The sequence below is a fragment of the Pseudomonas brassicacearum genome (assembly GCF_003732175.1).
Taxonomy (GTDB): Bacteria; Pseudomonadota; Gammaproteobacteria; order Pseudomonadales; family Pseudomonadaceae; genus Aquipseudomonas; species Aquipseudomonas brassicacearum_G.
In genome coordinates this window covers 1-230686 of record NZ_MOBI01000007.1, presented here as the reverse complement: position 1 = coordinate 230686, position 230686 = coordinate 1, and the positions used below count along the sequence as shown (strand labels likewise).

At 59.4% G+C, this 230686-nt stretch carries 209 protein-coding genes, 1 tRNA gene, 5 pseudogenes and 2 riboswitches (1 of these 217 cut by a window edge); of the genes and pseudogenes, 90 read left to right on the top strand and 125 right to left on the bottom strand.

Annotation, left to right across the window (positions count from 1 at the left end):
- The 13 genes from BK658_RS07290 to BK658_RS07220 all read right to left on the bottom strand — a co-directional run.
- Positions 1-918 carry the 5' portion of a carbohydrate kinase family protein gene (locus BK658_RS07290; RefSeq protein WP_123581725.1) on the bottom strand. It extends 27 nt beyond the left edge of the window, so the window shows 918 of its 945 coding nt (coding positions 1-918); it begins with the start codon at positions 916-918; the stop codon falls past the left edge of the window.
- Positions 919-931: 13 nt separating this feature from the next.
- Complete coding sequence (gene xylB / locus BK658_RS07285; protein ID WP_123581724.1) at positions 932-2425, bottom strand: xylulokinase; 1494 nt, start codon at positions 2423-2425, stop codon at positions 932-934.
- A gap of 123 nt (positions 2426-2548) precedes the next feature.
- On the bottom strand, positions 2549-4024 hold the full coding sequence (locus tag BK658_RS07275) for a mannitol dehydrogenase family protein (RefSeq protein ID WP_123581722.1): 1476 nt from the start codon (positions 4022-4024) through the stop codon (positions 2549-2551).
- A 15-nt stretch (positions 4025-4039) separates the two neighbouring features.
- On the bottom strand, positions 4040-5143 hold the full coding sequence (locus tag BK658_RS07270; RefSeq protein ID WP_123581721.1) for an ABC transporter ATP-binding protein: 1104 nt from the start codon (positions 5141-5143) through the stop codon (positions 4040-4042).
- 35 nt (positions 5144-5178) lie between these two features.
- The gene (locus BK658_RS07265; protein ID WP_123581720.1) at positions 5179-6009 is read right to left on the bottom strand and encodes a carbohydrate ABC transporter permease; all 831 of its coding nucleotides are present in this window, start codon (positions 6007-6009) and stop codon (positions 5179-5181) included.
- An 8-nt stretch (positions 6010-6017) separates the two neighbouring features.
- Positions 6018-6944, bottom strand: coding sequence for a carbohydrate ABC transporter permease (locus BK658_RS07260; RefSeq protein WP_123581719.1), 927 nt, complete (start codon positions 6942-6944; stop codon positions 6018-6020).
- 143 nt (positions 6945-7087) lie between these two features.
- Positions 7088-8398, bottom strand: coding sequence for an ABC transporter substrate-binding protein (locus BK658_RS07250; RefSeq protein WP_123581717.1), 1311 nt, complete (start codon positions 8396-8398; stop codon positions 7088-7090).
- 219 nt (positions 8399-8617) lie between these two features.
- Positions 8618-9892 carry an OprD family porin gene (locus tag BK658_RS07245; RefSeq protein ID WP_123581716.1) on the bottom strand — a complete coding sequence of 425 codons (1275 nt, stop codon included), beginning with the start codon at positions 9890-9892 and terminating at the stop codon, positions 8618-8620.
- Positions 9893-9995: 103 nt separating this feature from the next.
- Complete coding sequence (locus BK658_RS07240) at positions 9996-11645, bottom strand: ABC transporter ATP-binding protein (protein ID WP_123581715.1); 1650 nt, start codon at positions 11643-11645, stop codon at positions 9996-9998.
- 2 nt (positions 11646-11647) lie between these two features.
- A complete protein-coding gene (locus BK658_RS07235; RefSeq protein ID WP_123581714.1) occupies positions 11648-12508 on the bottom strand; it encodes an ABC transporter permease in 861 nt (286 codons plus the stop codon).
- The gene (locus BK658_RS07230) at positions 12505-13446 is read right to left on the bottom strand and encodes an ABC transporter permease (protein WP_123581713.1); all 942 of its coding nucleotides are present in this window, start codon (positions 13444-13446) and stop codon (positions 12505-12507) included. Before BK658_RS07230 ends, BK658_RS07235 begins: the two co-directional genes overlap by 4 nt.
- Positions 13447-13456: 10 nt before the next feature.
- Positions 13457-15019 (bottom strand): ABC transporter substrate-binding protein, encoded by a 1563-nt coding sequence (locus BK658_RS07225; RefSeq protein ID WP_404943167.1) that lies wholly within the window; start codon positions 15017-15019, stop codon positions 13457-13459.
- A gap of 118 nt (positions 15020-15137) precedes the next feature.
- Complete coding sequence (locus tag BK658_RS07220) at positions 15138-16262, bottom strand: C45 family autoproteolytic acyltransferase/hydrolase (protein ID WP_123581712.1); 1125 nt, start codon at positions 16260-16262, stop codon at positions 15138-15140.
- A 418-nt stretch (positions 16263-16680) separates the two neighbouring features.
- Here BK658_RS07220 and BK658_RS07215 point away from each other — a divergent pair, with 418 nt between their 5' ends.
- Complete coding sequence (locus tag BK658_RS07215) at positions 16681-17172, top strand: GNAT family N-acetyltransferase (protein ID WP_123581711.1); 492 nt, start codon at positions 16681-16683, stop codon at positions 17170-17172.
- A 261-nt stretch (positions 17173-17433) separates the two neighbouring features.
- Here the strand turns inward: BK658_RS07215 and BK658_RS07210 are convergent, their stop codons facing one another.
- The 3 genes from BK658_RS07210 to BK658_RS29935 all read right to left on the bottom strand — a co-directional run bounded on the left by BK658_RS07210 (position 17434) and on the right by BK658_RS29935 (position 21937).
- Positions 17434-19680 carry a TonB-dependent siderophore receptor gene (locus BK658_RS07210; RefSeq protein WP_123581710.1) on the bottom strand — a complete coding sequence of 749 codons (2247 nt, stop codon included), beginning with the start codon at positions 19678-19680 and terminating at the stop codon, positions 17434-17436.
- 170 nt (positions 19681-19850) lie between these two features.
- Positions 19851-21596 carry a phosphoethanolamine transferase CptA gene (locus BK658_RS07205; RefSeq protein ID WP_123581709.1) on the bottom strand — a complete coding sequence of 582 codons (1746 nt, stop codon included), beginning with the start codon at positions 21594-21596 and terminating at the stop codon, positions 19851-19853.
- A 173-nt stretch (positions 21597-21769) separates the two neighbouring features.
- Positions 21770-21937: a DUF6026 family protein gene (locus tag BK658_RS29935; protein WP_185019790.1), complete on the bottom strand. Its 168-nt coding sequence runs from the start codon at positions 21935-21937 to the stop codon at positions 21770-21772.
- A 250-nt stretch (positions 21938-22187) separates the two neighbouring features.
- On the opposite strand from BK658_RS29935, the gene gnd reads away from it, so the two are divergent.
- Both gnd and zwf read left to right on the top strand, forming a co-directional pair.
- Positions 22188-23192, top strand: a complete 1005-nt coding sequence (gene gnd / locus BK658_RS07200; RefSeq protein ID WP_259740066.1) for a phosphogluconate dehydrogenase (NAD(+)-dependent, decarboxylating) — start codon at positions 22188-22190, stop codon at positions 23190-23192.
- Positions 23189-24703: a glucose-6-phosphate dehydrogenase gene (zwf, locus tag BK658_RS07195; RefSeq protein ID WP_123581707.1), complete on the top strand. Its 1515-nt coding sequence runs from the start codon at positions 23189-23191 to the stop codon at positions 24701-24703. The genes gnd and zwf overlap by 4 nt, the downstream gene beginning before the upstream one ends.
- 126 nt (positions 24704-24829) lie before the next feature.
- Here zwf and nhaB read toward each other — a convergent pair whose 3' ends face one another.
- The 3 genes from nhaB to BK658_RS07180 all read right to left on the bottom strand — a co-directional run bounded on the left by nhaB (position 24830) and on the right by BK658_RS07180 (position 28288).
- Entirely contained in the window at positions 24830-26332 is a 1503-nt protein-coding gene (nhaB, locus tag BK658_RS07190; RefSeq protein ID WP_123581706.1) for a sodium/proton antiporter NhaB, read from the bottom strand.
- A gap of 117 nt (positions 26333-26449) precedes the next feature.
- Positions 26450-27739, bottom strand: a complete 1290-nt coding sequence (locus BK658_RS07185) for a hypothetical protein (protein ID WP_123581705.1) — start codon at positions 27737-27739, stop codon at positions 26450-26452.
- 282 nt (positions 27740-28021) lie between these two features.
- On the bottom strand, positions 28022-28288 hold the full coding sequence (locus BK658_RS07180; RefSeq protein ID WP_123581704.1) for a hypothetical protein: 267 nt from the start codon (positions 28286-28288) through the stop codon (positions 28022-28024).
- Between the two features lie 344 nt (positions 28289-28632).
- Between BK658_RS07180 and BK658_RS07175 the strand changes: the two genes are divergently transcribed.
- Entirely contained in the window at positions 28633-29958 is a 1326-nt protein-coding gene (locus BK658_RS07175) for a sigma-54 dependent transcriptional regulator (protein ID WP_123581703.1), read from the top strand.
- A 65-nt stretch (positions 29959-30023) separates the two neighbouring features.
- Here the strand turns inward: BK658_RS07175 and BK658_RS07170 are convergent, their stop codons facing one another.
- The 9 genes from BK658_RS07170 to BK658_RS07125 form a co-directional block, all read right to left on the bottom strand.
- Positions 30024-31298, bottom strand: a complete 1275-nt coding sequence (locus BK658_RS07170; RefSeq protein ID WP_123581702.1) for a hypothetical protein — start codon at positions 31296-31298, stop codon at positions 30024-30026.
- A gap of 46 nt (positions 31299-31344) precedes the next feature.
- On the bottom strand, positions 31345-32085 hold the full coding sequence (locus BK658_RS07165; protein WP_123581701.1) for a hypothetical protein: 741 nt from the start codon (positions 32083-32085) through the stop codon (positions 31345-31347).
- A 33-nt stretch (positions 32086-32118) separates the two neighbouring features.
- Positions 32119-32799 carry a C39 family peptidase gene (locus BK658_RS07160; RefSeq protein WP_123581700.1) on the bottom strand — a complete coding sequence of 227 codons (681 nt, stop codon included), beginning with the start codon at positions 32797-32799 and terminating at the stop codon, positions 32119-32121.
- Between the two features lie 70 nt (positions 32800-32869).
- The gene (locus BK658_RS07155; RefSeq protein WP_123581699.1) at positions 32870-34147 is read right to left on the bottom strand and encodes an autotransporter outer membrane beta-barrel domain-containing protein; all 1278 of its coding nucleotides are present in this window, start codon (positions 34145-34147) and stop codon (positions 32870-32872) included.
- A 54-nt stretch (positions 34148-34201) separates the two neighbouring features.
- Positions 34202-34774 carry an adhesin gene (locus tag BK658_RS07150; protein ID WP_123581698.1) on the bottom strand — a complete coding sequence of 191 codons (573 nt, stop codon included), beginning with the start codon at positions 34772-34774 and terminating at the stop codon, positions 34202-34204.
- Position 34775: 1 nt separating this feature from the next.
- Positions 34776-35213 carry a hypothetical protein gene (locus BK658_RS07145; RefSeq protein WP_123581697.1) on the bottom strand — a complete coding sequence of 146 codons (438 nt, stop codon included), beginning with the start codon at positions 35211-35213 and terminating at the stop codon, positions 34776-34778.
- 357 nt (positions 35214-35570) lie between these two features.
- Entirely contained in the window at positions 35571-36095 is a 525-nt protein-coding gene (locus BK658_RS07140) for an AAA family ATPase (protein WP_123581696.1), read from the bottom strand.
- The gene (gene pnuC / locus BK658_RS07135) at positions 36092-36655 is read right to left on the bottom strand and encodes a nicotinamide riboside transporter PnuC (RefSeq protein ID WP_123581695.1); all 564 of its coding nucleotides are present in this window, start codon (positions 36653-36655) and stop codon (positions 36092-36094) included. The genes BK658_RS07140 and pnuC overlap by 4 nt, the downstream gene beginning before the upstream one ends.
- A 217-nt stretch (positions 36656-36872) precedes the next feature.
- On the bottom strand, positions 36873-38507 hold the full coding sequence (locus tag BK658_RS07125) for a methyl-accepting chemotaxis protein (protein ID WP_123581693.1): 1635 nt from the start codon (positions 38505-38507) through the stop codon (positions 36873-36875).
- A 298-nt stretch (positions 38508-38805) separates the two neighbouring features.
- On the opposite strand from BK658_RS07125, the gene BK658_RS07120 reads away from it, so the two are divergent.
- Positions 38806-39636 (top strand): undecaprenyl-diphosphate phosphatase, encoded by an 831-nt coding sequence (locus BK658_RS07120; protein ID WP_123581692.1) that lies wholly within the window; start codon positions 38806-38808, stop codon positions 39634-39636.
- On the top strand, positions 39606-40037 hold the full coding sequence (locus BK658_RS07115) for a DUF1294 domain-containing protein (RefSeq protein ID WP_123581691.1): 432 nt from the start codon (positions 39606-39608) through the stop codon (positions 40035-40037). Before BK658_RS07120 ends, BK658_RS07115 begins: the two co-directional genes overlap by 31 nt.
- Here BK658_RS07115 and BK658_RS07110 read toward each other — a convergent pair.
- Both BK658_RS07110 and BK658_RS07105 read right to left on the bottom strand, forming a co-directional pair.
- A complete protein-coding gene (locus BK658_RS07110) occupies positions 40034-40378 on the bottom strand; it encodes an MmcQ/YjbR family DNA-binding protein (protein ID WP_404943166.1) in 345 nt (114 codons plus the stop codon). The genes BK658_RS07115 and BK658_RS07110 overlap by 4 nt on opposite strands.
- A gap of 11 nt (positions 40379-40389) precedes the next feature.
- Complete coding sequence (locus BK658_RS07105) at positions 40390-41298, bottom strand: LysR substrate-binding domain-containing protein (protein WP_123581689.1); 909 nt, start codon at positions 41296-41298, stop codon at positions 40390-40392.
- A gap of 128 nt (positions 41299-41426) precedes the next feature.
- On the opposite strand from BK658_RS07105, the gene BK658_RS07100 reads away from it, so the two are divergent.
- Positions 41427-42038 (top strand): FMN-dependent NADH-azoreductase, encoded by a 612-nt coding sequence (locus tag BK658_RS07100; RefSeq protein ID WP_123581688.1) that lies wholly within the window; start codon positions 41427-41429, stop codon positions 42036-42038.
- 262 nt (positions 42039-42300) lie between these two features.
- Positions 42301-43347: an alpha/beta hydrolase family protein gene (locus tag BK658_RS07095; protein ID WP_123581687.1), complete on the top strand. Its 1047-nt coding sequence runs from the start codon at positions 42301-42303 to the stop codon at positions 43345-43347.
- An 11-nt stretch (positions 43348-43358) separates the two neighbouring features.
- Here BK658_RS07095 and BK658_RS07090 read toward each other — a convergent pair whose 3' ends face one another.
- From BK658_RS07090 to efeU, 5 genes are all read right to left on the bottom strand, one after another.
- Positions 43359-44555 carry an MFS transporter gene (locus tag BK658_RS07090; RefSeq protein ID WP_123581686.1) on the bottom strand — a complete coding sequence of 399 codons (1197 nt, stop codon included), beginning with the start codon at positions 44553-44555 and terminating at the stop codon, positions 43359-43361.
- A 242-nt stretch (positions 44556-44797) separates the two neighbouring features.
- Positions 44798-45622 carry an iron uptake system protein EfeO gene (gene efeO, locus BK658_RS07085; protein WP_123581685.1) on the bottom strand — a complete coding sequence of 275 codons (825 nt, stop codon included), beginning with the start codon at positions 45620-45622 and terminating at the stop codon, positions 44798-44800.
- A 34-nt stretch (positions 45623-45656) separates the two neighbouring features.
- A complete protein-coding gene (gene efeB / locus BK658_RS07080) occupies positions 45657-46955 on the bottom strand; it encodes an iron uptake transporter deferrochelatase/peroxidase subunit (RefSeq protein WP_123581684.1) in 1299 nt (432 codons plus the stop codon).
- 17 nt (positions 46956-46972) lie between these two features.
- Positions 46973-48172 carry an iron uptake system protein EfeO gene (gene efeO, locus BK658_RS07075; protein ID WP_123581683.1) on the bottom strand — a complete coding sequence of 400 codons (1200 nt, stop codon included), beginning with the start codon at positions 48170-48172 and terminating at the stop codon, positions 46973-46975.
- 8 nt (positions 48173-48180) lie between these two features.
- Positions 48181-49032 (bottom strand): iron uptake transporter permease EfeU, encoded by an 852-nt coding sequence (efeU, locus tag BK658_RS07070; RefSeq protein WP_123581682.1) that lies wholly within the window; start codon positions 49030-49032, stop codon positions 48181-48183.
- A gap of 225 nt (positions 49033-49257) precedes the next feature.
- Between efeU and BK658_RS07065 the strand changes: the two genes are divergently transcribed.
- The 6 genes from BK658_RS07065 (at position 49258) to BK658_RS07035 (ending at position 56242) form a co-directional block, all read left to right on the top strand.
- Positions 49258-50274, top strand: a complete 1017-nt coding sequence (locus BK658_RS07065; RefSeq protein ID WP_123581681.1) for an AraC family transcriptional regulator — start codon at positions 49258-49260, stop codon at positions 50272-50274.
- 249 nt (positions 50275-50523) lie between these two features.
- Positions 50524-52188 (top strand): AMP-binding protein, encoded by a 1665-nt coding sequence (locus BK658_RS07060; RefSeq protein ID WP_123581680.1) that lies wholly within the window; start codon positions 50524-50526, stop codon positions 52186-52188.
- 16 nt (positions 52189-52204) lie between these two features.
- Positions 52205-52966, top strand: coding sequence for an SDR family NAD(P)-dependent oxidoreductase (locus BK658_RS07055; RefSeq protein WP_123581679.1), 762 nt, complete (start codon positions 52205-52207; stop codon positions 52964-52966).
- A 12-nt stretch (positions 52967-52978) separates the two neighbouring features.
- On the top strand, positions 52979-54172 hold the full coding sequence (locus BK658_RS07050) for an acetyl-CoA C-acyltransferase (RefSeq protein WP_123581678.1): 1194 nt from the start codon (positions 52979-52981) through the stop codon (positions 54170-54172).
- 155 nt (positions 54173-54327) lie between these two features.
- Entirely contained in the window at positions 54328-55455 is a 1128-nt protein-coding gene (locus tag BK658_RS07040; RefSeq protein ID WP_123581677.1) for an acyl-CoA dehydrogenase, read from the top strand.
- Positions 55456-55468: 13 nt separating this feature from the next.
- Positions 55469-56242 (top strand): enoyl-CoA hydratase, encoded by a 774-nt coding sequence (locus BK658_RS07035; protein ID WP_103316480.1) that lies wholly within the window; start codon positions 55469-55471, stop codon positions 56240-56242.
- Between the two features lie 137 nt (positions 56243-56379).
- Here BK658_RS07035 and BK658_RS07030 read toward each other — a convergent pair whose 3' ends face one another.
- Entirely contained in the window at positions 56380-57531 is a 1152-nt protein-coding gene (locus BK658_RS07030; RefSeq protein WP_123581676.1) for an acyl-CoA dehydrogenase family protein, read from the bottom strand.
- 3 nt (positions 57532-57534) lie between these two features.
- Positions 57535-58641 carry an enoyl-CoA hydratase/isomerase family protein gene (locus BK658_RS07025; RefSeq protein WP_123581675.1) on the bottom strand — a complete coding sequence of 369 codons (1107 nt, stop codon included), beginning with the start codon at positions 58639-58641 and terminating at the stop codon, positions 57535-57537.
- 458 nt (positions 58642-59099) lie between these two features.
- Here BK658_RS07025 and BK658_RS07020 point away from each other — a divergent pair, with 458 nt between their 5' ends.
- From BK658_RS07020 to astA, 7 genes are all read left to right on the top strand, one after another.
- Positions 59100-59879, top strand: coding sequence for a transporter substrate-binding domain-containing protein (locus BK658_RS07020; RefSeq protein WP_123581674.1), 780 nt, complete (start codon positions 59100-59102; stop codon positions 59877-59879).
- A 39-nt stretch (positions 59880-59918) separates the two neighbouring features.
- Positions 59919-60680, top strand: coding sequence for an ABC transporter permease (locus tag BK658_RS07015; RefSeq protein WP_054597485.1), 762 nt, complete (start codon positions 59919-59921; stop codon positions 60678-60680).
- A complete protein-coding gene (locus BK658_RS07010) occupies positions 60677-61387 on the top strand; it encodes an ABC transporter permease (protein WP_123581673.1) in 711 nt (236 codons plus the stop codon). The genes BK658_RS07015 and BK658_RS07010 overlap by 4 nt, the downstream gene beginning before the upstream one ends.
- Positions 61388-61463: 76 nt before the next feature.
- A complete protein-coding gene (locus tag BK658_RS07005; RefSeq protein WP_123581672.1) occupies positions 61464-62225 on the top strand; it encodes an ABC transporter ATP-binding protein in 762 nt (253 codons plus the stop codon).
- 12 nt (positions 62226-62237) lie between these two features.
- Positions 62238-62714 (top strand): Lrp/AsnC family transcriptional regulator, encoded by a 477-nt coding sequence (locus BK658_RS07000; RefSeq protein WP_054597482.1) that lies wholly within the window; start codon positions 62238-62240, stop codon positions 62712-62714.
- 303 nt (positions 62715-63017) lie between these two features.
- Positions 63018-63953 (top strand): citrulline utilization hydrolase CtlX, encoded by a 936-nt coding sequence (gene ctlX, locus BK658_RS06990; protein ID WP_123581670.1) that lies wholly within the window; start codon positions 63018-63020, stop codon positions 63951-63953.
- Positions 63953-64987 (top strand): arginine N-succinyltransferase, encoded by a 1035-nt coding sequence (gene astA, locus BK658_RS06985; protein ID WP_123581669.1) that lies wholly within the window; start codon positions 63953-63955, stop codon positions 64985-64987. Before ctlX ends, astA begins: the two co-directional genes overlap by 1 nt.
- Positions 64988-64998: 11 nt before the next feature.
- Here the strand turns inward: astA and BK658_RS06980 are convergent, their stop codons facing one another.
- The 9 genes from BK658_RS06980 to argH all read right to left on the bottom strand — a co-directional run bounded on the left by BK658_RS06980 (position 64999) and on the right by argH (position 74507).
- Positions 64999-65706, bottom strand: coding sequence for an HPP family protein (locus BK658_RS06980; RefSeq protein WP_123581668.1), 708 nt, complete (start codon positions 65704-65706; stop codon positions 64999-65001).
- Positions 65707-65839: 133 nt separating this feature from the next.
- Positions 65840-67039, bottom strand: a complete 1200-nt coding sequence (locus tag BK658_RS06975) for an MFS transporter (RefSeq protein WP_123581667.1) — start codon at positions 67037-67039, stop codon at positions 65840-65842.
- 16 nt (positions 67040-67055) lie between these two features.
- A complete protein-coding gene (locus BK658_RS06970) occupies positions 67056-68513 on the bottom strand; it encodes an MmgE/PrpD family protein (protein WP_123581666.1) in 1458 nt (485 codons plus the stop codon).
- Positions 68510-69397: a polysaccharide deacetylase family protein gene (locus BK658_RS06965; protein ID WP_123581665.1), complete on the bottom strand. Its 888-nt coding sequence runs from the start codon at positions 69395-69397 to the stop codon at positions 68510-68512. Before BK658_RS06965 ends, BK658_RS06970 begins: the two co-directional genes overlap by 4 nt.
- Complete coding sequence (locus BK658_RS06960; RefSeq protein ID WP_123581664.1) at positions 69390-70235, bottom strand: polysaccharide deacetylase family protein; 846 nt, start codon at positions 70233-70235, stop codon at positions 69390-69392. Before BK658_RS06960 ends, BK658_RS06965 begins: the two co-directional genes overlap by 8 nt.
- 144 nt (positions 70236-70379) lie before the next feature.
- Positions 70380-71204: an ABC transporter substrate-binding protein gene (locus BK658_RS06955; RefSeq protein ID WP_123581663.1), complete on the bottom strand. Its 825-nt coding sequence runs from the start codon at positions 71202-71204 to the stop codon at positions 70380-70382.
- Positions 71205-71228: 24 nt separating this feature from the next.
- Positions 71229-71993: an amino acid ABC transporter ATP-binding protein gene (locus BK658_RS06950; protein WP_123581662.1), complete on the bottom strand. Its 765-nt coding sequence runs from the start codon at positions 71991-71993 to the stop codon at positions 71229-71231.
- Between the two features lie 20 nt (positions 71994-72013).
- On the bottom strand, positions 72014-72889 hold the full coding sequence (locus BK658_RS06945; protein ID WP_123581661.1) for an amino acid ABC transporter permease: 876 nt from the start codon (positions 72887-72889) through the stop codon (positions 72014-72016).
- Between the two features lie 190 nt (positions 72890-73079).
- A complete protein-coding gene (argH, locus tag BK658_RS06940; RefSeq protein WP_123581660.1) occupies positions 73080-74507 on the bottom strand; it encodes an argininosuccinate lyase in 1428 nt (475 codons plus the stop codon).
- A 293-nt stretch (positions 74508-74800) separates the two neighbouring features.
- On the opposite strand from argH, the gene BK658_RS06935 reads away from it, so the two are divergent.
- Positions 74801-75766: a LysR family transcriptional regulator gene (locus BK658_RS06935; RefSeq protein ID WP_123581659.1), complete on the top strand. Its 966-nt coding sequence runs from the start codon at positions 74801-74803 to the stop codon at positions 75764-75766.
- Between the two features lie 263 nt (positions 75767-76029).
- Here BK658_RS06935 and BK658_RS06930 read toward each other — a convergent pair whose 3' ends face one another.
- The 18 genes from BK658_RS06930 to BK658_RS06845 form a co-directional block, all read right to left on the bottom strand.
- On the bottom strand, positions 76030-76551 hold the full coding sequence (locus tag BK658_RS06930) for a GNAT family N-acetyltransferase (protein WP_123581658.1): 522 nt from the start codon (positions 76549-76551) through the stop codon (positions 76030-76032).
- Between the two features lie 42 nt (positions 76552-76593).
- A complete protein-coding gene (locus tag BK658_RS06925) occupies positions 76594-78201 on the bottom strand; it encodes an ArnT family glycosyltransferase (protein ID WP_123581657.1) in 1608 nt (535 codons plus the stop codon).
- 10 nt (positions 78202-78211) lie between these two features.
- A complete protein-coding gene (locus BK658_RS06920; protein WP_123581656.1) occupies positions 78212-79591 on the bottom strand; it encodes a UDP-glucose dehydrogenase family protein in 1380 nt (459 codons plus the stop codon).
- On the bottom strand, positions 79588-80001 hold the full coding sequence (arnF, locus tag BK658_RS06915) for a 4-amino-4-deoxy-L-arabinose-phosphoundecaprenol flippase subunit ArnF (RefSeq protein ID WP_123581655.1): 414 nt from the start codon (positions 79999-80001) through the stop codon (positions 79588-79590). Before arnF ends, BK658_RS06920 begins: the two co-directional genes overlap by 4 nt.
- The gene (gene arnE / locus BK658_RS06910; protein ID WP_019690505.1) at positions 79998-80342 is read right to left on the bottom strand and encodes a 4-amino-4-deoxy-L-arabinose-phosphoundecaprenol flippase subunit ArnE; all 345 of its coding nucleotides are present in this window, start codon (positions 80340-80342) and stop codon (positions 79998-80000) included. Before arnE ends, arnF begins: the two co-directional genes overlap by 4 nt.
- Positions 80339-81988, bottom strand: coding sequence for a lipid IV(A) 4-amino-4-deoxy-L-arabinosyltransferase (arnT, locus tag BK658_RS06905; RefSeq protein ID WP_123581654.1), 1650 nt, complete (start codon positions 81986-81988; stop codon positions 80339-80341). The genes arnE and arnT (BK658_RS06905) overlap by 4 nt, the downstream gene beginning before the upstream one ends.
- Positions 81985-82869 (bottom strand): 4-deoxy-4-formamido-L-arabinose-phosphoundecaprenol deformylase, encoded by an 885-nt coding sequence (gene arnD / locus BK658_RS06900; RefSeq protein WP_123581653.1) that lies wholly within the window; start codon positions 82867-82869, stop codon positions 81985-81987. The genes arnT (BK658_RS06905) and arnD overlap by 4 nt, the downstream gene beginning before the upstream one ends.
- Positions 82869-84860, bottom strand: coding sequence for a bifunctional UDP-4-amino-4-deoxy-L-arabinose formyltransferase/UDP-glucuronic acid oxidase ArnA (gene arnA, locus BK658_RS06895; RefSeq protein WP_123581652.1), 1992 nt, complete (start codon positions 84858-84860; stop codon positions 82869-82871). The genes arnD and arnA overlap by 1 nt, the downstream gene beginning before the upstream one ends.
- Positions 84857-85876, bottom strand: coding sequence for an undecaprenyl-phosphate 4-deoxy-4-formamido-L-arabinose transferase (gene arnC / locus BK658_RS06890; protein ID WP_054597464.1), 1020 nt, complete (start codon positions 85874-85876; stop codon positions 84857-84859). Before arnC ends, arnA begins: the two co-directional genes overlap by 4 nt.
- A gap of 5 nt (positions 85877-85881) precedes the next feature.
- Positions 85882-87021, bottom strand: a complete 1140-nt coding sequence (gene arnB / locus BK658_RS06885) for a UDP-4-amino-4-deoxy-L-arabinose aminotransferase (RefSeq protein ID WP_019690500.1) — start codon at positions 87019-87021, stop codon at positions 85882-85884.
- Positions 87022-87480: 459 nt separating this feature from the next.
- Positions 87481-88587, bottom strand: coding sequence for an ABC transporter ATP-binding protein (locus BK658_RS06880; RefSeq protein ID WP_123581651.1), 1107 nt, complete (start codon positions 88585-88587; stop codon positions 87481-87483).
- Positions 88584-90197 (bottom strand): ABC transporter permease, encoded by a 1614-nt coding sequence (locus tag BK658_RS06875; RefSeq protein WP_259740063.1) that lies wholly within the window; start codon positions 90195-90197, stop codon positions 88584-88586. Before BK658_RS06875 ends, BK658_RS06880 begins: the two co-directional genes overlap by 4 nt.
- Before the next feature lie 4 nt (positions 90198-90201).
- Positions 90202-91218, bottom strand: a complete 1017-nt coding sequence (locus BK658_RS06870) for an iron ABC transporter substrate-binding protein (RefSeq protein ID WP_123581650.1) — start codon at positions 91216-91218, stop codon at positions 90202-90204.
- A 319-nt stretch (positions 91219-91537) separates the two neighbouring features.
- Positions 91538-93073 carry an ArnT family glycosyltransferase gene (locus BK658_RS06865; protein WP_123581649.1) on the bottom strand — a complete coding sequence of 512 codons (1536 nt, stop codon included), beginning with the start codon at positions 93071-93073 and terminating at the stop codon, positions 91538-91540.
- A 156-nt stretch (positions 93074-93229) separates the two neighbouring features.
- Positions 93230-94879, bottom strand: a complete 1650-nt coding sequence (gene arnT, locus BK658_RS06860; RefSeq protein ID WP_123581648.1) for a lipid IV(A) 4-amino-4-deoxy-L-arabinosyltransferase — start codon at positions 94877-94879, stop codon at positions 93230-93232.
- A gap of 529 nt (positions 94880-95408) precedes the next feature.
- Complete coding sequence (gene pmrG / locus BK658_RS06855) at positions 95409-96089, bottom strand: lipopolysaccharide core heptose(II)-phosphate phosphatase PmrG (RefSeq protein ID WP_404943165.1); 681 nt, start codon at positions 96087-96089, stop codon at positions 95409-95411.
- A gap of 297 nt (positions 96090-96386) precedes the next feature.
- Positions 96387-97760, bottom strand: coding sequence for a sensor histidine kinase (locus BK658_RS06850; protein ID WP_123581647.1), 1374 nt, complete (start codon positions 97758-97760; stop codon positions 96387-96389).
- Positions 97738-98430 (bottom strand): response regulator transcription factor, encoded by a 693-nt coding sequence (locus BK658_RS06845; RefSeq protein WP_054597456.1) that lies wholly within the window; start codon positions 98428-98430, stop codon positions 97738-97740. The genes BK658_RS06850 and BK658_RS06845 overlap by 23 nt, the downstream gene beginning before the upstream one ends.
- 120 nt (positions 98431-98550) lie before the next feature.
- Here BK658_RS06845 and BK658_RS06840 point away from each other — a divergent pair, with 120 nt between their 5' ends.
- The 6 genes from BK658_RS06840 to BK658_RS06815 all read left to right on the top strand — a co-directional run bounded on the left by BK658_RS06840 (position 98551) and on the right by BK658_RS06815 (position 106792).
- Positions 98551-99240: a response regulator transcription factor gene (locus BK658_RS06840; RefSeq protein WP_123581646.1), complete on the top strand. Its 690-nt coding sequence runs from the start codon at positions 98551-98553 to the stop codon at positions 99238-99240.
- A gap of 104 nt (positions 99241-99344) precedes the next feature.
- Positions 99345-100745 (top strand): efflux transporter outer membrane subunit, encoded by a 1401-nt coding sequence (locus BK658_RS06835; protein WP_259740062.1) that lies wholly within the window; start codon positions 99345-99347, stop codon positions 100743-100745.
- Complete coding sequence (locus BK658_RS06830; RefSeq protein WP_123581645.1) at positions 100742-101935, top strand: efflux RND transporter periplasmic adaptor subunit; 1194 nt, start codon at positions 100742-100744, stop codon at positions 101933-101935. Before BK658_RS06835 ends, BK658_RS06830 begins: the two co-directional genes overlap by 4 nt.
- Positions 101932-105009, top strand: a complete 3078-nt coding sequence (locus BK658_RS06825) for an efflux RND transporter permease subunit (RefSeq protein WP_123581644.1) — start codon at positions 101932-101934, stop codon at positions 105007-105009. The genes BK658_RS06830 and BK658_RS06825 overlap by 4 nt, the downstream gene beginning before the upstream one ends.
- Positions 105010-105035: 26 nt before the next feature.
- Positions 105036-106328 carry a sensor histidine kinase gene (locus BK658_RS06820; protein ID WP_123581752.1) on the top strand — a complete coding sequence of 431 codons (1293 nt, stop codon included), beginning with the start codon at positions 105036-105038 and terminating at the stop codon, positions 106326-106328.
- A gap of 110 nt (positions 106329-106438) precedes the next feature.
- Entirely contained in the window at positions 106439-106792 is a 354-nt protein-coding gene (locus BK658_RS06815) for a DUF1428 domain-containing protein (RefSeq protein WP_054597451.1), read from the top strand.
- Between the two features lie 72 nt (positions 106793-106864).
- Here BK658_RS06815 and BK658_RS06810 read toward each other — a convergent pair whose 3' ends face one another.
- The 3 genes from BK658_RS06810 to BK658_RS06800 all read right to left on the bottom strand — a co-directional run bounded on the left by BK658_RS06810 (position 106865) and on the right by BK658_RS06800 (position 108333).
- Complete coding sequence (locus tag BK658_RS06810) at positions 106865-107056, bottom strand: hypothetical protein (protein WP_123581643.1); 192 nt, start codon at positions 107054-107056, stop codon at positions 106865-106867.
- Between the two features lie 109 nt (positions 107057-107165).
- The gene (gene cynS, locus BK658_RS06805) at positions 107166-107636 is read right to left on the bottom strand and encodes a cyanase (RefSeq protein WP_123581642.1); all 471 of its coding nucleotides are present in this window, start codon (positions 107634-107636) and stop codon (positions 107166-107168) included.
- Positions 107637-107670: 34 nt separating this feature from the next.
- The gene (locus BK658_RS06800) at positions 107671-108333 is read right to left on the bottom strand and encodes a carbonic anhydrase (RefSeq protein WP_054597448.1); all 663 of its coding nucleotides are present in this window, start codon (positions 108331-108333) and stop codon (positions 107671-107673) included.
- Positions 108334-108585: 252 nt separating this feature from the next.
- Between BK658_RS06800 and mdcA the strand changes: the two genes are divergently transcribed.
- The 9 genes from mdcA (at position 108586) to madM (ending at position 115852) form a co-directional block, all read left to right on the top strand.
- The gene (gene mdcA, locus BK658_RS06795; RefSeq protein WP_123581641.1) at positions 108586-110256 is read left to right on the top strand and encodes a malonate decarboxylase subunit alpha; all 1671 of its coding nucleotides are present in this window, start codon (positions 108586-108588) and stop codon (positions 110254-110256) included.
- Positions 110256-111131 (top strand): triphosphoribosyl-dephospho-CoA synthase, encoded by an 876-nt coding sequence (locus BK658_RS06790; RefSeq protein ID WP_123581640.1) that lies wholly within the window; start codon positions 110256-110258, stop codon positions 111129-111131. The genes mdcA and BK658_RS06790 overlap by 1 nt, the downstream gene beginning before the upstream one ends.
- Positions 111131-111430 (top strand): malonate decarboxylase subunit delta, encoded by a 300-nt coding sequence (locus tag BK658_RS06785; protein ID WP_123581639.1) that lies wholly within the window; start codon positions 111131-111133, stop codon positions 111428-111430. The genes BK658_RS06790 and BK658_RS06785 overlap by 1 nt, the downstream gene beginning before the upstream one ends.
- Positions 111423-112274 carry a biotin-independent malonate decarboxylase subunit beta gene (locus BK658_RS06780; protein ID WP_123581638.1) on the top strand — a complete coding sequence of 284 codons (852 nt, stop codon included), beginning with the start codon at positions 111423-111425 and terminating at the stop codon, positions 112272-112274. Before BK658_RS06785 ends, BK658_RS06780 begins: the two co-directional genes overlap by 8 nt.
- A complete protein-coding gene (gene mdcE / locus BK658_RS06775; protein WP_123581637.1) occupies positions 112271-113074 on the top strand; it encodes a biotin-independent malonate decarboxylase subunit gamma in 804 nt (267 codons plus the stop codon). The genes BK658_RS06780 and mdcE overlap by 4 nt, the downstream gene beginning before the upstream one ends.
- Entirely contained in the window at positions 113068-113688 is a 621-nt protein-coding gene (locus BK658_RS06770) for a malonate decarboxylase holo-ACP synthase (protein ID WP_123581636.1), read from the top strand. Before mdcE ends, BK658_RS06770 begins: the two co-directional genes overlap by 7 nt.
- Positions 113685-114605: a malonate decarboxylase subunit epsilon gene (mdcH, locus tag BK658_RS06765; protein WP_123581635.1), complete on the top strand. Its 921-nt coding sequence runs from the start codon at positions 113685-113687 to the stop codon at positions 114603-114605. Before BK658_RS06770 ends, mdcH begins: the two co-directional genes overlap by 4 nt.
- Before the next feature lie 64 nt (positions 114606-114669).
- Positions 114670-115086, top strand: a complete 417-nt coding sequence (madL, locus tag BK658_RS06760) for a malonate transporter subunit MadL (RefSeq protein ID WP_123581634.1) — start codon at positions 114670-114672, stop codon at positions 115084-115086.
- 1 nt (position 115087) lies between these two features.
- Positions 115088-115852, top strand: a complete 765-nt coding sequence (gene madM / locus BK658_RS06755; protein ID WP_123581633.1) for a malonate transporter subunit MadM — start codon at positions 115088-115090, stop codon at positions 115850-115852.
- A 111-nt stretch (positions 115853-115963) separates the two neighbouring features.
- Here madM and BK658_RS06750 read toward each other — a convergent pair whose 3' ends face one another.
- From BK658_RS06750 to ribBA, 8 genes are all read right to left on the bottom strand, one after another.
- Entirely contained in the window at positions 115964-116878 is a 915-nt protein-coding gene (locus BK658_RS06750) for a LysR family transcriptional regulator (RefSeq protein WP_123581632.1), read from the bottom strand.
- Between the two features lie 177 nt (positions 116879-117055).
- On the bottom strand, positions 117056-118099 hold the full coding sequence (locus BK658_RS06745; protein ID WP_123581631.1) for an LLM class flavin-dependent oxidoreductase: 1044 nt from the start codon (positions 118097-118099) through the stop codon (positions 117056-117058).
- A gap of 36 nt (positions 118100-118135) precedes the next feature.
- Positions 118136-118621 (bottom strand): flavin reductase family protein, encoded by a 486-nt coding sequence (locus tag BK658_RS06740; protein WP_123581630.1) that lies wholly within the window; start codon positions 118619-118621, stop codon positions 118136-118138.
- 98 nt (positions 118622-118719) lie between these two features.
- Positions 118720-119874 (bottom strand): ABC transporter ATP-binding protein, encoded by a 1155-nt coding sequence (locus BK658_RS06735; protein ID WP_123581629.1) that lies wholly within the window; start codon positions 119872-119874, stop codon positions 118720-118722.
- A gap of 17 nt (positions 119875-119891) precedes the next feature.
- Entirely contained in the window at positions 119892-120701 is an 810-nt protein-coding gene (locus BK658_RS06730; RefSeq protein WP_123581628.1) for an ABC transporter permease, read from the bottom strand.
- Between the two features lie 6 nt (positions 120702-120707).
- Positions 120708-121652, bottom strand: coding sequence for an ABC transporter permease (locus BK658_RS06725; RefSeq protein WP_185019794.1), 945 nt, complete (start codon positions 121650-121652; stop codon positions 120708-120710).
- On the bottom strand, positions 121649-122674 hold the full coding sequence (locus BK658_RS06720; RefSeq protein WP_123581626.1) for an ABC transporter substrate-binding protein: 1026 nt from the start codon (positions 122672-122674) through the stop codon (positions 121649-121651). The genes BK658_RS06725 and BK658_RS06720 overlap by 4 nt, the downstream gene beginning before the upstream one ends.
- Positions 122675-122901: 227 nt before the next feature.
- Positions 122902-124011: a bifunctional 3,4-dihydroxy-2-butanone-4-phosphate synthase/GTP cyclohydrolase II gene (ribBA, locus tag BK658_RS06715; protein ID WP_123581625.1), complete on the bottom strand. Its 1110-nt coding sequence runs from the start codon at positions 124009-124011 to the stop codon at positions 122902-122904.
- Positions 124012-124082: 71 nt separating this feature from the next.
- Here ribBA and BK658_RS06710 point away from each other — a divergent pair, with 71 nt between their 5' ends.
- Complete coding sequence (locus BK658_RS06710) at positions 124083-124376, top strand: DUF1330 domain-containing protein (protein WP_123581624.1); 294 nt, start codon at positions 124083-124085, stop codon at positions 124374-124376.
- Positions 124377-124382: 6 nt separating this feature from the next.
- Here BK658_RS06710 and BK658_RS06705 read toward each other — a convergent pair whose 3' ends face one another.
- The 8 genes from BK658_RS06705 to BK658_RS06665 form a co-directional block, all read right to left on the bottom strand.
- A complete protein-coding gene (locus tag BK658_RS06705; RefSeq protein ID WP_019690464.1) occupies positions 124383-124946 on the bottom strand; it encodes an NUDIX hydrolase in 564 nt (187 codons plus the stop codon).
- 2 nt (positions 124947-124948) lie between these two features.
- The gene (locus BK658_RS06700; protein ID WP_123581623.1) at positions 124949-125701 is read right to left on the bottom strand and encodes a GntR family transcriptional regulator; all 753 of its coding nucleotides are present in this window, start codon (positions 125699-125701) and stop codon (positions 124949-124951) included.
- 85 nt (positions 125702-125786) lie between these two features.
- Positions 125787-126176, bottom strand: a complete 390-nt coding sequence (pcaC, locus tag BK658_RS06695; protein ID WP_123581622.1) for a 4-carboxymuconolactone decarboxylase — start codon at positions 126174-126176, stop codon at positions 125787-125789.
- Complete coding sequence (locus tag BK658_RS06690) at positions 126173-127648, bottom strand: NAD-dependent succinate-semialdehyde dehydrogenase (protein ID WP_123581621.1); 1476 nt, start codon at positions 127646-127648, stop codon at positions 126173-126175. Before BK658_RS06690 ends, pcaC begins: the two co-directional genes overlap by 4 nt.
- Before the next feature lie 146 nt (positions 127649-127794).
- Complete coding sequence (locus BK658_RS06680) at positions 127795-128280, bottom strand: flavin reductase family protein (protein ID WP_123581620.1); 486 nt, start codon at positions 128278-128280, stop codon at positions 127795-127797.
- A 12-nt stretch (positions 128281-128292) separates the two neighbouring features.
- The gene (locus tag BK658_RS06675) at positions 128293-129774 is read right to left on the bottom strand and encodes an aldehyde dehydrogenase (RefSeq protein ID WP_123581619.1); all 1482 of its coding nucleotides are present in this window, start codon (positions 129772-129774) and stop codon (positions 128293-128295) included.
- A complete protein-coding gene (locus BK658_RS06670) occupies positions 129771-130604 on the bottom strand; it encodes an alpha/beta fold hydrolase (RefSeq protein WP_123581618.1) in 834 nt (277 codons plus the stop codon). Before BK658_RS06670 ends, BK658_RS06675 begins: the two co-directional genes overlap by 4 nt.
- Before the next feature lie 45 nt (positions 130605-130649).
- Positions 130650-131240 carry an amino acid synthesis family protein gene (locus tag BK658_RS06665; protein WP_123581617.1) on the bottom strand — a complete coding sequence of 197 codons (591 nt, stop codon included), beginning with the start codon at positions 131238-131240 and terminating at the stop codon, positions 130650-130652.
- A gap of 906 nt (positions 131241-132146) precedes the next feature.
- On the opposite strand from BK658_RS06665, the gene BK658_RS06660 reads away from it, so the two are divergent.
- Genes BK658_RS06660 through BK658_RS06650 form a run of 3 tightly spaced genes read left to right on the top strand, consistent with a single transcriptional unit; the run spans position 132147 to position 135304 of the window.
- Entirely contained in the window at positions 132147-133556 is a 1410-nt protein-coding gene (locus BK658_RS06660; protein ID WP_123581616.1) for a circularly permuted type 2 ATP-grasp protein, read from the top strand.
- 3 nt (positions 133557-133559) lie between these two features.
- A complete protein-coding gene (locus BK658_RS06655; RefSeq protein WP_123581615.1) occupies positions 133560-134510 on the top strand; it encodes an alpha-E domain-containing protein in 951 nt (316 codons plus the stop codon).
- Positions 134507-135304 carry a transglutaminase family protein gene (locus tag BK658_RS06650; protein WP_123581614.1) on the top strand — a complete coding sequence of 266 codons (798 nt, stop codon included), beginning with the start codon at positions 134507-134509 and terminating at the stop codon, positions 135302-135304. The genes BK658_RS06655 and BK658_RS06650 overlap by 4 nt, the downstream gene beginning before the upstream one ends.
- A gap of 228 nt (positions 135305-135532) precedes the next feature.
- Here BK658_RS06650 and BK658_RS06645 read toward each other — a convergent pair whose 3' ends face one another.
- A complete protein-coding gene (locus BK658_RS06645) occupies positions 135533-136192 on the bottom strand; it encodes an MliC family protein (RefSeq protein WP_123581613.1) in 660 nt (219 codons plus the stop codon).
- A gap of 581 nt (positions 136193-136773) precedes the next feature.
- Between BK658_RS06645 and BK658_RS06640 the strand changes: the two genes are divergently transcribed.
- A complete protein-coding gene (locus tag BK658_RS06640; RefSeq protein WP_123581612.1) occupies positions 136774-137214 on the top strand; it encodes a CBS domain-containing protein in 441 nt (146 codons plus the stop codon).
- Between the two features lie 95 nt (positions 137215-137309).
- Positions 137310-138929: a methyl-accepting chemotaxis protein gene (locus BK658_RS06635; RefSeq protein ID WP_123581611.1), complete on the top strand. Its 1620-nt coding sequence runs from the start codon at positions 137310-137312 to the stop codon at positions 138927-138929.
- Positions 138930-139160: 231 nt separating this feature from the next.
- Here the strand turns inward: BK658_RS06635 and BK658_RS06630 are convergent, their stop codons facing one another.
- Both BK658_RS06630 and BK658_RS06625 read right to left on the bottom strand, forming a co-directional pair.
- The gene (locus BK658_RS06630) at positions 139161-139358 is read right to left on the bottom strand and encodes a YbdD/YjiX family protein (protein ID WP_123581610.1); all 198 of its coding nucleotides are present in this window, start codon (positions 139356-139358) and stop codon (positions 139161-139163) included.
- Positions 139359-139373: 15 nt separating this feature from the next.
- On the bottom strand, positions 139374-141431 hold the full coding sequence (locus BK658_RS06625) for a carbon starvation CstA family protein (protein WP_123581609.1): 2058 nt from the start codon (positions 141429-141431) through the stop codon (positions 139374-139376).
- A 368-nt stretch (positions 141432-141799) separates the two neighbouring features.
- Here BK658_RS06625 and BK658_RS06620 point away from each other — a divergent pair, with 368 nt between their 5' ends.
- Both BK658_RS06620 and BK658_RS06615 read left to right on the top strand, forming a co-directional pair.
- Positions 141800-143161 (top strand): cache domain-containing protein, encoded by a 1362-nt coding sequence (locus BK658_RS06620; protein WP_123581608.1) that lies wholly within the window; start codon positions 141800-141802, stop codon positions 143159-143161.
- 33 nt (positions 143162-143194) lie between these two features.
- Positions 143195-143827, top strand: a complete 633-nt coding sequence (locus tag BK658_RS06615; protein ID WP_054597410.1) for a response regulator — start codon at positions 143195-143197, stop codon at positions 143825-143827.
- A gap of 2 nt (positions 143828-143829) precedes the next feature.
- Here BK658_RS06615 and sorB read toward each other — a convergent pair.
- A pseudogene (gene sorB / locus BK658_RS06610) lies at positions 143830-144219 on the bottom strand (SorB family sulfite dehydrogenase c-type cytochrome subunit); the annotation flags it as partial.
- Positions 144220-144230: 11 nt separating this feature from the next.
- Positions 144231-145472, bottom strand: coding sequence for a SorA family sulfite dehydrogenase catalytic subunit (sorA, locus tag BK658_RS06605; protein ID WP_123581607.1), 1242 nt, complete (start codon positions 145470-145472; stop codon positions 144231-144233).
- Between the two features lie 365 nt (positions 145473-145837).
- Here sorA and BK658_RS06600 point away from each other — a divergent pair, with 365 nt between their 5' ends.
- The 6 genes from BK658_RS06600 (at position 145838) to BK658_RS06575 (ending at position 153550) form a co-directional block, all read left to right on the top strand.
- The gene (locus BK658_RS06600; protein ID WP_123581606.1) at positions 145838-146506 is read left to right on the top strand and encodes an ATPase; all 669 of its coding nucleotides are present in this window, start codon (positions 145838-145840) and stop codon (positions 146504-146506) included.
- A gap of 406 nt (positions 146507-146912) precedes the next feature.
- Positions 146913-149213, top strand: a complete 2301-nt coding sequence (locus BK658_RS06595) for a hypothetical protein (RefSeq protein ID WP_123581605.1) — start codon at positions 146913-146915, stop codon at positions 149211-149213.
- 105 nt (positions 149214-149318) lie between these two features.
- Positions 149319-151001 (top strand): hypothetical protein, encoded by a 1683-nt coding sequence (locus BK658_RS06590; RefSeq protein WP_123581604.1) that lies wholly within the window; start codon positions 149319-149321, stop codon positions 150999-151001.
- A gap of 4 nt (positions 151002-151005) precedes the next feature.
- Complete coding sequence (locus BK658_RS06585) at positions 151006-151974, top strand: hypothetical protein (protein WP_123581603.1); 969 nt, start codon at positions 151006-151008, stop codon at positions 151972-151974.
- Positions 151971-152873 carry a hypothetical protein gene (locus tag BK658_RS06580; protein ID WP_123581602.1) on the top strand — a complete coding sequence of 301 codons (903 nt, stop codon included), beginning with the start codon at positions 151971-151973 and terminating at the stop codon, positions 152871-152873. Before BK658_RS06585 ends, BK658_RS06580 begins: the two co-directional genes overlap by 4 nt.
- A gap of 407 nt (positions 152874-153280) precedes the next feature.
- The gene (locus BK658_RS06575) at positions 153281-153550 is read left to right on the top strand and encodes a hypothetical protein (RefSeq protein WP_123581601.1); all 270 of its coding nucleotides are present in this window, start codon (positions 153281-153283) and stop codon (positions 153548-153550) included.
- A 100-nt stretch (positions 153551-153650) separates the two neighbouring features.
- Here the strand turns inward: BK658_RS06575 and BK658_RS06570 are convergent.
- Together BK658_RS06570 and BK658_RS06565 are read right to left on the bottom strand one after the other, a co-directional pair.
- Positions 153651-153914: pseudogene (locus BK658_RS06570) on the bottom strand (hotdog family protein); the annotation flags it as partial.
- Positions 153915-154445 carry a LysE family translocator gene (locus tag BK658_RS06565; protein ID WP_259740060.1) on the bottom strand — a complete coding sequence of 177 codons (531 nt, stop codon included), beginning with the start codon at positions 154443-154445 and terminating at the stop codon, positions 153915-153917.
- A gap of 147 nt (positions 154446-154592) precedes the next feature.
- Here BK658_RS06565 and BK658_RS06560 point away from each other — a divergent pair, with 147 nt between their 5' ends.
- From BK658_RS06560 to BK658_RS06525, 8 genes are all read left to right on the top strand, one after another.
- Positions 154593-155045: an Lrp/AsnC family transcriptional regulator gene (locus BK658_RS06560; protein WP_123581600.1), complete on the top strand. Its 453-nt coding sequence runs from the start codon at positions 154593-154595 to the stop codon at positions 155043-155045.
- A 356-nt stretch (positions 155046-155401) separates the two neighbouring features.
- A complete protein-coding gene (locus BK658_RS06555) occupies positions 155402-156421 on the top strand; it encodes a LacI family DNA-binding transcriptional regulator (RefSeq protein ID WP_123581599.1) in 1020 nt (339 codons plus the stop codon).
- The gene (locus BK658_RS06550; RefSeq protein ID WP_123581598.1) at positions 156405-157409 is read left to right on the top strand and encodes an ABC transporter substrate-binding protein; all 1005 of its coding nucleotides are present in this window, start codon (positions 156405-156407) and stop codon (positions 157407-157409) included. The genes BK658_RS06555 and BK658_RS06550 overlap by 17 nt, the downstream gene beginning before the upstream one ends.
- Positions 157410-157424: 15 nt before the next feature.
- A complete protein-coding gene (locus BK658_RS06545; protein WP_123581751.1) occupies positions 157425-158279 on the top strand; it encodes an ABC transporter permease in 855 nt (284 codons plus the stop codon).
- Positions 158276-159070 carry an ABC transporter permease gene (locus BK658_RS06540; protein WP_123581597.1) on the top strand — a complete coding sequence of 265 codons (795 nt, stop codon included), beginning with the start codon at positions 158276-158278 and terminating at the stop codon, positions 159068-159070. The genes BK658_RS06545 and BK658_RS06540 overlap by 4 nt, the downstream gene beginning before the upstream one ends.
- On the top strand, positions 159067-160098 hold the full coding sequence (locus BK658_RS06535; protein ID WP_123581596.1) for an ABC transporter ATP-binding protein: 1032 nt from the start codon (positions 159067-159069) through the stop codon (positions 160096-160098). The genes BK658_RS06540 and BK658_RS06535 overlap by 4 nt, the downstream gene beginning before the upstream one ends.
- A 23-nt stretch (positions 160099-160121) precedes the next feature.
- On the top strand, positions 160122-160952 hold the full coding sequence (locus BK658_RS06530) for a phosphodiesterase (protein WP_123581595.1): 831 nt from the start codon (positions 160122-160124) through the stop codon (positions 160950-160952).
- 190 nt (positions 160953-161142) lie between these two features.
- Complete coding sequence (locus BK658_RS06525; protein ID WP_123581594.1) at positions 161143-162462, top strand: OprD family porin; 1320 nt, start codon at positions 161143-161145, stop codon at positions 162460-162462.
- Positions 162463-162627: 165 nt separating this feature from the next.
- On the opposite strand, the pseudogene BK658_RS06520 reads toward BK658_RS06525, so the two are convergent.
- Positions 162628-163592: pseudogene (locus tag BK658_RS06520) on the bottom strand (cupin domain-containing protein).
- A 292-nt stretch (positions 163593-163884) separates the two neighbouring features.
- On the opposite strand from BK658_RS06520, the gene BK658_RS06515 reads away from it, so the two are divergent.
- Together BK658_RS06515 and BK658_RS30285 are read left to right on the top strand one after the other, a co-directional pair.
- Complete coding sequence (locus BK658_RS06515; protein ID WP_123581593.1) at positions 163885-165192, top strand: ABC transporter substrate-binding protein; 1308 nt, start codon at positions 163885-163887, stop codon at positions 165190-165192.
- Between the two features lie 61 nt (positions 165193-165253).
- Positions 165254-165363: pseudogene (locus BK658_RS30285) on the top strand (sugar ABC transporter permease); the annotation flags it as partial.
- Here the strand turns inward: BK658_RS30285 and BK658_RS29930 are convergent.
- Positions 165338-165547, bottom strand: a complete 210-nt coding sequence (locus BK658_RS29930; RefSeq protein WP_185019797.1) for a hypothetical protein — start codon at positions 165545-165547, stop codon at positions 165338-165340. The pseudogene BK658_RS30285 and the gene BK658_RS29930 overlap by 26 nt on opposite strands.
- 52 nt (positions 165548-165599) lie before the next feature.
- Here BK658_RS29930 and BK658_RS06510 point away from each other — a divergent pair, with 52 nt between their 5' ends.
- Positions 165600-166373 carry an L-iditol 2-dehydrogenase gene (locus BK658_RS06510; RefSeq protein ID WP_123581592.1) on the top strand — a complete coding sequence of 258 codons (774 nt, stop codon included), beginning with the start codon at positions 165600-165602 and terminating at the stop codon, positions 166371-166373.
- Positions 166374-166550: 177 nt separating this feature from the next.
- Here the strand turns inward: BK658_RS06510 and BK658_RS06505 are convergent, their stop codons facing one another.
- From BK658_RS06505 to BK658_RS06495, 3 genes are all read right to left on the bottom strand, one after another.
- A complete protein-coding gene (locus BK658_RS06505) occupies positions 166551-167966 on the bottom strand; it encodes an amino acid permease (protein WP_123581591.1) in 1416 nt (471 codons plus the stop codon).
- Between the two features lie 160 nt (positions 167967-168126).
- Positions 168127-169179 (bottom strand): ornithine cyclodeaminase, encoded by a 1053-nt coding sequence (locus BK658_RS06500; RefSeq protein WP_123581590.1) that lies wholly within the window; start codon positions 169177-169179, stop codon positions 168127-168129.
- Between the two features lie 50 nt (positions 169180-169229).
- A complete protein-coding gene (locus BK658_RS06495) occupies positions 169230-170264 on the bottom strand; it encodes a histone deacetylase family protein (protein WP_123581589.1) in 1035 nt (344 codons plus the stop codon).
- Positions 170265-170383: 119 nt separating this feature from the next.
- Between BK658_RS06495 and BK658_RS06490 the strand changes: the two genes are divergently transcribed.
- Both BK658_RS06490 and BK658_RS06485 read left to right on the top strand, forming a co-directional pair.
- Positions 170384-170884: an Lrp/AsnC family transcriptional regulator gene (locus BK658_RS06490; RefSeq protein WP_123581588.1), complete on the top strand. Its 501-nt coding sequence runs from the start codon at positions 170384-170386 to the stop codon at positions 170882-170884.
- Positions 170885-170907: 23 nt separating this feature from the next.
- Positions 170908-171048: pseudogene (locus tag BK658_RS06485) on the top strand (zinc-binding dehydrogenase); the annotation flags it as partial.
- Positions 171049-171301: 253 nt separating this feature from the next.
- Here the strand turns inward: BK658_RS06485 and BK658_RS06480 are convergent.
- Positions 171302-171514 carry a hypervirulence associated TUDOR domain-containing protein gene (locus BK658_RS06480; RefSeq protein WP_123581587.1) on the bottom strand — a complete coding sequence of 71 codons (213 nt, stop codon included), beginning with the start codon at positions 171512-171514 and terminating at the stop codon, positions 171302-171304.
- Positions 171515-171538: 24 nt separating this feature from the next.
- On the bottom strand, positions 171539-173863 hold the full coding sequence (locus BK658_RS06475) for a nitric-oxide reductase large subunit (protein ID WP_123581586.1): 2325 nt from the start codon (positions 173861-173863) through the stop codon (positions 171539-171541).
- A gap of 317 nt (positions 173864-174180) precedes the next feature.
- Here BK658_RS06475 and BK658_RS06470 point away from each other — a divergent pair, with 317 nt between their 5' ends.
- The 5 genes from BK658_RS06470 to BK658_RS06450 all read left to right on the top strand — a co-directional run bounded on the left by BK658_RS06470 (position 174181) and on the right by BK658_RS06450 (position 179077).
- Positions 174181-174888, top strand: coding sequence for a succinate dehydrogenase iron-sulfur subunit (locus BK658_RS06470; RefSeq protein WP_123581585.1), 708 nt, complete (start codon positions 174181-174183; stop codon positions 174886-174888).
- A gap of 81 nt (positions 174889-174969) precedes the next feature.
- A complete protein-coding gene (locus BK658_RS06465) occupies positions 174970-175515 on the top strand; it encodes a DUF488 domain-containing protein (RefSeq protein WP_123581584.1) in 546 nt (181 codons plus the stop codon).
- 207 nt (positions 175516-175722) lie between these two features.
- Entirely contained in the window at positions 175723-177393 is a 1671-nt protein-coding gene (gene pgi / locus BK658_RS06460; protein ID WP_221178596.1) for a glucose-6-phosphate isomerase, read from the top strand.
- A 56-nt stretch (positions 177394-177449) separates the two neighbouring features.
- The gene (locus BK658_RS06455) at positions 177450-178478 is read left to right on the top strand and encodes a class I fructose-bisphosphate aldolase (protein ID WP_123581750.1); all 1029 of its coding nucleotides are present in this window, start codon (positions 177450-177452) and stop codon (positions 178476-178478) included.
- Entirely contained in the window at positions 178475-179077 is a 603-nt protein-coding gene (locus tag BK658_RS06450; RefSeq protein WP_123581582.1) for a histidine phosphatase family protein, read from the top strand. Before BK658_RS06455 ends, BK658_RS06450 begins: the two co-directional genes overlap by 4 nt.
- Before the next feature lie 18 nt (positions 179078-179095).
- On the opposite strand, the gene BK658_RS06445 is transcribed toward BK658_RS06450, so the two are convergent.
- A complete protein-coding gene (locus BK658_RS06445; RefSeq protein ID WP_123581581.1) occupies positions 179096-179362 on the bottom strand; it encodes a hypothetical protein in 267 nt (88 codons plus the stop codon).
- A 210-nt stretch (positions 179363-179572) separates the two neighbouring features.
- Between BK658_RS06445 and BK658_RS06440 the strand changes: the two genes are divergently transcribed.
- On the top strand, positions 179573-180184 hold the full coding sequence (locus BK658_RS06440; RefSeq protein ID WP_123581580.1) for a dTMP kinase: 612 nt from the start codon (positions 179573-179575) through the stop codon (positions 180182-180184).
- A 575-nt stretch (positions 180185-180759) separates the two neighbouring features.
- On the opposite strand, the gene BK658_RS06430 is transcribed toward BK658_RS06440, so the two are convergent.
- A complete protein-coding gene (locus tag BK658_RS06430) occupies positions 180760-181752 on the bottom strand; it encodes a DNA-binding protein (protein WP_123581579.1) in 993 nt (330 codons plus the stop codon).
- 181 nt (positions 181753-181933) lie between these two features.
- Here BK658_RS06430 and BK658_RS06425 point away from each other — a divergent pair, with 181 nt between their 5' ends.
- Positions 181934-182914, top strand: a complete 981-nt coding sequence (locus BK658_RS06425; RefSeq protein ID WP_123581578.1) for a site-specific integrase — start codon at positions 181934-181936, stop codon at positions 182912-182914.
- A gap of 47 nt (positions 182915-182961) precedes the next feature.
- Here BK658_RS06425 and BK658_RS06420 read toward each other — a convergent pair whose 3' ends face one another.
- Positions 182962-183306, bottom strand: coding sequence for a cupin domain-containing protein (locus tag BK658_RS06420; protein WP_123581577.1), 345 nt, complete (start codon positions 183304-183306; stop codon positions 182962-182964).
- A gap of 179 nt (positions 183307-183485) precedes the next feature.
- Here BK658_RS06420 and BK658_RS06415 point away from each other — a divergent pair, with 179 nt between their 5' ends.
- Entirely contained in the window at positions 183486-184082 is a 597-nt protein-coding gene (locus tag BK658_RS06415; RefSeq protein WP_259740059.1) for a LysR substrate-binding domain-containing protein, read from the top strand.
- Positions 184083-184085: 3 nt separating this feature from the next.
- On the opposite strand, the gene BK658_RS06410 is transcribed toward BK658_RS06415, so the two are convergent.
- Positions 184086-185138, bottom strand: a complete 1053-nt coding sequence (locus tag BK658_RS06410) for a sodium:calcium antiporter (protein ID WP_259740058.1) — start codon at positions 185136-185138, stop codon at positions 184086-184088.
- Positions 185104-185272: riboswitch (yybP-ykoY riboswitch) on the bottom strand. (Overlaps the previous gene by 35 nt.)
- A gap of 406 nt (positions 185273-185678) precedes the next feature.
- A riboswitch (M-box (ykoK) riboswitch) is annotated at positions 185679-185854 on the top strand.
- 145 nt (positions 185855-185999) lie between these two features.
- Here BK658_RS06410 and BK658_RS06405 point away from each other — a divergent pair.
- Entirely contained in the window at positions 186000-186950 is a 951-nt protein-coding gene (locus BK658_RS06405; protein WP_221178595.1) for a magnesium transporter, read from the top strand.
- A 57-nt stretch (positions 186951-187007) separates the two neighbouring features.
- On the opposite strand, the gene BK658_RS06400 is transcribed toward BK658_RS06405, so the two are convergent.
- From BK658_RS06400 to BK658_RS06360, 8 genes are all read right to left on the bottom strand, one after another.
- Positions 187008-187103 (bottom strand) — tRNA-Sec (locus BK658_RS06400).
- A gap of 6 nt (positions 187104-187109) precedes the next feature.
- Positions 187110-189029: a selenocysteine-specific translation elongation factor gene (gene selB / locus BK658_RS06395; protein ID WP_123581575.1), complete on the bottom strand. Its 1920-nt coding sequence runs from the start codon at positions 189027-189029 to the stop codon at positions 187110-187112.
- Complete coding sequence (gene selA, locus BK658_RS06390; protein WP_123581574.1) at positions 189026-190456, bottom strand: L-seryl-tRNA(Sec) selenium transferase; 1431 nt, start codon at positions 190454-190456, stop codon at positions 189026-189028. The genes selB and selA overlap by 4 nt, the downstream gene beginning before the upstream one ends.
- Before the next feature lie 87 nt (positions 190457-190543).
- Positions 190544-191470: a formate dehydrogenase accessory protein FdhE gene (fdhE, locus tag BK658_RS06385; RefSeq protein ID WP_123581573.1), complete on the bottom strand. Its 927-nt coding sequence runs from the start codon at positions 191468-191470 to the stop codon at positions 190544-190546.
- A gap of 4 nt (positions 191471-191474) precedes the next feature.
- On the bottom strand, positions 191475-192128 hold the full coding sequence (locus BK658_RS06380; RefSeq protein WP_123581572.1) for a formate dehydrogenase subunit gamma: 654 nt from the start codon (positions 192126-192128) through the stop codon (positions 191475-191477).
- Positions 192125-193075 (bottom strand): formate dehydrogenase subunit beta, encoded by a 951-nt coding sequence (gene fdxH / locus BK658_RS06375; protein WP_123581571.1) that lies wholly within the window; start codon positions 193073-193075, stop codon positions 192125-192127. The genes BK658_RS06380 and fdxH overlap by 4 nt, the downstream gene beginning before the upstream one ends.
- Complete coding sequence (fdnG, locus tag BK658_RS06370; RefSeq protein WP_148049704.1) at positions 193075-196140, bottom strand: formate dehydrogenase-N subunit alpha; 3066 nt, start codon at positions 196138-196140, stop codon at positions 193075-193077. The genes fdxH and fdnG overlap by 1 nt, the downstream gene beginning before the upstream one ends.
- 205 nt (positions 196141-196345) lie before the next feature.
- Complete coding sequence (locus BK658_RS06360; protein WP_123581568.1) at positions 196346-197311, bottom strand: isopenicillin N synthase family dioxygenase; 966 nt, start codon at positions 197309-197311, stop codon at positions 196346-196348.
- 417 nt (positions 197312-197728) lie between these two features.
- On the opposite strand from BK658_RS06360, the gene hutH reads away from it, so the two are divergent.
- The 9 genes from hutH to hutC all read left to right on the top strand — a co-directional run bounded on the left by hutH (position 197729) and on the right by hutC (position 207073).
- Complete coding sequence (hutH, locus tag BK658_RS06355; protein WP_123581567.1) at positions 197729-199258, top strand: histidine ammonia-lyase; 1530 nt, start codon at positions 197729-197731, stop codon at positions 199256-199258.
- 61 nt (positions 199259-199319) lie between these two features.
- Positions 199320-200516 (top strand): alpha-hydroxy acid oxidase, encoded by a 1197-nt coding sequence (locus BK658_RS06350; protein ID WP_123581566.1) that lies wholly within the window; start codon positions 199320-199322, stop codon positions 200514-200516.
- Between the two features lie 4 nt (positions 200517-200520).
- Positions 200521-201897, top strand: a complete 1377-nt coding sequence (locus BK658_RS06345; protein WP_123581565.1) for an FAD-binding oxidoreductase — start codon at positions 200521-200523, stop codon at positions 201895-201897.
- A gap of 125 nt (positions 201898-202022) precedes the next feature.
- Positions 202023-202859, top strand: coding sequence for a transporter substrate-binding domain-containing protein (locus BK658_RS06340; protein WP_123581564.1), 837 nt, complete (start codon positions 202023-202025; stop codon positions 202857-202859).
- Between the two features lie 75 nt (positions 202860-202934).
- Entirely contained in the window at positions 202935-203594 is a 660-nt protein-coding gene (locus BK658_RS06335) for an amino acid ABC transporter permease (protein WP_123581563.1), read from the top strand.
- Complete coding sequence (locus BK658_RS06330) at positions 203591-204262, top strand: amino acid ABC transporter permease (protein ID WP_123581562.1); 672 nt, start codon at positions 203591-203593, stop codon at positions 204260-204262. The genes BK658_RS06335 and BK658_RS06330 overlap by 4 nt, the downstream gene beginning before the upstream one ends.
- A gap of 140 nt (positions 204263-204402) precedes the next feature.
- Positions 204403-205203: an amino acid ABC transporter ATP-binding protein gene (locus BK658_RS06325; protein ID WP_185019792.1), complete on the top strand. Its 801-nt coding sequence runs from the start codon at positions 204403-204405 to the stop codon at positions 205201-205203.
- On the top strand, positions 205200-206336 hold the full coding sequence (gene hisC / locus BK658_RS06320; RefSeq protein WP_123581560.1) for a histidinol-phosphate transaminase: 1137 nt from the start codon (positions 205200-205202) through the stop codon (positions 206334-206336). Before BK658_RS06325 ends, hisC begins: the two co-directional genes overlap by 4 nt.
- Positions 206336-207073 (top strand): histidine utilization repressor, encoded by a 738-nt coding sequence (gene hutC, locus BK658_RS06315; RefSeq protein ID WP_123581559.1) that lies wholly within the window; start codon positions 206336-206338, stop codon positions 207071-207073. The genes hisC and hutC overlap by 1 nt, the downstream gene beginning before the upstream one ends.
- Positions 207074-207107: 34 nt before the next feature.
- On the opposite strand, the gene BK658_RS06310 is transcribed toward hutC, so the two are convergent.
- The 9 genes from BK658_RS06310 to BK658_RS06270 all read right to left on the bottom strand — a co-directional run bounded on the left by BK658_RS06310 (position 207108) and on the right by BK658_RS06270 (position 216029).
- On the bottom strand, positions 207108-207464 hold the full coding sequence (locus BK658_RS06310; RefSeq protein WP_123581558.1) for a carboxymuconolactone decarboxylase family protein: 357 nt from the start codon (positions 207462-207464) through the stop codon (positions 207108-207110).
- Between the two features lie 42 nt (positions 207465-207506).
- Positions 207507-209495 (bottom strand): thioredoxin domain-containing protein, encoded by a 1989-nt coding sequence (locus BK658_RS06305; protein WP_123581557.1) that lies wholly within the window; start codon positions 209493-209495, stop codon positions 207507-207509.
- A gap of 24 nt (positions 209496-209519) precedes the next feature.
- Positions 209520-210353 carry a putative Fe-S cluster assembly protein SufT gene (gene sufT / locus BK658_RS29920; protein WP_185019788.1) on the bottom strand — a complete coding sequence of 278 codons (834 nt, stop codon included), beginning with the start codon at positions 210351-210353 and terminating at the stop codon, positions 209520-209522.
- Between the two features lie 6 nt (positions 210354-210359).
- Complete coding sequence (sufU, locus tag BK658_RS06295) at positions 210360-210818, bottom strand: Fe-S cluster assembly sulfur transfer protein SufU (protein WP_123581556.1); 459 nt, start codon at positions 210816-210818, stop codon at positions 210360-210362.
- Positions 210815-212089, bottom strand: a complete 1275-nt coding sequence (locus tag BK658_RS06290) for a cysteine desulfurase (RefSeq protein ID WP_123581555.1) — start codon at positions 212087-212089, stop codon at positions 210815-210817. Before BK658_RS06290 ends, sufU begins: the two co-directional genes overlap by 4 nt.
- Positions 212086-213396 (bottom strand): Fe-S cluster assembly protein SufD, encoded by a 1311-nt coding sequence (sufD, locus tag BK658_RS06285; RefSeq protein WP_123581554.1) that lies wholly within the window; start codon positions 213394-213396, stop codon positions 212086-212088. Before sufD ends, BK658_RS06290 begins: the two co-directional genes overlap by 4 nt.
- On the bottom strand, positions 213393-214157 hold the full coding sequence (sufC, locus tag BK658_RS06280) for a Fe-S cluster assembly ATPase SufC (RefSeq protein ID WP_123581553.1): 765 nt from the start codon (positions 214155-214157) through the stop codon (positions 213393-213395). Before sufC ends, sufD begins: the two co-directional genes overlap by 4 nt.
- A gap of 16 nt (positions 214158-214173) precedes the next feature.
- A complete protein-coding gene (gene sufB / locus BK658_RS06275; RefSeq protein WP_123581552.1) occupies positions 214174-215622 on the bottom strand; it encodes a Fe-S cluster assembly protein SufB in 1449 nt (482 codons plus the stop codon).
- 89 nt (positions 215623-215711) lie between these two features.
- Positions 215712-216029, bottom strand: coding sequence for a Rieske (2Fe-2S) protein (locus BK658_RS06270; RefSeq protein WP_123581551.1), 318 nt, complete (start codon positions 216027-216029; stop codon positions 215712-215714).
- A gap of 213 nt (positions 216030-216242) precedes the next feature.
- Between BK658_RS06270 and BK658_RS06265 the strand changes: the two genes are divergently transcribed.
- Genes BK658_RS06265 through BK658_RS06255 form a run of 3 tightly spaced genes read left to right on the top strand, consistent with a single transcriptional unit; the run spans position 216243 to position 220179 of the window.
- Positions 216243-217616, top strand: a complete 1374-nt coding sequence (locus tag BK658_RS06265) for a glutamine synthetase family protein (RefSeq protein ID WP_123581550.1) — start codon at positions 216243-216245, stop codon at positions 217614-217616.
- Between the two features lie 7 nt (positions 217617-217623).
- Positions 217624-219015 (top strand): aldehyde dehydrogenase family protein, encoded by a 1392-nt coding sequence (locus tag BK658_RS06260; protein ID WP_123581549.1) that lies wholly within the window; start codon positions 217624-217626, stop codon positions 219013-219015.
- A 3-nt stretch (positions 219016-219018) separates the two neighbouring features.
- Complete coding sequence (locus BK658_RS06255) at positions 219019-220179, top strand: iron-containing alcohol dehydrogenase (protein ID WP_123581548.1); 1161 nt, start codon at positions 219019-219021, stop codon at positions 220177-220179.
- A gap of 11 nt (positions 220180-220190) precedes the next feature.
- Here BK658_RS06255 and BK658_RS06250 read toward each other — a convergent pair whose 3' ends face one another.
- Both BK658_RS06250 and cls read right to left on the bottom strand, forming a co-directional pair.
- Positions 220191-221066 (bottom strand): hypothetical protein, encoded by an 876-nt coding sequence (locus BK658_RS06250; RefSeq protein ID WP_123581547.1) that lies wholly within the window; start codon positions 221064-221066, stop codon positions 220191-220193.
- Between the two features lie 65 nt (positions 221067-221131).
- Positions 221132-222526, bottom strand: a complete 1395-nt coding sequence (gene cls / locus BK658_RS06245) for a cardiolipin synthase (RefSeq protein ID WP_185019787.1) — start codon at positions 222524-222526, stop codon at positions 221132-221134.
- 239 nt (positions 222527-222765) lie between these two features.
- On the opposite strand from cls, the gene BK658_RS06240 reads away from it, so the two are divergent.
- A complete protein-coding gene (locus BK658_RS06240; RefSeq protein ID WP_123581546.1) occupies positions 222766-223494 on the top strand; it encodes a Crp/Fnr family transcriptional regulator in 729 nt (242 codons plus the stop codon).
- A gap of 123 nt (positions 223495-223617) precedes the next feature.
- Complete coding sequence (locus BK658_RS06235; RefSeq protein WP_185019786.1) at positions 223618-224313, top strand: Crp/Fnr family transcriptional regulator; 696 nt, start codon at positions 223618-223620, stop codon at positions 224311-224313.
- A gap of 5 nt (positions 224314-224318) precedes the next feature.
- On the opposite strand, the gene BK658_RS06230 is transcribed toward BK658_RS06235, so the two are convergent.
- From BK658_RS06230 to BK658_RS06220, 3 genes are all read right to left on the bottom strand, one after another.
- Positions 224319-225170, bottom strand: coding sequence for a sensor histidine kinase (locus BK658_RS06230; protein ID WP_259740057.1), 852 nt, complete (start codon positions 225168-225170; stop codon positions 224319-224321).
- 1 nt (position 225171) lies between these two features.
- Complete coding sequence (locus BK658_RS06225; protein WP_123581744.1) at positions 225172-225621, bottom strand: carboxypeptidase regulatory-like domain-containing protein; 450 nt, start codon at positions 225619-225621, stop codon at positions 225172-225174.
- A 234-nt stretch (positions 225622-225855) separates the two neighbouring features.
- Positions 225856-226008, bottom strand: a complete 153-nt coding sequence (locus BK658_RS06220; RefSeq protein WP_259740065.1) for a DUF3309 domain-containing protein — start codon at positions 226006-226008, stop codon at positions 225856-225858.
- A 294-nt stretch (positions 226009-226302) separates the two neighbouring features.
- On the opposite strand from BK658_RS06220, the gene BK658_RS06215 reads away from it, so the two are divergent.
- On the top strand, positions 226303-226512 hold the full coding sequence (locus BK658_RS06215; protein ID WP_259740055.1) for a hypothetical protein: 210 nt from the start codon (positions 226303-226305) through the stop codon (positions 226510-226512).
- A gap of 34 nt (positions 226513-226546) precedes the next feature.
- Here BK658_RS06215 and BK658_RS06210 read toward each other — a convergent pair whose 3' ends face one another.
- Positions 226547-227107 (bottom strand): lipid-binding SYLF domain-containing protein, encoded by a 561-nt coding sequence (locus BK658_RS06210; protein ID WP_123581543.1) that lies wholly within the window; start codon positions 227105-227107, stop codon positions 226547-226549.
- A gap of 556 nt (positions 227108-227663) precedes the next feature.
- On the opposite strand from BK658_RS06210, the gene BK658_RS06205 reads away from it, so the two are divergent.
- On the top strand, positions 227664-227945 hold the full coding sequence (locus BK658_RS06205; protein ID WP_123581542.1) for a DUF3077 domain-containing protein: 282 nt from the start codon (positions 227664-227666) through the stop codon (positions 227943-227945).
- 102 nt (positions 227946-228047) lie between these two features.
- On the opposite strand, the gene BK658_RS06200 is transcribed toward BK658_RS06205, so the two are convergent.
- The gene (locus tag BK658_RS06200; RefSeq protein WP_123581541.1) at positions 228048-228980 is read right to left on the bottom strand and encodes a helix-turn-helix domain-containing protein; all 933 of its coding nucleotides are present in this window, start codon (positions 228978-228980) and stop codon (positions 228048-228050) included.
- 173 nt (positions 228981-229153) lie between these two features.
- Between BK658_RS06200 and BK658_RS06195 the strand changes: the two genes are divergently transcribed.
- Positions 229154-230512 carry a glutamine synthetase family protein gene (locus BK658_RS06195; protein WP_123581540.1) on the top strand — a complete coding sequence of 453 codons (1359 nt, stop codon included), beginning with the start codon at positions 229154-229156 and terminating at the stop codon, positions 230510-230512.
- Positions 230513-230686: the final 174 nt, after the last annotated feature.

Below are 230686 nucleotides of genomic sequence, written 5' to 3'. Positions count from 1 at the left end.
CGGCAAATCCGGCCCGGTCTTGCGGCAGGTCAGGGCCGCTGCGCTGATGGCGAACCTGAGCATCGTGTCGATCTGTTCGCGGCTCAAGCGCTGCAAGCCGTCGACTGAGTCGAGCTGTTGCTCGGTCAGCCAGGTGATCAACGCGGCCTGGAAGGTGTCGCCGGCACCGACGGTGTCGGCAATGATCACCTTGCTTGCCGGCGCGGACCAACTGCCATGACGACGGCTGAACACCGTCGCACCCTGGCCGCCACGGGTCAGGAACACCAATTGGCAGCGATGTTCGAGCCAGCCGTCGATCACGCTCTGCGGCTCGCGACCCGGATACAGCAGGCTCAAGTCTTCGTCGCTGACCTTGATCAGGTCGGCGTATTTCATCAACTCGGCAATCCGCGAGCGCCACAATTCGATGTTCGGCTCGGGATTGAGCCGTACATTCGGATCGAGGCTGATCAGGCGTTTGCCGCTTTCCCGGCGTACCAGCGCCAGCAGCGTGTCGGCAATCGGTTGCACCACCAGCGAGTACGAGCCGATGTGCAGACCGCGCACCTCATCGCTCAACTCTGGCAGATGGGCGAGCGTGAGCTGGCGATCAGCGCAACCTTCACCGCGAAAGCTGTAATGTGGCGAGCCGTTGGCACCGACCGCGACCATCGCCAGGGTGGTTGGTGCGTCGAAGTCCAGCAAATAATCCGCTCGCACCCCTTCCTCCGCCAGCACTTGCTGCAAGCGACGGCCGAGATAGTCGGTGGACAGCCCGGCGAACAGCGCCGAGTCCACACCCAATCGACGCAAGCCGACCGCCACGTTGAACGGTGAGCCGCCAGCAATTGCCTTGTAATTCACTGTTGAGGCCTGACCGCTGGCCGAGTTTTCGCTGAAGAAATCGAACAGTGCTTCTCCACACACCAGATACATAGTTGTTCACTCTTTAAAGGGTTTCGACCTGTTGGCGATAGCGCTCATAGGCCTGTTGGTAGGCCGCTACATTCGCCGCGACGGGTTGGGTTTCACTGGTGGGGTCTAGGCTGACACAGCGCTCGCACAACGCCAACAGACTTTGCTGGGTACCGGCGGCCGACTCGCACCACGCCGCCTGAATCGCCGCACCAAGTGCTGCGGCCTCACTGTGTTCGGTGCACACCACCGGGGTATTCATGATGTCGGCGACCATCTGCCGCCATGCCGGGCTTTTTGAACCGCCACCGGTGAGGCGAATGCTGCGGCTCTGCAATCCGTTGTGGCGCAGCAGGTCCAGACCATAACGCAAACCGAAGGTGGTGCCTTCAACCACCGCGCGGCAGAGGTTGGCCTGGGTCAGGTTGGTCATGTTCAGCCCCAGCAGGCTGCCGGTGGCATGGGGCAGGGCGGGGACGCGCTCACCGTTGAGGAACGGCAGCATGCTCATGCCTTCGGCGCCAATCGGCGACTGCTCGACCCGGGCATTGAATTGTGAGAGGTCGAGATCGAACAGCTCACGCACCGCGCTGGTCGCGTTGGTCAGGTTCATTGTGCAAATCAACGGCAGCCAGCCGCCACTGGAGGAGCAGAAGGTTGCGACTGACGCGTCCGGGCTGACGTTGGGCTGTTCGGCGTAGGCATACACGGTGCCGGAAGAGCCCAGGCTCATGGTGATTGCACCAGGCTGGATATTGCCGGTGCCGAGGGCGCCCATCATGTTGTCGCCGCCACCACTGGCGACCAGCGCCTTTGGGTTGATGCCCAACCGTTCGGCGATGTTCGGCAAAATCGTGCCGACCGCTTGATGCGCCTCCAGCAGTTCGGGCAGCGCTGCTTGCAAGCGTCCGCTGGGGTCGATCTCGCCCAATAGCTCTACGTCCCATTGGCGGCTTCGCACATTGAAGTAGCCGGTACCCGAAGCATCGCCGAACTCGCTGCAGCAGCGCCCGGTCAGCCAATAGTTGAGGTAGTCGTGGGGCAACAGAATGTGAGCGATGCGGGCGAAAATCTGCGGATGCTGCTCTTGGGTCCACAACAGTTTGGACACGGTATAGCCCGGTGCGATGACCACGCCGAGACGTTCCAGCGAGCCGCTTTCACCGCCCAGACGCGCCAGCAACCGTTGGTTTTCTGCGGTGGTTTCGGTGTCGCACCAGAGCTTGGCCGGGCGCAGGACCTGGCCTTGTTCATCGAGCAGGACCAGGCCATGTTGCTGGCCTGAGACGCCGATGCCGAGAATCTCCCGGCCGCTGATGTTGGCGGCGAGCAAGGCCTGGCGAGTGGCGAGAGTTAACGCCTCAAGCCATTGGGTCGGGTCTTGTTCACGACGGCCATTGGCGCCGCTGATCAAGCTGTGAGCGGCAGCGCCTTGGCCGAGGACTTTACCGCTACGCGAATCGAGGATCAGCGCTTTGGTGCCCTGGGTGCCACAGTCGATACCGAGGAATAGGTTCCTGATACTCATGAAAACTCCGATGCAGATCGTTCCCACGCTCTGCGTGGGAATGCCTCACTGGACGCTCTGCGTCCGCTCTGGATGTGACGCGGAGCGTCACGGGCTGCATTCCCACGCGGAGCGTGGGAACGATCATAGTGCGAGTATTTTTTCCAGCGTTAGCGTCACACCATGTTCACGCAAGCTGTTACAGCACCACTCGAACGCTGCAACAAACTCCGCAGAATGGGGGATCGCCGTGCCAAAGATTTCCTCAACCTCCAGCAATCGCTGAGTGATCAACGCATCATCGGCCACCAGCGCCTGACAGAACTCCGCCCGTGGGTCGGGAATCGAGTAGGTATCTCCATTCTCATCCACGCCCTTCAAGTAAATCGCCCACGCTGCCACCACCAATGCTGCACGCCGGGTCTCGCGGCCATCGGCAATCAAGCGGTTGATGGTCGGTACGGTGAACTTCGGAAACTTCGACGAGCCGTCAGAGCAAACCCGCGCCAGTTGATCGGCAATCGCCTGATTGGAGAAGCGTTCGACCAGGGTGTTCTTGTACTGCGTCAGGTCGATGCCCGGCACAGGCGCCAATTGCGGCGTTACGTCCAGGTCCATATAGGCGCGCATGTAACGCACGAACAGCGGGTCGTTCATGGTTTCGTGGACGAAGCGATAACCCTTGAGGAAACCCAGATAGGTCAGGGCCAGGTGGCTGCCGTTGAGCAGTTTGATTTTCATCTCTTCGTAAGGCATGACGTCGTCGGTGAACTGCACGCCGACTTTTTCCCAGGCCGGACGACCGTTGACGAAGTTGTCTTCCAGTACCCATTGCACGAAGGGTTCGCAGACCACTGGCCATAGATCGTCGATGCCGTGTTCGTCGTGGAGGTGCAAGCGGTGAGCCGAGCTGGTCATCGGGGTGATGCGGTCGACCATGGCGTTGGGGAAACTGACGTTCGCGGCGATCCAGTCCCGCAGATCGGCATCGCGCAGGGCGGCGAAGGCCAGCAGCGCCTTACGGGTGACCGCGCCGTTGTGCGGCAGGTTATCGCAGGACATCAAGGTGAACGCTGGAATGCCGGCGGCGCGGCGTTTGGCCAGGGCCGCACAGAGGAAACCGAACACGGTTTTCGGTGAGTTCGGATGCGCCAGGTCATGCTGGATCTGTGGCAGCTGGGTCATGAACTCACCCGTGCTGTCGTCAATGCAATACCCCCCCTCGGTGATGGTCAGCGAGACGATGCGAATGTCCGGGCTGGCGAGTTTGTCGATCAGCGTCTGGGAACCATCTTCGGCCAGCAGCATGTCGCTGATGGCGCCGATGACCCGAACTTCGGTGTCGCCGCTGTCACCCAGCTCAAACAGCGTGAACAGGTAATCCTGGCTGGCCAGGTCATCTCGGGCGCGGCGATCTTCGGCACGCAGGCCGATACCGCAGATACTCCAGTCCAGGCCTTCTCCAGTGTTCATCAAGGCATCGGTGTAATAGGCCTGATGGGCGCGATGGAAACCGCCGACACCGATGTGTGCGATGCCTTGGCGAGTTGCATTCTTGGCGTAGGCGGGTAGAGCCACTTCAGGTGCCAGACGGGTAAGGTTGGGCTTGTTCAGTTTCATGTCGGATCTCGGCAATCAGGCAGCGGCGCGCAGCGGTCTGGCCACCGCCACCCCGTTGGCATCGAATAAGTGGCAGTGTTCGGCATCGAGATGCAGGCTCAGTTGTTCGCCATAACGGCTCGCCAGATCCCCGCGAATCCGCATGGTCAGCGCTTCACCCGAAGCGGTCAGAACGTGGCAGAAGGTGTCGCTGCCCAGGCGTTCGCTGACGTCGGCAGTGACTTGCAAAGTGCAGTCGCCGGGTTGCGCCAGTTCCAGATGTTCCGGGCGTATACCCAGCGTTATCGAATCGCCAATGCTGAGATTGGCATTGCTCAGCGGCAGGCTGATGCGCGTCCCGGCATCGAGCCGGACCTCACAGCCCTGACGATCGAGGCGGCTGATCCGGCCCTTGAGAAAGCCCATTTTCGGGGTGCCGAGAAAGCCTGCGACAAACAGGTTGGCCGGTTGGTGATAGAGCTCCAGCGGCGAGCCGACCTGCTCGATTCGGCCACCATTGAGCACCACGACTTTGTCAGCCAGGGTCATGGCTTCGACCTGGTCGTGGGTCACGTAAATCATCGTCGCCTGCAGTTCTTTATGCAGCCGCGCCAGCTCCAGGCGCATTTGAACCCGCAGAGCGGCATCGAGGTTGGAGAGCGGTTCATCAAACAGGAAGATTTTCGGGTTACGCACAATCGCCCGGCCAATCGCCACGCGCTGACGTTGACCACCGGAGAGCTGTTTCGGCTTGCGTTCGAGCATCGGGCCAAGCTCGAGAATCCGTGCCGCTTCGTTGACCTTTTTCTCCACCTCGGCCTTGTTCACTCCGGCTAGGTCGAGGGCGAAGGACATGTTCTTGCGCACGCTCATGTGCGGGTAGAGGGCGTAGGTCTGGAACACCATCGCCAGGTCACGCTTGGCCGGGCTGACTTCGGTGATGTCGCGTCCGTCCAGTTCGATGGTGCCGGCGCTGACTTCTTCGAGCCCGGCGATCAGCCGCAGCAGGGTCGATTTACCGCAACCGGACGGACCGACGAAGACCACGAACTCGCGGTCGTTCACTTCAAGGTCGATGCCTTTGATGATGGAAAAGCCTTCGAAACCTTTTTGCAGATTCTTGATTTTCAGGTGGGCCATGATGGGCCTCCGCTTTTAATGATTCGAAAGGGGCGTTATTTCACGGCGCCAAAGGACAGGCCGCGCACCAGTTGTTTCTGGCTGATCCAGCCGAAGATCAGGATCGGCGCGCAGGCCAGCGTCGAGACCGCCGATAACTTGGCCCAGAACAACCCTTCGGGACTGGAGTACGAGGCAATCAACGCGGTCAGCGGCGCGGCTTTCGACGAGGTCAGGTTGAGTGACCAGAACGCCTCGTTCCAGCACAGGATCAGCGACAGCAACACGGTCGATGCCAGTCCGCACTTGGCGATCGGCAGCAGCACCCGGACCATTTCCTGCCACAGGGTGGCACCATCCAGGCGGGCGGCTTCGAGTATGTCCTTGGGAATGTCCTTGAAATAGGTGTAAATCATCCAGACCACAATCGGCAGGTTGATCAGCGTGTAGATGATGATCAGCGCGATCCGGGTATCGAGCAGGCCGAAACTCTTGGCCAGCAGGTAGATCGGCATCAGCACGCCCACGGGTGGCAGCATCTTGGTCGAGAGCATCCACAGCAGCGTGCCTTTGGTGCGCTGGGTTTCGTAGAACGCCATCGAGTACGCCGCTGGCACCGCGATCAGCAGGCACAGCGCCGTCGCGCTGAACGAAATCACTACCGAGTTCCAGGCGAAGTTGAAGTAGCCGCTGCGCTCCTCGATGTGCAAGTAGTTTTCCAGCGTCGGTGTGAAGATGAACTGCGGCGGCGTGGCGAACGCGTCGATTTCGGTTTTGAAACTGGTCAGCACCATCCAGAAGATCGGGAAGAAGATCAGGATCGCGATGGCCCAGGCCAGTGTGCCCAGCAGCAGGCTTTGCAGGCGACGGGATTGTTGAAGAGTCATGGCAGGCCTCAGGCTTTGTCAGTCAGGTTTTTGCCGAGCATCCGCACCAGGATGATCGCCGCGATATTGGCAATCACCACCGCGATCAAGCCACCGGCCGAGGCCATGCCGACGTCGAACTGTACCAGCGCCTGGTTGTAGATCAGGTAGGCGAGGTTGGTCGAGGCGTAGCCGGGGCCGCCGTTGGTGGTGGTGAAGATTTCGGCGAATACCGAGAGCAGGAAGATGGTTTCGATCATCACCACCACCGCAATCGGTCGCGCCAGGTGTGGCAGGGTCAGGTGCCAGAAGATCGCGACGGGGCCGGCACCGTCCAGGCGCGCGGCTTCTTTCTGCTCCTGGTCGAGCGACTGCATGGCGGTCATCAGGATCAGGATCGCGAAAGGCAGCCATTGCCACGAGACAATGATGATGATCGACAGCAGCGGGTAGTGCGCGAGCCAGTCCACCGGTTGTGCACCGAAGAGCTTCCACACGGCCGCGAGAATCCCCGAGACCGGATGGAAAATCAGGTTCTTCCAGATCAGCGCGCCGACTGTAGGCATGATGAAGAACGGCGAGATCAACATCACCCGCACGATGCCGCGGCCAAGAAACTCACTGGCCTCCAGCAAGGCGCTGATCAACACGCCGAACACCACACTGATCAACAGCACACTGCCGACCAGCAACAAGGTGTTGGTGGCGCCGGGCAGGAAGCCCGAGTCGGTCAGGAAGTAGCTGAAGTTCTCCAGCCCCACGAACGCGTTGTCGCCGGGGTACAGCAGGTTGTAGCGAATCAGCGAAAAGTACAGGGTCATGCCCAGCGGCACGATCATCCACAGCAGCAACAGGGCCACCGAAGGGCTGACCAGAAACCGGCCCGGGTTGGCCAGCCGGCTTTTACGCGGCGGTGCCGGAATGTCCAAATGTGCTTTAAGAGTCGAGGTATTCATGGCGATTGGAACCGATTGAGAACAGGCAAATGAAGATCCAGTGTGGGAGCGAGCCTGCTCGCGATAGCGATCGATCAGCCGACATAGATGTTGAATGTCATGGCCTCATCGCGAGCAGGCTCGCTCCCACAGGGGGGGACGGGTTACTTGGGATAACCCGCGCGCTTCATTTCACGTTCGGTGGTTTGCTGGGCGGCCGCCAGGGCCTGGTCGACGGTGGTCTGGCCGATTAGCGCGGCGGAGAACAGCTTGCCGACCTGGGTACCAACGGCTTGGAACTCAGGAATGGTCACCAACTGGATGCCGATGTAGGGCACCGGTTTGAGGGTCGGTTTGCCCGGATCGGCAACCTTGAGTGATTCCAGCGTGACCTTGGCGAACGGCGCGGCATTCATGTAGGCCTCGCTGTAGGTCGAGGCGCGAGTGCCAGGCGGCACGTTGGCGATGCCGTCCTTCTCGGCCACCAGTGCGCCGTACTCTTTGGAGGTGGCCCAGGCGCTGAAGGTTTTCGCTGCGTCCTTGGCTTTGGAGCTGGTGGGGATCGCCAGCGCCCAGGAGTACAACCAGGCCGAGCCTTTGTCGGTCACTTGATGGGGCGCATAGGTGAAACCGACGTGGTCGCTGACTTTGCTTTGAGTCTTGTCGGTGACGAACGAACCGGCAACGCTGGCGTCGACCCAGATCGCGCACTTGCCGCTGTTGAACAGCGCGAGGTTCTCGTTGAAGCCGTTACTGGAAGCACCCGGCGGGCCGGACTTTTTCATGGTGTCGGCGTAGAAGCTCAGCGCGTTCTTCCACTCGGGCCCGCTGAATTCCGGCTGCCACTTCTCATCGAACCAGCGTGCACCGTAGGCGTTGGCGATAGTGGTGATCAGTGCCATATTCTCGCCCCAGCCGGCCTTGCCACGCAGGCAGATACCGTACTGTTCCTGGTCGGGTTTGTTGAGTGTGCTGGCGAATTCGCCGATCTGCTCCCAGGTCGGATGCTCGGGCATGGCCAGGCCTGCAGCCTTGAACAGGTCGGTGCGGTAATAGGTCATGGAGCTTTCGGCATAGAACGGCAGGGCGTAGAGCGTGCCCTTGACCGACAGGCCTTCACGCACGGAAGGGAATACGTCGTCGAGCGCGTAACTGGCGGGGAGATCCTTTATCGGTTCCAGCCAGCCCTTGGCGCCCCACAGTGCAGCTTCGTACATGCCGATCGTCAACACATCGAACTGGCCGCCCTGGGTGGCGATGTCGGTGGTCAGGCGCTGACGCAGGACGTTTTCTTCCAGTACCACCCAATTGAGCTTGATCTCCGGGTGCTCGGCCTCGAAGGTTTTCGAGAGCTTTTGCATGCGGATCATGTCGCTGTTGTTGACGGTGGCAATGGTCAGGGTTTGTGCGCCAAGGCTGACGCTGCTGAGGGTCATGCAGGTGCAGGCAAGCAGAGCTTTTACAGTGGGTTTCATCGCGCACTCCTCTTCTGGGCCCTGGGGGCAGCAGAAGGACAGTTATTGTTTTTGTGTCTTCCGGAGGTAGGAAGAATCTGAGGCTGATTACAGCCCTCAACACACGCGATGACAAATCATTGGTAGCACTTGCACTGATACTTTTTTGCACTTGAAAAGGCCGCAGGCTACGCCAGCCCTTTGTTGGCGATGGCGCAGCCTGCGATCTTTACTATCGTCTTACCACAGTTTGACGCTGTAACTGAGGACCAAGCGGTTTTCGTTGGTGTCGCGTTGGTAGTTGCTTTTGCTCATACCGTTGCGCCAGCGGGCGCTGACGTTCTTCAGCGGGCCGCTCTGGATGGTGTAGCCCAGGTCGATGTCACGTTCCCACTCCCGGCCTTCGCCGACAAATTTTTTGATCTGCGCCTGGTCGCCCTTGGCGTAGCGTGTGGAGAACAGCAGCCCCGGAATGCCCACCGTAGCAAAGTCAAAATCGTAGCGGGCGTGCCAGGCGCGTTCCCTGGTTTGCGAGAAGTTGCTCAATTGGTATTCGGTGAACAGGTAGGTGTTGCTGCCGTCGACATACGCAAACGGTGTTTCACCGTACTGCTGCTGGAAGCCACCACCGATGGAGTGTCCGGCAAGCGCATACATGAAACGTGTGCTCAAGGCGCGGTTGTCGACGGTGCCGGCCAGGCCTGCACCGGCAGCGTCGGCGCTGAAATAGCGGATATCGCTTTTCAGCGTACCGCCGCCCAGCGCCAGGCTGTGCTTGAGACCGACATAGTGCTGCTGATAAATGTCCTCAAGCTGCGCGTAGTAATAACTGCCTGTCAGCGTTGGGTTGAACCGGTAATCAGCACCGCCGAAACGGAATTCATCGCTTTTTGCCGAGCTCTTGTAAGCGCCGTTCTGGCTGGTCAGCCCCATCTTTTCGTAGTCGGTCGATTCCCGCTGTTTGACCTGATCGATCTGCCCGCCGCGTAAGGTCAGGCCCTTGATGTCGTTCGAGCTGAGCAGGGCGCCTTCGAAGGTCTGCGGCAGCACCCGGCTGGTGTTCGGTTGCAGCAGCGGCAGGTCAGGCAGCAAATGGCCGACACGCAGTTCGCTCTTTGCAATGCGGGCCTTGGCGGTCAGGCCCACCTTGGAATAGCTGTCATGGGCACGTCTGGCGTAACTCGGTTTGCCCGGCTCGGCTGTGCTTTCTCGGGACAACAAACCGCTGCCGGAGCGATCAGGGCTGGAGTCGAGCTTCAGCCCGAGCATGCCGAGTGCATCCAGGCCAAAACCGACCGTGCCTTCGGTGTAACCCGATTGCAGGTTCAGCAGAAATCCCTGGGCCCATTCATCACGCTTGGACTGGCCATAGCCTTCGCGGTAGTCGCGGTTGAAGTAGTAGTTTTTCGAGTCCAGCGTGGCCTTGCTGTCCTTGAGGAATTGCGCTTCGGCGGCCATCGGCAGCAGGCTGGTGCCGCCGATCAAGGTCAAGTGCTGCATGAGTCTGGCGTTCATGGTGTTGGCTCCTGTGAGGGCTCGTTGTTGTTTTTCGGGCATGGCTTCGCCTTGGGCGCCTTCAGTGGTGTCTGAAGACGCCTGAGGTGACGTCAGTGATTAACTAAGGCGTGGGCTGCAGGTTTTCGGGTTTTGGTCGCACCCGGTAACCACCGCCCGCCAGTTGTTCCAGTGGGCTTGCGGCTGCCAGCAATTGGCGGGTGTAGGGGTGCAAGGGATTATCGAAGACCGCTTCGCGGCTGCCGATTTCCACGATATGGCCCTGGTGCATGACCGCCACCCGATGGGCGATGCGTTCGACGGCCGCCAGGTCATGGGAAATGAACAGGCAGGCAAAGCCGTACTGTGCTTGCAAGCGCTCGAACAGTTCGAGGATCTGCTTCTGGATGGTCATGTCCAGCGCCGAGATCGGTTCGTCGGCGATCACCAGCTGTGGGTGCCGTACCAGCGCTCGGCCGATGGCCACCCGCTGGCGTTGACCGCCCGACAGTTGATGGGGAAAGCGCTCCATGAACGCTTCCGACAAACCAATATCCACCAGTGTGGTGGCGACACGCTGACGTTTTTGCTCCTCGCTCAGTTCCGGCAGATGGCGCAACGGTTCGGCGAGGGTTTCGCCAATGCGCATTCGCGGATCAAGGGACGAGTAAGGGTCTTGAAAGATCATCTGGCATTGCAGCCGATGATCACGCTGACCGGCCTTGAGGATATCGATGCCCTTGAAGCGAATCTCGCCGGCACAGGGTTTGACCAGTCCCACCAGCGCGCGGCCCAGTGTGGTTTTACCCGAGCCACTGCCGCCGACCAATGCCAGGGTTTCACCGGGGGCGATGCTCAGGTTGGCACTGTGCACGGCGCGCTTGGGGGGTGATTGACCCCAGAACCGCGCATGACCCGGATGCTCGATGCTGACGCCGGTAATTTCCACTAGGGGTCTGTCGGTCGCTGTCAATGCGGCCAGTTCGCCGCGCTTGGGCAGCGCTTCGAGCAATTGGCGGGTGTAGGCGTGTTGCGGGGCCAGCAGGATGTGATTGATCGAGCCTTGTTCCACGGCCTGGCCGTGGCGCATGACCACCACCTTGTGGGCATAACGCGCCACCAGCGACAGATCGTGGCTGATGAACAGGATCGCCGTGCCTTGCTCGCGGGTCAGCTCCAGCATCAGCTCGATTACGTCCAGCTGCGCCAGGCAGTCGAGGGCGGTGGTGGGTTCGTCGGCAATCAGCAGCGCCGGGCGCAGCAGCATCACCGAGGCGAGCATGATCCGCTGGCGCATGCCGCCGGAAAACTCATGGGGATAGGCGTTCAGGCAGCGTTCGGGATCGCTGATGCCGATGCGGGTGAGCATGTCGATGCAGCGTTGGCGAATCTGTGCCTTGCTCAAGTCGGTGTGCAGACGCAGACCTTCGGCCATTTGCTCGCCAATGCGGATGGCCGGGTTGAGCGAAACCATCGGTTCCTGGAACACCATGCCGATTCGCGCACCGCGGATGCCACGCAGTTGCGCACAGCTCAACCGATTGATGTCCTGGCCTTCGAAGCGGATCGCACCGCCACAAACCTCCATCGGCAGTGGCAGCAGGCCAATCGCTGCGCGTGCGGCCATGGTCTTGCCGCTCCCGGATTCGCCCACCAGCGCGACAATCTCGCCGGGTACGACGGTGAAACTCAGATCGTTGACCGCCAACGGCCCTTCGGCGCCGGCGCGAATCAGCAGACGGTCGACTTCAAGCAACGGTTTTTGACTGGGCATGATCAACGGCTCATTCGAGGGTCGAGGCGGTCGCGCAGGGCGTCGCCGAACAGGTTGATGGCGACCAGCGCCAGGGCGATGAACAACCCCGGGAACAGGCCGAGCCAGGAGGCGTTGGCAATGTACGGGCGGCTGGCGGCGAGCATGTTGCCCCAGGTCGCTGCGGGTGGCGGAACACCCAGGCCGAGGAAGCTCAAGGCACTTTCCGACAGCAGCGTCCAGCCGAACATGCTGGTGGCGAGCACGCACAGCGGCGCAACACAGTTGGGTGCAACGTGGCGGTACAGTGTGTAGAACTCCGAATTGCCGATGACCCGTGAGGCTTCGATAAACTCGCGCTCACGCAGCGACAGCACACTGCCGCGCACCACCCGAACCACCGACGGCGTGTAGGCGATGCTCAAGGCCAAAACGATGCCGTACTGGCTGGCCCCGATGATCGCCATCAAGCCCAGCGCCATCAGGATGCCGGGGAATGCCAGCAATGCATCGTTGATCATCATCAGAACTCGATCGGTCCAGCCCCGCAGGTAGCCGGCAAGCATGCCGATCACACTGCCGAAAAACAGCGCCAGGCACACCGTCAGCAAGCTGATCCACAAACTGGTGCGCGCACCGATGATCAAGCGGCTGAGCACGTCACGGCCAAACTCGTCGGTGCCTAGCCAATGCAGCGCCGAGGGTGCCTTGAGGCGAGACAGCAGATCGATTTTCAGCGGGTCGTAAGGTGTCCAGAACACACCGAGCAGCGCCATGCTGATCAGCAGAGCCAGCAAGGTGCCGCCAATCAAGGCATTCGCCGGTGGCCAGCGCAGTGGGCGACGCGCTGGTGTAGCGCTCACGGAAAGCAGGGAGACGGTCATAATTTCACCCTTGGGTCGAAGAGTGGATAGAGCAGGTCGACCAGCAGGTTGACCGCCACGTAGATGAAAGTGATCAGCAGCAGGCAGCCTTGCAGCACGGGGTAGTCGCGAGCAAAGATGGCGTCGACCATCAAGCGACCGATGCCGGGCAGGGTGAACACCGTTTCCAGCACTGCGATGCCACCCAGCAAATTGCCGAGGATCAAGCCGATCAAGGTCCAGGTCGGCGCGAAGGCATTCGGTAGTGCGTGGCGCCACAGCACCGCACGCTCCGATAAGCCCTTGGCTCTGGCGTGGGCGATGTATTCCAGCCGCAGCACCTCGATGGTGCTGGCCCGGGCCATCCGGGTAATGGCTCCCAACTCCACCAGCGTCAGGGTGACAATTGGCAGCACCAGATAGGTCACGGCTTCACCGGGGTTCTGGGCGAACGGCACATAACCCACCACGGGCAGCCAGTTGAGCTTGATCCCGAACGCGTAGAGCAACAGCAAGCCGAGCCAGAAACTGGGAATCGACAGCAACAGGGTTGCGCCGGTGACCAGCCCCAGGTCCAGCGCGCTGTCCTGTTTCCAGGCCGCGAACAGGCCTGCTGGAACGGCAATCAACGCCGCCAGCAGAACCGCCACCAGCACGATGCTGGCGCTGACCGAGAAGCGGTCGAGGATCAGTTCGAGCACCGGTTGTTTGCTGGTGATCGACACGCCGAGGTCGCCACTGAGCACCGACTGCAACCAATACACGAACTGCACGCCAATCGAGTGATCCAGCCCCAATGCTGCGCGGGTGCTGGCCAGGCTTTGCGGATCGGCCATATCGCCGAGCATCAGCAGCGCCGGGTCGCCGGGGATGAAGCGGATCAGCGCGAACACCACCACGGAGATCAGCAACAAGGTCGGCACGGACAATGCCAGGCGTTGAGCGATAAATCGCAACATGATCGATCTCCTAGTCGGCCAGTTTCACGCCCCACAGGCGCGGTTTGGCGATGGGCCAGGAGCGGTAACCTTCGACCCGATCCTGAAAGGCACCGACGGTGCTTCCGTTGTACATCACCACCATCGGCACATCGGCGAGCATTTGTTGGTGCAACTGATCGAACAGTGCCTGACGTTTGACCGGTACGATTTCGCGCATGGACTCAAGCATCCAGCCCTGCGCCTGGGGGTTGTCCCAGACCTTGCGGGGTTGCTGGTTTTTGTCGCCCATTACCGACTCGAAGTTCAGCGCCGCGTCGAAGCGTGCCGAATAGGAGAACGCCATGATTTGGTACGCACCGCTCTGGTAGCGCTCCAGTTGCGTGCCCCATTCGAGGGTTTCGATATCGATGTTCAACCCGGCTGCCTGGGCCATGGCCTGGCTCAGCACCGCCATGTCGAATACGCTCTGGTAGCGTTTGTTGGTGATGATTTTCAGCGGCTGGCCGTTGTAACCGGCTTCCTTGAGCAGGCGCTTGGCTTCTTCGATGTTGGCTTTGTAGCCCTGTTGTTGAATGGCTTTGTAGTAGGGACTGGTGTCTGGCACCACCGAGTTGTTGGCGTGGGAAGTGCCTTCGGTGAGTGCCTGGACCATTTGTTCGCTGTCCAGCGACAGCGCGATGGCACGCCGAATACGCACGTCCTTGAGCAGTGGGTCGCGGGTTTGGAACAGCAGGGCATTGAGCGACATGTTGGAACTGCTGGAGGTCTTGATGCCTGGCAAGGCGCCGAGTTCGTGGGCATCCATCACCGTGACATCGGGCAGCACGTCGACGCCTTTCGATTGCAACGCGGCTTTGGCGGCAGCGGCATCGGGGATGACCATGAAGCGCAGGTTATCGATAAACGCCTGCTTGTTGCCGGTGTAGCCGTCGGTGCCTGTCTCCGGTCGGGCGCTGTAGTCGGTAAAGCGTTGCAGGTCGACGTATTGTCCCGGCTTCCATTCGGCGAGCTTGAACGGCCCGGTGCCGATCGGTGCTTGCCACTTGCCGTTCGTATCGACAGAGGAAGGGTGCAGGATGCCGGTGCCACCGCAATCGGATCGGGCCATTTGCGCAAGAAACAAACCATTGGGTTTATCCAGGGCGAAGACCACGGTCAATGGATCTGGCGCGCTGATGTCGGCGACTTTCGCCACGCCGCGTCCATCGAAGTCAGCGAGACAGCGCCACTGGGTTTGCGGGTCGAGATAACGTTTCCAGGTCCACAGTACGTCGGCGGATGTGAGGGGCGCGTCGTTATGAAACTTCACCCCATCACGCAGGGTGAAACGGTACTCGAGGCCATCGGCCGAGACCTCGACCTTGCTGGCCAGCAACGGTCCGACCGAGGCGTCTTCGCGGTAGGCCACCAGGCCTTCGACGATATGCAGCACCACCGCGTCGGTGTTTTCGTCGCGATTGACGCCGGGATCGGTGCTGCGAATGTCCGCGTTGAGGGCTACACGCAGGGTGCTGGCTGCTTCGGCGCTGAGACTGCCAAGGGCGAGGCTGCTGAACCCTAGCGTCAGGGCGATACGAGTGAATGTATGCACGGGAGTGATTCTCCATTGGCGGTTTGCGACGGTGGGAGCCGGCAGGCGTCGCAAACCGTTAGTTGTTTATTGTCATTGTTCTTGTCGTGCCGCCCGGAGGGCGTGGGTGTCGCATGAGTTACTTGAGGTAGCGGTTGATGTCGCCCTCCATGGCCAGCGAATAGGCAGTGAATTCGCGGTTCACGGCCGGCAGCGGGGCGACTTCCATCAACCCCTTGGCCGGACGCATCACCACCATGGCCACGGTGGCCGACAGGTTGCCGGCCATGTTGGAAAGCGGTGGACGACACACTGCCCATGGTGTGCCGAAGTCATCGAAGAAGGCTTTTTTCAGGTGTTCGGCCGTCAACTGTCCAGGCGTTTCGCTGAGGATTTGCCGCACGCGCACGTCGCGATAGAGGCTTTCCGGTACGCTGTTCAATCCGGCCTCACGCAACTTGCCCAATGCCACCGGGCTCTGCCAATGGTTGGCGTGTACGAGCAACCCCTGTTCGGCCTGAATCGGGAAGACTTCATCCGGGGCGCATTCAAAGTTGATCGCATACCCGCCAGCGTGACTGAGCATCATGTTGTTGGAGGTGGATTTGGCCGTGGTGGCGACCACCTTGATCGACAGCGCGAAGTGCGCGGCCTCCAGCGCCTTGCGTCGAATGAATGGCAGTGGCACGCCGACCTGGGTGTAGTCGCGTTCGGACTCCAGATAGTTGGCGGTGATTGCGGTACCGATCGAGTTCAAGCCGTTGCGGGCCAGGCCGCCGGCTTCGGTGAAGGTCAGTACATCCGGGCCGTCTTCGCGCAGGACTTTCAGCACAATGGCGCTCTCGGCACATTCCGCGCGCCAGTCCCAGTTTTGTCCGTGAATCACTTCGTTGGCGGCCGAGGCCGTCGGCAGAATCACCGCGCCAGTGCAGCCATCCGGATCTGGCAGGCGAGCCTTGCGTCGGCCCAGCTGGATGATCTCGGTGCGAGCGTTGATCAGCACGATAGCTTCGAAATCGCAGCCTGCACCCTCGGCGATACCGCGCATTTCCTGAGCGTATTCCGGTTCGAAGGCTTCGATGCTGGGCACGAACTCATTGGCAAAGCCACGGATGTCGGCCCAGGTGTAACCCATCTTCAGCAGTTGGACAGAATAGATCTCGATGCTTTTGTGAATGCGCTGACTGACCGCTTGACCGTATTGGAAGCCGCGCTCGAAGGGGGTGCCGCTGATCTCGACGAGAGGGAAAGGGGAGTGGCTCATAGTTGGCAATCTCATGTTTTTTGTTTGTGTTGGGTACAAGGGTTGCCGGATATAAACGGACTGTCAATGCTTTTGGGTGGCCGATAAAACCTTGTTGTAGGAATCCTACAGCGGGCTATTGAGTGCGTTATGTGCTCAAAGGCCCTGTTTATCGGTGGTGTAGCGATGTTTAAAACGAGTCGCCTGCTTTGTTGTTTATATTCTGTGTATTTAGCTTTCGTAAAAATCGGAAAGGTCCTGCTTTTTGTGCGTGCGAGTGACGAGGGACGTTGTCCTGTAGCGCATTGCGGTAAAAACACCGGGCTGTGATGATTTGGCGGTTGTCCGCAGTGTTCCAGTCACGCTAATGTCGGCTGACCCAGGCGCCGACAGACGATGCGCGCAGGGATGCACACTCATTGTTTGATCGAGGATGGAAATGGAATCCGCAGAAATCCTGGTGCTCCAGGCCAGCTACACGAACCCGATACACGCCGAAGCAATCAGCCTTGTTCTGAATCACTACGCTGAAGACCCGATGGGCGGTGGCACGCCGTTATCGGCCGATGTCTTGCAGCAGTTGCCCGGCGAGCTGGCCAAGCGACCCCATGCGTTCAGTGTCCTGGCGTTCGTTCACGGGGAGCCTGCCGGGCTGGTGAATTGCTTCGAAGGTTTCTCGACCTTTGCTTGCCGTCCACTGGTGAATGTTCACGACGTAATGGTGATCGGAAAATTTCGCGGGTTGGGCCTGAGCCAGAAAATGCTGCAAAAGGTCGAGGACATTGCCCGTCAGCGCGGCTGCTGCAAAATCACTCTGGAAGTGCTGGAAGGCAACGCGGTTGCACAGGGTTCCTATAGCAAGTTCGGGTTTTCGGCGGGGATGTTCGATCCGGCTCATGGTCGCATGCTGTTCTGGATCAAGGCGCTTTAAACAAGAAAGGGCACCTTTGGGGTAATGCCAGTCAGTTAAGAAAACTCAGTGTCCGGATGCTCTGTTCTGATCCGAGATCCACCCCTCACCCCAACCCTCTCCCCAGTGGGGAGAGGGGGAAAGGGAGCAGATCTCCATGCTTTTCAAACCTGAGTTCGGCTCGATATTTCAGGTCGCAACATTTCGAGTAATCACCTCGGTCAGTCCCCTCTCCCCCCCGGGGAGAGGGTTAGGGTGAGGGGTGGTTCTTGAGCCTGGCCGCTAGAGCCTCCAGTCCAGGCTCAAGGTCACGGTGCGCGGGTCGCCCCAGAAGACGCCGTTATAGAAACCGACGTTGTCGTAGTATTTCTCGTCGAGCAGGTTGTCGACGTTCAACGATGCCGACAGATGCTTGTCGATCTCGTAGCGAGACATCAGCTTTACCACGGTGTAGGTGTGCTGATTGATTCGGGTGTTTTGCGTCACCACTTCAGCGTTGGCGTCACGGCCGACCGGGCGGCGGGAATTGCCGTAGATATCGCTTTGCCAATTCACCGCGCCACCAATGGTCAGCGCCTGCCAATCGCCCGGCAGGCGATAGGCTGTCGACACCCGCAACATGTTCAGGGGTTGAGCGGTGTTGGTGCGCTTGTGTTCACCGTTCACCGAGTGGGTGTAGGTGTAACCGGCCGTGAGGTTCCAGCCTTGTAGCACTTCGCCGGACACTTCGGCCTCGAAGCCCTGAACCTTGTTGCCCTTGCCGCCGGATTTGAAAAACTCTTCGCCAGTGACCGGGTCAGGCGGCACCGAGTCGTCACGCTCGGCGACGTTGTCCTGGGTGCTCCAGAACAACGCGGTAGCGAGGTTCAGCCGCTCTTCGAGCAAGCTGCCCTTGAGCCCCACTTCATAGTTGCTGCCCACGACGGGCTCGAGGTACTTGCGACTGACATCCCGCTCGCTCTGAGGGTTGAAGATGTCGGTGTAGCTGGCGTAGACGGTGTACTCGGGAGTGAGGTCGTAGAGCAGGCCCGCGTAAGGGGTGAAGACGTCGTTGTGTTGCTGGCTGCTGTGGTCGGTGGCGATGCGCTGATAGTGGGCGTCGTATCCGTACGTGCTGCTGTCGGTACTCCAACTGCCATAGCGACTGCCGAGCACCGCGTGCAGTCTTTCGGTCAGGCTCAAGCGTGTTGCCAGGTAACCGGCCTTCTGCCGGGTGCTGTCGTGCGAGCCTTGCAGGCCGGTGACGGTGTCCGGGAATTTGCCGATGCTGCCCATGTACTTCCAGTCGCGGATGTTGTCGTAACCTGGCGGTGTTGCGCCGTCCACAATGTAGGGGGCGGATTCGCGCCGGTCAGCCTCGCCATAGCCGACCATCACTTCATGCTCGCGCCCCAGCAACGGATACGTCCCGGCCAGGTTGACGTCGTACACGTCCATCTTCTGGACACCCTTCATGTGACCCTTGTAGGCGGTCATTCCACTGCGGTCATCATTGGGGAAACCTCCGCCGCCGTAGTACACCTTGCCGTCGATGTCGCTTTGTCGATGGGTGTAGGCGGCTTTCAAATGCCAGCCTTCACCCAGCCGTTGATCCAGCGTGGCGAACGCGGTCTTGTCTTTCAGTGGCCAGGAACTCCAGTGCGCGGCCATGTTGGTCGATCTCGGCAAATTGGCCCTGGTACCGGATGAGGTCCAGTACGGCACCGTTCCCCAAGACGTGCCCTGGACCTGTTTGTCCTGATAGTCGTAACCCACCGCCAGCACGGTGTCGTCTGTCAGATCGGCTTCGAGAATCCCGTAGCCGACTTCTCGTTGCAGTTGGTAATGATCACGAAAGGATTTGCTGTCGCGATAGGCCAACACGCTGCGGCCACGCAGGCGACCGTCGAACCCCAGCGGGCCGCCGACATCGACATAGCTGTAGTAATCGTCATAGCTGCCACCGCTGACGCCGCTTCGGGCTTCCCATTGCCGGGTCGGGCGTTTGCGCACCATGTTGATGGTGGCGGAAGGGTCGCCGGCACCGCTGGTCAGCCCGGTCGCGCCGCGAACCACTTCGATGCGGTCGTAGATGATGGTGTCCGAATCGGACTTCATGCGATTGAAGGTGTTGAGCATGCCATCGATCTGGAAGTTGTCGATTCCATAGCCGCGTGAGGAATAGCTCACCCGGTCGGAGTCATTGTGCTGAACCACCACGCCGGTGGTCTGGCTCATCGCTTTGGATAGGGTATCGAGCTTGAAATCATCCATCTGTTGGCGAGTCACCACCGACAGGGACTGTGGCGTTTCCTTGATCGAGAGGTTCAGCCGCGTGGCGGTACTCATGGAGCCGGTGGTGTACGCGTGAGTGTTTTCGGTGGTGCTGCCCAAGCCATCGGCCGTGACGCTGGTGGTCTCCAGCTCAAGGGTTTTTACAGGCGCGACTGATGTTTGCTCCGGGTTGGTTTCGGCCAGCAAATCCGGGCAAAGGGCGGCACTGCAAAGCCCCAGGGTCAAGCTCATGGAACGGGTAATAGGCGCGAACATCGCTGCCGGCTCCTTGTCTTCGATGGAAAATTTCCGTTTGCTCAAAGACGAAAAGGAGCGGGGTGATTTAGCTTAAACAAGAATAATTATTATCTTCAGGGGTGTTTCAGCTACCGAGAGGGCATTAATGCTGCGCAGAAAGCGGGGGCTGGAACCAGCCCCCGAAGAGATTACGGCTTGATGGTTGAGGCGCTGACAGCGGCAGTCTTGGGTTTCATCAGGCTGAAGTCGATCAGCGCTTTCTGTTCGCGCTCATAAGGGTTGCCGATCAACAGCGGGCGCGGTTTGAAGCTGTTGCTGACCAGGCTCTTGCTGCGGTCCAGTTCATCGAAACTCAAGCCTGCAAGGTCTGCCCAGGTGTGGATCAGCTGCGAACTGCTGTAAGGCCGTTGCAGGTCCGCGGCAAAGCTCCAGTCGTGGGTTTCTCGCCATTTTGGCGAAGCCCAGGCGATGAACGGAATCGTGTACATCGGCGCAGTCGGTTTGGCTTCGTTACGACCCAGCGTGGTGTGACCTGCGGAGTCGAAAACGTCTTCGCCGTGGTCGGAGAGGTACAGCAGGAAGCCGTTTGGATCGGTCTTGGCGTAGTCCTTGATCAGGCTCGACACCACGAAGTCGTTGTACAAAACCGCATTGTCGTAGCTGTTGTAGGTCGGCAACTGATCATCGCTGATGCCTGCCGGTACACCCTGACGATTGTTGAATTTGTCGAACGTCGGCGGATAACGGTACTGGTAACTCATGTGCGTGCCGAGCAAATGCACGACGATGAGCTTGCGCGGAGCGCTGTCGGCCAGGGCCTTGGAGAACGGTTCCAATACATCGCCATCGTACTGGCGGGCGTTCTGGTTGCGGTTGTTGTTCAGGTAGACCTGTTCATCAGCCTGCTCGGAGAACGTCGTGAGCATGGTGTTGCGCTTGGTCATGGTCTGCTGGTTGGTGATCCAGAAGGTCTTGTAACCCGCCTGTTTCATCACGCTGACCAGTGATGGCGTCTTCAGGTACAGGTCCGGATTCTCTTCGTCGGCGAAGGTCAGAACCTGTTGCAGCGCCTCGATGGTGTAAGGGCGCGGGGTAACGACGTTGTCGAAAACCGCCAGTTGATCCTTGAGCTTGTCGAGTTCCGGCGTGGTTTCACGCGGGTAGCCATACAGGCTCATGCGCTGACGGTTGGTCGATTCGCCAATCACCAGCACCAGGGTCGCGGGCTGGTTTGCCATCGCATCCTTGAAGTTGTGCAGCGGCGGGATCTGACTCGCGTTGTCGAGCATGCCTTGCATGCTGCCGAGCGTTTCACGGTAGCGACGATAGGCAACCATCATCTGCCACGGCACCGCTGGCTCGACCCGGGTTTCGAATTTTTCGAGGCCGCTGGCGAAGCTGCCGGTACGGGCCGTCTGCTTGATCAGCGGATAACCGATAATGGCGACCAGAATGGCAGTCGCAGCCAGCAGGGCTTTACCACGAGACAGGTAAACCGGGCGCAGACGCGTCCACAGCAATACTGCAACCGCTGTATGCGCCAGGAAGGCCAGGACCATCCACCAGGCAAAATACTGAGTCATGTATTCGCCAGCTTCCGACACGTTCGATTCGAACATGATGAAGATGACGCTTTGCGAGAACTCCTGCTGATAGATGAAGAAGTAACCCAGGCTCGCCATCGAGCAGGCCCAGAGCAAGACACCGATCAATGCCGCCAGCAAACGCGTACGCGCCGGGAACAGTAGCATCGGTGCCAGCCAGATGGCGCTCATGATGAAGGCCTGGCGGAAACCGGCGAAACCCGCGGTGTCGGACAACAGGATGAGGAGTTGGGTGATGCCGGAGAAATACCAGAAGAACAGGAAAAGCCAGCCAAGTCCTGCCCAATCGAAACCTTTCGCAGACGTATTGCTGCGTTTAAACATCGCCATTCAGCGCTCCATCCGATTAATTACTGCGGATACTGGAGCATTTCCAGACACCAACAATTGCACCGCTCACAAAGTGGGCGGCTATAACCGACGAATTATCATCAGGCAGATGTGAAAAAAATGTGAGTTTCGTTCAGCTAACTGACAGCTTGTGTAGTGGCTATTGCTCGGTTTCAGCGCGTTACCGGCTGTCCGGGCGATTGTGCCTGGGCAAGCAACAGGCGCAATTGCGCGACCTGGTCGAGCAGTTGTTCGCGTTCGGCTTTGAGCTGGCGCAATTCGTCACGACGAATCGTCACGTAGAGGGTCTGTGGAGGTCGTGCGTTTACTACGGTGCCCATTGCTCACCTCGCAAATGGCGTGTCACATCTGTGGGTGGGCTGCTCTGGAGTCATGCCCGAACCACTATCGGCGCCGATTCTGGTTTCTTTTTGTTATTTATGGAACTTTTTTATTTTTCGCGGTCCCTGTGTCTTCGCCAACGTTTTGGACGTTATCCCTATAGCTCGGGCAAATCGTCCGGAAACTATGTTGCAGCGCTCTGGACTAACCTTAATCAGGTTCATTGCGCTATAACCTTGGCATACCTTTATTTGTAGTAAGGAGCATCAGCACATGCAACTGGGGATTATCGGACTGGGCCGCATGGGCGGCAACATTGCGCGGCGCCTGATGCTCAATGGGCACACCACTGTGGTCTATGACCGTAACACCGCGTTTGTTGAGACCCTGAGTGAAGAGGGCGCCACTGGCGTTGCTGACTTGCCGGCACTGGTCGCGGCACTGGATAAACCCCGAGCGGTCTGGGTCATGCTGCCAGCGGGCGCGCCGACCGAAGAAACCATCGACGCCCTGAGCCAATTGCTGGACGCCGGCGATGTGATCATCGATGGCGGCAACACCTTCTATAAGGATGACATACGCCGCGCGAAAACCCTGTCGGAAAAAGGCCTGAAGTACATCGATGTCGGCACCTCCGGCGGAGTTTGGGGGCTGGAGCGCGGTTACTGCATGATGATCGGCGGTGACGCTGACGTGGTTGATCGCCTCGACCCGCTGTTCGACGCACTGGCGCCAGGCCTGGGCGATATCCCGCGGACCAAGGACCGGGTGGCCGAAGATGATCGTGCCGAGCGTGGCTACATTCATGCCGGCCCTGCAGGTTCCGGGCACTTCGTGAAGATGATTCACAACGGCATCGAATACGGGATGATGCAGGCATTTGCCGAAGGCTTCGACATCCTCAAGACCAAAGCTTCGGAGAACCTGCCGGAAGATCAGCGCTTTGATCTGAACGTGGCCGATATTGCCGAAGTCTGGCGTCGTGGCAGCGTTGTCTCGTCCTGGTTGTTGGACCTGACGGCCGATGCCTTGGCCAGCGATCCGAAACTCGATGGCTACTCCGGTGCAGTGGCTGACAGCGGTGAAGGTCGCTGGACCATCGAAGCGGCCATGGAGCAATCGGTTCCGGTGCCGGTATTGTCCAACTCGCTGTTTGCCCGCTTCCGTTCGCGCCAGCAAAGCACTTATGGCGACAAGCTGCTGTCGGCCATGCGCTTCGGCTTTGGTGGCCATGTCGAGACGCCGAAAAAATGACTTCGATCCGCAAGAAATCCAAGGCACACCCCGCACCACCCACCACGTTGTTCCTGTTTGGTGCTCACGGCGACCTGGTCAAGCGCTTGCTGATGCCGGCGCTGTACAACCTCAGTCGTGACGGTTTGCTCGGCGATGGATTGCGGATCGTCGGTGTCGACCACAATGCGATCAGCGACGCGGACTTTGCTAAAAAGCTTGAAGACTTCATTCGCGCCGAGGCGGCCAACAAAGTCGGTCATGACCCTCTGGACCCGGTGCTCTGGGCCAAACTGGCCAAGGGCATCAGCTATGTCCAGGGCGATTTTCTCGACGACAGCACCTATCAGGCGCTCGGCGCAAAAATCGCCGAGAGTGGTACTGGCAACGCGGTGTTCTATCTGGCCACCGCGCCGCGCTTTTTCAGTGAAGTGGTGCGTCGTCTGGGTTCGTCCAGGCTGCTGGAAGAGGGCGACGACGCTTTCCGCCGGGTCGTGGTCGAAAAGCCCTTCGGTTCCGACCTGCACACCGCCGAAGCCTTGAACGCGTGCTTGCTCAAGGTCATGTCGGAGAAACAGATTTACCGGATCGACCATTACCTGGGCAAGGAGACCGTGCAGAACATTCTGGTCAGCCGGTTCTCCAACAGCCTGTTCGAAGCGTTCTGGAACAACCATTACATCGACCACGTACAAATCACTGCCGCAGAAACCGTTGGCGTCGAAACCCGTGGCAGTTTTTATGAACACACGGGTGCGCTGCGCGATATGGTGCCCAATCACCTGTTCCAGCTGCTGGCGATGGTTGCGATGGAGCCTCCGGCGGCCTTCGGTGCCGACGCGGTGCGCGGTGAAAAAGCCAAGGTGGTGGGGGCGATTCGTCCCTGGTCTACTGAAGAGGCGCGAGCCAACTCGGTGCGCGGTCAGTATGTCGCCGGTGAAATCGCCGGCAAGCCGTTGGCCGGTTACCGTGAAGAGCCCAATGTCGCACCAGACAGCACGACGGAAACCTTCGTCGCGCTCAAGGTGATGATCGATAACTGGCGTTGGGTCGGCGTGCCGTTCTACTTACGCACCGGCAAGCGCATGAGTGTACGCGATACCGAAATCGCCATCTGCTTCAAGCCTGCGCCTTACGCGCAGTTTCGCGACACCGAAGTCGATGTGTTGCAACCGACTTACCTGAGGATCCAGATTCAGCCCAATGAAGGCATGTGGTTCGACCTGCTGGCCAAGCGACCCGGGCCTGCGCTGAACATGGCTAACATCGAGTTGGGCTTTGCCTATAAGGATTACTTCGAGATGCAGCCGTCCACCGGTTATGAAACCTTGATCTACGACTGCCTGACCGGTGATCAAACGCTCTTTCAGCGCGCTGACAACATTGAAAATGGCTGGCGTGCTGTTCAGCCGTTCCTCGATGCCTGGAAAGAGGACGCCAGTGTGCAAACCTACGCGGCCGGTGAAAATGGCCCGGATGCGGCTGATGAGTTACTGACTCGAGACGGTCGCATCTGGCACAGCCTCGGCTGAGTCAGGCAATACTTCATACACCCCCCCTGTGGGAGCGAGCCTGCTCGCGAAGAGGCCATATCATTCAACATCGTTGTTGAATCTCAGACCGCTATCGCGAGCAGGCTCGCTCCCACAGGGTAAGTGTTACAACCAGTAGCTCACCGCATACCAGCCCAGCACACCCATCACCACGGTGTACGGCAATGCCATCCAGACCATGCGCCCGTAAGACAGCCGGATCAGCGGGGCAATTGCCGAGGTCAGCAGAAACAGAAACGCCGCCTGACCATTGGGTGTTGCCACGCTGGGCAGGTTGGTGCCGGTATTGATGGCAATCGCCAGCGTTTCGAAATGCTCGCGGTTCATATGGCCGGAGATGAATGCCTGTTTCACCTCGGTGATGTAGATCGTCGCCACGAACACGTTATCGCTGATGGCCGACAACACGCCATTGGCGATAAACAACATGCCCGGTTGCTGATCTGCCGGCAGGGACAGCACCCACTGGATCAACGGTGTGAACAGTTGCTGATCGTGAATCACTGCCACAACGGCGAAGAACACCACCAGCAAGGCGGTAAACGGCATTGCATCCTTGAAGGCATTGCCGATCCGGTGCTCTTCGGTAATGCCGGTGAACGCCGTGATCAAGACGATCACCATCAAGCCGATCAACCCGACCTCGGCAATGTGAAACGCCAACCCGGCAATCAGAATCAGCGCGGCCGCGCCTTGTACCAACAGTGCAGCGCGTTGGCGGGCAGTGCGCTCGGCGTTGTCCTGTGCCGCATAGTTGGCCAGCACCGCGCGAACGTTGTCTGGCAGCAAGGTGCCATAACCAAACCAGCGCAGTTTCTCCAGCACCACACAGGTCACCAGGCCCGCGACCAGTACTGGCAGCGAGACCGGGGCGACCATCAGGAAGAAGTCTGCAAAGTGCCAACCCATTTCATGGCCGATCAGCAGGTTCTGCGGCTCACCCACCAAGGTGCAGACACCACCGAGCGCGGTGCCCACTGCGCCGTGCATCAACAGACTGCGCAGGAATGAACGGAACTGTTCAAGGTCTTGGTGATGCAGGACCGGCAGGTTCTGATCGTCGCTGAATTCGCTGTCCTGCCGTGGATCGTTGCCCGACGCCACGCGGTGATAGACCGAGTAAAACCCTACGGCCGCACTGATGATCACGGCGGTCACCGTCAACGCGTCGAGAAACGCCGACAAAAACGCCGACAGAAAACAGAACATCAGCCCCAGCAGTGCCTTGGAACGAACCCCAAGCAACAGCCGCGAAAACAGGAACAGCAGCAGGTCTTTCATGAAGTAAATGCCCGCCACCATGAACATCAGCAGCAGGATCACCGGAAAGTTATGCAGCAGCTCGTCATACAGTGCTTCAGGTGTGGTCATGCGCAGCAGCAGCGCTTCGACCATCAACAGGCCACCCGGCATCAGCGGGTAGCACTTGAGTGCCATGGCCAGGGTGAAAATGAACTCTGCCACCAGCAACCAGCCCGCGGCCACCGGCCCCGCGGTCCACAGCACCAGCGGGTTGAGAATCAGGAAGGCGAGAATGCTTGCCTTGTACCAGCGTGGCGAATGCCCGAGGAAATTGTGTGTAAACGCCTGGGCCATTGAGCCGGACATCAGTTGCTCCTTCTATCAAGAAGCGCGCAACTTGCCGTAACAGTCCCGGAAGATCAAGCTCTTGAGTTTCATTATCAATAGGTGGCCGCGCACCTGCAGAGGAACAACGGCAAAGCACTACCCCAGATAGCGTGCCACTACCGCCCGGTAGTGGCCATCTAGTGAGTAGCCGCTGACCACAATTCGCTCGTCAGCCTGCACGGCCAGCGCGGTTGCCATGTCCAGGCTACGCCCCAGACGGGTACGAACCCAGCCTTGGCCATTGGCAAAGCGGCGATCCAGGCGTCCGTCCGGGAGATGCCGCGCCAAAAGGAAATCCGCTGCAATGCCGCCAATGGTTGCTCCGACGCTGAGCACCCGGCCATCGGCGAGAACCCGGGCCGCTGTCCATTGGCAGCCGCTGCTACCTATTTCGCTGAGCCGCGCGTGACCGCTATTGCAATGAGTGTCCGGCTGACCATTTTTGCGCACGGTCAGCGAGAGGCATTGCATCGGGTCGCGACTGCTGCCGAAACACTGCAGGCGCCCATCCGTTTGCTCGATCACCTGACTCACCTGGGCACTGCGACCCTGAACCTTGAAGCTTAAAAAACCGTCTTCAGCGAAGTCTTCGTCCAGCCGGCCGGTGCTGTCGAAGCGTGCCAGCAAACCTTCCTGCGGCTGATTGATGGAGCCGGCGACCACAATCTGACCATCTGCCTGCACCAGGAGGCTGCTCAGCCAGGTATTCACCAGCAGGTGCCTGACCATGACAAATCCGTGGCCATTGAATGTCTCGTCCAGCGTTCCGTCCGGATTGAGCCGTATCAGGATGCCGACGTGATCCGAGAATTCGTAGTGATGGTTGGCCAACAGCAGGATTCGGCCGTCGGCCAGTACCCGGAAGTCGCAGGCTTCGGCGCCCGTGACTCCCGGCGGTAACCAGTCGTCACGCAGGCCTCGGGACAAATCACCGGGCAAACGCACGATCTGTACACCCCGGTCGCCAAATTGCAGAACCGGGTGTCCCTGCGAGTCAAACATTGCCAGTGCCGGGAGTGTGCGGTGGGGGCTTTCGTAATGCAGACCGGATAACAGGATTTTCCCATCGGGCAGTTCTCGAACCTTGCCTCCTGTGGCTTCGAAGCCGCTTTCGAACTGTCCGGTAATGCTGCCTTTCGTGCCGAAGCTCCGATCCGCTGAACCATTCTCAAGTAATCGGGCCAGCCCATAACAGTAACCGTCCCTGGTTCCGACCTTGGCCACGACCAGCAAGCGGCCCTTCGAATCGACCGCGACATCGTTGGCCATGCTTGAAAGGCTGCCCGCGAACTGCACCCAGGCCTTGCCGGATGATGCAAAACTTGAGTCGAGTCGTCCTGCTGTGCCGAGAGGGCGCGCGAGGGCAAAAGCGTTATGGATGGGCATGTCGCATCTCCTTGCGAGTCGACCGGATCCAGAACCCAGGAGGAAGACTTGAAGGAAATATTCAATCCCTGATTGATGCAATGCACAACGGTCTGAAATCACAGACGGAGCGTCGTTCTGTGCCAGAACAATGTCTTTGCGAACCGGTGACAAGTTGGTCTGGCTTATACGACCGTCTATCGCAATAAAGCGTTAACCGAGAGCGCCGAAGAGGAGGGGGAGATCTTGAGATGTATCGATAAAAAAAGTGCGGATCACTTCGCCGTGATTCGCACTTTTCGTTTACTGCGGCATTGTCCAGGATTGCAACTGATAACCTTCCTGGCTCAGTTCGGCGCGAACTTGTTCCAGCAAGGATTCAAGTTGGGCCGGGTCGGTATAGGCGCTGCTGGGGATCTGTTTGCGGCCGATAGGGGTGCTGGTGCGGTCTATGACGGTCAGGCTGAGTTCGCCGGTGCCGTCCTGTGGAGCCCAGGCCACGCATTGGAAGGGGGTAAATGCGCGGTCGGCAATCAAAAGAGCTTCGTTGATACGGAGCGGGGCGTTCATGGGGTCTTCTCTCGTCTGTGCCCAATCAAGTGATGTGCCGTCGGTTGGGCTTACCGTTCGGCTGGTTACTTGTACTGATGCGCGCAATGGGGGGGCGGGTCACACATAATCAAAAGAAATTTACACTTTCTTTTATAATGGCAATGACAAGGAGCGCGTTGAAAGCTGGATGAAAGGTTCAAACGTGTCAGGTAGCTAATACGGGCACGTTTTATAACGTAAACGACGTTGACCTTATTATTAAACGATACAAGGCAGCGTCAAGATCTTGCTACCGTTACATTCAGGGACGCCAAACGACTGTTTCTAATAAATTTTCTAATTTTTGGCGCCAAGGAACAGTCATGATCGAAACGCCAGCATTGCGACGTTTGCTAGTGGTTGATCCGTGTGACGACTGCCATCGCTTATTACCCGGCCTGCGTACGATCGGCTGGGATGTCGACAGCTGTACCCTTGAGAACGCTTCCCATCATTCCTGTGATGTCGGCCTGCTGCGCCTTCAACCTGTTCATTTTGAACGTCCTGAAGCCGTCAAGGAACTGATCAGCCGTAGCGGCACTGAATGGATCGCTGTTCTCAACCAGGAAGTCCTGCGGCTGCAGAATGCCGGTGATTTTGTCTGCGAATGGTTTTTCGATTTCCATACCTTGCCGTTTGACGTCTCCAGGGTTCAAGTGACCCTTGGGCGAGCATTCGGTATGGCGCGTTTGCGCGGCCAGGGCACGATTCACGTCCACCAGCCCGAACATGAACTGCTGGGCGACAGTCGGCCGATCCGCGAACTGCGCAAATTGCTGAGCAAATTGGCGCCCACCGAGTCGCCGGTGTTGATTCGAGGGGAAAGTGGCACTGGTAAAGAGCTGGTCGCCAGAACCTTGCACCGCCAGTCGCAACGCCGCAGCAAACCGTTTGTCGCGATCAATTGCGGTGCGATTCCCGAACATTTGATTCAGTCCGAGCTGTTTGGTCATGAAAAAGGCGCTTTTACCGGAGCACATCAACGTAAAGTCGGACGCATTGAAGCGGCCAATGGTGGCACCCTGTTTCTGGATGAAATAGGCGATCTGCCCCTTGAGCTGCAAGCTAACCTGTTGCGTTTCCTGCAGGAAAAACACATCGAACGGGTCGGCGGCAGTCAACCGATTCCCGTGGATGTCCGGGTCCTGGCAGCCACTCACGTGGATCTGGAAGCTGCGATCGAGGCCAAGCGTTTTCGCGAGGACTTGTACTACCGGCTCAATGTTCTGCAGGTGGTCACTGCGCCGCTACGCGAGCGTCACGGCGATCTGGCGATGTTGGCCAACCATTTTTCCCACTTCTACAGCCAGGAAACCGGACGTCGGCCGCGCAGTTTCAGTGAAGACGCGCTGATTGCCATGGGCAAACACGACTGGCCGGGCAATGTCCGTGAGCTGGCAAACCGGGTGCGTCGAGGGTTGGTGCTGGCTGAAGGCCGACAGATTGAGGCGCGGGACCTTGGGTTGATTGGCCAACAGGTGATTACCGCACCGATGGGCACCCTCGAAGACTACAAGACCCGCGCCGAACGCCAGGCATTGTGCGACGTATTGAACCGCCACAGTGACAACCTCAGCGTAGCCGCTCGAGTACTGGGCGTTTCACGGCCGACTTTTTACCGATTGCTGCACAAGCACCAGATCCGCTAGGGCGCGGAGAAACGAAAAGGCCCGCTGCGATTTACGTCGCAGTGGGCCTTTTCCTTGCGTGGCGTTTAGAAGTAGTACGGGAATTTCAGGCTGAAGGAGAAGGCTGGTGCGTCCTGGGTCAGGCCGATGGCGAGGTTGGGGACTATCGTCAGTTTGTCGGTTGCCGCCATGGTCAGGCCGATGTTGAAGTTGGCAGCGTTGTAGTCGCTGTCCGGGATTGATTGCCAGTCCTGGCCGCTTGGTTTGACTTTGCTTTTGCGGGCGAATTGGTCGGAAAACGAAAACGACATACTCATTTTCTCGTTCAAGGCAAACGCAATACCGGCGCCGACCTGCCAGGAGTCGCCCAGTTTCACGTCTCCCGGGACCGTGGAATTTACAGTGGGGCTGATATCGCTGAAGGAGTCCTGCATGTTGTAGGTATAGGACAGGCTGCCGAAGAGCACGGCAGGGTCGAAGGTCTTGACCAGTGAGATACCCGGGGTAATCGACCAGACACCGTTGCCGGTAGGGAGTGACTGAGGTACCGACAAATTGTCGTTGCCCGGGTCCTTGATCAGCTTGATTCCGTACGGATTTTTGCCGGTCGGCGCCTTGACTCGCAGAGTGACGACCGCGTCGGGCAGGTTTTCCGATTCATCCAGGAACTTGTAGGCAACACCAAAGTTGACATCGCCGATGGTCGGATCGCGCTTAACGCTGGCGTCGGATGAGACCGGGGCTGCGCCTCCTGCACCACCAGAGGAGTACGTCGAATCTCGATAGACGACCGGGACGTTGATATCGAATTGCCAGCGTTGCGCCACGTTGTAGCGGCCTGTCAGGTCCAGGGTCCAGTTGTCGGCCTTGATGCGGTCAATGTTGATGTTGCCGAGAAAAATCGAGTCAAGAGCCAGAAAGCCATTGAGCACCAATGCACGGGTGTCATAGTGGGTATAAGTCATGCCTGTTTCGAAACTGAACTTGCCACCACCGAAGAAGCCGCTGGCTTCGTCATACAGGTTGGACACGCTTTGCGCAGGTCCCGAGTCATCCTTGAGCGACTGCCCATACGAAGTGGTCCCTGGGGCACCCGTGGCCACAGTCTTGGCGCCTGTGGTCTGTTCGGCAGGGGAGCGGGTCAGGCGTTTGGGAGCAGGTGTTGCTGGTGTTTCTTCGACTTGTTTAACGCGCTGCTCAAGTACCATCAGCGCGTTTTGTTGTGCTTCGTAACGCTGTTTCAGCTCCATGAGTTCTTGTTTTAAGGCTTCTACCTGGGGGTCCGGTGCTGCTTGAAGCAAAGTGGCCGGGACCAGGGTACTCAAACAAACGACAGCTCTCAACGTGAACGATCTGTGCATGGGTTTGCCGTCCCTTCTGACTACATTCGATGAGACTGAGCGTAGATCAGTATCCGAGAGTGCGTAGACCTTTTAGTTGGTCCAGACTGCAGTCCAGCGCCCCGACGGTCGGCAGGTTGTTGCGCAGGACAACATTGAGGGACGTCAGGTTGTTCACCTGATTTCCTCCGCCGAGCAAGGTCGCGTTCTGCATCAGGCCGCCTTGGGCAAGGCGTTGTACGGTACTGCCCTGATTGTTGTTGGCCTGAATGTTCAACTGCACGCCAGTGTTACTCGACGACATACTGAAGGTTCCGGCACCGTTGGACGCAGACAGGGTCGTACCGGCGGCCAATGGCTGGCCCTGGGTATCCATTTGTGGTGCCTGGTTGGCTTCTTTGACGTTGATGGCGACATTGTTGTAGGCGCTGTTGTAGTCGCCAGCAGCGCGCACGACCTGGGTTACGCCCTGGGTGGTGCTGAGGCCGGCGCCGCCGCTGACATTGCCGGCCCCCTGGGAGACCGGTGAACCATCACCTTTCTTGTCGATCATCGACACATAGAACTGTGGCTTGATGGTCGATTCTTGAATCTGCATCGAGGAGGTTGCCCCGATCACTTCGCCGCTGGCATTTTGCCAGGTACTGGTCATGACAATCCCGAAACTGATGATCCGGCCCGGCATGACATACCGGCCGCGAAGGGTCGCCAACTCCTGATCCTTGAGTTCAATCGGTTTGAACGTGAGTGCTTGTGTTGGCAGGCTGGCGGCCAGGCAAACGACGGCCAGCCAGTATGGAGTCTTCATTGGATACTCCCGGAGCTTCGTGCTCCCTTGTCATTAGAAAAAGTCGCTCTGGATGAATCCGAAATCCATCAATTCTGCATCCCGCACCGGGCTGAAGGTGTTGATGCGGTTCTTGGCGGTCAGTGGCAAAGGTGGATCGCGCAAGACGTTGGTCTTGTCGTAGCCCTGGCCTATGACGGCGAAGATGATGCCGTTCCAGCCTTTGACAAAATCGTCGAACTTGAAGCGTTTGTGACCGAGTACCGGATCACCGATATACACCCAGTCTTTCTCCGCTTTTTGCATGACCACGAAGTGCTTGTAGCCGCGAATGTCCATGAGCACGATGACCGGAATGGCGACACTGGTCAGACCTTCCGGCGTTACCCGGTAACCACGGGCCCGCATGCCGATACTTTCCACGTAACGCTTCATGTCGAGCATGGAGAAGCCCTGGACGCGGACCAGATTCTGGTCGGAGTGAGCCAGCATGCCTTTGATGATTTGTGCCTCGGTTACGTCCAGCCAATAGGCCTGGCGCAATACGGTCGCCAGGGAAGCTGCACCGCAACTGAAGTCGGTTTTCTGTTGGACCAGGTCGGCAAATTTGCGCTCACGCATGCTCTGGACCGGTTTGAAAACGACCGCTCCACCAGGCAAGACGGAAAGCGGCATTTGTCCCGCTTCGCTCAGGCCAGCCAGAAAAACCAGGAACATCAGGGCGAAAATGCGCATGATCGGAAGCCCTCGTGCAAGAGTGAAAAAAAGCCCCCCGAAGGGGGCTCTCCAGACTCTGGAGCTAGGTTTACAGGCAGGTTCTGCAACCGGATGCAATGGACAGCGAGTTGCTTTGCTGGTTGCCGTTACCGGCAGCCACGTTGACACCCAGGTTGCCACTGCCGCCGTTAACAGAACCGTTCAGGTTGGCAGTGTTGGTCACAGGGTTTGCCCAGCCAGTTGGGGTCAGCACTTGCCAGGACACGGTGTTGCTCAAGTCAAAGGCGCTGGACTCGCTGAAGCTTTGCGATTTATCTTTCGATTCACTGCCAGAAGCGGCGAACGATGCGCTGCCCGATGCGTCGCGCGATGCGCTGCTAGATGCACTGCGCGATGCGCTGCTCGATGCGCTGTTCGATGCGCTGCGCGATTTGTCGATCGATGCGGCGAGCGATGCGTCGATATCGGCGTCGAAAGTCGCACTCCTGCTGCTGTTGTGCCAGCCATTAGTCCTGCTAGAGCTAACGTCCACGTCCACGTTCACATCCAGACTAGCATTCACAGCAGCATGCGAAGCAGCGGCGCTGGCAGCAGCACTGGCAGAGGCGCTAGCAGAGCGTGAAGCAGAACTGGTAGCTTCGTGCGTAGCAAAGGCGGTATCCAAGCGCTTGGTAAAGTCCGAAGCAGAGTGCGATTTGGATGCCTCTGTGAAAGACTCATGACCACTGGATGTGACGGTACGCGACAGCGTATCCAGGCGGTAGGTCCGATCGGCGTCGTTATACACCTTCAGGCCTGGGCCTGTTTGATCGGCACTCGCGGTTGCAGTAGCGTGCTTGCCGCCAGACACAGCGATCGCCATGGTGTTTTTCTGTTGGTTAAGGTCGCCAGCAGCCATGTTGATGCCCAGGTTGCCGCTGCCGCCGTTAGCCGAACCACTCATATTGGCGCTGTTGTTGGTGGATTGGTTGTCGACCTCGTTGTTGTTTTGGGTTTGCGTGACCTTGGCGGTTGCCACCACAGACCCAAAGACAAACGAGCCGTCACCGCTGGCAATGGCGGCAGCGTTGTCTTGTTGGTTGCCGTCGCCTGCTGCAACGTTGACGCCCACGTTACCGGACGCGCCCGTGGCCGAATTGGTCATGTTGGCAGTGTTTTTAGTCCCTTCATTACTGATGTAGTTGTTAGTGCTGGTTTGTTTATCTGTAGCGTTGGCAGTGGCGCCAGCATCGGTGGTGTCTTTTGGATTGACTACTGGTCTTGGGTGGTGGTGATGGTCGTCACCACCCTGGCCAGCTTGTGCAGCAACTGCCATTACCGCAGCGATTGCGAAAACCAGAGGCTTGATTGCCATTAAGGGTTTCATGCTGATTCTCCGTACTTTATTTTAGGTAGTTAAGTGTTGTTGTTACCTGTTGGGTCAATCCGCGACCCGTACGCTCAGGGTGTTGGCCGTTCGGTTTCCCACCCCGGCGCTCTGATTCAACTGGATCACCCCACGACTACCGGTGAAGGCCTGGTCGCTGGTAGCGACCTGGCGATGGCCAGGAGTAAGATCCGTTGAATCGGAGTTGTTGAGCAGCGCCACGTTCTGTTGCAGGAGGACGCTGTCGTCGATACTTTGCGGCGTAGCACTGATGCTTATCCGCAGGGCGTTGGCTTGCTGGTTGCTGGCGCCCGAACTCTGGTTGACCCCCAGAACGCCATTGCCGTTACTGAAGGCGTTGCCTTTAATGGCTGACTGGGCATCGATCCTGGGATCGACATGAGTACGCAACCGTTGGCGAATCTGCGTGGTGGCGCTGGCGTCGGTGTCAATGGCGATGGCTCGGGCGTTGGCCTGTTGTTGCTGATCGCCGGCAGCCTGGTTGACCGAGAAGTTGCCCTGGTACTGACTGCCGGAGTTGTCGATGGTGGCTGTATCGATAACAGGAGGTTGGGCAAAGGTCGGCGCACTGCAAAACATGGCCACAATCAGCAGAGTGCGATTCATTTCATTGCCCCCCCGATATCATTTTCAGACTGCCCAGGCCTTGCTGGATGGTGCCGTCGATCCTGTTGGCAATGCCGTTGCCGGAGCCTGAGGAATGTCCAGCGGACAAGCCGGGCAGCTGTGACTGACCGTTGATGCTGCCGCTCAACGAGCCGGTGGCTTGAGTGATCGTGCCGGCGATGCTTGCACCGCTGCTGATGCCGGAAATGTCACTGTCCGACAGTTCATTGGTTGCACTGATGACTTGCCTGGACGGGTTGGCATTCACGGTCAGGGGGTTAGGGTCGGGAACTAGGGGGCGGCGAGTCGCGTTACGCGTTTGGACTTCCCGCTGGATGATGATGATCCCATCGGCGGCCGGGACAGGCAGACTGATGACAGAGCTGAACGCACATCCGATCAGCAGGAGGCGGATAAAGCCTTTATCGATTGTCTCCACGTCGGCACTCCCTCTTCTTTTGTGCGCTGGCCTTGGTCAGCGTTGTGAAGGAGAGAGCAGAAGCTGTGCCGCTTTTTATTTGTTGATTGAATTCAATATGTTACGGGGCAGCACAGGCAGAGGGATGTTTGAACTGTATCAACCGTGAGACAGTGCCCGCCATCGCGAGTCGGCCCCATCGGTCGAAAAGCTCTAAATCAAGTGCTTGCGGGCGAGTGTATCAATGACTTAACAGTCAGCATGACAAGAGGATGAAGGCCGTTGATAGGGCTGTTGCGCTGCACTGAAGTGTTTCAGGAATGGACACATTGCCCAAAAAGCAGGGGGACGCCGAGGACGTTCCGAGCGGGTGTAACTTCACAGCGTTAGCAATTGCTCCACGGCAGCAAAGGCCTGACGACGACGTTCAGCCCAATCGCCGTTGATGACCTGCAGTCTTTGCTGGTGTTGTTCCAGCCAGGCTTTTGTTGCGTTGAAGAACGCCAGGCGCTGGTTCAGATCCGGTTGGCAGCGCTGGCCGTCATCCGTCCAGTCAACTGATTCGGGAGAAAGCAGCAGGTGCAGGTCGTAATGCCTGGCCAGCAGCGCGTCTTCGATCCAGGTGGGGCATTCGCCAAACAGGGTTTGGCTCCACAACACATTGCTCAGCAAGTGAGTATCGAGAATCAGCAGCGCGGGGCGCTGGGCTCGGGCGCTATCTTCCCAGGCCATCTGACCACGGGCAATCTCCGGGATATCGGCAAGGCAGGTATCACGAGGGTTCTGCTCAATGAAGTAACGTACATATTCACCTACCAGCAACCCACCAAAGTGGCGTTGAAGCTCTGCCGATAACCAGCTTTTACCACTGGACTCCGGGCCGGTGAGTACCAGGACCTTCATGCGCGCAGCGCCGGATCGGCCTGCCACTCACGCCAGCCTTGCACGGCGATCAGCGTAAACAGGCCATAGAGTGCGGCGGTCAGGTACAAGCCCTTGTAGATAAACAGCCCGACGAAAATCACATCGACGGCAATCCACAGCGGCCAGCATTGCAGGCGTTTTTGTGCCATCCACAGTTGCGCCACCAGACTGAAACCAGTCAATGCCGCGTCCAGCCAGGGCTGCGCGGCATCGGTCCAATGAGCCATGGCCGCGCCCAGCAGCAAGCTGCCGACGGCGCCGACGGCCAGCCCCGCCCACATCGAGCGACTATCCAGCTGCGTGACTTGCCGGCCATGTTGCGCTTCGCCGGCACGGGTCCACTGCCACCAGCCGTAGAGCTGCAAGCCGGCGTAAATCACTTGCAGCAGCATGTCCGAATACAGCTTCACCTCGAAAAAGATCCAACTGTAGAGCAACACCATGACCAGTCCGATCGGCCAGCACCAAGGGTTCTGTTTGACCGTCAACCAGACGGCAATCACGCCGAGTGCGGCGGCAAACAGTTCAAGCCCGGACATGACGGATCCTTGGTGAAGTTGAAAAGGGCGCCGATTGTAACGCAGGTGGGGATTGTGGCGAGAGGGCTTGCCCGAATGTCGGTCAGCTAAGACGCGGACCCTGTGGGAGCGTGGCTTGCCCGCGAAGAACGATGACTCGCAATGCCTGAAAAACTGCGGTGTTCGCTTCGCGAGCAAGCCCGCTCCCACAGGAGCGGTGTTTCACCGCAAAATGTGTCTACACCCGAAACTGCTTGAGCAAGCCATTCAACTGCTCACTGAGTTCTTTCAAATGCACGCTTGCGACGCTTGACTGCTCAGCAGCCAAGGCGGTGCTGTGGGACAAACCCGCGGCCTGGGTGACGTTCTGGTTGATGTCCTCGACCACGTGCGCCTGTTGCAGGGTTGCACTGGCAATCGAGGCGTTCAGGCCGTTGAGATTGTTCAGGGTCTGGCCGATCGCGTTCAGGCTGGCACCCGCCAACCCGGCCTGTTCAATGGTCAGTTGTGAGGCACGGCTGCTGTCGCCGATCACTTTGACTGCCGCCTCGGAATGGCTCTGCAAGCGCTCGATCATCGACTGGATTTCGGCCGTGGACTTTTGCGTGCGCTGTGCCAGCAGCCGGACTTCATCGGCCACCACCGCGAAGCCCCGTCCTTGCTCACCGGCACGGGCCGCTTCAATGGCCGCATTGAGCGCCAGCAGATTGGTCTGTTCGGCGATCGAGCGAATCACTTCGAGCACGCTGCCGATCTGAGTGCTTTCGGTGGCCAGGGTGCGGATAACCTCAACGGCTTGATCGATGGTGTTCGACAGTTGATCGATCTGCTGCAAGCTTCCATCGATGTTTACTTGCCCCTGTTGTGCCTGCGCTTGCGCATCGCGCATTTCGCTGGCGGCGTGCTCGGCGTTCCTGGCCACATCCTGCACGCCATAGGTCACCTCATTGATGGCGGTCGCCACCAGCTCCATTTGTTGGGACTGTTGCTGGCTGCGCGCCTGGGCTTGGGCCGCATCGTTGCCCAAGTCGCTGGATGACTGCCCCAGGGCACTGGCGGACAGTTGCAGCTGAGTGATGACCCGACGCAATTTTGCCGTGAAGGCGTTGAAATGCTGCGCCAATTCGGTCACTTCGTCCTGACCGTGGGTATCAAGGCTACGGGTCAGATCGCTTTCACCGCTGGCGATATTGGCCATGGCGTTCACGGTTTCCTGGAGTGGGCGCACGATACTGCGCGCAATCAGGATCACCAGCAGTGCCATAAGGACAGCAATGGCAAGCCCGACAAGCGATGTCTGCCACATTTGTGCGTAGAACTCGGCCTGCATGTCATCGATGTACACACCTGAACCAATGACCCAGCCCCAAGGCTCGAAGAGTTTCACGTAGGAGGTCTTCTGGACAGGTGTACTGGCACCGGGTTTCGGCCAGCGATAGTCAACCATGCCGGCGCCTTTGGCCTTGGCGATGACCACCATCTCGTTGAACAACGCGAAGCCGTCCGGATCCTTGATCATGGAAAGGTTCTGGCCTTCGAGTTTCGGATTGGTCGGGTGCATGACCATCACGGGCGTCAGGTCGTTGATCCAGAAGTAGTCGCTCTGGTCGTAGCGCAATCCGCGCACCACGCTCAATGCCTGCTTCTGCGCCGCCTCGCGGGTCAGGGTGCCGGCGGTTTCCAGGTCATGGTAGTAGGCCAGAATGCCGCTGGCTGTCTGCACCACATGTTGGGTTTTCTGGGCCTTAGCCTGATAAAGGTCATCGTGGATCTGCTTGAGCATCAGCACACCCAACGTCAACAGCATCAGCACAGCCACAATCAGGATGAGCCACAGACGACGGCTGATCGACACACTGCGCAAGCTATTCATAACCGTGTTACTCCGGGTTTTTGTTCTTGTTCTTGTCATAAACGACCGCCAGCATTCAGGCACGCTTTTGCTGTTGAGCCAACCCTACTCAAGTCCAATTACGGCGCAGCGTTATTCAGGCATGTCTGATAGGATTTCGGCCGCGTCAGCAAAAACCTGAATTGGCGCTGATTTTCACGGGGGGTTACGGCTTCGTGTGGGGATCGTGCGTAGTGTCATTCGGTGACGCTGATCGCAGTGGACGCTTAAGTTTTATTAACGAGGCATGCCTTGGAGGCATCGTTTCATTGGGGGATTAATGGATTTTTGGATCGCCGTTCAGGCTTTGATTCTTGGCGTTGTAGAAGGACTGACAGAGTTTTTACCCATTTCCAGTACAGGGCACCAGATTATCGTCGCTGATTTACTCAACTTCGGTGGCGAGCGCGAGAAGGCATTCAACATCATCATTCAGCTCGGCGCGATCCTGGCTGTGGTCTGGGAGTTTCGCCGCAAGATACTCGACGTGGTGACCGGATTGCCAACGCAGCGCAACGCTCAACGGTTTACCGTTAACCTGCTGATCGCTTTCATGCCGGCGGTGGTACTGGGAGTGATCTTCGCTGACCTGATCCACAAATACCTGTTCAACCCCATCACCGTGGCGACGGCGCTGGTGGTGGGCGGGATCATCATGTTGTGGGCTGAGCGTCGCGAGCACACCGTGCATGCTGAAACCGTCGACGAGATCACCTGGAAAGACGCCCTGAAGGTCGGTTTTGCCCAGTGCCTGGCAATGATTCCCGGCACTTCGCGCTCCGGTTCGACGATCATCGGCGGCTTGTTGTTTGGCCTGTCGCGGAAAACCGCCACCGAGTTTTCGTTCTTCCTGGCCATGCCGACCATGGTCGGTGCCGCGGTGTACTCCGGCTACAAGTATCGCGACCTGTTTCAGGCCGCTGACCTCCCGGTGTTCGCCATCGGCTTCATCACTGCGTTTATTTTCGCGATGATCGCGGTCAAGGGCTTGCTCAAATTCATCGCCAGCCACAGCTACGCTGCGTTTGCCTGGTACCGGATCGTGTTCGGCTTGTTGATCCTGGCGACCTGGCAGTTCGGTTGGGTCGACTGGGCAGCGGCTACATCGTGATCGAGCCACGCAATGGGCGCGGGATTCAAAACCCGCGCCTAAAAGGCTTGGTGTTCCTGGCGTTGTGCGCCTTGCCGGCATTTGGCTCGATGCTTCTCTGGTGGCGCGGGATTTCGCTGATTCCGCTCGTGGCCTATGGGATTGTCAGCCTGCTCGCGTACTGCTTGTACTGGAGCGACAAGCGCAAGGCCCGGGCCGACAGCTGGCGTACACCGGAAAACGTGCTGCATGCAATTGAACTGGCCGGTGGCTGGCCGGGTGCCTTGCTCGCCCAGCAAGTGTTCCGGCACAAGACCCGCAAAGTGTCCTATCAAGTGGTGTTCTGGATTATCGTGCTGCTGCATCAGGTTTTCTGGATCGACCAGTTGTTTCTTGGTGCTGGCCTCTTCAGGCTGTTCTAAAGCAATAACCCGACCTGCACGCGCTTGGGCAGCTTGCTCACCACCAGTTGGTGAGAACGTTGCAGCAAGCCTTGCAGTTCGTCGGCGCCAAGCGGGTAGGGCGTTTGCATGATGATCCACTGCGCCCTTGCCAGATAGGGTGCCGGCCCGATACCGGGGCGGTCGACATGCCCCAGAAACAGCTCTTTGTCGACCTTGAACGCCAATGACTCACCCCGCAGGTTTTGCAGGGCGAACATCTTGTTTCCAGCAACTGAAAACACCCGCACGCCACCCCATTTGTAATCCTCTTGCGCGCCGGGCAGTGCCAGGCAGAAACGCGCCACGTCTTCTTCAGTCATTGGCTTAACCTTCATAACAGTCGATCCCCACAGGCTTTGAATGATTCGGTCAAATGGTCGATCCAGGCACGCACCGCCGGCAGCAAACCGCGCCGATGAGGGTAGACCGCCAGCAGCCAACCGCCCGGCTGCGACCACTCAGGCAACAACTGCACCAGCGAGCCGTTTTCGAGTTCTTCTTCGCAGTACATCATCGGCAGCAGGGTGAAGCCAAGACCCGCCAGCGTGCAGGCTTTGCGGACGATGAAATCATCGATCCCCAGTCGTGCTTCCAGCGACAGGTCATAGCTCTTGCCCTGAGCATCGAGCATGCGCAGATGCACCATGCGATCGGCCTCCAGAGCACCCAGCACCGGCACCTGCTTCAGGTCCTCCGGGCTGTTGACGGGATGCTCGCGTATAAAAGCCGGGCTGGCGATCATCACCATTTGTGCCTGGCGCAAACGTCGGGTGACCAGCAGCGGGTCTTCATCACCCAGTTCTCGCACTCTCAAGGCGACATCGATGCCTTCGGTCACCAGGTCGACCCGGCGGTTGAGCAACTGCATCTCCAATTGCACTTGGGGGAAGCGTTCCAGAAACGAGCTGATGACCGATGGCAAAAACTCATGAGCCAACCCAACGGGGCAGGAAACCCGCAACCGCCCTCGGGGTTCGCTGGACATGCTGGCGACGGCCTCGTCAGCCATTTCGGCCTCCAGCAGCATTGCCTGGCAATGGCGCAAATAGCGCTCGCCGACAGCGGTCAGCTTGAGCTGGCGGGTGGTGCGCTGGAGGAGGCGGGCACCCAGACGCTCTTCAAGTTCGGCAATACGCCGCGACAGCCGCGACTTGGGAATGCCCAACACGCGCCCGGCGGCGGCGAAACCGCCGGCTTCGACGACTTTGGCGAAGTAGTAAAGGTCATTGAGGTCTTGCATGGCGTGATTCGACTGTCCTATCAGTAGGACAAACTATCGCATAGTTGCTAACTAATCAGCTATTGGTTTCATCTGTAGGATTGTCCCCATCAGATCGCCCGGTGGCGATCCTCACTTGGAGATCCCACATGAAACTCTTGCACATTGATTCGAGCATCCTTGGCGACAACTCTGCTTCCCGTCAGCTGAGCCACAGTGTCGTCCAGGCCTGGAAAGGCGCCGAGCCTGCTGCCGTGGTGACTTACCGCGACCTGGCCAGCGATGCTATCAGCCATTTCTCTGCCGCGACGCTGGTCGCTGCCGGTACCACCGCCGAGTTGCGCAACGCCGCACAACAGCACGAAGCTGAACTGAGCGCTTCGACCCTGGCCGAATTCCTCGCTGCCGATGCCGTCGTGATCGCAGCGCCGATGTACAACTTCACCATCCCGACCCAGCTCAAAGCCTGGATCGACCGCATTGCCGTTGCCGGCCAGACTTTCCGCTACACCGAAGCCGGCCCTGAAGGCCTGTGCGGTAACAAGAAGGTTGTGGTGGTGTCGACTTCTGGTGGGTTGCACGTGGGTCAAGCGACTGGCGTAGGTCACGAAGAGTATTTGAAAGTCATGCTGGGCTTCATGGGCATCACCGACATCGAGTTCGTTCGCGCCCATGGCCTGGCTTACGGTGACGACGTTCGCAATAAAGCCATGAGCGACGCTCAGGCACACATCAGCGAGCAATTGTTCGCTGCCGCATAAGGCTTGCGTAAAGAGTTAAAAAGCTCAGGCAATACCCACTAGACTCTGTATTCTGATCGTCGTAAAACGATCAGGGTACGGAGTCTTTCTGTATCTGCATCAAAAGCGCTGTCGTTTCAGGTGTTGGCCCAGGTTATGCAGTCTCGGGTTATCGGCCCCGTTCTGCATAGACCTTGAAAGCGGCAATTGTCGGCGCAAGGCTTTAATCCAAGGGATTGGAGGAAAACGGGTATTCCAATCGGGTAACAAGGTGGGGCATCCCATGATGCGTCTTTGTGCAATGTTACTGATTTGCCTGCTCAGCAGCCTGAATTCAGTGCAAGCCGCGCCTGCGCCGCACCCTCATTGGAGCGTTGGCTACCATGAGCTGACGTTTCTCGATCCGCTGGATTTACAGCCCATGCGGGCCATCGCCTTTTACCCGTCGACCGGCATCGAGCATTCAAGCAAGCTCGAGGGTTATCAAGTCCAGGCGACCGAAGACGCAAGGGTCGCGATTGGCCGCTTTCCGATGTTGATGCTCTCCCACGGCAATATCGGTACACCATTGGCGTTGCATGATCTTGCCACATCGCTGGCACGCAAAGGCTTTGTGGTGGTGGCAGTGATTCATCCCGGTGACAACTCCAAGGACCACAGCCGCCTCGGTACGTTAAGCAACCTTTATGGGCGACCGATCCAGATTTCCGAAGCCATTACCGCAACCCTGGCCGACCCCATGCTGTCGCCGTTCGTCAATCCCGACGAGGTTGGGGTGATCGGCTATTCGGCCGGTGGCGAAACGGCGTTGATTCTTTCCGGCGCCACGCCGGATCTGGACCGTTTGCGGCGTTATTGCAAGGAGCGTCCTGATGACGGAGACGCCTGCAGCACCAACGGTGAGCTGATTGTCGACCGCGATGACTTGCAGCCAGTCGCTGACCCGCGGGTTCACGCGCTGTTACTGATGGCGCCATTGAGCCTGAAGTTTGGCCGTCATACCTTGGCCGGTGTGCATGTGCCGGTGCTGCTCTATAGCGGCGATGGCGACAAACTGGTCGCCCTCGATAAAAACGCTGCAGCGCTGGCTCGCAAACTGCCTATTGCTCCGGATTTCAAACTGCTGGCCGGGGCCGGGCATTTCGTGTTCATGGCACCGTGTACCCAGGAGCAACTCGCGGCGATGCCGGCCTTGTGCACCGATGCTGACGGCGTTAATCGTGAGGACATTCACCGTAACCTGATCTCCGAAGCCGGGCGTTTCTTTGCCCAAACCCTGAGCAAGCCAAGCGGGGCGGGGATGCAGACGGCTGACCAGACGTTGCCGTAGACGCCAGGGGCCTACGATGGGCTGAGTGCTGAGCGACGTTTCAGCAGCAGGGTCAGCCCCAGTCCGGTGATCGACAACAGCGCCGCACAGAAGAAAATCCACGAGTACCCCAGATTTAGCGCCACCGCGCCCATCAATGGCCCGGCAATTGCCAGTGCCAGATCGAAAAACACCGCATAGGCACTCAAGCCGGCGCCACGGCTGCTGCTTGGCACTTGCTTGATGGCCTCGACACCCAATGCCGGATAAACCAGTGACAGACCGAACCCGGTCAGCCCTGCGCCAATCAACGCCACCGCCGTCGATGGGGCCAACCAGAGCAGGCCCAGCCCCAGGGTTTCGATGCTCATGCAGGCGATGGCCGAACTGAACCCGCCAAAGCGGTTGATGCTGGAGATAAACAGCAGGCGCGCGAGGATGAAGCAGAGGCCAAAGACCGTCAGGCACCAGGCCGCGCCGGTCCAGCCGCGACTGATATAGAACAAGGTAATAAAGGTGGTGAGGGTGCCGTAGCCGATCGAGGCCAGGCTCAAGCTCGCGCCAAACGGCGCAATACGCCCGAACACCGCCCAAAACGGCAATCGCTCCCCGCGAATGACCGGCACCGAGGGCTTGTTGCGAATCAGCAGCAGTGCTGCCAGCGCCAGCGCCGAGAGCGCAATCCCAAGGCTCACGAAACCCAATTGACCGACCATCACCACACCCAGTGGCGCACCAATCGCAATCGCGCCATACGAGGCAATGCCGTTCCAGGAGATCGAGCGGGCAGTGTGTTCGGCACCCACCTGGCCCATGCACCAACTGATGGTGCCGACGCCGATCAAGCCCTGGGCGATCCCCAATAACAATCGACCGCCGATCAGAATCATCAGGCTCAGCAACGGCAGGCTCTGCAACAAGGTCGACAGCAACGTCAGCACGCCACTGAACACGATCCCGAGCAACCCATACACAATCGCCCGTTTGGTGCCGATGTTGTCAGACATGCGACCCGCCATGGGCCGGCTGAGCAGGGTGGCAAGGTACTGTGAGCCGATGGTCAGCCCGGCGACGACAGCGCTGAAACCCAGTTGTTCATGGACATACCCCGGCAACACGGCAATCGGCAGGCCGATACAGAGGAACGCAACAAAGGTATAAAAAACGATGGAGACGATCTGCAGGGTGATCGCCGTGGAACTGACGGGAGGCGGTTGTTGCGCAGACATGAGAGCTCGTTCGCGGGCGGGCGGTTAGAGAGCTGCATCATGGCGCGGGCCTGAAATAAAAGGAAGCAGGCTAACGGTTGTTTTCAGAGGGAGACGCCGATCGTTCCCACGCTCTGCGTGGGAATGCATCCCGTGACGCTCCGCGTCACATTCAAGAGCGGACGCAGAGCGTCCATGGCGGCATTCCCACGCGGGAGCGTGGGAACGATCAAAGATGTGTGGATACCTATGCCGCGATGACGTTAGTTCAGACCCAGTTTCCCACGCAGGGTCGACAAGTCTTCCGCCAGGGTGTTGACCGGGCCGACCAGCGCCTTGCGATCGTTTTCCTTGACCTTGTCGTAGGTCTCGAAACCGCCGCCAGCGGTTTTGTACTTGGCCAGAATCGTGTTCACGCTGGCGAAGTTCTTGTCGACTTTGGCGACGAAGGCCTTGTCCTGTTTCTCGAGCTGCGGACGGAACAGGTCAACGATTTTCTTCGCACCGTCGATGTTGCCCTGGAAGTCATACAGGTCGGTGTGGCTGTAGCGGTCTTCTTCGCCGGAGATCTTGGTGGCAGCGACTTCTTCGAGCAATGTGGCAGCACCGCCCACGACTTTTTCCGGTGGGAAGGTCAGGCCGGCAACGCGGGTTTGCAGGTCTTTGACGTTGTTATTCAGCCCATCGGCCAGATCACCAAGGCCCTCGGTGGTTTTCTCGGAGAACAGGCTGTATTCGATTCGGTGGAAACCGGTGAAGTCTTCAGCCTTGACGCCTTTTTCGTGGTCATTGACGCGCGAGTCGATGGACGCATCGAGGTCACTGAACAGCTCGGCAATCGGCTCGATCGACTCGTAGTAAACACGGGTGGGCGCATAGAGTTCTTGAGCGGTGGCCAGGTCACCTTTTTTCACCGCGTCGGTGAACTGCCGGGTGTGACTGGCAAACCCGTCGAGCTGCTCGGTGACGTAGATTTTGTAATCCGAGATCGGCCCCACCAGATCCAGCGGCGCTGTGGTGGCGAAAGCCGAGAGTGGAGCGTGGAGTAAGCCAAGGGCAACCAGCAAAGCGAGAGGCGACTTCTTCATGGGACTTTTCCGTGGGTTTGTTGTGTTCAGGGGGTTAAGCCGTGGCTTTCGGTTGAGTAGCATCGAGCAATGAGCGACCGATGAAATCCTTGTCGCCGGTTACGCCCGGCAAGGTGAAGAAATAGCCGCCGCCGATGGGCTTGAGGTATTCCTCCAGAGGTTCACCGTTGAGTCGGGTTTGCACGGTGATGAAGCCGTTGTGCAGATCGGCCTGGTAGCAGATGAACAGCAAGCCCATTTCCAGCTGACCGTTTTTGCTCACGCCGTTGGAATAGTTGAACGGCCGACGCAGGATCAGATTGGCTTGGGTCGCGGCAGTGCGCGGGTTGGCCAGACGGATGTGTGCGTCCATTTTGGTCAGCTTGCCGTGAGGGTCTTTGGCGTAGTCAGGGACCTGGCTTTCATGGCTACCGCCGATGGGCGCGCCGGTACTTTTGACCCGACCGAGAATGCTTTCCTGTTCTTGCAGTGGCGTGCGATCCCAACGCTCGACGAGGTTGCGGATAATCCGCACCGCCTGATAGCTGCCATTGGCCGCCCAGGCCGGCTCATCGCTGCCCGGTTGAACCCAGACAATCTGCTCCATGGTTTTCTTGTCGTTGGAATCGGGGTTGGCCGAGCCGTCACGAAAGCCAAGGAAGTTGCGCGCACTCTGCGCAGGTGTTCCAGGCTTTGCCGGCGCTTGCGGCGGCACGCTGCCTTCCTGTTTCCAGCGCACCAACAGCAGGTCCGGCAGGTTCTTCACGATGTCGCGCAAGGCGTGAATATTGGTGTCGGCGGTGTTGGCGCAGAACTGCAGGCTCAGGTCGCCGTGGCAGAGCTCGGGTTGCAGTGCATCGTTGGGGAAGCCGACCATGCGGATCAATCGCTTGGGCTTGGCGCTGGCCAGGCCGAAACGCTCGTCGAACAGCGATTCACCCACCGAAACGGTGATGGTCAGGTTGTCGGGTGTCACCACCGGGCCAAGAATTCCCGAGTCCATAGGTGGGAACTTCGGGTCGACCTGAGCCACTGGGCCGCCGGTCATCAGGAACGCAATGCGCTGGTTCAGCGTGCGAAACAACCGCTCGAGGTCTTCGCGGTCGGTGGCCAATACGTCGAACGACACCAGCATGCCGCACGCCGGGCGCGGCGTGACGATGCCGGTCTGGTGCTGGCCATGGAAGTCATGGCGATCCTGGGTTTTGTCGCTGTTCGGTGCTTCAGTGACTTGCGCCGGGCTGGCGGCCATGGCCGGGCAGCTCAACGTGCTGCCCGCCAACGCGACACCGGCGGCGCCCATGCCCAACAGTACGCGGCGACGCTGGGCATTGATCTGATCTAAATCATTCATCTGAATTTTTCTTCTGCTTATAGGCCGGAGAGGCCAAGGGCGGGATCGATTCCATCGAGTGCATCGGCCAGAGCCTTGGCCTTGTCGGCGATTCGGGCGCGCTGATCGGCACCGACGCTGTCGTAACTGCTGTAGCCGTCCTTCACGCGCAAGCCGTTGAGTTCGGCATCGAGAGCGTTAGTGGCCGTGTCCAGTCGAGTCAGTAACGCGGCGGCAGGCTTGGTCAGTAATGGACGCAACAGATCGACCACTTTGCGGGTGACGTCCAGGTTGGCGGCGAAACCATTAAGGTCGATGTGGCTGTAACGTTCTTCTTCACCGCTGCTGGCGCGTACATCGGCCATGTTGCGGAGATTGCGGGCGACGATGCTCACCAGTTGCTCGGGCGGCAGCGATTGAGCCAACAATTGCTGTTTGAGTTCGGTGACATCGGCGACCAGACGCTGGGCGACCGGCGCCAGACCGTCGATTTTTCGTTGCTGAAACAGCGCGTACTCGAGGCGGTGGAAGCCGACGAACTGCGGATCCTGTTCGCGCTTTTCAAAGTAATCGGCACGAGCGTTGATGACCTTGTCCAGCTCCGCCAGGCGTTGAGCCGCCGGGGCGATGCGTTGATAGGCAGCGCGGGCCGGCACGTACAGCGCCTGGGCCTGGCTCAGGTCACCGGCGTCGATTGCCTGTTGCAACGCGGTGACAGCGTTGATCAGTGCGGTGCCCTGACTGCTCAGGTAAACCCGAAACTCCGACAACGGGCCGATAAACGCCACCATCGACGGACGTGCCTGGGCCGCAGCATCCGATGCGGCGGTAGGTGTCACATGCAGCGTGCCGCGCGGATTGCTGAGCAAGCCGCAGGTAATCGCATAATCACCCGGCAGCAGGTTGGCGGTGATCACCTGGCTCAGGCCGGGGGCGATGTTTTCCCGTTCTTCAAGCACCAGCACGCCATCGAGGATCTCCCATTCAACGGCGCGATCCGAGTGGTTGACGATGCGAAAACTGCTGTGGCCCGCCGGAACGGTCAGCGCATTCGGCTCGCAGCTGTGCGGATTAATCGTGACGGTGATCTCGTCATGATTGGTCTGGCGCTTGGCCGCGGCCATTTGCGACGCGTAGTAGAACAACCCGCCGGCGGCGATCATCACGATCACCGAACCGGCCACCGCCCAGCGCAGGGCGCGGGGAGGCGAGGTCTGAAGAGGGGCCTGGTTTGACATGAATGCCCTTAATGGCTGGAAACGGAAGAGGGTGGCGTGGCGGCTGGTCTGGCTGGCGCGCTAGCCGGGAGGAAGAACATCACCAGCGCGACCAGCAGATAAATCAGGTAGGCGCCCAGGGTGCTGACAGTCGGTGCATCCTGATAACCGAACATGCCGGCCAGCACCGAACCCAACGGGCCATCCATCGGCAGGGTTGCGCTGAAATCGAAGAGCACGGTTTGCAGGTGATTCCACAGCCCGGCTTCATGCAGTGCCCGCACCGAGCTTGCGAGAATGCCGGCTGCCACCACCAGAATGAACAGCCCGGTCCAGCGGAAGAACGCCGACAGGTTCAGGCGCATGCTGCCGCTGTAGATGAGGAAGCCGATGACCATCGACAGCAGCAGGCCGAGCAGGGCACCGATCGGCGCCCCCGGGCCTTCGCTTTGCTGGAATACCGCGAGCAGGAAGAACACGGTTTCCAGGCCTTCGCGGGCAACCGCGAAAAACACCATGGCGATCAGCGCGGTGACCTGGTGTTTGGAGCCGGCCAGCGCGTGATCGAGGGAAACGTGCAGCGAATGCTTGATCGAGCGCGCGACCTTGCGCATCCAGAACACCATGGAGCTCAAAACCGCGACGGCGATCAGGCCGATTACGCCCTCGAAGAGTTCCTGTTGTTTTTGCGGGAATTCAGCGCTGACCAACTCCAGGCCACCGCCCACCAGCAGGGCCAGTGCGACGGCGAGGAAGACCCCGATCCACATGGCGGGCATCCATTGGCCGCGCCCGGTTTGCTTGAGATAACTGGCAATGATGCCGACGATTAACGCCGCTTCAACGCCTTCGCGCAGCATGATTAGAAAGGGAACCAGCATTCAGCACCGCGTCAGCTATAGAGTGGAAGCTAATTTGTAACATAATGATACTCATTACTAAATAGAGATGATTAGCATTTGTCTGAACGGCAGCTGAACAAGTCAAAAGATCGCAGGCTGCGCCAGCTCCTGCAGAGGTACGCATTTCTGCGATCTTTTGATCTTAAGAAATCAATGCCTGCGCTAAGATGGCCGACAAACAAAAAACAGGGTTCACCACGTTCAATGTCGGAAAAAGACACCATCTCCATTCATCTGGTGCGCGAAGCACTGCTGCAAAGCTGCGAGTCGAGCGCGGTCAGCATTGAAGTCTTGCTCAAGGTCGGGATTGAACCGCGTTTGCTCAGCTTGGCTGATGCGCGTGTTCCGGCCACGGCCTACGCACGGCTGTGGCGACTGTTGGCGCGGCGCATGGACGATGAGTTCTTTGGCATGGACCCGCGCCGGTTGAAATCCGGCAGCCTGGAGTTTCTCTGTCGTTGCGCCATGGCCCAGCCGACGTTGGCAGCGGGGTTGACGGCCGGGCTGGGGTTTCTGTCGTTAATGCTGGAGCGCATGCCGGCGCAGCTGGTTCATCAGCAAAGCCTGGCAGAAATCGTCCTGCTCGAAGACGACCAGGAACCGCGTCGCGCCTTCACTTATTTCACCTACTGGATGATCGTCCATGGCGTTGCCTGCTGGCTGGCGGGACGACGGATACCGATTCTGGCCATCGAACTGCGCTGCCCGGAACCGGACTTCTACGATGACTATAAGGTGATGTTCTCCGAAAACCTGCGCTTCGATCGACCGCGTACACGGATGATTTTCTCGGCGGATTGCCTGGATCTGCCGATCAAGCGCAGCAGCGACGAGCTCAAGCGCTTTTTGGCCCATGCGCCGGCCAATATCCTGGTCAAGTATCGCGATCCGCAAAGCCTCGCCAGCCGGATCAAACATGATTTTCGGCAACTGCCCGCCGAACAGTGGCCGGAAACCGACAGCCTGGCGCAACGCCTGTGCATCTCCGCTTCGACGCTGCGTCGACGCTTGGCAGAAGAAGGGCAGACCTATCAAGGCTTGAAGGACAGCGTGCGCAAGGAACTGGCGATTGTCTGGCTGGCAGAACCTTCGATCAGTTTCGCCGAGATCGCCACGCGGCTCGGGTTTGCCGATGCCAGTTCGTTCTACAAGGCGTTTCGCAAGTGGTCGGGGTCCAATCCGGGGCATTACCGCAGTTTGATCCTCAACGAAGCCCATTGATCCAGATCCAGCGTTGATGCGTCTGGCCTCATCGCGAGCAGGCTCGCTCCCACAGGGGAACGCGTTCCAAAGGTGGGAGCGAGCTTGCTCGCGATGGGGCCCATCCAGACACTACATCTGTTGAACCTTGGCCAAACCAGTCACGCAACTTGAAAGCTTTGACCATTGTCTCGCGCGGCCCGCGGAGCGAGTATTTCCTGGATTTTTACGGTTCCCCCAACCCAATAAAAATACAGAGGGATTCTGGCAATGCGCGATTACCTGTCTGCAACTTCACAGTTCAACTATCAGCACACCGTCGAGGCGGCGCTCAACGGCTCGTTGACGGCACTCAACGCCTGCGTTGAATGCTGCGACCGCCATGCGTTGCCGGGGCGCATTGCCTTGTTCTGGGAGGGACGCGACGGTTCCAGCGCCACGTACACCTTCAGCGATCTGCAGGACAAAGCTGCGCGCTTTGCCAATTTCCTGCTGGCTCAAGGCGTGAAAAAGGGCGACAAGGTCGCCGGCCTGTTGCCACGCAATGTCGAATTGCTGATTGTGGTCTTCGCCACCTGGCGGATTGGCGCGGTCTACCAGCCGCTGTTTACCGCCTTCGGCCCGAAAGCCATTGAACACCGCCTCAACAGTTCCGGCGCCGCGGTGGTGGTGACCGACGCGGTCAATCGTCCAAAGCTCAATGACGTTGCCGACTGCCCGACCATTGTCACTGTCGGCGGCCCGAAAGGTCAGGGCATCGTGCGTGGCGATTTCAGTTTCTGGGCCGAACTGCCCAACTATTCCACCCAATGTGAACCGCTGCTGCTGAGCGGCGAAGACCCGTTCCTGCTGATGTTCACCTCGGGCACCACCGGCCCGTCGAAAGCCCTGTCGGTGCCGCTCAAGGCGATCGTCGCGTTCCAGAGCTACACCCGTGATGCAGTGGACCTTCGCCCTGAAGATGCATTCTGGAACGTCGCCGATCCGGGCTGGGCTTATGGCATCTACTTTGGTGTGACCGGACCATTGTCCATGGGCCATCCGATCACCTTTTACGATGGCCCGTTCACTCTTGAAAGCACCTGCCGGGTGATCAACAAATACGGCATCACCAACCTCACCGGTTCACCGACCGCGTACCGCTTGCTGATCGCCGGCGGCGATGAGTTCGCCCGTTCGATCAAAGGCAAACTGCGGATTGTCAGCAGCGCCGGCGAACCGTTGAACCCGGAAGTGATCCGCTGGTTCGCCGACAACCTCGGCGTGGTGATCCACGACCATTACGGCCAGACCGAACTCGGCATGGTGCTGTGTAACCACCATGGCCTTGAACATCCGGTGCATGTCGGTGCGGCAGGATTTGCCTCGCCCGGCCACCGGATCGTGGTGCTGGATGAGGCCTATAACGAACTGTCGGTCGGTCAGCCGGGGATTCTTGCCATCGATCGCACGCAATCGCCGATGTGCTGGTTTGCCGGTTACGAAGGTGCGCCGACCAAGGCTTTCGTCGGCAACTATTACCTGAGTGGCGATACCGTCGAGCTGAATCCGGACGGCAGCATCAGCTTCGTTGGCCGCAGCGATGATGTGATCACCACCTCTGGCTATCGGGTCGGCCCGTTCGACGTGGAGAGTGCGTTGATCGAGCACCCGGCAGTCGTCGAGGCGGCCGTGATCGGCAAACCGGATCCGGAACGCACCGAACTGGTGAAAGCCTTCGTTGTGCTCAGCGCGCAGTACCGTGCTTCGCCCGAGCTTGTCGAGGAGTTGCGTCAGCACGTGCGTAAACGTCTGGCAGCGCACTCATACCCGCGTGAAATCGAATTTGTCAGCGAATTGCCGAAAACCCCAAGCGGCAAATTGCAGCGCTTTATCTTGCGCAACCAGGAAATCGCCAAGGCTCAAGAGGCCACGGCGAAGAACGTTTCAGCTTGAATCCAAGGAAACAATGATGCAGATCGAAAACAAGGTTTTTCTCGTCACCGGTGGTGCGTCGGGCCTGGGCGCGGCCACGGCTGAAATGCTCGTGGGCGCCGGTGCCAAAGTCATGCTGGTGGACTTGAATGCCGAAGCCGTCGCCGTTCAGGCAAAACGGCTCGGCGCGCACTGCGTCGTCGCGGACATCAGTCAGGAAGCGGCGGCAGAGGCAGCGGTGCAGGCAGCAGTCGCAGCCTTTGGCGGTCTGCACGGGCTGGTCAACTGTGCCGGCGTGGTCCGTGGCGAGAAGATCCTCGGCAAGAACGGCCCGCACGCGTTGGCCAGTTTCAGCCAGGTAATCAACGTCAACCTGATCGGTAGCTTCAACATGCTGCGCCTGGCAGCTGCAGCGATTGCCGAAACCGAAGCCAATGAAGGCGGTGAGCGCGGGGTGATCATCAACACCGCCTCGGTGGCGGCCTTCGACGGTCAGATCGGCCAGGCCGCCTACGCTGCTTCCAAAGGCGCGATTGCCAGCCTGACCTTACCTGCCGCCCGTGAGCTGGCGCGCTTCGGCATCCGGGTGATGACCATTGCCCCAGGCATCTTCGAAACGCCGATGATGGCCGGCATGACCCAGGAAGTCCGCGACTCGCTGGCCGCGGGTGTGCCGTTCCCGCCACGCTTGGGTAAACCGGTTGAGTACGCCGCGCTGGTCAGGCATATCATAGAAAACAGCATGCTCAACGGCGAGGTGATCCGTCTCGACGGTGCCTTGCGTATGGCCGCCAAATAAGGAGTATTTGTCATGACTATGTCCCACGATCCAATCGTTATCGTCAGCGCCGTCCGCACCCCGATGGGTGGTTTTCAAGGTGAACTGAAAAGCCTCACCGCACCACAACTGGGGGCTGCCGCGATCCGCGCCGCTGTCGAGCGCGCCGGTGTGGCTGCCGATGCAGTAGAAGAAGTGCTGTTTGGTTGCGTGCTGTCCGCTGGCCTCGGCCAGGCCCCGGCCCGCCAGGCTGCATTGGGCGCGGGGTTGGACAAATCGACCCGTTGCACCACCCTGAACAAAATGTGCGGTTCGGGCATGGAAGCCACCATCCTGGCCCACGACATGTTGTTGGCCGGCAGTGCCGACGTGGTGGTCGCCGGCGGGATGGAAAGCATGTCCAACGCACCTTACTTGCTGGACCGCGCTCGCAGCGGCTACCGCATGGGCCACGGCAAGGTGCTCGACCACATGTTCCTCGACGGTCTGGAGGACGCCTACGACAAGGGCCGCCTGATGGGCACCTTCGCCGAGGACTGCGCCGAGGCCAACGGCTTCACGCGTGAAGCGCAAGATGAGTTCGCAATCGCTTCGACCACCCGCGCGCAACAGGCGATCAAGGACGGCAGCTTCAACACCGAAATCGTTCCGCTGCAGGTCATGGTCGGTAAAGAGCAAAAGCTCATCACCGATGACGAACAACCACCGAAAGCCAAACTGGACAAGATCGCCAGCCTGAAACCGGCGTTCCGTGACGGCGGCACTGTGACGGCGGCCAACTCCAGTTCGATTTCCGACGGCGCGGCGGCGCTGTTGCTGATGCGTCGTTCAGAAGCCGAAAAACGTGGCCTGAAACCGCTGGCGGTGATCCACGGTCACGCAGCCTTCGCTGATACGCCAGGTCTGTTCCCGGTGGCACCGGTGGGCGCGATCAAGAAACTGCTGAAGAAAACCGGCTGGTTGCTGGATGAAGTCGAGTTGTTCGAAGTCAACGAAGCCTTCGCGGTGGTCAGCCTGGTGACCATGACCAAGCTGGAAATCCCCCACAGCAAGGTCAACGTCCACGGCGGCGCCTGTGCGCTGGGCCACCCGATCGGCGCCTCGGGTGCGCGGATCCTCGTGACCTTGCTCTCGGCCCTACGCCAGAAAGGCCTGAAACGCGGCGTCGCAGCGATCTGCATCGGCGGCGGTGAAGCCACGGCCATGGCCGTTGAATGCCTGTATTAAGGTCAACGCCAATCCCTGTGGGAGCGAGCCTGCTCGCGATGGCTGACTCACATTCAACATTCCTGTTGAATGACACACCGCTATCGCGAGCAGGCTCGCTCCCACAGGTCCTGCGTTTTAACTGAGTACCAAGGTTTGATTTTTAAGGACTTGGCATGTTACCGACTGACGAACAACTACAGATCAGCGACGCGGCCCGGCAATTTGCCCAGGAACGGCTCAAGCCGTTCGCCGCCGAGTGGGATCGCGAGCACCGCTTTCCCAAGGAAGCCATCGGCGAGATGGCCGAGTTGGGCTTCTTCGGCATGCTGGTGCCGGAGGAGTGGGGCGGTTGCGATACCGGTTACCTGGCGTACGCCATGGCCCTGGAAGAAATCGCCGCCGGTGATGGCGCCTGCTCGACCATCATGAGCGTGCACAACTCGGTGGGTTGCGTGCCGATCCTCAAGTTCGGCAACGACCAGCAGAAAGAACAGTTCCTCAAGCCGTTAGCCAGTGGCGCCATGCTCGGGGCGTTCGCGCTGACCGAGCCGCAGGCTGGTTCCGACGCCAGCAGCTTGAAAACCCGTGCCCGCCTGAACGGCGATCACTATGTGCTCAACGGCTGCAAGCAGTTCATTACTTCCGGGCAAAACGCCGGGGTGGTGATCGTCTTCGCGGTCACCGACCCGAGCGCCAGCAAACGCGGGATCAGCGCCTTTATCGTGCCGACCGATTCACCGGGCTACAAGGTTGCGCGGGTTGAAGACAAGCTCGGCCAGCACGCCTCGGACACCTGCCAAATCCTCTTTGAAGACGTTAAGGTGCCGGTGGCCAATCGTCTGGGCGAGGAGGGCGAAGGCTACAAAATCGCCCTGGCCAACCTTGAAGGCGGACGCGTCGGGATTGCTTCGCAATCGGTGGGCATGGCCCGTGCGGCATTCGAAGCCGCCCGCGATTACGCCCGTGAACGCGAGAGTTTCGGCAAGGCGATCATCGAGCATCAGGCGGTAGCCTTCCGTTTGGCCGACATGGCCACGCAAATCGCTGTCGCCCGGCAGATGGTGCATTACGCCGCCGCCCTGCGTGACAGCGGCAAACCGGCGCTGGTGGAAGCCTCGATGGCCAAGCTGTTCGCCTCGGAAATGGCCGAAAAGGTCTGCTCGATGGCGTTGCAAACGCTCGGCGGTTACGGTTACCTGAGCGACTTCCCGCTGGAGCGGATCTACCGCGACGTGCGGGTTTGTCAGATCTATGAAGGCACCAGCGATATTCAGCGCATGGTCATTTCGCGCAATCTTTGAGAAGGAACGTTGCATGAGCTACGAAACGATTTTGTTGGAAGTCCAGGGTCGCGTGGGTCTGATCACCCTCAACCGCCCGCAAGCCCTGAATGCCTTGAACGCGCAGATCGTCAGCGAGTTGAATCACGCGCTGGACGGCCTGGAAGCCAACCCGGAAATCGGCTGCATCGTGCTGACCGGCTCGAAAAAGGCCTTTGCCGCCGGTGCCGACATCAAGGAAATGGCCGAGCTGACTTATCCGCAGATCTACCTCGACGACCTGTTCAGCGACAGTGACCGGGTGGCCAACCGACGCAAGCCGATCATCGCCGCTGTCGCCGGTTTCGCCCTGGGCGGTGGTTGTGAGCTGGCGCTGATGTGCGACTTCATTCTGGCTGGCGATAACGCCAAATTTGGCCAGCCGGAAATCAACCTCGGCGTGCTGCCGGGCATGGGCGGCACCCAGCGCCTGACACGCGCCGTGGGCAAGGCCAAAGCCATGGAAATGTGCCTTAGCGGCCGTTTGATCGACGCGGTGGAAGCAGAGCGCTGCGGCATCGTTGCGCGCATCGTGCCGGTGGATGAGCTGCTGGATGAGGCACTGAAGGTTGCAGCACTGATCGCCAAGAAGTCCTTGCCGATTGCGATGATGGTCAAGGAAAGCGTCAACCGCGCCTTTGAAGTCAGCCTGTCCGAAGGCGTGCGCTTTGAACGCCGGGTGTTCCATGCGGCGTTTGCCACACAGGATCAGAAAGAAGGCATGGCGGCGTTTATTGCCAAGCGCGAGGCGCAGTTCCAAGGTAAGTAACCCCTCACAACGCCCCCCGCGACTCTCGTTCCCACGCTCTGCGTGGGAATGCATCCTGTGACGCTCTGCGTCACGCCTGCGAAGGGACGCGGAGCGTCCCGGGCGGCATTCCCACGCAGAGCGTGGGAACGATCTTCTTAGATCAGGTAGTTCTTGAGCTCTCGCGCAATCACCATCCGCTGAATCTCGCTTGAGCCTTCGTAAATCTGCGTGATCCGCGCATCGCGGTAATAGCGTTCCACCGGATAGTCTTCCAGATAGCCGTAGCCGCCGTGAATCTGTATCGCGGACGAGCAGACCTTCTCAGCCATCTCCGAGGCAAACAGCTTGGCCTGCGAGGCTTCCGACAGGCATGGCTTGCCAGCGCTGCGCAATCGCGCGGCATGCAGGATCAGCAAGCGCGCAGCATTCAGCCTGGTGTGCATGTCGGCCAGCATGTTGGCGACGCTCTGGTGCTCGATGATCGGTTTGTCGAACTGCACCCGGTCACGGGCGTAGGCCAGCGCTGCTTCGAAAGCTGCACGGGCGATGCCCAGCGCTTGCGCGGCGATGCCGATACGGCCGCCTTCAAGGTTGGACAAGGCAATCGCCAGACCTTTGCCGCGTTCACCCAGCAGATTGGCTTCGGGGATCGTGCAGTTGTTCAGCGTCACCGCGCAGGTGTCGGAAGCGCGGATGCCCATCTTGTGTTCGCTACGGTCAACGATAAAACCCGGGGTATTGGTCGGCACCAGAAACGCCGACAAACCTTTCTTGCCCAGGTCCGGATCGGTAACGGCAAACACAATCGCCAGTTTTGCCCGTCGACCGTTGCTGACGAACTGCTTGGCGCCATTGATCACCCACTGGCCGTCGCGCAGTTCGGCGCGGGTACGCAGGTTGTGCGCTTCGGACCCGGCCTGCGGCTCGGTCAGGCAGAAGCAGCCGATGGCCTGACCGCTGGCCAGATCCGCCAGCCAGGTCTGTTTCTGTTCTTCAGTGCCATAGTTGAGAACCGGCCCGCAGCCCACCGAGTTGTGGATGCTCATCAAGGCACCGGTGGCGCCGTCGCCGGCAGAAATCTCTTCCACCGCCAGCGCGTAGGCCACGTAGTCGACGTAAGTGCCGCCCCATTCCTCGGGAACCACCATGCCGAGCAAACCCAGTTCGCCCATCTTGGCCACCAGCGCATCATCGATCCAGCCGGCTTTTTCCCAGGCCTGGGCGTGAGGGGCGATTTCGCCGCGGGCAAAGTCCCGGGCCATGTCGCGGATCATCACTTGTTCTTCGGTCAATTCGATATCGTGCATGGCTCAGCTCCCGCTCTGGTCAAAACCGCTGAAGAAGCTCGCAACGTGTTTGGCGTCCAGCGCCTGCACGGTCGGAGGGTTCCAGCGTGGGCTCTTGTCTTTGTCGATCAGCAAGGCGCGGACGCCTTCGATCAGGTCGCCGCGTTCAAACCACTGGCGATCGAGGTGCAGTTCGAGGGCGAAGCAATTTTCCAGGCTCATCTGACGGCCGCGACGCAGCATCTCTAACGTTACACCCATGGCCAGCGGTGAACGACTGTCGAGCACATCGGCAGTGGTCATTGCCCAGTCGTGGCTGTCGGCAATCCTAACGCTGCGCAGTTGCTCGACAATGCTCGGCACATCCGGCAGGGCGAAGAAGTGGTCGATCGCTGGCCGCAGTGCCTGCAACGGTGCGTCGGGCAATTGCTGTACCGCGAGTTTCGCCAGCACGCCTTGCAAGTCCTTGAGCGGGGTGTCGTGCCACTGGAGGCTGTCGAGGCGTTGATCCAGCTCGGCGAGTTTTTGGCTTTCGAGGTACCAATCCGCCAACCCGCAATACAGCGCATCGGCGGCGCGGATCTGTACGCCGCTGACGCCGAGGTAGATGCCCAGCTCGCCGGGAATGCGTGGCAGGAAGTAGCTGCCGCCAACGTCCGGGAAGTAACCGATGGCCACTTCCGGCATTGCCAGGCGGCTGCGTTCGGTGACCACTCGCAGGTCTGCGCCTTGTACCAGGCCCATGCCGCCGCCGAGGACGAAACCGTCCATCAACGCCAGTACCGGTTTGCGGTAATGGTGGATCGCCAGGTCGAGGGCGTATTCCTCGACGAAGAAGTCTTCATGCAGGGTGCCCCCGCTTTTGAAACTGTCGTACAGCGAACGGATATCGCCGCCGGCGCAGAAGGCTTTTTCGCCAGCACCGCGCAACACCACGGCGTGGATGTGCGGGTCTTTCGACCAGGCATCGAGTTGTCGGTGCAGGCTGCGGACCATGTCCAGGGTAATGGCGTTGAGGCCGGCGGGGCGATTGAGGGTCAGGTGGCCAATGTGGTTGCGGACCTCGGCCAGCACGTCGTTGGCGGTGGCATCAATGCCGTGGGTCGCCTGGGATGAAACCTGAGCAGTCATCACTAACTCCCTGCTTTTATTGTTCTTTATAGAAGTGTTCGCGCGCGAACGATGCCGGATCGTAACAGTGCAAATTTGCGATGTACAACCGTGATAGATGCAGGTCCGGTCTGCATTTTTGTAACACCCGCACGCTAATTCATCGCATAAACGCCCCAATAGGGCATTCACGACAGAATCGGCTGTGAAAATGCCGACATCAGCACAAGCGAGCTGTCTGCGACGGCCCTTTCGACACCTCGGCACAATCGTCTGTTGGCATTCTGGCCTTCCATTCGAAGCCGTCTGCACCAAGGGTTTCAGGGTGGGGTGTGGCCGGCCTTTGGCGGTGCACCGAACACAAATAATAAGAACGCTGCTGCGGCACAAGCCGCATCGACTCTCTGTTCCTGCCCATAAAGGCGCCCAGGCATTCGTGCCCGGTCGCGATAATTCCAATCAAATCGGGACTTATGAAGATGAAAACCCAATGGCTGACTTTGCCTGTCCTCGCATTGCTGTTCTGCTCGGCCGGCGCTAGCGCCAAAGAGTGGACTGAACTGCGCTTCGGCACCAACCCAAGCTACCCGCCGTTTGAGTCGACCACCGCCGACGGTGGCGTACAAGGCTTTGGCGTAGACCTGGGCAACGCGATCTGCGCCGAACTGAAGCTCAAATGTGTGTGGGTCAGCAATGACTTCGACGGGCTGATTCCTGCGCTCAAGGCCGGCAAGTTCGACGCCATCGAGTCGTCGATGACCGTCACCGACGCACGCAAGAAGCAGATCGATTTTACCGACCGTCTGTATGCAGGCCCGACTGCCATCGTCACCCGCAAGGATTCGGGGCTTGAGCCCACCGCCGAGTCGCTCAAGGGCAAGACCATTGGTTTCATGCAAGGCACCATTCAGGAAACCTATGCCAGGGCCAAGCTGGCGCCGGGCGGGGTGAAACTGCGCGCCTATCAGAATCAGGATCAGGTCTACGCCGATCTGGTTTACGGCCGCCTCGACGCCTCGATTCAGGACAAACTGCAAGCGCAGATGAGCTTCCTGACATCGCCACAAGGCGCCCCTTTCAAGAACAGCGAAGGCATCAGTGATCCGCTGGTGCCGGCGGACATTGCCATCGGTGTGCGCAAGGACAACGACGAGCTCAAAGGCATGTTGAATACCGCCATCAAGTCCCTGCACGAGAAGGGCATCTACGCGCAGATCCAGAAGAAATACTTCGGCGATCTGGACCTCTACAACAACTGATCAGCGCACCTGAGGCGTTGGGCCGTGGTTCACGACCCAATGCCTCGCTGTGGTGCTTCAAGACAGGTGACTTGCGTGAATACCTTCCTCAATGCTCTGGGCCTGGATCTCTCGGCCCTGCAAGGCTATGGCCCACTGTTGCTGCACGGCACCTGGGTGACCCTGAAACTCTCGGCGCTGTCGCTGCTGGTCAGCATGCTGCTGGGCCTGCTCGGTGCGGCGGCCAAGCTTTCGCCGCTGCGGCTGCTGAACCTGCCGGCAACCTTTTACACCACGCTGATTCGCGGTGTACCGGACCTGGTGTTGATGCTGCTGATCTTCTACAGCCTGCAAGGCTGGTTGAGCAGCCTGACCGAATTCATGCAATGGCCGTACATGGAAATCGACCCGTTCGTGGCCGGTATCGTGACCCTGGGTTTTATCTACGGCGCGTATTTCACCGAGACCTTTCGTGGCGCGATCCTCAGTGTCCCTCGGGGGCAACAGGAGGCCGGTGCGTCGTTTGGCCTGAGCCGTTGGCAGCGGTTTTACTGCGTGGTGTTCCCGCAGATGATGCGCTTTGCCTTGCCGAGCCTGGGCAACAACTGGCTGGTGCTGCTCAAGGCCACGGCACTGGTGTCGATCATCGGCTTGTCGGACCTGGTCAAGGTCGCGCAGGAGGCCGGCAAAAGCACCTTCAACATGCTGGATTTTCTGTTGCTGGCGGCAGCGCTGTACCTGCTGATCACCAGCGCTTCGAACTATGTTTTGCGCGTGCTTGAACGGCGCTACAACCAGGGCGTGCGGGGGATGACGCGATGATCGAATTGATCTCCGAATACTGGAAACCTTTCCTGTTCAGTGACGGTTACAACTTCACCGGTTTGGCCATGACTTTATGGCTGCTGGTGGTGAGCATCGTGCTCGGGTTCTGCCTGTCGCTGCCCCTGGCGGTCATGCGCACGTCCGGTTGGGGCCTGCTGCGCTGGACGGTGCAGGTGTTCACCTACGTGTTTCGTGGCACGCCGTTGTACATCCAGTTGCTGATTTGCTACAGCGGGATCTACGGCATCGCCGTGGTCCGCGCGCAGCCGCTGCTTGAAGCATTCTTTCGCGATGCGATGAATTGCACCTTGCTGGCGTTCACCCTCAACACCTGCGCCTACACCGTGGAAATCTTCGCCGGGGCGATCCGCAGCATTCCCTACGGTGAAATCGAGGCGGCCCATGCCTATGGCCTGAGTGGCTGGCGTTTGTACGTGAAGTTGATTCTGCCCTCGGCGTTGCGTCGGGCACTGCCTTACTACAGCAACGAAGTCATCCTGATGCTGCACGCCACGTCGGTGGCGTTCACCGCAACCATTCCGGACATCCTCAAGGTCGCCCGGGACGCCAATGCCGCGACGTTCATGACCTTCCAGGCATTCGGTATCGCCGGGCTGCTGTACCTCGCGCTGTCATTTGGCCTGGTGGGCGCATTCCGCCTGGCGGAACGGCGCTGGTTGAGTTTCCTCGGGCCGGCTCACTGAGATCTGGAGCCGGCTTTTTTCCTCTTTCTTTCTGTCCAGAACGCTGTCGCCAACGGCAGCGCTCCAGGAGTGTTGCATGTACAAACTGACCGTTGAAAATCTGTATAAACGCTTTGGTGACAACGAAGTGCTCAAGGGCGTCTCGTTGAATGCCCGCGCCGGTGATGTCGTGAGCATGATTGGTGCCAGTGGCTCCGGTAAAAGCACTATGCTGCGGTGTATCAACTTCCTTGAGCGGGCGGATGACGGCGCCATCGAGCTGGACGGCGAGCGGATTGTCACCCGTCAGGCGCCCGGTGGCATGCGGGTTGCCAACCCGGCGCAGTTGCAGCGCTTGCGCACGCGACTGGCGATGGTGTTTCAGCACTTCAACCTGTGGAGTCATCTGACGGTGCTGGAGAACATCATGCTGGCGCCGTGCAAAGTCCTGGGTGTCAGCCGCAAGGACGCTGAAGTCAGCGCCCGGGCCTACCTGGACAAGGTCGGTCTGCCGCAACGCGTGGCCGAGCAGTACCCGGCATTCCTGTCCGGCGGCCAGCAGCAACGGGTGGCAATTGCCCGGGCGTTGGCGGTGGAACCGCAGATTCTCTTGTTCGACGAGCCGACCTCGGCCCTCGACCCGGAGTTGGTGGGTGAAGTATTGAAGGTGATTCAGGCCTTGGCTGAAGAAGGCCGGACCATGTTGATGGTGACCCACGAAATGGGCTTTGCCCGGCAGGTGTCCAGCCAGGTGCTGTTCCTGCATCAAGGCCGGGTCGAGGAGCAGGGCGATGCAACGATTCTCGACCAGCCAAAAAGCGAGCGTTTGCAGCAATTTTTATCAGGCCGTTTGAAGTGAGGCAAGGCGTACATGGCGGACATCCGCGATATGTCGATCGTGCTTGATCGAATCGATCAGGCAATTATTGAGGTGCTGCGCCACGAAGGGCGCATCACCTATCAGAAGCTTTCCGAGCGCGTGCACCTGACGCCAAGGCCATGCCTTGAGCGGGTGCGCAAGCTCGAACAGCTCGGCGTCATTCGTGGCTACGGGGCGATTCTCGACGAGAAAAAACTGACCCCCGGTCTGTCGTTGCTGGTGCTGGTGGCACTCTCGAACCAGAGCGGACGCGCCGCGCAGAAAGCCTTCGAAGCCAAAGTCCGTGCCTGTCCGCAGGTGCTGGAGTGCCAATTGATCAGCGGCGCCTTCGACTACAGCCTGCGGATGCGCTGTCGCGACATGGAACACTACCGGGTATTGACCGAAGTCTGGTTCGACGACCCGGACCTGCACATCGACAAACTGGTCAGCCACCCTGAGCTGGCGATGGTCAAAACCTCGACGTAATCACCCGACTCTTCTCGTTCCCACGCAGACGCTTATGATCGTTCCCACGCTCTGCGTGGGAATGCAGCCCGTGACGCTCCGCGTCACTTCAACGGCGGACGCAGAGCGTCCAATGAGGCGTTCCCACGCAGAGCGTGGGAACGATCTATCAGCGATTTCAGACGATTTATCACGCTCACCAAATCGGCTGCAAGCCACCCCGTTTTCAGCCATTTCCAGCACCAACTCCCTCCTTATCAGCCGGGTTTTTCCGGCGCTGAATCAGACAATGAGCACCTCTCAACCCTCATTGATTCTGTGCCCATGCAAACCACCAATACCGTTTTGATGATTCGCCCGACACGTTTCTCCTTCAACCAGGACACGGCCGCCAACAACCGTTTCCAGCGTCCGGCGGCTGCAGCCGAAGACGTACAACTCAAGGCCCTGCAAGAGTTCGACGGCTATGTTGCCGCCCTGCGTGAGCACGGCGTTGAAGTCATGGTGCACAACGACAGTGAAGCACCGCACACCCCGGACTCGATCTTTCCGAACAATTGGTGGAGCAGCCATCCCGACGGCACGCTCGTGCTGTACCCGATGCAGGGCCATAACCGGCGCCTGGAGCGCGACAAAGGTGTACTCGACTGGCTGCGCGATGGCTACCGGGTCGAGCAATTGCTTGACCTCTCCGGCCTTGAGCAGCAGGAAGTGTTCCTTGAAGGCACTGGCAGCATGGTCCTCGATCGTGAACAGCGCATCTGTTACGCCGGGTATTCGACCCGCACCCACGCGAAGGCGCTGGATCAGGTGGTTGAGCACCTCGGTTATGAGCTCTGCGCGTTCAACGCGGTGGACCGTCACGGTGTGCCGATCTATCACACCAACGTGATGATGAGCGTCGGTACGCAACTGGCAGTGGTCTGCCTGGAATCGGTCAGCGACCTGGACGAACGCAATGCACTGCGCTCTCGTCTCGAGCGCAGCGGCAAGCAAGTCTTGACCCTGAGCTTCGATCAGCTGGAGTCGTTCGCCGGCAACATGCTTGAAGTGCACAACGCCGCTGGCGAGCCGTTGCTGGTGATGTCGCGTACGGCCTGGCGGTCGCTGCATGCCGACCAGCGCCGAATGGTCGAAGCGTACGCCAAACCTCTACCGGTAAACATTGACACCATCGAGCGGATTGGCGGCGGCAGTGCGCGCTGCATGCTCGCGGAAGTCTATCTGCCTAAACGCGTGAGCCCACAGGAGCAGCATTGATGATCGTCCGTCCTGCAACAATGAATGACCTGCCGGCGTTGCTGGCACTGGCCCACAGCGCCGGCACCGGCTTGACCACCTTGCCGGCCGATGCCGGGCGTTTGCGGCAGCGCCTGGAATGGGCTGAAAAAACCTTCGCCGGTGAAGCCGAACGTGGCGATGCCGATTACCTGTTTGTGCTGGAGGCCGACAACGGTGAAGCCGTCGGTATCTGCGCCCTGGCTGGCGCGGTTGGGCTGCGTGAGCCTTGGTACAACTACCGGATGGGGCTGTTTGTCGCCGCCTCGAAAAATCTCGGGATCAACCAGCAACTGCCGACGCTGTTTCTCGGCAATGACATGACCGGGCAATCGGAACTCTGTTCACTGTTTCTGCACGCTGGGCATCGCAGCGGTTTGAATGGTCGCTTGCTGTCCAAGGCGCGGTTTCTGTTTCTCGCCGAGTTCCGCCAGTACTTTGGTGACAAGGTGATCGCCGAGATGCGTGGTTACTCGGACGAAGAGGGCGTCTCGCCGTTCTGGGAAGGACTGGGTCGGCACTTCTTCAAAATGGACTTCGCCGACGCCGACTACCTCACCGGACTGGGCAACAAGACCTTCATTGCCGAGCTGATGCCGAAGTTCCCGCTGCCGACCTGCCTGCTGCCCGAGGCTGCGCGGGCAACGATCGGCCGGGTTCATCCCAACACCGAACCGGCGTTGGGGATGCTCAAGGCCGAAGGTTTCGAGCACAAGGACTACATCGACATCTTTGACGGCGGCCCGTTGATCGAGTGCGCCACCGGCGACATTCGCGCAGTGCGTGACAGCCAGGTATTGCAGCTGAGCATCGGCACGCCGGGAGAGCAGGCGGCGGTCTATCTGATTCACAACCGCCAGTTCGCCGATTGCCGGATTACTGCGGCACCGGCGCGGGTCGCCGCCGGAACCTTGATTGTCGATGCCCACACCGCCAAGGCACTGGGGTTGACGGCCGGTGCTTCGGTGCGGGCCGTCAGCCTGGCCGTGCCGGCGCGACAGCAGTCGGCGGCCTAGTGGTTTAGTGGCTAAGGCCGAGTGCCGAACACTTCACCGATGCTGCGGCGTTTGGCGTGCAGCTCGCTGGCGTGGATCAACTGCTCAAGGTCCTCGGGCGTGACGTCGAAGAACTCCTGCATGTCGGCCAGGGCCAGCTTGAGGTCTTCGGCGGTAATCGCCAGCGCGTCTGCGGGCGGATGATCGGCAGGCACCGTGACGACCGGTTCACTTTGGCCCTTGGGGTAACGGATCCGCGTCAGGTTGTTATAGACCAGGGCGCTGAGCAGCATGCACGTCGCGGCGAGCATTACCGGCCCGAGTTCGCGCCAGTCCATGGCAATCGTCGCCGGGTCCGCCACCACCAGCAGCAACGCCAACGCACCCGCCGGCGGGTGCAGGCAACGCAACCAGCACATCAGAATCAGCGCCATGCCAGCCGCCAGACAGGCACTGCCCAGCGTGCGCCCAAGCACATGGGCGACCAGCAGCGACACCACCGCTGCACACAAATAGCCGCCGAGAATCGACCACGGCTGCGCCAGTGCACCGGAAGACACGGCGAACAGCAACACCGCCGAAGCGCCCAGTGGCCCGATCAAGTGTAAGGCCACGTCCATCCCGAACACTTGGCCACAGAGCCAGACACTCAGCAGTGTGCCCAGCGACATGCCGATGGCGGCACGGCTCCATTCAGAGGGGCGGGTGTTGACGGCAGCGGGTATCCAGCGAGCGAGCATAACGAAAACAATCCAGTGGCAAAGAACGGGCAAAAAGAAGGGCTTGTCTGGATCACCAGAAAGCCCTTTAAGCGTTCCAACATTTGGGGGAGGAACCGGCACAGTGTGCCGATCTATCTCACTCCTGACAAATTCATATTAATGAGCTTTCAGTGCATTTATTTTGAAGTGTGGCGACGCGCCGACCACTAAGGAAACACAGCATTCCGCCCATGGCGGTCAGTGCGCTGAGGGCATAAAACATCGTCGCCGGTGCCGTGTGGGTCAGCAAAAATCCGCAAATCACCGGGCTCGCCGCACCGCCCAGCGCCGCCAGGTTCTGCGCGCCGTAGTAGCTGCCGCGCAGTTCTTCCGGGGCCAGGGTGTCGACGAACAGGAACTCTGCCGGGTAGATGATCATTTCGCCGAGGGTGAAGACAAACATCGCCAGGCACCACTGCACCAGGTTCTGCGCGAAGCTGAAACCGATCAATCCGAGGATGAACAGGCTGCTGCCGATAACAATCCAGTAACGCAGCTGTTCACGCTTGAGGAACCGGCCGATCTGGTACTGCAAGAGAATCACGCTGATTGCGTTGCAGGCGAGAATCGCTGCCATGGTTTGCAGGGCAATGTGCTCGTTTTGCGTCACCAGCAGGTATTGCGACAGGTACAGGGTGAAACGCCCATGCACCACGGTGCTGAGCAGGCAGCCGCAGGTGAACATGATCAGCGTCCGGTCGTTCTTCAGGGTCACCAGGGTTTTCAGAAAACTTTGCGGCTGGCCAACAGCTGCTTCCTTGGCTGATCCGGGAATCCCTCTCATCAGGAAGGTACTGAAGAAAGCGATGCCACCGGCAATCAGGAACGGTGCCAGTGGCTGTACTCCGGCGATTACCACCCCAAGCATCGGACCGGTGGCGTAACCGATATTGGTCAGGGTGTAGCGCAGTGAAAACGCCTTGGCCCGCTGGCCGATGGGCAGGTTTTCACTGAGGATCGCCTTGGAGCCGATCAGAAACAGCGCCGAAGCGGTTTCGGTAATCACCAGCGTCAGGGTGGTCAGGTAAAGGTTGTGGGCGAAGGTCAGCAGGACAAAACCGACGGCGCTGGAGAGCATCGCCAGAATCAGCAACCGGCGTTTCTCCAGGCGGTCGATGATGTAACCGCCATACAGCGCGAGCAAGGTAGCGATGAACACCGCGATGCCCAAGAGCAGGCCAACGTCCTGCTGGTTCAGGCCCAGCTTGTTGCTGAGGAACAGCGTCAGCAACGGGCTGGTGATGGCGCGGCTGACGACGATGGTCAGCGAGCAGATCATCAGGCGGCGAATAACGAGCGAGTAAGTGGCCACGGTGGTGCGGATGTCCTTATTTTTTTGTGTTCGGATGATCGTTCCCACGCGCAGCAACGGAATGCCTCACCGGACGCTCTGCGTCCGCTTTTGGGACGCAGAGCATCCCTGGCTGCATTCCCACGCAGAGCGTGGGAACGATCAACTTACCGACCGATTCCAGTTTTTCCAGTTGCCACAAGCGCTCTAGCAACCCAGTCGCCTGTTCCACCGGCAGCACCCGCGTCGCCAGGCTGAGGAATTTCTCCTCCAGCGCTGCATCACTCAACGGATTGCCCGGCGCTCCCAACGGCACCTCGACACACAGGCTCGCCGTGCGACCATCGCGGCTGCGAATGCTCACGACCGGCTCGCCATCCTCTGACAGTTGTGGATCCACTTCAAGGTGAATGCGCGACATCCAATGCGCGATTTCTGACGCACTGCGTTGTTCGTCGTCATAGGCCTCAAGTCGGCAATGACCATGGACCAATCGAGCGGCGAGGGCATACGGCAGGCTCATTTGCGCGGCGGCCAAACTGCCGACATCGCGCCCGCCGCACATTTCGTTGAGAAAACCACACAACGACACCTGAACGTCTTCCAGCTGATCGGCTTCGATCTGCAATTGCTCAAGCAACAAACCCAAGGCATCGATGGCCGAATGCATGCCACGGCATGAGGCATAGGGCTTGATCGAGCAGCGGGCGAGTTTCCATACCACGCCAAGGTCTGCGTCCAGCGCCTCGGGCTGCGCGTGTTCAGCCGCGAGGGTCTTGAGAAAGCCGCCCCAGACGTCATCGAACAACTTGGTTGGCCCGCTGATCCCTTGTTCGGCGAAGCGTGCGGCCAGCAATCCACCTTCGGCGGCGCGGCCGCTGTGGAGCTTTTTGCTTTGCGAGCCATCGTGGATAAACGCCCAGAGGCCGCCGCTGAAACTGCCGGCAATGCCTAGTGCGGCGAGGGTTTGTGCCGGATCAAGACCGAGTATTCGCGCACTGGCCGCCGCCGCACCGAACACCCCGCAGGTGGCGGTCGAATGCCAACCGGCGCCGTTGTGCGCCGAGTAACCACCACAGGCCTCAAGCACCCGCCGACCGATCTCATAACCGATCACTACGGCGGTGATCAGCTCACGACCGTTTACCGGCGTAGGCCTCAGGCTGATTGCTGCCATCACCGCGGGCAGCACCACCGCGCCGGAGTGATCGCAGCCGCCGGTATCGTCCAGCTCCAGCGCATGGGCGGCGATCCCATTGAGCATCGCTGCCTGCGCGGCACCGACATACTGCGCAGTGCCCCAGACCAGCGTTTGGCCATTTTCATTGGCGAAGGTTTGCCGGACGGTGACGGCAATTTCACTGGCGGCCCCGGCCAGGGTCGCGCCGACGGTATCAAGAATATGCCGCTTGGCTTGCGCTACCAGTGCTGGCGGCAAGTCTTCGAAACGGGTATCGACGCACAATTGCGCCAGACGCTGCAATGGTTCGCTCATGGCAAGTACGCTCGATAATGCCGCTCATACACGGCGGCTGGATGCTCCTCGTCCATCGGCACAGCACGCTCGGCCCACCACTGGGCGACGTCGCCAGCCGTGGCGATCCACACGTCGTCGTGTTGCTGGATACCCAGCAGCAACTCGCGCAGGACACCGATGCGTCCCGGGGTCGCGATGATTTCCGGGTGCAGACGCAGCACATAGCACAGGCCAAAACGATGAAACCCGGCAAAGTCCATTTGCAGGTTGCCCAAGGTATGGCTGTAAGAAGCAATCCGCGATTGCGCGGGTGGGACTGCCGGGCTCAGGTTGAACGCGAAGTACGGTTCGTCCTCCAGCTCATAGTGCAACGGCAGTTCAATCACTTCTGGCGACGTCGGATGGGCGAACGGCAGGTCATCGCCGCGCCAGCAGGACGACCAGCGAATGCCTTGCTCGCGCAACGCTTCGGTAAACCCCGGCGCCCAGTTGCCGGCAGGAATCCGGAAACCCGCTGGGCGCTGACCGGTAATGGCGGCAAGTGCCCGGCAGCCGTGCTCAAGGGCAGCGGTCTGCTCGGCCAGATTCAGGGTGTCGTAGTTCTGATGACGATAACCGGCGCAGGCAATTTCATGACCGGCGGCCTGGATCGAGCGGATATGTTCAGGGTTCTCTTCGGCAACGATGCCGGGCACGCACCAACTGCTGGAAACCCCCAACTCCTTGAACAGTGCGAGCAAGCGTTCGACCCCGCGCTGGGTGCCATAGCGCCACACCGAGAGGGTCTTGTCGCGGCCGGCGACTTCCGGGGCCCGGGTCAGGATGCCGTGTACGTCGTTGTAGTCGACGGTCAACACCACCGCACAACGGTAGCCTTTGGGCCAGACAGTCGACTCAGCCATGTTGATGCTCCTTGAGCCACCAGTGGGCGACATCGCGGCAGGTGGCGAACCACACGTCATCGCGTTTGCGCATGTGCTCGAAGAGCTTCTCCAGCAGCAGAATGCGCCCCGGTTTGCCGGTGATTTTTGGGTGGAAGAGGGTGGTCACGCACAGCCCTTCATTCATCGCGCCGTCGAATTCGCGGCACCAATTGTCGAGGGTCAGTTCATAGCTGGCAGTACGGTCCAGCCCCGAGGGAAAATCCGGCGCGCGGGTGTAGGCGATGGACGCGTAATCGTCCATTTCCCAGCGGCCGGGGATTTCCACCAGCGGCGTTTCGTAGCCTGGCACTTTCACCAGATACGGCCGGTCATCGCCGCGCATGCTGCTGGAGTAAGTAACGCCAGCTTCCACCAACATGGCCGGCGTCTCGGCCCGCCAGTCGCCGGAGGGGGTGCGAAAGCCTTCTGCGAGGATGTTCAAATGCTGCCAGAACACCTCGCGGCATTTATTCATGACGTCCTTTTGCTGCTCCAGCGTCAGCGCATAAAAGGACTCGTGTTTGTAGCCGTGGTAAGCCACTTCATGCCCGCGCTCGATAATCGACTGGCACTGTTTCGGCCAGTTCTCCACGACCCAGGCCGGGACGAAAAAGGTGGTCGGGATGCGGAACTCATCAAGCAGGTCGAGTATCCGTGGCAAGGCCCGATACGGCCCGTAACCGCCAAAGCCGAAGTACTCGGGCTTGTGCCAGATCGAGCCATTGAGCATCGCATCGCCGGTCGGGCCGTCGAGATCGAAGGCCAGGGCCAGGCAGGCTTTGTGGCCGTCGGGCCAGATCGGTTGGGAGGAGGACATCGTGGCGCTCCATACATTTATAGATGTAACACGGGTCCGTGGGAGCGAGCCTGCTCGCGATGATGCCGTCACATTCAACATTGATGTCGGCTGCCAGACCGCTATCGCGAGCAGGCTCGCTCCCACAGGGGGGGCATCACATACTCACTTCCCGGCGTTAATGGTCACGGTTTTAATAGCCCCCAACTCCAGATCCCACTTCTTCAAAATCGCCTGATAGCTGCCGTCATCAACCATGCTCTGCAACGCCACCTTCACTGCCTCACTCAACTCAGGCTTTTTCTTGCTGACGCCCAACCCGCTGAACTGCACCGAGATCGGCGCCCCCACGGTCTTGTAGGTGTCTTTTTCCTGGGTCTTCAGATAAGACAGGGTTTCGCTGCCCTGCATGGCCGCGTCGATGCGGCTCTGGCGCAGTTGCGCACGGGCGTCGGCGGAGCCTTCGGTGCCGATCACGTTGATCGCCGGTTTACCCTTCGCCTCGCAATTGGCTTTGCTCCACTCGGCGATTTCCGCCGGGAAAGTCGTACGTCGGCTGGTCCCGACTTTCTTGCCGCACAGGTCGGTAATCTCGTTGGTGTCCTTGTTCTTTTGCAGGGTGTAGAACTGCGGCCCGCTGGTGAAGTAGTCAACGAAGGTCACGCTCTGCTGACGCTCGGCGGTGTCGGTCATGCCCGACAGCACCACGTCCACGCGATCCGTGGTCAGGGCGTTGATCATTTGTTCGAAGCCGGTTTCCTGCCATTTGATCTTCACGCCCAGACGCTCGGCCAAGGCGTTGCCCAGGTCGTAGTCCAGACCGGTGAGGGTATTGGTGGCCGGGTCCTTGAAATCCATCGGCGGATAGTTGGGCATGATCGCCACGACGATTTCGCCCTTGGCCTTGATGCTCGCGGGCAAATCAGCTGCCCAGGTCATCGAAGAGGCCATCAGGCCAGCCACTACTGCGGGGATAAGGAGGTTTTTCATGGTCGTTCTCTTTTTGAGTTGTCGTTAGGTGCGAACGGCAGAAATGAAGCTTTGGGTGCGCGGGTTTTGTGGACTTATTAGTATTTCTTCGGGGCTTCCTGCCTCCACGATCTGCCCGCCGTCCATGAACACCATGCGATTGGAAACCTCGCGGGCGAAGCCCAGTTCATGGGTGACGACGATCATGGTCATGCCGGTCTGCGCCAGATCGCGCATCACCGAGAGCACCTCACCGACCAGTTCCGGGTCGAGTGCCGAAGTGGGTTCATCGAACAGCATCAGCTTGGGCCGCATGGCCAGCGCCCGGGCGATGGCCACCCGTTGTTGCTGACCACCAGAGAGTTCGATCGGGTAGCTGTCGCGTTTGTCGGCCAGGCCGACGCGGGCCAGCAACTCCAGCGCATCTTCGTGTGCTTCCTTGGGCGAGCGCTTGAGCACCTGGCACGGGCCTTCGATGATGTTTTGCAGCACGGTCATGTGCGGAAACAGGTTGAAGCGCTGGAACACCATGCCGGTGGCCAGCCGTTGCCGGGCGATCTGCGACTCGTTGAGTTCATGCAGTTTGTTGCCGGCAATGCGGTAACCCACCAGTTCGCCGTCGACCCAGAGGCCGCCCTTGTCGATCTTTTCCAGCTGATTGACGCAGCGCAACAGGGTGCTCTTACCCGAGCCGGACGGGCCGATGATGCACAGCACTTCACCTTGCTCGACTTCGATGTTGATGTCTTTGAGCGCGTGGTATTGGTCGTAGTACTTGTTCAGGCCAACAGCCTTGACGATGCTTCTCATGTTCAATTCTCCTGCGCGACTCACGAGCGCTTGCCGGCGCCGCGAGCGAAACGACGCTCCAGACGACTTTGACCAAACGACAAGACGGTGACGGCGGCCAGGTACCAGATACCCGCGACGATCAGCAGCTCCATCACCCGGGCGTTGGCGTAGTAGATGTTCTGGGCGTTGTAGAGCAGTTCCGAGTACTGGATGACACTCGCCAGGGAGGTCATCTTGACCATGCCGATGAACTCGTTGCCGACCGGTGGAATGATGATGCGCATGGCCTGCGGCAGGATGATCCGGCGCAGGGCTTGCAGGCGCGGCATGCCGATCGACTTGGCCGCTTCGTACTGACCGGTGTCCACCGAGAGCAGACCGGCACGCACCACTTCAGCGGTGTAGGCGCCCTGGTTGATGCTCAGGCCCAGCAGTGCTGCGACGAAGGGCGTCATCAGGCTGACGGTATCGAGTTCGAACAGCCCTGGAATGCCGACGGTGGGGAAGATCAGCGCCAGGTTGAACCACAACAACAGTTGCAGAATCAGCGGCGTACCGCGAAACAGCCAGGTGTACGTCACTGCGACATAGCGCAGGATCGGGTTCGCCGACATGCGCATCACGGCGGTGATCACCCCGAAGACGATCCCCAGCGCCATCGCCAGCACGGCCATGACGATAGTGTTGAGCAAGCCAAACAGAATCGCCTGGGAGGTCAGGAACTGGCCAATATACGACCACTCGATCTTGCCCTCGGCGAAGGCCCTGACCAGGCCGACGATGGCGACGACAATCAGCGTGGCGAAGAAGATCCGCCCGTAATAGCGCCGAGGCACATGCTCATACTGGGTGATGTCGAACTGGTTTTCGGCTTTTTTGCGCTCCGCGAGGAGCTCTGCCTGAGTCTGGTTCATTTCGGTTCTCCGAACACACTGCCCTTCCTGATGCAGACGGTGTGTGGTTTTTCAGGTTAAACGCAATCCCTGTGGGAGCGAGCCTGCTCGCGATGGCGGTATTACATTCAACATCGATGTTGGCTGACCTGCCGCTATCGCGAGCAGGCTCGCTCCCACAGGTTGTGTTACTCGATTTACACCCCGTGGATCAGAGGCGGAAGCCTTGATAGTTTTCGGCCCATTGCTGTTGTGCGGCGAGGGCGGTTTTCAAGCGGCCGATCTGCTCGCGTACCTGTTGCGGTGCGGTGCCACCCCAGCCGCTGCGGGCGGCGATGGCGACTTCCAGAGTCAGGCTGTCGCGCACTTCCGGGGTCAGGCGCACATCGATCTCGGCCAGCAGCGCTGGCGAGGCTTCCCAGAGTTCGATGTCGTGCTTTTCACAGGCCTGAACCAACGCCCCGGTGATTTCGTGGGCCTCTTTGAACGGCACGCCGCGTACCGCCAGCCAGTCGGCAACTTCGGTGGCGAGGGTGAAGCCCAGCGGTGCCTGACGACGCAGTTCTTCGACATTGACCTTCATGGTCGCGACCATCCCGGCCATGGCGGGCAATACCAGCAGCAGAGTGTCGACTGTGTCGAGCACACCGTTTTTGTCTTCGCTCAAATCGCGGTTGTAGGACAGCGGCAGGGATTTTAGGGTCGAGAGCAGACCGGTCAGGTTGCCGATCAAACGGCCAGCCTTGCCTCGCGCCAGTTCAGCGATGTCCGGGTTTTTCTTCTGCGGCATGATCGAACTTCCGGTGGCGTAGGCATCGTCCAGCGCAACCCAGCGAAATTGCCGTGAAGACCACAGGCAAAACTCTTCAGCCAAGCGGGAAATGTTGACGCCGAGCATGCTCGCCACGAACAGGAACTCGGCGACGTGGTCACGACTGGCCACGGCGTCGATGGAGTTTTCGCAGACACCGCTGTAGCCCATTTCTTTCGCCGATTGCTGCGGCTGACGCGCAATAGCGGAACCGGCCATGGCCGCTGCGCCCAATGGCGACAAGGAAGTGCGCACGTCCCAATCCACCAGGCGTTGTACATCACGCAACATCGATTGCGCATGAGCCAGCAAGTGGTGGGCGAACACGATCGGTTGCGCCTGCTGCAGGTGAGTGAAGCCCGGGCAAATGCTTTCGATGTGCAGCTCGGCCTGCTCGACCAGCGCCTGTTGCAGGGCCAGCACTTCGGTGGTCAGGGTGCGAGCGTGATCACGCAGAAACAGCCGCAGATCGTTGGCGGTCTGATCGTTGCGCGAACGTCCGGCGCGCAGCTTGCCGCCAAGGGCGCCGAGGCGTTCGGTCAGCAGGCGCTCGATGAAGGTGTGGACGTCTTCGTCATCCAGCGTCGGGCTGACTTTACCTGCGCGGAAGTCTTCGCCGATGCGCTCCAGCGCATCGAGCATGGTTTGGGTTTCCTCGGCGTCGAGCAAGCCTGCGCGGTGCAGTTCCCCGGCATGGGCCTTGGAACCTGCCAGGTCGTAAGGGGTGAGGCGGAAGTACCGCTCAGGGCAGCGGGACAGGGCTGCCAGGGCTTCGGACGGACCGCTTTTGAAACGCGCTCCCCACAAACGATCGGTTGCTTGAGTCATTGTTGTTTTCCTTGTCGGTAACACGAACTGATGTCGTTAAGCAGAGCCTTGAACACTTGCCGCATTCTCTGGGCGTGGTTCGGCTCATGCAGTTTTCAAAAGGACAGTTGCAAGTGGCGAGAGCTGATCGAAGTGTCAGCTTTTAATAGTTTCGAATCAGCGGCTTGGCGCTGACTGGGGGAAATTATTGGGAGTTGCCAAGCATGGTTTTCTGTGTTCATTATTATTAGCCAGCGTTACTTTTGTTGTTGGACACAGACTGTTGAATCGGGCGCCAGAGGTAAATAAGCATTATGGAAACCCCACTTTCCAATTCTGGAAACCCGCCGTTGAAAACGGCTCACCGAGCGCCTTTGGCCCTGAGCGGGCTGGACTTCAAATTGCTCAAAGTGTTCAAGGCAGTGGTCGAGGCCGGTGGTTTCAGTGCGGCTCAAAACGAGCTGAATGTGGGGCTGGCAGCCATCAGTAAACAGATCTCCGACCTTGAGATTCGCATTGGCATGCGCCTGTGTACTCGGGGTCGAGAGGGGTTTCATCTGACCGAAGAAGGGCGCCTGGTCTATCGAGCGTCAATCGATTTATTTGCCTCGGTCGACAACTTTCGGGATCAGCTTAGTTGTGCGCAAAATGAATTGATTGGTGACTTGGGAGTCGGGGTGATCGACAATACGATTACCGATGAAAACTCTCCGTTAGTTGCTGCATTGAAACGAATAAATGAAGAGTCGCCGAAGGTGCGCTTTCAACTTCAGGCATCGCAACTGGATGAAGTGGAGAGAGGAGTTGTAGAAGGGCGGTTGGTCGCCGGAATAGTGCCGGTTTATCAAAAAAGAGAAGAGTTCGATTACTTCACGTTGTATGAAGAAAGATCAGAGGCCTACTGCGCCACCGGGCACCCGTTGTTCAGCGTTCCAGATGAGGCGATGGGCGAAGACGTGCTCAAGCAGCACGAGTTCATCAACCATCGCTACGCCATCCACCGCGACAAGCTGACGTTTGCCCGATACGACAGTTTTTCCGCCTCGGCGTCACAGGTTGAAGCGGTCGCCATGCTGATCAAAACCGGGCGTTTCCTGGGTTTTCTGCCACAGCACTATGCAGCGCCACTCGTTGCACAAGGCACGTTCAGAGCCCTGCGGCCGGACCTGATCAGCTTCAATACACCGTTCAATTTAATACTGCGACACAACACCGTACGCAGTCCGTTGGTCAAGGCATTCGCCCAGGCGTTGGGGGTGGATCTGAAGTCGAACGTCTGAGATTGAGCGGGGAAGTCTGCCTGCTCGGTCGGCGCCTATGGCGCGGCGTAGTTGTCGCAGGGTTTGGCATTTATAGCGCCTGCCAGGCATTGTCGAACACATTTTTAAAATGTTCGACGGACAAGTAAAACAGCGACTCTGCTTCACCAGAAGTACTGGCTGATATCAGTGCGAGACTGTTCGAACGAAGACCGCTTGATAGCGTGAAAGTGCTGGCCACAGGGCAATGGTTCCTGCAGCAGTTTCCCGCCGATACATACCTTTTACGGTTTGATGCAATAGCGCATCGCACACCGTCGGGCGCCCGGCAATCCATGGGTAATTTCTGCTTCCAGCACTGCCTGCAAGCGTTGATCGAGATCGGAAAATGCCAGGGTTTCAAAACCGAACCGCTGATAAAACAGCTCGTTCCACGGCAGTTCACGAAAGGTCGTCAGCGTCAGTGCGGTCAACCCACTATGGCGTGCGTGCTCAAGGGCGGTCTGCAACAACCTGCGTCCCAGCCCCTGGCCCTGAAAACCACTGCTGACGGAGACCTCCTGGATATGCAATTCGGTATCGACGGTATGGGCGCTGAGGAAACCCACGATAGATTCATTGGTCGCCTCGGCAACCCAGACCTGCGCGCAACCGATGTCATGCTGGTGTTGTTCGACGCTGGTCACGGGGGCGTCGGCAAGCCAGGCAAGCTCAGGGTCATTACGGAAGAGGGCGGCAGCTGAACGCTCTACGGCGGGCAGTGCGCTGGCATCGGCGAATTGGGCACGGCGGAGGGAAGGAGTCATGGGCGCAAGCTTAAGCAAGCGCCCTGACGATGTGCAACCCGTTCAGGGCTGCACGGGTACCAGATGCAGCAGGACGTAATCGTTCTTGTCGAAGTTCCCGTTCAGCACTGGCTGCAATGTCGCCAGCCGAGAGCCTTTCAGGACTTCGTAGTCGCTTTTGTCCATCACCAGCCAGGCGGGGCCTGTCAGGTTCTCGAGCTCTTGCACTGAAGAAGTGAACACCGGGAGCAGGTCTTGCTCGACGTTGACCATGAACTTGATGGCCTTGGCGTCTTTACCCATGGCGTGCAGCACTACGGGAGCCGGGTCTTTCTGAATCAGCTCAACGGCTGCGCGGCTGAACGAGCGGGTGTCATAGAGCGTACGCTCCACCGGTTCAAACACCAGAATGTAGGTCGACCACAGCGCCAGTACTGCAGAGAACGCCAAGCCCACCGCACGCACGCGTGGCTTGAACAACAGTCCCAGTGCGATCACCTGCAACACGCCGAGAGCCACCATCATCGTCGTCCCCGAGGCGAGAGCCTCCGGAAAGCGTCGCTTGGCGACCAGCAGCCCGACGATCAGCAGACCAGGAATCAGCAGCCACAGGCCCTGCATCAGGCCGCGCAACCACTGGAATACCCGGCCCTGCGCGCCCTGGAACGGGTACGCCGCAATGATCGCTGCCATCGGCAGCATCGGCAGCATGTAACGGGCTTTTTTCGCCATCGGAATCGACAGGCCGATCATCACAATCAGCCCGGCAGCAGTGCACAGGGTCAGCAGACGTAACGCCGGCCCTCGATCCTTGCGGCCGACCAGCAACACAGCGGCCAGCACCAATACCGCCAACGGATACGCCAGCGCATAGTTACCCAGCGAGCTGCTGAAGTAATACAGCACACCACTCGCGCCTTCGCGGCCATCCATGCGCCCCATGAACTGCATGCGGATCACGTCTTGCACGAAGGTCGGGCCACCACTGACGTTCGCCAGCCACAGCAGCAAGCCGATACCGGCGGCCAATAGCACCGCCGCCAGCAAGCCGATCGTGATCATCCGCCGCCACTGGCCATTGAGCAGGTAATAACTGCACAAGACGCCGGTAGGCACCACCAGGCCGATCGGCCCGCGAATGGCAAAACCGAGCACCAACAACGCGAGTATCAGCGGCAGTCGTCGCGGCGCCTGAAAGTGGTCGGCGGCATAGCCCAGATAGAACACGGCGAAGGTCACGGCCGCGACCATCTGGTCGAGGGACACGGCGCGGGTTTCGGTGATGAAGGTATTGCTCAGCATCATCAAGGCAATGCTGATTAGCGCCCAGGTTCTGGAGTAGGGCGCTACCAACCGGTACATCAGCGTGACAATCGTCGCTGAGGCAATGGCGCTGGGTAACCAGGCCGTCAACGCGTTTACCTGGCCAAAGGGCAGCGAAAGCAGCCAGGTAAAAAACGTCGAGGTGGCCCAGTAATCAGCGTAAGGCTGGCCATAGGTGGTCGGGAAGAATCCCGGCCCATGGCGCAGCATTTCCTGGGCAAACAGTACAAACCGCGTGTCGAATCCGATCGCCGATTGCTGGTAGACCCCGGCGCAGAACAGCAGCAGCGCCAGTAACCCCAGACCTAACGATTGCTGACGGATCCCTGTCGATGGATTGGCGTGCACGCGGGGCCTCCTAGGCTACGACGGAAGAGGCTGGCCACTGCTGCTGAGGGATTGGCAGGTTGCGCGACTCGCCACGACCCATCGGGAAGTACTTGAAGCCTTTACGTGCCAGGCGTTCGGCGTCGTACAGGTTGCGACCGTCGAAAATCACCGGAGCCTTGAGACGCTCTTCGATCAATTTGAAGTCCGGCGCCTTGAACTGTTGCCATTCGGTGCAAACGATCAACGCGTCTGCGCCAACCAGCGCGGATTCCGGCGTGCCCATCAGCGACAGGTTCGGTTGATCCGGGTACAGGCGTTGGGTTTCCTGCATGGCTTCAGGGTCGAAGGCCCGCACGTGTGCGCCGGCAGCCCACAACGATTCCATCAGCACGCGGCTTGGTGCATCGCGCATGTCGTCGGTGTTGGGTTTGAACGCCAGACCCCAGAGGGCGAAGGTCTTGCCTTTCAGCTCACCTTTGTAGAACGCGTTGATGCGTTCGAACAGTTTGTGTTTCTGGCGCTGGTTGATGGCCTCGACCGCTTCCAGCAGGTCGCTGGAGCAATTGGCTTCCTGGGCGCTGTGGATCAACGCGCGCATATCTTTCGGGAAGCACGAACCGCCATAGCCGCAGCCAGGGTAGATGAAGTGGTAGCCGATGCGCTGGTCTGCACCGATGCCCATGCGCACGGCTTCGATATCCGCACCCAGGTGTTCGGCCAGCTCGGCGATCTGGTTGATAAAGCTGATTTTGGTCGCGAGCATGCAGTTGGCTGCGTACTTGGTCAGCTCGGCGCTGCGCAGGTCCATGAACATGATGCGGTCATGGTTGCGGTTGAAGGGGGCGTAGAGGTCGCGCATCACTTCACGGACTTCTTCACGCTCGCAACCGATGACGATACGGTCAGGGCGGCGGCAGTCGCTGACGGCCGAGCCTTCCTTGAGGAATTCCGGGTTGGAGACGATATCGAATTCCAGGGTGCGCCCGGCTTTCTTCAGCACGCCTTCAATGTGCGCGCGCAGGGTGTCGCCGGTGCCGACTGGAACAGTGGATTTTTCCACGAGAATCAGCGGCTCGACGCGATGGCGCGCAACCGCGTCACCCACGGACAAGACATATTTCAGGTCGGCCGAGCCGTCCTCGTCCGACGGCGTGCCGACAGCGATGAACAATACCTGGCCGTGCTCGATGGCCATTTTCTCGTCGCTGGTGAAATGCAGGCGCCCGCTCTCCAGGTTTTCCTTGACCATGCTCTCCAGCCCTGGTTCAAAGATAGTGACGTGGCCTTTCTGCAGCATTTTGATCTTGTTCTGATCGACGTCCATGCAGACGACATCATGACCGACTTCAGCCAGGACAGTCGCCTGCACCAGACCGACATAACCGCTACCAATTACACTGATTTTCATGAGGCATTCCTGACTTCTGTGGCGCGAGCAGTTCGAGAGTTGATAGTGATGACACCGAGGATGACCAAGGCCACCCCGAGTGTTTTGGAAAGACTGAAATTTTCGTTGAACAGCGGCAGGCTGGCGGCTAATAGATACACCAGTGCATAGCTGATACTCAACAGCGAGTAGGCCCGGCCCAGCGGCAGGTCGCGCAGAGCAGCGAGCCAGCACAGCATGGACAGGGCGTAAGCGCAGATCGACGCCAGTACCACGCCGATCGCGAGCAGGTCGATATTACCGTTGCTCAGGGCCTGCAGCCACTGATCGGGCAGTGGCAAATGGCTCATGCTCCAGCGCATGCCCAACTGGGCGGCACTGACCAGCGCGACGCTGCCCATGGCAAAGCTGATTCCACGACGAAGGCTCATGCGTGCCTCCCGAGCAGAACGACGCCGGCGATGATCAGCGCAACGCCGATCCAGTGACGGCGATCAATGGTTTCGTGGAAGACGAAGTGGGCAGCCAGGGTGATCAGCACAAAGTTGAGGCTGAGCATCGGGTAGGCGATACCGACTTCCAGGCGCTGCAACACCAGCAGCCATACCAGCAGGCCAAAGCCCAGGCATGCCAGCGCCAGCCACAACCACGGCGAGAGCAGTTTTTCGCTCCAGCCGGAGTCCTTGCCGCGCCAGCTTTCCACGGCGTATTTCTGGGCGATCTGGCCCATGCAGGTCAGCAGACAGGCGGACAACAGCAAAATCAGGGTCATGGCGCGCTCTGTGGAATGATCAGAATGACCATGTTGCCTTGCTCGTAACGCTTGCCATCCTTGGGCAGCAGGTCGAGTTCGTGGACTTCATCATCACCCTTGACGCGCATGACGACACCCACCGGGCCGGTCTTTCGGGCTTCGCTCATCCACTGTTGCACGTGGTCGGTATCGACCCGACGTGCCGCGGCATCCGGGTAGTCCAGGCCGTATTTCACTTCGCCGATGGTGTTGTACAACGCCACTTCAGGGCGTTGCAGACGCCAGGCCAGTGCGGAGGCAGCTCCCAGGTCATTGCTCAGCAGGCTTTTGGTCTGGCTGAGTTCGTCAATGTGCTGGAGGACAAACTGGTCGGGCATCTTGTTGTAGACCACCGAGTGCGGCAATGCGGCCGGCAGGATGGCGATCAGCAGCCAGCTGCCGATTGCCGGCGCAGCCCATGCGCTCAACGGTCGAACCACCAGCAACAGGTTGGACAGGATCCAGCCCATGAGCACGATGAACACCAGCACCAGGCTGTGCATTTCATCGACATACACGGGTTTTTTCAGTTGCAGGAAAACCATCGCCAGTAAGGTGGTCAGGCCGATGACCAGGTTCAGCAGGCCGTTGATCTTGAACAGCCGGCTTTGCCCCAGGTTCAATCGGTCAATCAGTGCATTCCCCATCAACAGTGCCAAGGGCAACAGGCACGGCAGGATGTAGGTCGGCAACTTGCCTTTGCTCAGGCTGAAAAACGCCAGCGGAAGGACCAGCCACAGCAGTAGGAAGCCGGTGCTTGCCTGACGCCTGGTTTGCCAGGCTTGCTTGAGCGCCGAAGGCAGGAACGCTGCCCACGGCAGGCTGAACGCTACCAGCATCGGCAGGTAGAACCACCACGGCGCTACGTGCTGCGCGTCGTCACCGGCAAAGCGGCGAATGTGTTCGTGCCAGAAGAAGAAACGCCAGTAATCGGGTTCCTGCGCATGCACGGCCAGGACCCACGGCAGGCTGACGACAATCGCGACTACGATAGCCATCGGGCCGTATGCCAACAGTTCACGCCAGCGTTTTTGCCAGATCATGTAGGGCAGGGCGATCAATACCGGCAGTAACCAGGCCAGGAACCCCTTGGTCAGGAAGCCCATGCCACAGGCCAGTCCCAGGGTTGCCCAACTCATCAGCCGCGCATTGCGACTGCTACTGTCCAGTGCGAACCACAAGGCTACCAGGCTCAGGTTGACCCAGAACGTGAATTGAGGATCGAGGTTGGAATAGCCGCCTTGACCGGCGACCACGGCGAAACTCATGTAGAGCAATGCGCTGGCGATGCTTTTACGCGGATCGTTCCAGAGCCTGCGTGCGATCAGGTAGGTCAGCAGGATGCTCAAACCGGTCGCGAGTGCCGACGCAACGCGCACCCCGAACAGGTTCTCGCCGAACACGGCCTGGCCGATGGCGATCATCCAGTAACCGGCAATCGGTTTCTCGAAATAACGCAGGCCCATGAAATGCGGCGACACCCAGTTGCCACTCAGGAGCATTTCCTGACTGACCTGGGCGTAGCGGGTTTCATCCGGAATCCACAGACCATGCGTGCCCAGCGGCAACAGATAGACCAGACCGAAAGCGATAAGCAGTAACGGCAAAGCCCAGCGTTTGCTCATGCGCCTTGCACTCCCAACCATCCTTCTCGGCCTTCAAGGGCGCCACGTAGCACGCGCCCCTGAGGCAGGGTTGTCGGTTGGGCGGGCAAAAGGTTACCCAGCGGCTGGAACTGGATGTCACGCTGACGCGCATCAACCAGCAGTTGACGGAAATCGTTTGCCATCAGAATCCCTTCTACCTCCGCATGTATCGTATATACGTTCAGCTTCGAGGGGCTGAATCGGTCAAGAATGTATGAGTTGAACTCATTGGCTGCTACGACGGGACCCACCACTTCATCGAAGGTTGGCAAGTCGACCGGAATTTGTGGCGTGCCGAGGCTGCCGTCTGCCAGCCGAGGCTGGAACAGGCTTTGTCCGCGACAGTCGCTGTTGTAACGAAAGCCAAAATGTTGCTTGGCTTCGATGACCCGCTCATCGGCACGCCAACCGGCGGCCGCCGAGCAGTCGACGCGCTGCCCGATAATATCGCTGAGGGTGTCTACGCCCCGGCGAATCTGCTCGATCAGCTCGGCATCGCTCCAGCGCCCTGCGTTGGCTTGCCAGCCGTGGTGATCCCAGGCGTGCAAACCGACTTCATGGCCAGCCGCGAGGGTCTGGCGCATCAGGTGCCCCAGGTCACGGCCGATGGGCTTGCCTGGCCAGGCGGTGCCGGCCAGCAAGATGTCCCAGCCGTACAGACCTGCGGCATTGGAGCGGAGCATTTTCCAGAGGAACTGCGGACGGATGAGGCGCCATAAATGGCGCCCCATGTTGTCCGGACCAACGCTGAAGAAAAACGTCGCCTTGACTTGTGCTTCATCGAGCATCTCCAACAACCGGGGTACCCCCTCACGGGTACCTCGGTAGGTGTCGACATCGATCCGAAGACCTGCCTGCATCAGCGCTTGTCCGCGATTTCGAGCATGGCTTCGCGCAGGAAGAAGTCCAGCGTGTTACCGATGGTTTCGCTCATCTCGACAGTAGGCTCCCAGTTCAGCAGGCGCTTGGCGTTTTCGATGCTTGGCTTGCGGTGTTCCACGTCCTGGTAGCCAGCGCCGTAGAACGCCTTGCTCTCTACGTCGCGGAAACCGGCGAACGGAGGGAAGTTGGCGCGCAGTGGGTGAGCTTCGAACTGACGCAGCAGTTCTTCGCCCAGCTGACGGATGCTGGCTTCGTTGTCCGGGTTACCGATGTTGATGACCTGACCGTTGCACGCGTCATTTTCGTTATCAACGATACGGGCCAGGGCTTCGATGCCGTCGGCGATGTCAGTGAAGCAGCGCTTCTGCTCGCCGCCGTCGAACAGACGGATCGGGGTGCCTTCCACCAGGTTCAGGATCAGCTGGGTGATGGCGCGGGAGCTACCGATACGGGCCGAGTCCAGACGGTCCAGACGTGGGCCCATCCAGTTGAACGGACGGAACAGGGTGAAGTTCAGGCCTTTGGCGCCGTAGGCCCAGATTACGCGGTCCAGCAGTTGCTTGGAGACCGAGTAGATCCAGCGTTGCTTGTTGATCGGACCAACGATCAGGTTCGAGGTGTCTTCGTCGAAGTTCTTGTCCTGGCACATGCCGTAGACTTCGGAAGTCGACGGGAAGATCACGCGCTTGTTGTACTTCACGCAGTAGCGAACCAGTTTCAGGTTCTCTTCGAAGTCCAGTTCGAATACGCGCAGTGGGTTGCGGGTGTATTCGATCGGGGTGGCGATGGCCACCAGCGGCAGAACCACGTCGCACTTCTTGATGTGATATTCGATCCACTCGGAGTGAATGCTGATATCGCCTTCGACGAAGTGGAAGTTCGGATGGCTGCGCAGACGCTCGATAGCGTCGGAACCGATGTCCAGACCGTAGACGTCGTACTTGTCGTCACGCAGCAGGCGCTCGGACAGGTGGTTACCGATGAAGCCATTGACGCCGAGGATCAGTACGCGGGTACGACGCGGGGCGCGGCCCGATTCAGCGCCACGCAGTACGGAACCGTCGACCAGACCCAGCTCATTGGCCAGTTGCGGGCCGCTCAGGTACAGGCCGTTTTCGTTACGCTGACCGGAAGTGACAACCAGCGAGTCTTCGCCGCAAGCGATACGCAGCGGATCGACGCTGATCACGCGGCCTGGTGCCAGACCTTCGTTGCCCTTGACGACTTCAGCGCTCCAGACAATCAGTTTGTGCTCGCCCACGGCGCAGAAAGCACCCGGGTAAGGTTGGGTCACGGCGCGAACCAGGTTGAACAGCTCTTCAGCCGGCTTTTTCCAGACCAGCTTGCCGTCTGCCGCGGTACGACGACCGTAAACAGTGGCCTTGGATTCGTCCTGGGCGGTTTCGGTGATTTTGCCCTGAACCAGCAATGGCAGGGTGTCACGCAGCAGGTTCGAAGCGGCTTCGCGCAGCTTGCCGTGTAGGGTCAGTGCGGTGTCGGCACGCTCGATCGCGACGCGTTGCTGGGCAATGATTGCGCCAGCGTCGGCACGCTTGACCATGCGGTGCAGGGTCACGCCGGTTTCGGTTTCACCGTTGACCAGCACCCAGTTCGCTGGAGCGCGGCCGCGGTAGGTCGGCAGCAACGAACCGTGCAGGTTGAACGCGCCTTTGCGGGCGGTAGCCAGCAGTTGCTCGCCCAACAGGTTGCGGTAGTAGAACGAGAACAGGTAGTCCGGGTTCAGTTTGGCAATGCGCTCGATCCACAGTGGGTGGTTGACGTCTTCCGGTGCGTGCACAGGAATGCCTTTGCGGGCGCACAGTTGAGCGACCGAGCCGTAGAAGGTGTTTTCCTTCGGATCGTCGGCGTGGGTGAACACGGCAGCAATCTCGAAACCTGCGTTGAGCAGTGCTTCGATACCTGCACAGCCAATGTCGTGATAGGCGAAAACAACAGCTTTTGAACTCATGGCGAAACCTGATCAGTAGTGGTGGAAGGCAGACCGTCGACAGTGGCAACGGGAGCAGGACTAGCGGGTTTGTTACGTAGGATTTTTTCGATAAAGAACCGCGGACGGGCGCGGACATCGCTGTACATGCGGCCCAGGTATTCACCCAGAAGGCCCATGCCGATGAATTGGCCGCCAGTGAACACAAAGAGCACGGCGAACAGTACGAAGGTGCCACCACCCGCCCAGCTGGCGCCGAAGATCAGGCGCAGGAAGATCAGCAGGAAGGCAAACAACATGCCCAGCGCCGCCAGACTGAAACCGATGATGCTCAGCAGTCGCAGTGGGGTAGTGGTCATGCAGGTCAGCAGATCGAACATCAGGCTGATCAGGCGCATCGGGCTGTACTTCGACTCGCCATGCTCGCGCTCGGCGTGCTGCACCAGAATCTCGGTGGTGTGGCGGGCGAAGCTGTTGGCCAGGATCGGGATGAAGGTGCTGCGTTCACGGCAGGCCAGCATGGCGTCGACGATGGTGCGGCGGTAGGCGCGCAGCATGCAGCCGTAATCGCTCATGGCGACACCGGTGGAACGTTGCACGGCCAGGTTGATCAGTTTCGACGGCCAGCGGCGCAGGGCCGAGTCCTGGCGATTGTTGCGCACGGTGGCAACCACGTCGTAGCCCAGTTCGGCTTGTTCCACCAGGCGGGGGATTTCTTCCGGCGGGTTCTGCAGGTCGGCGTCGAGGGTAATGACCACATCGCCTTTGCAATGCTCGAAGCCGGCCATGATTGCCGCGTGCTGGCCGTAGTTGCGATTGAGAATGACCGCAACGACCTGGCTGCCTTCACGCTCGGCGGCTTCTTCGAGAATTTGCGCCGAATTGTCACGGCTGCCGTCATCGACCAAGACGATTTCGTACTCGTGTTTGAGTAGCTGGCAGGCCGCTTCGGTCCGGCGCAGCAATTCAGGCAAGCTTTCTTCTTCGTTGTAGACCGGGATAACGATCGACACGCAGTTAATTGGATATGGCTTCAAAGGCTTCAGTCCAGAATGTTTTCAATGGCGCCAACGACGCGTTCGACATCGTCGGTAGTCATGTCGGGGAACAGCGGGATCGAGCACAGTCGTGCCGAGTTCCATTCGGTATTGGGCAGATGAATGCCCGGGAATCGCTGACGGTAGTAAGTGTGCAGGTGGGTGGCCACAAAGTGAATACCCGTACCGATATTCTGTTCTTGCAGGGCCTTCATGAACGCCTCGCGATCCATCCCGCAACGCTCGGCGTCGATGCGCAGTATAAACAGGTGCCAGGCGTGTTGTTGCGGGTAGGTCGGCACACTCAGCGGTTGTACCGGCAGGCCTTCCAGGCGTTGCAGGTAGGTCTGCGCCAATGCGGTGCGTTTTGCGTTGATCTCGTCGAGGCGCTGTAGCTGCACCAGTGCAATGGCTGCGTTGATGTCGGCCAAGTTGTACTTGAAGCCCGGCTCGATGACCATCGCCTGAGGTTTACGGCCGTGGGTCAGACGATCGTAGGCGTCTACGCCGAGGCCATGGAACTTGAGCATGCGCACTCGATCGGCCAGCGCTTGATTGTCGCTGACGAACATTGCGCCTTCGGCGCAGGTCATGTTCTTGATCGCGTGGAACGAGAAGATCGCGGTGCCCTGAGCGCCAATGGCGCGGCCACGGTAACGTGTACCGGCGGCATGGGCGGCGTCTTCGATGACGGCGATGCCATGTTTGTCTGCCAGCGCATAGAGCGGGTCGAGATCGAACGCGGCGCCGGCGTAGTGCACCGGGATGATGGCTTTGGTGCGCGGGGTAATGGCGGCTTCGATGGCCTGGACATCGGTCATCAGGGTGTCACGGTCGACGTCGACAAATACTGGGGTAGCGCCCAACAGGCAGATCATGTTGGCGGTCGAGACCCAGGTCTGCGAAGGCGTGATCACTTCATCGCCAGGGCCGATACCCAACGCCAGTAGCGTGATGTGCATGCCGCCGGTTGCAGAAGACAGTGCGACGGCGTGCTGGCAGCCTGTGTACTGTGCGAATTGCTCCTCCAGCTCCTGGTTCTTCGGCCCGGTGGTGATCCAGCCAGAGCGCAACACCTGCTCAACGGCGGCGATTTCTTCATCACCGATGCTTGGGCGAGAGAAGGGGAGAAAAGCCTGATTCATGTGGACCTCGGGTTTGGATATGTCAACAGCCCTTGAAGGCGGCAAGTCGGGGCACAACCTGCGAATCAGCTCGAAGCGGTGCTTCGAGGCGAAGTCGGTGACAGCGTAGACGAAAAAACGAAAAGTATATCAATCAGTTAACCAATCTTCTGGAAAAAGTGCACTAATTGACTTTTATTTTGTCGCTCGGCAGTTTGAGTGGCCCAAAGGCATCGCTTCGGATGCGCAGAGGGTAATCTCGAAAATGTGAAAGGGACATGAAAAACCGGTGTCGAGAATGTTTAACTGTAACCTTTACAGCAAATGTTCAGGGTTTTCCAATACTTAAGGCGCTTTCTGATAGCTATCGCCATTTTTCAGGCACTGCAAAGAAAATCGTCACTTGGCCCGCACATCGCTAAAAAGACAGTAAATAGCTTGCCAAGACTACTTCACCCTGAGTCCGCGTCAAGCTGCAAACTATGGCGTCGCAACCGCCTGGCGGCGAGCAGGCTCAGTCAACACGTGCGCGTTACCGAGAGTTGAAATGTGTACCAGGCTGCCAGCGGCCGGTGCATGCACCCCGGAACTGCGAACCAGTAACGAGCGGCTTGCTGACTGTCCATCCGTAGTAGGTGAGGGTTGCTTCAGTTCCACCGTCAAGGTGCAGGTATTGCCGCCAAAGTCGCGATCGGTCACCACTCCAATGCAGCCGTCCGCCTGCTCCAGATCGGCGGGCTGAATGGAAATCTGCAACTGCTCGGGCCGCAACATGATCTGCGCTGCACCGTTTGGCGAGGTACTGCTGACATGAACCCGTCCCAGGTCGCAGATGGCATAGCCATTTTCGACCCGCGCCGGCATGACCACGGCATCCCCGAGGAATAGCGCCGTTTCTTCATCACGAGGATGCAGATACAGGTCCATCGGTTGCCCGGTCTGCACCAGCCGGCCCTGACGCATCACGGCCAGTTGATCGGCAAATGACAATGCTTCGGACTGATCGTGAGTCACCAGGATGGTGGTCACGCCGGTGTCTGACAGAAGCTTGGCAACCATTTTGCGCATGGACGCCCGCAGGCCGGTGTCCAGTGCCGAGAAGGGTTCGTCCAGCAGCATCAGCCGAGGTCGTTGCGCCAAGGCACGGGCCAGGGCGACCCGTTGTTGTTGGCCACCGGAAAGCTCGTGCGGCCAGCGCTGGCTCATGCGTGAATCCAGCGACACCATGTCCATCAACTCGGCGACGCGTGCTTGCTTCAAGGCGGCATCACCTGAAAGTCCAAAGTTGATGTTGCCGGCAACCGTCATGTGTGGAAACAGCGCACCGTCCTGCGGCACATATCCAATCATGCGCTGATGCGCGGGAACTTCGGTCGAACCGTCGACCAGTGTCTGGCCGTTGAGCGTGATGCTGCCAGAATCGGGAAACTCGAACCCGGCAATCATCCGCAGCAGGGTGGTCTTGCCCGAGCCGGAAGGGCCGACGATGGCCGTGCGGCTGCCCGCTGGCACCGACAGGCTGACGTTGTCCAGGGCAGGCAGGGCGCCGAAGGTTTTGTAGATGGAGTTCAGTTCGAGAGCGTTCATCGGCCTGCCGTGCGTTTGGATTGATGATAGAGAAGCGCGGTCAACGGAAGCGACAGCAAAATCATGATCAGCGCGTAAGGTGCCGCTGCGGCATAGTCAATTTCGCTGGTCATGGCCCAAAAGCCGGTGGCCAGGGTGCGGGTGCCACTCGGCGAGAGCAACAGGGTCGCGGTCAGTTCATTGGTGATTGCCAGAAACACCAGCGCTGCGCCGGCGGCGGCCCCTGGTGCGGCCAGGCGCATGGTAATCAGCCAGAGCGCCTGGCTCGGCGAGCGGCCCAGGCTGCGGGCGATATTTTCCAGCTCTACCGGTGCCTGGGCAATACCGGCGCGCAAACTGACCAGCGCGCGTGGCAAGAACATCAGCAGGTACGCCAGCAGTACCGTGATGGTGGTTTGGTAAATCGGCCGGGCAAAGCTGATGGTGACGGTCACCAAGGCCAGCGCCACGACGATTCCCGGCAAGGAACTGGTGATGTAGTTGCAGCTTTCCAGGATGCGATGCAGGCGCCCCGGCGAGCGTATCGACAACCAGGCCACCGGAACTGCCGCACAGGTGGTGATGACCGCGCCGACACTGGCCAGAACGAGGGTCTGCTTCAATGCCGGGAGAATTTCCGCCATGCGCCAGACGTCCGCGCCACCGGCAATCAACCATTGGGCCAGGGTAATCAGCGGCACGCCGAGGGCCAGCACGCTGGTGATGATCGGCAGTAAAAGTGCAGCGGCCTTGGCGTTGCGTGTCAGCCGCTGGGTGCGTTGCAGGCGCGCACTGCCGGAGCCGACCCGTGCGTAACGGGCATGGCCACGTGATGCGGATTCAGCGGTCAACATCAGCAGGCAGCACAGTGCCAGAACTCCGGCCAGCATGTTCGCCGCCGGACCGTTGAAGCTCGACTGGAACTGGTCGAAGATCGCCGTGGTGAAGGTGTCGAAGCGAATCATCGCGTACAAGCCGTATTCGGCCAGCAGGTGCAGGCCGACCAGCAAGGCGCCGCCACAGATGGCCAGGCGCAGTTGCGGCAGCACGACCCGGAAAAACACCGCCCAGGGCTTCAGGCCCAGCGATTCGGAGACATCTTCGATGGCCGGATCAAGACGCCGCAGGGTGGCGGCGACTGGCAGATAGAGGAACGGGAAGTAGGCGATAACCGAAACCAGTACCCCGGCAAACAACCCGTGAATCGGTGGTACCAGGCTGACCCAGGCATAACTGTGGACAAAGGCCGGCACCGCAATCGGTGCCGTTGCCAGCACCGACCAGAGGCGGCGGCCCGGCAAATCGGTGCGTTCGGTCAGCCAGGCGAGTGCCACGCCGAGCGCGATACACAGGGGAATCGTGATCACCACCAGCAACACGGTGTTGATCAAAAGTTCGGCCACTCGGGGCCTGAAGACCAGCTCGGCAATCGTCGCCCAGCCGGTCTTGATGGAAATGCCGATGACAAACGCCAACGGCAGCAGGGCCAGCAACGACACCAGAATGGATATGGCCACCACCCACGAGCCGCTGCGCCTCCCGGAGGCGCGGCGAGGGTGTTGACGAGGGTTGGCCAGAGTCGTCAGATCGACGACTTTACTAGCTTCTGGCAGCGCGACTGGCTTGGACATCGGATTACAACAACCCCGCCTGAGTCATCAGCTCGACAACTTTTTTGCTGTTGAGTTTGGAGGCATCGACCGCAGGTGCATCAAGTTGCGCCAGCGGCACCAGTTTCGGGTTCGACTCGGCATTCTGGCCTACGGCGTATTCAAACGAGTTGCCGTTTTTCAGAATGGCCTGGCCTTCTTTGCCGGTGATCCACTTCAGGAACGCCTGAGCTTCTTCCTGGTGTTTACTGGACGCTAGGACAGCGCCACCGGAGAGGCTGACAAACGCGCCCGGATCTTTGTGCTTGAAGTAGTGCAGCGAAGTGTTCTTGCTGTTTTCGCCGGTTTTGCTCTGATCGACGAAGCTGTAGTAGTGGTAGATCACGCCGCCTTCAATCTGACCGGCGTTCACTGCCTTGAGCACAGCGCTGTTGCCACGGTAGGCGGTGGCGTTGGCTTTCATGCCTTTCAACCATTCCAGGGTGGCGGCTTCGCCCTTGAGTTCCAGTACGGCGGCGACGATGGCCTGGAAATCGGCGCCGGCAGGCGAACCGGCCCAACGACCTTTCCAGCTTGGGGAAGCCAGGTCCATCAGAGACTTCGGCAGATCGGCTTCGGCCAGCTTGGCTTTGTTGTAGACAAACACGGTCGAGCGAGCGGCGATGCCCACCCATTTGCCATGGGCCGGGCGATAGGCCGAACCGATTTGCTCCAGGGTCGACGGTGCGACAGGGGTAAACAGCCCGGCGTTGTCCACCAGTACCATGGCCGGGGAGTTCTCGGTCAGGAACACGTCAGCCGGGGAGGCCGCACCTTCTTGCACGAGCTGATTGCCCATCTCGCTGTCATCGCCGTTGCGCAGCGTGACCTTGATCCCTGTTTCATGGGTAAAACCCTCGACCCAGGCCTTGGTCAGGGTCTCATGCTGCGCGTTATAGACCACGATGCCGTCGCTGCTTGGCGCAGCAAAGACATGGCCAGCACCCATAAGAGCGGTGGCGAGCAGCGCGATTTTCAGAAACGAAGGGCGACGGTGATTCATTTTGTTAGCAGCTCCTGCAGTTTTATTGAGAATCAGGTGGGCGAGCCTGTCGTTCGCTTCCCGCAATCCCTGCAGCTCGCCCCGAACAATGCGAATCATTCGCATAGATTTTGGTGGCGGCAATGTAGTGCGGGATATGTGAAAAAAACGTCAAATCAGTCGTTAATCAATGTCGTTTGTATTTAGATTGAGGCGCTGAGGAGGGAGTTTGAAGGACAGAGCGGTTTGAATTCAAACACTATCGTCGATGAGGCCCACTGATTTCATGTGAGCCATGCTGGAAAGGATCGAGAGGCCCACTGGGCCTCTCGATGCTTTTTCATTGGGCGGGGGCGTTGGGGATAAAGGCGACGCTGGCATCCGAGCGCGGATGCAGCAGCCGTTCGCCGTTGTCTGGCTGCGTGACGACGGCCTGATGGTCGACGCTCAGGTAGTTCAGCGGAAGCTGATCGCCGCGTTTGTAGTGCGCCACAATGATGGTGCGCTGCGGGTCCCACTGCTGGCCGCTGTTTTTTTCCAGCCATGCCATGAATTGTGCGGTGCTGCCTTCGCGAGGGAAGTCCTTGTTTTCGGGAGCGTAGTAGAAAGGCGCTCCGTCGTTTTGCAGGTACATCGGGACTTTGTTGTCGACATCGACCATCACCATCCGCCATTGATTCCATGGCGCGATCAGGCTGGCCTGAGCCTTGACGTCCTTGCCGAATTGCACAACGCCGCCACCGGTGTTGCTCCAGGGCACGATAATCCCGAGGATCAGCAATAGCAGGACCGTCGTGACGCCAAAGCCGATCTTCAGACCGCGTCCTTCGGCTTTGCCGGCAGCGCGCCGTTCTTCCATGTGCCGGGTGACCCACCAGGCCGCCAACAGTTGGGCAAATGGTACCAGTGGCAAGACGTAATAACTGCGTCGACTACCGCTGGCGGTGAAGAACAGGAACAGCAAGCCCAGACCCCAGATCAACCAGCGGGCATTGGGTTCGAGTGTGCGCCAGTTACGGGCCGCGACCCACAGCCCAAGCACCCAGTACGGTGCCCATGGCAGGGTATAAACCGGCAAGTAGATCAGGTAGGTGTAAATTGGCCCGATGTGGTCGAACGGCTGGAAAAACCGCACCACGTTTTCCCGGAAGACCAGTCCCAGACCGCTCTGGGCGGAGGTGGGTGCGCCGTAGATATTCGACAACACGAACGGCACCGCATAGACCGCGCCGCCAACCAGCAGGGCGACGCACAGGCGCAGGTTAAGGTGACGCTTCCAGCGGCCTTCTTGCAGCAGATGCGGCAACAGCACCAGGCCGGGCAGGATAAAGCCGATCAGGCCTTTGAACAGCGAGGTCACGGACAGCAGCAGGAAGAACACGCAGTAGCGCCCGAGTCGCGTGTCGTCCGGGCCGCGCCAATACCACCAGACCGCCGCCAGCACACCGCATACGGTCAGAATGTCAGCCGTCGCGACTCGGGCCCAAAAGACGAAATAGAAGGTGGTTGCGAGCATCCAGCCGGCGATCAGACCGGTGCCTTTGCGAAACAGTTGCTCGCCGATCAAGTAGACCAGCCAGACACTCAGCCAGGCGGCAATCACCGAAGTCAGACGCAATGACCAGTGACCAAGGCCGCCTGTAAACCAGGTGGTGGCGGTAATCAACCAGTAGGAGGGCAGTGGTTTGTCGTAATAGGAGCCGCCCATGAGGTACGGGTCGAAGTAGTTACCGCTTTGCAGCATCTGCAGCGTGATATTCGCCCAACGGGTTTCCGGGCCCCAAAGTTCCCGTGTGCCCAGTCCCAATAACAGGAGTAGCGCTGAAACCCCAAGCAGGATCAGCAGCGCGCGTGTTTCCGTTTCCCGCGACTTCATGTGGTATTTCCCTTCGGTCTCGACCGCCAGCTGCAGGATTGCGCCGTGCCTTTGAACGCCACAACCTGCGCGCCGGGGGTCAGAAAATGCAGATCATCTACTTGCCGGGTGACGATTAGCACATCATCGCCCGGTAAACCCGCTCATCAGGAGTCTTCAGGGCAGTTTCGGGAAAATCATGATCTCCAGTTCGCCCCGTTTGTAGTGCTTGCCATCGATCGGCAGCAGCAAGACTTCCTGCTCTTCCAGGGCATTTTTCACCCGCATGACCACACCCACCGAGCCCTTTTTACGGGCTTCGGTCATCCACTGCTGGACACTGTTCATGTCGACTTTGCGGTGTGCGGCCTCAGGGAAATCAGTACCGTATTTCAACTCACCCACGGTGTTGTACAGGTCGACTTGCGGGCGTTTCAGGCGCCAGGACAATGCCGAGGCCGCGCCCAGATCGTTACTCAGCAGCGAAGTAGTCTCGCTTAATTCCTGAACATGTTCGGCGATGAACTGGTCAGGCATTTTGCTGTTGACGATGACGCCGGGCATGGCTGCTGGCAGCAAGGCGATCAGTAGCCAGATACCCAGCGCCGGAGCGGCCCAATAGACCAGCGGCCGGAGCGCTTGCAAGGCGTTGGCGATGATCCAGCCGGCCAGCACGATGAAGCCTAGCGACATGGCGAACATTTCGGTGTTTTCGAAGATCGGCCTGGTGACCTGCAGATAGATCAGGACAATCAGGGCAATCGTCGCGATCGTTACGTTGATCAGGCCATTGATGCGAATCGCGCGGCCACGGGCCTCGCTCACCAGATCGATCAGTGTGCTGGCCATCAGCAAGGCCAGCGGCAGCAGGCACGGCATGATGTAGGTCGGTAGCTTGCCTTTGCTCAGGCTGAAAAATACCAGCGGCAGGAGCATCCACAGCAACAGGAAGCCAGTGGTGTTCTGAGTCTTGTTTTTCCAGGCCTGAACCAGTGTCGATGGCAACAGGGCCGCCCACGGCAGACTCGAAACCACCATGATCGGCAGGAAGAACCACCACGGCCGGGTGTGCTGGGCATCGTCGGCGGCGAACCGGCGAATGTGTTCTTGCCAGAAGAAGTACCGCCAGAAATCGGGTTCGTGACTGTTGATCGCCAGCACCCACGGCAGGCTGACGATGATGGCGACGGCCAGCGCTACCAGGCCATAGCGCAGCAATTCACCAAAGCGCTTTTGCCAGATCATGTAAGGCAGTGCGATCAACACCGGCAACAGCCAGGCAAGGAAGCCCTTGGTCAGGAAACCCATGCCGCAGGCGAAGCCGAGCAGGGCCCAGGCACCGAGTTTGCTGCGTGGGGTTTTGTTATCCAGGGCAAACCACAGGGCAACCAGACTCAAGTTGACCCAGAAGGTGAACTGCGGATCGAGGTTGGAGTAGCCAGCCTGGCCGGCGATCAGGCCGAAGCTCATATAGAGCAGGGCGGCAGCGAAACTTTTGCGCGGATCGTTCCACAGGCGACGGGCGATCAGATACGCCAGCCACACACTCAGACCGGTGGCGACTGCCGAGGCAATACGCACGCCAAACAGGTTCTCGCCGAAGATCGCCTGACCGATGGCGATCATCCAGTAACCGGCAATGGGCTTCTCGAAGTAGCGAAAGCCCATGAAGTGCGGAGACACCCAGTCACCGCTCAGCAACATCTCCTGGCTGATCTGGGCGTAGCGGGGTTCGTCTGGAATCCATAGCCCGTGGCCGACCATCGGCAACAGGTAGAACAGGCCGAAGGCCAACAATAGGCAGGGTAGAGCCCAGCGCTTGATCATTTGACTCGTGCTCCCTGCGACTTCATTCGGCGGTTCGGATTGCTGCGTGAGCAATCAGTAAAGTGATGCGTGACGAGTATTATTTTTCGCTTCATGGGACGGCCTTGATACCGGAAGACGTTGCTCGGTTTTTGGTGTTTTGGTTACGACGTTCGATGCTGCGCCGGTCTTCTTCAACAAAGACGCGTGCAGGGGCGCAGGCATCGCTGTGGCGAGCCGGCCGTATTACTCGGCAAAAGGATAAAGTCGACGCATGACATTCCTGGGCCTCCTGGCAGCGGACTGGACGGGTGCAGGTGAGTGAGCCGCTGTGAGCGGGCACCGCATGCTACAAGTGGAGCGTCGAGTCTTCCATTGAGGATTTTCCCCAAACAGGCATTCAAGCGTGAAATCCCCGGATTTCCAGTAACTCGCTGAAAAAAATAAAGTTATTCAATTTGTTTCAAATGCACGCGAGCGCTGGCGAACTGCCGTAATGGCTTTATTTTTTGAGTTCGTTAACAGCGCGGGCGTGTCCTGGCAAACCGTATTATTTGCTGGCGAATCGCTTATCCAGCACGGCTGGCCAGTCCCCGGAATTCACAATGCCGAGCACTTTCAGCTGCCCGTCAGCCGTCACCGAAACGAACAGGGAGCTGGTGTACTGACTGGTGGGAGCATGCTTGAAGCCGGTTTGTTTCTCGAAGTCGCTGATGCAGCCGCTGTGCGTGACCAGGACCAGATTGCGATGCGCCGTTTTGTGTGCGACCACATCGTCACGCATGGTCTTGCCGCATTGGGCCAGCCATTCCTGATTCGACGCCTCTTTGCCAAACATGTACTGCGCGGTTTGCATCGTGCGGGTCGCCGGGCTGCTGAACACATCCGCATGGTCCATGCCCAGGGCGTTGAACCCTTTGCCGACGTCTGTCGATGCCGCGCTGCCTACCTGGGTAATGCCATCGGCCGGGCCCAGGCACGGGTTTTTCGACTGATCGCAGCGTTCGGCATGTCGAACCAGCACCACCACATCGCCTGCCTGCCAGTGTTGGAATACGCCAGCCGTTGCCATGTGATCACTTTCCGCCAGCATCGCTGGAGACCGAGGCCACAAGGTGAATCCCGTGACCAGAGCGGCCACTATCACTGCCGACGCCGCTAGCGTGACCTTCAGAAACCGTTTTTTGACCGCTCGTTTAGGCAAGTCCTTGGGTAATACAGTATTAACCACGCCTTTCACCTGTAAGTCGTATTGGGACGAAGAATGTCGATTCCGTTCAAGCAGTCAGGATAGACAGTTCACGGAAAACGCGAGCATTGAAGGTCGATTTGTGATGATCAATGTAGAGATGGGCAAGTGGGGGATAAGTGAAACGAATGTGAAAATTTCGCAGGAGCTCTTAACCTTCTCTTAACGAAGGCTAATTGTTTGATTTTAATTGCATTGCCAACGGCCAGGGCCACCTCGACCAGGACCTCGCGCGTGGTCGTCGGGAAGGCGGCTAGAGCCTGCTCAAACTCGATTGTTTCAAGCCGTTTCATGAGGCTGTTTTCCCAGTAGATCGATTCGGCAACCCGGGGCCGCGTCGTAGACCGCAAGCTTCATGTCGTGCAACCGCGCCACGGCCGACACCATGCTCAAGCCCAACCCGTTGCCGGGTGTGTGACGGCTCAGTTCTGAACGGTAGAGCCGGCGAAATACCGCCTCGCGCTCGTCTTCCGCAATCCCCGGACCGTTATCGATGACCCGAATACCGATGCCCGTTGCGTCGCTGATGACGCTGAGACTGACGCTGCTATGGTCGGGTGAGAACTTGATCGCGTTGTCCAGCAGGTTGCAGCAGGCATCGAACAGCAGTTGCGCATCGCCAGCGATCAGCGTTGGCTGCGCGCCGGCATGGAACGCCAGGCTGATGCCGCGTTCCTCGGCCAGCGGTTCGTAGAGTTCGGTGGCATCGGCGCCAATCAGGTTCAGATCGACCGGCGCAAAGTGGCTGCGTCGTGCGCTGTCCTCAATCTCGGAAATGCGCAGCAAGGCACGGAACGTCATCAGCAGGCCCTTGGCCTCGCTCAGGGCCGAATCAATGCTGGCGGCGTATTCGTCCTCGCGCAAACCCCGCCGTTGTGCGCGCTCAAGGCCCGCAATCAGCCGGGTCAGGGGCGTGCGCAGGTCGTGGGCGATGTCGTCGCAGACGCCCTTGACCTCGCTCATCAAGCGTTCCAGCTCATCGAGCATGCTGTTGACGACGTTGGCGAGGCGGTCGATGTCATCGTTGTTGCCCAGGGTGGGCAAGCGGCTGCTCAAGTCGCCCTCGATGATGCCTTTGATCGAGTCGCTCAACTTGTCGAGTCGGCGCCGCGCGGAGTAGCCAAGGCCGATCGCACCTAACAGGCCGACTACCAGCAGCAGGACCCCACCGGAAACCAGCGCATGGACCAAAAGTTCGTCGAACTCGCCGATATCATGCATGTCCTGGGCGACCAGCAAGATTTTGCCGTCTTCCAGTTTATGAACGATAAACCGCACCGGACGGGAGCGATCATTGGTTTTTTGCCAGTCGAACTCGGCGGGTCGATCATATTTTCTGAACGGCGGCAGTTGATGAATGGCGCCGACCATGTACTGGCCGTTTTCATCGAACAAACTGTGGGGCAGGCGGCCTTCTGTGTCCGAAATGGCGTGTTTGCGGATTTCCTCTTCCCGCAGTTGCGGGGTTTGCTGGCTGCGACTCTCTACCTGACGATAGAGCGCAGTGTCGGCCTCGGTCTTCAGGTAAAACGCGGTCTGCCAGTAAATGTAGCCAAACAGCGCCAGAAACGAGCAGCCGAACAGCCCCAGGAACATCAGGCCGGTGCGAAAACTGATGGTGCGCGGAATCTCACTCAGGTGAACGGAGAACATAGCCGGCCCCCCGAATGGTGTGGATCATCTGCGGTTCACCTTCGGCGTCGATCTTGCGACGCAGGCGGCCGATATGCACCTCGATGACATTGGTGCGCTCGTCGTAGCTGTAATTCCACACGGCTTCAAACAACATGGTGCGTGTGACCACCTGTTCGGCGTTACGCATCAGGTGTTCCAGCAACGCGTATTCACGCGGAACCAGGTCGATGGTTCGATCGCCGCGGCGCACACTGCGGCGTAACAGGTCGACGTGCAGGTTGCCGACGCGCAGCTGGTTGTCCGGTTCGCGGGTGGCGGGTTCGGCACGGCGACGGCTCAAGGCGTCCAGCCGTGCGGTAAGCTCGATGAATTCGAAAGGCTTGGTCAGGTAGTCATCGCCACCGGCGCGCAAACCTCGAACACGCTCATCCAGCGCGCTCAGGGCACTGAGGATCAACACCGGCGTGCTCACACTCGCCGCTCGCAAAGCGGTCAATACGCCCAGCCCGTCTATGCCGCCGGGCAGCATCCGGTCGAGCACGATCAGGTCGAAGGGCTCGCTGAGGGCTTTGAGCAAACCGTCGCGGCCATTGTTCACGCAAGTGACGGTAAACCCGTGGTCCTGCAGGGCTGCTTCAATTTCGCGGGCGGTGGAGCTGTCGTCTTCGACGACCAGAACATGGGTCATGGGAGTTGAACCGGTCACTTGAACGAGTGGAGAGATGGCATAGTGTGTCAAATCCAGGCAGACGCCAACGTCGCTGCCGGATAAATAAAAGTTTAGGTTTTAGTTGAGAGAGAAAGCTCCTTGCGCATTCTAGTGGTTGAAGACGATGCCCAAACCGCCACCTACCTGTTGCGTGGGCTGACGGAAAGCGGGCACGTGGTGGATGTCGCCGAAGAAGGCAACGATGGACTGGCCATGGCCCTGGAAGGGATTCATGACGCGTTGATTGTCGACCGGCGCCTGCCGGGGCTCGACGGCATTGCGCTGGTAAGGGCGATACGCAGTCGCGGTTTGCGTATCCCGGTGCTGATGCTCAGTGCTCAGTCGACCACCGCGCAAAAGGTCGAAGGCCTGCAAGCCGGTTGCGACGATTACCTGGCAAAACCCTACGCATTCGCCGAGGTGCTCGCGCGCCTCGATGCCTTGTTGCGCGGTGCCGATCAACCGAGCGCAGCAGGGCGCAAGCTGGAAGTCGGCGAACTCGAACTCGACTGCGCGACGCGTACGGCGGTGCGCCAAGGCCGTAGCATTGTCTTGCAACAGCGTGAGGCGCTGCTGCTGGAAAAACTCATGCGCCACAGCGGTCAGGTGGTCACCCGCGACATGCTGCTCGACAGTGCCTGGGATTACACCTTCGACCCCAACGACAATGTCATCGACAAACATATCCATCGTCTGCGGCGCAAACTCGACGAAGGTTTCGAGTACTCGCTGATCAAGACCATCCCGGGCGCGGGTTACAGCTTTCAGGGCCGTCGCGAGCCCGATTAAAAAAAAGTTTACCTGCAGGCGAACGCTCTGCAAGGCGCAGTTGGCTATCTTCGGCTCATTCGTGGACGTGCTCCACAAACGTTTCAGCCGGAGATCGCGTACCAATGTCAGTTGCAACCTCACCGAGGCGTAACTTTTTATCCATGTCGGTGCTGCTGGGCGTATTGATGCTCGGTGGCTGCTCGATGGTGCCCGCTTACCATCAACCGGAGTTGCCGCTGGCGGCAAACTGGAACGGCACCGGGCAAACGTCCGCTGCACGGGGAGGGCAGTGGTGGAGTGAATTCCACAGCGCTGAACTGAATGACCTGATCACCCGCGGCCTCTCGGCCAATTACACCCTTAAAGCCGCGGCCAGCCGCATCGAAGAGGCACGCGCTTCGGCTCAGGTCGTCGGCGCCGGGCAATATCCGACGCTGGCACTGGGCGGCAATGTCCAACGCCAGAACAATTACGGCACCACCAAGAAAAGCAGCGTGTTTGCCGAGGCGACCTACGAGCTGGACTTCTGGGGTAAACAGCGCGCTGCCGCGGACTCTGCCGATGCATTGGCCAATGCCAGCGTGTTCGACGCACAAACCCTGCGCATGAGCCTGGGGGCGAGCATCGCCGACAGCTACTTCCAGGTCTTGTCGCTGGAAGAACGGCTGCGTCTGGCCCAGTCGATTGCCGACGACGCCAAGCAGGTACTTGACCTCGTTGAAGTCCAGGCCAGCCAGGGCGCCGTGTCCAATCTTGAAGTGGCGCAGCAACGCAACGCCCTGCAAACCTTCCAGGCGGCGATGCCACCGTTGCGTCAGCAGCGCGATCTGGCGCTCTACCAATTGGCGGTACTGGTGGGCGAGACGCCGCAAGGTTTTCATCTGAAAAGCTCCGGTCTTGAGGGTTTGCAGATGCCGCGCCCATCCGCTGGATTACCCATCGGCCTGCTGCGTCAGCGGCCCGATGTGCAAGCGGCTGAAGCGCGACTAGTCTCGGCCAACTTCGATGTCGGGGTCGCCCGTGCGGCGTTCTTGCCAAATCTGTCGCTGGACCTGATCGGCGGTATCGACACCATCGCCGGCGGCAATATCTGGAGCGTCGTCGGCACATTGGCCCAACCGGTGTTCACCGGCGGCCAGCTCAACGGTCAGTTGCACTTCGATCAGGCGCACGCACAGGAACTGACCGCCAGCTACCGCGAGTCAGTGATCGAGGCGCTGCAAGACGTCGAAACCCAACTGAGCGCCACCCGCGAACTGGATAAAAGCTATGCCCTGAATCAGGCCGCGGTGGACTCCGCCCGCGAGGCCGCCAGGTTGGCACAGGTGCGTTATCGACTGGGTTCCACCGACTTTCAGACCTTGCTGATTGTCGAGCGCACCCAGTATCAGGCCGAAGACACGCTGCTGCAGGTGCGCCTGCAACACCTGCAGGCCGCTGTCGGTTTGTTCCGGGCGCTGGGCGGTGATTTCACGCCCGACGCCATCGCTTCCCTTTCTCCTTCTCAGGCGTCACACCCATGAATGCTAAGCAACGCGTTGCGAACCCTCGCCATCGAGCACTCTCCTGGGCGCTACTAATACTCCTGTTGGGCGCCGGTTTCGGTGGATTTCAGTGGGTCAAGCGGGCTCAGGCGGCACCGGCCAAAACCGAGGCAGCCGCCGTGCCGGTGCAACTGACGCAAGTCAGCCAGCAGGACCTGCCGATCTGGCTCAGTGCGATTGGCAACGTCCAGCCGCTCAACAGCGTCAATGTGCGGGTTCGGGTGGATGGCGAGTTGCAGAAAGTCCTGTTCAAGGAAGGCCAGAGCGTGAACGCCGGCAGTCTGCTGGCGGTGATCGATCCACGGGTTTACCAGGCTCAGGTGACTCAAGCGCAAGCGCTGGCGGCCAAGGATCAGGCGCAACTGGCCAACCTGCGGGTAAGCCTGGACCGGGCCAGCAAACTGGCGGCCGCCAAGGCCGGGCCGACTCAGGATGTCGACACCTATCGCGCCGAACTGGCAGCGCAACAGGCCACGGTGCAGGCCGATCAGGCGGCACTCGACACCGCTCGCCTGCAGTTGGAGTTCACTCAGGTCAAGGCACCGCTGACCGGGCGTACCGGCCAGCGTTTGCTGGACGTCGGCGCCATCGCCCACGGTGCGGAAGCCACGGGCCTGGTGACCATTACCCAGATGAACCCGATCTCGGTGGCCTTCGCCGTTTCCCAGGACGAGCTCCCGCAGATCCTTGAAGAAAACGCCAAGGGTGCCTTGCAAGTGGTCGCCATGACCCGCGATGGCCATCAGGAAATCGCTCGCGGCCGTCTGAGCTTCATTGACAGCCAGGTCGCTGCGGCCAGCGGTCAGATCCAGTTGAAGGCCGAGTTCGACAACAGTACCAACCAGTTATGGCCTGGCGAATTGGTCAGCGCACGCTTGCTGGTCAGCACCCGCCAGGACGTCACGGTGGTGCCGGCCAATGCCGTGCAGTTCGGCCGCCAGGGCAATTTTGTCTATGTGGTCGGGGCTGACCAACGGGTGCAACCGCGTCAGGTCGATGCTGCTGCCGTGGTCGATGGCAAGCAGTGGATTCGTCAGGGTCTGGCCGCCGGAGAAACGGTCGTCGTGCAAGGCCAGTCACGCATTGCGCCGGGCGTCAAAGTTGCGCCGATCAAGGCTGACGAAGCCGCTGCGCTGGTGTCCGCCACGCCTGTGGAGAGCGCACGATGAAAGGGCTCGCTGGACTGATTCAACGACGCGTGGGTCTTAGCCTGTTGGCGCTTGGGGTGATGTTGCTGGGCGCTTTCGCGTACTTCCAGTTACCGGTAGCACCACTGCCTACGGTGGATTTCCCGACCATTCAGGTTACCGCCAAACTCTCCGGGGCCAGCGCCGAGACCATGGCTTCATCGGTCGCGACGCCTCTGGAAAGAGCCTTTGCCGCCGTTCCGCAAGTCACCTCGATGACCTCCTCGAGCGCGGCCGGCAAGACCCAGGTTGTGTTGCAGTTCGACCTGTCACGGAACATCGATGGCGCTGCGCAGGATGTGCAGACCGCGATCAACACCGCGACCCCGAACTTGCCGAAGACCATGACCAGTACGCCGACCTTCAACAAGGTCAACCCGGCGGAAGGGACGGTGTTGTCGCTGGCCGTGACGTCGCCGACGCGTACGCTGCCGGAACTCGACCGTTACGCGGACAACTACATTGCCCAGCGTTTGTCGCAGATGCCGGGCGTCGGCCTGGTGGATTTCCACGGTGAGCAAAAACCGGCGGTGCGGATTCAGATCGACCCGGATGCGCTGGCCGCACGGGGCCTGAGCCTGGAAGACGTGCGCAGCTTGATCGGCGTCAGTACCGTCGATCAGCCCAAGGGCACCCTTGACGGGCAGACCCGTTCCGTCACGCTCGGCGCGACCGACCAGATGCTCGACCCGCAGCATTATCGGGATCAGGTGATTGCCTATAAAAACGGTATGTCGATCAAGCTCGGTGACCTTGGTCGGGTCATTGCCGGTGCCGAAGATACCCAGCAAGCGGCACAGTTGGGCGGTGAGCCGACGGTGATCGTCGACATTCACAAACAACCGGGTTTCAACCTGCTGTCGACCATCGCCACGATCAAGGCCAAGTTGCCCGAACTGACTGCGTCGTTGCCTCGCGACGTGCAGGTTCAAGTGGTCGGCGACCGTACCCAGACCATCGAAGCTTCGGTCAACGACATGCAGTTCACCTTGCTGTTGTCGATTGCCCTGGTGGTCGTGGTGATCTTCGTGTTCCTGCGCAAGGCCACCGCCACGCTGATTCCCAGTTTGACCATTCCGCTGTCGCTGGTGTCGACCTTCGGCGTGATGTATTTGCTCGGCTACAGCCTCGACAACCTGTCGATCATGGGCCTGGCCATTGCCGTCGGCTTTGTGGTGGACGATGCCATCGTGGTGATGGAAAACATCGTGCGCCATCTGGAGATGGGCAAGTCACGCCTGCAATCGGCGGTCGATGGTTTGCGCGAAGTGGCGTTCACCATTGTCTCGATGACGGTCTCGTTGATCGCGGTGTTCTTGCCGATCCTGTTGATGTCGGGGATCGTCGGGCGCTTGATGCGCGAGTTCGCAGTCACGGTCAGCGTGGCGATCATCATGTCCTGCATCGTCTCGTTGACGATCACCCCGATGCTTTGTGCCTGGCTGCTCAAACCGCATGCCGAGAGCGAGGAGGGGCGTTTCGCCCAGGCTTGCGAGCGGGCGTTCACCGGCTTGCACAATGGTTATCGCCGTAGCCTCGACTGGGTGCTCGACCATCAGCGTCTGACCCTCGGCGTGGCACTGGCCACATTGCTGGCGACAGCAGTGTTGTACGTGAGCATTCCCAAGGGCTTCTTCCCGCAGCAGGATAACGGCCTGATCCAGGGTGTCGCCGAAGCCGCTGCCGATATCTCGCCGATGGCCATGCGTGAACAGGTCAACCGTGTCGCCGAAGTCGTCGGTCATGACCCGGCGGTGGCCAAGGTGTATTTCTGGATCGGCCCGAACCCGACGGTCAGCCAGGGCAAGGTGATGATCAACCTCAAGCCATTCAGCGAGCGCACCGACAGTGCCCAAGAGGTGATCAGCCGTTTGCAACCGGCCCTCGATCAGTTGTCCGGGGTCAAGGTCTACTTACAGGCTAACCAGGACATCCAGATCGGTGGCCGCGCCAGTAAAACCCAGTATCAGTACACCCTTCAGGACCCGGACAGCGCAGAGCTGGATCACTGGAGCGGAGTGCTGCTGGAAAAACTCAAGAGCTTGCCGCAACTGCAACACGTGACGTCTGATCAGCAACAGGCGATTCCTCAGGCAACCCTGGTGATCGACCGTGCCACGGCGGCGCGTCTGGGCGTGACGGTGCAGGCCATCGACGACGTGCTGTACGACGCCTTCGGCCAGCGTCAGGTCGCGACGATGTTCACCCAGCTCGACCAGAACCACGTGGTTCTTGAACTGGACCCGCACTGGCAGACGTCCACCGCGACGCTGGAACACTTATACGTACGCGCCAGCTCCGCAACCCTGGTGCCATTGAATCTGTTGGCGAGCATCAAGACCGAACAGGTGCCGATCATCATCAACCACCAAGGGGTATTTCCGGCCATTACCCTGTCGTTTGACCTGGCGCCCGGCCAAGCCCTGAGCGATGCGGTCAGCGCGATCAATCAGGCGTCTTTGGCGGTGGCGATGCCCGACTCTGTCGTCGGCAGTTTCCAGGGCACCGCCCAGGCATTTCAGGACTCGTTGAAATCACAACCCTGGCTGATTCTGGCAGCCATTCTGACCGTCTACATCGTGCTGGGCGTGCTCTACGAGAACGCGATTCACCCGTTGACGATCATTTCGACCCTGCCGTCCGCCGGGTTCGGTGCACTGCTGGCATTGATGCTCTGTGGACAGGACCTGTCGGTCCTTGGGATGATCGGCATTATTTTGCTGATCGGCATCGTCAAGAAGAACGCGATCATGATCGTTGACTTCACGCTGTCGGCCCAGCAGCGTGGCTTGTCTGCCAGAGACGCTGTGCGTGAAGGGTGCCTGTTGCGCTTGCGGCCGATCCTGATGACCTCGCTGGCGGCACTGCTCGGCGCGGTGCCATTGGCGTTCGGTCACGGTGCCGGCTCGGAACTTCGCCAGCCATTGGGCATTGCTATTGTCGGCGGCCTGGCGGTCTCGCAGATCCTGACGTTGTACACCACCCCGGTCGTCTACCTTTGGTTTGAGCGTCGGCGTCGCAACCAAAAACTCGTCGCGCAGGACATCAAGGTGTGACGTCGGCATTCAAACACTGGAAAGACATGGATTCCAAGCAAAGCCTGGCAAAAAGGATTGTGATTGTTTTCGCGCTGATGACTGCGTTTGTCGCAGGGGTCTTTGCGGTGGGCATTGTCGCGACTGTGCATATCGTTGAAAGAAAGCTCACCACCACCAGCCTGAGCGGTGGGCTGCAACGCCTGCTGCTGATGGACAACACCGATGACTGGACCCATCGGCCGGAAAAAGACGAGCTGTTTTTCTTTGAGGGTGGACTGGGTGAAATGACCCCCGACGAGCAGCTCAAGGCGCTGCAGCCGGGGTTTCAGGAAATCGTCTTTGGCGGTGAGGACTACTACGCCATGGTGAAGATGGTCGAAGGTCGCCAGTACGTCCTGCTGAAAGATCAGCGAAGCCATGAACAACGCGAACGTGTGCTGTACGCGGTGGTGATTGTCGGGTTCGTGTTGAGCATCCTGCTGGCGATTCTGTTGGGGTGGCTGCTGGCCCGACGCGTCATGGCCCCGGTGATCCGTTTGGCACGTCAGGTGCGCCACCGCGATCAGCTACTGGAACTCGCGCCACCGCTGGCGCCCGAGTATGCCGTTGACGAGGTCGGCGAACTGGCGATGTCCTTTGATCAAACCCTGGGCCGACTGCGCGAGGCGCTGGGCCGGGAAAAACTCTTCACCAGCGATGTCAGCCACGAATTGCGAACGCCGTTGATGGTGCTCGCCAGTTCATGTGAGCTGTTGTTGAGCAATCGTGCCCTGGATCAGCGCTCGATGGCTCAGGTCAGCCGTATTGCCAGGGCCAGCGATGAAATGCGACAGCTGGTCGACACGTTCCTGATGCTGGCGCGTGACCGGGACAACGACTCCGGTAACGGTGGCAACGCCTCCTTGAAAGAGGTCGCCGATGCGTTGGCAGAGATTTGGGGCAGGCTGATCCGGGAAAAAGGCCTGGAGTTCATCTACCTCGATGAGCAGACCACAAACACCTGCTACAACCTGACGTTCCTGCAATCGGTGATGGGCAACCTGCTGCGCAACGCCTGGCACTATACTGATCATGGCTTTATTCGCCTGACCCTGCGTGACCATGGCTTCAGCGTGGAAGACAGCGGCATCGGCATTCCGGAAGAAAAACGCCACGCGATGTTCCAGCCCTTTGTCAGGGGCGACGAACACCGAGGCGAAGGGCTGGGATTGGGGCTGTCGCTGGTTCAGCGGATTTGCACCAACCAGAACTGGCGAGTGGAGCTCACCACCCGCGAACCCCACGGCTGCCATTTCGCCGTGGACCTGGCAGAGCGTCAGAAGCAACTCCTGCTCTAGCCAGCGCGGAAATGTCCGTTGGTCGGTTCGCCTGACAGGCCGGTCGATTTGCACGCTTGCAGATCGACTAACCGGTAAATCGATGACGCATTTCAAAGAGGAGAGTGATCATGTCCTATGTCGATGGCTTTGTTGCAGCCGTACCCACCGCCAACCGCGATAAATTCAAGCAGCACGCCGAGTTCATGGCAGGTATTTTCAAGGAAAACGGTGCACTGAGCGTGACCGAATGCTGGGGCGACGATGTGCCTCAAGGCAAACTGACCTCGTTCCCGATGGCGGTGAAACTCAAGGAAGACGAGACCGTGGTGTTCTCGTGGATCATCTGGCCGGACCGTCAGACGCGCGACACCGGTATGAAGAAGTTCATGGACGACCCCAGGCTTCAATCACTGGACAACTCAATGCCCTTCGATGGTCAGCGGATGATCTTCGGCGGCTTCGAGATGATCGTAAACGTGTGAGGCCTGTCGCGTCATCCTGATGTCAGGTGGGCCTGAAAAGGATGCAGGCCCGCCCTGGATGGCGCGCGCCGGTTACTCCGGAAGGGTGATTCGGCAGCTCTTGCGATTGCGGATTTCGTTATCCGTTGGTCGCTCTTTCACAAACTCGAAACGCGGCTCGCCCTCGTTGTACGTGACCAGCCAACCCCATTCCAGCTCGGACTCGTCTTGCCCGGGCTTCGGCGGCGCAGCCCACCATGGTTCCTTGCTGACAATCTGGCGCATAGCCCCTCCACGCGGTTTGAGTCCCTTCAACTATAACGTGGATGACTGGAGGTGCCAGAAATGCGTTTCGAGTGGGCCGGCAGATTAATGCCGGCCCACGTTCGTCAGCTTAAAACGGTTTGTAAGGGAGGAATTTTCCGTCCAGGGTGATCACCGCGCGGGAGCCACCTTCGGGATCTTCGACCTTCTTGATGTCCATCTTGAAGTTGATGGCGCTGATAATGCCGTCACCGAACTGCTCGTGAACAATCGACTTCAGGGCGGTACCGTAGACCTGGATCATCTCGTAGAAGCGGTAGATGGTCGGGTCGGTCGGCACGCCGCTGGCTAGAGAGCCGCGAAGCGGGATGGTTTGCAACTGGGCGACGGCGTCGTTGTCCAGGCCCAGGTGCTCGACCACCACTTTGGCAGCCGCTTCCGGCAGTGGGTGTTGGCCGAGCAGGGCAGCCGTGACATAGAGCAGGCTCAGGCCGGTGCCTTCGGTCAGGTTTTCCCAGGACAGGTCCTTGCGGGCCTTGGCTTCGAGGATTTTGCCGGTCAGGGCCAGCGTTGGGTCTTGATAAGCATGGGACTGTTGCATGGTGCTTCTCCTGCGGTTTGATGGGGTGTGTGGTTCAAGCGACGTTGGCGACAGCCCGGGCGGGCATGGCGCAGGTGTCCGGGAAATCGGCAATCGAGACGAACTGCCGGGAGACACCGTCGAGCGCGTCGATGCCGCCACTTTCGATGTCGTAGACCCAGCCGTGCAGATTCAGCGCACCTTGCTCCTGGGCCAGGCGAACGCTGGGATGAGTCTGCAGATTGGCCAGTTGAGCGATGACGTTCTCTTTGACCAGTGAGGTCAGGCGCGCTTCGTCACTGCTATGAGGACGGCCGGCATTGATCACTTTGGCGCCTTCGGAGTAGCGCAACCAATTGGCGACGGCGGGCAAGTGGTCCAGGCATTTGCACTGGGCAATGGCGGTCATCGCACCGCAATCGGAGTGCCCGCAGATCACCACATCAGTGACACCCAGTACGGCAACGGCGTACTCGACCGTGGCGGAGACACCGCCAGGCTCGGGGCCATAGGACGGTACGATGTTGCCGGCATTGCGAATCACGAACAGTTCGCCGGGTTCTTGCTGGGTCAGCAACTCCGGCACGACACGACTGTCGGAGCAGGCAATGAACAGTGTTTTAGGCGACTGGGTAGAGGCCAGATGTTTGAAGAGGCTGGAGCGCTGTGGAAATGCTTCACGCTGAAACTTGAGGAAGCCATCGATCAACTCTTTCATGGTGAAGTACCTTGCCGTTGTGGTTGGCTGAAAGAATGAACGCGCACAGCTATAGCGTCCAAGATCGATGACTTATAGTTTTTATAGGCAGGTCCTATAGTTTGGAGGGTTTGCTTAGTTTAATAGGTGCGAAGGGTAGCGAATGCGCTGGAAACATTACCCTGAGCGTAACAGTTCACCGCTCATCTTGATTGATGCCGCCCTCCATTAGCTCCTAAGGTAATTCCACGAAAGCGAACCCGTGGAGTGAGCATGACAACAACAATATCCCCCGACTCGCGCTGGACGCGGCGGCGCAGTGAAAAACAGCGCCGCCTGGAGCAGGTGCGAGGTCTCGCCGATGGCGTGGTGTTGCCCACCGACAAGATCGTTGCGGCGCTGGAGGAATTGATCCTGCCTGGCGACCGTGTGGTGTTGGAGGGCAACAACCAGAAGCAGGCGGACTTTTTATCCCGTTCCCTGGCCAAGGCCGATCCGGCCAAGCTGCATGACCTGCACATGATCATGCCCAGTGTTGGCCGCTCGGAGCACCTGGACCTGTTCGAACGAGGCATCGCGCGCAAGCTCGATTTCTCCTTCGCCGGCACCCAAAGTCTGCGCATCAGCCAGTTGCTTGAAGATGGTCTGCTGGAAATCGGCGCGATCCACACCTACATCGAACTCTACGCCCGGCTGGTGGTGGACCTGATTCCGAACGTGGTGCTCTCGGCCGGATTCATGGCCGACCGTGCCGGCAATATCTACACTGGGCCGAGCACCGAGGACACTCCGGCGCTGATCGAGCCGGCGGCCTTCAGCGACGGCATTGTGATCGTCCAGGTCAACCAGTTGGTGGACGACGTCAGCGAGTTGCCCCGCGTGGACATTCCCGCGTCATGGGTGGATTTCGTGGTGGTGGCTGACAAACCGTTCTACATCGAACCGTTGTTCACCCGCGACCCTCGGCACATCAAGCCCGTGCATGTACTGATGGCGATGATGGCAATCCGCGGGATCTATGAAAAACACAACGTTCAGTCGCTCAACCACGGTATCGGTTTCAACACCGCGGCCATCGAATTGATCTTGCCGACCTACGGCGAATCGCTGGGGCTCAAAGGCAAGATCTGCCGCAACTGGACCCTCAATCCGCACCCGACGCTGATTCCGGCCATCGAAAGTGGCTGGGTCGAAAGTGTGCATTGCTTCGGCACCGAACTGGGGATGGAGAACTACATCGCCGCTCGCCCGGACGTGTTTTTCACCGGTCGCGACGGTTCCCTGCGTTCCAATCGAATGTTCTGCCAACTGGCCGGGCAGTACGCGGTGGATCTGTTTATCGGCGCAACCTTGCAGGTGGACGGCGACGGTCATTCTTCCACCGTGACCCGTGGGCGCCTGGCCGGTTTCGGCGGCGCGCCGAACATGGGCCACGACCCGCGTGGTCGCCGCCATGGCACCCCGGCCTGGCTCGACATGCGCCACGACGATGCCCCAGAAGCGATGCTCGAGCGTGGCAAGAAGCTGGTGGTGCAAATGGTCGAGACCTTCCAGGAGGGTGGTAAACCAACCTTCGTTGAAACCCTCGATGCGGTCGAAGTGGCGAAGAAAAGCGGCATGCCGCTGGCGCCGATCATGATCTACGGCGACGACGTTACTCACCTGCTCACCGAAGAAGGTATCGCCTATTTGTACAAGGCGCGCTCCCTGGAAGAACGTCAGGCAATGATCGCGGCCGTGGCCGGGGTCACCGCCATCGGCCTGCGCCATAACCCCAAAGACACTGCGCGCATGCGTCGCGAAGGGCTGATCGCCTTGCCCGAAGACCTCGGCATCCGCCGCACCGACGCCACCCGCGAACTGCTGGCGGCGAAAAGCGTCGCCGATCTGGTGGAGTGGTCGGGTGGCTTGTACAACCCGCCCGCCAAGTTCAGGAGCTGGTAATGCACGCACTTAATCTGCAACCCAAGCGCCTGACCCCGGCCGAACGGCTGGCCGACCTGGCGGTAGACGCGCTGATCGACGAAGCCGACCTGTCGCCCAAACCGGCGCTGGTGGACCGTCGCGGCAGCGGTGCCCACAACGATTTGCACCTGGGGCTGATGCACGCCTCGGCGCTGTCGCTGTGGCCGGCCTTCAAGGACATGGCTGAAGCGGCCATCGCGTTTGGCGAAGTCGGTCTGCCGCTGCGCGAGGCCCTCGGGCAAATCGGTCGCGACGGTGAACAAACGATGCTGGCCACCACCGATGGCGTGAACACCCATCGTGGAGCGATCTGGGCTTTGGGCCTGTTGGTCGCGGCTGCCGCGCTGGAACCTGAATCCAGTGGCGCCAGCGCAGTCACTGTGCGCGCCGCGCGTCTGGCCTTACTCGAGGATCGCCATGCGCCGCGGCCGCTCAGCCACGGCGCTCAAGTGGCACAACGTTACGGGGTGCGGGGCGCTCGGGAAGAGGCACAACTGGGCTTCCCGGCAGTGATGCAATTCGGCCTGCCGCAACTCCTGCGCAGCCGCGCCACCGGCAGTGGCGAACAGAACGCCCGGCTCGATGCGTTGCTGGCAATCATGAGCACGCTTGCCGATACCTGCGTGCTTTACCGCGCAGGCCAGCAAGGGCTGGAAACGATGCAACTCGGTGCCCGGTCGGTGCTGGAGGCAGGCGGCAGCGCCAGCCTGGCCGGTCGTCGCCGGTTGCATGAGCTGGACCAACAATTAATTGCGTTGAATGCCTCGCCCGGCGGCGCTGCGGATTTGCTCGCCGCCTGTCTGTTCATCGACCGCATCTCATCCTGCGACGGAGTCATCCAGGGAGCTTTTTGATGGAAACCTTATCCTTTGAATTCCCCGCCGGGCAGCCGGCGCGGGGCAGGGCGCTGGTCGGTTGTGTCGGCTCGGGCGATCTCGAAGTGCTGCTCGAACCGGGACAGGCCGGCACATTGACGATCCAGGTGCAGACCTCGGTCAATGGCAGCCAACAGCGTTGGCAGCATTTGTTTGCACGGATGTTTGACGGCCAGACACCGCCGGCGATGACTATCGATATTCATGATTTCGGGGCCACGCCAGGCGTGGTGCGCTTGCGTCTGGAACAAGGCTTCGAGGAGATTGGCCATGACTGACAGCGCGCATTTGTTGAATAAACACAGTTTCGTCGAACTCGGTGCCCGACAACGCGCCAAGGCCTTGCTCGACGCCGGGACCTTTCGCGAATTGCTCGACCCGTTCCAGCGCGTCATGTCGCCATGGCTGTCGCGTCAGGGCGTGGTGCCGCAAGCCGATGACGGTGTGGTCATCGCCAAGGGCAGCATCGGCGGTTTGCCGGTAGTGATTGCCGCCATCGAAGGTGCATTTCAGGGCGGCAGTCTGGGTGAGGTCGGCGGGGCGAAAATTGCCGGCGCGCTGGAACTGGCGGCCGAGGACAATCGCAAGGGGATCGCCACCCGCGCCGTGCTGTTGCTGGAAACCGGTGGCGTGCGTTTGCAGGAAGCCAACCTTGGGCTGGCGGCGATTGCCGATATTCACGCGGCGATTGTTGATTTGCGCCAGTACCAGGCCGTGGTCGGTGTGGTGGCTGGCAGCGTCGGTTGCTTTGGTGGCATGTCGATTGCCGCCGGGTTATGCAGCTATTTGCTGGTCACTCAGGAAGCGCGACTTGGCCTCAATGGTCCGCAAGTGATCGAACAGGAAGCCGGGATCGAGGAGTACGACTCGCGCGACCGTCCGTTCATCTGGAGCCTGACCGGCGGTGAGCAACGGTTCGCCAGTGGGCTGGTGGATCGGTATGTGGCCGATGACGTGGCGCAGATTCAGCAGCACGTCAGCGAGTTGTTGCAGCAGGGGCTACCCGCTGAACAGCGCAGTCGCCAAGCGGATCTGTTCCTGCAACGCCTCGCCCGTCTGGACGCGATGCCACAAATCGAACCGGCGACGGTTCGCGATCTGTATCAAGGAGAGCACTCATGAACGGCTATTTCCGGAGAGGTTTGCACTGGTTTCAAGCCTTGAGTGCCGGCTCCACCGTCGTCGGCGGATTGCCCGCTTCGTTGAAGGTCGCCGATGGTATGTTGGGTGAACAGCCCGTGCGGTATATCGCTGTGGTGGCCGATCCGCAGAACCGCTTTGTCCGCGCGCGTAACGGCGAGGTCGGTTTGTTGGAAGGCTGGGGTTTGGCCAAAGCGGTGGATGAGGTGATTGAAGCCGATCGCGCCACACCGAACAAACGCGCGCTGATCGCCATCGTCGATGTGCCGAGCCAGGCCTACGGTCGCCGCGAAGAAGCCTTGGGCATTCATCAGGCGCTGGCCGCTGCTGCGGACAGTTATGCCCGTGCACGACTGGCCGGGCATGCAGTGATCGGTTTGCTGGTGGGCAAGGCGATGTCCGGGGCGTTTCTGGCCCACGGTTATCAGGCCAACCGGCTGATTGCCTTGCGTGACCCTGGGGTGATGGTTCACGCCATGGGCAAGGTCTCGGCTGCGCGGGTCACCCTGCGCAGCGTTGAAGAGCTCGAAGTGCTGGCCGCCAGCGTGCCGCCGATGGCCTATGACATCGACAGCTATGCCAGCCTCGGCCTGCTCTGGGAAACCCTGACGGTGGAGCAGGTCGAGCAGCCGACCGAGGGCGATCTGGCTAGGGTCAGCGACTGCTTGCGCCAGGCCATTGGCGACGTTGAAAGCACCGGCGCTGATTTGAGCTCGCGGCTGGGCGCGACCAATCGTGCGGCGTCGAGCAAGGTTCGCCAACTGCTGCGTGAGCAATGGTGAACGGGTTTCTGGCCCATGATCTGCTCTGGGGCCTGACCCCGGAGCAGTTGCCAGCGGACGCGCCGCAATGGGTTATCGAGGTGACACGCAAAGGTCAGCCGGTCGTGGTTCGACGCGCTTTGAGTGCCGAAGATCAGATTGCGGTAGGTGTGCGAGGACCGTTGCGCGAGCAACGTTATGCCACGTGGATGGCGGTCGAGGCGATCCTGCACCGGATTCGACCGGAAGATCTTTGCCATGTCGAGGGTGATCGCGACCTGCCGGCCTTGCAGGCCCTGGCGCAACTGCGATCGATGCTCGATGCCTGTGGTTGGGTCTGGGGCGTCAGCGGCAGCGCCGGGTTTGAGTTGGCCAGCGGTGTAACGGCATTGCATGAGCGTAGCGATCTCGACTTGATCCTGCGCACGCCGCAACCGGTGGACCGAGTTCAGGCACAGGCACTGCTGAAGCGACTGGACGCCGTTGGGTACCCGGTGGACATGCAATTGCAAACACCACTGGGCGCGGTTGCCTTGCGCGAATGGGCCAGTCCGGCAAGACGGGTGTTGCTCAAAAACGCGCACGAAGCACGGCTGGTAAATGACCCTTGGCATCCACAGGAGCAAACGGCGTGAGCAGCCTGTTGGTGTTTCCCGGCCAGGGCGCGCAGCAGCCGGGCATGCTCCATCGTTTACCCGAGGCGACTGTGTTCGAGGCGAGCGAGGTGCTGGGCGAAGATGTTTTGCTACTCGATTCCACCGAGGCGCTGAAATCGACCCGTGCGGTTCAGCTGTGTCTGCTGATCGCGGGAACAGCGGCGGCGCGCAGGTTGTTGCAGCAGGGATGTACAGCGGATTACGTGGCCGGGCTGTCCATCGGCGCGTATCCGGCGGCGGTGGTGGCGGGTGCATTGCGTTTCAGCGATGCGCTGCATCTGGTCAGCCTGCGGGGTGAGTTGATGCAACAGGCCTATCCGCAGGGCTATGGCATGACCGCGATCATCGGTCTGGACCTCGCGACCGTGGAAGGCTTGCTGTCTCGGGTTCACAGTATTGAGACACCGGTTTACCTGGCCAACATCAATGCTGATAACCAGCTAGTGATCGCCGGCAGTGATGCGGCGATGAACGCCGTCGCCGAATTGGCCCGAGGATGTGGCGCGGGGCTGGCCAAAAGGCTGGCGGTCAGCGTGCCGTCGCATTGCCCGCTGCTCGATGAGCCCGCGCAGGTGCTGGCCGAGGCGTTTGCCACGGTGCCGTTGCAGTTACCGACAATCGGCTACTTGAGTGGTAGCCGCGCCCGGCCGATCCGTTCGGTCGAGGCGTTGCGCGAGGACCTGGCGTTCAACATGTGCCGGGTGGTGGACTGGCGCGGCACCGTACAAAGCGCCTACGAGCGTGGCGTGCGGTTGCACATCGAACTGCCGCCCGGTGCGGTGCTTACCGGATTGGCGCGACGGGTGTTTGAACAAGGCACGGTGATCGCCTTCGATGGCGCGCGCCTGGACACGTTGCAAGCGCTGCTGCGTGAGGAGGGACGTCGCCAACCCTAGACACCGCTCACGCTGCGAAGGACAAAAACAATAACTTCGACGATGCACTTTGAGGACAACAACAATGATTATTTACGGTGTGGCGCTGTTGGCGATCTGTACGCTGGCAGGGGTGTTTGTGGGTGACTTGCTCGGTGTGTTGTTGGGCGTCAAGTCCAACGTCGGCGGGGTCGGTATTGCGATGATCCTGCTGATTTTGGCGAAGCTGTGGATGCACAAACGCGGCGGCATGACCAAGGATTGCGAGTTGGGTGTCGGCTTCTGGGGCGCCATGTACATTCCGGTGGTGGTGGCCATGGCCGCGCAACAGAATGTCGTCGCCGCCTTGCACGGTGGCCCGGTGGCGGTGTTGGCGGCCATCGGTTCGGTGGTGATCTGTGGTTGCACTATCGCCCTGATCAGCCGGACCCACAAAGGCGAGCAGTTACCGGACGAGCCGGTCGACAGTGTCTCGATCACGGCTCCAGCAGGAGGTCGCTGATATGTGGAATCTCATGGAAGCGGGTCTGAAACATAACGATCTGGTCACCGCGTTCGCATTCGTCGGGGTGATCATGTGGATCTCCGTCGTGCTCTCCAAACGCCTGACGTTCGGACGGATTCATGGTTCGGCGATTGCCATCGTCATCGGCTTGGTGCTGGCCTGGGTCGGCGGCACGCTCACCGGTGGGCAGAAAGGCCTGGCGGACGTCGCGGTGTTTTCCGGCATCGGCCTGATGGGCGGCGCCATGCTGCGCGACTTTGCGATCGTCGCCACGGCCTTCGAAGTTCAGGCTACCGAAGCGCGCAAGGCCGGGCTGATCGGCGCGCTCGCGCTACTGCTGGGTACCGTGCTGCCGTTTATCGTCGGGGCGAGCATCGCCTGGGCGTTCGGCTATCGCGATGCGGTGAGCATGACCACCATTGGCGCCGGTGCGGTGACCTACATCGTTGGCCCGGTAACGGGCGCGGCGATTGGCGCCAGTTCCGACGTGGTCGCACTATCGATTGCCACTGGCTTGATCAAGGCCATTCTGGTGATGGTCGGCACACCGATGGCGGCGCGCTGGATGGGGCTTGATAACCCGCGCTCGGCGATGGTCTTCGGTGGGTTGGCCGGCACTGTCAGCGGTGTGACTGCAGGCCTTGCAGCGACGGATCGGCGGTTGGTGCCGTATGGCGCGTTGACGGCGACCTTTCATACCGGGCTGGGCTGCCTGCTGGGGCCGTCGTTGCTGTACTTCATCGTTCGCGGGATTGTGGGGTAGGGCTTTGATTATTTGTTGAATAGGCTGCCCCCATCGCGAGCAGGCTCGCTCCCACAGGGGATTGCATTCCAATGTGGGAGCGAGCCTGCTCGCGATGGGGGCGCCTCGGTTTCAGATCTGCCGATTGGCATACATCCGACACTCCGCCAACAACGCCAGCAGATTCGGGTCGCGCTCCTTGGCCTTCAGAAACACCACCCCAATGTGCTGCTGCAATCGATAACGCTCCTGCAACGGGATCAGCTTCACCCTGTTCTCGTATACCGCCGCAATCCGCCCTGGCAGCAGCGCATAACCGACCCCGGAGCTGACCATGCTCAACAGGGTGAAGATGTCGTTGACCTGCATCGCCACCTTGGGCTCGAACCCCGCCTGTTTGAAAACCCGAATACCGTCCTGGTGCGTGGCGAAGCCCTGGGTCAGGGTAATGAAGGTCTCGTTGCGCACCTCGGCGAGATCAACTTCGGCCCGTTGGGCAAACGGTGAGTCGGCCGGTGTGGCGAGGAAAATGTCGTCGGAAAACAGCGGGATCTGCTCGCAGTCCGGGTCGTTGACGCTGTCGTCCAGGGACACCAGGATCGCGTCGACTTCCATGTTCTTGAGCTTGTACAACAGGTCGATGTTCGAACCGAGGATCAGGTCGATGTTGAGTTCGCTGCGGCGGATCTTCAGGCCCATGATCAGCTGCGGCACAGTCTTGACCGTCAGCGAATACAGCGAGCCGAGCTTGAAACGTTCGGCTGAGAACCCCGCGGCTTCGCGGGTCAGGCGCACGCTTTCGAGCACATCCTGAATCAGCTTCTGCGCCCGTTCTTCGAGCACATAGGCGCTTTCCAGTGGCGTCAGGTTACGCCCTTCATGCTTGAACAGCGGGCAGCGCAGTGCGCTTTCCAGCGAATGTATGGCCCGGTGCACACTGACGTTGCTGGTCTGCAGTTCGGCCGCCGCACGGGCCAGATTGCCGGTGCGCATGAACGCCAGGAACACTTCCAGCTTTTTCAGGGTCAGTTCTTCGTCGATCAGCATGGCCATTACTCTTTTTCAGTCCGTTGATTATGCCCATGCGTAGTTGTGTTGTCCGATGTGCGGTTGAGTTCGCCTTGGTTAACTTGCAGGGGCGCCAACCGTCGCTGAGGAAGACGCCGTTGCCGGCGTCTGTTGAGGCGTGGCGCCCGTTACGCAGTGAGCAGGCGCGAGGAGATTTCAGCGAAACGCTGGTACCACCTGTTTGATGAACAGCTCCAGGGATTTTTTCTTCTCCGCATGGGGCAGGCTGTTGTCGCACCAGAAGCTGAACTCGTCGACGCCCAGTTCCTGGTAATACTTGATGCGGGCGATGACCTCTTCCGGAGTGCCGATCATGGTGTTCTTGCGGATGTTTTCCAGCTCGAACTCCGGGCGCCCGGCGAATTTTTCTTCCGGGCTCGGTGCCAGGAAACCGTTGACCGGCACTTCCTTGTTGCCGAACCAGGCATCGAACGTACGGTAGAATTTCGAGATCGCCTTGGCGCCGACTTTCCAGCCTTCGGGGTCGTCGACCGCATGGACATGCGTGTGACGCAGCACCATCAATTGCGGGCGCGGTACGTCCGGATTGTTATCGAGGGCGGCCTGGAACTTGCTCTTCAGATCGAGGACTTCTTCGTCGCCCTTCATCAGCGGCGTGACCATGACGTTGCAGCCGTTGGCTACCGCGAAGTTGTGGGAATCCGGGTCGCGGGCGGCGATCCACATCGGCGGGTTAGGCTTCTGGATCGGCTTGGGCACACTGGTGGAGGTCGGGAATTTCCAGATATCGCCGTCATGGGCATAGTCGCCTTGCCACAGTGCGCGAACCACCGGGACCATTTCCCGCAGGGCTTGACCGCCGGAGGAGGCGGGCATGCCGCCGGCCATGCGGTCGAACTCTACCTGATAGGCGCCACGGGCCAGCCCGACTTCCATGCGGCCATTACTGATTACGTCCAGCAGCGCGCATTCGCCGGCAACCCGCAACGGGTGCCAGAACGGCGCGATGATGGTACCGGCGCCAAGGTGAATGGTCGTGGTCTTGGCCGCCAGGTAGGCCAGCAGCGGCATTGGGCTGGGCGAGATGGTGTATTCCATGGCGTGGTGTTCGCCGATCCAGACGGTGCTGAAGCCACCGGCCTCGGCCATCAGGGTCAGTTCGCTCAGGTCCTCGAACAGCTGCCGATGGCTGATGCTCTCGTCCCAACGTTCCATGTGCACGAACAGCGAAAATTTCATGACGCTTACCTCGAATCTTTGTTATTGGCTGTCGGTTCAGGCGAGGACGGGCAGCGCGCCCATCTTGCCGTGGCAGTACACCAGCGGGCCGGCCGTGTGATGTGGCACGATCAGGTTTTTCACCGCGCCGACCATGATCGCGTGATCGCCACCTTCATATTCGCGCCACAGCTCGCATTCGATGATTGCCGTGGCGTTGTTCAGCAGCGGGTTGCCCAGCGCGCTCAACGTCCATTCGATCCCTTGCGCCTTGTCCTTGCCTTTGCGGGCGAAGGCATAGGCCTCGTTTTGCTGGCCGCCGGAAAGAACGTGGATGGCGAAGCGCTTGTTCTTGATCAGTACCGGGTAGGAATCGGAGCTGTAGTTGGGGCAGAACAGCACCAGAGCCGGGTCCATGGACAGCGAGCTGAACGCGCTGGCGGTGAGGCCGACGATTTGCCCATCGTCATCCAGCGTGGTAATCACGGTCACCCCGGACGGAAACGAACCCATGACTTGTTTGTAGATGGCGGCATCGATCATTGGACGGTCCTCTGGTGTTGTACGACGGTTTTTATCTTTATATTGGTCTGATGGTATACCGTAATACATCGTTTGCAAGCGCTTTTTGTGAGGCCGGATCAGTGGGCGCCAGCGGCTTTGTTCAGGTCGCTTTCGGTCCATTCGGTATACACGCAAGCATCCGCAGTGGCCCAGCGCACGCGCACCGGGTCGCCGGTCTTGAGTGGCATGCCGGCGGCAGAGAGCGCCTTGACGGTCATCGACGTACCGCCCGCGGTCATCACGGTGCAGGTCTGGCTTTCACCGAGGAACAGCACCTCGCCGACCGTCGCCGAGACTTCGTTCCAGCCTGCTGCCAGGGGTTCCTGAGTGGCTTGCTGGACGCTCAATGCCTGGGCCTTTTCCGGACGCACCATCAGCAGCACGTCCTGATCAGTTTTCAGTCCGGCAGTCAGGCGGATCGACAGCGACTGGCCTTCGAAACTCGCGGCCGCATTGCCCTGGGCCTTGAGCTTGAGGAAGTTCGAGTTGCCGAGGAACGACGCAACAAAGGCATTCGGCGGGTTCTGGTAGAGGTCGTAGCCGCTGCCCAGACCGACGATCTTGCCGTGGCTGAAGATCGCGATGCGTTGGGACAGCCGCATCGCTTCTTCCTGGTCGTGGGTCACGTAGACGATGGTGATACCCAGACGCCGATGCAGTTGGCGCAGTTCATCCTGAAGGTCTTCACGGAGTTTTTTGTCCAGTGCACCCAAAGGCTCATCCATCAGCAGAATGCGCGGTTCATAAACCAGCGCCCGAGCGATGGCGACTCGTTGCTGCTGACCACCTGAAAGTTGCGAAGGGCGGCGATGGGCAAACTGTTCGAGCTGCACCAGTTTGAGCATCGCATCGACGCGCCGTTCGCGTTCGCTGGCGGCCAGTTTGCGGATGGCCAGGGGGAAGCCAATGTTGTCGCGCACTGACAGGTGCGGGAACAGCGAGTAGCGCTGGAACACCATGCCGATGTCGCGCTTGTGCGGCGGCACATTGACCAGCGACTGGCCATTGACCAGGATCTCGCCACTGCTCGGGGTTTCGAAACCGGCGAGCATCGACAGGGTGGTACTTTTACCGGAGCCACTGGAGCCAAGGAAGGTCAGGAATTCACCGTCCTTGATGTCCAGCGAGATGTTGTCCACGGCAGCAAAGTCGCCGTAGTGCTTGTTCAGGTTGCGCAGGCTGACCAGCGGCTTGTCGTTCTGCTGCGAGGAATCTTTGATGACGGCACTCATGTCGTACTCCTGGGCGCTCAGGCGCTGATTTCATTACGCCGGCGAACGGCGGTGGCGATGACCATGACCAATATCGAGAGGCCGATCAGCAGCGTCGAGGCGACGGCGATCACAGGCGTCAGGTCCTGGCGCAGGGTGGTCCACATTTTCACGGGAAGGGTTTGCAGGGTCGGGCTGGCCATCATCACGCTCAGCACCACTTCATCCCAGGAAACCAGGAAGGCAAACAGCGCACCGGCCACCATGCCCGGACGAATCGCCGGAAAGGTCACCTTGAACACCGCTTGCAGGCGTGAGGCGCCACAGATCACCGCAGCGTCCTCGATCGACTGGTCGAACAGCTTCAGCGAGTTGATGATCGAGATGATGGTGAATGGCAACGCAACGATCACGTGGCTGACCACAAAGGCGAACATTGTCCCGGTGTAGCCGAGCTTGAGAAACAGCGCGTACACCGCCACCGCGATAATCACCAGCGGCACGATCATCGGCAGGGTGAACAGGCCATAAAGCATTTCCCGTCCAGGGAAGCGCCCGCGCACCAGGGCAAACGCGGTCGGCAATCCGAGGGCTACGGCGCAGATCGTAGTCAGCACCGCGACCTTGAGGCTGGCCATGGCCGCGTTCATCCAGTCGGCGTTGGAGAAGAACTGGCCGTACCATTTCAGCGTCCAGCCCGGTGGCGGGAACACCAGCCACTGGGAGGAGCCGAAGGACAGCAGCACGATGAACACGATCGGCAACAGCAGAAACAGCGCAATCAGCCCAGTGGTGAAATACAGGCCGAAACGCATGCGTCGGCTCATGGCATTGGGGGTCAGGAGCATGACGGCTTACCTCGCGTTGCTGGCGCCAACCGGAGATTCCGGCTGGAGCTTCAGGTAGAAGTAGAACAACACCAGCGTGATCACGATCAGCAAGGCGGCGCCGGCACTGGCCAGGCCCCAATTGAGGAACGACTGCACCTGCTGAATGATGAATTCCGGCAGCATCATGTTTTGTGCGCCACCCAGCAGCGCCGGGGTGACGTAGTACCCAAGGGACATCACGAACACCATCAAACCGCCGGAGAACAGCCCCGGCCGGCACAGCGGTAGGAACACCCGGAAGAAGTTGGTCCACGGGCTGGCGCCGCAAATCGAACCGGCCTGCAGGATCATCGGGTCGATGGCCTGCATGGTCGCCTGCAATGGCAGCACGATGAACGGGATCATGATGTAGCTCATGCCGATCACCACACCGGTGAGGTTATGCACCATCTCCAGCGGCTGATCGATGATGCCCATCGCCATCAATGCCTTGTTGATCACCCCGGATGCTTGCAACAGCACCAGCCAGGAGTAGGTCCGTGCCAGGAGGCTGGTCCACATCGACAGCAGCACGATGTTCAGGATCCAGCGGCCCCAGCCACGGGGCACCAGCGTGATTGCCCAAGCCAAAGGAAAGCCCAGCAGCAGGCTGAACAGGGTCACCAGTCCAGCCACCGAGAAGGTATTGAGCAACACCCGCGCATACGCTGAGTTGGCGAACAGTTGCTCGTAGTTACCCAGGCCCGGGACCGGCTCAAGCACGCCACGCAACAACAGACCGATCAACGGCGCCAGAAAGAACAGGCCGAGGAACAGCAGGGCGGGGAGCAGATTACTTGCGCCACGCCAGCGCTGTGCCAGTGACGGGGATTGCTTCATCACAGCCGCCTTGCCAGGGGACGAGCCGGTAGCGTCAGAGACGCCCCCGGTCGCAATGGAGTGACGGGACGCAGTGGCCGTCATTTTCATTTGACTAGCCATTCGTTCCACCGTGTCGCGATGGCCGGACCGTTCTTGGCCCAGTACGCGAAATCAAGAGTGATCTGATCCTTAGCGTAGGCAGTCGGCAGGTTCGGGGCCAGCACCGAATCCAGGCGCGCCACGCTGTCGACGTTGACCGGCGCGTAGGCGGTCAGGTTGGAGAAGTCGGCCTGGCCTTTGGCGCCGCTGGCGGTGGCCAGGAACTTCATGGCCGCTGCCTTGTTTTTCGTGCCTTTTGGCACCACCAGAATGTCGGCCATGACCAGGTTCTGTTTCCAGCTCACGCCCACCGGTGCGCCATCTTCTTGCAGGGCGTGGATCCGACCGTTCCAGAACTGCCCCATGCTCGCTTCGCCAGAGGCCAGCAGTTGTTGCGATTGAGCACCGCCGCCCCACCAGACGATATCTTTCTTGATGGTGTCGAGTTTCTTGAAGGCACGATCCAGGTCCAGCGGATACAGCTTGTCGGCGGCTACACCGTCGGCCAGCAGGGCCAGTTCAAGCACACCCGGGCTCGGCCATTTGTAGAGGGCACGTTTGCCGGGATAGGTCTTGGTGTCGAACAGTGCGGACCAGTCCTGAGGTTTGCTGGCGCCGAGCTTGCTCTCGTTGTAGCCGAGGACGAAGGAGAAGAAGAACGAACCGACGCCGTAATCGGAGACAAACCGCGGGTCGATTTTATCGCGCTGGATCACCGAAAAATCGAGGGGTTCGAGCAAGCCTTCGGAGGCTGCGCGCAAGGCGAAGTCGGCTTCTACATCGACCACGTCCCATTGCACGTTGCCGCTTTCGACCATGGCTTTGAGTTTGCCGTAGTCGGTAGGGCCATCCTGAACCACGGTGATGCCGCTGGCCTTGCTGAACGGATCGGCCCAGGCCTGCTTCTGCGCATCCTGGGTGCTACCGCCCCAACTGACGAAGTTGACGCTTTCAGCCGCCATCAACGCCTGGCTGGTCACGCTAAGCAGTCCCGCAAAAAGTATTGCGGTTGCAGATTTGTTCAACACCATTTTCACGCCCTCATTGTTGTGTTTATGAGCGGGGCATTTGAGTGCCCGCCTATCGGGAGCAGTAGGTCCATCTGGTCAGTTACGACTGTCCGGTCTATGGAATATCATATTATGGTATTCCAAACTTTGTGCAAGCACTTTGCCTGACCGGCTATCAGCCAAAAGCGCTTTTTTTTCCATCAGGCCGCCGGGTAGCGGCCTACGCGGGTATAGCGACAAGCCCGGAATCATTCGGTGAAAGGGATGCTCTCCACCACTTCGAGGTCGTAACCGGTTAAGCCGGCGTACTTCAATGGTGGGCCGAGATGACGCAGCTTGCGCACACCAAGCTCCTGCAGAATCTGCGCCCCGGTGCCTACTTCAGAATAGATGCGCGATTGCGAACGGCTGAACTGTCTCGGTGCCTGGGTCAGCTGTGGCACGCGCTCAAGTAGCGCTTGGGACGATTCATGATTAGCCAGCACGACCACCACGCCGCGACCTTCTTCGGCCACCCGCTGCAACGCGGCCCACAACGTCCAGTTGGAGGGACCGCTGTATTGCGCGCCTACGAGATCGCGTAGCGGGTCGATCACATGCACACGCACCAGCGTCGGTTCGTCACGGCGTAACTCACCCATGACCATCGCCATGTGGACGCCGCCTTCGATGCGATCCTCAAAGGTGATCAGCCGGAAGGTGCCATGCACCGTAGGCAGTTCACGTTCACCGATACGCACCACGGTGCGTTCGGTGCTGAGGCGATAGTGGATCAGGTCGGCGATGGTGCCGATCCTGATCCCGTGCTTGCGCGCGAACACTTCCAGGTCCGGGCGGCGGGCCATAGTGCCGTCATCATTCATCACTTCGACAATCACCGAGGCGGGAGTGAAGCCGGCCAGGCGCGCCAGGTCGCAACCGGCCTCGGTATGACCGGCGCGGGTCAGCACGCCGCCTTCCTTGGCGCGCAAGGGAAAGATATGGCCGGGTTGCACAAGATCGGCAGGCCCGGCGTTGGCGGCAACTGCCGCCGCGACGGTGCGCGCCCGGTCGGCGGCGGAGATACCGGTGGTCACGCCAGTGGCGGCCTCGATAGACACGGTGAAGGCGGTGCTGAAGGCGCTGCCGTTGCTCGGCACCATCTGCTCCAGCCCGAGGCGTTGGCAGTGCTCGTCGGTCAAGGTCAGACAGATCAGGCCACGGGCTTCGCGAGCCATGAAGCTGATGGCCTCGGCGTTGCAACAGTCGGCGGCGAGCAGCAGGTCGCCTTCGTTTTCCCGATCCTCGTCATCGACCAGCAGCACCATTTTGCCGAGGCGATAATCTTCGATGATTTCTTTGATGCTGTTGAAGGCCATGCTGGAACTCTCAGTGTTTGGTGGGTATATTTATTGGTATACCATAATACAAATTCAGCCAAGAGGTCACTATGAAGGCGTACTGGATTGCACATGTGGATGTCACCGACCCCGATCAATACAGCCAATACACCCAGCGGGCACCGGCGGCTTTCGCGTTGTACGGTGGGCGGATGCTGGCCCGGGGCGGGCGCAGCGAAGCGCTGGAAGGTCGCCGCACGCCACAACGCAGCGTGGTCATCGAGTTCGATTCTTACGAGCAGGCGCTGGCCTGTTACCACAGTGAGCAGTATCAAGAGGCGAAACGGCACCGCGAGGGCGCGGCTCGGGCCGAGGTGATCATTGTCGAGGGCGTAGCGCCGTGAAGGCTGTCAGCGGATGAAGTGGATCTTGCCGGTGTCGTCGTTACCGATGTAGATGCCGTAGACCCCGGCCTGGCGTTCCTCGATATAGCGTTCGAGGATCTGCCGGATCGCCGGGTAGTAGATGCTGTCCCAAGGGATGTCCTCGGGCGCGAAGAATTTGTAGTCGAGGGTTTCCGGCCCGTACTGGCCGGTGATCTCCAGGGCGATGGCGCGGAAGATGATGTACACCTCGCTGATCTTCGGCACGCTGAAGATCGAGTAGGGCGAGAGGATTTCCGCGCGCACGCCGCTCTCTTCCCAGACTTCGCGAAGTGCTGCCTGCTCGGTGGTCTCGCCACCTTCCATAAAGCCCGCCGGCAAGGTCCAGGTGCCCGGACGCGGCGGGATGGCGCGCTGACACAGCAGGTACTTGCCGTCCTGCTCGATAATGCAGCCGGCAATGATTTTCGGATTGACGTAATGGATGTAGCCGCAACCGCGGCACATCAGGCGCTCGTGCGTATCGCCCGGCGGAAGCTGAGACCTGAGGTCATTGCCGCCGCACTTAGGACAAAAGCTCGGGCTGAACATGGTTAGCGACCTATGCGCGGTTCTTTGAGCGCGATGGGCAGGGTGATCTCCGGAATCACGCCGGTTTCTTCCTGCTTGCGCTTGAGGTAATCGAGGGCGACCTTGGCGGCGGCGCGCACGTGGTCGACACACGCCTGGTGAGCGGCCAACGGATCGCCGCTCTTGATCGCTTCGACCATGCGTTCCATTTCCTGGTTACTGCTGCTGCGACGGTTTTCCTGGGATACCGACGTCGCCCGCAGGTAGCTGATCCGTGCTTGCAACTGACGCAGCTGGGTGGCCGCGACATGGTTGCCGGAGCCTTCGAGCAGGACGTCGTAGAAACCCTGGACCGAGTCGATAACCTGTTGCAGTTCGCCTTCCTTGAGGGCCTTGCGGTTTTCCTCCAGGGCCTTTTCCAGGGCCTTGATGTTCTTGGCCTTGGCGCGCAGGGTGAACAGCTGAACGATCAGGCCTTCGAGCACGCAACGCAGCTCATAGATATCGACTGCATCGGCCAAGGTGATGATCGCGACCCGTGGGCCCTTGGCGTCGGCGAACTCCACCAGGCCTTCGGACTCCAGGTGACGCAAGGCTTCGCGTACAGACGTGCGGCTGACTCCCAGGCGATCGCACAGATCGCGCTCGACCAGACGGTCTCCCGGCATAAGCTGGAAGTTCATGATGGCGCTTCGCAGTTTATCCAGCACGATTTCGCGCAAGGTAACGGGGTTGCGATTGACCTTGAAGCTGTCGTCGAGTGGCAGGCGTTTCATGGGGTCCGCTCTGAGTGTGGCTGTCCATGCAAAAAGAGCACTTCGATCGAGGATCATCGTGCTCGGTCATCAAAACAGCCAAGGGTTAACTGGAGGCCTCGGCGTCGGCTTCGGCGAAGGCTTCACGGGCCAGCCGGAAGCTGTCTACGGCAGCGGGGACACCGCAATAAATACCGACCTGAAGCAGAATTTCGCGTATTTGTTCACGACTCAGCCCGTTACGCAAGGCGCCGCGCACATGCAGCTTGAGTTCGTGGGGCCGGTTGAGGGCCGAAATCATCGCCAAGTTTATCATGCTGCGCTCTTTAAGCGACAAACCCTCACGGCCCCAGACGTGGCCCCAGCAGTACTCGGTGACCAGCTCTTGCAGCGGCCGGGTGAAGTCGTCGGCGTTCTCGATCGAACGGTTCACATAGGCTTCGCCCAGCACCTGAGTACGGATTTTCAGCCCTTGTTCATATTTCTCGTTGTTCATCGCTGCGTGCTCCCGAAGTCTTCAAGTCCACCCATCAGGGTGTATTTGAGTTCCAGATAATCCTCGATGCCGTACTTGGAACCTTCACGGCCCAGGCCCGAGGATTTGATGCCACCAAACGGCGCGACCTCGGTGGAGATCAGCCCTTCGTTGATCCCGACCATGCCGTACTCCAGGGCTTCACTCATACGCCAGGCACGGCCCAGATCGCGGGTGTAGCAATAAGCGGCGAGGCCGAACTCGGTGTCGTTGGCCAGCTGTACAGCTTCGGCTTCCGTGTCGAAGCGGAACACCGCCGCCAGAGGGCCGAAGGTTTCTTCCTGGGCGACCTTCATCTGCGTGGTGACGCCGGCCAGTACCGTCGGCTGAAAGAACCCGTGCCCGAGTGCGTGACGCTCACCGCCGCAGAGCAGTTGGGCACCTTGGGCGAGCGCGTCCTGTACGTGATCTTCGACCTTGGCCACGGCGCGTTCGTTGATCAGCGGACCCTGATTCACGTTGGCGTCGAAACCGCTGCCGACGTGTAGTTGTTTTACGCGTTCGGCCAAGCGAGCAACAAAGGCGTCGTGAATACCGCGCTGGACCAGGAAGCGATTGACGCAGACGCAGGTTTGCCCGGCGTTGCGAAACTTGGCGATCAGCGCACCGTCCACCGCGCGCTCCAGGTCGGCGTCGTCGAACACGATGAAGGGAGCATTGCCCCCCAGTTCCAGCGAGACCTTCTTCAGCGTCGGCGCACACTGCGCCATCAACAGCTTGCCGATGGCGGTGGAACCGGTGAACGACAGTTTTCGCACCAAGGGACTGGCAGTCAGCTCAGCACCGATGGCCACCGCGTCACCTGTGATTACGTTGAAAATGCCCGGTGGAATGCCCGCCTGTTCGGCCAGCACCGCCATGGCCAGCGCCGAGAACGGGGTTTCCGGGGCCGGTTTGACGATGCACGGGCAACCGGCGGCCAACGCCGGACCGGCCTTGCGGGTGATCATCGCCGCCGGGAAATTCCACGGAGTGATGGCCGCAACCACGCCAATCGGCTCTTTGCTGACCACGATGCGCGCATCACCTTTGTGGCTGGGAATGGTGTCGCCGTAGATGCGTTTGGCCTCTTCGGCGAACCATTCGATGAAGCTTGCGGCGTAGAGGATTTCGCCCTTGGCTTCGGCCAGTGGCTTGCCCTGTTCAAGGGTGAGGATTTCGGCCAGGGCGTCGGCATGTTCGAGCATCAGTGTATGCCAGCGCTTGAGTGTCTGGCTGCGTTCTTTGGCCGTCAGCGAACGCCAGGCCGGCCAGGCCTTGTTGGCGGCGGCGATGGCTTGGCGAGCTTCGGTGGCACCAAGGTTCGGCACCCGGCCGATCAGTTCACCGTTGGCCGGGTTAAAGATGTCCTGACAGGCGCCATTCGGCGCATCCAGCCATTGGCCATCAACAAAGGCCTGCTGGCGGAATAGTTGCGAGGCTGCTGGGCTCATGCCGGCTCCTGAGAAAATGGGGGGCGTTTTGTGTGGGAGCGAGCTTGCTCGCGATAGCGGTGTGTCAGTCACATTGATATTGAATGTGCCGCCGTCATCGCGAGCAGGCTCGCTCCCACATGGACCTGCGCCCCTGAAAGTAAATATCAGGCCAGGGCGGGCAGGGGACCCAGCTTGCCTTTGTGGTAGATCATCGGCGTCACCGGTTGCTCGGGCAGAATCAGGTTCTTCACCGCACCAACGATGATGGCGTGATCACCGCCGTCGTATTCGCGCCACAGTTCGCACTCGATGATCGCCGTGGCGTTGTCCAGCAGCGGGTTGCCCAGCTCACTGAGGTGCCAGGCGATGCCTTTGGCCTTGTCTTTGCCTTTTCCGGCAAACGCATAGGCTTCGGCAGTCTGGTCGGCCGACAGCAAGTGAATCGCGAACTGCTTGCTGTCGCGCAGGATCGGGTAAGTGTCGGAGGCATAGTTGGGGCAGAACAGCACCAGCGCCGGATCAATCGACAGCGCACTGAAAGCGCTGGCGGTGATGCCGACGATGCCGCCGTCCGGGTCCAGGGTGGTGACCACTGTGACCCCGGAAGGGAACGAGCTCATGACGTCTTTGTAAATGCCGGGTTCGATCATGTCGGCGGTCTCCTAGCGCATCACGAAGGGATCAGGCATCGGTGCCTGAGAGAGGTTGATCCACACCGTTTTCAGCTCGGTGTAGGCCAGCACCGAATCGATGCCGCTTTCGCGTCCATAGCCGCTGTTCTTGAAGCCGCCGATCGGCGCCATGGCCGATACGGCACGGTAGGTGTTGACCCAGATAATCCCCGAACGCACGTCCCGGGCCAGGCGATGGGCACGACCCAGGTCGCGGGTCCAGATGCCGGCGGCGAGGCCGAACTGCGAGTCGTTGGCAATCGCCAGGGCTTCGGCTTCATCCTTGAAACGAATGACCGAAGCTACCGGACCGAAAACTTCTTCCTGCATGATCTTCATCGAGTTGCGGTCGCACTCGAACAAGGTCGGTTCGTAGAACCAGCCGTCACCCAGATTCTCTGGACGCTTGCCGCCCAGTCGCAAGCGAGCGCCTTCGGCGATGGCATCGGCTACCAGGCCTTCGACCACAGCCAGTTGTTGCACGGTGGCCATCGGGCCCATTTCACTCGCGTCATCCTGCGGGTTGCCGATGCGGATACGCTTGGCACGCTCCACCAGACGCGAGACGAACTCATCGTAGATTTCGTCCTGCACCAACAGCCGCGAGCCGGAGACGCAGCTCTGACCGGAGGCCGCGTAGATCCCGGCAATCGCACCGTTGATCGCGCTGTCGAGGTCGGCGTCGGCAAAAATGATGTTCGGCGATTTGCCGCCCAGCTCCAGCGACAGCTTGGCGAAGTTCTCGGCGCTGCTGCGCACCACATGCCGCGCCGTTGCGGCACCGCCGGTGAAGGCAATCTTGCGTACCAGTGGATGACGGGTCAGGGCCGCGCCGGTGCTGGGGCCGTAGCCAGTGACAACGTTGACTACGCCCGGAGGAATGCCGGCTTCCAGTGCCAGACGCGCCAACTCAAGAATGGTTGCGGAAGCATGTTCCGACGGTTTGATCACGATGGTGTTGCCTGCCGCCAGGGCCGGGGCCAGCTTGATCGCCGTCAGGTACAGCGGGCTGTTCCAGGGGATGATCGCCGCGACCACGCCCATGGCTTCGTGCACCGTGTAGGCAAACAGGTCCGGTTTGTCGAGGGGCAGGGTGCCGCCTTCGAGCTTGTCGGCCAGGCCTGCGGTGTAGTGGAAGAACTCCGGCAAATAGCCAACCTGGCCACGGGTTTCGCGAATCAGCTTGCCGTTGTCGCGGCTTTCCAGCTGCGCCAGTTGTTCCTTGTTTTCGGCGATCAGGTCGCCAAGCCGACGCAGCAATTTACCGCGAGCGGTGGCGCTGAGGCCGCGCCAGGCCGGGCTATCGAAAGCAGTCTGCGCCGCCTGTACGGCGCGCTCGACGTCGGCTTCGTCGGCATCGGGCAGCTCAGCCCAGGCCTGGGCCAGGGCCGGGTTCAGGCTTTCAAAGGTTTTACCGGACAGGGCATCGACCCATTCACCGCCGATGCACATCTGGAAGCGTGCGAGTGTCATGCAACGATCCCCTTTATTGGGTTTTGTCGGGTGTGCGCGGTGTCGAGAAACTCCAGCAACAGCTGGTTGACCAGGCGCGGCGATTCTACGGGCATCATATGCCGTTGCTCGGCGAGTACGGCCACGGTCGCGCCGGGAATTCGCTCGGCCAATTGCCGGGCCATTTCCGGTGTCGAGCCAGGGTCCAGTTCACCGGTGGCGATCAGTGTCGGCACCTGAATATTGGCCAGATCCTCGGCGCGGTACATGTCCTGGGTGGCGAACAGCTCATAAGTGGTCAGGTAACCCTGCGGGTCGTTATCTGCCAAGGTCTGGCGCAGGGCGGCAATCTGCGCCGGATTAGCCGCCTGGTATTCGCGGCTGAACCAGCGCGACAGTGCAGCTTCGGCATTGGCATCCGGTCCGTGCTCGGCAGCCTGGGCGGTGCGGGCAATCACCCCGGCGCGCTGTTCGGGGCTGCGATTGAACACGCTGTTGAGCACCACCAGGCCTTGCAGGCGTTGCGGGTAATGCAAGGCAAAAGCCCTCGCCACCAGCCCGCCCATGGAAAAACCGATGACCGTCGCCTGCGGCAATTGCAGATGGTCGAGCAGTTCCAGCAACTGATCGGCATAGCCGAGCAGGGGCGTACCGCTTTCCGGGCGCGGGCTGGCGCCGTGACCGAGCATGTCGTAGGTAATCACACGGTATTTAGTGGACAGGCCAACGACCTGGCCGCCCCACATTTCTTTGTTCAGGCCCACGCCGTGGATCAAGACCACGGGCTGGCCTTGGCCGGTCGCCAGGTAACTGGTGCCAGCCGGGGTGCTTTCAGCGGTGAGCCGAATCATGGAGCGCTCCTGCATGCCTTTTTGTTGTAGTGGCTCTCACCGGAATTACTGGGCCTTCTCGGCAGCCAGTTCTTCCAGATCGATGTAACGGTTGCCGATGCGTGGGTGCAGACGGCCGCCATCGGCACCCCCCAGGACCACGACGATTTCATCGGCGCGTGGTGCGTCTTCGATCTGCATTTCCAGGGTGATGTAGTGCGAGCGCAGCCCTTCGTCGTCCTTGTGCATCATCGGAATCTGGATCGAGGTGCCCGGACCGCCGCGTTTGTTGGTAAAGCTCAGGTAGCTCTTGGCTTTAACTGCTTCGCGGTAATGGTTGCCGAAGCGCAGGGTGTGGATGACGGCAGAGGCGTGCTCGATTTCGCCGTCGGCACCCACTACAGCCGCCTTGCCATAGGCTTCGATTTTTTCGGCACCGCCGATAATGCCCACCAGGCGTTCGACCATCAGTGCGCCGAGGTCCGAGCAATTGGCGCGAATTTCCGGCTTCAGGTCTTCGACAAAGCCGCGGCCCAGCCAGGGGTTTTTCATCACCACGGCCAGACCGACCATGGTCACCGGCTTGTCGGTGGCCTTGCCGCCTTCAATAAAGGTTTCTTCGACGTAGCTGACGATCTTGCGGATTTCGAAACTCATGAGCTGCTCCGTATGCGGGTTGAGAGGTGTCTGTGCGTATGATGGTATACCATAATATTGGTAGCGCAAGAGGCTGAAATGAGTTTCCGGCCAGAAGGCGATGAAAAGAGCGAAGGGCATCGGAGGCGGGTCTTGCGCTGTGTCGCAGGTACGGTGGAGATCGCTTGGAGACAAGGTTGATCTGTCGGATTGGATTGGAGGCTGCATCTGCCTGACAACGGGGGAGCTCGACGGCACTTGAACGCTCATTCAACTGAATACCGTCGTGCATCACTAGCGGGCACTTTAGTTCCATGCGCAGTCATGGAGTGCGTTTGTGTGCGCATTAATGGTGCAAGGATGCAATTCGATATACGGGTCTGAAGGATTGGTATTACAACGCTCATAAAAAAGAGTGAGTAAAAATTTCCCGTTTACAGGGCAATAAAGTCAACGTGTTTACCCAATGCACCGATTTTGTCCGCGCCAGAGTTGTGCAAACGGTAAGTTCAATAAACGTTTCAACTTGTTACGAGAAAAACACCGTAAAAATGAAAGAAAATGTCGCCTTGATATCATTGTTGAAGGCTTTTTCGATTTTTAACAGCCCTGGCGTTGCGTGGGCACAGCCCTTGCAAAAGCACTTTCAAACCATCGTAAGTGTGGTTTTTGCGTGAAAAGAAACTGGGGGCGTTACAAGTAGGAGCGCCAGTAAGCTAATCCGGAAACGGTCAGATCTCTGACGCCAGAATGCGTCAAGACGCTGTCGGAATCGTGAGCTTCCAGCTTCATAAAGGGACAGGAAGTTCACGATGCACACTGAGGTGCTTTACAGAAACAGTACTCACTAAAACAACGTAAGGCTTCATCTATTGAAATGACAAAGTTATAAAAAAATGCCGGCTGTATTGCGGCAAGGAGTGGGGTATGTCCCGAGCTTTTTTTAATGAAATGTATGATGCGAGTGGTGGCTGCCGCCCACATTACCAGGAGTTTTCGCGCTGGTTGGCGGACACGCCCCTGGAGCTGCTGGATCAGCGTCGTCGTGAAGCCGACCTGCTGTTCCATCGAGCCGGCATCACCTTCACGTTATATGGGGACGAGCAGGGCACCGAGCGGTTGATTCCGTTCGACATCATTCCACGCAGCATCAAGGCCAGCGAATGGCAGATGGTCGAGCGTGGCTGTATTCAGCGGGTCCAGGCCTTGAACATGTTCCTGGCCGATATCTATCACGGGCAACGGATTCTCAAGGAGGGCATTATTCCGGCCGAACAGGTGTTGGCCAACGAGGGTTATCAGGTCGCCATGCAGGGCCTGAATCTACACCGCGGCATCTATGCCCACATCTCCGGGGTCGACCTGGTGCGCGATGGCGACGGCAGTTACTACGTACTCGAAGACAATCTGCGCACGCCCAGCGGCGTCAGCTACATGCTCGAAGACCGCAAGATGATGATGCGCCTGTTTCCCGAGCTCTTCGCCGCCCAGCGTGTGGCGCCCATCGACCACTACCCGAACCTGCTGCTGGACACCCTGAAAAGCTCCAGCCCCCTGGACAACCCGACGACCGTGGTACTGACCCCGGGCCGCTTCAACAGCGCTTACTTCGAACACGCATTCCTGGCCCGTGAAATGGGCGTGGAACTGGTTGAAGGCGCCGATCTGTTCGTCCGCGACGATCATGTCTACATGCGCACCACCGCCGGCCCGAAACAGGTGGATGTGATTTATCGGCGCCTCGACGATGCGTTTCTCGACCCGCTGTCTTTCAATCCGGACTCCATGCTGGGCGTGCCCGGGCTGGTGACGGTTTATCGCGCAGGGAACGTGATCCTCGCCAATGCGATCGGAACGGGTGTGGCGGACGACAAGTCGATCTACCCCTATGTAGGCGACATGATTCGCTTCTACCTCGACGAGGAGCCAATCCTCAAGAACGTACCGACCTGGCAATGCCGTAAACCAGAAGAGCTGTCCTACGTGCTGGCCAATCTTCCCGAACTGGTGGTCAAGGAAACCCAGGGTTCCGGTGGCTACGGGATGCTGGTCGGCCCGGCGGCCACGGCGGCGGAAATCGAGGACTTCCGCGCGCGTCTCAAGGCACGCCCCGAAGCTTATATCGCCCAGCCGACGCTGTGCCTGTCCACGTGCCCGACCTTTGTCGAAAGCGGCATCGCCCCACGTCACATCGACCTGCGCCCGTTTGTGCTGTCGGGCCGTGAAACCCGCCTGGTTCCCGGCGGCCTGACCCGCGTGGCATTGCGCGAAGGCTCGCTGGTGGTGAATTCGTCCCAGGGCGGTGGCACCAAAGACACTTGGGTCGTGGAGGACTAAGACATGCTTTCAAGAACCGCTTCGGACCTCTACTGGATGTCCCGTTATCTGGAGCGCGCCGAAAACCTGGCGCGCATGCTCGAAGTCAGTTACTCACTGTCGCTGATGCCCCAGGCCGGGCGCACCGATGGCCATGCCGAGCTGTCGATGTCGCTGTTGGCCGCCGGCACGCTGGACGACTACAACCAGCGCTACGGCGAACTCAACACCGAACGCATGCTGCATTTTTTCGCGCTGGATGAAACCAACCCCGGCAGTATCTATTGCTGCCTGCAGGCGGCGCGGGCCAATGCCCACGCGGTGCGTGGACGGATCACCGCCGACATGTGGGAGAACATCAACGCCACGTGGCTGGAGATGCGCAACATCGCCCGCAATGGCCTGGGGCGTTATGGCATCAGCCATTTCTGCGAATGGGTCAAGGAGCGCTCGCACCTGTTCCGCGGGGCAACCTCCGGCACCATCATGCGCAACGATGCCTACTGCTTCATTCGACTGGGCACCTTTCTCGAACGCGCCGACAACACCCTGCGCCTGCTGGATGCGCGCTACGAAATGTACGGCGAGGAGTCGGAGGAGGTGAGCGACAACTCGGCCCGCGGCTACTACCAATGGAGCGCCTTGTTGCGTGCCTTGTCGTCCTTCGAGGCGTTCAACGAGATCTACCGCAATGCGCCGAACGCCGAGCAGGTCTCCGAGATGCTGTTGTTGCGCGCCGCCGTTCCGCGTTCGTTGCACGCCTGCATCGAGGAACTGGACCAGATCCTCGCCAGCCTGCCGGGCAGTAACGGGCGGGCAGCCCAGCGCTTGGCCGCCGAATTGAATGCGCGGCTGCGCTACACCGGGATCGACGAGATTCTCGGCTTCGGTCTGCACCTCTGGCTGACTGATTTCATCTCCCAGGTTCGCCATCTCGGCCAGACCGTCCACGAATCCTATCTGGAGGTCGTATGAAACTGTCCATACGCCACGACACCACCTACAGCTACACCGACGAAGTCTGCACCAGCATCCAGTTCCTGCGTTTGACGCCCAAGAACACCGAGCGCCAGCACATTCTGGAATGGCACCTGGAACTGCCGCGCCTGGTACGCAGCCAGCTCGATCCTTACGGCAACATCCTGCACGTATTGACGATGGATGAGCCCCACGGCGCCCTCGTGCTGACCGCCTATGGTCAGGTGGAAATCGACCAGATGCTGGAGGTGGAGCACGACAGTCAGTCGCCGTTGCCGTTCTTGCGCACCAGCCATCTGACCAAGGCTGACGACGCCCTCAATGCCTTTGCCATACAGCGGTGCGGCACGCGGCGTGATCGCGGGGCGTTGATTGACTTGATGCATGGCCTCGCCGAACACATGGTCTACAGCCCGGGCGCTACCGCGGTGGACACCACCGCAGCCGAAGCCTTTGCCGCCGGCGTCGGGGTCTGCCAGGACCATACCCATGCTTTCCTGGCCTGCGCTCGCAGCCTGGGCATTCCTGCGCGCTACGTCTCCGGTTATCTGTGCACAGAAGATGAAAGCCATCTGGCCAGTCATGCCTGGGCCGAAGCCTGGCTCGACGATGGTTGGTACAGCTTCGACGTCACCAACAGGTTGGCGCTGCCCGAGCGTCATCTGAAACTGGCGGTGGGCCTCGAGTACCTCGACGCTTGCCCGGTGCGCGGCATGCGTCGCGGGGGAGGGGCCGAGCACATGCTCGCGCGGGTCCAGGTGTCGTCCCAGGTGCAGGTTCAGCACCCGTAAAACTCACTCGCACCGTCACCATAACCGGCTATACCGTCTCCATGACGGTATGGCCGCTCATCATTCAGATCTTCGGTCAGCCAGCCGAGCCACCCCCGCACCTGCACCTTTCGCACGGACTCGCATATCGCTGTTTTTTGAGGGGCAGGTTAGTGGTGCGGGTTCTGTATCCTCGCCTTACTTCCTGATCCGGGTAACGGTCTCCAAACGACCGTTGTGCCAGAGCAATCAGCCGGCCGGCTCGGCCGTACAACTCATTTCCGTGGAGCCAGGCTTTTGGAAAAGGACCACGTTGTCGTTTTGCCAGAAGCTGTAATTCCCCTGTAAATCCTTGCCCGTGTATTGGGTTCCCGAATCACTCGGTACCTGGCTCAGGGTGATCGAAGTATTCGCCCATTTCAGGTACACGACACCAGGTTGCGTGCTGAAGAAGGTGGCGGTAATCAGCGCGTCAAACCCCGTACAACGAAAAGCCAGGGGACCTTCGGTGAGCCGGTCTGGATCCTTGGTTCTCACAATTTCCGAGCCTTGGCGTAGCTGGTGCGCGCGCGCGGCATAACTGCGGATCGTGCACGCCTTGGGCGCAGGCGCGGAGGCACACTGATTACGGGTCTCAATCCAGAACTGCTGGTCGATCATGACTTTGTCTGGAGGCGGTACTGAATGTTCATCCGTGAGCGCCAGGCGATAAAGACGCGTCAGTTCGATATCCATCTGTGCCAGTTGCGGATCGCGACAGATAAGCTTTTCGATGGATGCCCTTGCCTGGGCGCAGTCGAAACTGGTCTTGAAGATTGGCGAAGGAGGGGCCGCGTTCACACAGGTGCTTGTCGCCGCGCAGACGCTGGCAGCGAGCAGACAGGTGAAAAGGGCGGTGACCGTTTTCATGTTGGTTTCACCCGGATCATGACGTGATGCCACGGATTGCCGTGGGACCTGTCGATCCGTTGAACAGTTGCAGTGGGTGTATCGCAGTGTAAGGCAGTGCTCAAAACTTGCCACACCGCCCGGATGCACTTTTATAAAGCGTTATGCATAACCATCTGCACCAGTGGGAGACAGCGCAATGAACTTTCGACTCCATCCGCTCAAGCGTCTTGAGCTGTGACTCGTGCCAAAGCGCTTTCTTGAAAGTCTGCCGATCCCGCCGAAACTCGTTTGGATCGCAGTCGCCGCGACAATCTGCTACCACTCAGGAGCCTGGGTTCGTGCATAGGATGACCTTTCCTGCTGCCGACTGGCACAAAGGCTGCAAGGCTCGTATCAGGTTCATCTGGAACGGATTCCTGTGGACAGCCCCCCTCGGTCAACGATGATCGATTGGCCGAACAGGTCATGGGCAACGTCGGTGCATCAGGTATGGACGTCTGGTTTTAACACCGCACAAGAACAGGCAAAGGCGCCTGGAACCGAAAGGTTTCAGGCGTTTTTTTTTGCTTTTTTAACCATGATTGACGTCGGAGGTCCGTATGAAAACAGCCGCACAATTGCTCAAGCTGAAGGTCGTGCAGAACCAGCAAGTACATAGCATCGCGCCAGACCAGATGGTCCTTGAAGCGCTGAAGCTGATGGCCGAAAAGAATGTCGGTGCTCTACCCGTCATAGAGGAGGGGCAGGTGGTCGGCGTTATCAGCGAACGCGACTATGCGCGCAAGGTTGTTCTACAGGGGCGCTCTTCGGTCGGTACGCCGGTCAGGGCCATCATGAGTGCGCCCGTCGTGACGGCAGACAGTCAGCAGAGCATCGAGCGCTGCATGGAGGTCATGACCGACAGTCATTTGCGCCATTTACCGGTGCTGGAGGGCGATCAACTGATTGGCCTGTTGTCGATTGGGGATCTGGTCAAAGAAGCCATCGCCGAGCAGGCCGACCTGATACGGCAACTGGAACACTACATTCGCGGACATTAAAGCGACCATGGGTGAGCTGGATTCAAGGCTTATTGGTACATGAAGTTTTCAAATGTGCTGCCCGTCGGGCAGGTACTAATCAGGGAGCATTTGATTTGGCCAAGTTAAGTACGGCTCAACGTATCGTCATCGGCTTTGCGATCGCGCCGTTGGTACTGACAGGCCTGGCGTTCTATGCGTTGCACGACCTGGCAACGCTCAAGGAACAGGCAATGGTGATCGTCAAACAGGACTGGCCGAAAATCGATCCGATCATGGTCATTGCCACAGGTGTTCGGGACAACGCCAGGAACACCCGGGATTTGCTGATCGACAAAGACAATCAGCAAGCGCAACAGGCCATCGATGCCACCAAAAAGCGCATCAGCCAGGCACTTGAAACGCTCGAGCCGTTGTTCGATCTGCCGGAAGGCAAGGCTGCCTATGTAGCCCTGAAAAAGAATCGCGAGGCTTACGTCGCCGCGTTCACCCAGGCGCAAGCGTTGATCAGGCAAGGCGCCTTTGATGCCGCGATGGCGCAGTTGAAACAGCAAGTCATCCCCGCCGAACAGCTGGTTTATAAAAGCCTGGACGTCCTGATGGCGCTGCAAGGGCAGATCTTCGCCGATCGTGAAAGGTCGGCGCAGGCCCTGTACAGCGATGCGCGGCTGAACATGCTGGGGTTGCTGGTTTTCTGCCTGGCCTCGGTCATCGCCGCGGCGGTCATCGTGACGCGTAGTGTCACCCGGCCCTTGGGTGGAGAGCCTGATGTTGCTGCGCAGGTATTGAGTCAAATGGCGCAGGGCGATCTGACGATTCAAGTGCCGGTGAATGCCAATGCCGACGGTAGCGTGATGATGAACATGCACCAGATGCAGCAAAGCCTGAATGCGATGGTTAAACACATCGCGGCGTCGGTCGATCAGGTGGCCAGTTCGTCCGAAGAGCTGAGTGCAGTCAGCAGCCAGACCCGTGACAGTCTGCAGTTGCAGAGCCTGGAGATCGAGCAGGCTGCGGCGGCGATCAATCAAATGACGGCGGCCGTCGACGAGGTCGCACGCAATGCCGTCAGCACCAGCGAGGCGTCCCGGGTGTCGGAGCAAACCGCACAGCGCGGCCGTGAACATGTTCAGGAAACGGTGGCCTCGATAGGCACGCTGGCGGATGGCATGACGGATACCTCGCAGCGTATCCAGCAATTGGCCGGGCGCGTACAAGACATCAGCACGGTGCTGGACGTGATTCGCAGCATTGCCGAGCAAACCAATCTGCTGGCTCTCAACGCGGCAATTGAAGCAGCCCGTGCCGGTGATGCCGGACGGGGTTTTGCGGTAGTCGCCGACGAGGTGCGGGCACTGGCCCATCGCACTCAGGTGTCGACCCAGGAAATCGAGCAGATGATTGGCAACATTCGGCTCGATACCGGGCACGCGGTGACCGCCATGCAAAGCAGCGGTTACCTGGTGCAGACGACCCTGGAAGTCGCGCAACGCTCAGGCGAGGCACTGGAAGCGATTACCCGGTCAATCTCGCAGATCAATGAACGCAACATGATGATCGCCAGCGCCACGGAGGAGCAGGCATTGGTCGCTCGTGAGGTGGATCGCAATCTGGTGAGCATTCGTAACGTGTCCGGGCAGGTCTTGCTGGGTGCCCAGCATACCCATGCCGCTGGTCTGGAATTGGCGCAGATGGCAGGCGCACTGCACCAGACGGTGGCGCGGTTCAAAATCTAGATAGCCACGGGGCTGGCCACCAGTATCGTTTGCGAGGCCGAGTAGCGAATCTGCGTTAAAGGAACGGATCACTAACGAAAAATGGGAGCTGCTCCGTGTGGGAGCGAGCCTGCTCGCGATGACGGCTGAACATTCAACATTGCAGCTGACTGTCAGACCGCTATCGCGAGCAGGCTCGCTCCCACAAAAAGCCTGCTCCCACATCACATCTGATAACCCGCTGTCAGCGGGTCAACAGCACTTCGGCCCACCCTTGCCACCGTAACGGGCCTCCTGGCGTTCCCGAAAGAACACCTCGTAGCTCATCACCGGTTTGTCCGGGTGTTGGGTTTGCATATGCTCGACATAGGTGTCGTAGTCGGGCATGCCGACCATCAGGCGCGCAGCCTGACCGAGGTATTTACCGAGGCGACTCAAGTCATTGAACATGCTTGCAACCCTCGATTACGCTTCTGGAATAGCCTGGAATGGCGATTCTTTATCCGTGCGCTCTTTGCTGCTCCAGGCGGAAATACCGACCTTGATCGCATAGAACAGGATGCTGAAGACCACGAACAGGAACAGCGCCGTCAGCGTTGCGTTGGTGTAGGCGTTGTAGATCACGTGCTGCATCTGCGTGATGTCCTTGGCCGGCGCGAGGATCTGACCGTTGGCCAGGGCATCGCTGTATTTTTTGGCCAGCGACAGGAAGCCGATCGCAGGGTTAGCGTCGAACAGCTTGATGAAGCCTGCGGTGGTGGTGCAGATCAGCAGCCAGGCGGCGGGCAGCAAGGTCACCCAGATGTAGCGCTGGCGTTTCATTTTGATCAGCACCACCGTGCCGAGCATCAGCGCGATGCCGGCCAGCATCTGGTTGGAGATACCGAACAGCGGCCACAAGGTGTTGATGCCACCCAGCGGGTCGATCACGCCTTGGTACAGCAGATAACCCCACATTGCCACGCACCCGGCGGTCGCGATCAGGTTGGCAGTCCAGGATTCCGTGCGTTTAAGCGCCGGAACGAAGGAGCCGAGCAAATCCTGCAGCATGAAACGCCCGGCACGCGTACCGGCGTCGACCGCCGTCAGGATGAACAGCGCTTCGAACAGGATCGCGAAGTGGTACCAGAACGCCATGGTGTTTTCACCCGGCAGAACGCTGTGCAGGATCTGCGCGATACCGACCGCCAGGGTCGGCGCACCGCCGGCACGGGCCAGGACGGTGGTTTCACCGATGTCCCTCGCCACTGCTTGCAGGGCTTCCGGGGTAATCATAAAGCCCCAGCTGCTGACGGTCTGAGCCACCTGTACCACGTCACCGCCGACGATTGCCGCCGGGCTGTTCATGGCGAAGTAGACGCCCGGTTCGATCACCGAAGCCGCCACCATCGCCATGATCGCCACGAAGGACTCCATCAGCATGCCGCCGTAACCGATGTAACGGGCATGACCTTCACTGGCCAACAGTTTCGGGGTAGTCCCGGAAGCGATCAGCGCATGGAAACCCGAGACCGCGCCGCAGGCAATGGTGATGAACAGGAACGGAAACAACCCGCCTTTCCAGACCGGCCCGGTGCCGTCGATAAACTGGGTCAGCGCCGGCATTTTAAGCTCGGGCATGGTGATCAGGATGCCGATTGCCAAGGCCATGATGGTGCCGATCTTGAGGAAGGTCGACAGGTAGTCACGCGGTGCCAGGATCAGCCAGACCGGCAATACTGCCGCAACGAAACCGTAGCCGATCAGCATCCAGGTGATCTGGATCCCGGTAAAGGAGAAGACCTTGGCCCAGACCGGATCAGCGGCAATCTGCCCGCCCAGCCAGATCGAGCCGAGCAACAGCAGCACGCCGACAACGGAAATCTCACCGATGCGGCCCGGACGGATGTAGCGCATGTACACGCCCATGAACATCGCGATCGGGATAGTCGCCATCACCGTGAACATGCCCCACGGGCTATCAGCCAGGGCCTTGACCACGATCAGCGCCAACACCGCGAGGATGATGATCATGATCAGGAAGCAGCCGAACAGCGCGATGGTCCCGGGAATCTGCCCCATTTCTTCACGGACCATATCGCCCAGGGAACGGCCGTTGCGGCGGGTGGACATGAACAGGACCATGAAGTCCTGAACGGCACCGGCCAGCACCACGCCGGCGATCAGCCAGAGCGTGCCGGGCAGATAACCCATTTGCGCCGCCAGTACCGGGCCGACCAATGGCCCGGCGCCCGCGATGGCCGCGAAGTGGTGACCGAAAAGAATGTGTTTGTTGGTGGGTACGTAGTCCAGACCGTCGTTGTTGATGACGGCGGGGGTGGCTCGACCGGGATCGAGCTGCATCACCTTATTGGCGATAAACAGGCTGTAATAGCGGTATGCGACAAGATAGATAGCGACTGCTGCGACTACGATCCAGAGGGCGTTGATGGCTTCGCCGCGGCGCAGGGCCACGACACTCAGCGCAAAAGCTCCCAGGACAGCCACGGCAAACCAGGCGAGGTGTTTAGCCAGACGGGTCATTGCGTGTCTCCTGCCGACAGCCAGTGGACTGCGGCGGTAATTTTTATAATTGTGTCCGCTATGCGGAGCTGGCCCAATATCCACGCATGCTGTCAATAAATGTATCCGCACGACTACGTACGTACCGCCTGCGTAGTTCTACGTAGACGACGCTGATCTCCTTGTGGGAGCGAGCCTGCTCGCGAAGGCGGTATATCAGACGACATCGATGTTGAATGACAGATTGCATTCGCGAGCAGGCTCGCTCCCACAGGGGCTGCATTTCAACTGAGCAACAGGTCATTCCGTCCAGCGCCGCTACTGGACGCGCGTATCTTTGGCATATGATGCCGGGCCTTCGCTTTCCCTCGGTCCGGTCAGGAGCAGAGATGCAGCTCAAACATAAAATCGTCGCGCTCGGGATTCTGCCGCTGGTGTTGGCGATTGCTGTCATCTGCGCGCTGGTGATTTCCCTGAACCGCCAACTGGGTGATCAACAGACGCAACTGATCGAAGACAGCATTCTGGCCAGCAAGCGTGCAGAACTGAAAAACTACGTCGAAATGGCGCAAAGCCTGATCGCGCCGCTGTACGACAACGGCAAGGGTGACGAGCACGCACAGCAACAAGTGCTGGAAGAACTGCGTAAGCTCAGCTTTGGTATCAATGGCTACTTCTTCGTCTACGACCGCCAGGGTCGTAGCCTGATGCACTCGCGGCAGTCGGAACTGGTGGGTAAATACCTGTGGGACATGAAGGACCCGCACGGTCTGCCGGTGATCCAGGCGTTACTGAAAAGCGCGGAGTCAGGGGAGGGCTTTCAACGCTATGCCTGGAACAAACCCTCTTCCGGTCAAGTGACCGACAAGCTCGCCTATGTCGTGATGCTGGATCGTTGGGGCTGGATGCTCGGTACCGGCATCTACCTTGAGGACGTTGAGCGCGCAACACAGCAGGCGCGTGACGAGGTGGCTCAGGGCATCCGCAAAACGATGCTCGCAATTGCCGTAGTAGCCCTCGTGGCAGTGCTTTTCGTCTTCGCCAGCGGCATGACGCTGAACGTCAGCGAACATCGTCTGGCCGACAAAAAACTTCAACGGTTGACCCAGCGTATCGTCAGTTTGCAAGAGGAGGAGCGATCACGGATTTCCCGTGAACTGCACGACGGTATCAGCCAGGTACTGGTGTCCATCAAGTTTCAGTTCGAACTGGCCAGCCATGTGCTGGAGAGTGGACAGGACACGGGATTGAGCATTTTAAGAGAGGCCACGGAGCGCCTCGGAGACGCGATTGGCGAGGTTCGCAGCCTCTCTCACAACCTGCGCTCGTCGCTGCTCGACACACTGGGTCTGTCGGCGGCGATCGGTCAACTCGCCGCAGAGTTCGAGCAACGCAGCGGACTGGTGGTGACCTACAACAACAATGAGTTCGAGTGTCATCTGGTCGATGGGGCAGCGGTCTCGTTGTTTCGCATTGTGCAAGAAGGCCTGACCAACATCGAACGACATGCCCAGGCCCAAAACGTATCCGTTACCCTGCACGGGTCCGAAGAGTCCATACGGCTGACGGTGGTCGATGACGGTGTCGGTTTCAACGTCGCTCAAGTCGAACGCCGCCACTCCGGTATAGGGCTGCGGAACATCCGTGAACGAGTCGAGCATTTTGGTGGACGATTCGAACTTGCATCGACGCCGGGAAGAAGTGTCCTGGACGTTCTGCTGCCAATGAAAATGCCCGGTCCGAAACACTGACTCAACCAATAACAACAAGAGTGAATGCCCCTGATGAACCTGTCCTACCCAATCCGCGTCGCCCTGGTCGACGATCATTCCCTGGTCCGTGACGGGATCAAGGCTCTGCTGGCGGTCATGTCCCCCCTGGAAGTGGTGGGAGAAGCCGAGAGTGGCGCCGAAGCGATTGAGATGGTGAGGCTCTGTCAGCCGGACCTGTTACTGGTCGACATCAGTCTGAAGGACATGAATGGACTTGAGCTGACCCGAGTGTTGAGCAAGCAATATCCGTTGCTCAAGATTCTGGTACTCAGCATGTACGACAACTATGAGTATGTGAGTGAGTCTGTGCGTTCTGGTGCCAGCGGCTATGTGCTGAAGAACGCACCTTCACGGGAAATCATTGCGGCCATTGAAGCGATTGCCAGCGGCGGAACGTTTTACAGTGCAGAGATCGCGCAGAGGCTCATCGCCGACAAGAATACCGAGAACGAGCTGACGCCGCGCGAGAGCCAGGTGCTGTGCAAGATGGCTCTGGGAATGAACAACAAGGAAATGGCCCGCGAGCTGGACATCAGCGTTCGGACGGTGGAAACCCATCGATTGAGCATCCGTCGCAAACTCAATATCGACAAGCCCGCGGCCTTGGTCAAGTACGCGATGGACCACGGGATTATTTCGCATTAAGGCTTGGCTACAGGCGCCGCCGGGGTTTGACCTGCCGATGGGGTTGAGGCGGCCTGCACATCGGCATCGCTCGCATTAGCACTGCCGTAGGTCACCGCAAGGTACGCGCCGATGATGCTCACATCCTGATCGCTGATCGGAGCGCCATACACGTGCTGCATCTTGCTCGCTTCCCCAGTCCACTGCGCCAGGCTCATACCGGGAGGCTGGAAGTTGATGTAGTCGGCAGAATGGCAGGTGGAGCACTTCTGTTGAGCCAATGGGTAGCCGGGCAGGGCATCGGGTTTGAACACAGCCGTTTCGGGCGGCAACGTGATCGATAGTGGCGCTGCGTTAGCCATGGTGGCTAAACAAACCTGAACTACGCAGAGCAAGGTGGTCATGCGTTTCATGCGGGGCCCCCTCAGGCGATGGTCACGTGGCTGGTTTCTACAACGTGGCGGCGGTAGCCACCGGGGTTCCAGTCGGCTCGCAGCGGCTGCGTCTCGCCCGCACGGTTACTGGCTCGCACCATCAACTGTGTGGCGCCCTTGCTGGTAAAGGTGATCGGCAGCGTCCACTCGCGGAAGGAGAAACGGCCAAGGTCCTGACCAAGCTTGGCTTCGCGCCAGGTTTTCCCGCCATCGATCGACACTTCCACCTTGTTGACCCCATCGCCGCCGTCGAACGCAATGCCCTTGAGCACCACGCTTTTTTTCAGCGGCAACACATCGCCGTGTTTGACGCTGGTGATGAAGCTGCGTACCGGCAGCTTGGAAATCGGCCGCGTTTGCGCCGCAGTGGTGCCGGGGGCGACACAGAAACAATCGTTGTCTGGAACCCGGTAACCTTTTGCCATGAAGAAACCGTCATAGGTGTGATCAACGACTTCGATCTCACTCAGGTGTTTGACCCAGTACGTACCGAAATAACCTGGCACCACCAGACGTATCGGGTAACCGTTGAGGAATGGCAGGTCGATTCCGTTCATCGACCAGGCGATCATGGGCTCGCCGTCCATGGCATGGCTGATGTCCAGGGCTTTGATGTACTCCGGCGTGCTCGGCAGCACTGGCTTGTCGAGCCCACGGAATGTCACTTGCCTGGCGTCGGCTTTCACCCCGGCCTTTTCCAATACCGCCTTGAGCGGTATTCCCACCCAGCGGGCATTACCCATTGAACCATTGCCCAGTTGAGCGCCGAACACGCGCGGCATCGAGAAGCCGCGGCTGTTACCCGAACATTGATTGACGGCCACCACTTCTACCGGTTCGGCCAAAGCCTTGAGTTCTGCAAGGGAAAGCGACAGCGGTGTGTTGACCGAGCCCTTGATCGTCAGGCGGTAACTTTCCGGATCGATGCTGGTAGGGATATTGGCCAGATGGTAACGCACAAAAAACGCGTCATTCGGCGTGATGGGCCCTTCGTTGAAGACGGGGAATGGCGTCTCAAGGTGCGGCGGGCGGGTGGTCACCAGGGTCAACGGACGTTTTTGCGGGTATTGCACCAGCGGCCGTGGCTCGGCAGCAAAGGTCACTTCTTCCGGTGTTTCGTCGTCTGCCTTGGCAAGGTTGGCCAATGGCGACGCTGCCAAAGCCAGGGCGAAGGCATCGCGTAGAACGCGCCGGCGGCTCGGGTTGCTGTTATCAACAAGACTGAACTTCATGCTGTTCTCTCTTTGTTTTTTACTGAGATGTATCTGACAGCGTCCCCCACATACACCAATGGGGGAGGAGGGGTATCCGATGTAATGCGCAAGTGGGTTTTCAATTAACTGACCGACTTCGATTAGCAAGCCAGTATCGTCACGCGCAAAGCGACTGCTTTTCATTGAGCGTCAGTGACTTGGCATTTGATGACAGACGATACCGACATGTGAGGTATAGCCTGCCCAAGCTCAACACAACTGTAGCTCATAGGCTTCCCACCATTCGTTCAGTCGATAGTTATCATCACGGAATGCAAGTTCTGTTTTTCCGGCAAAGGAGGAGGATGGCGCTATACCGAAGCCGCTTCTGAAGGAACTGCGCGATGAGAATCTCTACCTTGCTGGCACTTGTCGCCGTTTTGACCGGCAGTGTAGCCGCCACAGCAACGACCTACGCGGCGGAACAGTCCTGCCATTTTTTACCCGTGGTCGACAGCACCATCGGCCTGCAGCACGCTCAGTCGGTGGGTGTGCTCTACAGCGAAAATACCCTCAACACCCTCGAATACCTGGAGCAGTACCATTCGGTAGCGCTGAACGGCGCGAAGAACCCTGCGCTCGACTCGCGCATCAGCAGCGCGTTCGTCAGCAGCTCCGATCCGAAACTGGCGATCAACTGGCTGATGGGATCGCTACAGAAAGAGTTCGCCTCGGTGACCGTCTACGACAACCTCGACGCGCTGGTGCAAGCCCGTCCTGACGTGGTGGTGATGCTGGACACTTACAGCCGCCTGGTGTCCAAGCGCAACAACCAGGTTGAAGCGCGATTCATGGCCAAGTTCTACGACTCGAACCTGCAATACATCGGCAAGGCCGAAGGCTCGCGTGAACAACAAATGCCTTCGGTCTGGGTTCATGGCAAAGCAGCGCCAGAGATCGCCGCGCAGATCGACCGGCAAACCGAGCTGCAATTGAGCGCGCTGAAGCAGTTTGATGCGTCACTGAAGACGCTTGTGTCGTCCAGCGAAGTGGCTCAGCTCGCAAACAACTGATGCGCCAGCCCCTAAACCGCATCCGCGAAATATACGAACCGACACCTAGCGTCGGTTTTTGGGTTCAGCAGTAAACGGTGCACCTTTATCCGGATCGGACAGCATTCGGCTCGATACGAAACGCAAAATACATGCCATGCGCACCTACCAGTTCTGGTAGTTGTCAGTGCTCAAAAATATCCGAATGATGAGCCGGCCGCTCACTCGGCCGTATCAACAACCCAAACAATGCCCACCGGCGCGCCCGAAGGAAAACGGGAGCTATCGCTCGGATTATCGATGCTTCGGCGTCGAATGCATTCGCATGCCGTGGGGTAGTCGGCATGAGGCAAGGGGCACCAGCTTCGGCCGCGATACACGCAGGCCGCGACGCTCACTTCATGTCACACGTTAGGGAGACAGAGTCATGTTGGATATCGGAAGCTCGGATACCTTGAAGTACGATTTCGGCGGAAGGTCATACACGATCCAGATTTACAAGGACAATCAGGACGCCAAAAAGTATTACGTCGTTCCGCAGCCGCAATTCGCGATCGCCGCGAGCGGTCTGCCGGAATTCTCGCTGCGGCAGTTCAAGAATGGCAAAGGTGTTTCCGGACAGTGCAATTTCCAGACCGTGCTGCAAACGCCGCCGGGGGCCATCGAGGCCGTGCAGAGGAAGTTCGGCAACGACATCCGGATCGGCGGCTGGGACTGGACCCTCGGTACGACCTGGTTCAACTACCAGTATCCCGACGACAACGAGCAGATGCGCAGCTATTCGGCGGTAGCCTGGCCCTCTCTGGCGCCGACGACCGGTGACATCGGGCAGGCGAGTGCCCGCGCGTCGTTCTCGATCTCCCTGCCGGACCAGGCCGCGGTCGCTGCGTTTATCACCGCGTTCGGCAGCTCGGGTGGCGGCGGCACGTACGATGTCCAGTACCAGATGCACGTGCCGGGATCGTTGCCGGGCGTGTCGGTCACGGTTGGATTCGACTCGAGCGCCGCCTATCAGTACGAGCAGACCATCCACATCGACAAAAACGTCTGGGGTTCGGAAACCAGCCGCACCGTCGACGTCAAGCAGTACCTGAGCCAGTCGCAGGCCGGCACGATCGATTATATCTGGGGCAAGATCGACCCGATGTCGGCGCAGGGGCAGGCGATCACAAACTGGGCGCAGCAGACGTTGCAGAATGCCGTCACCCAGTCGGTCAATTCGACCATCGCGATGATGCAGACGAATAATCCGTCAGGAAACGACTACACGTTCAGCATGAGCCAGGTGAGTTCGTTCTCGTACACGAACACGCAGAACACAGTGGTCGACTGGATTGCGCAGTCGTCGACCCTGCTGCCCGCCTTCTCGAAGGATGTGTGGGACCGGGTCTACGAGGTGGTCGACTACAGCCCGCTCTCGGTCGTGTTCCAGCTTACCAACGTCGACCTGATCAGCGCCGGGGTCGCGTCGGTGCAGGTCCTGGCGCAATCGCCGTCGGGCAACGACTCCGAGACTCTGACCAAGGACACAACCAGTTGGATCTTCAAACGCCCCGCGGTCACCAATCCGGATGGTTCGCCCAACCTGCGCTATTCGTACAAATACATCGTCACCTACACGGACAAAACGTCGTATGAGTCGCCGACGATCCAGCGTGACGCCGCCGTCGAGGGACAGGCGAGCGTGACGTTCAATGCCGGCTCGCTCGCAGCGCTGGCCGTTACGTTCGAGACGTCGGGCATCCAGTTTGGCACCTCTGAGCAATCGGTGCGGCAAGTGCAAGTCGACTTCGTATTCGTCAACACCAACGTGGCCCCCGGCCAGGCGGCAGAGGCCAAGACGAAGAGCTATGTGTTCCATGCGAACGAGGAAAAGTGGCCCGTATCGTTCCTGACTGCGCTCCCCTATACGACGAACTACACCTACTCGGTGCTCTACGTCATGGGAGATGGTTCGCGCGTGACCCTCGCGCCCAGCCAGCCGATCAACGATAACTCCGTGCAGATCGGATCACCGCTGGCCCTGCAGCAGGTCACCCTGTATCCGGTATGGGCGAAGGACATGGAAAACGTCTATGTGTCCGCATACTACGTCGATCCGGACAACAGCGTGTCGGTGCAGGGCAATGTCTGGCAGGTCGAGAAGAAAGGCGATTCGATCACCCCGTGGAAATTCCTCGCGCCGAACAACAAGAACGCTTACTGCGACGTGACGGTGCAATACGTGGACGACGGCGAAATCGTCAGTTACCCGACGCCGTTGTACGTGCCGCAGCGGCAACCGATCAACGTTACGGCGAAGCAGACTCCGTTCATGGTGACCATCGATCCGTCGCTGATCCAGTGGAACCTGTATGACATGGTCAAGATCGACGTCTACCTGCTGAATGCGACCGGGCAACCGATCAAGCAACACCCGTTCCAGTTCCTCAAGGGAACGGGCAGTCAGTACTACTCGTTCATGCTCGACGGACAGGTGCCCAGCCTGACCTGGTACTACTCGGGCGCCTACTATCCGAAGGACGCATCGCCAGTCGTCATCCAGCAGACGAAGATGACGTCGGCGCTGCTCGTGCTGCCGAGGATGTGGAGCAACAAGCAGGTATTGGCCAACGAACGGCCCTACCTCGTTCCGCAAGAGCATGCGCACGCGATCGAGGCGGCCCACCTCCGTCTGCTCACGGGCATCAACCTGGCCGACGAGGAAGAGCTCGCGAGTGTGAAATAACGTGCGCCACCGCCCGGCTCGCGTCGGGCGGACTGCAATGCCGCGGGGGAAGCGACGCTGTCGCCCCCCGCATTTCCTGCACGCACCCACCGGTTCGGAGTCACCATGGCGAACATCCTCTATCGCATCGTCGGTCACGGGCTGGACGGGGATATCCCGCCGCTCAGCTTGATCGTGCTGAACCTCGTTTACCTCGACACAGATCACAATTACTGCGCGAACCACTGGTGCGCACTCACCGCTGAACATCCGGAGGACACGTGGCAGTTCGACCCCGGTCCCGCCACCGCCGGCGTCGTCCTGTATGACGGCCAGCAGTTCGGACTCACCGGCGAAGTCACACCGATTCCACTCACGGTGGCCGACGGCACGACGATCCAGGTCGGTGCCGGCATTTCCGCCACCATCGCCGTCACCGTCACACCGCTGCTGATCGACTGGGGCCGGGTCACGCGCGTCGACGCGGAGCTCGCCGGCCACCCGCTGACCTTCACCGCTGCCAGTGCCACCGCCCGCTGGCTGTCGCTGCCGGCCGCGGGCTACCCATGGACGGCGACCTACACGCTGAACGACGGCTCGATCTGGGCGCAATCGGGAGCCGGCGCGACGCCGCTGCTGGTGCTGCCGGCGCTGCCGCCCGTCACGCCTGTCACCTTCACGCCGGTCGCGGACTACTTCGAAACGCTGCCGATCGAATCGATCGCGCTGACCGTCGCAAACCCGGGCGGGTCGCCTGGCCACAGCATCTTCAACCCGGGCCACACGCAGCCGTGGTCGACCAGCATCTTCCAGACGGCAATCTCCCCGGTCGCGTGGCGGCTCGACTACCGCTATCGCTACGTCGTCACGTTCAAGCCGAATGCGGGACTTCAGCCGTTCGACTCGGGCGAGATCGACGGGCATGGCGCGACGTCGATCACGCTCGACGAGGTCGGCATTCGCAATTTCGTCCTGGCCGACGCGATGCCCGCTCTTATCCAGAGCGTCATCGTCCACTATGAATCCGGCGAAATGAGCGACAAGCACGTGCTGCCTGCGCTCCTCGTCGCGCGCAAAAACTATACGCCGGGCTTGTTCTCGTACTGGCTCGAATACAAGATCGCCGGCAAGACGCCGGACTCAAACGGCGAGGAAACCGGCACCGTCTTCCAGCCCGGTACGCAGCCCGCCCTCGCGTTCGTCAGGGCCACGTCTGTGCTGCAGGAGAAATCGGTCACGTTGACCGCGCGCAAGCTCGGCGCGGGAGATCAGGTGCAGCTTGCGCTCAGCACGAGCGAATCGGGTAACCTGGGCATCCCGTCACGGAAATGGGCGATCCAGGGCATCGGTCCGGCGAATGTCACGCTCAACCGCGCCCATCCGTCCGTCACGTACAGGTACATGGTGGTCGATCCGGATTGCGCCGCGACCAGCTTCACGGGCACGCTGCTGGCCAACGACGAACTGACGCCGATCGATGTCCCGACGGCCGCCGTCAGCGTGGACATCACGCCTGATACGCTGCCCGCGTCGGTCACGCTCGATCCGTCGCGGATCGACTGGAGCGTGAACGAGCACGTGAAGGTGACGGTAACGTTCACGAACCCGCCGAACGACGGGCAAGACTTCCCGTTCACGCGCGAAAGCGGCTACGAGTATGCAAGTAGCACGGCCGTCGACGGCGTGACGCCGATCTACGGTTACGTTGCCCGCTATTACCTGGAGGACGGGACGACGCGTATCGAGTCCGCAGACAATCAGACAAGCATGCTGCTGGTTTTGCCCCCACGCGGCACCGGACAGGGGTAGCGCGATGGCCTGGCACCCAGCACTCGAACGCGCGCTGCACATCGCCCGGCACTTTCACGGCGACGACGCGGAGGAGGCGCGCACACGGCTCCTGCGCCTGCTCGACGATCACGTCCGTGCAGCCGACGGCTTCACGGGCAGCCTGCTGACCATGAGCGGCTTCCCGGTCGAGATCGCGTTCTCCACCGCCGACGATGCGTTGCGCTATACGCTCGACCCGGCGCTGCCCGGCAGCGATCCGCGCGGCGGGGTCGATGCCGCGCTCGGGCAGCTTGCGGCGCTCGGCGCCACACCGGCGCCCGCGTCCACCGTCGACGCGGTTCGCCGGTTCCAGGCCGGTCATCCGCTGCGCTTCGGCGCGTATATCGGTGTACGGCATCGCGCAGGGCAGTGTCGCGCCAAGCTCTACTTCGAGGTGCCGAAGGACGCGGCGGCCGATGCCGACTCCTTCGCCGCCGACGTGATCGGCAGGCCCAAGTCGCTCCCGGACAAGCGCCAGCACATCGAGCTGATTGGCGTGGACCCCGACTCGCAGCGCACGGAGTTCTACTCGCGAATCGAAGGCATGATCGCGCCGGACCTGGTCGCGCTGCTCGCGCGGGTGAATCTCGCGTCGCGCTACCGCGAACTCGTCGAGCTGTTGGGCGAATGCTGCGGCGTACCGATCTGGCGCGAGCTTCCGGGCGATCTGTACGGTTTCAGCTATTCGGTCTCCGCGCGTGGCGAGCCGACCGCGTTCACGCTCTACACCCACGCGCGCGCGCTGTTCGGCGGCGATGGACGGACCCGTGCGCGTATCCTGGAGCTTGGCCGGCGCCACGGATGGGACCTGCGCTTCTACGCGCAATTGACGGAGCCGCTCGCCGCTCTCGACGACCCGACGACCCATCACACGATGTTTGGCATCACCGTGCACGGCGACGCCGAGTTCGGCGTCACGTTTGGCGTTGCGCCGCCTCTGGAGCCGGCATGAGCGTCGTCCACCTGACCGCCACCGCCACCGCCGCCGCGCTGGATGCGCTGCTGGCCGCGCAATCGCCCAGCGGCGCATTCGGGTCCGTTGTCGATCTGCCGACAGGCCCGGCCGCCGACGAGAACGGTTTCGTGACCGCGCTCGTCCTGCATGAGCTCTCGGCATGGCCCGCCACACCGGCGCTGACCGCGGCCCGCATGCGCGCGCTCGACTTCCTGGCGTGCTGCGAGCGGACGGACCGGCGCGGCGCGTTCTCGTTCTATCCACCCGATCGCCAGCCGGAGTGGATGCCCATTGCGCTTCTGCCGGACGCCGACGACACCGCACTCTTCACGCTCGCGCTGGTCGACGGCGGCCGCTGGCCGGCGCAGCGGCTGACGCTCGCCCCGCGCCACGTGCTCGAGGCTTTTCGCCTGAGGTGGGTCGCAGCCGACGCAAAGCCCTGGCATCGCGAAGGCGTCTATCTGACCTGGCTGGATGAATTGGTCTATCCGAATATCGTTGATCTTTGCGTGAATATCAACGTTGCCGCGTTGCTCAAGCGCGCGGGGCCGGAGCATGCTGCCGGACTGGCCGCGATCGTCGACATGGTGGATGCCGGACTCACGTGGGCGGGCGCGTCGCCGCAGCGAGCGTTCCTACTGACGCCTTACTATCCGCATCCGGCCGAACTCGGTCATGCGATCGATCGCGCGATCCGCCTGGGCGTGACCGAATTGCTACCGTGCCGGGACAAACTGCGGGACCTCGGCTGGTCGTACGCGGCCGATCCTGCCGGCTGGCCGCTCAATACCCCGGTCTGCAGCTCGGACGATGGGCGAATCGTCTGGCGTGCGCCCGTGCTCCAGCAAGCGCGGCAACTCTGTCGCCGCCGAGATGCGAGAGCGCATCATGAATAGCCAATGCCTTACATCTCACACAGTCAAATGCGGACATACTTTCCACTTAAGTTTGATAGCTTAAAGCCATCCAGCGGCTTACCCGATCAGCAACGCCGCCGCAGACAAGACACGGAGGTCTGGCTGTCATTATTCATCGATGACCGTTTCTGTCAGGGACAAGGATCTGAAGTTGGCGACCACTACCCATGTCCTCCATGACCATACGTCCGCACCCGCCTGCCACTTGATGGCACGCGTTGCTCGACTCTTGCGGCATGTACCGGTCTTTTCCAAAAGCGCTGTTTCACGACAAACAGGGCGGTGCGCAAAACCACGCAGCACAATGGATTCCGGAAACCATTAAATAAACGGGGCGAACTCCGAAAAGCCAGACGAGTAGGAACTTATATATGGAGATATATCGTATGTCGGCTCAAGAAAATTTCGTTGGCGGATGGACTCCTTATCACGAACTGACTCCAAAGGATCAGGAAGTATTCGATGTAGCCCTGGCCGGGCTCGTGGGTGTGCACTACACGGCTGAACTGGTTTCGACCCAGGTCGTCAACGGCACCAACTATCGTTATCAGGCGAAAGCAACGCTGCCTGGTTCGCCAAGCAGCTGGCAAGCGATCGTGGAAATTTACGCGCCTATTAATGGCGAGCCGCATATCACCCAGATCATCCGGATCTAAGCACGTATCAACTCCGTCGGGTCGCGCACGGATTGCGAGACCCGATGTCTACAGGGCGGATCACGGACGCACCTGGCGGCAGGCGCCAAACTCCAGGCAATCAACTCATGGATTGGGCTGCACCGTTTGACGGATCCCCTTCAGAAAGCATCTGCTTGAGGCATTCACGTTCTTCCGTTCCGGGTAGCACTCCAGTCGTCGTCGCCTTCATCACCGTGATTCCCTCTGCGTTGAACATCCTGACCTCGGCTTTCGCGTGACCGCGTTCATCTACTTCAGTGATGAGCCAGTGACAGGCGATCTGTTCCTGCGCGTAAACCGGTCGCTTGAACTCGAAACTCATTCCTGTCGCCAGCCAGCCGATTTACCCGCCAATCAGTACGACCTGTGAGCCAAATCCGACCAGCAGATAGACCACGCCGCAACTGACCGTGTGGATGAGCCCCAGCGCAATCATCTGCATCGGCACAGGCCAGGTTGCGGTGGTGTCGGTGAACTGAGGCAAAAGCGCCAGGAACAGCAGGAACACCTTCGGATTCAGCCCGCTTACGCAAAGCCCCTTGATCGCCCAGCGCTTCCAGGAACCCGACGTCTGAACATCATCAGAGTGTGGCGTAGCGGGGCGGGCAAGCATGTTTATACCTAACCAAAGCAGATAACCCGCCCCGGTAACGGTCAGCGCGGACAAGGCAGCGGGGTGGTTGGCCACCAGCGTGCCGACACCACCGGCAACGATCATGGTTGCGATCAAATGGCCGGACAAGAGCCCGCCCACGGCGGGTATGACCACTCGGCCCTTCAAGCCCGCGGAAATCGCATAGGCCCAATCTGCGCCTGGTGTGATGACGAATAGAATCGACACTGCCCAAAAGGCAACAAAAACGCTCAAGGTCATGGCGCTACCCACCGATGTTGCTGACACACCGAGTGCTGCATTGTCTCGCTCCGGTAATTATTGGTGCGAGGAAGAATAATGAATTATTGTTAGAATTTAATTCTAAAGATAATCAACGGATTGCTGCGCAGGGGTAGATTCTTCTAAATGGACAGGATTGATCGCAAGATTCTTTCTGAGCTGCAAAAGGACGGTCGCCTTTCGGTCACCGAACTCGCCGAGCGCGTGGGACTGAGCCTTTCCCCTTGCCATCGACGGGTGCGGGCACTGGAAGAGTCAGGCGTGTTACTCGGCTATCGAGCACAACTTGATCCAGGTGCATTGGGCCTTAACTTTTCCGCCATGGTATTTGCCACATTGCATGAAGGTGACAGGCAGGCGGTTGAGGCCTTCGAGAGGGCGCTTGTCGATATCCCGCAAGTAGTCGACGCTCAACGATTATTTGGCGAGCCGGACTACCTGTTGCACGTCATTACTCAGGATTTGCCTGCGTTTCAAAGGCTCTACGATGAGAGCCTTTCAACGCTGCCCAACGTGCAACGCCTGACCTCAACGCTTGTCATGAAACGTGTGGTTCAGGACAGGCCCCTACCTTTGTGACCGGTAAAAAGCTCACATAAAGTTGATGTCCAGCTTTCCAGACAACGCACAGCCAGCACGGGTGCGTGGTTAAACACGCGCCCACTTAACTGTTAGCTCTGATAGGAGCAGGCAATGTGAAGCGGCCTTGCAGGCTTTTCAGGCGCTCTCCATGGATCATGCTCATGGGGTCATTCTGGATGTCTCGGCAGCCGCTGTTTCATTTGCTGGCGTTGACTATTAAGCAGTTCTGATCCGCCTGTTGGCCTGTCAATTGAGCGTCATTCCTGACATCGAAATGTCATCTGTCTATCGCGGGAACGCCATGTCCGCTGAGTAATCTTCTCGCCAATGAGATCGATCTCAAGCGAGCGACAATGACTGATTTGAAAGAGGTTGCACGGCTGGCAGGTGTTTCGCGGGCGACCGCAGCGCGAACCTTTGCCTCCCCCGAAGTGGTACGTCCGGCCACTCGAGAACAAGTATTTGCTGCAGCGCGCGAGTTGGGTTTTCGGCCCAACCGTCTTGGCCGTCAACTACGCCTGCAAACCACCAACCTGATCGGTGTGGTGGTTCCCAATCTCCTTAACCCGGTGTTCGCTGAACAGTTTCAGGCGATGGAACGCGCTGCGCGTTTACGTGGTTACAACCTATTGCTGGCAACTACCGACTACAGCAGCGAGCGCGAAAGCGCGGTAGTCGAGGAGTTGTTGCGGCGTCGGGTTGACGGTCTGGTCCTGACGGTGACCGATGCCAAGAGCAACCGCGTGCTGCAAAGCCTCGCCAGCGAAGACACCCCCTTTGTGTTGGCCTATCACCAGCCCGGCAATCCGGACTACAGCACCGTGTCGGTGGATAACCGCACAGGCATGGCGCTTGCCACTCGTTATTTGCTGGAGGCGGGGCACTGGAGGATAGGCATGGTCGCAGGTCCTGCCTTGCAGTCCGACCGCGCTCGCCTGCGTCACGCCGGTTATTGCGACGCGATGCGTGAGGCCGGACTCGACAGCCTGCCGGTGATCGAAATGCCCGCCCATACCCAGGCTGACTTCGCCGCCATCGAGCCGTTACTGCACGGCCCGCAGGCGCTCAGTGCGCTGGTCTGTTCCAACGATTTGCTGGCGATCAGCCTGATTGCGGAACTACGGCGCAACGGCTGGAACGTGCCCCGGCAGATTTCGATCATTGGCTTTGACGGTATCGCCCTTGGTACCCAGATGCATCCGACGCTGTGCAGCGTTGTTCAACCCATCGCGACGCTCGCTTGTACCGTGATCGATCAATTGTTGGCGCAGATCGCTGGTGCCGCACCGGTTTCCCATTGCCTGCCTTGCCATATCCGGCCGGGCGAAAGTACTCAACCCTACGAGGAGATGCGTGATGATTCGCTTCCATAAAACCCTGGCGACATTGCTGCTATGTGGCGTGGCCAACCTGGCCTTGGCCGCCGAAACGGCGATTTGCTACAACTGCCCGCCGGAGTGGGCGGACTGGGGCACGCAACTCAAGGCGATTGCCAATACGACGGGCGTGCAGGTCCCGCTGGATAACAAGAACTCCGGCCAGGCACTGGCGCAGTTGGTAGCCGAACAAGCTGCACCGGTAGCCGATGTGGTGTATTACGGCGTCACCTTCGGTTTGCAGGCGCAAAAGGCCGGCGTGGTCGGCACGTATAAACCCAAGGGGTGGGAGCAGATTCCTGCTGGCTTGAAAGACCCGGAAGGTCACTGGTTTGCGATTCACTCCGGCACTTTGGGCATCATGGTCAACGTCGATGCACTGGGTGGCTTGCCGGTGCCGCAAAGCTGGAGTGATCTGCTCAAGACGGAATACAAAGGCATGGTCGGCTACCTTGACCCGTCCAGCGCTTTCGTCGGTTATGTCTCGGCGGTGGCCATCAACCAGGCCATGGGCGGTAGCCTGGACAACTTCGCGCCAGCCATCGATTACTTCCAGAAACTCGCAAAAAACGCGCCCATCGTACCCAAGCAGACGGCTTATGCCCGGGTGCTGTCCGGCGAGTTGCCCATTCTGGTCGATTACGACTTCAACGCCTATCGGGCGCGTTACAAGGACAATGCCAACGTCGCGTTCGTGATTCCCAAGGAAGGCAGCATCAGCGTGCCTTACGTGATGAGCATGGTCGGCAACGGCCCACATCGGGCCAACGCCGAGAAGGTGTTGGATTTCGTCCTTTCCGATCAAGGTCAGGCACTGTGGGCCAAGGCGTATCTGCGGCCGGTACGAGCTACGAAAATGCCTGCGGATGTTGCCGCGCAGTTCTTGCCGGACTGCGACTACGCCCGGGCCGGCGTAGTCAACTATGAACAGATGGCGGCGGCGCAGGAAGCCTTCTCTGCGCGTTATCTGAGAGAGGTCAAGTAAGTGACGGCCTCGGTAGTGATCACTCGGAAAGTACCTGCGTGGCAGGCCATCGTCCCGTCCCTGCGGCCGACCGCTGCCTGGTCGCTGGCGCCGGCAGCAACGGTGCTGTTCGCGTTCTGGTTATTGCCACTGGCGCATCTGATTGTGCTGGGTGGGCAAAGTCGCGATGGCAGCGAGAGCGGCTATTGGCAAGTAATTAGCAGCGCACAATATCTGGGCAGTCTGGCGCAGACCTGCATTCTTGCACTTGTGGTGACCCTCGCGGCGCTCTTGGTGGGTGGCATCAGTGGGGTGTTTCTCGCTCGCCAGCGCTTCTTCGGCCGCTCGGCATTGGTCGCCTTGTTGACCTTCCCGCTGGCGTTTCCCGGCGTGGTGGTCGGTTTCCTGGTGATTCTGCTGGCCGGTCGCCAAGGGTTGTTCGCCACCCTTGGCCTTGAGCTGGCGGGTGAGCGCTGGATTTTTGCTTATTCATTAATGGGGTTGTGCATTGGCTACCTGTACTTCTCGATTCCGCGGGTGATCCTTACGGTGATGGCTGCTTGCGAAAGCCTGGATCGCAGCCTGGAGGAAGCCGCCCATTCACTGGGAGCGGGTCATTGGCGAGTGGTCTGCGATGTCATCGTGCCCGGTTTGGCGCCGGCATTGATCTCGTGCGGGGCGATCTGCTTTGCAACCTCTATGGGGGCATTTGGTACGGCGTTCACTCTGGGCACTCGGCTGAACGTGACTCCCGTGGCGATCTACAACGTGTTTACCAACTACGCCAATTTCGCCGTGGCCGCTGCGCTGTCGGTGGTGTTGGGCGCGCTGACCTGGGCCGTGCTGTTGCTGGCCCGGCGGTTGGTCAAACAATCGAGGACGCTCTTGTGAAACGCTCAACGCTGTTTGTCGGGCAACTGGCTTTTACCTTGCTGGTCTGCGCGTTCATGTTGGTGCCCGTGCTGATGTCGCTGTTGGCCGGGTTGACGCGTAATTACTTCCAGGGGATTTCAAGCGGGCTGACGTTCGATTGGCTGGTGCAAGTCTGGCAGGCCTACTCTCCGACCGTCTGGCTATCACTGCAACTGGCTGCGGCCTGTGCGCTATGTGTCTGTGTGGTTGGCGTACCAGCGGCTTACGCGCTGGTACGGATGAACAACCGCTTCAGCCGCGCGTTCGAGGAGTTGATGGTGTTGCCGGTGGCGATGCCAGGTCTGGCCAGTGCTTTGGCATTACTGCTGACCTATGGTCAGTTCGGTGGGTTTCGAAGCAGCTGGTTGTTCATTCTCGTTGGCCATGTGTTGTTCACCCTGCCTTTTCTGGTGCGCCCAGTGATGGCGGTGATGCAGCGCCAGCATCTGCCGGTTCTGGAGGAGGCGGCGGCCAGCCTCGGGGCCGGGCCGCTCCAGCGTTTCTTCAGTGTGGTGGTGCCCAACTGCCGAGCGGGGATTCTCGCCGGGGTGTTGATGGTTGTGACCCTGTCGCTGGGTGAGTTCAACCTGACCTGGATGCTTCACACCCCGCTGACCAAGACATTGCCGGTGGGGCTGGCCGATAGCTACGCCTCGGCCAGGCTGGAAGTCGCCAGCGCCTACACGCTCATATTCCTGTTGATGATCGTGCCGCAACTCATTGCATTGCAGGCCATCAGCGCCCGTCTTTCCCGTGGAGAAAAACGATGACCGGAACCACCATTCGCCTGGAGGGTTGCCGCAAGGCATTCTCCGATGGCACCGTTGCCGTACATGATCTGGACCTGACCGTCGAAGCAGGGGAAACCCTGGCGATCCTCGGCCCTTCGGGTTGCGGTAAAACCACTACCTTGCGTTTGATCGCCGGTCTGGAGCGACCGGACGTGGGGCAAGTGTTTTTTGGCGACAGTAACGTCACGCACTTGCCTATCGAGCGTCGCGACGTGGGCATGGTGTTCCAGAACTACGCGTTGTTTCCGAACCTGGATGTGGCCGGCAACATCGTCTATGGCCTGAAAATTCGTGGCCTGTCACCCGCCGAACGCAACAAGCGTTGCTCAGAATTGCTGGAGTTGGTGGGGCTGCAGGATCACGGCAAGCGCAGCATTCATGAGTTGTCCGGCGGTCAGCGCCAGCGGGTCGCCCTGGCCCGCGCCCTGGCACCCCGACCTCGGGTGTTGCTTCTCGACGAACCCTTGGCTGCATTGGACGCTCAATTGCGTGAACGCTTGCGCAGCGAGTTGGATCAGCTGTTACGCGGTTTGGGAATTACGTCAGTGTTCGTCACCCACGATCAGGGTGAAGCCATGGCGCTGGGCGATCGCATCCTGGTCATGGAGCGCGGTCGCGTCGCGCAGTTGGCCAGCCCGAGAGAAATCTATCAGCAACCAGCCAACGCTTTCGTCGCCAGTTTCGTGGGAAACCTCAATGCGTTCCCGGTGATCGAGCGCACGTCCCATGGCTTGAAAGTCAGTGGCGGTGAATTGCCATGGAATGGCGACAATCTGCCCGCCACTGTGTATTGCCGCCCCGAGCATCTGCGGGTGATGGACAGCCAGGGGCATCTGCGCGGGTGTCTGGTAGGGCAGTTTTTTCAGGGTGCCCAAAGCCGTTTGTTGGTTGATGTCGGCGCCGCACAACCCTTGTTGGTGGACAGCACCGATGGCGTTATCCACGCACCTGGCGCGCTGATTGCCTTGGCCGTCGAGCCACAAGTGCTGTTCACCCTGCAATCGTGATGTTTTGCTTTTAGAGGCCTATTTTGAACCGTCCGTTTCTCATTGCGCAGCTCAGCGATCTGCACCTTAAAGCGGGGCAGCGTCTGACTTATGGTGTCGTCGATACCCTTGGCGCGTTGCGTCGCGCTATTGATCATTTGAATGCCAGTGATCCGCGCCCCGACATCGTTGTGATCAGTGGCGACCTGGTGGACTTCGGTCGTCCAGATGAATATGCCGTGTTGCGCTCCGAACTCGCACGATTGTGCATACCTTTCTACCTGGTGCCCGGCAACCACGACAAACGCGAGTATCTGAGGGCAGCATTTGCCGATCACACCTACTTACCGATATCCGCCGGTACGCCACTGGATTGGGTGGTTGAGGAGTATCCGTTGCGGCTTATCGGTCTGGACACGACCATTCCCGATGCCCATGGCGGTCAGTTGCTGGACAGCCAATTGCGCTGGCTGGATGAACAACTGTCGCGTCGTCCCGATGCACCGACACTGTTGGTTCTGCATCACCCGCCGTTTATCAGCGGCATTGGCCATATGGACCGCGAGCCGTTCATCAATGCATCGGCGCTGGAGCAGGTCATTGCCCGCCACCCGCAGGTGGAGCGTTTGCTGTGCGGGCATTTGCATCGGCCGATGCAGCGACGTTTCGGTGGCAGCCTGAGTTGTGTGTGCCCCGGTATCTCACATCAAGTGGTGCTGGATCTACAGCAAACCGCCCCGGCACATTTCAATCTGGAACCGCCCGGTTATCTGCTGCATCGCTGGCATGCGCAGGCTCTGGTGACCCATAACGTCGTGTTTGGTGAGTACCCCGGACCGTATCCGTTTTATGACGCTCATGGATTGATCGACTGACAATACAGGGACTTTCAAGGCACTTTTCTGACAGGGTTCTTCGGAGGTTTTAACCAACATCTCTCTCTGTTGATTGGCGACTTTTTTTGATGATTATTTAACGCATTGGCCAATCGCCTGATTGGCCGAGTGCTTCCTGCTGCCTTTTTAATCTGCCCGGAACATAGGTTTCGCGCTGGAGTTCGTCCTGATGAAAGCCACATTTCAAGTATTAAGTTTTTTGACCGGCGGCCTGAGTATTGCCCTGAGTCCCTTGGCGTCTGCCGATTTTATTAACGACAGCAAAGCCAACTTGAATTTGCGCAATTTCTATTTCAACAACGATAACCGTGATGGTGCCGCCGCGCCTTCAAAGACTGAGGAATGGGGGCAGGCCTTCATGCTCAATTATCAATCCGGGTTTACCGACGGCACCGTGGGGTTCGGTCTGGACGCTATCGGTCTGCTGGGGTTGAAGCTCGACAGTGGCACAGGTCGTCACGTCGGCGGCTCAATGTTTCCCAACGACGGTGACCAGGCTGCGGACCAATGGGGTCGTGTCGGTGCAACTGCCAAGATGCGTTTCTCCAAGACTGAACTGCGTTACGGCACCTTGCAACCGAAGTTGCCGATTCTGGTCTCCAACGATGGCCGCCTGTTGCCGCAAACCTTCGAGGGTGGACAAGTCACCAGCAATGAAATTGACAATCTGACCTTCACCGCCGGTCAACTTGAACACGCCACCGGACGTGCTTCCAGCGATAGTTCAGGTCTGGCTGTCGCGAGCGGTACCCGGGAAAGCAATAAATTCATCTTTGCCGGTGGCGATTACAAACTGACCAAAGACCTGACCGCCCAGTATTACTACGCCAATCTCGAAGACTATTACCAGCAGCACTTCGCCGGTTTGCTGCATGTGTTGCCGCTGGGTGAGTACGGGTCGCTGAAAACCGACCTGCGCTATTTCAAGACCACGTCCGATGGCAAGAACAGCAGCGTGGCCGGTCGCACCAGTGGCTACAAGATCGGCGGTTATACCAAAGACGGTAGCGGTGAAATTGACAACGATACGTGGAGCGCGGCATTCATTTATTCGTTGGGCGGCCATGCGATTACGGCGGAGTATCAAAGCGTTTCGGATGGCAGCAACTTTGCGCAACTCAATCAGGGCGGCCTGGTGGATAAAGGCGAAGCGGGTGCCAGCCTTTATCTCTACACCGACCGCACCATTCAGACATTCATCCAGGCGGGTGAGCGCACGGCATTCGCGCAGTATGCCTACGACTTCGCAGCGCTTGGCGTTCCAGGCTTGAAGGCATCGGTGATGTACCTCAAGGGCGATAGTATCAAGACTGCGAGTGGCAAGGACGCAGCCGAATGGGAGCGCGATATCGCTCTGGACTATGTGATCCAGAGTGGCACATTGAAGAACGTGGGTTTCGGCTGGCGTAACGCGATGTCCCGAAGCGATATCGCTCGCGACCAGGATCAGAATCGCCTGATCGTGAGTTATACGATTCCGTTGATGTAAGGGGGACGTTATTGACGAAACCCTGGAACGTTCGTGTCACGGGGCCGCACCGGCAGCGCTCAGACTGGAGTTTGTCCACTGCGCAAGGGTTCGATGTCAGTGCGCGGGATAGTGCCCACTTATAAAAATAAGTGGGCACTATCGCCGTCCAACGGTGGGCTGGCGTCAACTCTGGCCGAGAAAAAACTTAACGTCGTGTCCGGGAGAGGCGTGGAGACCGTTGCGATTGAACAGGTTCATCGCCGTTCCGCGACGATATTCACTCGGTGTCTGTTCCATTTCGATGCGGAAGTGTCTGTTGAAGTTGGAAATGTTTTCATAGCCAACTTCAAAACAGATGTCCGCCACGGACATCTCTGTTTGCAACAATAGTCGGCATGCGCGCTGTACCCGGAGCTTACGCATCAGGTCGATGAAGCCATGGCCGGTTACCCGTTTGAAGAAGCGCGAAAAGCCGGGCTCGCTCATTTCCAACTGCTGAGCGATCACCGACAGGCGAATGTCGCCAGTGAGCTCAGTCAACAGGTAGTCAAAGGCCTTGTGGATGCGTTCAGAACTTCGGTCGTCCAGGGTAGGCGCGTAGCAAGCGCTGGCCAGCGTATGGACGTCCTGGGTCGGTGCTTTCATTAGCGTGTTGATCAACTGCAGAAAAAAATCAGGCGCTCAAGCCCTTGCGCAGGGCCGATGTCTTCCATCAATCGAGCCGCCTGTGCTGCGGTTGCTCCGGTGAACTCCAAACCACGGCGCGCCCGTTCAAAAAGGTGCTGAAGATCGCCTAATTCAGGCATCGTGCTGCGCAAAGCCAGAATGGCTGCACCATCAAATTGCAGCACAACGTCGCGCCCCTTCAAGAACTCGCCGGGCCTCAGATCGCCTATCCAATCATGTGGAAGGTCAGGGCCGATAAACGCTACGTGACCGGCGCCGAATGCACCGATGTAATCACCCGCAACGAGCTTGCCGCTGCCTTGGCGGATCAGATGAATTTCGAATTCTGGATGGTGGTTCCAGCGAGCGAGGGAGTAGGGGTAGTCGTGCTCATACCAGCGAAAGCAATGATCGGGCTCGGGAAGGATGACTTCCAGTTCGGCGGGGCGCTGTTCGAAAAGCGCTGTTCGGCTATCAGTCATGGCTGAACCCAGATTGTTATTTCTTGTTTGTATGCGAACAACATACGCCCTGTGCGCAGGCGCTTGCTAGTTCAGGATTGCGTGTCGGTGATACTTTTTTGATTCCGGGAAGGCTTCACTGGCCGGGTTAAAAAAGTATCAGTTTGCCGTCTTCTGCGCGTTTGTCGGGGCTATTTCAAGGTGCTGTAATCAAATCGTCCCCCCATTGCTGCAAAGCTGTAATTGCCCAGCGGTGGTTAACAACAAAAATAAGAGTTCCCGTCGTCCAAGGCGCGGAGCGGAGAGCACCACGATGAGAATCCCGAAAGCGCTTTTCCTTTCCGCTGGCCTGTCCTTCGCCCTCGTCAGTCAAGCCGCCGAAACAGTGACTATTGCCACTGTGAACAATGGCGACATGATCCGCATGCAACGGCTCTCGAAAATATTTGAACAGCAGCATCCCGATGTGAAGCTCAATTGGGTGGTGCTGGAAGAAAACGTTCTGCGTCAGCGCCTGACTACCGATATCGCCACTCAAGGTGGCCAGTTCGACGTACTGACGATTGGCACCTACGAAACACCGTTGTGGGGCACCAAAAACTGGCTCGAACCAATCACCGGGCTGTCACCGGAGTATGACCTGGAGGACATATTTCCTTCTGTCCGCCAAGGCTTATCGGTTAACAACACGCTCTACGCATTGCCATTCTATGGCGAAAGCACAGTCACCTATTACCGCACCGACCTTTTCAAGGACGCAGGCTTGAGCATGCCGGAACATCCGACCTGGACGCAGCTCGGCGAGTTTGCATCCAGGCTGCACCAGCCGGATAAAGGCCTGTACGGCATGTGCCTGCGCGGCAAGGCGGGGTGGGGCGAGAACATGGCACTGCTCAGTACCATGGCCAACGCTTTTGGTGCACGTTGGTTCGATGAAAAGTGGCAGCCGGAGCTGTCCAGCCCCGAGTGGGCTGCAGCGGCGCACTTCTACGTTGATACGCTCAAGAAGTTCGGGCCGCCAGGCGTATCGAGCAATGGTTTCAACGAAACCCTGGCCCTCTTTAACAGTGGTAAATGCGCGATCTGGGTGGATGCCAGCGTCGCGGGCTCGTTCACCACCGACAAAGAGCAGAGCAAGGTCGTCGACAGTGTGGGCTTTGCTCCTGCACCGACTGAGGTCACCGACAAAGGTTCGTCATGGCTGTATGCGTGGTCGCTGGCAATACCGGCAACCTCCAAACACAAAGACACCGCAAAAGCCTTTATCACCTGGGCTACGTCGAAAGAATACATTCAGTTGGTCGCAGAAAAAGATGGCATCGCCAATGTGCCGCCTGGCACCCGACAGTCCACCTACAACGAGGCCTATTTGAAGGCCGCGCCTTTCGCGCAAGTGACCTTGCAGATGATGCAGCACGCAGATCCTGCGCATCCATCCATCAAGCCTGTTCCTTACGTCGGCATCCAATACGTCACCATTCCCGAGTTCCAGGCGATAGGGACTTCCGTAGGGAAGTTGTTTTCGGCGGCTCTCACTGGGCAGATGTCGGTTGATCAAGCACTCGCTGCCGCACAGACCTCCACCGAGTGTGAAATGAAGCGCGCGGGTTATCCCAAGTAACCCGCAACCCCGCTCCCACACTGGATCTTCGTAGGCCTGTACTCAATCGGTTGTGATCGCCATGAATACCTCGACTCTCAAAGCACAATGGATATCCCGGCGCCGCCACGTAAAAGCCGGCTGGCCAACCCGGGCTGGTTTCTGGTCAGCCCTTCGGTAGCCCTGTTGCTGCACCTTTTGTCACGTCGTCGCCAAGTCCGGCGAAGCACTTACCGTGCGAGTAAATGGCGACTGTGATGTCGCTTATGGAGAGCAGCGACGGGTTGCGCTGGATGTTCTGCATTGCCATTTGTTCGACGAGCACGGGAAAGCTGTAGGGCCGTGGGCGCGTCTCGCTGCCTGATTTCCAAGCCATTCCAATGCCCTCGGTTGGGCGTACCCAGTTTTTAGAAACGGATAAACAATCTATGAAACGACTAGAAGGTAAAAGCGCGCTGGTGACTGGATCCGCCCGAGGCATTGGACGTACTTTTGCGCAGGCCTATACCAGTGAAGGGGCAACAGTCGCCATCGCTGACATCAATCTTGAGCGCGCCCGGGCTACGGCCGCCGAGCTTGGGCCAAATGCTTACGCTGTCGAGATGGATGTTACCCATCAGGCGTCTATCGATGATGCCATTGCCGCCGTGATAGCGCAGACGGGTAAGCTGGATATTTTGATCAACAACGCCGCATTGTTCGATCTTGCACCCATTGTCGATATCACCCGTGAGAGTTACGAGCGCCTGTTTTCGATCAATGTTGCAGGAACGCTTTTCACTCTGCAGGCAGCGGCCCGACAGATGATCAGCCAGGGGCATGGTGGCAAGATCATCAACATGGCCAGTCAGGCAGGCAGGAGAGGGGAGGCGCTTGTGGGTGTGTATTGCGCAACCAAGGCAGCCGTTATCAGCCTTACTCAATCGGCAGGTCTGGATCTGATCAAGCACCGGATCAATGTGAATGCCATCGCGCCAGGGGTCGTGGACGGTGAGCACTGGGATGGCGTCGATGCAATGTTCGCCCAGTATGAGAATCGGCCATTGGGTGAAAAGAAAAGGCTGGTGGGGCAGGAGGTGCCTTTTGGGCGAATGGGCACAGCAGATGATCTAACGGGAATGGCTATTTTTCTCGCGTCATCTGAGAGCGAGTACGTTGTAGCTCAGACGTACAATGTCGACGGTGGCAACTGGATGAGTTGATGTCTTTCCATGGTTCCAACAAGCGCCTCGATATGTTCGGGGCGCTTGTTTTTTCATGAAAAAAAGCCGTTTCAGGCCATCCATCGCTTGCAGCTTTTCGACCTGCAGGTGACCCACAAATACCACGTCGATCTAACGCGTTTCACTGCATCGGCACCCAAAAGCTCCTGGTGAACATCATCTGTACTGGCTTGTCGATCCAAAACCGGGTTTGGGCTTCCAGGTGTGGGTCAGCTGATAGGCAATGGCCAACCATATGAACCACCCAGGCATGACCATCAAGGCAATACGGGTGTCAGGTCTTAATGCCAGCAAACAGAGGACAAAGCCTAGAAACGCCAAAGCGAACCAGGCCATCGGCACGCCGCCAGGCATCTTGTAGGTTGATTGCGCATGCAGGTCGGGCCGGCTTTTGCGATAGGCAATGTACGACACGAGGATGGTCGACCAAGTGAAAATCACCAGGATCGCCGACACGGTAGAGACGATGGTAAACGCTGTCATGACCTCCGGAACGATGAACAGCAAAAGTACCCCCGCCAGCATCAACAGTGTGGTAAACGCCAAGCTCAGCAGAGGCACGCTATTACCCGACAAATGCCGAAAAATCCCGGGAGCATTGTCGTGACTGGCCAGTCCAAACAGCATGCGACTGGATGAAAATACGCCACTGTTGGCCGATGAGGCGGCAGACGTCAGCACCACAAAGTTGACGATACCTGCTGCTGCGGGAAACCCTGCAACCAGAAACAGTTCGACGAAAGGGCTCTTGTTGGGCGAAACCTGTTGCCAGGAAGTCACCGCAATAATGCAGGCCAGTGCCAGCACATAAAACAGGATGATTCGCAGCGGAATCGAGTTAATGGCTTTAGGCAAAGTCTTTTCGGGGGAGCGAGTTTCGGCGGCTGCAGTACCGATCATCTCGGTGCCGGCAAAGGAGAAGATTGCCATCTGGAATCCGGCAAAGAAACCAAACAGGCCGTTGGGGAAGGCTGCCTGTTTATCCAGCAGGTGGTTCAGGGATGCAGTAACGCCACTGGGTGATACAAAGGAGCTGGCAATCATCACCAGGCTAACGCCAATCAGGGTGATGACGGCAATGATTTTGATGATCGCGAACCAGAACTCCACTTCACCAAAAAGCCTCACGGTCAGTACGTTTAAGGCGAACAGCGTCATTAACATACCGATGGCCGGGATCCAGGCGGGTACATCGGGGAACCAGTACTGAAAGAATCCGCCGACCACTACGGCATCGCCCACCACCGCGACGCTCCAGCTGAGCCAGTACGACCAGCCGAGGAAGAATGCCGCTCGCGGGCCAAGGTAGGCACCGGTAAAATCCGCGAAGGTTTTGAAGTTCAAGTTGGAGAGCAACAGTTCGCCCATGGCGCGCATGACGAAGTAGACGAACATCCCGATGATCATATAAATGAGGATGATCGACGTGCCTGAGAGAGCAATGATCTTCCCGGAACCCATGAACAGACCTGTACCGATGGCACCTCCCATGGCCATTAACTGAATGTGACGATTGCTGAGCGTGCGCTGCAGCGCGGGCTGTTCAACCCGCTCGGACGGAGTAGATTTCATTACAAAACCTCTTGATTTTATGTTTTTGAGTTTTGGCAGAAAGTCGGTGTCTAGCGTTGTTGTTAGAGGTGCAACGGCTACTGATGGTGGTGGTTTTGGGGGCTTACAGGGCGGTGAGCGGCCCCTTTGGCACACAGCTCAGAGGCATCACCTACGGTTATCAGTTGGCTGTGCGCAGACGCGCCGGTTTAGCGGGTTGCTGATCAAGCAACTGGTAAAGGTCTTTTATGTTGGCGGGTGTCGGCACTAGGTGGATGCGTTCGCCGATCCCGTGCTCTCGCGCCAGGTCGTGCAGGTAGCGCAGTGACGAAAAATCTTCGAGAGCAAAACCCACCGAATCGAACACAGTGACTTGGGCGTCATTCTCGCGCCCCGGAATTTCGCCCAGCACAATGCGGAAAAACTCGATGACGGGCGAGTCGGCTTCCAGTTGTTGAATGTCGCCTTCAATCCGGGTTTGCGGTTCAAATTCAACGATGATCCGGGCGTTGCGCAGGATCTCGGCGTGCAGTTCGGTTTTTCCCGGGCAGTCACCACCGACAGCGTTGATATGCATGCCGGGTTCGATCATCTCGGGCGTCAGAATCGTCGCATAAGCCTTGTCGGCGGTGACTGTAGTGACAATGTGCGCGCCCTTGACCGCTTCCTGTACAGAGCTGGACAGAATCACTTCAATACCCGGGAATGCCGACAGGTTGTGCTTCAACTTGAGTGACGCGTCGCGATCAATATCGAAAATGCGGATTTCCCTGATCGACAGCATTTCGTGGAAGGCGAGGGCTTGAAATTCGCTTTGAGCGCCGTTGCCGATGATTGCCATGATGCTTGCACCAGGGCGTGCCAGGGACTGCGCGACCAGCGCGGATGTCGCGGCGGTGCGCACGGCAGTGGTCAGCGTCAATTCACTGAGCAAGGTTGGATAGCCACTGTGGACATCGGCGAGAACGCCGAAAGCCATCACGGTCAGCAAGTCCCTTTGACCATTGCCCGGGTGGCCATTCACGTATTTGAACGAGTACTGTTGGCCATCGTCGGTGGGCATCAACTCGATCACACCGTCGGCGGAATGATTGGCGCTGCGAGGCGACTTATCAAACTGCGCCCAGCGTGAATAGTCAGCTTCGATGTATGTGGCCATCTCGCGGATTGCCCGACGGATACCCACCTTGGCGAACAGGCGTGCGGCATGATCGACATCGATAAAGAGAGTCATGTTTTTATTTTCCGATTCAGTAGTTGAAATGCTGTAGGGCAGGGGATGGCTCAGGCGCGTTTGCTCTCGAAGCCATGCAGCACGTTGACCGCATTGATCCCGATTTCATCGACCATGTAGCCGCCTTCCATCACGAACAGGGTGGGGCAGCCGACGCCTGCTATCAGCTCGCCAATGCCGATGAAGTCTTCGCTTTCCAGCAGGAAGTGGCTGATCGGGTCGTCCTTGAACGTGTCGACGCCGAGTGAAATAACCAGCACTTCAGGGGCGAATTGCTGGAGTTTCTTGCAGGCGTGGAGCAGGGCATTGCGGTAGCTTTCCCAGGTGGTGTTCTTCGGCAGCGGATAGTTCAGGTTGTAACCTTCGCCGTGGCCTGTGCCGACTTCGTGGCTGAAGCCTGAGTAGTACGGATAGGACACTGTCGGCTCACCGTGTAGCGAGACAAACATGACGTCACTGCGCCCGTAGAAAATGTTTTGGGTGCCGTTGCCGTGATGAAAGTCGACGTCCAGTACTGCAACACGCTTGGCGCCTTGGGTAATGGCCTGTTGTGCAGCAATGGCGGCGTTGTTGAGATAGCAATAGCCGCCCATGTATTCACGCGCTGCATGATGGCCGGGCGGACGGCACAGGGCAAAGGCACTGTCGTGGCCTTCATCGATCAGCGCCAGGCCGGTGAGGGCGATGTCTGCACTGGTTTTTACCGCTTGCCAAGTGGTGGCGGTAATCGGGGAGCCGGCGTCCATGGCGTAGAAACCGAGCTTGCCGTCGATGAACGTCGGGACTTGCTCGTTGGACAGGTCGCGCACTGGCCATACCAGCGGCAGGGCATCGTGGGTGCGTCCAGTCGCGCACCATTCTGACCAGGCGCTTTCCAGAAAACTGACGTAGCGCTCGCTGTGCGCATTGACATAACACGACCGGTCAAATGTTCGCGGTTCGACGATCTGGCCAAGGTCTACCTGCTTGACGCGGTTATGGACAGTATCGGCCCGACTGGGCTGTTCAAACGACGGCTTGAGCACACCGTCTTTCAATTCGGTGCCGTGGTGCAAGCGATGGGAATCACTGAAAACTGTAAACATTCTGCGCATCCGTTAATGTGAGCCAGTGCAAATATTCTGTTCCGGCCGGGACGCGCTTTCTTTGCTTTGTTTTCATGGTTTACTAGATTATTCGGGCGTTTTTACTCAGGAATGGCGTAATGCAGAAAAAATCATCCAAACGCATCAGCCTTGACGAGACCGACCTGGCGATACTCACGTTGCTGCAGGAAGATGCGAGCATTTCCAACGCCGAGCTCAGTGAGCGCCTGTCGTTAAGCCTGACGCCTTGCTGGCGACGGCGTAAGAGAATGGAGGAGGCGGGCGTAATCAAGGGCTACCAGGCCAATCTTGATCGACGCATGCTAGGGCTGGACATTATGGCGTTCGTGCACATCCGTTTTTCGACCCATGCGGATCATGCTCCGGACGCCTTCGAGGCGGTGATTGCGCAATTGCCCGAGGTGTTGTCTTGTCACAAGATCACTGGGGATGCCGATTACGTGTTGCAAGTGCTGGCAGAGGATCTTGATAGCTACAGTGACTTTATCGAGCAGGTACTCAGGCGTCAGGTAGGTATTGCATCCATTCAGTCCAGTCTGGCTTTGCGCGAGGTTAAGACCAGTAGCCGTATTGCGATACCCAAATCGCTCAAGGACTGAGCAGGCAGAGGGCTTTACGTGAGCAACTCATGGGCCGAGGTGGGGCAGACGTCAGCTTCGAATGCATCGGCAACAAAAACACGGCCAAGCTCGCGATCGATCTGATCCGCAAGGCCGGCAAGTGCGTACTGGTGGGAATCTTTGAGGAGCCCAGCGAGTTCAACGTGTCGCCCGCTCGAGTCTGAAGCGGCTGAATCGGACGATGGCCCAGGCTGTGTGAAATGCATGCACGGTATTGAAGTCCCCCGTTGCTATCGGATTCGGTGGTAGCCGACGGTCATCACATAGTCGCGCATCGCGGTCATTGAGTATGTCCACGGGCGGGGAATCCTGACTCTTCCTGGAAGCATCCGTCTTCCCGGCGACAGCTGCCTCGCTGATGTCGTTCTTTTTGTTAGCCGAACGCAATATGGGTTCTCAGCTGATCTTGTGCAGCGCCGCGCCCTTATGCATCGCAATGTGTTCGGTCTTGTCGCTCTTGATTTCGTACTGCGGTTCGTCGGCGCTAGCGTGGTGCGTGTAGCCCTTGTATTCGGTGTCTTTCGTATGCACCTTGATGATCGTGCCACTTACACGGCCCGCTTCCGAATTCCAGCTCACGTGATCGCCTACCTTGAATTTTGTGACCATTTGAATGAGTTCTCCTGATGCTGTTCAAAACTTAAAAGAGACTTTCGGATCGTAGGATTCTTGTGTCGCGCGCACGCCGATGTAGGCTTTGATCGCGGCGATAACCAATGGCATCGCGCCGAAGATGATGAACACCAGGTCGCCAGGGAGACGCAGCCACTCGATCAGGCGGGCGGTATGGGTGCCTGTATAATCCAGGCTGCGCGCATGCCAGTAACCGTGTTGCACCACATCCCACACCTGCAGCACGCCGCCGGGAAACAGGCTCAACGCTACCATCATCAGCAGGCCGATGTTGGTGCCCCAGAAACCGACCCGGATGTATTTCTCGATAACTGGCCAGCGCGCGTCATCGGTAGTCTGGCGCAGCACGAATACCATCAATGCGATCGCCAGCATGCCGAACACACCCATCATCGCGGCATGGCCGTGGTTGGGCGTGAGGATGGTGCCGACCTCGTAATAGCTGATGATCGGCAGGTTAATCAGGAAGCCGAACACGCCCGCACCGAGGAAATTCCAGAAACCCACCGCGATCAGGAAATAGAATGTCCACTTGTGCGGTACCGCGATGGGCCGATCACAGATATCGCAGTCGCCGCGGGTCGTGCGTACGAAATCCCAGGCATCCAGTGTCAGCAGGGTCAGCGGCACCACTTCGAGCACCGAGAACATTGCCGACATCGCCATGTTGAATTGGCTCTGGCCATTGAAATACCAGTGATGACCGGTGCCGATCAGACCACCACCGAAATACAGGATGGCGTCCAGATAGATCACCCGCAGCGCGGTGTTTCGCCGGGTCAGGCCGAGTTGGAAGAACGTGAGTGCCACCACTGTGGTGGCGAAGAACTCGAAGAAGCCTTCTACCCATAGATGGATGATCCAGAACCGCCAAGTGTCGACAACTGTGAAGTTGGTCTTTGCGTCAAAGAACAGTGCCGGAAGGTAGAACACGGGTATCGCCAGTGACGCGTACAGGAACATCCGCGCCAGCGGCCGTGCCTCCGGATTGGCCACCGTGCGTGGCCGCGCCAGCCACCACAACATGGCAAACCAGCCGAGCAGACCGACTACCAGCAGGTATTGCCAGAAACGACCGATTTCCAGGTATTCCCAGCCCTGGTCGCCGAACCAGAACCACCACTTGCCCAGTAGGCCGGACATACCCGCCCATTCGCCAAGCAGGCTGGCGCCGATCACCACGACGAATGCCGCGAACAACAGATTGATCATCGGCACCAGCCAGCGCGGCTCGTCGGCACGCAGCGAGCGGCCCAGGAACAGCGCCGCAGCGACATAGGCTGTGGCGATCCAGAAAATCGCCGTCTGCAGATGCCAAACCCGCAGCAAATTGCTGGGAAAGATCTTCTCCAGTTGGAAGCCGTAGAAGCTGCCGGGGTCTGCCCGGAAATGGGACACGCCGCCGCCCACCAAAGTCTGTATCAGGAACAGCAGCGTCACCACCACGAAAAATTTCACCAGCGCACGCTGGCTGCGGCTGGCCTGTCCCGGAATGACCTGAGGGTGCACATGATGACCACGGTTGACCCAGCCCAGATAATCGAACTTGCCGAATACCAGCAACACCGCGCCGATGCCACCGATTAGCATCACAAGGCTCAGTGCGCTCCACAGCAAGGTACCCGGCGGCGGTCGATTCCCGACTTCCGGATCGTAGGGGAAATTGTTGGTATACGAGTAATTGCTGCCTGGGCGATCGGCGACCGAAGCCCATGCCGCCCAAGTGACGAACGCGCTGAACTGGTGCAGTTCGACCGGGTCGGTAATCAGCTCGGGCTTGAGGCCTCCATTGCGCGCCGGATCGTGGAAATAACTCTTCCAGTGGTCGGTCTGCTGGCGATACGCGTCCGCTTCCGGGGCACTGAGTGATAGCGTGTCGTGGTCGGCGTCGTAGCGGTTGGTCTTCAACGTCACCGCGACCTGAGCGCGGACCGATGCCGCCTGGATCGGTGCCAGTTCGGCCATTGGCTTGCCGTATTGCTGCTGCGCCAACGCTGAGGCGACGTCGTCACCGATCTCGTGCAGTGCTTCGGCGCCATAGTCGGGGCCGAGGTAGGCGCCATGTCCCCAAATGGTGCCATTGTCCATCAAGCCGTAACGCAGGAACAGCGCCTGGCCGTTGCTGATGTCGTCAGCGGTGAAGACGGTGGCGCCGCTGGCGTCCTTGACCTGGCCCGGTATCGGCGGCGCGTTGTGATAAGCCAACAGGGTGATCGCCATCAGGGCAACCAGGCCGAACACCAGAACGATCAGTACCGAACGGACCCACCACGGCGACAACGGAGAGTCTTCGGGTTCGTTCTTCGGTTGCGCGGCTTCGGCCATGAACCTTTTACCCCTTGACGTGGAAGCATCGTGGCGTGTCGGCATGACTCGTTTGGAGATTCTGCAACTTGGCGAGATTACGGCGGTGCGCTGTGACGGCTAAGTGTAGTGTGCGGATTACGCGGACGACGATTCGTTTTCAGTCAGTGACGCTTCACCGCCCGTTCTATAGCTCGCGCCGATGCAAATTCGCCCTGTCGTCATCAACGTCTATGCTTCATGTGAGGAATTTTCCTGAGCGACCGGATGTGGTCGTCGGGCGCTTGACTGATCAAGCAGCTGTCCACTCTCGTTGTAATCGGTGGGGGAGAAGAGCCGTGATTGAAGTACAGGTCTATCGCTACCACCCGGAACAAGATCGGTCGCCCTGGATGCAGTCGTTGTCGTTGCCCGAGGAGTTCCGGGTGCGAATGGTGCTGGATGCGCTGGAGTTCCTGCATGAGGCAGATCAGACGCTAGTCTACCGGCGCTCCTGTCGGGAGGGGGTTTGCGGCTCGGATGGCATGAATATCAACGGCAAGAACAGGTTGGCTTGCATCACGCCGGTTTCGGAGGCCCTGGGCACGGCCAGCCTACTGATCATCAGGCCTTTGCCCGGCATGCCGGTCATCCGCGATCTGGTCGTCGATCAGAGTCTCTTCTTTCAGCAGTACGAAAGTATCAAGCCATGGCTGATCAACCACGAGCCAGCACCGGCCGTCGAGCGTCTCCAGTCCCCCGAGGAGCGCGCTAAGCTCGATGGGCTGTATGAATGCATCCTCTGTGGCTGCTGTTCCTCGCAATGTCCATCCTGGTGGTGGAATCCCGAAAAGTTCGTAGGTCCAGCCGGGCGATTGCAAGCTTGGCGTTTCATTACCGACAGTCGCGATCAGGCCACGGTGGAACGGCTAGAGCGGCTGGAGGACCCGATCAGCTTGTTCCGTTGCCGCAGCATCGGCAACTGTTCATGGGTCTGCCCCAAGGGCCTCAATCCCATGGGAGTCATCGGGAAAATTCGCCAGGAGCTGTTCCGAAAATCCACCTAGGACGTTGGATCAACTCAATGAATCAGCTCGGCTTCCAAAGACGCTTTAGAGTGCCTTTTTAATACGAGGGATCAAAGGCTAATGTTCGAAGCTCCAGTCGTTTATACAATAGGGCACTCCACCAGAACCCTTCCGGAGTTTATCGAATTACTTCAGCTCAGGAAGGTCGAGTGGGTCGTGGATATTCGTAGTGTGCCGCGATCTCGAACTAATCCCCAGTTCAATCTGGATAGACTGCCGGAGGCGCTTGCTGCGCATAAAATCGGTTATATGCAAATACTGGAGCTGGGTGGATTACGAAAAAAATCCAAAACAGTGCCGCCGGATATTAACGGGTTTTGGATCAACCAAAGTTTTCATAACTATGCTGATTACGCATTGTCCGATGATTTTGAATCGGGACTCTCACGATTGTCAGCGCTCAGTCAGGACCGGCAGTGCGCGATCATGTGTGCGGAAGCCGTCTGGTGGCGTTGCCATCGTCGGATCGTTGCTGACTACCTTCTCCACCGCGGTCGGCTAGTCGTTCATCTGATGGGCCGGGCCAAAGCTGAATCAGCAACAATGAATCGGGCAGCGACCCCTGCGGGGCATTCCCTTGTCTACCCGGCGCAGACTGTCGGATGAGGTGTGCCTGGCATGGAGGTTGACGACGCATTCATGTCCCGTCTTCCGAGTGAGCCCGGTACACATCTCTATGTGCGGCATCGTACCGATCACACGTTGGCTTTTGTGCATTCTGACTACACTGAAAAGCGAACATGAATCTGGCGCCTCGATCATTTTTTGCGCTGCAATTAGCTGCCGGAAACTCGCCACCGCTGGCGCGCTCGAATGAGTGAGCAAGTCATGAAAGAGTCAAATGCATTGTGCTCGCCATCTCTGACACAGTGCCCTGCCTGGAAAGCGCTAGAGGTGCATTATCAGACGGTGCACAAACTGCAACTGCGACAATTGTTTGGCGACGATCCTAAACGTGGCGAGCGCTTCAGCACGCAAGCGTGCGGAATTTACCTCGATTACTCAAAAAACCGCGTCACCGATGAAACGATGCATTTGCTCCTGCGACTGGCTGAGGCGCGTGGCTTGCGCGAACGTATCGAAGCGATGTTCACGGGCCAAAAAATTAATGTGACGGAGCAACGCGCGGTACTTCACATCGCGCTGCGCGCACCCAAGGAGGAGCGAATTGTGGTCGATGGCATCGACATCGTGCCGCAAGTACACACGATGCTCGAAAAAATGGCCGATTTCGCGCGCAAAATTCGGGGTGGTGAATGGTTGGGTTTTACAGGCCTGCCGATCTGCAATGTGGTCAATATCGGTATAGGCGGCTCTGATCTCGGGCCGGAGATGGCCTATGAAGCGTTGCGCCATTACCGTCAGCGCAACCTGACACTCCGATTCATTTCGAATGTCGACAGTACTGATTTTGTCGAGGCGACACGCGATCTTGACCCCGCAGAAACGCTGTTCATTGTCTGCTCGAAAACCTTCACCACACTCGAGACATTGACCAACGCCCATACCGCGCGCGCTTGGGTTTTAAGCAGCCTTGGAAATGAGCGGGCAATAGCGAAGCATTTTGTTGCCGTTTCGACCAATACCGAGGCGGTGACCCAGTTCGGCATCGATACCCAGCATATGTTTCGTTTATGGGATTGGGATGGTGGTCGCTACTCAATGGATTCGGCGATTGGTTTGTCGACGATGCTGGCCATCGGGCCGGAAAATTTCCGCGCAATGCTGTCCGGCTTCCATGCCATGGACCAGCACTTTCGCAGCACCCCATTCGAGCACAATCTGCCGGTTCTGATGGGGTTGCTCGCCGTGTGGTACAACAATTTCTTCGGTGCTCAAACCGTCGCGGTGCTGCCCTATGAGCAATACCTGAAGCGCTTTCCGGCCTATCTGCAGCAGTTGACAATGGAAAGCAATGGTAAACAAGTCACGCTCGATGGCGCACGCGTCGATTATCCAACGGGCCCCGTCTATTGGGGTGAGCCCGGCACCAATGGCCAGCATTCGTTTTATCAGCTTATCCATCAAGGTACGCCGTTGATCCCGTGTGACTTTATCGGTTTTTGCCAGGCATTGAACGCCTTGCAGCCACACCACGATCTCTTGATGGCGAATCTGTTCGCCCAGACTGAGGCGCTTGCTTTCGGCAGAACGGAAGCAGAAGTCAAAGCGGCGGGAGTACCTGACTGGCTGACACCGCATCGCGTTTTTGAAGGCAACCGTCCCACCAACACCCTGCTTGCCGAACGGCTGACGCCCGAAACATTGGGGAGTCTCGTAGCACTTTATGAACACAGTGTCTTTACTCAAGGAACGATCTGGAACATCGATTCATTCGATCAGTGGGGCGTCGAGCTCGGCAAGTCGATGGCGCAGAAAACCCTCTCTGAGTTGACCGGCAATGCTGATCCCCTGCTAAACCATGACAGCTCGACCGCTGCGCTTATCCGACGCTACCGTCAACTCAGAGAAGGGCAATCATGACCCGAATGGTTGTTGGGCGATGGGCGACTGACTCCGCTGTTAACAAGGGGATGAGCATGAATGCGCAAGCGCTAATAAACACCGCGAGGACGCTGGTAACAGACGACAAAGGGTTGCTGGCCATGGACGAAAGAAACTCCACGTGTAACCGACGTTTTGCCCAGGTAGGTATTCCTCAGACCGAGGAGGCTCGGCGCGCCTATCGAGAGCTAATTGTGACAACGCCGGGGCTCGGTCAATACATCAATGGTGCAATTCTCTACGATGAAACAATCCGTCAGCGAACAAAAACTGGCGCCTCATTTAGTAAAGCCCTGAGTGACGCGGGCATTATTCCCGGCATAAAAGTGGACATCGGTACAACAGACTTGGCCGGTTATCCTGGAGAGAAAATCACCGAGGGTTTGGACGGGTTGCGTGATCGGCTCAAAGAATACTTTCAAATGGGCGCCCGGTTTGCCAAGTGGCGCGCGGTGATCACCCTCGGTGATGACATTCCCAGCACCGGTTGCATCGAGGCCAACGCCCAGGCGCTGGCCCGGTATGCCGCGTTGTGCCAGGAGTCGGGGATGGTCCCCATCGTCGAGCCGGAAGTGCTTATGGGCGGTGAACATACCCTGGAACGGTGCGCCGCAGTAACGGAGGAAGTTCTGCGAATCGTCTTCAATCAGTTGCACGCCCAACGAGTGCTGCTTGAAGGGATGATTTTGAAGCCTAATATGGTGCTTCCCGGCTTGGCTTGCACTACACCGACAACGGTGGGCGCGGTAGCCGACTCAACTGTGAGTTGTCTCCTGCGAACCGTACCCGCCGCGGTGCCAGGCATTACGTTCTTGTCGGGGGGGCAATCGGGAGAGTTGGCTTCGGCACGATTAAATGCCATGAATGTGAAATTCAAGTCACGGCTGCCCTGGACATTGGCATTTTCGTTTGCTCGTGCTGTCCAGCAACCGGCTTTGGAGATTTGGTGCGGTGAGGAGGCCAACGTGGTGGCAGCACAACAGGCTCTGTTACACCGGCTCAGATGTAACCACGCGGCATGCCGTGGTGAATACGACGCTGCTCTGGACGGGCTGGCCGTATGATGCCCTCCATACCCACGCCCGTGCATCTTTATCTTGTCAGACACGGCGAAACTGAATGGACGCTTTCTCGGCAGCATACGGGCCGCACGGATATTCCGTTGACCGCGCGTGGCGAGAGCGAGGCGAAGAAACTTGCCTCGCACCTGCGGGATATCCCATTCACCCATGTTCTGACCAGCCCATTACGACGTGCGCAACAAACCTGTGTGTTGGCGGGGCAGGGGACGCACGCGGTAATCGTCCCGGATTTGGCAGAGTGGGACTATGGTGACTACGAAGGGCAGCGTTCAGTCGACATTCTTAAGCAGCGAAAGGGCTGGAATCTTTTTCGCGATGGTTGTCCGCAGGGTGAAAGCCCTGCGCAAATTGCCCATCGCGCTGATCAGGTTATCGCCCGGCTGCGTGCTCTGGAAGGCAATGTTGCACTCTTCTCCCATGGTCAATTCGCTTCCGTCCTGGCCGTGCGATGGATTGGTTTATCTCTGATCGCAGCGCAGCATTTTCCACTGGATACGGCCTCGCTCAGCATTCTCACTTATGACACTCATCACCCCGACGTGCCGGTCATCGCGTTATGGAATGCGTTCTCGGATGACTGACCTGGATCCTCTATCCAATCAATTGTAATGAGTGTCCTTGAGAAAGCTGAGAAGCTTGATTTTCACTTGGACTCTCAACGGTCCGTCGTTGAGCTTGAACAACTCGCTCATCACCCAAAGCCGCCAGCCTTTTCTGAGTACCGTTCTTCCGATGATGAGCCTCTCGAAGATGTGTTGTGCTTCGGCCTCCCTGTTCCGCGAGGCGGAGGTATTGTTCAGCGTAGGGGCCGGCTGCAGGCGTTCCGGGTCGGCTGTGACCCTCCTGGACGTGGCTGACGTTTCCATGATGACCTCCTGTTTGCCAGCCTTTGAAAGGAGTGGCACAGTGGGGTGAGCATCTTTGGGAACGAAGTGTAGGCCGAGGGTAGGGAGGCGCTAATGGAATTCCAAAAATGAGGTTAGAGTGGTCATCCATGTCTGTTTTCGCGCAGTTGCACCAAGCGGTTCCAGCGAACGTGCAGAGCCAGAAACTGTATATCCATCGTTATGTGAGCAATGAATCGTCCGCTGTTCGTTTCCCTGGATGGGCCCAAGGGCACCGGTAAAACCACACTGTTGGAGGCCGTTACGAAAGTACTGAGGGCTGACAACAAAAAAGTTATCCGACTTTGCGAGAGAAAAAGAGATCCCTACAGGGGTGAAACCATGGCCCTGGTTAACAATCTTGCCAGAAATCCCTCCAGGGATTTGGAGTGGGCTGTGTGCCAGGGCTTTGCTGAAAGCCGTAGCTGGATTTCCCGACACGTGCTGACTAAACAGCCGCTGGGCAGCATTATCTTGATCGATCGCTGGTATCCGTCTGACGCCGCGTTTCGACAAACAGTCCCGTTTGCCGAGATTCTCCAGTTGAACATGGATCGAGACGTGCGAGTGCCAGACCTGCATGTCGGCGTCGTCACCGCCCCGGATATTTCATGGGCAAGGGCAGCGACACGGTCGCGGGGACTGGGCGGCACTGTGATCCAGAAGTACGCAGAGCACGTCGCGTGTACCGAGCTGTTCGAGCAAGCGATTGCCGATCACGGCTGGGTTCTATGCCGTAATGAAGGAACAATTGAAGACGCGACGATGCAGGTGGTTTCTGAGATCTATGAGGTGCTTGGGTGATGTCGACGTGGAGCCGGGCGTTGCTATAAGTGCGTGTAGCGCAATACATGATTTAACATAATATACATTATGCGTTACTTCATGCTCTTACGTGGGGGGCAGTGGCGGTCAGATTTGAAGCCTGACACGACCTCTTACGCATCACCTGATTCAGCTTGCTGCCTAGCGATGTAACTCACAATGAATGAATCCTGCGATCCGCGCTCTTTGTGATATTCAACCACGCTGCCCAACGTCCACCGCAGCATCCTCATCAGAATCGGGTCAGAAAATTTCGCGCTATCGGACTCATACGTATACCGGCTGTTGGTGAATACATTGCGGTATCTCTCAAAGCAATCTTCTTGGCTGTCTAGGCACAGACTGCAACGGATCTGATCAGGAACGGCATGAAACAGTGTCAGCAGATCATGCTTGTCAGGATTCTTGCGGTTAGTTTTACCGATGCTCAGCAGGTGCTGGTGAGCCTTGGCGAGCGCTGTTGGATCAAGCCTGTAGTTTCGCCAGATGTCCCTAGGTTCTGATCACGCAATGAGATGAAGCTTTTGAGCAAGATCTCCATGCCGATTGCTGCATTAACTTGTGCTAAGTATTGCGCCTTGGCCATCGACTTTGTTCTCGGTAGAATTGCGAGCAGCATCTAACTTTTCAGCTAGTTCTGTCGCCTCCCGAGATCTCGTTTCCAAAACACCAATGAGTTCGTTGACTTCACGCTGCAAGCTGCTGACCTGATCCAGCAACACCTGTTTACCGCCTTCGCTCTGCGCGATCAGGGTTTTGAGCGAGTTTATTTCCCCCGTCTGGCGCTCCTTGACCAACTCCTGATCCAAATACGCCCTTAGCTGCTGGCGAGCTTCTGTTAATAGACGCTCGTTATCCCGATTCAACTGAGTCAGCTCATCCTGTTTGATGATGAGTGTTTGCTGCAGGTGACGCTGCTCCATCTGGATCTGCTGCAACTGCCCTTCATGGCGACGCTGTTCTTGCTCACGCTGTTCCTTGATCGCACTGCGGTAGTGCTCGAGCGCATCGCGAGCGTGTAGGTGCTTTTCTTCCAGCGAACGAATCTGCTCGTCCTTGTCCTTCAGCCGCACATCAAGATCCAGATTGGACTGACTCAACCGGGCATTGCGTGTTTGTTCGGCCTGTAATGTCGTACGGCAGGTCTGCAATTCGGCTGACTCCATATCCAGGGCGCTACGCTGGATATCGAACTGCTGCCGAAGCTCTCCCAGCGCATCCTGACTGGCTTTCAGCTGTTCGATCAACTCGCTTTTCTCGGTCCGCGAAGCTGCGAGTGCCTGTTCAATCTGCTCCTCGCCCTCCTCTGTCAGGCGCTGCGCCACCCGCGCTACCAACTCGTTCAACTCATCGCTCAGCCCCTGTTGAGGTGTTTTTCGACGCTGATCAATCTCATCCAGCTCCTTCAAATAGCGATGAATTGTGGTTTTCGAGCCGGTATTTCCGAGCTCAACCCGGACGGCATCAATGCTCGGATTCTCCCCGCGCGCCAGCAGCGCTTCGCGCGCTTTCTGCACGATTGCCTTGTTTACGCCGCCACGGGCCATTTTGTACTCCTACGATTTCGTACTGCTTTACATACTACGTATTTACGTTCTATTTTCGCGTAAAGTAAAGACCTGTAAATCCTTATCTATCTAATAAAATAATTGAGCGTTATCACATCAGATAGGCCAAAATCGTCCTTTCCACAATCGGAAAAGGTACGTTTACGGTGGAAGGCTCGAGATGAACAAAGCGGATCGCTACCTGCAGGCCGGTACCCGGGAAAACACCCGGCGCAGCTATCGCGCGGCAGTGGAGCACTTCGAAGTGACGTGGGGCGGGTTTCTGCCCGCGACCGGGGACAGCATCGTGCGCTACCTGGCGGAGTACGCCGACCAGCACGCAATCAGTACACTCAAACAACGCTTGGCCGCCCTCGCCCAGTGGCATATCACCCAAGGCTTTCCCGATCCGACCAAGACGCCGATGGTGCGGCAGATGATCAAGGGCATTCGCACCTTGCACCCGATCCAGCAAAAGCAGGCGGCTCCCCTGCTGCTCCAGCACCTGGAGCAAGCTATCCAGTGGCTGGAACGAGAGGCGGAACAGGCCGCCGCGCGGCACGACCTGACGGGGATGTTGCGCAGTCGGCGTGACATCGCACTGGTATTGATTGGGTTCTGGCGCGGGTTTCGCGGCGATGAGCTGTCACGACTCAGGGTCGAGCATATTCAGGCAGAAACCGGCTCAGGGATTACCTTCTACCTGCCGCACAGCAAAGGTGATCGTCAGCACCTGGGAACGACATTCCGTACGCCAGCCTTGAAGAAGCTCTGCCCCGTCCAGGCCTATGCGAACTGGATTACCGTCGCCGGCATTGCGCAGGGGCCGGTCTTCAGAAAGCTCGATCGTTGGGGGCATCTGGCAGAGGATGGTCTCAATGCCAACAGCCTGATCCCTTTGCTGCGTCGAGTGTTTAGCCGAGCAGGCGTGCCCGGCGAACTGTACACCAGCCACTCATTGCGTCGAGGGTTTGCGACCTGGGCTACCGCTAATGGCTGGGATGTCAAAGCGCTGATGACGTACGTCGGCTGGAAGGACATGAAATCGGCTATGCGCTATATCGACACGGCCGACTCATTTGGAGAATTAGCTATGGAGCATTCGCCCTCTCCTTCGGCGATGCCTCGAAAACATTCCAGCGCTCTCGCCGATAAGCTCTAGGTTGTGGCATTGATTCAGGTTGCCTGATAACTGCGCAACAGCTGAGCTCACTCTTGCCTGACAATATCGACCGATATCTCCACCGCCGCAATCGTGCCTCTGTTCTCAAGCCAGTGCGTGGTGTTCCTGTCCTCGGGCCAGCCCACTCCCGGCCCGTAGTCCGTGGCGACTCCATTTCGATGGTCAGTGATCGTTCCTTGCAGTATGTAGACGATGCCTGGTCGGTCTTTATGGTTGTGAACCGGACCGAAGACGCCTCCCGGCTCGATGGTTACCATACGCATTCGAAATTGGCGTCCTGCCATGCCCTCGATTTCAGGACCAAGGTCAACCGTGGCAAGTAACTTCACCGCAACACCTTTCGTTTCAGGTGCAACTTGTTCGTTGCTCATCGTGTTCTCCTCGCTGTACAGACAGGGCCTGACTGGAAGTAGACACCCAAAAAGGCTAACCGGGTACCCTATCCTGACGCTACGGGCCCATGAGTGACCTTTGACCCGTCGAGGCCTTGCGCCAATTGCACAATTTCAGGGAAGACATAGATCAAATGCGTTAGCGAAAGTCGGCACGATTGCTAGTGATAAGTCCTTCGCGGCACGTCCTCCTGTTCAGGTTTTTCCATAAAGACGGGGCTTTAGCCGGTAGAAATTACTGGGCCACTCCCGGTGGTGGACTTGAAGACGGGGAAACATTCCAGGCGGCTGCAATACGCGAGCTGCGCGAGGAGACCGGTATTCAGGTCAACACACTCCAATATCTAGCAACCCATGGCGCCCCCGAGCACCCAGGGGATCTGGAGCGTTTCGACTGTATTGTCCTCAACTCTGTTGCCGGACCCGCGAACGACTGGCGCTTCACCCGACATGGCAAAGTTGAAAACTATACGGTCCCGCTCGCAAACGCTCGCGAGACGAATGACGGCGCGGTCGCTCGAGAGTGGGCGGTTCACGGTTACGGCATTGCAATGAAATCACTGTGGGATATTGGTGCAGACCTGCGAGCAGGACGCTTGGAGATCCTGTTGCCGGAGTGGCGATCTGTGGAGGCGCCGGTACATGCCCTGTATCAACGCAACCGGTACATGGCGCCTCGCGTACGTGCCCTTCTCGATTTTCTGGTCGAGCGCTTTGCTGAAGAATCCAGTCAGCTGGACGACTACTTGAGCTGACAGCTACGCCAGATCAAGAACCTTCAAAAGGACTGCAAAAAGGATGTACAGCAACACCATCGATGCCAATAGCCAGCGCGAGATGATGCCCTTTCGGAAAGCGAAGAACATGATGCCCACCCCTATCAGGGTGATGATTGCCGCCAGAACCAGCGACGTGTCCAGCGCCCAAGGCGTAAAGAACAGTCCGAATGCAGTGGGCACTGTGGCTTGAATCATCATGGCACCACTGATGTTGGCCAAGGCCAGTCGGTGTTTACCCTGGCGAACCCAAATGATCGCATTCAGCGTTTCAGGTAGCTCGGTAGCAATCGGGCTGAGCAACAGGGCCAGCAATTGAGGGTGAATACCCAGCATTGGACCCAGGGCATCGAGTTGCCCGACAAAGAAGTGAGAGGCCGCAAAGATAACTGCTAATGCAATAAGCGTTTGAATCACTGCCGCCGAGGTCGACGGAGTCGCTTTGCCTGGCGCCAGTTTCAGGGGCTCGAGTTCAAGCTCTTCTTCATCCTGCTCACCGCGCATTTCCTTCCAGAAATACGCCGCATAGGCCGCCAGGAAAAGCACACCCAACCAAGGTTTGTAGGCGAACACGACAAGGCCGAGCGCAATCTTCGCCACAAAGATTACGAGGAACCAGCCTTGATCACGACTGAGTCGTTTGAAGTCACGGCGGATGGCCTCGGTATTCGCCAGGCGCTGACGACAGACCAGGAGCGTCACACCGACTACCGCATAGGCGATCGTCGCCAGGACCAGAGGGCCGCCAAGTGCAGCGCCGACGCCGAGGGACTTCTGCTCTGGCGTGTCGCCAAACACAACGGCAATAAAGGTGATGACACTTTCCGGTAACGCCGTACCAAAGGCCGCCAGAATGGAACCGGTGGCTTGTTGTCCGATCGCAAGCTTGCGACCGACCCACTCGACGCCATTGACGAAGTATTCACAAGCCAGATAGATGACAACCGCGGAGCCCAACAGCAACGCAAACGTCATGGGCATTGAATGCATGAGTAAACCTGAGGGGCCGGACACAAGAGCCAATGGTTCAGACACCTGCGTCCGACCCACAGACAGGTATCTTCACCAATGGTCTTGCCAAGTCATACGACCGGTCACGCCATGGCTTGCGAGCCAAGTATGTTGACGTGACCCCTTCCGGAAACGAAGGCGGCTACTCCCCAAGGGAGCGGCGATCCTAATGACGAAGCACAAATGCGTCAACGGCTTAGTTGCAGATACAACATGTTAAATGACCAAGAATAGAGTCGACGCTTCAAACTTTCGCCCTATTACTTTGTTGCAGGCCCATATATAGCTAGCGCGGGAGGTACTATAAACAATCGACACAAGAATTTGTAACATTATATGTTGCCAAAAACATCAAATGTCACTTTCTGAATGAACGCTGAACACTATCAATCGAGTGGGTTACAGCAAAGGTAATCCCTCTTATTCTTGTTCCGGACGTAATCCTTCAGGGGTTGCCGAATATTCTGTAATGGCAATTATTATTGAGGAGGTGATTAAACAGCAGCGAACTGATACCGGCGTTGCCCGACTCCAGATCGGTACCGCCCTGATGTATTTAATGTTGCAGTATCTCGTTCGGCGAGGCTCCTATACAAACACAGGTCACTGATCTGACGACGTCGAGAGACGCCCAAGGTTAAGACAGGCTCTATCGGATTAAGGTTTAGCCCAAAGTGACTTCCGGCCGAAGTGGCCCGGATACGTTGTACAGTGCCAAAACTTAGACGTGGAGATCGCTTTCTGCACTCTCTTCTCTGGTTTACGCCCCTATGTGAGAACTGTTTGTGGTCAAAACAGCTATGGGGACTACCTCAAATGTCAATGGCAAGCGCTACCCCTTCCACCTTCAAGGATATCCGCCTGAAAGACACAGTAGTGTCTTACATGAGTCCTCTGCTCATCACCGTGACCGGCAGCATGACGGTCAACCAGGCCAGGGAACATCTGCTCAAGCAACTGCCGGACGATGATATTCCGGCCCACATCTTTGTCACCGACCCGCACCGTGTTTTGCGTGGCCAACTGTCGGTGAAAACACTGCTCACCGAGAAAAACACTGACCTTTGCGTCCGCGATCTGATGATGCCCATTCGCTTTTCGGTTTCGCCGAATCAGCTCCGGCACGATGTCGCGCCCGAGCTGATCGAGAAAGGCGTCGACATTGTCCCCGTGGTCAGCGAAGGCCGGCTATTGGGCGTGCTGTATGAAAAAGAAATCGCCGCGCTGATTCAGGACGAAGGCACCGACGATGCCCAACGCCAAGGCGCCAGCCTGCCACTGGAAACGCCCTATCTCAGCACCAGCCCTTGGAGCTTATGGAAAAAGCGTTTGCCGTGGCTACTGCTGCTGTTTCTCGCCGAAGCCTATACCAGCACTATCTTGCAAGTATTCGAAGAGCAGCTCGAAGCCGCCATCGCCCTGGCCTTCTTCATTCCCCTGCTGATCGGCACTGGCGGTAACAGCGGCACCCAGATTACCTCCACGCTGGTACGGGCCATGGCCTTGGGCGAAGTCAGCCTGCGAAATGTCGGTACGGTGCTGCGCAAGGAAGTGACCACCTCCTTCATGATTGCACTGGCCATCGGTATCGTGGCCTGGATCCGGGCGTGGATGCTGGGAGTGGGATCGGAAATTGCCATGGTGGTCTGTCTGACGCTGGTCGCCATCACCATCTGGAGCGCCGTCGTCTCATCCATCATCCCGATGCTGTTAAGAAAACTGCGCATTGATCCGGCAGTGGTCTCTGCGCCCTTCATCGCGACCTTTATCGACGGCACCGGCCTGGTCATCTATTTCAACATTGCCAAACTGGTGATGACCGACCTACCGGCTTAAGCCACCCGCCAGGCCGCCCCGAATCGCCAGATCCCGGAGCGGCCTTGGCTTTAAAAATGGCGGAAAGCAGCAGGAGTCGAACCTGCCCGGGAACGGCTGCCGTCCCCAACCGGGTTTGAAGCCCGGCCGCGCCACCGGACGCGATTGCCTTCCTTGAAGTCAGCTCTCTGGGCGCTGCGCCAGAGCATTGTCCGCACGGATGCAACGCTGGTCGCCAAGCCGCCGGGTCAAGCCGATCCGATCGAAGAACTCGAGTATCTGGATGCTGCGTTTGCGGCCGATCCCTACCTTGTCGCGAAACGCCGCCGCCTGAATCAGCGGGTTGTCATCGACCAGTTGCAACAGCATAGCCGCCAGCTGGCACACCGACGCATCGAGGTAAAACAAGTCACGGACGATCTGGTGCACCAGTCCTAATCTCGCCATCTTGCGTAGCAGCAAACGTACGGCAGCTTCGTCACGGTCAATGGCGCTGGCCAGGTTGCGCACCCAGGGAGGGTCGAAACCAGACTGTTCAAACAAGGGTTGCAACCGTTGCCACAGGGCCTCGTCCTCTTCACTCAGTCTCACTTGGTGGCCGGGTAAGTGCAGCCAGGGCCCACTGACTGCAATGGCGCCGCTGGACAGCAGTTCATCGAGCAGACTGATGAAGGTCGGTCGGTCCAGCGGCGTGGCTGCGAACCGGCGCAAGCGATCCCTGTCAGGCCCCAACTCGTCCGGTTCAAGTTGATGAAAGTGCGCCAGGTGTTCCAGCAACGAGACTTTCAGCGCCTCCCAGCGTTCGGTGTTGAACAATAGCGGACCTTGGCGCGTAGCAATGACACGGACATCCGCTGGCAAATGCCAGGTGCTGCGCAGGCGATTGAACTGGCGCTCCAGGCGCACCGGGTCGAGCCCGGCGTCACTATTGGCAAGCAGTTCTGGCAGTGCTTGCTCCAGGCTTTCGCTTACGGCCAGGGTTTGCAGCTGCGCCAGTCTGGTTGGGCTCCGGCGCTGGCGGGCCGGGGCAAACGGATCGAGCACCCGCCCTCCACCGAGGGTGCGCCTGGCGCTCTGGTCGCGCAGGACCAAACGGTCGCCATGCACCGCTTGCAACGGCGTGTTCAGCAACAGTTGCGCAAACATCCGCTCCCCCGGTGCCAGGCGTGTGCCCTCCAGCAATGCAACCCGGGCGGTGAGGTCCTGCGTTCCCAAATGTACATGCACCGGGCTGAAATGTTCGAAGGCACGTGGTTCGCTGGCCAGCAACTGCATCTCGATGTCCAGGCGTTGCGTGGGCGCGTACAGCCACTCGGCCAGCAACCAGTCACCGCGATGAATCTGCTCCAGGGCCAGGCGCTCGGCACTCAGGTTCAACGCCACCCGCTGCCCGGCCCACGCCTCGACGACGAAGTGGTTCTGCGCATGCAAACTCCGCACTCGCACAGGCTTGCCTGTCTGGCCCAGCAGAAGTGTGTCGCCCACCCTCACCTGGCCGGCCAGCGCTGTGCCGGTGACCACAATACCGGCGCCAGCGACGCTGAAGGCGCGGTCGATAGCCAGACGGAATCCCCCACTGGCGCTACGCTGCCGGACCTCGCACTGGGCAGCCAGCAATGCCAGGCGCAGGGCTTCAATGCCCTCCCCGGTCAGGCTCGACACGGCAAACTGCGGCGTTCCGTTATAGGACCCTGGCGCGAGCAACGCGGCGATCTGGTCTTGTACCGACTGCACCCGTGCCGACTCGACCCGGTCGCATTTGCTGATCACCACCAGTGCCCGTGGAATCCCCAGTAGTTCGACGATCGCCAAGTGCTCGCGGGTCTGGGGCATGACCCCGTCATCGGCAGCCACCACCAGCAGCACCAGATCAATGCCTTGAGCGCCGGCGAGCATGTTGTGGATGAAGCGCTCATGACCCGGCACATCGATAAAACCGGTCATGTCCGCGCCCGGTTCCAACGGTGCATAAAGGAAGCCCAGGTCGATGGTGATGCCGCGTTCGCGTTCTTCCCGGTGACGATCGCCGGCCTGCCCCGTCAGGGCCTTGAGCAAGGCCGTTTTGCCGTGGTCAATGTGTCCAGCGGTGCCGACGATCACCTGGCCTCCCCCACTCCTTGCAGCAGGTCGAGTTGGGCGAGCCAAGTCGCTTCGTCGTCCAGCTGGCGCAGGTCGAGCCACAGGGCATCGTCGTCGATACGACCGAGCACCGGAATGGGCAAGGCTCGAAAAGCGGCTTCCAGTCCACGCAGTTGCCGACCACGCAACCGTTTGGACACCTGCGGACGCAAACACAGGGCGGCGCTTGGCAAGCGGGCAATCGGTTGGCTGCCGCTGCCGATCATGCCCAGTGCCGGCAACGCGGTTACCGCCCAGCCGGCGCCCAGTACGCGCGCGAGCAGCGGACACAGGCGTTCGGCTTGAGCAAGGATATCGGCTTGCGGTCGGGTGAGCAGGCGCAGGCTGGGTAAGCGCTCGGCCAAACGGTCGGGATCGCGGTACAGACCCAGCACGGCTTCGAGGGCGGCCAGGGTCAGTTTGTCCACGCGCAGGGCCCGTTTGAGCGGGTTTTTCTTGATCAGGGCGATCAGGTCCTTGCGACCGACGATCAATCCCGCCTGAGGACCACCGAGCAACTTGTCACCGCTGAAGGTGACGATATCGGCCCCGTCGGCCAGCGCCTGGCGCACTGTCGGCTCGGCAGGCAGGCCCCAGCGGGTCAGGTCCAGCAGACTGCCGCTGCCCAGATCTTCAAGCAATGGCAGTCCGTGCCGATGGGCCAGCTGCGCCAGTTCGGCGGTCGGTACCTGGGCAGTAAAGCCCTGAATGCTGTAATTGCTGGCGTGTACGCGCATCAACAAGCCGCTGCGCGGGCCGATGGCGGCTTCGTAGTCGCGGGGATGGGTGCGGTTGGTGGTGCCGACTTCATGCAGCCTGACCCCGGCCCGCGCCATGATGTCGGGGATGCGGAATGCCCCGCCGATTTCGATCAGCTCGCCACGGGAGATGATCCCCTCTTTGCGCGCGCCCAGGCTGTTGAGCGCGAGTAACACGGCGGCTGCGTTGTTGTTGACCACCGTCACCGCCTCGGCACCGGTCAGCTCGCGTATCAAGCCGTCAATCAGGTCGTCGCGGTCACCGCGCTTGCCACTTGCCAGGTCGAATTCCAGATTGAGCGGATAACGGGCGGCCTGTTGCACCGCCTCGATCGCTTCCTCCGGCAACAGCGCCCGCCCGAGGTTGGTATGCAGTACCGTGCCGGTGAGGTTGAACACTCGCCGAACCCGGCTTCGGTGCTGGGTTGCCAGGCGCTCGCCGGCCCTCCCCGCCAACACCTGAGCCGTGAGCTCAATGGCATCAAGCTGACCCCGTTGAACCGGTTCCCGCACATCGTCGAGCAATTGTCGCAGGGTCGCGAGCAAGGCATCGCGACCATAACGTTCAGCCAGCAGTTGGCAGGCGGCGTTGCGCAGCAGGCTATCGATGGACGGTAAACGCGCGGGGACGGTGGCAAGTTTTGCGGGCATCAAGGGGGGCTCCCTGAAACGGTTGGCCGTCACGGGAGTGGAATGAAACAGGCTCCGGTCCCGGAAACCTGAGTGTAGCCGCTGCGATCAATCTCCCCCTGGCGCCAGCATCAGGTTCGGCGCCAGACGCTGGTAACCTTCCAGGTCCAGACGCATGTCCAGCGTCAAGCTGGCGAGGTCCGTTGAGAGGGCTTCGGCCTCAGCGTCGTTTTCCAGGTAGAGCAGTTTCAGGTAACTGTTGCAGCCGGGGCAGATTTCAGCCCGCAGTGGCGCCTGGCTGGCGGTATGGCGATCATCCTCGAAACTGACGTATTTGAGCCCCTTGCTCTGCTCGCAGTAGACGCATTTGACCCGCACCACATGCCATTCGCAGGCACACAGCGAACACACCAGGTAACGTAACCCGTTGTATTTTCCCCGCTGGTGAATCACCCCGGCCATGGCCGGTGAACCACAGGCCGGGCATTGGCCAAGGCTGGCGCAAGGCTTCAGTTCGCCCGCCGGCATGCTGAGCAACCAGTGGCTCCATGCCGCCTGCAAGGCCGCGCCGAGAAACGGCACCAACGCCGCCGGCACCCCTGCGTACTGGCCGCTGAGCAAGGCAATCGCCCAGACCTTGCGCTGCCCGAGGCTGGCGTTGTGCAAGGTTGCCACGGCACTTTTCACTGCCGAGCGCGGCGGCGCCTGGTAACGCCGCAGCAAGGTTTCCAGGTACGGCAGCCAGCCATCCTCGCGTACCAGACTGTCGGCGGCCAGCGGCGGCAAGCCATGTTCCTGGCACAATAACAGGCGCTCAGGGTCCGGCGCTTGGGCCAGCGGTGGCTCGTCCAACAGGCTTTGCTGGACGTAGCACAGGTCGGCGACCAGCCGCAGGAAATCGGCCAGTGGATGCCCATTGGCCAATCGCTCCAGGCGCACGGCGCGCAAGGCGAACAGATTGTGCGGCGGCAGGCGCAGGAACGGCGGCGAGCTCGCCGCCGCCTCGATTTGTCCGGGCTCGAGTATCGTGCTCAAGGCATCATCCTTTCTTGCTTATCTGGCTGTCCGGGCTCTCGTCGCGCGTCACCTCGCGGTACCAGAGTGCATGATGTTTCTTCGCCCAGGCACGGCTGACCCTGCCATGCAGCATCGCGCTGACCGAGCCTTTGATCCAGATGCCGGCGTAGATGTGCACGATGATGCTCAGCACCAACACGAACGCCGCCAGGGCATGCAACAGCATCGCCAGGCGAATCGAAGTGATGCCGAAGTATTGGCTGAAATAGGCCCGCCAGATCACCACCCCGCTCAGCAGCAATATCAGCATGCAGACCAACAGGGTCCAGAACAGCAGCTTCTGCCCGGGGTTGTACTTGCCAATGGGCGGTACGCCTTCCTCCTCATTGCGAATCACCCGGTTGATCCGTTTGAGCCACAGGCGGTCGTTGTCGATGAAAAAGTTGGCCCGCCAGAAGCGGATCACCAGCCCGAGGAAAAACACCAACATCAGCACGCCCATGAAGGGGTGCAGGATGCGCGTCCATGGCCCGCCGCCGAACAACTGGCTGAGCCAGAACAGCGACGGGTGAAACAGTGCCAGGCCCGACAGGGCCGCCATGAAAAACAGAATCGCCACCAGCCAATGGTTGGTGCGCTCGTTGGCGTTGTAGCGCAGGATCGTTTTGTTGTTCATGGTCGTCTGTCCTCCTGCGATCCTGGCGTGTTCGGGTCATAGACATGCACAGTCGGGTCGACCTCGTGCACGCTGGAGTCCTTGCCCGGCGGGTGTTCGTCTTCCTCGACGCGCTGCGGGCCGATGCGCACGTAATGAAAGAATCCCGCCAGCACCGCGGCGCCCATGGCCAACAACGCCAGTGGTTTGCTCATGCCTTTCCACAGCCCGACCAATGGACTGATGGCCGGCTGATTCGGCAAGCCGGCGTATAGCGATGGCTGGTCGGCGTGGTGCAGGACGTACATCACATGCGTGCCGCCGACACCGGCAGGATCGTACAGACCGGCATTTTCAAAGCCCCGTGACTTGAGGTCGACGATGCGCTCGGCGGCGTGTTCTTTCATGTCCTCCTTGCTGCCGAACACGATGGCGCCGGTCGGGCAGGTTTTGACGCAGGCCGGTTCCAGTCCGACCGCCACCCGGTCCGAACACAGCGTGCACTTGTAGGCCTTGTGGTCTTTGCGCGAAATGCGCGGAATGTTGAACGGGCAGCCAGTGATGCAATAGCCGCAGCCGATGCAATGGTCCTGGTCGAAATCGACAATGCCGTTGGCGTGTTTGATGATCGCCCCGGGACTTGGGCACGCCGCGAGGCAGCCGGGTTCGGCGCAGTGCATGCAGCCGTCCTTGCGGATCAGCCATTCCAGATTGCCGGCGTCGGTTTCGTGCTCGGTGAAGCGCATCAGGGTCCAGGTCTCGGCGCTGAGGTCCTGCGGGTTGTCGTAGGTTCCATGGTTGTGACCGACCTCGTCGCGCAATTCATTCCATTCCGAACAGGCCACCTGGCAGGCCTTGCACCCGATGCACTTGGTGGTATCGATGAGTTTGGCGACTTCCTCCTGTTGACGTACCGAAGGCGGCAAGGTGGTGGTGGCCGAACGGGCAATGATGTCTTGGTTGGCCATCAGATTTTCTCCACATTGACCAGGAATGACTTGGATTCCGGGGTCTGTGTATTGCCGTCACCGAGGAACGGCACCAGGGTGTTTGTCAGGTAGCCATGCCGGGTTGCCCCGGTGAACCCCCAGTGCAACGGGATGCCGATCTGGTGCACGGTCTGGTTGTTGACTTGCAGCGGACGAATCCGTTTGGTCACCACCGCCACCGCCTCGATATGCCCGCGTTTGGAGCTGACCCGTACCCGGTCGCCTGCGGCAATCCCCTTCTCCTTGGCCAGGGCTTCACCAATCTCGACGAACTGCTCGGGCTGGGTGATGGCATTGATCGGGCAATGCTTGGTCCAGAAGTGGAAGTGTTCGGTCAGCCGGTAGCTCGTGGCGGCATAGGGGAAATCCTTCGCCGTCCCGAGCGACTCCCAGACCGAATCGAAGATGCGTCCGGCCGGGTTGCTGGTCGCCTTCTTGTTGGTGGGGTGCAGCGGGTTGATGCCGATAGGCGTTTCGAACGGTTCGTAATGTTCCGGAAATGGCCCTTCGTTCATCTTGTCGAGGGCGAAGAAACGCGCCACCCCTTCGGGGTTCATGATGAACGGGCTCATGCCCGCTTCCGGCGGTACGTCGGCCTTGTAGTCGGGCACGTCGGTGCCGCCCCAGGATTTGCCGTTCCACCACACCAGGCGCTTTTTCGGATCCCAGGGCTGGCCTTTCGGGTCGGCCGAGGCGCGGTTATAAAGAATGCGCCGGTTCATTGGCCAGGCCCACGCCCATCCCAGGTTCTGCTTCATCCCGAAAGGGTCGCTGTTGTCGCGGCGGGCCATTTGATTGCCCTGCTCGGTCCAGCTGCCGCAGAAGATCCAGCAGCCCGACGCCGTGCTGCCGTCGTCCTTGAGCTGGCCGAAACCGGACAACTGCTGCCCGGCCTTGAGGGTCGTTCCCGTGGCGTCGGTGACGTCGGCAACGGCGTAGCCGTTGAACTCCTTGGCAAGTTCTTCCGGCGTAGGATTGTCAGGCACTTTATAGGGCCAGTTGAGCTTGAGAATCGGCTCGGCGAAAGTCCCGCCGTTGGCCTGGTAGCGCTGACGCAAACGGATGAACAGCTCGCTCATGATCTTGATGTCGGTGCGTGCTTGTCCCGGGCCGTCGGCGCCCTTCCAGTGCCATTGCAGCCACCGGCCGCTGTTGACCAGTGAGCCGTCCTCTTCGGCGAAACAGGTGGTGGGCAGGCGGATAACTTCGGTCTGGATGCCGGCCGTTTCGACATCGTTGTAAGGCCCGACATTGCGCCAGAATTCCGAGGTCTCGGTGGCGAGCGGGTCCATCACCACCAGCCACTTGAGTTTGGCCAGCGCGGCCATCACCCGGTTTTTGTCGGGCAAGGCGGCGATGGGATTGAAGCCCTGGCAGACGTAGCCGTTGACCTGCCCGCTGGACATCATGTCGAACACTTTCAGGATGTCGTAGCCGGGGATATCGAGTTTCGGCAGCCAGTCGTAGCCCCAGTGGTTCTCGGCGGTAGCGTTGGCGCCGTACCAGGCCTTCATCAGGCTGACGTGGAACTTGCCGTAGTTCTGCCAGTAGGACAACTGCCCGGGCCGCAACGGTTTGAGCGCACGCTTGGCAATGTAGGCGTCGTAGTCCTGTTCGGCATCGCCCGGCAGGGTCAGATAGCCGGGCAGCAGGTTCGACAGCAACCCGAGGTCGGTCAGGCCCTGGATGTTGGAATGCCCGCGCAGGGCATTGACGCCCCCGCCCGGCATGCCGATGTTGCCCAACAACAACTGCACCATGGCCGCGCTGCGAATCATCTGCGAGCCCGTCGAATGCTGGGTCCAGCCCAGGGCATAGAGAATCGTCATGGTCTTGCCCGGCTGCGAGCAGGTGGCGATCTCTTCCCAGATTTTCTGCAGGGCATCTTGCGGCATGCCGCAGATCTGGCTGGTCAGCTCCAGGGTGTAGCTGCTGTAATGCTGCTTCATCAACTGGTAGACACAACGCGGGTGTAGCAGGGATGGGTCGACTTTGGCGAAACCATCCTCGCCGATTTCATAGCCCCAGCTGGACTTGTCGCTGTAGGTGCGCTTGGTCGCGTCGTAGCCGGTAAACAGCCCGTCCTCGAAGCCATAGTCAGCCTTGACGATGAACGACACGTCCGTATAGGCGTGCACGTACTCGTGCTGGATCTTGTTTTCAGTGAGCAAATAGTTGATCAGACCGCCCATGAAGGCGATGTCGGTGCCCGTACGAATCGGTGCGTAATAGTCGGCCACCGAGGCGGTACGGGTGAAGCGGGGGTCGACCACGATCAATCGCGCCTGGTTGTGCGCTTTGGCTTCGGTCACCCATTTAAAGCCACAGGGGTGGGCTTCGGCGGCATTACCGCCCATGACCAGAACCAGATTCGCGTTGGCGATATCGGTCCAGTGGTTGGTCATCGCACCTCGGCCATACGTTGGGGCAAGACTTGCCACCGTCGGGCCATGTCAGACACGTGCCTGGTTATCGAACCCCAGCATGCCCAGACTGCGAACGACCTTGTGGGTCATGTAACCGGCTTCGTTGGAGGACGCCGAGGCGGCGAGAAAACCCGTCGTCAGCCAGCGGTTGACCGTCTGGCCCTGGGCGTTCTTCTCGATGAAGTTGGCGTCACGGTCGGCCTTCATCAGGTCGGCGATGCGATCCAGTGCTTCATCCCAGGACACCCGCGTCCACTCCTCGCTGCCCGGCTTGCGCACCTGCGGATATTGCAGCCGGCTGGGGCTATGGACGAAGTCCAGCAGGCCTGCGCCTTTGGGGCACAGCGTGCCGCGATTGACCGGGTGGTCGGCGTCACCTTCGATGTGGATGATGCTCTGGTTGACGTTCTTGGCCGCATCACCCTGGCTGTACATGATCAAGCCGCAACCCACTGAACAGTAGGGGCAGGTATTGCGGGTTTCACGGGTATGGGCCAGCTTGAAGTGGCGGACTTGCTCGGCGAAGGCTGGCGCGGGTGCCATACCCAGCGCGGCCAGGCTGGAGCCTCCAAGGCCGATAGCGGCGACCTTGAAGAACTGACGACGGTTGAGGTCCATCGTGCGCTCCTGATCAGGTGGAGTTACCCGGAACTTGCCCGGGAAATCTTGGACGAACACGGTGACTGAACGACGGCCGCCGACACTTGAAACTATAGTCAAGATTGCACGGGATGTGACGAAACCCGGTCATCGGCGGTGCATGCGCCCTGCTCCAGCCTGTTCACTTGGGTGGCCCGTCAAGCCAGATACTCCAATGGCCCGGTCACTGGTTCTTTTTGCGGTAGGCCATCGAATCGTCGATACGTTTAAGAATGTAGTCGCCCGCAGCCACAGGCGGGTACAGGCTGAGTGCCGGGTCGATACCAAGATCGCAGGGATCGACTCTGGCGCTATAAGTCGGGTCGTAGAATGTCGCGATGGAGTAGCGCTCGTGGCCTGAAGAATTGATCACCCGGTGCAGGGTCGAACGAAAACGATCGTTGGACCAATGCGCCAACAGGTCTCCGACGTTCACTACAAGACTGCCGGGAATTGGCGTGGCCTCGATCCAGCGATTGGAGCCCAGCTCGCGCACCTGCAAGCCACCGCTGTTGTCTTGATAGAGCAAGGTAATGCAGCCGTAGTCGGTGTGCGGGGCCACACCGAACTGGTCGGCCTCGGCCTGCGGTGGTTGTGATGGGTAATAAACCATCTGCGTACGCTGCAGCGGCTTGGTGTATTTATCCGTGAAAAAATCCTCTTCGATCCCCAACCCCGCCGCGACCGCCTTCAACAGGTCCGCCCCAGCCTTGCCGATTTCAGCATAGTACTCAGTCAATGCGTCTCGCAGTTGCGGCATGAATGCCGGCCACTGATTCGGTCCTCGCAACGCCTCACCGGCGAGGACGCAAGGATCATCCTCCGCCAGCTCCAGGCCCATGCTGAAGAACTCCTTGTGATCGGGCTTGGTCGCTTCATACATGGTCGCCCCACCCAACGCATGCCAGCCTCGATGACGCTTGTTCACTGCCACCTGACGTTTGACCTCGGTCGGATAGGCAAAGAACTGACCGGCAGCCGACATGGCTTTGTCGATCACCGTTTGCGGCACGCCGTGATTGATGATGTAGAAGAAACCGGTTTCGCTACAGGCTTTGCGAATGGCGTCACCGGCTCGACGAATACTCGCCTGATCACCTTCGCGGACACCGGACATATCGATCAAGGGCAGATTGGCGCTAGAGGTCATGTTCACTCCTGGGTGCATCGTGCATGCAATGATGGGATGAAGGGTTCTGCCGGCTAATGACTAACCGGTATATACAGGAAAAAGCATTTATTGTGCCGCCCGACCAGGCACTCACCGACACGTCTCGGGCTAAAGCGAATTTAATTGTTTGATCACCGAAATAAACCGCTGACACCCCGTTACCTTCCAGTTTCCATTCGCCCCAGCTGGGTGCAGAGAGCCCCCGCTTGGTGCAACCTTTGGTTACAGCGCTGAAAAAACAGGCGTCCTCGATTGTCTCTTCACTTTGGGTAAACAAGGTCTGGAATGCTGGTTGGCGAGCGGATTCGGAATTATGGCCTGCATTTTGCTCTACCTGTATATACAGGATCATATAGCTAGCCTATTCCCCATCACCCTGACCTCAGGACGCTTTCCATGCACACATCGCTGCAGCTCAAACCCGGTCAACTCACCCTCGATCAATTGCGCGCCATTTACCAGTTGCAAAGCCCTTTCGAGCTGGACCCGGCCGCACTCGACGTGGTCAATGCCAGTACCCGTACGGTAGACGACATTATTTCCAACCAGCGCACGGTGTATGGCATCAACACCGGTTTCGGCCTGCTGGCACGGACGTCCATTCCCACCGAATCGCTGGCCAAGCTGCAGCGCAACCTGCTGTTGTCGCACTGCACCGGCACCGGCCCGTTACTGGATGACGCCAGTGTCGGCCTGATCATGGCACTCAAGGTCGGCTCCCTTGCCCGTGGTTTTTCCGGGATTCGCTGGGAAGTCATTCAGGCCCTGAGCAAGCTCTATGCCGCCAGGGTTTACCCCTGCATCCCGTCGCAAGGGTCGGTTGGCGCTTCGGGCGATCTGGCGCCGTTGGCGCATATGTCGGCCGTGTTGATCGGTGTTGGCCGGGTGCGTCATGAAGGGCGTGAAATGGATGCCGTCGAAGGCCTGGCGATTGCCGGCCTGGAACCGATGGTACTGGGCCCGAAGGAAGGCCTGGCGCTGATCAATGGCACTCAGGTTTCAACCGCGCTGGCCTTGCGTGGTCTGTTTGCCTGCGAAAAACTGTTCAGCGCTGCGGTCGTCGCCGGCAGCCTGAGCGTTGAAGCATTGAAAGGCTCGGACGTGCCGTTTGACCCACGAATCCAGGCCGTTCGCGGACAACCGGGGCAAATCGACGTGGCGGCGCTCTACCGTGAACTGCTGGCCACCAGCGAGATTCGCGAATCCCATCGCGATTGCGACCGGGTGCAGGACCCTTACTCGCTGCGCTGCCAGCCACAGGTCATGGGCGCCTGCCTTGACCACATGCGATTCGCTGCCGGGGTGTTTCTGCGTGAAGCCAACGCCGTCTCGGATAACCCGCTGGTGTTCTGCGCCGACGGCGACGTGCTCTCCGGCGGCAACTTCCACGCCGAACCGGTCGCCATGGCGGCCGACGTACTGGCCCTGGCCATTTCGGAAATCGGTGCACTGTCAGAGCGCAGAATCGCCCAACTGGTCGACCCGGCACTGTCGGGCCTGCCGGCGTTTCTGGTGCGTGAAGGCGGCCTGAATTCCGGTTTCATGATTGCTCAGGTCACCGCAGCTGCCCTCGCCTCGGAAAACAAGACCCTCGCGCATCCAGCGTCGGTGGATAGCCTGCCGACGTCGGCCAACCAGGAAGACCACGTCTCGATGGCGACCTTTGCGGCACGTCGTTTGCTGGACATGGCCGGCAACAGCAGCGCGGTCGTCGCCATCGAACTGCTGGGCGCCGCTCAAGGCGTGGATTTGCATGCACCGTTGCAGACGTCGAAAAAGCTCGGCGAAGTGCTGACGATGATTCGCCGCGAAGTCGCGCATTACGACGAAGACCGCTATTTCGCTCCCGACATCGCTGCTGCACGGGCCTGGGTCGAAAACGCAGCGTTCACTCGCTGGTTGCCCGCCGAACGTCTGTACGCCTGATCTGCACTTAACCCGTTCGCTGCGGCGAACGGCTACTCTTTCGTAGTCGATGGGAAATGCCATGCGTCGTTATTATTCAGGCCCCGATTATCGTCGAGCACAGAGCATTGCCGAGTTGGCGGCGATGGCCCGTCAACGCTTGCCGCATTTCGCCTGGGAATACCTGGAGGGCGGTGCCGAAGAAGAGCTGACCTTGCGCCGCAACCGTCAGGGCTTTGCCGAGATCGCCCTGCTGCCACAGACCCTGGTGCCCTGCAGCACGACGCAACTCCAGCGCTCGCTGTTGGGTCGAGAGCTGCCGCTGCCCATCGCCATCGGTCCCACCGGCTACAACGCCATGCTCTATCGCGACGCCGATATTCACCTGGCCCGCGCCGCAACGGAGCGCGGCCTGCCCTTCACCTTAAGTACGGTTTCTACCAGTTCACTGGAGCAAGTGGTGGCGGCAGTGCCTGAAGTGAATCTCTGGTTCCAGCTGTATTGCCTGCATGATCCCAAGGTCCAGGAAGACCTGCTGCAACGCGCCGCCGCCGTGGGTTGCAAAACCCTTTTGCTGACCAGCGACGCCGTGCTGCTGGGCAACCGGGAATGGGATAAACGCAACTTTGTCCGGCCCCGCCAACTGAGCCTGCGCAACAAGTTTGACGTGCTCAATCATCCACGCTGGATGGCCCAGGCGCTGTGGCCCCATGGCCTTCCAAACCTGGGCAACATCGAACGGTACCTGCCACCTGAGCAACGCAACATCGAAGGTGCTGCGCATTTCATCGGCTCGCAAATGGACACCGGGCTCGATTGGGATGCCCTCGCCCGCCTGCGCGACCGCTGGCCACAACGGTTGTTACTCAAAGGGGTGTTGCATCCGACAGATGCCGAGAAAGCCGTTGCACTGGGTCTCGATGGGGTGGTGGTGAGCAACCACGGCGGCCGGCAACTGGACGGCGTCCCGGCGAGCATCGACTGCCTGCCGGCAATTGCCGCCGTGGCCAAAGGCAAGCTCACGCTGCTGCTCGACAGCGGTATCCGCCGTGGCACTGACGTCCTCAAAGCCTGCGCCCTCGGTGCCGATGCAGTTTTGCTCGGGCGCGCTACCTTGTATGGAGTGGCTGTCGGCGGGCAAGCAGGCGCCGGCCATGCCCTCGACCTGCTCGCCCAAGAGTTGCGCCTGGCCCTGTCGTTACTCGGCACACCAGACCTGAACCAGCTCGATCGTCGCCAGCTGTGCGCGACGCCCTCCACATCTTTCACCGTGAGTTGAACCGATGAGCGATTTGCAACTGACCCTCGAACAATTGCGCCTGGCGCTGGGCGATGCCGCAGTACTAACGGGCGCCGATATCAGTCAACGGCACTACAGCGACTGGACTGGCCATGCACCGGCCTGCCCTGCCGCGCTGTTGCTGCCGCGTACGACGGAGCAGGTCGCAAGCGCCTTGCGCATCTGCAATGACGCACGACAATCGGTGGTCCCCCAAGGTGGGATGACCGGACTGGCGGGCGGCGCAGTGCCCCGTGAGACGGACATTGCGCTGTCCCTTGAGCGCCTGCGCGGCATCGAAGAAATCGACCCGGCGGCAGCGACCATCAGCGTCTGGGCCGGCACGACCCTTGAGGAAATCCAGCACGCGGTTGTCGATGCGGGCTTTGTATTCCCGCTGGACCTCGGCGCCCGTGGCTCGTGCCAGATTGGCGGCAACATCGCGACCAATGCCGGCGGCAATGCCGTGATCCGCTACGGCATGACCCGAGATCTGGTACTCGGCCTGGAGGTGGTCCTGGCCGATGGCCGGATCCTCAACCTGCTCAACAAGATGATCAAGAACAACTGCGGTTATGACCTGAAACAGTGCTTCATCGGCAGCGAAGGCACGCTCGGGGTGATCACCCGTGCGGTATTGAAACTGGCACCGACACCGGGTGAAACCACCACCCTGCTCTGCGCACTGCCCGACTACGTCAGTGCCGTCAGCCTGCTGCGGCGGGTACAACGCAGTGTCGGTACGCCGCAGGCGTATGAGCTGATGTGGCAAGACTTCTTCCGCCTGGGCGTTTCCTGGCTGGAAAACCCGACCGCACCACTATCGCTCGATTACCCGCTCTATGTACTGCTCGAATGCGCCAGCCCTCGGGATCTGCTTGAACAGACGCTGGAACAGGCCTTCACCGCCGGTGAAGTGGTTGACGCAGTCCTCGCCAGCTCCCAGACCCAGGCCCGGGCGCTCTGGAAAATCCGCGAAGCGACCGGCGAATTTCCCTTGCGCATGACCCCGTTGAACTTCGACGTCAGCCTGCCCATCGGCCTGATCGGCGACTTCGCCGAACGCTGCCGCGAGCGTCTGGAGCAACGCTGGCCGGGCAACCACAGTGTGTACTTCGGCCACATTGGCGACAGCAACCTGCACCTGACCGTCGACTGTGCGTCCCTGCCTCAACCCGCACCCATCCTTGAAGTCGAGGAGCTGGTCTACAGCGCGGTCGGCGAACTGGGCGGCTCGGTCTCGGCCGAACATGGCATCGGACTGCTCAAGCGCGAATTTCTCCATCACTCGGTCAGCCTTGAAGCTCGCCAGGCGATGCAGCAACTGAAGGATTGCTTCGACCCCAAAGGCATTCTCAACCCGGGGAAAATCTTCGGCTGAGGTCAATTTCAGGCTGTATATACCGCTGTGGCACGTTAACTGCTGTAGCGGTCATGAATCACCCGCAACACATAACTAGAACCAACACACATAAGCCTCGCTGCACCTGATGAAGGAGTTACACCATGCAACTCGATTCTCTGTTCAGTAAAAAATTCAACGGTCTGTGCATCGCCCTGGCCCTGGCGGGCGCCTGTATGGCGGCCCAGGCCGACCAGCTCGCCGATGTGAAAAAGGCCGGTGAGCTGGTGGTCGGTACCGAGCTGCAATTTGCACCTTTCGACTTTACCGAGAACGGTAAACAGAAAGGCCTGAACGCCGAGCTGTTCGAGCAACTGGGCAAAGAGTTGGGGGTCAAGGTCAGGTTCATGGACTTGCCATGGCCAAGCGTGTTGCCGGGCCTTGAAGCGAAGAAATTCGACATGGTCGCAGGCCCGATCATCGTCACCAAGGCGCGCAAGGAGCGCTACCACTTCGTGCTGCCAGTCGCCGAAGCGACCGTGGCGTTGCTGGTCAGCGCCAAGGACAGCCCGATCAATAAACCTGAAGACATCGCTGGCAAAGCCGTGGGCGCAGGCAAGGGTTCGGCGCAGCTCGAAGAGCTGAAAACCTTCTCCTCCACCCTACCGAAGAAAGTCGATGTCCGTGAATACATCGACAACAACCAGGCTTACGCAGAGCTTGGGACCAAGCGCATCGTTGCCGTCGCCAACTCGCTGCCAAACATCTCCTACGTCGCCGCGCAGCATCCGGACAAGTACAAGGTGGTGTTGCCTCCATTCGGCAAAAAATCCTACTTCGCTTACCTGGGGCGCAAGGATGACGACGCCAACAGCCTGATCGCCGCTCTCGATACCGCGATGCTGAAAATGCACGATGACGGTCGTCTCGCCGCCCTGCAAAAGAAATGGCTGGGTGCCGAAATGGACGTGCCAAAAGCTGACTTCGAGCCGACCTGGTAAACCAGCTTTACGGGTTCGATGAACGGATCGCCGGCTCAGCCGAGCCGGTGATTTATCCATGCTGGAGGCGCGACGATGTTCGATTGGCCTTTACTGTTGCAGAACCTGCCGCTGCTGTTGAACAGCCTGCTGGTGACCCTCGAGATTTCCGTCTCGGCGCTGGCCATCGGCTTTGTCATCGGCGTTATCGTCGGCAGTTTGCGTCTTTCGCCCTTGCCGTTGTTCAGGCGTTTGGGCGGTGCTTATATTTTCGTGTTCCGCGGTATTCCGCTGCTGGTGCAATTGCTGTTCATCTATTACTTCCTGCCGCGTATCGGCCTGCCCAACGTTTCACCCATGGCGGCGGCGGTGATCGGTCTGTCTTTGGCGGCGGGTGCGTATATCGCTGAAATCATGCGCGGTGGTTTTCTTGCCATCCCGGGTGGTCAGCTGGAAGCCGCCGGCCTGCTGGGTCTGAGTTCAGGGCAAATGCTGGTGCGCATCCGCGTCCCGCAAGCCGTGCGCCTGACGCTACCGGCACTGGTCAATGAAATGATCCTGCTGATCAAGGCCTCGTCGCTGGTGTCGGTGGTAGGTCTCGCCGACCTGACCCGTACAGCGCAGAACATTGCAGCCAGCGACTACCTGTTCGTTCAGGACTACCTGATGCTTGCCGGCTTCTATTGCCTGATCAACATTCCGCTGGCGTTTTTGGGTGGACAGCTGGAACGTCATCTGAAGGAGCGCACCGCATGATCTTTGACCCCACGATCATCACCGGCCACCTTGGCGACATCGGCGAAGGCTTTTTGGTCACCCTCGGCACCTGGTCCAGCGGTGTACTGCTGGGGCTGCTGTTGGGCATGGTGATTGCCGTCGCCCAACTGTTCGGCAACAACCTGGTTCGCGCGCCGTTGCGGGTATTCATCGAGATGATTCGAAGTACGCCGTTTCTGGTCCAGCTGTTCCTGGTGTACTACGGCGGCCCGTCTTTCGGTCTGAGCCTGGACCCCATACCGGCCGGCATTCTCGGGTTGGGCATTTATGGCAGCGTGTATTTCGCTGAAATTTTCCGGACCGGTTTCGAGTCCGTAGCCCGCGGGCAACTGGAAGCCGCCGACTGCCTGGGCATCAGCCGCCTGCAATGCATCACACGCATCCAGATCCCGCAAATGCTGGTGATCATCCTGCCAGCGCTGGTCAACCTGGTGACCATCCTGTGCAAGGAAACCGCCGTGCTGTCGATCATCACCATCCCCGAACTGACCATGGTCCTCACCGGTATCGGCTCGGAAACCTTTGCCTTCGTCGAAACCCTGTTGGTGCTGTGCATCGGCTACCTGCTGCTGGTGGAAGCCTGCTCACGGCTGGGCATGCTGCTGGAAGCGCGCGTCGGGCGTTTCATGCAGAAGCAACCGCGATGAACAACCTCCTCCCTACCGCCAGGGACCTGCGCGCGAACCCTGTCCCTTCGACGCCAACAGCCCCGCAACACTCATCCGTATTGAAACAATCAGGTGAAGCGATGAAGACTTCCAAGGCACTCTCCGACAATAGCGAGCCGATGCTCAAACTGATCAACGTCGGCAAGAGCTTCGGCAACCTGCGTGTACTCAAGGGCATCGACTTGCAGGTCCGGCATTCTGAAGTGGTGTGCCTGATCGGTCCGTCTGGCTCAGGCAAAAGCACCCTGCTGCGCAGCATGGCGTTCCTCGAAGAGTACGACGAGGGCGAGATTTATATCGAAGGTCAATTGCTCGGCTGGGTGCCGGACAACGGCAAGGGCCGCAAGCGCGCGGCGCAGTCGCAAATCAACCAGGTGCGGCGCAATGTCGGCATGGTCTTCCAGCAGTTCAATCTGTGGCCACACATGACCGCCCTCGGCAATGTCAGTGAAGCCTTGTTGCGCGTGCGCAAACTGTCTGCCGATGAAGCCCGGAAACGGGCCATGGCAATGCTCGACAAGGTCGGCTTGGCCCACAAGGCCGCAGCCTATCCGGCGCAATTGTCCGGTGGCCAGCAACAGCGCGTGGCGATTGCCCGAGCGCTGGCGATGGAGCCGCACATCATGCTGTTCGATGAGCCCACGTCCGCCCTCGACCCGGAGCTGGTCGGCGAAGTGCTGCAGGTCATGAAAACCCTGGCCAAGGAAGGCATGACCATGGTGGTGGTCACTCATGAGATGGGCTTCGCCGCCCAGGTGGCCGACTCGGTGGTGTTTCTCGATCAGGGCCAGGTAGTCGCCCACGGAACCCCTCACGAGATTTTCCACAACGCCGAACAGCCGCGTTTGCAGCAATTCCTGCAGAACTACCTGGATCGCAATGCCTTCTGGCAAGACACCAAAGAGATCAGCCCAGTATGAATGCCGACGATCTGAATCTGTTAGCCCGTGCCGAAGTCCGTGACCTTGCCAGCTACAACGCCGGCCTCAGCACGGAAGCCGTGCGCAAACGCTTTGGGCTGACTCGCGTGGCCAAGCTTGGCAGCAACGAAAACCCCCTTGGCCCGGCGCCAGCCGTCGCAGCGGCAATGAATCAGGCTTGCTCGAACATCGCCTTGTATCCGGACGCCAATTGTCTGGAGCTGCGTGCCGCGCTGTCTGAAAAGCTCGGGATCCCGGGTAATCAGTTGGTGTTCGGGAATGGCTCCGAAGACTTGCTGAGCGTCATCAGTCGGGTCTTTCTCGACCATGATGATGAAGTCGTCACGGTGGTGCCGTCCTTCGGTTTGCACTTCATTTACCCGATTGCCGCCGGTGCCCGTGTTATAGGCGTCCCGATGACGGCCGACGGGACCTTTGACGTGCCGGCGATGATCGCTGCGCTCACCCCGCGAACTCGCCTGCTGATGTTCTCCTGCCCGTCCAATCCGGTCGGCTGCACCCTGGACGCCGACGAACTGCGCCAACTGCTCGCAGCACTACCGCCACAGGGCTTGCTGGTGTTCGATGAGGCGTATTACGAGTACGCCCGATTCGAAGCCGACTACCCGGACTGCCTGGGTTTGATTCAGGCCAGCGGCAAACCGTTCATTCTGTTGCGCACCTTCTCCAAAGCCTATTCCCTGGCAGGTTTGCGAATCGGCTACGGCATCGTCAGTGATCCGCTGCTGGCTGATCTGATCGACCGCCTGCGCACGCCGTTCAACGTTAACCGTATCGCCCAAGCCGCTGCGGTTACGGCACTGGCCGACGATGAACATCTGCACGCTACCCTCGCGCATGTCGCCTGCGAGCGTCGACGGCTGGAGGCGGCCTTACAGGAGATGGGCCTGACAACGGCGCCGTCGATGGCCAACTTCCTGTACTTCAGCACACCCTGGCCTGGCGAAAAAATCAATCAGGCGCTGCTGCGCGAGGGGGTGATCGTCAAACCCTGGCGCGAAGTCGAATACACTCAGTACTTGCGGGTATCCATCGGAAGCTGTGAGGATAACGACCTTTTCCTTGAAGCCCTGGCAAGAGTACTTGCCGTACAAGAGACGCGGACCGACTGATGATAAAAACTGCACCGCAAGCCCTCTATCGGCGCGCGAAGGACTTTGTGCAAAGCAAACTACGCGAAGGTGTATGGAAACCCGGCGACCTGATTCCTTCAGAGAACCGTTTGGTGCAAGAGCTGGGCATGTCGCGCATGACCGTCAACCGGGCGTTGCGCGAACTGACCGAAGAAGGTCATCTGGTGCGGATCTCGGGGGTCGGCACTTTCGTGGCCGAAAGCAAACCGCAATCGAACCTGCTGCGCATCACCAACATCGCCGACGAGATCGTCGCTCGGGGTCACAGCTATACCTGCCGCGTCCTGCACCTGGGACGCGAGGCGGCCTCGATGCCAGTGGCCGCCGCCCTGGCGCTGACCACCGGTTCCTCGGTTTTTCATCTGCTCTGCGTGCATTGCGAAGAAGGTGTACCGGTGCAACTCGAGGATCGCTACGTCAATCCCGAGTTGGTGCCGGAGTTTCTGCAGCAGGATTTTGGCGAGCACCTGCAACCCGCAAGATACCTGTTGCAGGTCATCAGGCCCGATGAAATGGAACATATCGTCGAAGCCAGCCACCCCAGCAGCGATGAAAGCAAGCACATGCAAATCGATGCCAACGAACCCTGCCTGGTCCTTATGCGGCGGACCTGGAGTCAGGGCAAGATCGTCACCTATGTGCGCCTGATCCATCCCTCCTCACGCTATCGCCTGGGCAGTCGCCTGCCAGTGAATGGAGCCCACAGGGACAGTTGAAGCCCTGATCGCACTCGTGTCATCGGAGCAATCGCTACAGGACCGTTGACTCAGGCATGGCATTGCCGCCTTTCCCGGTCACATCGTCCACCCAGCTCATGGCCGCAATGACCGTCGGGAAGCCGATCGTGCTGGTCAATGCGATCAGTGCGTGATGGATCTCCTCAGTCGTCGCCCCGACTGCCAGTGCCCGTCGGGTATGACTGTGCACTGCGCCTTCCGAGCGGATGGCCGCCGCGGCACCGAGCTGAACCAGCTGGACGGTTTTCTCGTCCAGCGGGCCGGCCTGATGCACCGCTGTCCCCAAGGCCTCCATGGCGCTGAAGTAATCAGGGTATTGATGTTTCAGGCGTTGATAGGTGAATGGGTTGTGGTCGCTCTTGTTGTCCATCGTGGTCTCCTCGCGTTGACGGTTCGATTCAGTTCCGGCACTTCACTTCAGGCAGCGCTCTACAAGCTCCTCGGCGCTGGTGACTGGCGGTTCGCACGTGTGATTTCGGCAGACATAGGCGCTGGTTTGCCCCGCGAGCGCATGCCGCCCCGCGCCGATGGGCACATCCTCGGCAAAGGCCAGGACGCGTGCCGGCAAGTAGCGGCGCTGCAGGCTCGCGACCAAGGCGCTGGCGGCGGAGCGCTCGCCGGCAATGACGATGCTGATCGGGCCACGCTGTACCCAGTCCTGCGCCGCCAGCAGATGGGCGAAACCGAAGGGATTCTGCGCGGCCGCGGCGCGGTACATCGCCAATACCTGCTCGGCGCGCTCGCGGTAAAGCTCGCGGCCGGTCAGCTCAAAGAGTCGCAGGAAAACGAACACGCAGGCCGAGGTTCCTGACGGCCAGGCACTGTCGTGCGGCGCCCTGGGCCTGTGCACCAGCAACTCGCCATCGCTGGGCGTGAAGTAGAGTCCGTCCTCCCAGAACTTGTCGAGGATCACCTCGACCAATTGCGTGGCGCGCTCGACATAGCGTTTCTCGAAGTCGCACTCGTAGAGATCGATCAACGCGTTGGCGAGGAAAGCATAGTCATCGAGAAAACCCGGAACCTTGGCCGTGCCCTCCCGCCAGGCCCGGTACAGGCCACCTTCGGGCGTCGAGAGTCGGTCCAGAATGAAATCAGCGGCGCGCCTCGCGGCGTCCAGGTGGGTTCGGATTCCTGTCGCCTGGTAAGCGGCGCAGAGCCCCTGGATCATTAATGCGTTCCAGCTGGTAAGGATGTTCTCGTCACACGCCGGACGAATACGCTGGGCACGCGCCAGCAGTAACCTGTCGCGCAGACCCTTGAGCTGCACCTCCTGCGCCGCGTCCAGTTCGACTGCGCGGTGCAACACGCTGCTGCCATGCTCGAAGTTGCCGGCGGCGGTGACGCCGTAAGCCCGCCAGGCCAGCGCGGCATCCGGCTCACCGAGCGCGGCCTGTACCTGAGCGGGTGTCCACACGTAGAACTTGCCTTCTTCACCCTCGCTGTCAGCGTCTTCACTGGCATAAAAACCGCCGTCAGGGTGGGTCATGTCACGCAGGATGTAGTCGATCGTTTCCTCGAACACGCGCCGCCAGGCAGGCTTGCCGATCTCGCGATAGGCGTCGGCATAGAGCTTCACGAGCTGGCCGTTGTCGTAGAGCATCTTTTCGAAATGAGGGACAGCCCAGCGCTCATCCACACAATAGCGAGCAAAGCCGCCGCCCAGGTGATCGTAGAGCCCGCCGGCGGCCATGCGATCAAGGGTCAGCTCTACCGAATGCAGCAAATCCGGCTCGTGCAGACGCTGATAGAGGCGCAGGACAAGATCATGGCAGGCCGGGTTGGGAAATTTCGGTGCGTTGCCCAGACCGCCGTTCACTGGGTCGGTGTTCCGGGCAAACAATCGGGCAGCGGCGGCCGGCTGATCTTGCTCCAGCGGTGTATCGCCCTCCCGTTCAGACGCCTCCAGCTTGCGGAAACCTTGAAGGAACTGCTCAACGTTCTGTTGCAACGCCGCACGGTTGTTCTGCCAGGCATCGCTCAGGCCGAGCAGGAGTTGAGTGAAGCCTGGCCGGCCATAATCGTCGTCTGGCGGGAAGTAAGTGCCGCCGAAGAACGGCTCGCGCTGCGCAGTCAAGAACACCGTTAACGGCCAACCACCGCCCTGCCCCATCATCTGCACGACTTGTTGATAGATGTCGTCGAGATCAGGCCGTTCCTGGCGGTCGACTTTGATATTGATGAAACGCTCGTTCATCAGTTGCGCGATCTGCGGGTTCTCGAACGACTCGTGGGCCATCACATGACACCAGTGGCAGGCGGCATAACCCAGCGACAGGTGGATGGGCTTGTCCTCCTCGCGCGCGCGGCGGAATGCTTCCTCGCCCCACGGATACCAATCGACGGGGTTCTCTGCGTGCTGGCGCAGATAGGGCGAAGTCTCGTTGGCGAGTCGATTGCTCATGGCTGGCTCCTTACACCGGGTTCCTCAGAACAGCCCCAACTGCAAGCGCGCCGCCTCGGACATGCGGCTTTGATCCCAGGGCGGGTCCCAAACGATCTCGACCTCGACCTCGCTGACCCCTGGGAGAGTCTGGACCTTGGTACGCGCCTCTTCTTTGAGCACGTCGCCCATTCCGCAACCGGGCGCGGTCATGGACATCTTGATCTCGACTCGCTGGCCGCCGTCGGCGAGCAAGCGGCTTTCACACTGATAAATGAGCCCGAGATCGACCACATTGACTGGAATCTCCGGGTCGTAAACGGTGCGCAATATGTCGAGCACCTGCTGAATGTCGAAGCCACCGCTGCTCGCTTGGGGCTGCTCCTGCTGTTGAACATCCCGTCCCAACGCATCGGCGTCAGCGGCGGCGATCCGTGCCAGCCGGCCCCTGGAGATTTGAACCGTGAAGCTGCCACCGAGCGCCTGGGTCACCACCACCTGCTCGCCACGGCCCAGTTGCAGCCGCTCCCCGCCGGGAATCAGGGTCACCGCGCAGTCGCGCGTGAGTTCGATCGGTTGCAGGTAGCCCGGTTTGTTCGGGTTATCGAAGTGGAAGCCAGCACCGTGCAGGTCGTACTCGAAATCGATGGACAAACCATCGGCTCGCCCCGCGCTTGCGGGATCGAGCAACAGCTTGATGCCGTCTGCCTCGACCGTGATATCTCCTTCGGCAGCGCGCTCGAAGAAAAACTCATGCGCGAAATGCTCGTCGATCTTGAGCCGCACCCCGCGCACGTGGCCGTCCGCCAGAGCATCGAGCAAGACTTTGCGTGCCGGTTCGCGCAGGTGAATACGGGGGATTGGTAATGTGGCTGCCATTGCTTATTACTCCGTTGTGACCTGCGAGGCGCCACCTTCGAGGGCGCTACGTAGCGTGTGCCAGGCCAGAGTGGCGCACTTGACCCGCACCGGAAACTCCCAAACGCCCGAAAGCACTGCGAGTTTACCGAGCTCTGCGGGTGCCACGCGGGCGTTTGGCCCTTCGGTGAGCAACGTATGCACCCGGGCAAAAAGTGCCTGCGCCTCTTCCGGCTTTTTCCCCTTCACCGCCAACGTCATCAGGGACGCCGAGGCTTGGGAGATGGCACAGCCAACCCCCTGAAAGCTGATGTCCTCGATCACCCCGTTTGCCAGCCGGAGATAAATCTTCAGTTGATCGCCGCACAGCGGATTGAAACCCTCCGCCGTACAGGTCGCATCCGCAAGCGGGTGAAAGTTACGCGGCCGTTTACCGTGGTCGATGATCACGTCCTGGTAGAGGTCGCGCAGTTCGTCGCCACTCATCGGAACACCTCCTGAACTTTGGCCAGCCCGGCCACCAGTGCATCGATATCACGCTCGGTGCTGTAGCAGCCGAGCGACGCGCGAGCGGTGGCGGGCACGCCGAAACGGTTCATCAAGGGCTGTGCGCAGTGGTGCCCGGTGCGAATCGCTATCCCTTCGCGGTCGAGGATGGTGCCGATGTCGTGCGGGTGGATACCCTCGAGGACAAACGAAAGGACCCCAACCTTTTCTGCTGCCGTACCGATCAACCGCAGGCCGGGCAACGTTGCCAACGCCTTGGTGGCGTAGGCCTGCACGGCCTGCTCGTGAGCCGCAATCGCCTCTGGCCCCAGTTCAGCGAGAAAGTCGATTGCCGCACCAAGGCCGATGGCGCCGGCCATGTTCGGGGTTCCTGCTTCAAACTTGTACGGCGGTTTGTTGTAGACGGTCTTCTCGAAGCTGACCGATAGAATCATGTCGCCGCCGCCCTGATAAGGCGGCATGCTTTCGAGCAGCTCATGACGGCCGTAGAGCACGCCGATGCCGGTGGGACCGTACATCTTGTGGCCCGACAGCGCGTAAAAATCGCAGCCCAGTGTTCGCACGTCGACCTTGAGGTGCGGAGCTGCCTGGGCGCCGTCGACCAGCACGCGTACGCCCCGCGCATGGGCGAGCTCGACAATGCGCCGGATCGGGTTGATGGTGCCCAGCACATTTGAGACATGGGTCACCGCCACCAGCCGGGTCCTGGGTCCGATCAACCGTTCCAGCTCATCGAGCAGCAGTTCGCCGGCGTCGTTGATGGGCGCCACCCGCAGCCGCGCGCCAGTCTGCTCGCAGAGCATCTGCCAAGGTACGATATTCGAATGGTGCTCCATGGCCGTGATCAGCACCTCGTCACCGGCACGGAGCTGAGTTTTGCCGTAGGTTTGCGCCACGAGATTGACCGCTTCGGTCGTGCCGCGGACGAAGACGATCTCTTCGACGGACTCGGCATTGAGGAATCCCTGGACCTTGGTCCGAGCCTTTTCATACTCCTCGGTGGCGCGTACCGAAAGATAATGCACGCCACGGTGCACGTTGGCGTTTTCCTTTGAAAAGAAGTGCGACATGGCATCGATGACCGCCTGCGGCTTCTGGCTGGTCGCGGCACTGTCGAGGTAAATCAGCGGCTTGCCGTAGATCGTCTCCGCGAGGATCGGGAACGCCTGGCGCACACGTTCGACGTCATAGCCTGGCGCAAGGTGGAGCGGTTTCGATAGCCCTTGAAGACGGTTTTCGAGGTCGCTCATGCCGACACCTCCCGCCCGCGCAATTGCGCGGTGATCAGTCGCTGCACATGCTCGCGCAACGGCTCCAGCTGAATGAGTTCGAGCATTTCGCTGACAAACGCAAAGGTCAGCAGCGATCGCGCTGCCGCCAGCGCAATTCCCCGTGAGCGCAGGTAGAAAATGGCCTGTTCATCCAGCTGGCCGACGGCGGCACCGTGAGCGCACTTGACGTCATCGGCGAAGATTTCCAGCCGGGGTTGGGTGTTGACCTGGGCCGACGTCGACAACAACAGATTCTTGTTGGTCTGGCTGGCATCGGTCTTCATCGCTCCCGGACGCACGATGATTCGTCCGTCAAAGATTCCATGCCCATGATCATCGATCACGCCCTTATAGCGTTCGCGGCTGGTACAGCTCGGCGCTTGATGCTCGATGGTCGTCTGATTGTCCAGGTGTTGCTGGCCTCGCGGCAGGTACAGACCGTTCAACGCGACCTGTGCGCCGGGGCCTTCGAGTACCACGCGCAGCTCCTGCCTTGCCAGTTTCGAGCCCAGTGCCAAGGAATGCGCTATGAAGTGGCTGCCCTGGGCCTGGCGCACACTGAGCAGCGCGACATGGAATGCCGCCGTGCTTTCGTTCTGCACCGTGTAGTGTTCGAGCGTAGCGTCGGCGTCGAGCAGCACCTCGCTGACCGCGTTACTCAGGTAGACCTCATTGCCGCTGCCGACGTGGCTTTGCACCAGAATCGCCCGGCTCCCTGCCCCCATCTGCACCAGGACACGCGGATGGGTCACCCGTGGCGTGGCGTCTGACGTCGAGAGAAACACCAGATGGATCGGTGCGTCGAGCGTCGTGCGGGCGGGAATCTGCACCAACGCCCCATCCTCGGCAAACGCGGTATTCAGCGCCGTAAAGGCTTGCGGCTGTGAGTGAAACGCATGGGCGAACAGACTTTCGAGCGTCCCGTTGTCGGCGTTCAGCAGCGGTGCGAAAGAGCACACCTTAACGCCCCGGGGTAGTCTTTCAAGTGCTGACAGCTCAGCGGTGAAATAGCCGTTGACGAAGACCAGTCGCACGCCGCCGTAGTCGCCGGCAAGTCGTTCGACACTGGCCACGGACAGGTCCTGACTCGCGTCCGGCCTGGCTGGCTGGAAAGGTACTTCCAGGATCGGCGCGACTCGCGTGTGCTTCCAGGCTTCGTCCTTGGCCGTTGGAAAACCCTGGTCGGTCACCCACTGGAACGCGGCACGGCGCAACGCTTGCAGCCAGGCCGGACGCCGGGCGTCAACGCTGGGGGTGAGCTGTGAGAGGAACGCCGCGCTGTTCATGGCCTGGCTCCGGGCTCTGCAGAATCCTGCTCATAGCTCGCATAGCCGTGCTTTTCCAGCTCGATGGCCAGCTCCTTGCCGCCGGACTGGACGATCCGCCCGTTGGCCATGACATGCACGTGATCCGGGACGATGTAGTCGAGCAATCGTTGATAGTGGGTGATCACCAGCAGCGCGCGATCCCTGCTCCGCAGCGCGTTGACGCCGGTCGCGACTATCCGCAACGCGTCGATGTCGAGGCCCGAGTCGGTCTCGTCGAGGATCGCCAGTCGGGGTTCGAGAATTGCCATCTGGAAAATCTCGTTACGTTTCTTCTCGCCACCCGAGAAGTCCACGTTGACCGAGCGGTTCATGAAGCTCTGGTCCATCTCGACCAGCGCCATGCGCTCCTTGGCGAGCTCAAGGAAATCCAGCGCATCAAGCTCCTCCAGTCCGCGCTGCTTGCGCACGGCGTTGAGGGCCGTGCGCAGAAAGTAGAGGTTGCCGACGCCGGGGATTTCCACCGGGTACTGAAACGCGAGGAAAATCCCGGCGACCGCCCGCGCTTCCGGCGGCATGGCAAGCAGGTCCTGGCCGTCATAGAGCACCTCGCCGCTGACCTCATAAGTCTCAAGGCCTGCGAGTACCTGGGCCAGCGTGCTCTTGCCGGAGCCGTTCGGCCCCATGATCGCGTGCACCTCGCCCGCTTCCACCCGCAGCGTGATGCCCCGCAGGATTTCACGGCCGTCGACGCTGGCGTGCAGATCATTGATCTCGAGCATGCTCCCACCCCGGGCCTTAGCCCACGCAGCCCTCAAGGCTCACGCCCAGCAGTTTCTGGGCTTCCACCGCGAACTCCATCGGCAGCTCCTTGAGCACTTCGCGGCAGAAGCCGTTGACGATCATCGGCACCGCATCCTCCGCGCTGATGCCGCGCTGCCGGCAGTAAAACAGCTGCTCGTCGCTGATCTTCGACGTGGAGGCCTCATGCTCGACCTGAGCACTGGGGTTCTTCACATCGATATAAGGAAACGTGTGCGCGCCACACTCGCTGCCCAGCAGCAGCGAATCGCACTGCGTGTGGTTGCGGGCACCGGTCGCGGCTTTCTGGATCTTCACCAGGCCGCGGTAGGTGTTCTGTCCATGACCGGCAGAGATTCCCTTGGACAGAATGGTGCTGCGCGTATGCCGGCCGATGTGGATCATCTTGGTGCCGGTGTCCGCCTGTTGGTGATTGGCTGTCAGGGCGACTGAATAGAACTCGCCGACTGAATAATCGCCCTGAAGAATCACCCCTGGGTATTTCCAGGTGATCGCGGAGCCGGTTTCGACCTGAGTCCAGGAAATCTTCGAGTGCGCGCCTGCGCACTTGCCGCGTTTGGTGACGAAATTGAAGATCCCACCACGTCCCTGGGCATCGCCGGGGTACCAGTTCTGCACCGTGGCGTACTTGATCTGGGCGTTATCCAGCGCGACCAGCTCGACCACCGCCGCGTGCAGCTGGTTATTGTCGCGCATCGGTGCGGTGCAGCCCTCGAGGTAGCTCACATAGGCGCCCTCCTCTGCAACAATCAGCGTGCGTTCGAACTGGCCGGTGTCCGCGGCGTTGATGCGAAAGTAGGTCGACAGTTCCATCGGGCAACGCACGCCCTTGGGCACGTAGCAGAAGGAACCGTCGGAAAACACCGCCGAGTTCAGTGTGGCGAAGAAGTTGTCGCTGTAGGGCACGACCGAACCGAGGTACTTGCGCACCAGTTCCGGATGGTTTTGCACGGCTTCGGAGAACGAGCAGAAGATCACCCCGACTTCGGCGAGTTTGTGCTTGAAAGTGGTCGCGACCGAGACCGAGTCGACCACGGCATCCACCGCAACGCCGGTCAGGCGCTCCTGTTCGGCTAGCGAGATACCGAGCTTGCCAAACATCTCGCGCAGCTCGGGATCGACCTCGTCAAGACTATTGGGCCCCGGGGTTTTCGGTTTGGGTGCCGAGTAATAGATGATGTCCTGGTAGTCGATGGGATTGAAGTGGACGTTCTGCCAGGTGGGCTCGCGCATTGTCAGCCAGTGGCGATACGCCTTCAGACGCCAGTCGAGCAGCCACTGTGGTTCGTTTTTCTTCGCAGAGATCAGGCGGACGAGGTCTTCGTTGAGCCCGCGCGGGGCTGCGTCGCTCTCAAAATCAGAGACAAAACCGTACTTGTAGGGCCGCTTGCTGAGTTCGCGGATCCTCGCATTGTCAGTGCTCATCGCTGATGCCTCCTGCTTTGGGCAGGACGATTGAATCGTTTAACTATACTCCTTCCCTCTACGTTGGGACCCGAGCGCGACCCTAGCGTTCAAACATCCGACGATTGCCGTAACAGGATGTCGTTACCGTCCACCCGGACCTCGAACTGTTCGACCTGGTAAGCCGGTTCTGTGAGGCATTCGCCGCTGGTCACGTCGAACTCGTAGGCGTGTACCGGGCAAATCACCACGTTGTCGCACAGTATTCCCTCTCCCAGCGAACCGTCTTCGTGCGGGCAGGTGTTGTGGATGGCGAAATACCGGCCATCGACATTGAACAGCGCGACGGGCGTACCCCCAAGGTCCACGGTTATGCCGTTACCCGGTTCGATATCCCCCACGCAGGCGACCTTGACGAACTCACTCATCGTGCCACTCCCTCTTGAGTGTCATTTTAGCTGCTGGATCTGCTGCCGACTCGTCGGGATCCGCTCAGCGAGACTTGCGCCCGGCAGCAGTAGGCTAAGCTTTCAGCAGCTCATTGCTCACGATGCTCGCGCCTGCAGGTTTGGGGTTTTTCTGAAGAGCGTCTGCAACAGCTATTTCAGACAGGCCCAAACCATTCACGCAGGACTGACGTGATGACCGAGCCCCTCCTCAGCTTCGAAGAACTGAAACTCGCCGCTACCGCAGGTGATATCGATACCGTGCTGGTTTGCATGGTCGATATGCAGGGACGATTGGTCGGCAAGCGATTCCAGGTCGAGTTTTTCATCGACAGCGGCCATGAAGAAACCCACTGCTGCAATTACCTGCTGGCCGATGACATCGACATGGAGCCGGTGCCGGGTTACGCCGCTGCCAGCTGGAGCAAGGGCTATGGCGATTTTGTGCTGAAACCCGACATGGCCACCTTGCGCCGTGTTCCGTGGCTGGAATGCACGGCGCTGGTGCTCTGCGACGTGCTCGATCATCACCATCGGCAGGACTTGCCGCACAGCCCGCGGGCAATCCTGAAAAAGCAGATCGAGCGACTCCGTGAGCGCGGCTACAGCGGCATGTTCGCCTCTGAACTGGAGTTCTATCTGTTTGACGAGAGTTATGAGGCCATCCACGAGCGCAACTACCACAAGCCGAAAACCGCCGGCCACTACATCGAGGATTACAACATCCTCCAAACCACCCGCGAGGAGCCGGTGCTGCGGGCGATTCGCAAACATCTGCAGGCATCCGGCATTCCCGTGGAAAACTCCAAGGGAGAATGGGGCCCGGGCCAGGAAGAAATCAACGTCCGTTATGCCGATGCCCTGACCATGGCCGACCAGCACGTCATCATCAAGCACGCCTGCAAAGAGATCGCACAATTGCAGGGCAAGGCGATCACGTTCATGGCCAAGTGGCGCTATGACGCCGCCGGTTCCAGTAGCCATATCCATAACTCGTTGTGGGACAAGAATGGCAAAAAGCCGCTGTTCTTCGATCCCAAGGCCGAGTTTGGCATGTCGACGCTGATGCGTTCCTGGGTGGCCGGACAACTTAAATACGCTAACGACATCACCTGTTTTCTTGCGCCTTACATCAATTCGTACAAACGCTTCCAGGCCGGTACATTCGCGCCGACCCGGGCGGTCTGGAGTCGGGACAATCGCACCGCAGGCTTTCGTTTGTGCGCCGAAGGCAGCAAATCCATCCGCATCGAATGTCGCATCGGCGGCGCCGACCTCAACCCTTATCTGGCCTTCGCCGCCTTGATCGCTGCGGGGCTGGCCGGTATCGACGAAAAACTCAGCCTGGCGCCCCCCTTTGAAGGCGATGCCTACCTCGACGAGCACTTGCCGGAAGTCTCGAAGACCCTGCGCGATGCCTGTGCCGCGCTCAAGGCCTCAAGCATGTTGCGCGAGGCGTTCGGTGACGAAGTGGTCGACCACTACGTGCACACCGCCGAATGGGAGCAGAAAGAGTACGACCGACGGATAACCGACTGGGAACTGCAGCGCGGCTTTGAGCGCTATTGAGACCATCATGACTTCGATGATTCAACTCATCTCCCCGGTCGATGGCCGGGTCTACGCCGAACGCCACTGCGCCGATGCGACGCAGATCGAGCAAGCTCTGACGGCGGCCGCAGCCGCCCAGGCGTTATGGAAGCGCCGACCTCTGAGCGAACGCGCCGCCTTATGTAGCGCCGCCGTGGACGCGATGTTGGCAATGAAAGACGAAATAGTCCCGGAACTGGCCTGGCAAATGGGCCGCCCGGTGCGTTTTGGCGCTGGCGAGCTACGCGGCTTCGAAGAGCGTGCGCGCCATATGATCGCTATTGCACCTGAAGCGTTGGCAGCGGTTGTGCCCACGCCTGTTGCAGGTTTTCGACGCCAGATCAAACGCGAGCCGTTGGGAACGGTGCTGGTCGTCGCGCCCTGGAATTACCCCTACCTGACCGCGGTCAACACGATTATCCCGGCGCTGATGGCCGGCAACAGCGTGATCCTCAAACATGCCTCGCAAACGCTGCTGGTCGGTGAACGTTTCGCTGAGGCCTTTCGCCGCGCCAATCTACCTGAAGGGTTGTTCCAGAATCTGCTGCTCAATCACACCTATACCGCGGCTATCATTGCCTCGGGACGGGTGCAGCAAGTGAACTTCACCGGTTCGGTCGAAGCCGGCAAAGCCATCGAAATCGCCGCCACCGGGCTCTTCCTCGGCATCGGGCTGGAGCTCGGCGGCAAAGACCCGGCCTACGTCCGGGCGGACGCCAACCTTGAGCACGCGGTGGAAAACCTGGTGGACGGCAGCTTCTTCAACTCCGGGCAAAGCTGCTGCGCCGTTGAGCGTATCTATGTCGATCAAAAAATCTACCCGGTGTTTGTCGAGCGCTTTGCCGCCCTGACCCGCCAATACGTGCTGGGCAACCCGCTGGACGAAGCCACCACGCTCGGCCCATTGGTGAATCCGGGGGCTGCTGAATTCGTACGCGGGCAAATCGCCGAAGCACTGGCAAAAGGCGCTAAAGCGCTGATCGATCCAAAGGCCTTTGCGGCTGACGCGCCAGGCAGCGCTTACCTCGCGCCGCAGGTATTAGTCGACGTCACCCATCAAATGTCGGTGATGCGCGAAGAAAGCTTTGGTCCAGTGGTCGGCATCATGCCGGTTGCCAACGAGGACGAAGCCATCGCCTTGATGAACGACAGCGAATTCGGGCTCAGCGCCTCAATCTGGACCGCAGACCTCGCCGCCGCCGAACGTATCGGCGACGAAATCGCCACCGGTACCGTATTCATGAACCGCTGCGATTACCTGGACCCGGCCCTGGCCTGGACCGGGGTGAAAAACAGCGGGCGCGGCGTATCGCTGTCGCGCATCGGTTACGAACACCTGACCCGAGCGAAATCCTTCCATCTGCGCCATGAGATCTGAGCCATGAGCCTGACTGCGAACTGGAACTACCCCACGAGCATCCACTTCGGTGTTGGCCGTATCGCCGAGCTGGCCGACACCTGCCGCAGCCAAGGTATCCAGCGACCGTTGCTGGTCACCGACAGTGGCCTGGCACGCGCACCGATCACCACGGCGGCGCTGGAATCCTTGCGCGCCGCTGGCCTCGGCGTGGCGCTGTTTTGCGACCTCAAGCCGAATCCGGTCGAGGCCAACCTGGCGGGTGGACTCGAGGCCTGGCGTGCCGGCAAGCACGATGGCGTGGTCGCCTTCGGCGGCGGCAGCGGCCTGGATATGGGCAAGCTGATAGCCTTCATGAGTGGCCAGACCCGACCGGTGTGGGATTTCGAAGACATCGGCGACTACTGGACTCGCGCCGATGAAAGCAGCATCGCCCCGATCATTGCGGTGCCGACCACAGCGGGTACGGGATCCGAGGTCGGCCGTGCGGCGGTGATCATCGACGAGCGTACGCACACCAAACGCATCATCTTCCATCCGAAAATGATGCCGCGGGTGGTCATCAGCGACCCGGCGCTCACCGTCGGCATGCCGGCAAAGGTCACCGCCGGCACCGGCATGGATGCCTTTGCGCATTGCCTGGAGTCGTACTGCGCCCCCGGTTTTCACCCCATGGCCGAAGGGATTGCGGTTGAAGGCATGCGCCTGGTGGCCAACGCCCTGGTGCGGGCAGTACGCACACCCTCTGATCTGGAGGCGCGCGCGGAAATGCTCGCGGCCGCCGCGATGGGCGCCACTGCCTTCCAGAAAGGTCTGGGCGGGATGCACGCGCTCGCACATCCGGTCGGCGCCCTGTACGACACCCACCACGGCATGACCAATGCCACCTTCATGCCCTATGTCTTGAAGTTCAATCGCCCGGCCATCGAGGAACGCATCACCCGCCTCGCGGCTTACCTGCGTCTGCCGACTCCGGGCTTCGACAGTTTTCTGGCCTTCGTCCTCAAGTTGCGCAAGGACATCGGCGTGCCGCATACGCTGTTTGAGCTGGGAGTGGATGATCGGCAGGTCGATCTGATCGCCGACATGGCGATTGTCGACCCCTGCGCCAGCGGTAACCCGCTGCCATTGACACGAAATGGTGCGGTAGAGATTTTCGACGCGGCGTATCACGGCCGGCTCTAGAGCCGTCCTTATTATTTCGCGGTTGCCGAGCCTTCTACTTGCTGGGGCTGGACCTCACTGCGCTTCATGGAGAGGTACTCGCTGCGCTCAATCTCATGCAACTGCAGCGGGTAACGTTCAATCCCGGCATACCAGTCGCTCAGACGTTTTTCGAGCTGTTGCGGCGCGGGTGTCGTCAGCGCGCCGAGATAGGCTTCGATCGCCACGTAGTAGCGCATCGCATTGCGCTCGGCGACACCACGCATATTGCCAATATAGGCTGGCTGACCATCGGCCTTGCGACCAACGATGCTGAAACCGACCTTGTTGCGACCTGCTGTCGCCAGATAGCCCTGCATGGCCATACGGGCCGCAATACCGTAGTCGTACGAATATGACAAATGCAGGAAACTGCGTTGAGAATCGAGTTTCACCACTTCAAGCTTGACCCGATAGTTGCTCGTTCCAAGCGGTCCTTGCGCGGAGCTCAACACGACCTGAAGGTAGTCGGCACTATCGCTTACAACCCGATAAAGAAAATCGAACTGGTAGGTATCGGCCAGCGGCTGATCTGACTTGCGCCCAATATTGACGCGTAACCCTTCCCCTGCACCGGAAGAGGCCTGACAACTCTTCACGTTCAAATGCAGGATCAGGATATCGCACCAATGGCCAATGCCCTGCAGCGCCGGACTGACCACCGCATAGGGTTGCTCGATCAAGGAATAGACGTCGCCTGTCAGGCTGTCTGACGTTTCAGTTGATTGGAGATACAGCGGGCGATGGAACGGGTTGTTGGCCAACTGTTCACGCAAGGCGCCGTAGCGTGCGGTCAGTGCTTGAGCATCCTGCGCGTGGGCCAGCGGCATGCCGATCAACAGATAGAGCAAGACCGCGCGAACCAGCATGGCGCCTCTGCAGAAACTGATATTCGCCCGGCTCAAAAGCCCCATGGACATCGTTTGTACTTGCCTCACAACCAGTACTCCCAGAGGTGCGAAAACTGTTCCTTGGCTCTTGCATCAAGGGAACGCCGCTGCCACTTCTCAAGTGTGATTTCGTTTGATTTCAGCAAATCGGCAAGGAATGCCGCGCGCATTTTCTCGCCAAACCCGGGGCCGAGCACCACGACGTTGACTTCCCGGTTGTGCAGAAAGCTGCGCCAGTCAAGATTGGTCGAACCCACCGTGGACCAGACGCCATCGATCACCGCGGTTTTGACATGCAGCAAGGCATCGCGGCGTTCGTAGAGCTTGACACCGGCCTTCAGCAGCTCGGTGTAGTGCCTGCGGCCAGCGTTGAATACCAACCAGGAGTCAGTGCTGCTGGGCAGCAGCAGCTTCACGTCGACGCCGCGTGCCACTGCATCCTTAAGCTCTGTCAGCAGTTGCGGATCGGGCACGAAGTAGGCGTTAGTCAGGAAGATTTCAGTTTGCGCATTGCGCAGTGCCGAGATAAGCGTGGCGTAGATCAGGCTGTAGGGTTCGTCTGGTGAGCTACCGATGGCGCGTACTACCTCGTGGCCTTTGCGTTCGGCCGTCGGGAAATAATGGCGCGCCGCGAGCGGTTTGCCTTTCTGCTTTTCCCAGGTCTCGATAAACAGCTTTTGCAGCTCAGTGACTGCCGGCCCTTCAAGCCGCAGGTCGGTGTCGCGCCAAGGCAGCTTGCCATCGGGTCGGGCTTTGGCGTTCGGCCTGAACGAGCTGCCTGAATAGACACTACTCACGTTGATACCGCCGAGGAAGGCAATGCGCCCATCAACTATCAGCAGCTTACGGTGATCGCGCTGGTTTACTTGCCACCCAGCCTTGGCGGTCACTGGATTGACCGGATTGAATTCCAGCACGTTGATGCCCAAGGCGGTCATGCGGGCAAAAAAAGCCGAGGGTGTGCCAAGGGTACCGACGCTGTCCCGGATCAGATTGACCTGTACCCCAGTAGCCTGTTTGGCTATCAACGCCGCGGCGAAACGCTGGCCGACTTCATCGTCGTCAAAAATGTAACTCTCGATATTGATGTGATCACGCGCGCGGCCAATCGCAGAGATCATTGACTGGTAGGTAGTCGGACCGTCCTGTAACAGTTCGACCTTGTTGCCGTCCGTCAGAGGGCTGCCGACGATGGACTCCTCGATCGCCATGTGCAGGTTGAAGATGTTCGTCTGGGCGCCATTGGCCTTCAGACGATCAAGAATGGCCTTGCTGCGTTCGGCAGACAGCGGTCCGTGCGGACCTTCGATCTGCGCAGGAGCCGGCTTGCTATAGGCCATATCGGGAACAATGGTGGGCAACGAATCGCAGGCCATGAGCAGTGTCAGGCTCAGCGCTGTCAGTGTTCGCAGCAACGTCCGGATTGAAAACAGGTTCATGCGGCATCCGCCCGAAACTGGAGGGGGACTCCTATCGTGCCAGTAACCGAACACAGTTTCGGTGCGATACCGCGCTTACCCGGAGACTCTAAACAGCAGGCCCGCCGCCATTTTTATTGCCGGCAACGAATGTGAATAGGCACCGTAAAACCGACAGACGGCTTCGGGCAGCAGTGTACAGAGCGCTCCATGGATTAATCTGTAAGTATGGGTAATCTCACCTAAGGACGGTGGCTGAAATGCCTGATGTTTCCAAGCCACAACAGAACCATCTGCTGGCGGCTCTGCCCGCACAATCGCTGGAGCGCTTGCTGCCGCACCTCGAGCCGATCACCCTGCCGCTTGGCAAGGTGCTCTACGAGTCCGGGGATGCTCTGCGGCACGTCTATTTCCCCACCGACTCCATTGTGTCCCTGCTGTACGTGATGGAAAACGGCGCATCGGCGGAAATTTCGGTGGTGGGTAATGAAGGCTTGATTGGCATCGCCGTCTTCATGGGCGGTGAAAGCACGCCGAGCCGGGCGATTGTCCAGAGCGCCGGGCATGCCTTCCGGTTGCCCGGCCAGCGACTCAAGGATGAGTTCAACCGCCACGGGGAGATGCTCCTGCTGATGTTGCGCTACACCCAGGCGTTGATCACCCAGATGGCCCAGACCGCCGTGTGCAACCGCCACCACTCGATTGACCAACAATTGTGCCGTTGGCTGCTGCTATCCCTTGACCGCCTGCAAGACAATCAACTGATCATGACCCAGGAATTGATCGCCAACATGCTCGGCGTACGCCGCGAAGGCGTGACCGATGCCGCCGGCAAGCTGCAACGCCTCGGCGTTATCGAATACAGCCGTGGCCACATCAAGGTGCTGGACAGGGCCGCGCTCGAGGAACTGAGCTGCGAGTGCTACGCGGTGGTCAGAAAAGAAACCGAGCGCCTGTTGCCTTACGTTCCGGTAAAGCCGACCCGCTGACTGCCAGTATCTGCGTGTTCTAGCGAACAGACCGGCCTGCAAGAGTCACCCACACTTAACGCATTAGACGGCCCCGGCACCTGTCCCGCCCATCCAGGGCCCACTGTGCCGCAGGATCTGCGCATGCCAATCATGTCTGGGCGACCAATAGAAAACCGGCTACTCCAGGGGCTGTCGAAGACTGACTACAGCCGGCTGGAAGCACAGTGCGATAACGTCGAACTGGCCTTTGGCACTGTCTTGTGCGAGCCGGGCCATCCAATCCTGCATGTGTATTTCCCTCAAACAGCGCTCATCGCCGAAGTGGTGACGTTGTACCGCCACCCTCCTCTGCACATGCACCTGATCGGCAATGAAGGGATGCTTGGGGCGACACTTGCTCTGGGGGTTAATACCGCCCCCATGCGCGCCGTGGTGCAAGGCGCCGGTACGTGCCTGAGGATGAGTGGCTTGCAGCTGCAGGTCTCGCTGCGCGAGAGCCCGTTATTATTGCGCAGGCTCAATCAGTACCTGTATGTGCAGATGATGCAGCTCGCTCAAACCGCCGCCTGTACCCATTTTCACGAGATTGAGCCACGCTTGGCGCGCTGGTTGCTGATGACCCACGATCGCGCGCACGCCAATCACTTTCATCTGACCCACATGTCCCTCGCGGACATGCTCGGGGTTCGGCGCAGTGGCGTGACATTGGCCGCCGGTACGCTGCAACAACGTGGATTGATCCGTTATACCCGTGGTGAAATCACGATTCTTGATCGCAAGGGATTGGAAGCGGCGTCATGCGAGTGCTATAGCGACACTCACTCGACTCCGTTATGACGCGGTTATCGTGGCAAGGGAAAGGTCGCCGTAAAGGTAGTGCCGCCTTCTATCGAGGAAGTCACCCGGATATCGCCGTGATGCGCCCTGACAATCTCTCTCACAATGAACAGGCCAAGCCCGACACTGCGCAGTCCTGCATTATCGTGACTGCCGCGAATCATCGGTTCGAACACGTTGTCGAGCAACTTCGAGGGTATCGGCGTGCCAAGGTTGTGTACCGCAATGATCACCTGATCCTCGAAGCATGAAGACACTGTGACCCCACCCTCAGCCGTGCCATAGGCAATCGCATTGGCAACCAGATTGCCAATAAGCTGATAGAGCCGATCACTGTCGGCGATGAAATTACCTTGACCGACACAGCGATGGGTCAGCGTGTGCTCAGGGAACACCAGACTCAGTTCGTCCAGGCATTCGCCCACCAATGCGTGCAAATCAACCGGCTTGAGGGAAACCGCAATGCTTCGCCCGACTTGCCTCAGGGTGAAGTCCAGCAGGTCTGCTACCAGACGTTGCGCGCGCTCTGTAGCGTGCGTGATGTGGTCGAGTATTTGTGCTTGTTTAGGAGGCAAGTCACGGCATCCGAGCAATTGCGAAGCCATTTTTATCGCCGCCAGCGGATTGCGCAGATCGTGACTGACAATCCCGATCAACTGTTCGGCGAACAGCGCGCGGTCTTCTGCCGCAGCGCAGTTGCCAGGTAACACGTCTTGCGTAACATCCCGCGCGTATTGGGCCTTGAGGTTCGTCGCCAGATGCCGCTCAGCAAGCATGCGTACAGCGAGAGGCCGGTCGTCTGTCTTGAACAGCCTCATCTCATGCAACGTGCCGTGATACGTAATGCTGGGTTGCACGCTATTCACTCCAATGCAAGTTCAGCGTTTCGATGGATTTACCACCGACTGAAATGGTGTGGCGCTCTTCATGGCCATTCAAACTGGCGATGACCAGGTATTTGTTTGCCGGCAATTGCGCGTACACGATGGGCCCCACCTGACTCAGCGACAACAGGGGGCTACCTTTTTCGCTCTGGATCACCACGTCGACATTGCTGACGTACTGATTGGCAGGTCCCGTTGAAAAGGTCATGTGAAGGTTGTAGCCCTGGGTCTGGAGCAAGGCCTTTGACTCATCCAGGCCGATACCTCCCGTCAGATAGCGGATGCCATTCTGCTCCTGCGGCTCCAACTGCACGGCCGACATGTCAACCGGTTCTGCGGTGGCTGCATGCAGCACCACGGAAGACAAACCCAGCAATAGGGCCAGGGCAAATCTTGAAAGCGTCAGTGAATGATTGAACAACATGAGGGTTTTCATAGTTTCTCCAGTCAATAACCAGCAGCAATCTGCCTGACACTCAGAGTGCGCGTAGTGGCCGGAGTGGGTCTGTGCGCTAGTGCACGGAGAACTGTTTGTTTTATTAACAGGTTGATGGCAGAAAGTAGTCGATGTTAATGCTGTCGCACGCGCCCACGGTGAATACCTCCCCACTATTCACCGAAACCACTAATTGAGCGCCGTATTATGTGTCGATCGACATCATATTCTCCCTAATAAAAGCAACACAACCAGGACAATAACGACGACGCCTAATAAACCGCTCGGCGCATAGCCCCAGCTTCGGCTGTGCGGCCAAGTCGGAATAGCGCCAACCAGCAGCAAAATCAGCACGATCAACAGTATGGTTCCCAAGCTCATGGCTTTTCTCCTTGAGTCTGCAAGTAGGTGGATGTTGTGCAGGCAGTGAGACCTTGATCTGCGCGTTGCAGGCCACCAACGTGGCACACGTACCCGGTACAGTCTGTACGGCAACACACATATCGTCAGTGTTTGATTGATCAGAGGCACGGTCGTTGTTATTCCGCTTGTGCAACGTTTTTTGCGTTATTTAGATCGCCCAGTGTGTGATGGCGTACAGAACGCCGCGACGATCAGGCACAGAATAAAAACAATAACAGAGCAGCCTTCGCTGCAGCGGGTAACACCATGAACACAATGACCGATTCCGCCCTGGTACAGCGCATTAATGCACAGTGCCATCCATTGATGCGCTACCTCCACAAGTTAAGTGGCGTACGCTACCTGGCAGCCTATGACTCGGCTGGCAGTTATGAACTGAACCCTATCAACGGCCACGCAAAACACGCGACCGACAGCGAGTTAGCCAATACGGAAGTCTGGGAGAGACTGCCTTAGGCAGCCTCTCTAACCCAGAGCTACGTTGCCGGGCTTATCGTTTGATAAGCGAAATCTTGGTGCCTTCAATACTGACGCCCGCCATCAAGCCTTGCTGGCCAAAGACAAACGCATAAGCATCGTCTTTCAATGTCGAGCTCGACAGATTTTTCGCCATCCCTTCATCAACCACAACAACTGTCGGGCCTACACCAATTTCCCAGCCCTTGGTCTCACGTACATACTTGACCGCCTTGTCAGTCATCAGGAACACGGCATAAGCATAGGACTGGGCACCCGCCTGCAAGCCCCATGAACCGGACACGGTGTTGTAGTAATTGTCTACTTTCGAGCCGCTGAACATGACCCCTTCACCATAACTGCCACCAAATACCAGACCCGCCTTGATAACCTTTGGAAATACGAGCACCGCCTTGGCAGTGCGCGACATGGTCTCGGCCACCGGATTGGCTTTGTAGAGGATTTGCAGGGCATGCCGGGAATCCTGGTCCAGGTCCGCAGCCGTTGCGGCGCTTGCGGTATTAAGCAAACCTGTTGAAGCAAGTGACAGGGTTGTGAGAGCGATAAACAACAGTGAGCGTAGTGAGGTTGTCATGGTTGTACTCCAATGCCAGCGATACACACGATGCGGCAAGCCGATAACCAGCAGGATGGGTAGCCGCGACTGTCCATTAGAGTGTAGTAGCGACATGGCCATGTCTGTTCGGTGGCGCACACACTGCCAGCCGCTGAAAGGCTTCAATCCTGGCGCAGCCAGCGCGAATTCCTCTCTGGATGAGCGGACGAGGCCACTAATGAGGGATTTTGGGGCGGCATCATAAGCGGGTGTTGTCATGATCAACACTCTCAAAACAGTGGAGATCCCTGTGGGAGCGAGCCTGCTCGCGATGGCGGTGTCTCAGGCAGCTGAGATGTTGGATGTGCCGACGTCATCGCGAGCAGGTTCGCTCCCACAGGGTTTCGTGTGTTTATGCCAAGCGGCGCGGTGTCAGTCGAGGGCTACGCGGTCTTGCGTTGTGACCTACACCTGCGCCAGAACCCGCCGGCTTGCGCGCCTGGCACCGGGTCTCTATCGTTGCCGTGTCGCTGAATGTTCAGTGACCGGGTGTGAGAACCCGAAGCAGTCATAGTTCGAGTCAAGGAACTAGACAATGCCCCACCCTCAGCCTCTAAAAACCGCCGGCCTCACCCCGTTTTCCATCCACAATGATCAAGCCCTGTTCCGCGTCAACAGCGGCGTGCCGATCCGCGAGGCGTTGTCCCACGTTTCTGATTTGCTCCATCTCTCCAAACTCCTGGCCGAAGACGCTGCCATGGAACGCGGCACCGACCGTTATGCCTGGGCATCGCATTACTTGCAGGAGATGAGCAAGGCGGTGATCGATGATGTGGTGAAAGTGTTGGGCGCGGCAAACGGTCAGCGTACTCAGTAGAAAGTAATAACGTGGATCCCATCATTGGGATCCACGCATAACCTGATGTGGGAGCGAGCCTGCTCGCGATACGGTGATATGGGTGATAACCCCGCCAACGTTCTAACGATGCAAGCGCCCATTCGACTGAGTGGCGCATGCACGCTTCAAGGTGTCACTCGGTAATTCCTTGAACAACGCCCGGTAGCTGCTGGAAAACCGGCCGAGGTGCCAGAACGACCAGTTCATCGCGACTTCGGCCACCGTGGTGTCGGTCGCGGTGCGGTTGAGCAACTCCCGACGGGCGCTGTTGAGCCGGCGCAGGCGCAGCCACTGGGTCGGCGCCATGCCGGTGTAGGTCTTGAACGCATGTTGCAGCTGACGCAGTGACACTTCGGCGACCTGGGAAAGCTCCAGCAAATTGAGGTTCTCTTCCGGCGTATCCGCCGCCCATTCACCGATCCGTTTCATGATCGTTCGCTCCCCTGCCCGGCGCTGCAACGCGCCTCGGTCCAGGCAAACGCAGGCGTTGTCGAGAATAAACAGGCAGTCGTCCAGCAGCTGTTGGGTCAGCGCGTCCTTGCTTGGCGGGTCGATGGTGTGCGACAGCCGCGTCAGGGTGCCGCTCAGCCAGCGGCTGAACAGCGCGTTCTGCTGCGAGTTGAGCGGTGCCATGAACAGGCCTTCCAGCCGCTCTACGTTCAATCCATTGCGCTGAACGAATTCCGGGCCGAAGACCACGGCCACTTCCTGATAGTTCTCTGGCGTGATCCAGATGTTGCGGCTTTCGCCGTTCAGCACATACAGCGCGTTGTCACTACGATCGAAACAGAACGCCAGCGAGCCCGGCGGCGCGCTGAAATTCTGCTCGACGCGGGTGTTCATGCACTCCTCGTAAATCTCCACGCCTTGCAGGTCCAGATAACGCACCAGGCCTGCGAAATGCCCAGGCGACATCTGCTGATAGTGCTGCACCCACCCAGGGGTCGCGCGTATCTGTTCGGCGACATCCAAGGTGTTGAAAGCCTGCACATGCAAGGGGTTTGACTCCGTCATGGAATGACCTGTACGCACTTTTTTGGTGCGTCTTGGTTCTGCTTAAAGTGGATAGATGGAACGAAACGCGTCGACCAAGATAGTCGTCAACGCGCTACAGGGAAAGTCTTTCGCCGCTTGTACAAGATGCAGAGACCGACTCTGGCGCTGATAAAACCAACAACGAGGTCTTTATGAATGCCCCTTTCGATCAGCTGTCTTCATGGCTGAAAGAACACAAGATTACCGAAGTCGAATGCGTGGTCAGTGACCTGACCGGTATCGCTCGCGGCAAGATAGCGCCCACCAGCAAGTTCCTGCATGAGCGAGGCATGCGCCTGCCGGAAAGTGTGCTGTTGCAAACGGTAACCGGGGACTTTGTCGACGACGACATTTACTACGACCTGCTCGATCCTGCCGACATCGACATGGTTTGCCGGCCGGATTCTTCAGCGATTTACGTGGTGCCGTGGGCGATCGAGCCGACCGCCATCGTGATTCACGACACCTTCGACAAACTCGGCAATCCGATCGAACTGTCGCCGCGCAACGTCTTGAAGAAAGTCCTCAAGCTCTATGCCGACAAGGGCTGGCAGCCAATTGTGGCGCCGGAAATGGAGTTTTACCTGACCCAGCGCTGCGAAGATCCGGACTTGCCGCTCAAGGCGCCATTGGGTCGCTCGGGCCGCGCCGAAAGCGGTCGCCAATCGTTCTCTATCGATGCGGCCAACGAATTCGATCCGCTGTTCGAAGATGTCTACGACTGGTGCGAACTGCAAGGTCTGGACCTCGACACGCTGATCCACGAAGACGGCCCGGCGCAGATGGAAATCAACTTCCGTCACGGCGATGCGCTGGATCTGGCCGACCAGATCACCGTGTTCAAGCGCACCCTGCGTGAAGCGGCGCTCAAGCACAACGTCACCGCGACCTTCATGGCCAAGCCGATCGGCGACGAGCCGGGTAGCGCCATGCACTTGCACCAGAGCGTGGTCGACATCGCCACCGGCAAGCCGATCTTCGCCGACAGCGACGGGCAGATGAGCGAGCTGTTCCTGCACCACATCGGCGGTCTGCAAAAATACATTCCGAAACTGCTGCCAATGTTCGCCCCCAACGTCAACTCGTTCCGCCGCTTCCTGCCGGACACCTCGGCACCGGTGAACGTCGAGTGGGGCGAAGAAAACCGCACCGTCGGGCTGCGCGTACCGACCTCCGGTCCCGAGGCCATGCGCGTGGAAAACCGTTTGCCGGGCGCCGACGCCAACCCGTACCTGGCCATCGCCGCCAGCCTGTTGTGCGGATACCTCGGCATGATCGAACGCATCGAACCGAGTGCGCCGGTGCAGGGCCGCGCCTACGAACGACGCAACTTGCGCCTGCCGATCACCATCGAGGATGCACTGGCGCACATGGAAGACTGCCCGACCATCGAGCGTTATCTGGGGGCCAAGTTCGTCCGCGGCTACGTCGCGGTCAAGCGCGCCGAGCATGAAAACTTCAAGCGGGTGATCAGTTCCTGGGAACGCGAGTTCCTGTTGCTGAGTGTTTGACACACCGAATGATCATCCTCACGCAGATCGTTCCCACGCTCTGCGTGGGAATGCCTCAACGGACGCTCCGCGTCCGCTTCTGGGACGCGGAGCGTCCCGAGCTGCGTTCCCACGCAGAGCATCACTAGTGTCCGGTAAAAACTGAAGGGGGAGCTTGCTCCCCCTTGCTGTGCC

What these genes read in the sequence shown, in the direction of transcription:
- xylB (WP_123581724.1), bottom strand. Translation starts at nt 2,425, where the DNA reads ATGAGTATCAGGAACCTATTCCTCGGTATCGACTGTGGCACCCAGGGC.
- BK658_RS07275 (WP_123581722.1), bottom strand. Translation starts at nt 4,024, where the DNA reads ATGAAACTGAACAAGCCCAACCTTACCCGTCTGGCACCTGAAGTGGCT.
- BK658_RS07270 (WP_123581721.1), bottom strand. Translation starts at nt 5,143, where the DNA reads ATGGCCCACCTGAAAATCAAGAATCTGCAAAAAGGTTTCGAAGGCTTT.
- BK658_RS07265 (WP_123581720.1), bottom strand. Translation starts at nt 6,009, where the DNA reads ATGACTCTTCAACAATCCCGTCGCCTGCAAAGCCTGCTGCTGGGCACA.
- BK658_RS07260 (WP_123581719.1), bottom strand. Translation starts at nt 6,944, where the DNA reads ATGAATACCTCGACTCTTAAAGCACATTTGGACATTCCGGCACCGCCG.
- BK658_RS07250 (WP_123581717.1), bottom strand. Translation starts at nt 8,398, where the DNA reads ATGAAACCCACTGTAAAAGCTCTGCTTGCCTGCACCTGCATGACCCTC.
- BK658_RS07245 (WP_123581716.1), bottom strand. Translation starts at nt 9,892, where the DNA reads ATGAACGCCAGACTCATGCAGCACTTGACCTTGATCGGCGGCACCAGC.
- BK658_RS07240 (WP_123581715.1), bottom strand. Translation starts at nt 11,645, where the DNA reads ATGCCCAGTCAAAAACCGTTGCTTGAAGTCGACCGTCTGCTGATTCGC.
- BK658_RS07235 (WP_123581714.1), bottom strand. Translation starts at nt 12,508, where the DNA reads ATGACCGTCTCCCTGCTTTCCGTGAGCGCTACACCAGCGCGTCGCCCA.
- BK658_RS07230 (WP_123581713.1), bottom strand. Translation starts at nt 13,446, where the DNA reads ATGTTGCGATTTATCGCTCAACGCCTGGCATTGTCCGTGCCGACCTTG.
- BK658_RS07220 (WP_123581712.1), bottom strand. Translation starts at nt 16,262, where the DNA reads ATGAGCCACTCCCCTTTCCCTCTCGTCGAGATCAGCGGCACCCCCTTC.
- BK658_RS07215 (WP_123581711.1), top strand. Translation starts at nt 16,681, where the DNA reads ATGGAATCCGCAGAAATCCTGGTGCTCCAGGCCAGCTACACGAACCCG.
- BK658_RS07210 (WP_123581710.1), bottom strand. Translation starts at nt 19,680, where the DNA reads ATGTTCGCGCCTATTACCCGTTCCATGAGCTTGACCCTGGGGCTTTGC.
- BK658_RS07205 (WP_123581709.1), bottom strand. Translation starts at nt 21,596, where the DNA reads ATGGCGATGTTTAAACGCAGCAATACGTCTGCGAAAGGTTTCGATTGG.
- BK658_RS29935 (WP_185019790.1), bottom strand. Translation starts at nt 21,937, where the DNA reads ATGGGCACCGTAGTAAACGCACGACCTCCACAGACCCTCTACGTGACG.
- zwf (WP_123581707.1), top strand. Translation starts at nt 23,189, where the DNA reads ATGACTTCGATCCGCAAGAAATCCAAGGCACACCCCGCACCACCCACC.
- nhaB (WP_123581706.1), bottom strand. Translation starts at nt 26,332, where the DNA reads ATGTCCGGCTCAATGGCCCAGGCGTTTACACACAATTTCCTCGGGCAT.
- BK658_RS07185 (WP_123581705.1), bottom strand. Translation starts at nt 27,739, where the DNA reads ATGCCCATCCATAACGCTTTTGCCCTCGCGCGCCCTCTCGGCACAGCA.
- BK658_RS07180 (WP_123581704.1), bottom strand. Translation starts at nt 28,288, where the DNA reads ATGAACGCCCCGCTCCGTATCAACGAAGCTCTTTTGATTGCCGACCGC.
- BK658_RS07175 (WP_123581703.1), top strand. Translation starts at nt 28,633, where the DNA reads ATGATCGAAACGCCAGCATTGCGACGTTTGCTAGTGGTTGATCCGTGT.
- BK658_RS07170 (WP_123581702.1), bottom strand. Translation starts at nt 31,298, where the DNA reads ATGCACAGATCGTTCACGTTGAGAGCTGTCGTTTGTTTGAGTACCCTG.
- BK658_RS07165 (WP_123581701.1), bottom strand. Translation starts at nt 32,085, where the DNA reads ATGAAGACTCCATACTGGCTGGCCGTCGTTTGCCTGGCCGCCAGCCTG.
- BK658_RS07160 (WP_123581700.1), bottom strand. Translation starts at nt 32,799, where the DNA reads ATGCGCATTTTCGCCCTGATGTTCCTGGTTTTTCTGGCTGGCCTGAGC.
- BK658_RS07155 (WP_123581699.1), bottom strand. Translation starts at nt 34,147, where the DNA reads ATGAAACCCTTAATGGCAATCAAGCCTCTGGTTTTCGCAATCGCTGCG.
- BK658_RS07150 (WP_123581698.1), bottom strand. Translation starts at nt 34,774, where the DNA reads ATGAATCGCACTCTGCTGATTGTGGCCATGTTTTGCAGTGCGCCGACC.
- BK658_RS07140 (WP_123581696.1), bottom strand. Translation starts at nt 36,095, where the DNA reads ATGAAGGTCCTGGTACTCACCGGCCCGGAGTCCAGTGGTAAAAGCTGG.
- pnuC (WP_123581695.1), bottom strand. Translation starts at nt 36,655, where the DNA reads ATGTCCGGGCTTGAACTGTTTGCCGCCGCACTCGGCGTGATTGCCGTC.
- BK658_RS07125 (WP_123581693.1), bottom strand. Translation starts at nt 38,507, where the DNA reads ATGAATAGCTTGCGCAGTGTGTCGATCAGCCGTCGTCTGTGGCTCATC.
- BK658_RS07120 (WP_123581692.1), top strand. Translation starts at nt 38,806, where the DNA reads ATGGATTTTTGGATCGCCGTTCAGGCTTTGATTCTTGGCGTTGTAGAA.
- BK658_RS07110 (WP_404943166.1), bottom strand. Translation starts at nt 40,378, where the DNA reads ATGACTGAAGAAGACGTGGCGCGTTTCTGCCTGGCACTGCCCGGCGCG.
- BK658_RS07105 (WP_123581689.1), bottom strand. Translation starts at nt 41,298, where the DNA reads ATGCAAGACCTCAATGACCTTTACTACTTCGCCAAAGTCGTCGAAGCC.
- BK658_RS07100 (WP_123581688.1), top strand. Translation starts at nt 41,427, where the DNA reads ATGAAACTCTTGCACATTGATTCGAGCATCCTTGGCGACAACTCTGCT.
- BK658_RS07095 (WP_123581687.1), top strand. Translation starts at nt 42,301, where the DNA reads ATGATGCGTCTTTGTGCAATGTTACTGATTTGCCTGCTCAGCAGCCTG.
- BK658_RS07090 (WP_123581686.1), bottom strand. Translation starts at nt 44,555, where the DNA reads ATGTCTGCGCAACAACCGCCTCCCGTCAGTTCCACGGCGATCACCCTG.
- efeO (WP_123581685.1), bottom strand. Translation starts at nt 45,622, where the DNA reads ATGAAGAAGTCGCCTCTCGCTTTGCTGGTTGCCCTTGGCTTACTCCAC.
- efeB (WP_123581684.1), bottom strand. Translation starts at nt 46,955, where the DNA reads ATGAATGATTTAGATCAGATCAATGCCCAGCGTCGCCGCGTACTGTTG.
- efeO (WP_123581683.1), bottom strand. Translation starts at nt 48,172, where the DNA reads ATGTCAAACCAGGCCCCTCTTCAGACCTCGCCTCCCCGCGCCCTGCGC.
- efeU (WP_123581682.1), bottom strand. Translation starts at nt 49,032, where the DNA reads ATGCTGGTTCCCTTTCTAATCATGCTGCGCGAAGGCGTTGAAGCGGCG.
- BK658_RS07065 (WP_123581681.1), top strand. Translation starts at nt 49,258, where the DNA reads ATGTCGGAAAAAGACACCATCTCCATTCATCTGGTGCGCGAAGCACTG.
- BK658_RS07060 (WP_123581680.1), top strand. Translation starts at nt 50,524, where the DNA reads ATGCGCGATTACCTGTCTGCAACTTCACAGTTCAACTATCAGCACACC.
- BK658_RS07055 (WP_123581679.1), top strand. Translation starts at nt 52,205, where the DNA reads ATGCAGATCGAAAACAAGGTTTTTCTCGTCACCGGTGGTGCGTCGGGC.
- BK658_RS07050 (WP_123581678.1), top strand. Translation starts at nt 52,979, where the DNA reads ATGACTATGTCCCACGATCCAATCGTTATCGTCAGCGCCGTCCGCACC.
- BK658_RS07040 (WP_123581677.1), top strand. Translation starts at nt 54,328, where the DNA reads ATGTTACCGACTGACGAACAACTACAGATCAGCGACGCGGCCCGGCAA.
- BK658_RS07035 (WP_103316480.1), top strand. Translation starts at nt 55,469, where the DNA reads ATGAGCTACGAAACGATTTTGTTGGAAGTCCAGGGTCGCGTGGGTCTG.
- BK658_RS07030 (WP_123581676.1), bottom strand. Translation starts at nt 57,531, where the DNA reads ATGCACGATATCGAATTGACCGAAGAACAAGTGATGATCCGCGACATG.
- BK658_RS07025 (WP_123581675.1), bottom strand. Translation starts at nt 58,641, where the DNA reads ATGACTGCTCAGGTTTCATCCCAGGCGACCCACGGCATTGATGCCACC.
- BK658_RS07020 (WP_123581674.1), top strand. Translation starts at nt 59,100, where the DNA reads ATGAAAACCCAATGGCTGACTTTGCCTGTCCTCGCATTGCTGTTCTGC.
- BK658_RS07015 (WP_054597485.1), top strand. Translation starts at nt 59,919, where the DNA reads ATGCCTCGCTGTGGTGCTTCAAGACAGGTGACTTGCGTGAATACCTTC.
- BK658_RS07010 (WP_123581673.1), top strand. Translation starts at nt 60,677, where the DNA reads ATGATCGAATTGATCTCCGAATACTGGAAACCTTTCCTGTTCAGTGAC.
- BK658_RS07005 (WP_123581672.1), top strand. Translation starts at nt 61,464, where the DNA reads ATGTACAAACTGACCGTTGAAAATCTGTATAAACGCTTTGGTGACAAC.
- BK658_RS07000 (WP_054597482.1), top strand. Translation starts at nt 62,238, where the DNA reads ATGGCGGACATCCGCGATATGTCGATCGTGCTTGATCGAATCGATCAG.
- ctlX (WP_123581670.1), top strand. Translation starts at nt 63,018, where the DNA reads ATGCAAACCACCAATACCGTTTTGATGATTCGCCCGACACGTTTCTCC.
- astA (WP_123581669.1), top strand. Translation starts at nt 63,953, where the DNA reads ATGATCGTCCGTCCTGCAACAATGAATGACCTGCCGGCGTTGCTGGCA.
- BK658_RS06980 (WP_123581668.1), bottom strand. Translation starts at nt 65,706, where the DNA reads ATGCTCGCTCGCTGGATACCCGCTGCCGTCAACACCCGCCCCTCTGAA.
- BK658_RS06970 (WP_123581666.1), bottom strand. Translation starts at nt 68,513, where the DNA reads ATGAGCGAACCATTGCAGCGTCTGGCGCAATTGTGCGTCGATACCCGT.
- BK658_RS06965 (WP_123581665.1), bottom strand. Translation starts at nt 69,397, where the DNA reads ATGGCTGAGTCGACTGTCTGGCCCAAAGGCTACCGTTGTGCGGTGGTG.
- BK658_RS06960 (WP_123581664.1), bottom strand. Translation starts at nt 70,235, where the DNA reads ATGTCCTCCTCCCAACCGATCTGGCCCGACGGCCACAAAGCCTGCCTG.
- BK658_RS06955 (WP_123581663.1), bottom strand. Translation starts at nt 71,204, where the DNA reads ATGAAAAACCTCCTTATCCCCGCAGTAGTGGCTGGCCTGATGGCCTCT.
- BK658_RS06950 (WP_123581662.1), bottom strand. Translation starts at nt 71,993, where the DNA reads ATGAGAAGCATCGTCAAGGCTGTTGGCCTGAACAAGTACTACGACCAA.
- BK658_RS06945 (WP_123581661.1), bottom strand. Translation starts at nt 72,889, where the DNA reads ATGAACCAGACTCAGGCAGAGCTCCTCGCGGAGCGCAAAAAAGCCGAA.
- argH (WP_123581660.1), bottom strand. Translation starts at nt 74,507, where the DNA reads ATGACTCAAGCAACCGATCGTTTGTGGGGAGCGCGTTTCAAAAGCGGT.
- BK658_RS06935 (WP_123581659.1), top strand. Translation starts at nt 74,801, where the DNA reads ATGGAAACCCCACTTTCCAATTCTGGAAACCCGCCGTTGAAAACGGCT.
- BK658_RS06930 (WP_123581658.1), bottom strand. Translation starts at nt 76,551, where the DNA reads ATGACTCCTTCCCTCCGCCGTGCCCAATTCGCCGATGCCAGCGCACTG.
- BK658_RS06920 (WP_123581656.1), bottom strand. Translation starts at nt 79,591, where the DNA reads ATGAAAATCAGTGTAATTGGTAGCGGTTATGTCGGTCTGGTGCAGGCG.
- arnF (WP_123581655.1), bottom strand. Translation starts at nt 80,001, where the DNA reads ATGAGCCTTCGTCGTGGAATCAGCTTTGCCATGGGCAGCGTCGCGCTG.
- arnE (WP_019690505.1), bottom strand. Translation starts at nt 80,342, where the DNA reads ATGACCCTGATTTTGCTGTTGTCCGCCTGTCTGCTGACCTGCATGGGC.
- arnT (WP_123581654.1), bottom strand. Translation starts at nt 81,988, where the DNA reads ATGAGCAAACGCTGGGCTTTGCCGTTACTGCTTATCGCTTTCGGTCTG.
- arnD (WP_123581653.1), bottom strand. Translation starts at nt 82,869, where the DNA reads ATGCAGGCAGGTCTTCGGATCGATGTCGACACCTACCGAGGTACCCGT.
- arnA (WP_123581652.1), bottom strand. Translation starts at nt 84,860, where the DNA reads ATGAGTTCAAAAGCTGTTGTTTTCGCCTATCACGACATTGGCTGTGCA.
- arnB (WP_019690500.1), bottom strand. Translation starts at nt 87,021, where the DNA reads ATGAATCAGGCTTTTCTCCCCTTCTCTCGCCCAAGCATCGGTGATGAA.
- BK658_RS06880 (WP_123581651.1), bottom strand. Translation starts at nt 88,587, where the DNA reads ATGAACGCTCTCGAACTGAACTCCATCTACAAAACCTTCGGCGCCCTG.
- BK658_RS06875 (WP_259740063.1), bottom strand. Translation starts at nt 90,197, where the DNA reads ATGTCCAAGCCAGTCGCGCTGCCAGAAGCTAGTAAAGTCGTCGATCTG.
- BK658_RS06870 (WP_123581650.1), bottom strand. Translation starts at nt 91,218, where the DNA reads ATGAATCACCGTCGCCCTTCGTTTCTGAAAATCGCGCTGCTCGCCACC.
- BK658_RS06865 (WP_123581649.1), bottom strand. Translation starts at nt 93,073, where the DNA reads ATGAAGTCGCGGGAAACGGAAACACGCGCGCTGCTGATCCTGCTTGGG.
- arnT (WP_123581648.1), bottom strand. Translation starts at nt 94,879, where the DNA reads ATGATCAAGCGCTGGGCTCTACCCTGCCTATTGTTGGCCTTCGGCCTG.
- BK658_RS06850 (WP_123581647.1), bottom strand. Translation starts at nt 97,760, where the DNA reads ATGTTCTCCGTTCACCTGAGTGAGATTCCGCGCACCATCAGTTTTCGC.
- BK658_RS06845 (WP_054597456.1), bottom strand. Translation starts at nt 98,430, where the DNA reads ATGACCCATGTTCTGGTCGTCGAAGACGACAGCTCCACCGCCCGCGAA.
- BK658_RS06835 (WP_259740062.1), top strand. Translation starts at nt 99,345, where the DNA reads ATGTCAGTTGCAACCTCACCGAGGCGTAACTTTTTATCCATGTCGGTG.
- BK658_RS06830 (WP_123581645.1), top strand. Translation starts at nt 100,742, where the DNA reads ATGAATGCTAAGCAACGCGTTGCGAACCCTCGCCATCGAGCACTCTCC.
- BK658_RS06825 (WP_123581644.1), top strand. Translation starts at nt 101,932, where the DNA reads ATGAAAGGGCTCGCTGGACTGATTCAACGACGCGTGGGTCTTAGCCTG.
- BK658_RS06820 (WP_123581752.1), top strand. Translation starts at nt 105,036, where the DNA reads ATGGATTCCAAGCAAAGCCTGGCAAAAAGGATTGTGATTGTTTTCGCG.
- BK658_RS06815 (WP_054597451.1), top strand. Translation starts at nt 106,439, where the DNA reads ATGTCCTATGTCGATGGCTTTGTTGCAGCCGTACCCACCGCCAACCGC.
- BK658_RS06810 (WP_123581643.1), bottom strand. Translation starts at nt 107,056, where the DNA reads ATGCGCCAGATTGTCAGCAAGGAACCATGGTGGGCTGCGCCGCCGAAG.
- cynS (WP_123581642.1), bottom strand. Translation starts at nt 107,636, where the DNA reads ATGCAACAGTCCCATGCTTATCAAGACCCAACGCTGGCCCTGACCGGC.
- BK658_RS06800 (WP_054597448.1), bottom strand. Translation starts at nt 108,333, where the DNA reads ATGAAAGAGTTGATCGATGGCTTCCTCAAGTTTCAGCGTGAAGCATTT.
- mdcA (WP_123581641.1), top strand. Translation starts at nt 108,586, where the DNA reads ATGACAACAACAATATCCCCCGACTCGCGCTGGACGCGGCGGCGCAGT.
- BK658_RS06790 (WP_123581640.1), top strand. Translation starts at nt 110,256, where the DNA reads ATGCACGCACTTAATCTGCAACCCAAGCGCCTGACCCCGGCCGAACGG.
- BK658_RS06785 (WP_123581639.1), top strand. Translation starts at nt 111,131, where the DNA reads ATGGAAACCTTATCCTTTGAATTCCCCGCCGGGCAGCCGGCGCGGGGC.
- BK658_RS06780 (WP_123581638.1), top strand. Translation starts at nt 111,423, where the DNA reads ATGACTGACAGCGCGCATTTGTTGAATAAACACAGTTTCGTCGAACTC.
- mdcE (WP_123581637.1), top strand. Translation starts at nt 112,271, where the DNA reads ATGAACGGCTATTTCCGGAGAGGTTTGCACTGGTTTCAAGCCTTGAGT.
- BK658_RS06770 (WP_123581636.1), top strand. Translation starts at nt 113,068, where the DNA reads ATGGTGAACGGGTTTCTGGCCCATGATCTGCTCTGGGGCCTGACCCCG.
- madL (WP_123581634.1), top strand. Translation starts at nt 114,670, where the DNA reads ATGATTATTTACGGTGTGGCGCTGTTGGCGATCTGTACGCTGGCAGGG.
- madM (WP_123581633.1), top strand. Translation starts at nt 115,088, where the DNA reads ATGTGGAATCTCATGGAAGCGGGTCTGAAACATAACGATCTGGTCACC.
- BK658_RS06750 (WP_123581632.1), bottom strand. Translation starts at nt 116,878, where the DNA reads ATGCTGATCGACGAAGAACTGACCCTGAAAAAGCTGGAAGTGTTCCTG.
- BK658_RS06745 (WP_123581631.1), bottom strand. Translation starts at nt 118,099, where the DNA reads ATGAAATTTTCGCTGTTCGTGCACATGGAACGTTGGGACGAGAGCATC.
- BK658_RS06740 (WP_123581630.1), bottom strand. Translation starts at nt 118,621, where the DNA reads ATGATCGATGCCGCCATCTACAAACAAGTCATGGGTTCGTTTCCGTCC.
- BK658_RS06735 (WP_123581629.1), bottom strand. Translation starts at nt 119,874, where the DNA reads ATGAGTGCCGTCATCAAAGATTCCTCGCAGCAGAACGACAAGCCGCTG.
- BK658_RS06730 (WP_123581628.1), bottom strand. Translation starts at nt 120,701, where the DNA reads ATGCTCCTGACCCCCAATGCCATGAGCCGACGCATGCGTTTCGGCCTG.
- BK658_RS06725 (WP_185019794.1), bottom strand. Translation starts at nt 121,652, where the DNA reads ATGAAAATGACGGCCACTGCGTCCCGTCACTCCATTGCGACCGGGGGC.
- BK658_RS06720 (WP_123581626.1), bottom strand. Translation starts at nt 122,674, where the DNA reads ATGGTGTTGAACAAATCTGCAACCGCAATACTTTTTGCGGGACTGCTT.
- ribBA (WP_123581625.1), bottom strand. Translation starts at nt 124,011, where the DNA reads ATGGCCTTCAACAGCATCAAAGAAATCATCGAAGATTATCGCCTCGGC.
- BK658_RS06710 (WP_123581624.1), top strand. Translation starts at nt 124,083, where the DNA reads ATGAAGGCGTACTGGATTGCACATGTGGATGTCACCGACCCCGATCAA.
- BK658_RS06705 (WP_019690464.1), bottom strand. Translation starts at nt 124,946, where the DNA reads ATGTTCAGCCCGAGCTTTTGTCCTAAGTGCGGCGGCAATGACCTCAGG.
- BK658_RS06700 (WP_123581623.1), bottom strand. Translation starts at nt 125,701, where the DNA reads ATGAAACGCCTGCCACTCGACGACAGCTTCAAGGTCAATCGCAACCCC.
- pcaC (WP_123581622.1), bottom strand. Translation starts at nt 126,176, where the DNA reads ATGAACAACGAGAAATATGAACAAGGGCTGAAAATCCGTACTCAGGTG.
- BK658_RS06690 (WP_123581621.1), bottom strand. Translation starts at nt 127,648, where the DNA reads ATGAGCCCAGCAGCCTCGCAACTATTCCGCCAGCAGGCCTTTGTTGAT.
- BK658_RS06680 (WP_123581620.1), bottom strand. Translation starts at nt 128,280, where the DNA reads ATGATCGAACCCGGCATTTACAAAGACGTCATGAGCTCGTTCCCTTCC.
- BK658_RS06675 (WP_123581619.1), bottom strand. Translation starts at nt 129,774, where the DNA reads ATGACACTCGCACGCTTCCAGATGTGCATCGGCGGTGAATGGGTCGAT.
- BK658_RS06670 (WP_123581618.1), bottom strand. Translation starts at nt 130,604, where the DNA reads ATGATTCGGCTCACCGCTGAAAGCACCCCGGCTGGCACCAGTTACCTG.
- BK658_RS06665 (WP_123581617.1), bottom strand. Translation starts at nt 131,240, where the DNA reads ATGAGTTTCGAAATCCGCAAGATCGTCAGCTACGTCGAAGAAACCTTT.
- BK658_RS06660 (WP_123581616.1), top strand. Translation starts at nt 132,147, where the DNA reads ATGTCCCGAGCTTTTTTTAATGAAATGTATGATGCGAGTGGTGGCTGC.
- BK658_RS06655 (WP_123581615.1), top strand. Translation starts at nt 133,560, where the DNA reads ATGCTTTCAAGAACCGCTTCGGACCTCTACTGGATGTCCCGTTATCTG.
- BK658_RS06650 (WP_123581614.1), top strand. Translation starts at nt 134,507, where the DNA reads ATGAAACTGTCCATACGCCACGACACCACCTACAGCTACACCGACGAA.
- BK658_RS06645 (WP_123581613.1), bottom strand. Translation starts at nt 136,192, where the DNA reads ATGAAAACGGTCACCGCCCTTTTCACCTGTCTGCTCGCTGCCAGCGTC.
- BK658_RS06640 (WP_123581612.1), top strand. Translation starts at nt 136,774, where the DNA reads ATGAAAACAGCCGCACAATTGCTCAAGCTGAAGGTCGTGCAGAACCAG.
- BK658_RS06630 (WP_123581610.1), bottom strand. Translation starts at nt 139,358, where the DNA reads ATGTTCAATGACTTGAGTCGCCTCGGTAAATACCTCGGTCAGGCTGCG.
- BK658_RS06625 (WP_123581609.1), bottom strand. Translation starts at nt 141,431, where the DNA reads ATGACCCGTCTGGCTAAACACCTCGCCTGGTTTGCCGTGGCTGTCCTG.
- BK658_RS06620 (WP_123581608.1), top strand. Translation starts at nt 141,800, where the DNA reads ATGCAGCTCAAACATAAAATCGTCGCGCTCGGGATTCTGCCGCTGGTG.
- BK658_RS06615 (WP_054597410.1), top strand. Translation starts at nt 143,195, where the DNA reads ATGAACCTGTCCTACCCAATCCGCGTCGCCCTGGTCGACGATCATTCC.
- sorA (WP_123581607.1), bottom strand. Translation starts at nt 145,472, where the DNA reads ATGAAGTTCAGTCTTGTTGATAACAGCAACCCGAGCCGCCGGCGCGTT.
- BK658_RS06600 (WP_123581606.1), top strand. Translation starts at nt 145,838, where the DNA reads ATGAGAATCTCTACCTTGCTGGCACTTGTCGCCGTTTTGACCGGCAGT.
- BK658_RS06595 (WP_123581605.1), top strand. Translation starts at nt 146,913, where the DNA reads ATGTTGGATATCGGAAGCTCGGATACCTTGAAGTACGATTTCGGCGGA.
- BK658_RS06590 (WP_123581604.1), top strand. Translation starts at nt 149,319, where the DNA reads ATGGCGAACATCCTCTATCGCATCGTCGGTCACGGGCTGGACGGGGAT.
- BK658_RS06585 (WP_123581603.1), top strand. Translation starts at nt 151,006, where the DNA reads ATGGCCTGGCACCCAGCACTCGAACGCGCGCTGCACATCGCCCGGCAC.
- BK658_RS06580 (WP_123581602.1), top strand. Translation starts at nt 151,971, where the DNA reads ATGAGCGTCGTCCACCTGACCGCCACCGCCACCGCCGCCGCGCTGGAT.
- BK658_RS06575 (WP_123581601.1), top strand. Translation starts at nt 153,281, where the DNA reads ATGTCGGCTCAAGAAAATTTCGTTGGCGGATGGACTCCTTATCACGAA.
- BK658_RS06565 (WP_259740060.1), bottom strand. Translation starts at nt 154,445, where the DNA reads ATGACCTTGAGCGTTTTTGTTGCCTTTTGGGCAGTGTCGATTCTATTC.
- BK658_RS06560 (WP_123581600.1), top strand. Translation starts at nt 154,593, where the DNA reads ATGGACAGGATTGATCGCAAGATTCTTTCTGAGCTGCAAAAGGACGGT.
- BK658_RS06555 (WP_123581599.1), top strand. Translation starts at nt 155,402, where the DNA reads ATGACTGATTTGAAAGAGGTTGCACGGCTGGCAGGTGTTTCGCGGGCG.
- BK658_RS06550 (WP_123581598.1), top strand. Translation starts at nt 156,405, where the DNA reads ATGATTCGCTTCCATAAAACCCTGGCGACATTGCTGCTATGTGGCGTG.
- BK658_RS06535 (WP_123581596.1), top strand. Translation starts at nt 159,067, where the DNA reads ATGACCGGAACCACCATTCGCCTGGAGGGTTGCCGCAAGGCATTCTCC.
- BK658_RS06525 (WP_123581594.1), top strand. Translation starts at nt 161,143, where the DNA reads ATGAAAGCCACATTTCAAGTATTAAGTTTTTTGACCGGCGGCCTGAGT.
- BK658_RS06515 (WP_123581593.1), top strand. Translation starts at nt 163,885, where the DNA reads ATGAGAATCCCGAAAGCGCTTTTCCTTTCCGCTGGCCTGTCCTTCGCC.
- BK658_RS29930 (WP_185019797.1), bottom strand. Translation starts at nt 165,547, where the DNA reads ATGGCTTGGAAATCAGGCAGCGAGACGCGCCCACGGCCCTACAGCTTT.
- BK658_RS06510 (WP_123581592.1), top strand. Translation starts at nt 165,600, where the DNA reads ATGAAACGACTAGAAGGTAAAAGCGCGCTGGTGACTGGATCCGCCCGA.
- BK658_RS06505 (WP_123581591.1), bottom strand. Translation starts at nt 167,966, where the DNA reads ATGAAATCTACTCCGTCCGAGCGGGTTGAACAGCCCGCGCTGCAGCGC.
- BK658_RS06500 (WP_123581590.1), bottom strand. Translation starts at nt 169,179, where the DNA reads ATGACTCTCTTTATCGATGTCGATCATGCCGCACGCCTGTTCGCCAAG.
- BK658_RS06495 (WP_123581589.1), bottom strand. Translation starts at nt 170,264, where the DNA reads ATGTTTACAGTTTTCAGTGATTCCCATCGCTTGCACCACGGCACCGAA.
- BK658_RS06490 (WP_123581588.1), top strand. Translation starts at nt 170,384, where the DNA reads ATGCAGAAAAAATCATCCAAACGCATCAGCCTTGACGAGACCGACCTG.
- BK658_RS06480 (WP_123581587.1), bottom strand. Translation starts at nt 171,514, where the DNA reads ATGGTCACAAAATTCAAGGTAGGCGATCACGTGAGCTGGAATTCGGAA.
- BK658_RS06475 (WP_123581586.1), bottom strand. Translation starts at nt 173,863, where the DNA reads ATGGCCGAAGCCGCGCAACCGAAGAACGAACCCGAAGACTCTCCGTTG.
- BK658_RS06465 (WP_123581584.1), top strand. Translation starts at nt 174,970, where the DNA reads ATGTTCGAAGCTCCAGTCGTTTATACAATAGGGCACTCCACCAGAACC.
- pgi (WP_221178596.1), top strand. Translation starts at nt 175,723, where the DNA reads ATGAGTGAGCAAGTCATGAAAGAGTCAAATGCATTGTGCTCGCCATCT.
- BK658_RS06455 (WP_123581750.1), top strand. Translation starts at nt 177,450, where the DNA reads ATGAATGCGCAAGCGCTAATAAACACCGCGAGGACGCTGGTAACAGAC.
- BK658_RS06450 (WP_123581582.1), top strand. Translation starts at nt 178,475, where the DNA reads ATGATGCCCTCCATACCCACGCCCGTGCATCTTTATCTTGTCAGACAC.
- BK658_RS06445 (WP_123581581.1), bottom strand. Translation starts at nt 179,362, where the DNA reads ATGGAAACGTCAGCCACGTCCAGGAGGGTCACAGCCGACCCGGAACGC.
- BK658_RS06440 (WP_123581580.1), top strand. Translation starts at nt 179,573, where the DNA reads ATGAATCGTCCGCTGTTCGTTTCCCTGGATGGGCCCAAGGGCACCGGT.
- BK658_RS06430 (WP_123581579.1), bottom strand. Translation starts at nt 181,752, where the DNA reads ATGGCCCGTGGCGGCGTAAACAAGGCAATCGTGCAGAAAGCGCGCGAA.
- BK658_RS06425 (WP_123581578.1), top strand. Translation starts at nt 181,934, where the DNA reads ATGAACAAAGCGGATCGCTACCTGCAGGCCGGTACCCGGGAAAACACC.
- BK658_RS06420 (WP_123581577.1), bottom strand. Translation starts at nt 183,306, where the DNA reads ATGAGCAACGAACAAGTTGCACCTGAAACGAAAGGTGTTGCGGTGAAG.
- BK658_RS06405 (WP_221178595.1), top strand. Translation starts at nt 186,000, where the DNA reads ATGAGTCCTCTGCTCATCACCGTGACCGGCAGCATGACGGTCAACCAG.
- selA (WP_123581574.1), bottom strand. Translation starts at nt 190,456, where the DNA reads ATGCCCGCAAAACTTGCCACCGTCCCCGCGCGTTTACCGTCCATCGAT.
- BK658_RS06380 (WP_123581572.1), bottom strand. Translation starts at nt 192,128, where the DNA reads ATGAACAACAAAACGATCCTGCGCTACAACGCCAACGAGCGCACCAAC.
- fdxH (WP_123581571.1), bottom strand. Translation starts at nt 193,075, where the DNA reads ATGGCCAACCAAGACATCATTGCCCGTTCGGCCACCACCACCTTGCCG.
- BK658_RS06360 (WP_123581568.1), bottom strand. Translation starts at nt 197,311, where the DNA reads ATGACCTCTAGCGCCAATCTGCCCTTGATCGATATGTCCGGTGTCCGC.
- hutH (WP_123581567.1), top strand. Translation starts at nt 197,729, where the DNA reads ATGCACACATCGCTGCAGCTCAAACCCGGTCAACTCACCCTCGATCAA.
- BK658_RS06350 (WP_123581566.1), top strand. Translation starts at nt 199,320, where the DNA reads ATGCGTCGTTATTATTCAGGCCCCGATTATCGTCGAGCACAGAGCATT.
- BK658_RS06345 (WP_123581565.1), top strand. Translation starts at nt 200,521, where the DNA reads ATGAGCGATTTGCAACTGACCCTCGAACAATTGCGCCTGGCGCTGGGC.
- BK658_RS06340 (WP_123581564.1), top strand. Translation starts at nt 202,023, where the DNA reads ATGCAACTCGATTCTCTGTTCAGTAAAAAATTCAACGGTCTGTGCATC.
- BK658_RS06335 (WP_123581563.1), top strand. Translation starts at nt 202,935, where the DNA reads ATGTTCGATTGGCCTTTACTGTTGCAGAACCTGCCGCTGCTGTTGAAC.
- BK658_RS06330 (WP_123581562.1), top strand. Translation starts at nt 203,591, where the DNA reads ATGATCTTTGACCCCACGATCATCACCGGCCACCTTGGCGACATCGGC.
- BK658_RS06325 (WP_185019792.1), top strand. Translation starts at nt 204,403, where the DNA reads ATGCTCAAACTGATCAACGTCGGCAAGAGCTTCGGCAACCTGCGTGTA.
- hisC (WP_123581560.1), top strand. Translation starts at nt 205,200, where the DNA reads ATGAATGCCGACGATCTGAATCTGTTAGCCCGTGCCGAAGTCCGTGAC.
- hutC (WP_123581559.1), top strand. Translation starts at nt 206,336, where the DNA reads ATGATAAAAACTGCACCGCAAGCCCTCTATCGGCGCGCGAAGGACTTT.
- BK658_RS06310 (WP_123581558.1), bottom strand. Translation starts at nt 207,464, where the DNA reads ATGGACAACAAGAGCGACCACAACCCATTCACCTATCAACGCCTGAAA.
- BK658_RS06305 (WP_123581557.1), bottom strand. Translation starts at nt 209,495, where the DNA reads ATGAGCAATCGACTCGCCAACGAGACTTCGCCCTATCTGCGCCAGCAC.
- sufT (WP_185019788.1), bottom strand. Translation starts at nt 210,353, where the DNA reads ATGGCAGCCACATTACCAATCCCCCGTATTCACCTGCGCGAACCGGCA.
- sufU (WP_123581556.1), bottom strand. Translation starts at nt 210,818, where the DNA reads ATGAGTGGCGACGAACTGCGCGACCTCTACCAGGACGTGATCATCGAC.
- BK658_RS06290 (WP_123581555.1), bottom strand. Translation starts at nt 212,089, where the DNA reads ATGAGCGACCTCGAAAACCGTCTTCAAGGGCTATCGAAACCGCTCCAC.
- sufD (WP_123581554.1), bottom strand. Translation starts at nt 213,396, where the DNA reads ATGAACAGCGCGGCGTTCCTCTCACAGCTCACCCCCAGCGTTGACGCC.
- sufC (WP_123581553.1), bottom strand. Translation starts at nt 214,157, where the DNA reads ATGCTCGAGATCAATGATCTGCACGCCAGCGTCGACGGCCGTGAAATC.
- sufB (WP_123581552.1), bottom strand. Translation starts at nt 215,622, where the DNA reads ATGAGCACTGACAATGCGAGGATCCGCGAACTCAGCAAGCGGCCCTAC.
- BK658_RS06270 (WP_123581551.1), bottom strand. Translation starts at nt 216,029, where the DNA reads ATGAGTGAGTTCGTCAAGGTCGCCTGCGTGGGGGATATCGAACCGGGT.
- BK658_RS06265 (WP_123581550.1), top strand. Translation starts at nt 216,243, where the DNA reads ATGACCGAGCCCCTCCTCAGCTTCGAAGAACTGAAACTCGCCGCTACC.
- BK658_RS06260 (WP_123581549.1), top strand. Translation starts at nt 217,624, where the DNA reads ATGACTTCGATGATTCAACTCATCTCCCCGGTCGATGGCCGGGTCTAC.
- BK658_RS06255 (WP_123581548.1), top strand. Translation starts at nt 219,019, where the DNA reads ATGAGCCTGACTGCGAACTGGAACTACCCCACGAGCATCCACTTCGGT.
- BK658_RS06250 (WP_123581547.1), bottom strand. Translation starts at nt 221,066, where the DNA reads ATGCTGGTTCGCGCGGTCTTGCTCTATCTGTTGATCGGCATGCCGCTG.
- cls (WP_185019787.1), bottom strand. Translation starts at nt 222,526, where the DNA reads ATGAACCTGTTTTCAATCCGGACGTTGCTGCGAACACTGACAGCGCTG.
- BK658_RS06240 (WP_123581546.1), top strand. Translation starts at nt 222,766, where the DNA reads ATGCCTGATGTTTCCAAGCCACAACAGAACCATCTGCTGGCGGCTCTG.
- BK658_RS06235 (WP_185019786.1), top strand. Translation starts at nt 223,618, where the DNA reads ATGCCAATCATGTCTGGGCGACCAATAGAAAACCGGCTACTCCAGGGG.
- BK658_RS06225 (WP_123581744.1), bottom strand. Translation starts at nt 225,621, where the DNA reads ATGTTGTTCAATCATTCACTGACGCTTTCAAGATTTGCCCTGGCCCTA.
- BK658_RS06215 (WP_259740055.1), top strand. Translation starts at nt 226,303, where the DNA reads ATGAACACAATGACCGATTCCGCCCTGGTACAGCGCATTAATGCACAG.
- BK658_RS06210 (WP_123581543.1), bottom strand. Translation starts at nt 227,107, where the DNA reads ATGACAACCTCACTACGCTCACTGTTGTTTATCGCTCTCACAACCCTG.
- BK658_RS06205 (WP_123581542.1), top strand. Translation starts at nt 227,664, where the DNA reads ATGCCCCACCCTCAGCCTCTAAAAACCGCCGGCCTCACCCCGTTTTCC.
- BK658_RS06200 (WP_123581541.1), bottom strand. Translation starts at nt 228,980, where the DNA reads ATGACGGAGTCAAACCCCTTGCATGTGCAGGCTTTCAACACCTTGGAT.
- BK658_RS06195 (WP_123581540.1), top strand. Translation starts at nt 229,154, where the DNA reads ATGAATGCCCCTTTCGATCAGCTGTCTTCATGGCTGAAAGAACACAAG.